General features: G+C 40.7%; 150 protein-coding genes (1 of these 150 cut by a window edge). 62 read left to right on the top strand and 88 right to left on the bottom strand.

What is annotated here, in order from left to right:
- Positions 1 to 267: 267 nt before the first annotated feature.
- From R2Q66_RS12420 to R2Q66_RS12285, 28 genes are all read right to left on the bottom strand, one after another.
- Positions 268 to 1,425, bottom strand: coding sequence for an RES family NAD+ phosphorylase (locus tag R2Q66_RS12420; protein ID WP_316749370.1), 1,158 nt, complete (start codon positions 1,423 to 1,425; stop codon positions 268 to 270).
- 161 nt (positions 1,426 to 1,586) lie between these two features.
- Positions 1,587 to 3,275, bottom strand: coding sequence for an AAA family ATPase (locus R2Q66_RS12415; protein ID WP_316749367.1), 1,689 nt, complete (start codon positions 3,273 to 3,275; stop codon positions 1,587 to 1,589).
- 1,177 nt (positions 3,276 to 4,452) lie between these two features.
- Positions 4,453 to 5,976: an arylsulfatase gene (locus tag R2Q66_RS12410; protein WP_316749364.1), complete on the bottom strand. Its 1,524-nt coding sequence runs from the start codon at positions 5,974 to 5,976 to the stop codon at positions 4,453 to 4,455.
- Between the two features lie 384 nt (positions 5,977 to 6,360).
- On the bottom strand, positions 6,361 to 9,450 hold the full coding sequence (locus tag R2Q66_RS12405) for a LamG-like jellyroll fold domain-containing protein (RefSeq protein WP_316749363.1): 3,090 nt from the start codon (positions 9,448 to 9,450) through the stop codon (positions 6,361 to 6,363).
- A gap of 67 nt (positions 9,451 to 9,517) precedes the next feature.
- The gene (locus R2Q66_RS12400; RefSeq protein WP_316749361.1) at positions 9,518 to 9,766 is read right to left on the bottom strand and encodes a hypothetical protein; all 249 of its coding nucleotides are present in this window, start codon (positions 9,764 to 9,766) and stop codon (positions 9,518 to 9,520) included.
- Positions 9,724 to 9,879 (bottom strand): hypothetical protein, encoded by a 156-nt coding sequence (locus tag R2Q66_RS12395; protein ID WP_316749359.1) that lies wholly within the window; start codon positions 9,877 to 9,879, stop codon positions 9,724 to 9,726. Before R2Q66_RS12395 ends, R2Q66_RS12400 begins: the two co-directional genes overlap by 43 nt.
- Positions 9,880 to 12,810: a glycoside hydrolase family 2 TIM barrel-domain containing protein gene (locus tag R2Q66_RS12390; protein WP_316749357.1), complete on the bottom strand. Its 2,931-nt coding sequence runs from the start codon at positions 12,808 to 12,810 to the stop codon at positions 9,880 to 9,882. It lies immediately after the preceding gene.
- 30 nt (positions 12,811 to 12,840) lie between these two features.
- Complete coding sequence (locus R2Q66_RS12385; RefSeq protein ID WP_316749355.1) at positions 12,841 to 15,345, bottom strand: beta-galactosidase; 2,505 nt, start codon at positions 15,343 to 15,345, stop codon at positions 12,841 to 12,843.
- Between the two features lie 64 nt (positions 15,346 to 15,409).
- Positions 15,410 to 17,209 carry a RagB/SusD family nutrient uptake outer membrane protein gene (locus R2Q66_RS12380; protein ID WP_316749353.1) on the bottom strand — a complete coding sequence of 600 codons (1,800 nt, stop codon included), beginning with the start codon at positions 17,207 to 17,209 and terminating at the stop codon, positions 15,410 to 15,412.
- A 26-nt stretch (positions 17,210 to 17,235) separates the two neighbouring features.
- Positions 17,236 to 20,595: a SusC/RagA family TonB-linked outer membrane protein gene (locus R2Q66_RS12375; RefSeq protein WP_316749351.1), complete on the bottom strand. Its 3,360-nt coding sequence runs from the start codon at positions 20,593 to 20,595 to the stop codon at positions 17,236 to 17,238.
- A gap of 289 nt (positions 20,596 to 20,884) precedes the next feature.
- Entirely contained in the window at positions 20,885 to 22,093 is a 1,209-nt protein-coding gene (locus R2Q66_RS12370) for a FecR family protein (RefSeq protein ID WP_316749348.1), read from the bottom strand.
- Positions 22,094 to 22,188: 95 nt separating this feature from the next.
- Entirely contained in the window at positions 22,189 to 22,785 is a 597-nt protein-coding gene (locus R2Q66_RS12365; protein WP_316749346.1) for an RNA polymerase sigma-70 factor, read from the bottom strand.
- 939 nt (positions 22,786 to 23,724) lie between these two features.
- On the bottom strand, positions 23,725 to 24,177 hold the full coding sequence (locus R2Q66_RS12360) for a PepSY-like domain-containing protein (RefSeq protein WP_316749343.1): 453 nt from the start codon (positions 24,175 to 24,177) through the stop codon (positions 23,725 to 23,727).
- A gap of 261 nt (positions 24,178 to 24,438) precedes the next feature.
- Positions 24,439 to 25,761 (bottom strand): amidohydrolase family protein, encoded by a 1,323-nt coding sequence (locus R2Q66_RS12355; RefSeq protein ID WP_316749341.1) that lies wholly within the window; start codon positions 25,759 to 25,761, stop codon positions 24,439 to 24,441.
- Positions 25,762 to 25,897: 136 nt separating this feature from the next.
- Positions 25,898 to 27,217, bottom strand: coding sequence for a hypothetical protein (locus R2Q66_RS12350; protein ID WP_316749340.1), 1,320 nt, complete (start codon positions 27,215 to 27,217; stop codon positions 25,898 to 25,900).
- Positions 27,218 to 27,513: 296 nt separating this feature from the next.
- Positions 27,514 to 29,214: an alkaline phosphatase family protein gene (locus R2Q66_RS12345; protein ID WP_316749338.1), complete on the bottom strand. Its 1,701-nt coding sequence runs from the start codon at positions 29,212 to 29,214 to the stop codon at positions 27,514 to 27,516.
- Between the two features lie 12 nt (positions 29,215 to 29,226).
- Positions 29,227 to 31,173 carry a M60 family metallopeptidase gene (locus tag R2Q66_RS12340; RefSeq protein ID WP_316749336.1) on the bottom strand — a complete coding sequence of 649 codons (1,947 nt, stop codon included), beginning with the start codon at positions 31,171 to 31,173 and terminating at the stop codon, positions 29,227 to 29,229.
- Positions 31,174 to 31,183: 10 nt separating this feature from the next.
- On the bottom strand, positions 31,184 to 32,899 hold the full coding sequence (locus R2Q66_RS12335) for a LamG-like jellyroll fold domain-containing protein (protein ID WP_316749334.1): 1,716 nt from the start codon (positions 32,897 to 32,899) through the stop codon (positions 31,184 to 31,186).
- A 29-nt stretch (positions 32,900 to 32,928) separates the two neighbouring features.
- Complete coding sequence (locus R2Q66_RS12330; RefSeq protein ID WP_316749332.1) at positions 32,929 to 34,602, bottom strand: DUF5008 domain-containing protein; 1,674 nt, start codon at positions 34,600 to 34,602, stop codon at positions 32,929 to 32,931.
- A gap of 34 nt (positions 34,603 to 34,636) precedes the next feature.
- Positions 34,637 to 35,350, bottom strand: a complete 714-nt coding sequence (locus R2Q66_RS12325; protein WP_316749330.1) for a hypothetical protein — start codon at positions 35,348 to 35,350, stop codon at positions 34,637 to 34,639.
- An 8-nt stretch (positions 35,351 to 35,358) separates the two neighbouring features.
- Positions 35,359 to 36,843 carry a RagB/SusD family nutrient uptake outer membrane protein gene (locus R2Q66_RS12320; RefSeq protein ID WP_316749328.1) on the bottom strand — a complete coding sequence of 495 codons (1,485 nt, stop codon included), beginning with the start codon at positions 36,841 to 36,843 and terminating at the stop codon, positions 35,359 to 35,361.
- Positions 36,844 to 36,859: 16 nt separating this feature from the next.
- Entirely contained in the window at positions 36,860 to 40,057 is a 3,198-nt protein-coding gene (locus R2Q66_RS12315; RefSeq protein ID WP_316749326.1) for a SusC/RagA family TonB-linked outer membrane protein, read from the bottom strand.
- Positions 40,057 to 41,085 (bottom strand): DUF5007 domain-containing protein, encoded by a 1,029-nt coding sequence (locus tag R2Q66_RS12310; RefSeq protein ID WP_316749324.1) that lies wholly within the window; start codon positions 41,083 to 41,085, stop codon positions 40,057 to 40,059. The genes R2Q66_RS12315 and R2Q66_RS12310 overlap by 1 nt, the downstream gene beginning before the upstream one ends.
- Positions 41,086 to 41,095: 10 nt before the next feature.
- Positions 41,096 to 41,773, bottom strand: a complete 678-nt coding sequence (locus tag R2Q66_RS12305) for a hypothetical protein (RefSeq protein WP_316749322.1) — start codon at positions 41,771 to 41,773, stop codon at positions 41,096 to 41,098.
- A 19-nt stretch (positions 41,774 to 41,792) separates the two neighbouring features.
- The gene (locus R2Q66_RS12300) at positions 41,793 to 43,385 is read right to left on the bottom strand and encodes a RagB/SusD family nutrient uptake outer membrane protein (RefSeq protein ID WP_316749320.1); all 1,593 of its coding nucleotides are present in this window, start codon (positions 43,383 to 43,385) and stop codon (positions 41,793 to 41,795) included.
- 18 nt (positions 43,386 to 43,403) lie between these two features.
- Positions 43,404 to 46,349: a SusC/RagA family TonB-linked outer membrane protein gene (locus R2Q66_RS12295; protein WP_316749319.1), complete on the bottom strand. Its 2,946-nt coding sequence runs from the start codon at positions 46,347 to 46,349 to the stop codon at positions 43,404 to 43,406.
- 303 nt (positions 46,350 to 46,652) lie between these two features.
- Complete coding sequence (locus R2Q66_RS12290) at positions 46,653 to 47,912, bottom strand: DUF2264 domain-containing protein (RefSeq protein ID WP_316749317.1); 1,260 nt, start codon at positions 47,910 to 47,912, stop codon at positions 46,653 to 46,655.
- A gap of 20 nt (positions 47,913 to 47,932) precedes the next feature.
- The gene (locus tag R2Q66_RS12285) at positions 47,933 to 49,192 is read right to left on the bottom strand and encodes a glycoside hydrolase family 88 protein (protein WP_316749316.1); all 1,260 of its coding nucleotides are present in this window, start codon (positions 49,190 to 49,192) and stop codon (positions 47,933 to 47,935) included.
- 627 nt (positions 49,193 to 49,819) lie between these two features.
- Here R2Q66_RS12285 and R2Q66_RS12280 point away from each other — a divergent pair.
- The 7 genes from R2Q66_RS12280 (at position 49,820) to R2Q66_RS12250 (ending at position 56,956) form a co-directional block, all read left to right on the top strand.
- Positions 49,820 to 53,749, top strand: a complete 3,930-nt coding sequence (locus tag R2Q66_RS12280) for a two-component regulator propeller domain-containing protein (RefSeq protein WP_316749315.1) — start codon at positions 49,820 to 49,822, stop codon at positions 53,747 to 53,749.
- A 134-nt stretch (positions 53,750 to 53,883) separates the two neighbouring features.
- On the top strand, positions 53,884 to 54,153 hold the full coding sequence (locus R2Q66_RS12275) for a helix-turn-helix transcriptional regulator (RefSeq protein WP_316749314.1): 270 nt from the start codon (positions 53,884 to 53,886) through the stop codon (positions 54,151 to 54,153).
- Between the two features lie 26 nt (positions 54,154 to 54,179).
- Positions 54,180 to 54,293, top strand: coding sequence for a LuxR C-terminal-related transcriptional regulator (locus R2Q66_RS12270; protein WP_316749378.1), 114 nt, complete (start codon positions 54,180 to 54,182; stop codon positions 54,291 to 54,293).
- A complete protein-coding gene (locus R2Q66_RS12265) occupies positions 54,290 to 54,715 on the top strand; it encodes a serine hydrolase domain-containing protein (RefSeq protein ID WP_316749313.1) in 426 nt (141 codons plus the stop codon). The genes R2Q66_RS12270 and R2Q66_RS12265 overlap by 4 nt, the downstream gene beginning before the upstream one ends.
- A 71-nt stretch (positions 54,716 to 54,786) precedes the next feature.
- Complete coding sequence (locus R2Q66_RS12260; RefSeq protein ID WP_316749311.1) at positions 54,787 to 54,963, top strand: hypothetical protein; 177 nt, start codon at positions 54,787 to 54,789, stop codon at positions 54,961 to 54,963.
- Positions 54,964 to 54,994: 31 nt separating this feature from the next.
- The gene (locus R2Q66_RS12255; protein WP_316749376.1) at positions 54,995 to 55,360 is read left to right on the top strand and encodes a serine hydrolase; all 366 of its coding nucleotides are present in this window, start codon (positions 54,995 to 54,997) and stop codon (positions 55,358 to 55,360) included.
- A gap of 432 nt (positions 55,361 to 55,792) precedes the next feature.
- The gene (locus tag R2Q66_RS12250) at positions 55,793 to 56,956 is read left to right on the top strand and encodes a S41 family peptidase (RefSeq protein ID WP_316749309.1); all 1,164 of its coding nucleotides are present in this window, start codon (positions 55,793 to 55,795) and stop codon (positions 56,954 to 56,956) included.
- Between the two features lie 190 nt (positions 56,957 to 57,146).
- Here R2Q66_RS12250 and R2Q66_RS12245 read toward each other — a convergent pair whose 3' ends face one another.
- The 7 genes from R2Q66_RS12245 to R2Q66_RS12215 all read right to left on the bottom strand — a co-directional run bounded on the left by R2Q66_RS12245 (position 57,147) and on the right by R2Q66_RS12215 (position 74,618).
- Complete coding sequence (locus tag R2Q66_RS12245) at positions 57,147 to 57,983, bottom strand: DUF6266 family protein (protein WP_316749307.1); 837 nt, start codon at positions 57,981 to 57,983, stop codon at positions 57,147 to 57,149.
- 220 nt (positions 57,984 to 58,203) lie between these two features.
- Complete coding sequence (locus tag R2Q66_RS12240) at positions 58,204 to 58,950, bottom strand: amidohydrolase family protein (protein ID WP_316749305.1); 747 nt, start codon at positions 58,948 to 58,950, stop codon at positions 58,204 to 58,206.
- 86 nt (positions 58,951 to 59,036) lie between these two features.
- Positions 59,037 to 60,710 carry a serine hydrolase gene (locus tag R2Q66_RS12235; protein WP_316749303.1) on the bottom strand — a complete coding sequence of 558 codons (1,674 nt, stop codon included), beginning with the start codon at positions 60,708 to 60,710 and terminating at the stop codon, positions 59,037 to 59,039.
- Between the two features lie 6 nt (positions 60,711 to 60,716).
- Positions 60,717 to 61,733 (bottom strand): zinc-binding alcohol dehydrogenase family protein, encoded by a 1,017-nt coding sequence (locus R2Q66_RS12230; RefSeq protein WP_316749302.1) that lies wholly within the window; start codon positions 61,731 to 61,733, stop codon positions 60,717 to 60,719.
- A 38-nt stretch (positions 61,734 to 61,771) separates the two neighbouring features.
- Positions 61,772 to 72,628: a hypothetical protein gene (locus R2Q66_RS12225; RefSeq protein WP_316749301.1), complete on the bottom strand. Its 10,857-nt coding sequence runs from the start codon at positions 72,626 to 72,628 to the stop codon at positions 61,772 to 61,774.
- A gap of 192 nt (positions 72,629 to 72,820) precedes the next feature.
- Positions 72,821 to 73,555, bottom strand: a complete 735-nt coding sequence (locus R2Q66_RS12220; RefSeq protein WP_316749299.1) for a LytTR family DNA-binding domain-containing protein — start codon at positions 73,553 to 73,555, stop codon at positions 72,821 to 72,823.
- Positions 73,556 to 73,583: 28 nt separating this feature from the next.
- Positions 73,584 to 74,618 (bottom strand): sensor histidine kinase, encoded by a 1,035-nt coding sequence (locus tag R2Q66_RS12215; protein ID WP_316749297.1) that lies wholly within the window; start codon positions 74,616 to 74,618, stop codon positions 73,584 to 73,586.
- Between the two features lie 157 nt (positions 74,619 to 74,775).
- Between R2Q66_RS12215 and R2Q66_RS12210 the strand changes: the two genes are divergently transcribed.
- Entirely contained in the window at positions 74,776 to 76,173 is a 1,398-nt protein-coding gene (locus R2Q66_RS12210; protein WP_316749295.1) for an alpha/beta hydrolase-fold protein, read from the top strand.
- A gap of 87 nt (positions 76,174 to 76,260) precedes the next feature.
- On the top strand, positions 76,261 to 78,723 hold the full coding sequence (locus R2Q66_RS12205; protein WP_316749293.1) for a M1 family metallopeptidase: 2,463 nt from the start codon (positions 76,261 to 76,263) through the stop codon (positions 78,721 to 78,723).
- A 91-nt stretch (positions 78,724 to 78,814) separates the two neighbouring features.
- Here the strand turns inward: R2Q66_RS12205 and R2Q66_RS12200 are convergent, their stop codons facing one another.
- From R2Q66_RS12200 to R2Q66_RS12185, 4 genes are all read right to left on the bottom strand, one after another.
- Positions 78,815 to 80,506 (bottom strand): RagB/SusD family nutrient uptake outer membrane protein, encoded by a 1,692-nt coding sequence (locus R2Q66_RS12200; protein WP_316749290.1) that lies wholly within the window; start codon positions 80,504 to 80,506, stop codon positions 78,815 to 78,817.
- A 47-nt stretch (positions 80,507 to 80,553) separates the two neighbouring features.
- Entirely contained in the window at positions 80,554 to 83,760 is a 3,207-nt protein-coding gene (locus R2Q66_RS12195; protein WP_316749288.1) for a SusC/RagA family TonB-linked outer membrane protein, read from the bottom strand.
- Positions 83,761 to 83,825: 65 nt separating this feature from the next.
- Positions 83,826 to 84,968: a FecR family protein gene (locus R2Q66_RS12190; protein ID WP_316749285.1), complete on the bottom strand. Its 1,143-nt coding sequence runs from the start codon at positions 84,966 to 84,968 to the stop codon at positions 83,826 to 83,828.
- Positions 84,969 to 85,063: 95 nt separating this feature from the next.
- Complete coding sequence (locus tag R2Q66_RS12185; RefSeq protein ID WP_316749284.1) at positions 85,064 to 85,645, bottom strand: RNA polymerase sigma-70 factor; 582 nt, start codon at positions 85,643 to 85,645, stop codon at positions 85,064 to 85,066.
- Between the two features lie 161 nt (positions 85,646 to 85,806).
- Here R2Q66_RS12185 and R2Q66_RS12180 point away from each other — a divergent pair, with 161 nt between their 5' ends.
- Positions 85,807 to 86,301 carry an SRPBCC domain-containing protein gene (locus R2Q66_RS12180; RefSeq protein ID WP_316749282.1) on the top strand — a complete coding sequence of 165 codons (495 nt, stop codon included), beginning with the start codon at positions 85,807 to 85,809 and terminating at the stop codon, positions 86,299 to 86,301.
- A 106-nt stretch (positions 86,302 to 86,407) separates the two neighbouring features.
- Here the strand turns inward: R2Q66_RS12180 and R2Q66_RS12175 are convergent, their stop codons facing one another.
- The 3 genes from R2Q66_RS12175 to R2Q66_RS12165 form a co-directional block, all read right to left on the bottom strand.
- Complete coding sequence (locus tag R2Q66_RS12175; RefSeq protein ID WP_316749279.1) at positions 86,408 to 86,758, bottom strand: MmcQ/YjbR family DNA-binding protein; 351 nt, start codon at positions 86,756 to 86,758, stop codon at positions 86,408 to 86,410.
- Positions 86,759 to 86,796: 38 nt separating this feature from the next.
- Entirely contained in the window at positions 86,797 to 87,486 is a 690-nt protein-coding gene (locus R2Q66_RS12170; protein ID WP_316749277.1) for a DUF2461 domain-containing protein, read from the bottom strand.
- Positions 87,487 to 87,548: 62 nt separating this feature from the next.
- Positions 87,549 to 88,376 (bottom strand): glycoside hydrolase family 16 protein, encoded by an 828-nt coding sequence (locus tag R2Q66_RS12165; RefSeq protein WP_316749276.1) that lies wholly within the window; start codon positions 88,374 to 88,376, stop codon positions 87,549 to 87,551.
- 148 nt (positions 88,377 to 88,524) lie between these two features.
- Here R2Q66_RS12165 and R2Q66_RS12160 point away from each other — a divergent pair, with 148 nt between their 5' ends.
- Positions 88,525 to 88,980, top strand: coding sequence for an SRPBCC domain-containing protein (locus R2Q66_RS12160; protein WP_316749273.1), 456 nt, complete (start codon positions 88,525 to 88,527; stop codon positions 88,978 to 88,980).
- On the opposite strand, the gene R2Q66_RS12155 is transcribed toward R2Q66_RS12160, so the two are convergent.
- Complete coding sequence (locus R2Q66_RS12155; protein ID WP_316749271.1) at positions 88,973 to 89,374, bottom strand: helix-turn-helix transcriptional regulator; 402 nt, start codon at positions 89,372 to 89,374, stop codon at positions 88,973 to 88,975. The two genes, R2Q66_RS12160 and R2Q66_RS12155, sit on opposite strands and share 8 nt — an antisense overlap.
- 169 nt (positions 89,375 to 89,543) lie before the next feature.
- Here R2Q66_RS12155 and R2Q66_RS12150 point away from each other — a divergent pair, with 169 nt between their 5' ends.
- From R2Q66_RS12150 to R2Q66_RS12130, 6 genes are all read left to right on the top strand, one after another.
- A complete protein-coding gene (locus R2Q66_RS12150) occupies positions 89,544 to 89,687 on the top strand; it encodes a hypothetical protein (RefSeq protein WP_316749269.1) in 144 nt (47 codons plus the stop codon).
- Positions 89,688 to 89,851: 164 nt separating this feature from the next.
- On the top strand, positions 89,852 to 90,739 hold the full coding sequence (locus R2Q66_RS12145; protein ID WP_316749267.1) for an ATP-binding cassette domain-containing protein: 888 nt from the start codon (positions 89,852 to 89,854) through the stop codon (positions 90,737 to 90,739).
- On the top strand, positions 90,736 to 91,503 hold the full coding sequence (locus R2Q66_RS23900) for an ABC transporter permease (protein WP_410479426.1): 768 nt from the start codon (positions 90,736 to 90,738) through the stop codon (positions 91,501 to 91,503). The genes R2Q66_RS12145 and R2Q66_RS23900 overlap by 4 nt, the downstream gene beginning before the upstream one ends.
- A gap of 817 nt (positions 91,504 to 92,320) precedes the next feature.
- Positions 92,321 to 92,977 carry a YIP1 family protein gene (locus R2Q66_RS12140; protein WP_316749264.1) on the top strand — a complete coding sequence of 219 codons (657 nt, stop codon included), beginning with the start codon at positions 92,321 to 92,323 and terminating at the stop codon, positions 92,975 to 92,977.
- A complete protein-coding gene (locus R2Q66_RS12135) occupies positions 92,970 to 93,476 on the top strand; it encodes a hypothetical protein (protein ID WP_316749262.1) in 507 nt (168 codons plus the stop codon). The genes R2Q66_RS12140 and R2Q66_RS12135 overlap by 8 nt, the downstream gene beginning before the upstream one ends.
- Before the next feature lie 4 nt (positions 93,477 to 93,480).
- Entirely contained in the window at positions 93,481 to 95,655 is a 2,175-nt protein-coding gene (locus R2Q66_RS12130; RefSeq protein ID WP_316749260.1) for a peptidase domain-containing ABC transporter, read from the top strand.
- Between the two features lie 8 nt (positions 95,656 to 95,663).
- On the opposite strand, the gene R2Q66_RS12125 is transcribed toward R2Q66_RS12130, so the two are convergent.
- The 5 genes from R2Q66_RS12125 to R2Q66_RS12105 form a co-directional block, all read right to left on the bottom strand.
- A complete protein-coding gene (locus R2Q66_RS12125) occupies positions 95,664 to 96,587 on the bottom strand; it encodes a DMT family transporter (protein ID WP_316749258.1) in 924 nt (307 codons plus the stop codon).
- Between the two features lie 231 nt (positions 96,588 to 96,818).
- A complete protein-coding gene (locus tag R2Q66_RS12120; protein WP_316749255.1) occupies positions 96,819 to 98,831 on the bottom strand; it encodes a RagB/SusD family nutrient uptake outer membrane protein in 2,013 nt (670 codons plus the stop codon).
- Positions 98,832 to 98,837: 6 nt separating this feature from the next.
- Entirely contained in the window at positions 98,838 to 102,251 is a 3,414-nt protein-coding gene (locus R2Q66_RS12115; RefSeq protein ID WP_316749253.1) for a TonB-dependent receptor, read from the bottom strand.
- A 222-nt stretch (positions 102,252 to 102,473) separates the two neighbouring features.
- Entirely contained in the window at positions 102,474 to 103,589 is a 1,116-nt protein-coding gene (locus tag R2Q66_RS12110; protein WP_316749251.1) for a FecR family protein, read from the bottom strand.
- A 102-nt stretch (positions 103,590 to 103,691) separates the two neighbouring features.
- Positions 103,692 to 104,264, bottom strand: coding sequence for an RNA polymerase sigma-70 factor (locus R2Q66_RS12105; protein ID WP_316749248.1), 573 nt, complete (start codon positions 104,262 to 104,264; stop codon positions 103,692 to 103,694).
- A gap of 397 nt (positions 104,265 to 104,661) precedes the next feature.
- Here R2Q66_RS12105 and R2Q66_RS12100 point away from each other — a divergent pair, with 397 nt between their 5' ends.
- Positions 104,662 to 105,033 carry a VOC family protein gene (locus R2Q66_RS12100; protein ID WP_316749246.1) on the top strand — a complete coding sequence of 124 codons (372 nt, stop codon included), beginning with the start codon at positions 104,662 to 104,664 and terminating at the stop codon, positions 105,031 to 105,033.
- Between the two features lie 18 nt (positions 105,034 to 105,051).
- Here the strand turns inward: R2Q66_RS12100 and R2Q66_RS12095 are convergent, their stop codons facing one another.
- On the bottom strand, positions 105,052 to 106,350 hold the full coding sequence (locus R2Q66_RS12095) for a GH36-type glycosyl hydrolase domain-containing protein (protein WP_316749244.1): 1,299 nt from the start codon (positions 106,348 to 106,350) through the stop codon (positions 105,052 to 105,054).
- A gap of 240 nt (positions 106,351 to 106,590) precedes the next feature.
- Between R2Q66_RS12095 and R2Q66_RS12090 the strand changes: the two genes are divergently transcribed.
- Positions 106,591 to 107,172: a PhnA domain-containing protein gene (locus R2Q66_RS12090; RefSeq protein WP_316749242.1), complete on the top strand. Its 582-nt coding sequence runs from the start codon at positions 106,591 to 106,593 to the stop codon at positions 107,170 to 107,172.
- Positions 107,173 to 107,251: 79 nt separating this feature from the next.
- On the opposite strand, the gene pncB is transcribed toward R2Q66_RS12090, so the two are convergent.
- The 4 genes from pncB to R2Q66_RS12070 form a co-directional block, all read right to left on the bottom strand.
- Positions 107,252 to 108,439, bottom strand: a complete 1,188-nt coding sequence (gene pncB / locus R2Q66_RS12085) for a nicotinate phosphoribosyltransferase (RefSeq protein WP_410479424.1) — start codon at positions 108,437 to 108,439, stop codon at positions 107,252 to 107,254.
- Positions 108,440 to 108,461: 22 nt separating this feature from the next.
- Positions 108,462 to 110,201, bottom strand: coding sequence for a thiamine pyrophosphate-dependent enzyme (locus tag R2Q66_RS12080; protein ID WP_316749240.1), 1,740 nt, complete (start codon positions 110,199 to 110,201; stop codon positions 108,462 to 108,464).
- 101 nt (positions 110,202 to 110,302) lie between these two features.
- Positions 110,303 to 110,956 (bottom strand): YceH family protein, encoded by a 654-nt coding sequence (locus R2Q66_RS12075; protein ID WP_316749238.1) that lies wholly within the window; start codon positions 110,954 to 110,956, stop codon positions 110,303 to 110,305.
- Between the two features lie 8 nt (positions 110,957 to 110,964).
- Positions 110,965 to 111,435 (bottom strand): Lrp/AsnC family transcriptional regulator, encoded by a 471-nt coding sequence (locus R2Q66_RS12070; protein ID WP_316749236.1) that lies wholly within the window; start codon positions 111,433 to 111,435, stop codon positions 110,965 to 110,967.
- A 157-nt stretch (positions 111,436 to 111,592) separates the two neighbouring features.
- Here R2Q66_RS12070 and R2Q66_RS12065 point away from each other — a divergent pair, with 157 nt between their 5' ends.
- Positions 111,593 to 112,735 (top strand): histidine decarboxylase, encoded by a 1,143-nt coding sequence (locus R2Q66_RS12065; protein ID WP_316749234.1) that lies wholly within the window; start codon positions 111,593 to 111,595, stop codon positions 112,733 to 112,735.
- A gap of 80 nt (positions 112,736 to 112,815) precedes the next feature.
- On the opposite strand, the gene mgrA is transcribed toward R2Q66_RS12065, so the two are convergent.
- Positions 112,816 to 113,808, bottom strand: coding sequence for an L-glyceraldehyde 3-phosphate reductase (gene mgrA / locus R2Q66_RS12060; protein ID WP_316749232.1), 993 nt, complete (start codon positions 113,806 to 113,808; stop codon positions 112,816 to 112,818).
- 63 nt (positions 113,809 to 113,871) lie between these two features.
- Positions 113,872 to 114,051, bottom strand: coding sequence for a histone H1 (locus tag R2Q66_RS12055; protein ID WP_316749230.1), 180 nt, complete (start codon positions 114,049 to 114,051; stop codon positions 113,872 to 113,874).
- A 308-nt stretch (positions 114,052 to 114,359) separates the two neighbouring features.
- Between R2Q66_RS12055 and R2Q66_RS12050 the strand changes: the two genes are divergently transcribed.
- Entirely contained in the window at positions 114,360 to 114,509 is a 150-nt protein-coding gene (locus R2Q66_RS12050) for a hypothetical protein (protein WP_316749227.1), read from the top strand.
- Positions 114,510 to 114,730: 221 nt separating this feature from the next.
- A complete protein-coding gene (locus R2Q66_RS12045; protein WP_316749225.1) occupies positions 114,731 to 115,111 on the top strand; it encodes a GreA/GreB family elongation factor in 381 nt (126 codons plus the stop codon).
- Between the two features lie 83 nt (positions 115,112 to 115,194).
- Here R2Q66_RS12045 and R2Q66_RS12040 read toward each other — a convergent pair whose 3' ends face one another.
- Positions 115,195 to 115,962 carry a queuosine precursor transporter gene (locus tag R2Q66_RS12040; RefSeq protein ID WP_316749223.1) on the bottom strand — a complete coding sequence of 256 codons (768 nt, stop codon included), beginning with the start codon at positions 115,960 to 115,962 and terminating at the stop codon, positions 115,195 to 115,197.
- 67 nt (positions 115,963 to 116,029) lie between these two features.
- Between R2Q66_RS12040 and R2Q66_RS12035 the strand changes: the two genes are divergently transcribed.
- From R2Q66_RS12035 to R2Q66_RS12010, 6 genes are all read left to right on the top strand, one after another.
- Entirely contained in the window at positions 116,030 to 117,175 is a 1,146-nt protein-coding gene (locus R2Q66_RS12035) for a methionine aminotransferase (protein ID WP_316749221.1), read from the top strand.
- A 24-nt stretch (positions 117,176 to 117,199) separates the two neighbouring features.
- Positions 117,200 to 118,003, top strand: coding sequence for a nitrilase family protein (locus R2Q66_RS12030; protein ID WP_316749219.1), 804 nt, complete (start codon positions 117,200 to 117,202; stop codon positions 118,001 to 118,003).
- 32 nt (positions 118,004 to 118,035) lie between these two features.
- Positions 118,036 to 119,067 (top strand): N(4)-(beta-N-acetylglucosaminyl)-L-asparaginase, encoded by a 1,032-nt coding sequence (locus R2Q66_RS12025; protein WP_316749217.1) that lies wholly within the window; start codon positions 118,036 to 118,038, stop codon positions 119,065 to 119,067.
- A 28-nt stretch (positions 119,068 to 119,095) separates the two neighbouring features.
- Positions 119,096 to 119,821, top strand: a complete 726-nt coding sequence (locus R2Q66_RS12020; RefSeq protein ID WP_316749214.1) for a copper homeostasis protein CutC — start codon at positions 119,096 to 119,098, stop codon at positions 119,819 to 119,821.
- A gap of 79 nt (positions 119,822 to 119,900) precedes the next feature.
- The gene (gene lepA / locus R2Q66_RS12015) at positions 119,901 to 121,688 is read left to right on the top strand and encodes a translation elongation factor 4 (RefSeq protein ID WP_316749212.1); all 1,788 of its coding nucleotides are present in this window, start codon (positions 119,901 to 119,903) and stop codon (positions 121,686 to 121,688) included.
- A 22-nt stretch (positions 121,689 to 121,710) separates the two neighbouring features.
- Complete coding sequence (locus R2Q66_RS12010) at positions 121,711 to 122,592, top strand: bifunctional 5,10-methylenetetrahydrofolate dehydrogenase/5,10-methenyltetrahydrofolate cyclohydrolase (protein ID WP_316749210.1); 882 nt, start codon at positions 121,711 to 121,713, stop codon at positions 122,590 to 122,592.
- Between the two features lie 40 nt (positions 122,593 to 122,632).
- On the opposite strand, the gene R2Q66_RS12005 is transcribed toward R2Q66_RS12010, so the two are convergent.
- Positions 122,633 to 122,965, bottom strand: a complete 333-nt coding sequence (locus R2Q66_RS12005; RefSeq protein ID WP_316749208.1) for a Rieske (2Fe-2S) protein — start codon at positions 122,963 to 122,965, stop codon at positions 122,633 to 122,635.
- Positions 122,966 to 123,091: 126 nt separating this feature from the next.
- On the opposite strand from R2Q66_RS12005, the gene R2Q66_RS12000 reads away from it, so the two are divergent.
- Entirely contained in the window at positions 123,092 to 123,715 is a 624-nt protein-coding gene (locus R2Q66_RS12000; RefSeq protein ID WP_316749206.1) for a 7-carboxy-7-deazaguanine synthase QueE, read from the top strand.
- A gap of 54 nt (positions 123,716 to 123,769) precedes the next feature.
- Positions 123,770 to 125,668, top strand: a complete 1,899-nt coding sequence (locus R2Q66_RS11995) for an OmpA family protein (RefSeq protein WP_316749204.1) — start codon at positions 123,770 to 123,772, stop codon at positions 125,666 to 125,668.
- Between the two features lie 36 nt (positions 125,669 to 125,704).
- On the opposite strand, the gene kdsA is transcribed toward R2Q66_RS11995, so the two are convergent.
- The gene (kdsA, locus tag R2Q66_RS11990; protein ID WP_316749203.1) at positions 125,705 to 126,520 is read right to left on the bottom strand and encodes a 3-deoxy-8-phosphooctulonate synthase; all 816 of its coding nucleotides are present in this window, start codon (positions 126,518 to 126,520) and stop codon (positions 125,705 to 125,707) included.
- 30 nt (positions 126,521 to 126,550) lie between these two features.
- The gene (gene recQ / locus R2Q66_RS11985) at positions 126,551 to 128,740 is read right to left on the bottom strand and encodes a DNA helicase RecQ (RefSeq protein WP_316749201.1); all 2,190 of its coding nucleotides are present in this window, start codon (positions 128,738 to 128,740) and stop codon (positions 126,551 to 126,553) included.
- Positions 128,741 to 128,829: 89 nt separating this feature from the next.
- Here recQ and R2Q66_RS11980 point away from each other — a divergent pair, with 89 nt between their 5' ends.
- From R2Q66_RS11980 to R2Q66_RS11970, 3 genes are all read left to right on the top strand, one after another.
- Complete coding sequence (locus R2Q66_RS11980; RefSeq protein ID WP_316749199.1) at positions 128,830 to 129,795, top strand: KpsF/GutQ family sugar-phosphate isomerase; 966 nt, start codon at positions 128,830 to 128,832, stop codon at positions 129,793 to 129,795.
- 15 nt (positions 129,796 to 129,810) lie between these two features.
- Positions 129,811 to 130,902, top strand: coding sequence for a mannose-1-phosphate guanylyltransferase (locus R2Q66_RS11975; RefSeq protein WP_316749197.1), 1,092 nt, complete (start codon positions 129,811 to 129,813; stop codon positions 130,900 to 130,902).
- Positions 130,903 to 131,003: 101 nt separating this feature from the next.
- A complete protein-coding gene (locus R2Q66_RS11970) occupies positions 131,004 to 132,275 on the top strand; it encodes an Hsp70 family protein (RefSeq protein WP_316749195.1) in 1,272 nt (423 codons plus the stop codon).
- A gap of 52 nt (positions 132,276 to 132,327) precedes the next feature.
- On the opposite strand, the gene rlmB is transcribed toward R2Q66_RS11970, so the two are convergent.
- Positions 132,328 to 133,095 carry a 23S rRNA (guanosine(2251)-2'-O)-methyltransferase RlmB gene (rlmB, locus tag R2Q66_RS11965; RefSeq protein ID WP_316749193.1) on the bottom strand — a complete coding sequence of 256 codons (768 nt, stop codon included), beginning with the start codon at positions 133,093 to 133,095 and terminating at the stop codon, positions 132,328 to 132,330.
- A 209-nt stretch (positions 133,096 to 133,304) separates the two neighbouring features.
- On the opposite strand from rlmB, the gene dnaB reads away from it, so the two are divergent.
- Positions 133,305 to 134,870, top strand: coding sequence for a replicative DNA helicase (gene dnaB / locus R2Q66_RS11960; protein ID WP_316749190.1), 1,566 nt, complete (start codon positions 133,305 to 133,307; stop codon positions 134,868 to 134,870).
- Positions 134,871 to 134,883: 13 nt separating this feature from the next.
- Here dnaB and chrA read toward each other — a convergent pair whose 3' ends face one another.
- A complete protein-coding gene (gene chrA, locus R2Q66_RS11955; RefSeq protein WP_316749188.1) occupies positions 134,884 to 136,092 on the bottom strand; it encodes a chromate efflux transporter in 1,209 nt (402 codons plus the stop codon).
- A gap of 2 nt (positions 136,093 to 136,094) precedes the next feature.
- Positions 136,095 to 136,430 (bottom strand): tetratricopeptide repeat protein, encoded by a 336-nt coding sequence (locus R2Q66_RS11950; protein ID WP_316749186.1) that lies wholly within the window; start codon positions 136,428 to 136,430, stop codon positions 136,095 to 136,097.
- Positions 136,431 to 136,475: 45 nt separating this feature from the next.
- Here R2Q66_RS11950 and R2Q66_RS11945 point away from each other — a divergent pair, with 45 nt between their 5' ends.
- The 5 genes from R2Q66_RS11945 (at position 136,476) to R2Q66_RS11925 (ending at position 141,341) form a co-directional block, all read left to right on the top strand.
- Entirely contained in the window at positions 136,476 to 137,213 is a 738-nt protein-coding gene (locus R2Q66_RS11945; RefSeq protein WP_316749184.1) for an electron transfer flavoprotein subunit beta/FixA family protein, read from the top strand.
- 42 nt (positions 137,214 to 137,255) lie between these two features.
- Positions 137,256 to 138,227 (top strand): electron transfer flavoprotein subunit alpha/FixB family protein, encoded by a 972-nt coding sequence (locus R2Q66_RS11940; protein ID WP_316749182.1) that lies wholly within the window; start codon positions 137,256 to 137,258, stop codon positions 138,225 to 138,227.
- Positions 138,228 to 138,273: 46 nt separating this feature from the next.
- Positions 138,274 to 138,888, top strand: a complete 615-nt coding sequence (locus tag R2Q66_RS11935; protein WP_316749180.1) for a bifunctional nuclease family protein — start codon at positions 138,274 to 138,276, stop codon at positions 138,886 to 138,888.
- Between the two features lie 104 nt (positions 138,889 to 138,992).
- Entirely contained in the window at positions 138,993 to 140,258 is a 1,266-nt protein-coding gene (locus R2Q66_RS11930; protein ID WP_316749179.1) for a nucleoside permease, read from the top strand.
- Positions 140,259 to 140,297: 39 nt separating this feature from the next.
- The gene (locus tag R2Q66_RS11925) at positions 140,298 to 141,341 is read left to right on the top strand and encodes a DUF3667 domain-containing protein (RefSeq protein WP_316749177.1); all 1,044 of its coding nucleotides are present in this window, start codon (positions 140,298 to 140,300) and stop codon (positions 141,339 to 141,341) included.
- Positions 141,342 to 141,410: 69 nt separating this feature from the next.
- On the opposite strand, the gene R2Q66_RS11920 is transcribed toward R2Q66_RS11925, so the two are convergent.
- The 13 genes from R2Q66_RS11920 to R2Q66_RS11860 all read right to left on the bottom strand — a co-directional run bounded on the left by R2Q66_RS11920 (position 141,411) and on the right by R2Q66_RS11860 (position 153,539).
- A complete protein-coding gene (locus R2Q66_RS11920; RefSeq protein WP_316749176.1) occupies positions 141,411 to 142,697 on the bottom strand; it encodes a citrate synthase in 1,287 nt (428 codons plus the stop codon).
- 125 nt (positions 142,698 to 142,822) lie between these two features.
- Positions 142,823 to 143,368: a DUF3347 domain-containing protein gene (locus R2Q66_RS11915; RefSeq protein ID WP_316749175.1), complete on the bottom strand. Its 546-nt coding sequence runs from the start codon at positions 143,366 to 143,368 to the stop codon at positions 142,823 to 142,825.
- 133 nt (positions 143,369 to 143,501) lie between these two features.
- Positions 143,502 to 144,005, bottom strand: a complete 504-nt coding sequence (locus R2Q66_RS11910; RefSeq protein WP_316749174.1) for a hypothetical protein — start codon at positions 144,003 to 144,005, stop codon at positions 143,502 to 143,504.
- A gap of 89 nt (positions 144,006 to 144,094) precedes the next feature.
- On the bottom strand, positions 144,095 to 145,030 hold the full coding sequence (gene miaA / locus R2Q66_RS11905) for a tRNA (adenosine(37)-N6)-dimethylallyltransferase MiaA (RefSeq protein ID WP_316749172.1): 936 nt from the start codon (positions 145,028 to 145,030) through the stop codon (positions 144,095 to 144,097).
- Positions 145,031 to 145,891, bottom strand: a complete 861-nt coding sequence (locus R2Q66_RS11900) for a hypothetical protein (RefSeq protein ID WP_316749170.1) — start codon at positions 145,889 to 145,891, stop codon at positions 145,031 to 145,033.
- Entirely contained in the window at positions 145,879 to 146,259 is a 381-nt protein-coding gene (locus R2Q66_RS11895; protein ID WP_316749168.1) for a hypothetical protein, read from the bottom strand. Before R2Q66_RS11895 ends, R2Q66_RS11900 begins: the two co-directional genes overlap by 13 nt.
- Before the next feature lie 67 nt (positions 146,260 to 146,326).
- Positions 146,327 to 147,424 (bottom strand): MBL fold metallo-hydrolase, encoded by a 1,098-nt coding sequence (locus R2Q66_RS11890; protein WP_316749166.1) that lies wholly within the window; start codon positions 147,422 to 147,424, stop codon positions 146,327 to 146,329.
- Between the two features lie 28 nt (positions 147,425 to 147,452).
- Positions 147,453 to 149,333, bottom strand: coding sequence for a DNA topoisomerase III (topB, locus tag R2Q66_RS11885; RefSeq protein ID WP_316749164.1), 1,881 nt, complete (start codon positions 149,331 to 149,333; stop codon positions 147,453 to 147,455).
- Between the two features lie 2 nt (positions 149,334 to 149,335).
- Positions 149,336 to 150,235, bottom strand: a complete 900-nt coding sequence (locus R2Q66_RS11880; RefSeq protein WP_316749162.1) for a histone deacetylase — start codon at positions 150,233 to 150,235, stop codon at positions 149,336 to 149,338.
- Entirely contained in the window at positions 150,236 to 151,096 is an 861-nt protein-coding gene (locus tag R2Q66_RS11875) for a bestrophin family protein (protein WP_316749160.1), read from the bottom strand.
- On the bottom strand, positions 151,093 to 152,382 hold the full coding sequence (kynU, locus tag R2Q66_RS11870) for a kynureninase (RefSeq protein WP_316749158.1): 1,290 nt from the start codon (positions 152,380 to 152,382) through the stop codon (positions 151,093 to 151,095). Before kynU ends, R2Q66_RS11875 begins: the two co-directional genes overlap by 4 nt.
- 82 nt (positions 152,383 to 152,464) lie before the next feature.
- A complete protein-coding gene (locus tag R2Q66_RS11865) occupies positions 152,465 to 153,070 on the bottom strand; it encodes a DNA-3-methyladenine glycosylase (RefSeq protein ID WP_316749156.1) in 606 nt (201 codons plus the stop codon).
- Positions 153,063 to 153,539, bottom strand: a complete 477-nt coding sequence (locus tag R2Q66_RS11860) for a GAF domain-containing protein (RefSeq protein WP_316749372.1) — start codon at positions 153,537 to 153,539, stop codon at positions 153,063 to 153,065. The genes R2Q66_RS11865 and R2Q66_RS11860 overlap by 8 nt, the downstream gene beginning before the upstream one ends.
- A gap of 131 nt (positions 153,540 to 153,670) precedes the next feature.
- On the opposite strand from R2Q66_RS11860, the gene R2Q66_RS11855 reads away from it, so the two are divergent.
- The 3 genes from R2Q66_RS11855 (at position 153,671) to R2Q66_RS11845 (ending at position 157,167) form a co-directional block, all read left to right on the top strand.
- A complete protein-coding gene (locus tag R2Q66_RS11855; RefSeq protein WP_316749153.1) occupies positions 153,671 to 155,839 on the top strand; it encodes a S46 family peptidase in 2,169 nt (722 codons plus the stop codon).
- A gap of 68 nt (positions 155,840 to 155,907) precedes the next feature.
- The gene (locus R2Q66_RS11850) at positions 155,908 to 156,159 is read left to right on the top strand and encodes a hypothetical protein (protein WP_316749151.1); all 252 of its coding nucleotides are present in this window, start codon (positions 155,908 to 155,910) and stop codon (positions 156,157 to 156,159) included.
- Between the two features lie 435 nt (positions 156,160 to 156,594).
- A complete protein-coding gene (locus R2Q66_RS11845) occupies positions 156,595 to 157,167 on the top strand; it encodes a hypothetical protein (protein WP_316749149.1) in 573 nt (190 codons plus the stop codon).
- Between the two features lie 494 nt (positions 157,168 to 157,661).
- Here the strand turns inward: R2Q66_RS11845 and R2Q66_RS11840 are convergent, their stop codons facing one another.
- A complete protein-coding gene (locus tag R2Q66_RS11840; RefSeq protein ID WP_316749147.1) occupies positions 157,662 to 157,886 on the bottom strand; it encodes a CDGSH iron-sulfur domain-containing protein in 225 nt (74 codons plus the stop codon).
- 412 nt (positions 157,887 to 158,298) lie between these two features.
- Here R2Q66_RS11840 and R2Q66_RS11835 point away from each other — a divergent pair, with 412 nt between their 5' ends.
- The 4 genes from R2Q66_RS11835 to R2Q66_RS11820 all read left to right on the top strand — a co-directional run bounded on the left by R2Q66_RS11835 (position 158,299) and on the right by R2Q66_RS11820 (position 171,547).
- A complete protein-coding gene (locus R2Q66_RS11835) occupies positions 158,299 to 158,484 on the top strand; it encodes a hypothetical protein (RefSeq protein WP_265839780.1) in 186 nt (61 codons plus the stop codon).
- A gap of 390 nt (positions 158,485 to 158,874) precedes the next feature.
- Complete coding sequence (locus R2Q66_RS11830) at positions 158,875 to 165,570, top strand: polyketide synthase (protein WP_316749143.1); 6,696 nt, start codon at positions 158,875 to 158,877, stop codon at positions 165,568 to 165,570.
- A gap of 11 nt (positions 165,571 to 165,581) precedes the next feature.
- On the top strand, positions 165,582 to 170,822 hold the full coding sequence (locus tag R2Q66_RS11825) for a non-ribosomal peptide synthetase (protein WP_316749141.1): 5,241 nt from the start codon (positions 165,582 to 165,584) through the stop codon (positions 170,820 to 170,822).
- Positions 170,822 to 171,547, top strand: a complete 726-nt coding sequence (locus R2Q66_RS11820; protein WP_316749138.1) for a 4'-phosphopantetheinyl transferase family protein — start codon at positions 170,822 to 170,824, stop codon at positions 171,545 to 171,547. Before R2Q66_RS11825 ends, R2Q66_RS11820 begins: the two co-directional genes overlap by 1 nt.
- Positions 171,548 to 171,555: 8 nt before the next feature.
- On the opposite strand, the gene R2Q66_RS11815 is transcribed toward R2Q66_RS11820, so the two are convergent.
- Positions 171,556 to 172,725, bottom strand: a complete 1,170-nt coding sequence (locus R2Q66_RS11815; protein ID WP_316749136.1) for a glycosyltransferase family 2 protein — start codon at positions 172,723 to 172,725, stop codon at positions 171,556 to 171,558.
- A 5-nt stretch (positions 172,726 to 172,730) separates the two neighbouring features.
- Positions 172,731 to 173,642 carry a glycosyltransferase family 2 protein gene (locus R2Q66_RS11810; protein WP_316749134.1) on the bottom strand — a complete coding sequence of 304 codons (912 nt, stop codon included), beginning with the start codon at positions 173,640 to 173,642 and terminating at the stop codon, positions 172,731 to 172,733.
- Positions 173,643 to 173,809: 167 nt separating this feature from the next.
- On the opposite strand from R2Q66_RS11810, the gene R2Q66_RS11805 reads away from it, so the two are divergent.
- The 10 genes from R2Q66_RS11805 to R2Q66_RS11760 all read left to right on the top strand — a co-directional run bounded on the left by R2Q66_RS11805 (position 173,810) and on the right by R2Q66_RS11760 (position 184,714).
- Positions 173,810 to 175,309, top strand: coding sequence for a hypothetical protein (locus R2Q66_RS11805; RefSeq protein WP_316749132.1), 1,500 nt, complete (start codon positions 173,810 to 173,812; stop codon positions 175,307 to 175,309).
- A gap of 122 nt (positions 175,310 to 175,431) precedes the next feature.
- Positions 175,432 to 176,292, top strand: a complete 861-nt coding sequence (locus R2Q66_RS11800) for a beta-1,6-N-acetylglucosaminyltransferase (protein WP_316749130.1) — start codon at positions 175,432 to 175,434, stop codon at positions 176,290 to 176,292.
- The gene (locus R2Q66_RS11795; RefSeq protein WP_316749126.1) at positions 176,276 to 176,647 is read left to right on the top strand and encodes an FdtA/QdtA family cupin domain-containing protein; all 372 of its coding nucleotides are present in this window, start codon (positions 176,276 to 176,278) and stop codon (positions 176,645 to 176,647) included. Before R2Q66_RS11800 ends, R2Q66_RS11795 begins: the two co-directional genes overlap by 17 nt.
- On the top strand, positions 176,625 to 177,725 hold the full coding sequence (locus R2Q66_RS11790) for a DegT/DnrJ/EryC1/StrS family aminotransferase (protein WP_316749124.1): 1,101 nt from the start codon (positions 176,625 to 176,627) through the stop codon (positions 177,723 to 177,725). The genes R2Q66_RS11795 and R2Q66_RS11790 overlap by 23 nt, the downstream gene beginning before the upstream one ends.
- An 11-nt stretch (positions 177,726 to 177,736) precedes the next feature.
- Positions 177,737 to 178,543: a methyltransferase, TIGR04325 family gene (locus tag R2Q66_RS11785; RefSeq protein WP_316749122.1), complete on the top strand. Its 807-nt coding sequence runs from the start codon at positions 177,737 to 177,739 to the stop codon at positions 178,541 to 178,543.
- Positions 178,544 to 178,578: 35 nt separating this feature from the next.
- Positions 178,579 to 180,381: an ABC transporter ATP-binding protein gene (locus R2Q66_RS11780; protein ID WP_316749120.1), complete on the top strand. Its 1,803-nt coding sequence runs from the start codon at positions 178,579 to 178,581 to the stop codon at positions 180,379 to 180,381.
- A 3-nt stretch (positions 180,382 to 180,384) separates the two neighbouring features.
- Entirely contained in the window at positions 180,385 to 181,545 is a 1,161-nt protein-coding gene (locus R2Q66_RS11775; protein ID WP_316749119.1) for a glycosyltransferase family 4 protein, read from the top strand.
- 3 nt (positions 181,546 to 181,548) lie between these two features.
- A complete protein-coding gene (locus R2Q66_RS11770) occupies positions 181,549 to 182,604 on the top strand; it encodes a hypothetical protein (protein ID WP_316749117.1) in 1,056 nt (351 codons plus the stop codon).
- Entirely contained in the window at positions 182,591 to 183,601 is a 1,011-nt protein-coding gene (locus R2Q66_RS11765) for a UbiA family prenyltransferase (RefSeq protein ID WP_316749116.1), read from the top strand. The genes R2Q66_RS11770 and R2Q66_RS11765 overlap by 14 nt, the downstream gene beginning before the upstream one ends.
- Positions 183,602 to 183,739: 138 nt before the next feature.
- Complete coding sequence (locus R2Q66_RS11760) at positions 183,740 to 184,714, top strand: glycosyltransferase family 2 protein (protein ID WP_316749114.1); 975 nt, start codon at positions 183,740 to 183,742, stop codon at positions 184,712 to 184,714.
- Between the two features lie 84 nt (positions 184,715 to 184,798).
- Here the strand turns inward: R2Q66_RS11760 and R2Q66_RS11755 are convergent, their stop codons facing one another.
- Positions 184,799 to 186,397, bottom strand: a complete 1,599-nt coding sequence (locus R2Q66_RS11755; RefSeq protein ID WP_316749113.1) for a hypothetical protein — start codon at positions 186,395 to 186,397, stop codon at positions 184,799 to 184,801.
- Positions 186,398 to 186,481: 84 nt separating this feature from the next.
- Complete coding sequence (locus R2Q66_RS11750; RefSeq protein ID WP_316749111.1) at positions 186,482 to 187,345, bottom strand: beta-1,6-N-acetylglucosaminyltransferase; 864 nt, start codon at positions 187,343 to 187,345, stop codon at positions 186,482 to 186,484.
- Between the two features lie 616 nt (positions 187,346 to 187,961).
- Here R2Q66_RS11750 and R2Q66_RS11745 point away from each other — a divergent pair.
- Positions 187,962 to 189,287, top strand: coding sequence for a hypothetical protein (locus tag R2Q66_RS11745; RefSeq protein ID WP_316749109.1), 1,326 nt, complete (start codon positions 187,962 to 187,964; stop codon positions 189,285 to 189,287).
- Positions 189,288 to 189,453: 166 nt separating this feature from the next.
- Here the strand turns inward: R2Q66_RS11745 and R2Q66_RS11740 are convergent, their stop codons facing one another.
- Positions 189,454 to 190,818: a lipopolysaccharide biosynthesis protein gene (locus R2Q66_RS11740; protein WP_316749107.1), complete on the bottom strand. Its 1,365-nt coding sequence runs from the start codon at positions 190,816 to 190,818 to the stop codon at positions 189,454 to 189,456.
- A gap of 168 nt (positions 190,819 to 190,986) precedes the next feature.
- A complete protein-coding gene (locus R2Q66_RS11735; protein WP_316749105.1) occupies positions 190,987 to 192,456 on the bottom strand; it encodes an ArnT family glycosyltransferase in 1,470 nt (489 codons plus the stop codon).
- A 181-nt stretch (positions 192,457 to 192,637) separates the two neighbouring features.
- Here R2Q66_RS11735 and R2Q66_RS11730 point away from each other — a divergent pair, with 181 nt between their 5' ends.
- From R2Q66_RS11730 to R2Q66_RS11715, 4 genes are read left to right on the top strand one after another with little or no spacing between them, the layout of a single operon-like run.
- The gene (locus tag R2Q66_RS11730) at positions 192,638 to 193,336 is read left to right on the top strand and encodes an HAD family hydrolase (protein WP_316749103.1); all 699 of its coding nucleotides are present in this window, start codon (positions 192,638 to 192,640) and stop codon (positions 193,334 to 193,336) included.
- 1 nt (position 193,337) lies between these two features.
- The gene (locus tag R2Q66_RS11725; protein WP_316749101.1) at positions 193,338 to 194,321 is read left to right on the top strand and encodes a UbiA prenyltransferase family protein; all 984 of its coding nucleotides are present in this window, start codon (positions 193,338 to 193,340) and stop codon (positions 194,319 to 194,321) included.
- A 12-nt stretch (positions 194,322 to 194,333) separates the two neighbouring features.
- Positions 194,334 to 195,773, top strand: coding sequence for a GMC oxidoreductase (locus R2Q66_RS11720; protein WP_316749099.1), 1,440 nt, complete (start codon positions 194,334 to 194,336; stop codon positions 195,771 to 195,773).
- A 37-nt stretch (positions 195,774 to 195,810) separates the two neighbouring features.
- Positions 195,811 to 196,242 (top strand): hypothetical protein, encoded by a 432-nt coding sequence (locus R2Q66_RS11715; RefSeq protein ID WP_316749097.1) that lies wholly within the window; start codon positions 195,811 to 195,813, stop codon positions 196,240 to 196,242.
- Here the strand turns inward: R2Q66_RS11715 and R2Q66_RS11710 are convergent.
- Both R2Q66_RS11710 and R2Q66_RS11705 read right to left on the bottom strand, forming a co-directional pair.
- Positions 196,237 to 197,925, bottom strand: a complete 1,689-nt coding sequence (locus tag R2Q66_RS11710) for a GMC family oxidoreductase (protein ID WP_316749095.1) — start codon at positions 197,923 to 197,925, stop codon at positions 196,237 to 196,239. The two genes, R2Q66_RS11715 and R2Q66_RS11710, sit on opposite strands and share 6 nt — an antisense overlap.
- A gap of 6 nt (positions 197,926 to 197,931) precedes the next feature.
- Positions 197,932 to 198,507, bottom strand: a complete 576-nt coding sequence (locus R2Q66_RS11705; protein WP_316749093.1) for a gluconate 2-dehydrogenase subunit 3 family protein — start codon at positions 198,505 to 198,507, stop codon at positions 197,932 to 197,934.
- A 169-nt stretch (positions 198,508 to 198,676) separates the two neighbouring features.
- Between R2Q66_RS11705 and R2Q66_RS11700 the strand changes: the two genes are divergently transcribed.
- The gene (locus R2Q66_RS11700) at positions 198,677 to 199,504 is read left to right on the top strand and encodes a glycosyltransferase family A protein (protein WP_316749091.1); all 828 of its coding nucleotides are present in this window, start codon (positions 198,677 to 198,679) and stop codon (positions 199,502 to 199,504) included.
- On the opposite strand, the gene R2Q66_RS11695 is transcribed toward R2Q66_RS11700, so the two are convergent.
- The 4 genes in view from R2Q66_RS11695 to R2Q66_RS11680 are tightly spaced (at most 38 nt apart) and all read right to left on the bottom strand, a layout consistent with a single transcriptional unit that may run on beyond the window.
- Complete coding sequence (locus tag R2Q66_RS11695) at positions 199,487 to 200,608, bottom strand: glycosyltransferase family 4 protein (RefSeq protein ID WP_316749089.1); 1,122 nt, start codon at positions 200,606 to 200,608, stop codon at positions 199,487 to 199,489. The two genes, R2Q66_RS11700 and R2Q66_RS11695, sit on opposite strands and share 18 nt — an antisense overlap.
- 15 nt (positions 200,609 to 200,623) lie before the next feature.
- Positions 200,624 to 201,799: a glycosyltransferase gene (locus R2Q66_RS11690; RefSeq protein WP_316749087.1), complete on the bottom strand. Its 1,176-nt coding sequence runs from the start codon at positions 201,797 to 201,799 to the stop codon at positions 200,624 to 200,626.
- A 35-nt stretch (positions 201,800 to 201,834) separates the two neighbouring features.
- Positions 201,835 to 203,052, bottom strand: a complete 1,218-nt coding sequence (locus R2Q66_RS11685) for a glycosyltransferase (protein WP_316749085.1) — start codon at positions 203,050 to 203,052, stop codon at positions 201,835 to 201,837.
- A gap of 38 nt (positions 203,053 to 203,090) precedes the next feature.
- Positions 203,091 to 203,701 carry the 3' portion of an acyltransferase gene (locus R2Q66_RS11680; RefSeq protein ID WP_316749083.1) on the bottom strand. 19 nt of this gene lie beyond the right edge of the window, so 611 of the gene's 630 nt are visible here — the last part of the coding sequence; its start codon lies beyond the right edge, outside the window; the stop codon is at positions 203,091 to 203,093.

The following is a 203,701-nucleotide window of genomic DNA, read 5'->3' as shown; positions in this document are numbered from 1 at the left end:
TTTTAGCCCATTAATGGTACCTATATCATATCAGTCTGGATTAAGGTTATAAGCTTGATGTGCTTTAAAATATTTGTTTGACATGGCACCTAGTATTAATTCTTCTATATAGATAAAGTTTACCCAAATTTAAGATTAATAAAACCTTTGTTGGCTGCATGCCCACTATGGGTTTGTTTATGTGTTTGTTTGAATTTTTTAGGGCTTTTCAAAAGACTTGTTTCTATAACAACACTTTTATTTTGTCTGATAGTTTTGTTTATGCTGTTATTCTATTTCTGAAATGTCTTTTTTCCATTTTCTCTGGAAGTACTCATATGTTACATCTTTTATTTCTACCACTTCTGCATCGTCAAATGTATAGGTCATAAGCTCAGGGTTAAACACTACCAAATTTTCCCCGTTCCCTACAGAACTCGGAAACAGAATTCCATCAAAATTTAGTTTTCTAATACAATCTGCAATTAGTTGTGTTATATTATATATGTGTCTTTCTGATGGTGGAATGACTTTTTGCATTAATTCTGTGAAAGTATTTAATTTACCGAACTTGTCTAGGCTTTCATCGCTTTGGAAAAAATTCAAAAACTGACTTTCGGTAAGGTCGAAAATCAATAATTCATTATTTACTATAAACTTTCCAATTGAGACTACATCACCTGGATGTGGTCTTATCTCCGATATTGCGGTGTGCTTATCCGTAGCGGAATATAGATAAGAAACGCCAGCTCTGTTTAAACGTCCAATACCAGCAAGTAACGGAGGAGGAGCGCCAATTTGAGAAGCAGAATATGGGACACACACCACTTCTCCTTCAAATCCACCTTCAAACAAACTTCTTTTTTTGTTTTCAACCCCAATTCTAGCTCTATAAAATGCGGATTTACTCTCAACCTTTATTTTCGAGCAGTCAGCATATTCCAAAAGCATTTGTATAATTTGATCTTCGAATTTAAAGTAATTTTCGGTCTTTAACTTATGTTCTATTTCTTTAATTGAATAATCTAAGTCAGATTTTATAGACTGAAGAAGAGGGTTTTGTTGACCATCATAGTAACCTGCAAAAATTGAAACACCTTTTTCATAGGCTTCATAAACTTCGAAGCATTCTATTCTGTTGATTAATTCATCGTAAACATCTTGATCTTTAAAATTTGCCTTATTTAAAAAAATATTGTCTCCTTCATAAAACAATGAACCATAACCGTTGCCACCCCAATGCTCGTTGTAGTCCCATTCAGAATAGTGATAACGGATTAGAGCTTTAATTATTTGTGTAAATTCATTACTGTCAACATCGATAATAAATTCATTGTTTTCACAGCAACTACATAATCCTTTTTTGTTAATCTTTTTAATTAGTTTCTTCAATCGAATGTCTTTCGCACATTCAATGCAAAGCAATAGTTCATCCTCATCTGTCATATTGTGTCTCTTTTATAATTGTACATAACGGTTTGCAGATTTGCGATGGGCGAGGTTTTTAGCATAAATATTAATGCTGAGATTGGAGCTTTCTTTAACCACAAAGTTGTCAGCGCAGCACAGAAACCCACCTATTACAAATGTGCTTTTAATCGTCGACTTTATTCTCCCCATAAGTCTTCCTTAATTTTGTCAAACATAGGTGTCGCTATATGTTGAGAAGGTTTAAATAAGTCGGCATTTTTACCCAATTCTTTTTGAAGTTTTCCTTTTAAGTCACCTAAAACCGTCTTGCCATGTACATATCTTTTGGGATTTTCTTTAATGTTTTTTTCGGCAAGCTCAACATTTTCTCCTGCTTTATGTCCATTTTTACTTTTCAATGATTTGTCTGTAAGTGTGTTTACATATTTTTTTCTTGTTTTCTCAAATGTGTCAGTAATAGAAGTGTTTATTAGTTCTTCAGCCCTTTCAATTGTTATTTCGGGGTGCAAATAATTTATGTGATTAGGCTCTAACAAATGAGCTTCAATATCTGTTCTGTCAGTTACAAAGTGGTATGTAATGTTGTCATTATAACCTTCAATTATTTTTTGTATTTCATCATCCTCAAAATAATCTCTATCTCTATGAATTGCGATTTTAATATTGGGTGCACTTTTAAGAATAAAAGCGGATAAAACATTAGCTGTTTTAACATCAGAACAGCCTTTGTAAGACCAAACCTCTATTTCGTCTAATGGAAGGTTTGATGCTTGAATAAGTGTTTTTATTGGTGTTTGATTTTCATCTTCTGTTAATACAATAAGTTTGAGTTTATCATTCTTTAAGAGGTCGCCTTTATCTAATGCCCCTATGTCCATTAGAACATTAATTATGTTAATGTCTTCTTCTACTATTTTACCTGAATTTATCCAATTTATTTTGGCAATCGGTTCAAGCTCATAAAGAAAGTGTCGAGAATGTGTGCTAATAATGATTTGAAACCCTCTTGCTACAGATAAGTCATAAAGTTTTTTTGCAAGCTTCCTTTGGTTGTTTGGGTGAAGATGCGCATCAGGTTCATCAAGGAGAAGTATTTTAGGTTTGTAAATATTGATGTAGGACAGTATTTGCAATATTTGTAAAAAACCTGTTCCAGCAGCATCAATTGGCAATATCTTGTCTGAATACTTTATTAAAACATTTAAATGCTCGTCTCTCTCTTGATTAAAAGATGCTATAATTTCAATTTCTGGAAATATATCTTTTACATCAGCAATGAATGAATTCCAACTATTTTCATTTGTATGTAAAAGCCAAATAATATTTCTAAATACATTATTCGCATCGCCTCTTGCAGCCGCACGTCTAACAATTCCTGGGCTTTTTAATTCTTCGAAAGCTGGGATACCCGCAAGTCCTGGCACATAAATAGAAAATGGCTCCTCAATTTTTCGTAATAGTTCACCAATTGGTTTGTTGTGTATTTCAGTTGCAATATTTTTATTTTTTCCTTTCCTTATTAAAACTTTACTTTTATTTAGGCTGTCCTTTTCTGTAAATTCAATTTGAATAGCTGATCTAAGTTCTGTTTTTAATTTACCTCCAAATGCCAAAGAATAAACATCTCTGAAAGGAGCATAAATTAATTGTTCAGGAGTTAATGAAGTAGGAAGCTTTTTTGTCTGATTGTTCCACCGAGAGTTTTCAAAATTTGTTGTTTGTGCAACGGAGATTGCAAATTGTATTGCTTGTAGAATACTACTTTTACCCGAATTATTCGAACCGACTAAAACGTTAAGATTTTCTAGTTCAAGTGTCAAATTGGAAATGTTTTTAAAATTACTGATTTCTATTGTTTCTATCATAATGTTGTCGGTAATATCGGTCTTGTAAGCTTACACCTAACTTCCAAATATACGCAAGTATGTTAATTTTGAAAGTGTAGAATACTGTTTATGGATTCTATCAAATAGGTATTTGTGTTTTGTTATTCAAAAACTAAACCGCCGATGGTCAGAGTTATGTCCAGAACTTTTACTGGGGACAGGTAAATGTGTGTGGAACAATAATGGGGCTGATATGGCGAGTTTGATTCAGTCTTGAATCAAATCACCGTACAAGTTACAAACTAGCCCTTTAAACGGACTAGATATAAAAGTAGCTGGGTTTATTTCGTATAATCTAATCGAAAAATGAGAAAAGATTCAGGGTAAATATTTTTAGAAAAGCTAGATATTTAGTATATTTATATCATAGCATTTGCAGCTAAAATATACTAAAAAAAAAAGGTGCGTTATTCGGGGAGTCGAATTTCGAAACCATCCACATACTGTTGAAACGCTGATTATAACACTAGGTGCAAATCCCAGCGGGATCACCAGAAATAGCAACAAAACGTCTAAAAGCCTGCAAATCAATTGATTGCAGGCTTTTTGTTTTTACCCAAAACTACAGTTTATTCAATAAATCACATATAAAAAGTGAGTGATTCGGTGAGTAAATTGAAGTTCTCCCCGACTCACCGAATAAACGAGTTAACATTCTGATATACAGAAAGTTTATTCATCAAACGACTTGACGTCTATTAACTGCAAGGCTACATTTGTTTAACCTTAAATCAGTTGATTATGAAAACGAACTTCAGTATGCTCTTCTACATGAAAAAGCAAAAAAACTATGCTTGCGGTGATGCCCCTATCTATTTAAGATATATCGCTAAATGTAGAACATTAGCAAACAACCAATATCGCATAATAATGCAAACTCTTCTAAAACACAATTCGGGATAGTTTTCTAGGTTTCAATTTTGAGTTATTATGCGTTATTATGCGTTATTACTTGTTTTTCGTAACTAAATATTTTTGAGCTGTAATTATGGAACGAATAGATACTGATATTCTTAATTTAGGGTTTAAGGTTCCTACCCGTTAGTTTACTTTTGAAGTTACGACACAATAAAAGTAGCTATGGGTAAAAATACAACTTTTAGCGGACAGCCGATACTATATCAACTGCTGATCTATTTATATAAAGATCAGCACTCTATTTCTTATCCTTTTCTAATTGCAATAATTTCTGCAACTCTTTCAATTTATCAGGAAACTTTTTAGCAAGATTATTTTTCTCCCCAATATCATCTCTTAAATTGTACAATTGCGGTTCTGGAGAATTACCAGTTTCAGTATCCGTTGACTTTCTATAAGGAACTCCATCATTAGGTTCAATATACTTCCAATTCCCTTTAACAAGAGCCAAACATTCCGAATGCTCCACATAGATTTCCCGACCTGTTTTAGTCGCTCCAATCAGCGTACTCCATAAATCCTGACTATCCTTCGCCTCACCCACAGGCACATTTTGCTTCAACAGTTTAGAAAATGAGGCCAAAAGATCGATTTGCCCAATAAGTGCGTCAGACACCTTGCCTTTTGCAATGTTAGGCCCTGATATCATAAAAGGAACCCTGGTTCCTGCTTCAAAAACACTCCCTTTAGTACCACGTAAAACCCCAGCAGGCAGATGACCATTCCTTTGCGTTACAGCTCCGTCCTGATACCCATCATTCAATACCGGACCATTATCACTACTAAAAACAATAATCGTATTCTCTTTAATCCCCAGAGCCTCTACCTCATCCAGAATTTGTCCAACTGTCCAATCTAGTTGTAAAATTGCATCACCACGGTAACCAAGCCCACTCTTGCCTTTAAACATTGTAGCTGGCATTCTTGGAACATGGGGCTCTGTTAACGGAAGATACAGGAAAAATGGTCGATCAGCATTTTCTCTCATATAGTTTTTAGCCGTGGTTAAAAAAGTAGTAGAAATCTCCTCATCCACCCACCTTGCACTGTGACCACCGCTCATAAAACCTATCCTACCGATTCCATTTACAATCGTATTATCATGACCATGATCCGGTGAAGCCTTCATCTTTAACAATTCAGGATTGTCTTTTCCTGTTGGATCATTGCCCACCTTATTTCTATAATCGACCTCAATAGGATCGTTAAGATCCAAAGCCACCACACGCTGATTTTCCATAAAAACGGTAGGTACCCTATCTGCTGTTGCCGGAAAAATGAAAGAATAATCAAAACCTGTTTCATTAGGTCCAGGCGACACCCTATTGCTCCAGTCCTTTTTTACTCCCTCCCCTAAACCCAAATGCCATTTCCCAACAATAGCAGTGTTATAGCCTGCATTCTTGAACAACTTAGGTAGGGTAATTCTATCCAAAGGGATAATCAAAGCCGCATCACCAGATAAGATATCAGTCCCCTTAACCCGCCAGGGATAATTACCCGTCATCAAAGCGTAACGAGAAGGCGTACATGTTGCAGAAGAGGAATGTGCATTTGTAAAGCGAATGCCGCTCCCGGACAAACGATCCAAATTAGCGGTTTTAATTTTTGTAGCACCATATGCACCTACATCTCCATACCCCAAATCATCGGCGTAAATAAAAATAACATTAGGTTTGGATTCCCGTTTTTGCGCCAACACCAAGCCTGGTGTTAGTACCATAAGAAGACAAATAATCTTAGCATTTAAAAATCTAATCATTACAATATATTAATCTAAAATTTAAACAACACTTCATCGTATACAGACTAAAACATCAATCTATTACTTTAATTTATTCTACCTTCCCATTTTGATGTCGAATATAATTCCTAGGTTAACCCAAGCGTATAGCAAGGGTTAATCATTAAGTCAAATATAAATTAAATGTAACTAATTTCGTAGCGACAGCTGGACCATCCCATAATCGGTGTTTTCCGTTTAATGTTTTTTTCTGATGTAAACAAAAACCTATTCATCTTAAAAATTTAATTTGTGTGTGACTGTGCAATTCATTTTGATTTTTCTATTGGGGTAATACCCTGTAATTTTACCTTTATTAACTCGTTTAGCTTATTTTGGACAAAAAAAATGGAGTTTACTCTTTTATTGTGAACCTATTGTGAACCAGCTAAATCCACCGGCAGGTATAGTAACATTAACAAAAGTTTCCTGTTTATCATTTAGTTCCAGGTTGCTTACTTTACCGGTTTGGTCGGTTAATTTCGCTTTTCCTTTTAAGCCATTATAGTAAAGAGGCACTTTCATTTGTTTGGTAATGGCCTTATCAGTGGGATTAAACACGATTAACATGCCCTTTTCATCAATATCCGGATTAGCATGTAACATTGCATCTAAATCTCTACCTGTCGGGCGAGCAACGTGAATAATATCTGAAGTAAGAATGGCTCTATGTTGCTTAAACCAATTCACCCATTTGGATACCATTGCCTTTGTTTCAGGAGTATCGTACAATCTGTTCCCTCTCACTGTAAACTGGCAACCACTTGCCAAATGTTGGAATAACCCAACTTCATACCTATCCAGGTTTTCTGACAATGGTTCAAGTCCGACCCTGGCATCATTGGTATAAAATCCAACCAGTTGCAATGTCATCCAACCCATAGTTGGGGTTTTATGCCAGGTGCCATCGTAAATGTATTGACGACCTAATAACAGTTGCTGCTTAGGGGTTAAATTCGCACTAGCCTCACGATAGCCCATACCTGTCGCAGCTTGGCCATTTAGAAAATACCAGTCAGGAATAGCCACATACATATTACGGTGCTGAAGTTCGTGAAGTACGCGCACCTGTTGTTTCCACTGTTGCCACTGAGAATCATATAAATTGGTATGATGTGGATGAGTTGTTGAAGAACACACATCACCATGATAAGGTCCATCCATACTAAAAACATTCAAACCTGTTCTATCAAAGAATTTCCACATGTTGGTGTAATACTTATCTTGCCAATCACTTGCAATACAAACACTTTGACCAAATAAACTACCCGGCTTATTGGTTATCGGATCAATACAATCCACATCGGCCCCTCTACCTCTTGAGGCAACCTGTAATTCGTATCCTCCCATTACTATGCCTTTAGTAGCAGCATAAGATGATATCCCTTTCCATAAAGAAACATAGCCTGTATCCAGATTATCATGAGAAATACCTGGCCATGCCATAATATCTAATCTTTCAAATCCCAATTCTCCCATTTGATCAATAAAGCCTTTAAGCTTTGTTTTGTCATGCGAAGTAATACCGGCGGAAATTAAAGATTCTGTTACCTGTGGAGCTAGTTTTCTGTAGAATTTACGATGTGCCAAACTTTGGCGTTCTCTGTCGTCATTATCATGCAATAGCTCAAAAGTAGTAAATGAGGTAAACTGTTGTTTTGATTTCACAGTTTCAGAAGGCCCCATAGGCACTCTGCTTATTAGTAAATTATGATGCGGAAAACCAAGAAATTTGTCCTCAGCCTGATTATGGGATGCCCAGGTATTGTATTCACTATCTGTTCTCCATGTAGTAGTACTTTCACCTGTTTGGTAAGCAGGAGGAGTGCCTTTATAATGCATCAATGCCGATCCTTCTTTATCAGCATTGGCCAATGCAAAAGAATAATCGCTTTCAACATGTATCCGTTTTATCTGATCCTGATTTACGGCTAAAACCTCACATTCAGTTTCACGAACAACAAAAGATGAATTGGTATTGTTGTTGATAGTTAGCCATTTAGCGATAACCGGAATGCCCTCATACAGCTCATAATGGACAGTAACCTGTACCGTATTTTGCCAGTCATTCTTATTTAATGGTGCCTTATAGTGCATTAAAACATGTAAACCTTTAGGTGGCCAGTCCGTATGAGCGCTATTATATTTTTGTTGCCAAGGATAGCGCGCCGTAGGTTGCATTACCTCAATACCTGTAAAACGGAATGCAGAAGGTTCTGCTATTAAATTGCTATACCAGCTCTCTAGTAAATACGACTTTTCCGGTTGTCCGCTAAATCCACCTATATCATACCAGGTGCTATCAATCATTACGCGTGCTTCAGGCTTTACAGCTCTTAAATATTGAGCATCTGTATTTTCATTTTTAAACCCTACACAAGCTAAATTATCAGCCACATAAAACTCGCGACTAAGCAAACCATTGGTCAATAATAGTTTTGCAGACATTTGCCCCGGGTCTTTTTGCAATAATAATTGTACCGGCGTTTTAATCTGACTTACCAACCAATCTTTTGGATCTGCAGGCGCAGTAGGAAACTCCTGTACCTTAACAATTGATTTATTGGCTTCAAGTGCTGCAATTAATGCACGCTGCTCATCTGTAGCTTGCTTTTGCTTTTTTGCAAGCTGTTTGCCGTTAAACAATAGATGTTTGGCTACATCAAACTTTGTTTTATTAAAAGAAGCAAACCTTACCTCATATATTAATCCATTAAAAAAATTCCCTTTGCCTAAGGCCCCTATCGAGAAATTATCGGCTACGGCTTTAGCTACCGGTAAACCTGTTAATGTTTTTATTCCGTTGGCAAGCACCGAAACAGCCTTACCATCATTTACTACAGCTATATGAATCCATTCTCCAGGAACTGCCTTGGCAATAGGCTTAGCGTTTTCTTTTCCATCTATCACTACTACCCACTGGTCTTCTTTTTGAGATAAAACATAACCACTTTTATCATCGCCATAAGCTACTACAACCCCAGTGCTTCTTCCCTTATCATTTGCACCTTGTCTGCTATTTGTCTGAAACCAACCTTCAAACACGAATGGCAAAGCAGCTTTGCCAAAATTACTTGCTACGCTATAGCTTCCACGATCTTTGAAAGAGATTGCTCCCTCTCCGTTTAATTTTTTATCTGCAGGAGCATCTGCAAAAAAAACCGGTTGTCCACTTCGCTTTAAATCGTGGCCCAGACCACTCAAATCCTTTAAAATCTCTGGAGAAGTAGCATAAGTAACTGCGCCTGAACGACCCATATTGTAATGAGCTACTACAGTTTGTTGAGCCTTAGCTTGGTTAAAAAGAAGCAACACTGCAAATACGCAGTATACATGCCTGAAAAAGTTTTTAAAATCTTGAATCAGAAATAAGTTCATTCTGCTGTTGGATTGACCAAAATCCTGCCTAATCTGAAATATATTCAATAAAATTTGTTTAATTCTAAGTTTCATTTACTTGTGTTTTATGTTAATTCTATCTTTAAAATTGCACTATTGAGAGCTTAAATACTCTTATACCTCAACAATGATGTTCGATATACTTATTCTCCACCTGGCCGTCTTCATATAAATCTAAAATAGCATCCCCTGGAGGTGTTTCGCGATAATAGCCCTTGCCTGCAGATTGTTTATCACCCTCTTCCCACCAAAAGCCGCTCAAGGAACCATTACAATAATAATTCACGCCATTGTATTCGGCAGCATCCAGCAGGTGGATATGCCCGCTTAAACAGGTGATCTTTTTATCGGTAAGGTGTGCAATACGCAATATCCTTTTCTTTTTTTAGGACCAGCAACCGATTCTGTCGCCATTGCACTGCCCGATATAGACAATGCTCCGGCAACTAAACCAATACCTTTTATCAATTCTCTTCTTTTCATTTATTTGTCTTTAAAAAGTGTTATTTCTGCCAGTCCAGCCCTACCCTCACTTGCGGATAATATTGAGATTCTGAAATACTTGATTGTCTTCTTGAAACGAACAGGTTTAAAGTCCCAGCCTGTACATTCCTTCTCGTACACCGGTTCCCAGGTTTTACCATCTGAGGATACCTCTACCTTATGACGATATTTTGAACTGTCTTTTTGAAATCTTACCTTGCTTCCAACCACAGTCGTTGGTTCTTTCAACGTCAATGTAACCACTTGAGGAAATTGATCTTGATTGGCAATCCACCAACTGTAATCATTACCGTCTAATAAATTTGTTGTTGGAAAATCAGGATGAGAAGATGTTGTAGAAACATTGCTTATTTCAACTTTGGGTTTAGTAAGAAAACCTTTATCCCATTTGGTGGGCTTCACTACTGCACCATCTTCTTCCTGCCCTTTAAATTCACCATGTATACCATCCGGCAAATGCATCCCTTTGTACGCGATTGTGTTTACGGTTAACTGGCCGGATTTCATCCCCTTAGATTCAACCTGGATTTCTATTTTCCCTGCTTTTTTGGATGTTCTGATAAATGCGAAGCCAATCCCGGACTCTACTACCTGAGGGTTGATTTCGACTCTCGATATACCGTCACCAATCAATGTACCCTCGCCTTTAACCCGAATAATGATTTCAGATTTTGCATCACGTACTACTGAACCATTGGCATCGCAAATTTTGAAATAAACCGGAATCATATCTGATCCATCTGCTACAGGAGTGATATGATCATCAGGAATAACAATCTCGATATGATTGGCATCACCTGCTGTCCGAACTGCGTGCTCAGTCACCTTTTTCCCATTTATATATCCTATTGCCTTCAATTCTCCTGGCTCAAAACCACCGGCATCGAACACATAACTTGGACTCCCTCCTTTAGCCACAATATGAGGATATACCTTTGTTCGCTCAGCACGGGTCTGTTTTCCAATTAGCTTATCGTTTCTATACAACTCAACTGCATCACAATTTGAATAAACTGTAATCTCTGAAGTTGAAGTTTTGTACTTGCCAGATGAATTAAAGGAAGCAACGAATACCATTGGCCCTTCATACAGTCCCTTTTGCGAAATTCCACCAGGACGCATGCTCTGCATCATGTAATAGGCAAACTTAGGGTACCGATTCACATCTACTACTCCTGAATACATCGTTTCTTCTTCGGCACCCCTGGTATAATCGTTGTAACTCCACATAAAATGTCCACCCATCCGAGGATTGGCATCCAGCATACACCAGTCAAAATATCCGTCACCGTTCAATTGCGTCAAACGGCTACGCCCTTGTCGCATCTGCTCATACTCGTTTTCAATCATGCTTACACGGGGTTTTTCTCCCACACCATCTCCCCATTCTCTGGCAAAAAGTGGTTTGATGGCAATCTGATCTTCCAGATAATTACTCATCACGCTCCCGTCTTTGGGGAACTTGCTGACCTGCTTATAAAAAACATCATAATAAGGTTCTGTTTCTTCATGGCTAAAATAATCGCCGGCTGTATAAAGCTGATCTCCCGGATACTCCTGATGCGCTGCCTCAAAAATACGTTTAACAACTTGCAGCGGGTAAGTTGTTTCATTCAACGCAGTTTCCCATAATACAATAGAAGCTCTATTCCGATCCCTTCTGATCATGTTTCGAGTTATAGATTCCAGGCGATCTGCAAAGACCGGATTTTCATTAAAAATCTGCCAACCCGGCACGCATTCCACAACCAGCAACCCGTATTTATCACAAGCGGCCAAAAAAGCCGGATCCTGTGGATAATGCGCTGCCCTCACAGCATTGTATCCTCCTTTTTTCATCTCAATCACATCTCGCTCCTGCATTGAATTTGATGCAGCATCACCGATGTTAGGAAAAGCTTCATGACGATTGGCACCTACCAGATACAGATGCTTTCCATTGATAAAGAAACCTCCATCACGCGTAAACTTAATTGTACGGACGCCTATCTTTTCAGTTCGAATATCTACTACCTTTCCATCCTCAAATAATACCTGACTCTCCAACGAATACAAATAAGGGGTATATGGATACCATAAGTTAGGATTAATCAAATTCAAATCCTGCTCAATTAACGTGTTCTTACCTGTTCCCAGATGGAATTTGCTTTTGCCCCGGGCCACTACTTTTCCGTTTGCATCTTTAATCAGGGTCTGCAAGTAACCTGCTTTCGCAGTAGCATATGAATTGGCAACTTCAGTTTTCACATGAACCACTGCCTGCTGCTTATTTACTTGCGGATAGGTTACAAAAACGCCACTTGCCATCGTACTATGCTGAGCCAGCTCGCTCGTAATATGAAGTTTATCTGTTACAATCAGATTTGCATCACGATAAATACCGCTGTAATAATAAAAATCCAATCGACCTTGTGGTTTTCCTGGGGGTGTCAGTGAATCATATTCAGCCGATACTCGAACAGCGATCACATTATTTTCATTGTTGAATTTTACTTTTTTCGAAACATCCATTGTAAATCCCACGTATCCCCCGTGATGGATACCGACACTTTCTCCATTTACAAACACTTCACTATTGCTCATAATTCCTTCAAAATTCAGAAGAACCCGCTTATCAGCCTGATCTTTGGATAGTTTAAAGTAACGGCGATACCATCCAACACCGTCATAGATGATATCAGCTCCGTTGTGTTTTTTTTCCAACTGCATGATATGTGGTAAAACTACCGGCATCCATTTTGAATCGTCATAATTGAGCATTTGGGCATGCTTCGCATCGCCTCTATAAAAGGCCCAACCTGTATTCAGGTTATAATCCACCCTTGGATTTTTACTTTGACTATTTGCTTCACCAATCTGCATCAATAGGATGATGGAAAGCATAATGTATTTTTGAAATATTCTAGACATCTTTATTTAATAATCATTTATTAATAATCTTTATTTTCTGAACTCTGCTGCATTGGGATACGGCAGTACTTCAATAGTCTTAATAGTTGCGCCATTAACAGTTTGGCGTAATCCAAAGACCAGCACATTCTTCTGAGTTCCAAAATTCAACCAGCACTCAGGTAAAAAGAACTCACGTTGTGGACCCGCTTCCCAATGGCGACCGATATTACGTCCATTGAGCCACATATACCCATTTCCTGAAGCGTTAATTTTGGCCATCCATGGCATCCATACTTTTGCATCCTTTTCAGGTAGGGAAAACTCAACCCTGTACCAGGTAAACAGACCTGTTTGCTCAGCTTTTGGCTGAACACCATTGCCCTTACGCGGAATTTCATCCTGCGTATTAAGTGCAACACGCTCCCATTTATCGGCCTTAAATGATAGTGTAGTAAAACCTTTTGTTATGCCTGCAACATCAGTGGCCAATTCCCACTGTAGTGCATGTGTTAAAACCGTATCTGTTGTGGAAAGCCCGGCCTGTCTGATACCCGCCAACTCTTCCATAGGCACATAACCATGGGCATGACCAAGGTTTTCATATACTACTAGAATTTCGTTTTCTCCTGTTTTTAGTAAACCGCTTACATCAAATCGATTATCAAATTCATTAGGGCGGACGCGAGAATAAGCACCACGTGTAATCCAGGTTTGTGCATCAGCTTTTTCCGGGAAAAGGCGTTTAGGAATTTTGCCATTAACTTGTACCGAAACAATATCACGGCTAAACATATTAAACAACAGCCTGTTTTCTTGCTGAATATCGGCTGAACTTAAAGTAAACTTTGAGCGATACAGGTTATACCGAAAATCGTTGATTCCTACTTCCGACAAAGAAGTCTCTTTTGGAAGCGATTTCCACTTGGCTTCATTTATAGGATCATTATAACGTAAAGCATTTGGAATACGTATATGTGCAATATTTACTGACGGACGAACCACTTGCTCTGGCTCCATTAAGCACCACTTACCCTGCTCGGGCTTAGCACCAGGAGGAATAACCAATACCTGTGCTCCTAAATTCGGTAAGTTGAAATCAATTGCAAATGAATCATTTGTAGTAGCGTTGCCATTGGTAACTACTGCTGTTTTAATCAGGACTTTCTCTCCGTTCTGATTCACATTGTAAATCGGGTCTGTTGATTGAGCTACTTTTCCCGGCACTACAATTACCCTGCCTTTTAAAGGTTTGTTAGGATCAGTATTGTGAAGAAAAACTAATTTGGTCCCATCAGCAGCGATACGCAATCCACCAAAAAGCGCTTTAGGTGCACCCTGAAGCTCACAAGGGCCACCTACTGATCTTGCCAATTTAGCCCCATACTCGCTGATAAATTCACCCAATGCTTTCGCTGCAAAATATTTTGGACCTGTTGCGCCGCTTTCTCTGATAGCTGCATTATAGTCATAACTGGTAGTCATCCCACGTGCACCCCAACCATCAAAGTGAGTCCCCCCAAAAAACATATAGTAGTTGATGCCGGTACCTCCTCCAAGCATGCTCATTAATCCTATTGCTTTAAAATGACGTGCATCAGAATAATGTTCTTCACTCAATGTTCCTGTTACCAGAGAAAACCAACCTCCCTGTAATTCCGTTACAAAGCCAGGAGCATTGCTTTGTTTTTTGCGAAGATCGTACATACGACGGGCACAACTGGGTGCATCGCTTATATTCGCTACATAATAATTATCGCAATCAAATACCTGCGACAATTCCGGATCCTTACTCGCTCTGGTTTGACTGGTAAGACAGGTAAACAAGGGCACATCAATACCATTGTTTTTATAGGAATGATACAAGGCCTTTAGAAAAACCTCCTTGTCTTTGGTACCATGTGCATCATACTCGTTTTCGATCTGAAATAGGATAATCCCCTTCTGCCCTTTCTTCTTTCTGGTAACCTGTTCTGGCGCTAATACTTTAGAAACAGCATTATACCAATGAACAGACCATTTAATATGTTCAGGATCGGCACTGCGTAGCCACAAATCACCTTTACCGGGACCAAACTTGGCCAGCCAGCGAGGGTACCCTCCTCCCGACCATTCGGCACAAAGAAAAGGACCGGGACGCACAATCGTGTAAAAACCGAATTCCTCCTGCGCCATCTTTAGCCAGGCTTTCAGATCTTTAAAGTCGAATTTGGAATTATCGTTCAGTCCGGAAGGTATACTGCGTTCATGCCAGTTCCAGGGAATGTAAGTTTCTACTGTATTAAATCCAGCCTCCTTGATCTTTCGAAAACGATCACGCCACAGCTCTTGTGGGCAGCGGAAGTAATGAAAGGCTGCGCTATATATAAAGACATCTTTCCCTTCAATGGTCATACAAGCACCATCATACCGGATACGATCTGGATGAACAAACTGCTTTATCGGCAATGATGATGATGTTAATTGCTGGGATTGAGCTTCTGTATTGCTTACAAATAAAAACATCAGCAGGCAAGCCTTACGGAACATTTGTGTGTGTAAATATTTTTTTAACATTTTTTATTTAGATTTCAGTTTATAGGAAAGTAAAAAGGGGCTCTAACCAGCCCCCTTACTTCACTTATTGTAATGGATCGAAAGTTCCTCCCCATTCTTTATTTTGTTGCAAAACATTTTTTGACTGGGAAATTTGAGATGGTGAAAGCGCATAAAACCAGTGATTCAAATCAAGACTAAATTTATAGGTTCCATCCCCATCAAGATTGTCAATATAGTTTGCGGTCAGCTTGGCACGAGCATCAGCGCTGGTAATTTTTTCATACGGCAGAGGCAAGTTATTCATGCTTTTTACTGTAATATATAAACCATGCCTTCCCATTTGGTTATTCAGGATGTCGTAACGTTTCCAGCGACGAAGGTCATTAAAGCGTTTATCTTCAAAAGCAAACTCCACGAAGCGTTCATTGATGTAAGCTTCTCTGATATCTGTGGTGGTTGATGCGGTAAGTCCATAGTTCCCACCGGCACCTGCGGTGATACCTGCACGCTTTCTGATTCGTTTTAATACCTCTAAAGCCTCAGAAGATTTACCCAATTCATTGGCACATTCGCCATAATTCATCAGCAATTCGGCATAACGCATCTCTACCCAGTCTGTTTGAGCCTTGAAACGATCCACTGTATTAACCGTAGTATCAATACCTTTACGCTGAAAAAAACCAGTGCAGCCCATATTACCGCTATAACCCGGATGAATGGTTTGAGCGATATTGGTATATTTATCTGGTCCATCCTGACGCCAAACACTCCAAAAGCTCATCCCCTTTAAATAACCTGGAGCTTGTTCCTCAGGCGTTGGTTGTGGTATTCCACCGCAAAAAATAGTAGAAAAAAACCGGTCATCACGATTGGTATAAAAATCAGTCATGAACTGACTGTTGTAAGCTGGATTGTTCAGTTGATTCTTATCAAACTGCATAGGAGATCCGTCCTTTTTAGGAAAAGCAAGTAAAAGTGATAACAAGGGTTGATTGGTCATCTCTACACCGGGACGAAGAAAACCAAAATTATTAGAGTGACCCGGATAAAAAAACTGGTTTACCATGACCACTTCCTTGTTTCGCTCGTCGGTCCAGATGGTATGAAACCTTGGATGCAGGGCATGCCCCTGAGTTGCTCCAAAATCAACTGCTACTTTACAGGCATCGTAGGCTGCCTGCCAGCGCGCAGCTTCGTTTGTAGGATTAAACAATGGACTTGCATAGTTAAGCAATACTCGTCCTTTCATGGCCATGGCCGCAACTTTGGTAATACGACCATAATCTGCTGCTGCATTGGTATAAACACCTGGCAGTAACAGAATCGCACTATCCAAATCTTTAACAATCTGGGCAACACATTCTGAAGTTTTATTACGGGGCTTGAATAAGCCCGGTACATCATTAAAATTCTGTTTGTGTAAAATAATAGGAACTCCTCCTACATTGTTTACCATACGCCAATAAGACCAGGCTCTCCAGAATTTCGCCTCTCCGGTGTATTGTTTGTTCAAATCCTCTGGTAGGACAGTGGTTGGAACATTTGCCAATTCATCCAGAAAAAAGTTCGCTCTATCTATGATATTGTAATCCAGACCTGAATTAGTACCAGTTTCCGAAATGATACCACGCAGATAGTTTCCGAAATCTTTTGGTGCATTGATGGCTTCATCTGAACTCGCACCATTAAATGGCCATTCCGGCATTGATTTTCCATAAATTCCGTTTAGGTAAGCCTTGATCATATTGGAATCACCCCATACCATTTCAGGACCAATTACGCCGTTATTTTGATAATCCAATCCCTTCTTACAGCCCCAAATCAACATTACTGCCGATATCCCGGTAACGAAGAATTTTATATAGTTATTATTGAGTTTCATGTTTTTAAAAGTTTATCGTGAATAATTTAAAGCGATAAATTGACACCAAAATTGAAAGACTTCATTATAGGATAGCTAAATGGACCACCCATTTCAGGGTCATAATATTTCTTATTGAATCCGCTAATGATAAACAAATTGGATCCGCTGCAATAGAACTTCAGGCCACCAATCCCCATTTTATTGGTAATACTGGAAGGGAGTGAATACCCAACGTTCAACATGCGTAATCTTAAGAAATCAGCTCTTTTTAACCAAAAAGTACTGGGAGTATTGGTTACCCAACTCGTTCCATCATTTGCAGAATAACGTCTGGGTAATGAAGCGTTTGGATTTTCAGGTGTCCATGCATCGTAAGCCCATGGCCTCCACATACGGTTCCATTCCACATTCCCATCTACCAGGCCATTTACCATTCGGTAAGTATGTAGGTTACCAGCAAAACTTGCATCAAGGCTGAATCCTTTCCACTCAATACCAAAGTTTAAACCTAATGAAACAGGATTGGTATTTTTCTGAACAACAGTTTGGTCCCAGTCATCAACAATACCATCAGGTTTTCCATCTTTACCGCTCAAATCAGCATAGGTTAGTTGGCCTAAAGCAGGTGCCCTACCCTGAAATTTATAATTCGGATTGGCGGCAACAAAAGCATCCAGATCAGCTTGTGTACGAAGCATACCAGTATTGATAAAAGTAACTACTCTTGAACTGGATTGATTCAATTCATTTTGATATGGATAGGTAATGTTTTGATCTTTAAAAGTTGGGACTGCATTTACATAACTGACATTTACATTTGCATAGTAATTCAAATTACTGGTTTTGTTGCGGTAACCAATGGTAAGTTCAACACCATTGGATCTATATTCACCGTAATTTGATGAAGGCAATGAACGGCTAAAAGTCGGTGGCACCTGAGCAACTCTACCGATCAAAATGTCATAGGTCTTTGTTCTGAAATATTCTGCAGTGGCATTAAAATGACTCAAGAAATTCACGTCAACACCAACATTATAAGTCCGTGTTTTTTCCCAGGTAATATCTGGGTTAACCATTCCTCCATAACCAATACCTACATTATTGCTTGGTGTAGTTCCAAAATATGCAGAATTGTAATTTTCGTATTTTTGTTGATACTGCCACGCACTCACGTTATCCGCACTGGTAGTACCGACAGAAGCCCTAATTTTCAGCATATCAATCCCTTTTACATTTTTGAAAAAGTTTTCACGAGAAATTACCCAGCCCACTGAACCTGAAGGAAAGAATCCCCATCTGTTTTCAGGAGCGAATTTATAGGACCCATCATAACGGAAGGTAAAACTTGCCAGGTATTTGGCGCTGTAATCATAAAATAGCTGACCAACATATGATTTTCGTCCGGTAGTTTGCTCTGTGTTTCCTCCAACAAAAGAATCAATACGGTCCCCACTGGTAGCCCACCATTGATCGGTATATATTGTGGGAAACCTTTCGCGGGTTCCATTTAAGCCACCTCCTTTATTTTCTGCTTTTTCATAAGTAAGCCATCCTTGTACGTGGTGTTTTTCTGCAAAAGTATGGTCATAGTTCAACTGGAAATTCAGCTGAGCAGATTCACCCCAGCTATAATTTTCAGAAAGAAATTCTGAATTATGCCCAGATGGTCTAGTTGTCAGCATATCGGATTCTTTAGTGCTGATCTGTTTGGGAGTATCAAAGGTTTTCATCACCCATAAATCATAACGCTTAAAGTAATTCTTGCTACGATAATTGTCAAATGCTTTGATGTATTGAGCAGAAGCACTAAGCCCATCAATCAAAGGAATTTTGTAAGTCCCTTTTAGGTTAATTATCGGCTTTAATGAGTTATCCCTGTTATATCCCCCGTCACCCCTCATTTCTGCACCCAGGTTGTGCCAGTCGAAAGCAATAGGATTACCTGCATCAGTCCATACCGGCTGATATGGCTGTCTTAATAATTCAGCACGGTAATCATCCGTTTCATTATTTCCTGGAGGCCTTTGTGTGATATTATTGTTTGCGGAAACCCCGGCAAACAAGGTTAAATTTTTAGTGATATCAGCTGTAAGGTTAATGCGAAAATTGTATTTATCGAAGGATGTATTTTTCTGGAAAGCATTCTGCTTTACATAAGAACCACCTACAAAATAGCTAAGCTTATCTGTACCGCCTGATGCACTTAGGTTATGCGTGGTAATAGAAGGATCCTGCCAAATGTCTTCTATAATGTCATATCCCCAGCCATTGTTGATATTTTTGAAATAATCAAAATCTGATTGGGTCCAACGGTCAGGTGCTGTCGGATTAAGACGATTATAGATTTCTCCGGTTTCAATTGCACTGGTTCTTTCTGCATTTTTCCCCCTTTTATCAAAGCCGGTATTAAATGAATAATTTATTTTGGCTTTCTGATTTCTCTCTCCACGTCTGGTTGTAACCACGATTACACCACCCGATGCGCGGGCACCATATGCGGCGGTAGCAGCAGCATCTTTCAGTGCCGAAATATTGTCGACATCATTAGGGCTAAGGTTATTAAAATCGGCTGCATTATCGGTAACAAAACCATCAATAACGTACAAAACTTTTTGATCGTTAAAGGACGATTTTCCTCGAATTTTAATTTCAGGTGCTGATCCGGCGCGACCTGCAGGAGTATTCACCCTTACCCCCGCCATTTGCCCGGCCAGTAAGTTTCCCAAAGTTGTGGTCGGAATGGATCGTTTAGTTTCGTCCATAGTCATGGTTGAGATCGCACTGGTCACCAAATCCTTCTTCTGTGTGCCATAACCGACAACAACCAGTTCATTTAATCCATTTGTACTTTCAATCAATGCTACAGTGATTTCTTTCCCAGGAACTACTTTGACTTCCTGGGAAACATATCCGATAAAAGAAATCTCCAGCAGTGCACCCGGGTCAACTCCTTTCAATTGAAAGCGTCCTTCGATATCGGTAATCACCGCCTTTCCAGTTCTTTTTACCTTCACAGATGCCCCTGGAAGAGGTTTCCCCGCCATATCAACAACTCTTCCACGAATATCGATAACGACATAAGGAACTTGAATATCACCAATATGGGGGTTTTTACTTTTTTTGACGATGATTGTTTTATTTTCGATTTCGTAAGTTAAGGACTGGCTTTCGAAAGATTTTTTCAAGACCTCATTTAAAGGTTCATTGGTATAATCCACATCTATTTTTTTGAAAGCGGCCCCCTCAATCCCAAGCCAAAGCATATTGTAACCTGTTTGTTTTCTGATTGCTTTTGAAAGCTCCTCAATTGAAATATTTTTTTGTTTTAACGTTATTTTTTGTGCAAAACCTGTTGCACTTACATGCATAATTGTCGCTATTAACAAAACCATTGTTAGTTTCATAATTAACAGGATTTTTCGTAATGTCTGGCTATACCAACATACATTATTGGTGTAATTTTTATACATTTGTTATTCTGTTTAAATAAAAAAAGGAATTCAACACTCGTTTTCGGTTTAATCAGATCTTCGAATCAGGGGCGCTCGCAACGCTCCTGATTCATCATATGACCACCGTATGAATGTACTTTAGGGCTCTTTTTGAAGTTTTCTCATTTTGGTTTGTTTGGTTTGTTTGGTTTGAATTATTGGTTAATTAATTGAAGTTCCTTTATTAAATGGAGCTTCTGGTTTATTTTTTACTACTGATAATGATGGTTCTTCCTTTGATATCAAACTGTATGTTTCCGGCTTTTCCGAAGAAGTTCAGAACTTCTGATACCTTATCAAATCTGGATATACTGCCCCCGACCGTTAAAAGTTTTAAATTGTCATCCTGATACTGAATTTCGACATTATACCAGCGCGCTATTTTATTCATGGCGGTTTTTAATGTTTCATCTTCAAAAATAAAAAGGCCGTTTTTCCAGGCAACCGCGTTTTCTGTATCTACACTGTGAATGGCTAAAGATCCCGATTTGGCTAGTACCGCTTCTTCCCCAGGTTTGAGTAAAACACTTCCATTAATTTTTACAGCACCCTCCAATAAAGTTGTCTTGGTAATTTCTTCATCGATATAACTGTTGACATTGAAATGGGTACCCAGTACTTCGATGGACTGTTGGGCGGTGGAAACAACAAAAGGGTGAGCTTTATCTTTGGCTACCTCAAAATAAGCTTCTCCATTTAATTCAACCCGACGTTCCTTAGTCTGACTAAAAGAGCTCGGATATTTTAATGAGCTAGCTGCATTTAGCCATACTTTAGTTCCATCAGGCAACCGTACCTGATACTGCTCCCCTTTTTCAGTTGAAAGTGTATTTGTCTGCAGATTATCCTGCCTATTGTGAGCGCTAATTTCATAGACCAACATCCCATCTGCAGCTTTCGTAATGACAACACCCGCATCATGAGCAAGTTTTCCATTAACCGCAGTGGATAAGATGATTTTTTTTCCATTCCCCAAAGTTAAAGTTGCATTATTACTTCCTGCTTTGATTTCATTTTGTTTAACCAAGAGCGCTGATGTATCAGCTAGCCCCGTTTTATTCAAGTAGTATAGCCCTATTGTACAAATCAAAAATAGGGATGCAACTGCCGCAATGCGTGTCCAAAGTTGTTTAACCTTTCTATCTGTATTAATTTCAGGATGCTTAACAAATTTCAGGTGCTGTTTAGCCTTGATCAAAGCAGAATTTACATTTATTGACGCGTAGATACGTCCCTGTTTTTCCAAACTAGACGCATCAAGAACACTTTCAAATATCATTTTATTTTCGGCAGCGGAATTAATCCATTTTTCCAATTCTTTCAGTTCACTATCATTAAGTTCATTAAAAAGATAACCGGTGATTAAATCTGCTATGCGACCGTTCGTACCTGTATTTGGGAGCTCCATCATTTATATTTCGTCAATTGTATATATAACCGGATGGCTAATCAATTTGTCCAAAAGAATTCATTTTTTTTTTACCTGGGGAAATAAGAGGCAAGAGATTAAAACCAAATCCCTGGAAATAACAGCAGCCCAATAACCAAATAATCGCTTTCAGATAACTTGTCTCTTAATAAATTAAGGCCGCGCATCTTCTGGCTATTTACTGTGCTTACAGTAATGCCCAGCTCTTCCGAAATTTCTTTTGGTTTCTTATCCTCTTTGAAGGTCATATAAATGACTCTACGACACTGTTCGGGCAAAGTATCTACCTGGGCGAAAATCCTGCTGATCACCTCCGCATGAATGATGTCCTCAAGGGCACTTTGTTCATCCACAGGTTCATGAAAACCCAATGAAGATTCATATTTGCTTCTTACCTTCTCTTTTTCTAATTGCTTGAAACAAGCATTGCGAACACAGGTATAGAGAAATGCTTTGATTTTTGAAAAATTATCAAAATCAGCTCTGCGATTCCAGACCGTAATCAGACTTTCCTGTGCGAAATCTTGACCTAATTCTGGCTGAGGCAGTATACGATTGGCATACACACACAATAAAGGATAATAAAAAGTAAAAACCTGATCAAAGGCTTGCTCAGCCCCCGACTGAAACTCATGCCACAGCATTGGATTATCCTCAAGTTGAACAGATTTCATTGATTTCCCATTGATTTTTCAATCTTTGATTCTTCCTACATAGTTACATATTATCCTAACATGATCAAACTACTTTAATAAAAATCTACCCATTACCTAAAATCTGCCGTCCAGTATAAGTCTCATGTATTCCAACCCCTCTCCAAAACTAGTATTACTTTAAAGCTTCCATTAATTCCATTCTTTAGCATTTCTGTTAGTGAGAAAATTCAAGGTGTAGTTTTTTCAGAAAGTTATTCGATTAAAACTATAAGATAAGCAGTACGTTTCGATGATGCAAAGTGGGGTTATCGAGATCTGAAGCATCCATACCCAGATTTTCCTCCAGAATCTTCCGTTCAGCGTCCGAAGGAATATGCCAACCAAGAGGAAGGGCAATTTTCGCTAGCAGCCAGTAATACAAAACCCCATTAGTAACATAGCTTTTTTGCTACTGCGAGATCATTTCCAAAGTAGTCATATACATATAAAAATGTTTTGGCCTTCAGCCTTTTAGGTATTTCATCGAAAATGGGCGCCCTGCTAAATATGAGATCAGTGTTAAAGTAGCGCATGGTATAACCTGTTCGGCGGGTATTTACTGGCATTGAATATTCGAATGATAAAATCTTAGGAAAAGATGATCGAGTAAAGTGCTCTGAGAATACGAATTAATGAGAATTTAACCTTATGTTTTTTTAATAAACAAAATTATAGTCTTATCTTTATAAGATACCAATTGCAGTTAAAACGTATAAAAAAAGTGGTGAGTGATTCGGTGAGTCGAATTTAAAACCCACACTAAATACTATTTAAACGTTGATTTTGGAACTAGGTTCCGATGCCAGCGGGATCACAAGGTTCAAAATGCAAAAAAAACGCTGTTAATCTCAAGATTAACAGCGTTTTTACAAAATCACCCTTTCTAGGGAGACGTCAGATTTTTTTGTTCATTTTAAATTACTTTCCTAACCCTAAAAACACTCCGGTTGTATTGAAACGTAACTCGATATCGTTTAACAATTCCACATCAAATCCGTATGGTTTTTTGTCAATGCTTTCAATAGCGGAAGTTGGGTAATTCACTTTAACATAATCTACGATAGTTGGAAGGATAAATCCCGTTTGAATAGCTTGGTTGTTACCGTCCACTTCTGTCCATCTTCCCGATTGGTCAAAATCAACGCTCATTCCTCCAACAAAATAAACTTCGTAATATTCGTCTGCACTTTTAGTGTCTCTTTCTATTCTTAGTATTTCATTTCCAGAAAAATAAGTATCAATGAATATTATCGATTCTGAAGGCAACTCGCTTTTTTGAATTATACTTTCTGAATGCTTGTCATCTTTTGAACAAGATATTGTGGTAACAGCCATCGTAACTACTGTTGCTGCAAAAATTAATTTTTTCATATTTTCTTTAACATTTTATTTAGTCTTCGTCCTGCTTCTTGTATGAATTTCCCTTTTTCAACCTGGATGATTTGTGCACTGGGAAATTTTCCATTAATGATACATTACTCCGAATAAACAAAAAACTATCGTTCTGGTTTTGTTTTTGCTCTATTTTTTTCGATCACTCTATTTTAATCTCAATAAAGCTCTTAAATTCTGTAAGTTTTCCTTCCTTACTGATGCCAATAGGATAAAAGCAAGTCCCATCAGGAATCTTTCTTACTTTATCGTGTTTTTAAAAATCTGTCCATTTTTCATAATTAACAAAAAGTTTTTCTCTGGATTGGTGATTAAGGATAGATTTTTTAGTGGATTGCCATCAACCAATAATAGGTCGGCATAGGCCTGTTCTTCTATTAAGCCAATTTTCCCCGGGTATGGGCTTCGAAGTCCGGAAAGTTGTAACAACTCACCGTTATCCTGTGTAATCATTTTTAGAATTTCTGCATTGCTAAACCATTTTTGAAGTCGAAGGATATAACTGTTTTGATCTTTGTTAAGTTCTGGTTCAAAAAGAAAATCTGTTCCCCAGGCCAATTTTACGCCTAGTTTTTTAGCTAATGGCCAAACTTTGTCTTGTCCATCTAGTACAGGTTTGCGTTTTTCTTTACGTTGCTCATCCATATTATCATTATTGTCCATTAAGTTTTGAAGGCTTAACCAAACATTTTTCCTGGCAAGTAATTTTAGAGTTTCTTCGTCAAGCATTTGACCATGTTCTATAGACTTTACACCTGCTTCAACGGCACGTTGTACTGCTCTTGGTGTGTAGGCATGTACCATTACATAGGTTCCCCAGTCTTCCGCTGCTTCTACCGCGGCTTTCATTTCGTCTAATGTATATTGAGTAACATCAATCGGATCATAGGCTGAAGAAGTTCCTCCACCTGCCATTAGCTTAATCTGGCTAGCTCCGAAGCGCAAATTTTCTCTAACAGCGGTAAGTATATCATCCCGACCATCGGCAATAAAGGTGGCTCCCATTTGTTCTGCACGGGAAGGCTTCCCGAAGAACCGACGTGAACGTTCGTCTGGTGTTCTAAAATCACCATGTCCTGCTGTTTGACTAATCGTTGCTCCGGAAGGCCAAATTCTCGGACCCATAATTTTACCTTTATCGATGGCCGATTTCAATGGAAAGATTGGACCTCCGGCATCACGCACGCTAGTAAATCCCCTCATCAGCATTTGTTGCGAAGATACGCCAACACTATTTATTAAAACCTCTTCGGTCATATCTGGCGACATCATTTGAGCCTTAGTTAGCGCACCAAATACCATATGTACATGGGCATCAATAAAACCAGGTATCAAGGTTTTACCATTGCCATTAATTTTCACTACATCTATGTCTTTAACTACTATAGGAGATGAACTTATCTTTTGAATCATTTGACCGGAAACTAAGACATTCATCGGTTCAGTAAGTGACGCTGTTTTATGGTCTACCAGTCTGACATTTTCGATAAGGGTCTGTTTTGTCTGTGCAATAGTCATGGATGTGCTGATGAAAAAAAGCACTGCAATAGATTTGAGTTTCATAAATTACAGGATTAGGTCATATCGAAAGATACTACAAAAAAAGAATACATCTGCCTAAGCAGTAAAATATCCAGAGTCGTTTTTCCCTCTTAAACACACGATAAAACCATCCTTACACAGAATTTCGCTTGAACCACTAATTGGAAATAGGCTTATTATCATAAACTGCAGGCATCTGTCGCTGTAACCAGATGGTCATCCAGGCAGAGCCCATTCTACTGGCAATTGCTTCTTCCCTCCCCAAATAACTATTTTCACGATCACCAATATAGGTATGCCCGTCGGCAAACCGTTTTTGTTGTTGCACTACTTTATCAATGTGCAGTTTTGCCCAATATTCTCCTTTATGCTTTTTCGAAAGATTATCCCAGCCATAAGTAAAAGCAGCAATATCCAGATTGGCAAAATTATCATAAACACCAAAGCCCCAGTCAGAACCTTCAGGATAATAAACCTCAGCTGTTGCTTCACGATACATCGTACCTCCGGGAGCCTTATAAGGCGGTGAGGAAAACGAATGTGTCGTTACCGAGTAGTAAATTTTATCAAGGTTAAAACGTGCGGCTTCTGGTGTTGCTTTACCTGCCAAAGAGAATATTATTGGCGCATTGATCATGGAGGCAAGAGCATTGTATTGTGGATGAATTATACCATGATTGATTACAAAACCAGGCTCCTCCATATTATAGCCATTAACCCAGCTACTTACCGACCGGCCATGTATCATTCTTTGGTTATTTAAATCAGAAGGTAAGGAGGTGGATGCAATCAAATATTCAACAGACTTGTATAGCCATTTGTTCGAGTTTGCATGATTTGGCAACATTACAGCGGCCAGGTACAATAACTCAGCGTTCCAGGCGTCCTCTTCAATTTTTGAATCACCTGGGAAAAGCACTTTTCCTTTGCTGTCTTTAAAATAAAGCGGTGCTGTAGGAAGAAAACGATCTGCTTCAGAAACCATCATTTTCATGATGTTAGATTGATCTTTGGGCGAAAATTCATCCCAAAAGAGCCAGGCTACATATCCTGAATAATAGGCCCAATGTGCTGCCTGCCAATCGCCACCCCATACTTTACGGGTACCATTGATTTTATGGTCATAAGCCACTGAACGAATCATCAGCATCATTTTATCTTTAGCTTCCTGCAATGACACGCCTGTTACAGCGGCATCATATATGCCTGTTTTGATGGCAATCGCTATACCGAATGCCATCGCAGCAGGAAAACGGTATCGATATTCATTTACCTTAGATTTACTTTTCATGTCGAGATAACCGCTGGAATCGGTCTGATATTTTTTCACATCATTAAACCAGGCAGTCAGTGCAAACTTATTGGCATTGAGCAATGCTGTTTTTACTCCATTTGTGACTTGATTACGAGGCACTTTCTTTTGAAACTTACTCCAATTAATGGGCGCTACCATGGTTGAGGAGTCCGTCTTTGCCATGACTGTACTAATTTGGCTTTTCGCAGACCCTACTCCTGTAACCAGTAATAAACTGGTTGCGATTATTTTCAAATGGTATTTCATTTTCTTCTTATTTATCAAATTATTGGTATCGAAATGTTAATGCATGTTTGTTGTGACAGCAATATTTAAGGACTTCAAGTTTTTCTCCGGAACCTGCAAAATATTCAGATCGGCTTCGCCATAATTACGGAATGATTCGGTGAGTAAATCCTACTCACCAAATCAATCGCAACGAACTAAAAAAAACAATTAATTAAATCCCCTTATAAAAGCTAATTCAATAAAAACTCTGATTCAAACTGGTTCAAAAACGGATCACCATCAATACCAAAAGAAGCCAGATTTTTAATGTTCATCCAATACAAAATATTGGCCCCTATCGAATAATTTGCTACAATTATAGACTTGTCCGTTGCATTTGGATCTACTGCTACCGAAGCCGGCACATCTGTACCCATTGCAATCCATTTATAGCTTCCTTTTAACACCATATTGTATCCTCCAGGAGCTTTATTTGCAATTAAGCCCTCTCCTCCCTCATCTATCGGCCAATACCCTGTTAAGTTTACATAATTAGGGTGCTGTTTCATGTCTTTTAAACCTTTATTAGCCAATAAAGTGGCCGCATCCAGGGCTACATTAAAATAGCAAAGATCTGCCGCCTGGAAATTTAGTGCGGTATTAACACCATATACACTTCTATAGCCAAGAGTTAATTTTTCCTGTGTACTTAAATTACCTTTAGCACTGATATTTGTAGTGGTTACAGCAACACCATCCAACCAGGTGGTCAGTGTTCTGGTACTTGTATTCCCGTACTTTACAGTAATGGCAATCGTATGCCAGGATCCATCAGCCGCAATGCCTCCGGTAAACTCATTGGTACCAGCCCCACCATTTGCAGAACCACCAACAACGCATAAATACGAATTACCCCCTTGTCTAAGCACCCAGCCTGTTCCGGTAGTACCTAAAACATCGGTACTTTTCGAAAGAAAACCTGGATAAGACGTTTGTCCATTAAACTTTACCTGCATCTGCACAGTGAAATCTTGTGTACTTCCAGCATTATACAAACCGTTATCATTTGGAACCTCTGCGATTACATCTGTACCTTTGAACAATATGGTATTAAAACCTGTTTTTTTCAATTCTTTCTCTTTAAACCCCGGATTAGAAGCTATAAAAAATCCATTTTTTGGATCAAGACTGCTTCCACCATGATTTGTAGTCAAAATAACCAGCCAATCTTCATTAGCATAATTTTTTCTGGCTTTTAATGCGGTTAAAATATTCCCCACATAGGCATCGGCTTTAACAATGGCGTCCTTGTAATTGTTATTTGTTGACAGGTAACCTCCGTTTGCCCCTGCAGCTTCTACATCTCTAAAATTAACAATCATTGCCCCCAGCGAATTTTGGGTATTCAAAATATTAATGGTAGAATCTTTCACTGCCAGATCCGTAGTGATTACCGGTGAAAAATCAGTGTTTTTCAAATAGTTACGCAAAGGGTCCCAAGGGGTAACCAATGCTGTTTTAACATTCTTAAACTGGGTAATATAATCGAACACATTCCTGTAGGAGGTAATACTACCTTCAAAATCCCCGCTACCAGCCGTTAAATCTTTGTCAAAGGTATTTTGACTGATTAAATGTTTAGTGTAACCTACACCTGTTAATATAGAGGCCCAGCTCCCCGCATCAGTAGCTACCGAAGAAGTAAGCACATTATAGCTATATTTTGAGCTTTTTTGAAGCGCTGAAATATTGGCAGGTGCCACAGCTTGTAATTCAGTACCTGTTAAACCATCAATACTGATGACTAAAACCTTGCGTTGCAAAGTTGTTGTTCGTACTAATTCTTCATATACTGGTGCCGGGTTAGCATACTTTTTACAGCCCATGAATCCCAACAACAGAAGCGCTCCGGCTAAAAACAGGATATCGTATTTCTTTCTATTCTTATTCATATTTTGAGTTCATTAAAGTTTAATAAGATTACATTCTGACAAATTACAGGAAACTGCATTTACGCCGTTTTTAATCACCACTTTAACATATTTCACACTGATTTTGCCATCAGGGAAGTTGTAATTATAAACCGCAGTTGTTTGCGGCAAAGTAGTAGTACCAACACTGGTATAATTCACATTATCAGTACTTGTAAACACCTCTACCTCTTTCACATAACCCGTACTAACATTTTGACGCTGGGCAAAGGTTACCCCTTTAATTAGCATTGGTGCCGGCGAATTAGTTGCCAACGTAATCGAAATAGGAAAAGTTTGTGCTGCCTTTGGTACAGGACTGGTTTGTGAAGACCAATAAGAACTTGTAGAAACAACACCATCGATTAAATTACTAACATTACCGTCGTTTGATTGCGTAGAGCTCGTGCTTACCGTTGTGGTGTAATTAATAGCTCCGGTTCCTCCGGTTTTTGTCAAAGGATTATATCCCCATATGGCTTTGGTTAGTGGCGGATATTTAGCCGAAACTTTAGCCACAACAGCATCACTAATCAGAATACCCCAGGCACCAAAAAATGGAGATAAATCAGTCTGAGTATAGTCGGATAGTTTTTCGTAAACAAAATTGTGCTTGAGAATATCAGATGAGTTTAAGCGTTCACTATGGCGGGCTTCCGTGTACAAATACGTCATTGCATCATAGCCATACAATTCAAAAATTTGTACAAAAGGCGTCATGCGTCTAAAAGGATCGTTCATTGCCACATCCCGGTCGAAGTCCTTCAGTCCTGCTGCGCCTGCATAGGTAATGGCTAATGGAAAATTACTATTAACCGCTCTGTGCAGGCCGCTGTAATTAGCTCCGATTCTATTGGCCACTTTAAAATTGAAAAGGTTATTGGTGGTTTCGCCCAATGTGCTCCAGCTCCAAACATTTCCTTGCTGACAGTTATGGCCAAATTCGTGGTAAGAGCCCCAGTTTCCTGTCCCCTCTCTGCTAAGATTTTTTAAACTGGTAAAACTACCAAACCATTCATTATCATTTTGGCCCACAAAAGGAAAACCACTGTGACCATAACCCAAACTTAATTGAATATCCAATACGCCCCTCCAGGCACCTTGCGGACTTCTGTCTTTCGCATCAACAGCATTATCAGATAAGCCCATCCAGCCATTATAGTCAAATTCGAATACATCATTCCATTTACTCATGACCAATGTAGGTTGAGTGTATGGCTCAGTCGGCGAATTAAATGCTGCTACAACCTTGTCGCGGGGAACTAAAAATATCACACGATTGCTTCTTAATTCCAGCCATGGTACTTTGGAAGCTTTAACCTGCGCGATCCAGGCGGCATCATTGCTTTTTCCCAAAATAAAATCCGGGGAAACACAGGCGCCTGAAATGCTGAACTCTACCGGAACGGTATAAGCATGGCTCGCTCGAATATAAATAGTACCGCCATACAGATTACGCACAAAGTTTTGACCTGCATAAAGTTGTTGACGCATATAAATCAGCGGATCTCTCAATAAAGGAGATTTACCCGAAAGATCATCAGTTTGTCCACCGATTTGAATAACCAGGCCTTCGATTCCCTGGGGCACTACAATCTTAATCAGTTCGCCTGGAGCAGCATAATACCCCGTACTATATTGCGGCTCAGGAGCCACAGATATACGCAAATTACCCGCTGTTTGATCCGTATAATTTAAATCTAAAGTAAACTTCTGGTCTTTCACCCTGGCTTCTGATGGATCAACTAAACCTGGAAAGACTCTCGCCTGACTGTACTTTGATTTATCGATAACCTTCATATTGGTATCAATACTACCAGTGGCAACATTGCCCGAACTGTCTGGATAACCATCGGGGATATTGTACCCGTATTTTTTGCAAGCCGTCAATGTCAATAACAAAATGGCCACAAATATTTTACTGAGTTGATTAAATTTCATGCTGCAATTTTTAATTGATTGGAAAAGTAACTGTTGGTACATATAATTTACCCATTAAGCCCCATTGCGATGGAACGGCGATATTTAGCCAATTGTAAATGAGTACCGGGATATCTACACCGTTAGGTACGGCAGCATATGCAGCGGCTGAAATTTCCGGAGAAATATTTGGCGAAACTTCTGAGAATGGAATAAACTGAACAGGGCCGGAATAGGTCATGTTATTACCTTTACCCGAGGCATCTGCGGCTACGGTTCCGCTGGATTCATCAAATGGCCAGTAGCCTAATAAATTACCAAAATAGGTGTTGGCTGGTCTGATCTGAATACGCATATTTTTGATGACCTCAGCTGGACTCATCGCTACATTAAAGATCGCCAGATCTTTAATCATAAAATTGGTGTTTTTCCCCAAATCTGCACCAATTCTTAATGGAGCGGTATTATCTCTGTTCGTTACCCCAACATTTGTACTGCTACGAGAAACGCCATCTATATAAAAAACGGTAGTTCTTGTGCTGCCTGAAGTCGTTATAGTAATTGCATAGGTATGCCATTTACTATCATTCATTACAGCAGCCCCCTGCAGGGTACTGGCTCCGGAAAAAATCGACTGTATATTGTTACCTCCCCTAAAATAGTACCATCCTGTGCTGGAACCTAAAGTAACTTGCTTACCTAAGAACGCAGGAAAGCCACTTCCTGTTCCAAGGTCATCCCTCATTTTATACATCATGGTAAAATTACCGCTTACACCAAAGTTACCTATGCTTGTATTACTGTTTAGCAATGCTTTAGGGCTTATCGATGCATTGGAAGCAAAGCGTGGCGCAGTCCCAACATAAGGCAAATTGCTGATGTCTGGTTGGCTGATGGCGGTGACCACAAATTTCGGGTTATAAAATGCGACAAATGTGTTTCTAGAAAGATCATCATAAATGTTATCAATACCCCCGGAGAGCCCTCCAGCTTTATTAGAAGCGATCACTACCAGCCAATTTTCAGTTGTATAGGTTTTTCTGGCTTTCAGGGCTTTCATAATTTCGCCAATATATCCATCGATATTTTGTATCGCATTGGTATAGCCAGGCGCCGTTGTGGTATAGCCAGCGCTGGCTCCTTCCACTTCGGCACTATGAAATTGAGCAACAAGTATCGAAGGGTCGTTTGTGCTTAATTCTTCAACCACTGCTGCTTTTACAGCGGCATCGTCAGTTACCGTTTGTTTTACCGAAGCATCCGCTGCCAAATTATCATTAAAACCAGCAGATGCTGCGATGGAAACCGCTCTGACACCACCCAGACTTTCTTTTATCCGGGTAAAAATAGTTGGCGTTACCTGTAAGTTCAGACCGTTGAAGTTTTCACTGATTACCTTATGCTTAGTGTAATCTACACCCGTAAGCATGGTGGTCCAGGCCGCAGCATTGGTCAGTTGATTATTCTGAAAATCTGCTAAACCATCATAGCTATAAATAGCTTTTTGGGTGATTTCAGTGATATTTGCCGGGCTTAATGATTCCAATACCGAACCTTTAACACCATCCATAATAATATACAACACCTTCTTACTATTATTGCCCAATCCAGCAGTATCATTTTTAAATGATTCTGGCAATACGTTGTCAAAATTTTTATTGCAGCCAAAACTTAACCCGATTAGGATAATCAGCCCGGCCATGATGAAGATCTTAAGCTTAAGATCCAGATTAATAATTCTTTTCATTTCTATATTCCTTTCCTTTAAACCATTTATTAGTTAGCAATGATCAATCGTAATACATTATGCGGGAACATGGAGTTAAATCTTACAATATTACCAACCAAAGTCACCCTGGTACCCTTGGCTACCTGACTCTCCATTAAATCGTAAATTCTACCTTGAAAACCACCTGTATTGTTATAGCCGACCGCCAGACTTCCGTTCGCTTCCAGTATAGAAAACCCCTGCCTCAAATAAGTACCATACTTATTAAAGGAACCGGCTACTATGATTTTACCGTTGGATAACTGGCCTGCAAAAGTGGCAACACCACCCGAGTACCCCAGACTTGAAAAGGTATTCACATTAGAACCATCGGCATTTAATAAATTTACACCGCCAACAGTTTTCCCATTAAACGTCGTAAATAAACCCGAAATCACTATTTTATTGGTGGTCGCATTGTAACGAATCGAATAAATATCTCCATCAGCTCCGGTACCTGCATTAAAGGTACCATCTACACTCCCATCGAGATTTAACCTAACGATATGGTTTACAGTAGTCCGGTTAAACGTGCTGAAATTGCCTACTAAAATCAATTTACCATCGGCTTGCATCATTGCATCTGTAATAAATCCATTAGCCCCAGGTTCACTCTGCCTGGTACTGCTATTGTAATGGAAAGTCTGATCCAGGGAACCATCCCCATTTACCCTTACGATCTGACGCATTTTAGTCACATCATAAACTTTGGCATCGTAACTGGAATTAGGAATATAAATCGTCTTATAGTTTTGAAAATTACCAACGATGTAAACCTGTTCGCCAAATACAAAAGTTTTTCTGATTGTCCCATCCACACCGCCATTAAACGAGGCAATAGTATCCTTGTTTTTATAGGTTTCGGCGGGTTTTGGATTAACCACATCAACAACCATACTATCTAAACCGCCGTTGGCATTTAATCTCGTGATATTGTTAAGGGTCTGCCTGTTTACACGGGTAGAATTATAAGCATTAAAACTACCTGCTACAATAAATTTTCCTGTGTTCGGACCTGTATTAATCGCGTTAATAGAATAAATGGTTTGATTATTACCTACAGCACCTTTTCCAAAGTTAACTCCGGAAGTAGAGTAAGCACCATCTGCATCTGTCTGAACAATACCGCCATTAGGCAATACCGCTGTCCCTTTTTGTTCAAAACTGTTAAAAGCGCCGCCTAACCAAAGACTTCCGTTAGTCAATGCCTGAATAGCGTACACATCTGAGTTTCCGTTACCTGTTACCGATCCGGCACCATTTACAATCTTAAATGTATTATCAACACTAACTTTCCCACCTACTTTTACAATTGGGCCAAAAAATATCTCCCCGTTAAGGGTAATATACATACTCCCTGTGCTGGCTTCGAGCGGCACCTTAAAAGAAATTGTACTATCTGTCCTTGAGGTTAACACTGCTTCGATTTCATTTACAAAAATTTTAAAATCGGTATCTTTATATTTATCAGTTGTTAAGCCCCTGACCTTAATTGTTAAACTTGTCCCGGCCGCTACAATATCCGGATCTGTATTTTTGGAAAGAATACTAATATCTACCGAAACTTTACCTCCGGCATAAGGATCTTCGGCAATTCCCTTACCTTTTTTACACGCAACCACAAGCATGGCCACAAGGACCAGACTGAAGAGCATAAACTGATATATTTTATTTTTGAACATCTCTGATTAAATTTTAATTATAATAATTTAATAATTAAGGTGTTGGGGGCAAAATACCCGCTACCACAACCTGCTCGATAAACGAATCTGTATTAAATCCGAAATTGTGCTTAGTTTTATTTAATACATGAACTACACCGTTGCTCGGCTGAATATCTGAACTGGCAATGGGAACATTAACTAAGGCAACTTGTGGGTTAGATAAATCCGGAATATAAGCCAGATATAACTGGCGGTATCCGGCATAACTCACACCGCCGGCATTGTTAAACAGGACACCCAGATTCATTACTTTGCCACCGTAGGAGGCATAATTCTTTCCCGGATAGGTGATATACGATACGGTATCTCTTTGGGGATAATCTTTTAACAAATACTTTCCTTTGAAAATATACTGCGCCAAAGTATTCTTCCAGACCTCTGGTTTAATCTGGGATAATTGTGAAACCGTATCCTTACCGTTGAATTTCAAATAAAGGTTTAAACGATTGACCGATTTAAAGATCGTACCGCTTGGTGGAGCAAAAAAAGTGATCTCTTCCTTATTGACCACTTCAGTCATCCCTGCCAGGTCGATTACCCTCAAGGTACTATCGAAAAAAGCCGGCTTCGATTTTAAGTATTGTAAAATGGTACCATCAAACTTACTTTCATGTAAGCCTGTATCGAAATAATATTTTTTACAGCTGCCAAATAACAATAATGTACCTGCGAGCATTAAAAGGATAATTCTATTTTTATGTTGCATTTTCATATTTATTTATTCCAAAAACTATTTCCAACCAGGTAAGGATTTGCTAAGCGTTCTGTAGAACTAATGGCCAATGGCCATGTCCAGGCACCAGCATTAAAATCGGTTACCGAAATTGGGTTACTTGAATATTTTGAATCGAGAATTCTCTTAGTACGCACTGCATCAAAAAAGAACTGTCCTTCTCCGATTAGTTCCCTGCATCGCTCAAAATAAAGATCTGTTTTAAGCTCATCTCCTGTAGAAGTAAACACAGCTGCACCCGCCATTAACCTCACCTGATTGGCAAATTCTTTTGCTTCCTCATCATTATCCAATTCTGCTGCTGCCTGAGCGGCCAACAAGATCATATCTGGCAACCTAAAAATAATGGCACTGTCATCGCTGTTTATGGTGACACCTGAACCAGAGCCTGTCGCATAATTGTTGATAAACTTTTTAAACTGAAAAGTATTATTATCCGCATCATAATTCTCAAACCAAACGGTTAACCTTGCATCTGGCATACCCACAGGAAAAACCTTAGTCAGGTAATCTTTCTTGTAGTTCATGCGACTGGTAGCAGTGCTTGTTGAACCGAAATATGGATAATGCGAAAAGAAGTAGGAATAGCCTGCTGCCTGATTAAAAGTTTCCCCGTAATTGAACTCCTGTAAGATCCCAAACAGGTTCTCTGGAGAACGACCTTTGAATATCTTTTTCGTATTCTCTATCGTTACCGGTAATAACTTGTAATTGGTATAGGTAGCCAACTCCCGGGCCAAATCAACTACTGAAGTATAGTAAGACTTTTTATCTGTTTTATCCCAGGCAGCCGCCCACATATTTAAGTGCATTAATAAGGCGATTGCGCTGCCTCTGGTAGGTCTTAAACCCACATGAGATCCATCTACATTTACAATCGGTAAATCATCCTTCGCAGCAGTCATATCTGCTATACAATTTTTTAAGACGGTTAACTGTGCTGTTCTGGGTAAAGATGTACTATGGTAAGCATCTGTATAATAAATAGCATCACCAAAAAGCCTGCAGATAAACAGATAACTCAGATTGCGTAAAAAGACAGCTTCGGCTTTATAGCGCTTTCTGTCGATATCAGACAAAGCAGTACCGGGTACCCTATCTATTTCCTCATACATAATATTTGAATTGGCAATCACCTCATACCAGGTCTTCCAATCCTGTATGTTGCTAAACGCCGTGCCACCAACCAGCTTTAGGTTATTTGCAATTAGGTTATTATAATCAGCACCAGCAGTACCGGTCACAAAATTACCCCTCATCTCCAAAGCAGGCATAAAAGCTCCACCTCCGATTTTACCCTTCAACCGGGTATAAATTCCAATGGTAAAACCTTCCACATCTTGTTTCGTTTTCCAAAAGTTATTTCCGGATTGGGCATCTATGGGCGTTACATTTAAGAACTTTTTACACCCTGGCATCACAAACAACATTGCAGCTACCAACAGTAAATATTTTACATTATTCATTTTCATCATTTAAAAATTAAAATTCTATGTTTAAGCCCAGGGTAAACTGTTTTGATAATGGGTATCCGCCAGGATAATCTCTACCTAAAGCGGTAACGTTTTCCGGGTTAGGACCAGAATAGCGGGTAATAAAACCTAAGTTTGAAGCGGTTGCATTCACACTAACCCTGTTCAATCCATATCGCTGTGTAAATGTTTGTGATAAACTGTAGTAAACCTTTACAGAATTCAATTTAAGGTAAGAGCCATCCTCTTGAAACAAGGTCTGAGAATACCTGAATGGGTTAATAATAGACGATCTGATAAAATCTAATGGATTACCATATTTGGCCAGATCACCCGAAGCTGACCAATAATTAAATTGAGAAAGGGGCACCAGGTTACCCAAAGTTGTAGGGTTATTAAAGTTTAAAAGCTGGGCGGCCAAACTGTTATTTAAGATATCACGCTGCAAAGTAAAAGAGGTATTAATCTCCAGGCTCCATCGTTTAAATTGTAGCAAAGAGGTAAAACCACCTGTTACCTGTGCCTGTGAGTTACCTGCAATAACTTTATCGTTATCATCTAATATATAGTTGCCATCCAAATCGGTAAAAACAGGATCACCAGCTTTAAAGTAATTTAAGATGTTTGTCCCGCCAACACGATAAGGTAAACCTGTTACGGGATCAACCGGTACTTGTCCATTAGTTTGGTATACCCCTTTCGTATTAAACAAGTAATTAGATAGTGAATTTAAACCAAGGCGGTAATAAGTGTCCTGATCTAAAATTGACGCATCGTTATAGATTTTCTCCCGTAAACCATCAGGTAATTGTGCCAGAACTTCTCTGTTAATTGCCAATGTCGCCGATAAACTTAATTTAAAAGGGCTGGAAGTATTTAAAGGACGGCCGGTAACCTGAAACTCCCAGCCATAATTTACGTTACTAATTTCTGTAGCTGAAATACCTCCAAAAGAGGTAGAGCTGGAGAGCTGCTTAGTCTGTAAAATATTATCTGTTTGTTTATAGTAGGTGTCAAATGCCAGGGAGAATTTATTATTCCATAAACCAATATCAAAACCTGCGTTATAAGTAGTCGCTTTCGTAGGTTCTAAACTTAGATTAGGCAATAACTTCTGGTCTAAAATAACTGACTTAGAGTTATTGTACTGGCCACCACCATAGTATTTACCATAAGCATCATAAATACCACCATTTGGTGTAATGTTGGAACCATAACTAAAACGGAAATCTCCGTAATCAAGCCATTTTAAACCCTCTAAGAATTTTTCTTTGTTAAAATTCCACTTCACCGAAATTGAAGGATTTTTCTTGTAGCCGGCATTAGGACCACTGGTAGATAAACCATCAATACGGTAGTTAAAATCTAACACATATTTTTGCTTATAGTTGTAAGAAAAGGCACCGGCAAAGGCAATGGTTCTCAAATCTGTGTAACCTATAGTCCCACCTAATGACGTTGTATAATTAGTCATATTAGTTAATGGCCCTCTTAACTGATCGTTTACCCCTTTCTGATTCAATATCGCATCAGCTTTAAAGAACGATGACCTCAACTCAGAGAAAGCAAACAGAGAGAAATTGTGTGCATCCTCATTTTTCTCCTGAAGCGAATAAACGTAAGAAAACTGGTTTCGATTGTACAACGTTGTTGCCCTGTCGTTATAAGTATAATACTGCGACTGATTAGCATTTAATATGGCTGGTGAAAAGTTATCTTTAGTACTGGATACTCCGGTATAATTCAAGTAAGATGCCACCCTGAAATTCTTAAGAATCTCATACTCCGCATTAATCGTCGCTGTAGTATTTAGAATTTTGTTGTCATTATCTGTTCTTAATGCACCCAAAACAGAATTTACAGACGAATACAATGATGGTGAGGGCAATAATGAGGAAGAGCTACCACCGGTTGCTACACCCGAATTCTGCAAGCCGTTTCCACTACCGGTTTGTTGTTTCTGTATCGAGTTGTTTAATTGGGCATCTAATTTGAATTTTCGGGTTGGACTGTAACCCATATTCATGTTCAGATTGTATCGGGAATAGCCAGTATTCTGTTGTATACCCTTTTCATCAAAAACACCTACTGCGACTTTATAATTAAAACCAACATCACCACCGGAAATATTTAAATTATGTGTTTGATTAAATGTAGGTCTATAAAAATAAGACTGCCAATCGGTAGAGTTATTGTAATAAGCATTTAAACTATCCGCAAGAAAGGGGGTGTTATTCACCAAATCAATTGCGGTATACCTACTCGTATCGTAACGCAAAATCTGATCAATTCTTAATAAACGTTCACCTTTACCACCAATTACAGACCGTAACTGAGGTACAGTAGACACAAAAGCACTTCCATTATAACGTATGACCGGTACTTTGGAGTTACCACGTTTGGTGGTAATTAAGATCACTCCGTAAGCACCTCTGGAGCCATAAAGTGCCGTTGCAGCAGCATCTTTCAACACCGTGATATTCTCAATCTCTTCCGGTGGGATTTGAGAAGCCGGAGATACGCCTGGCCCCGCTTGCTGGAAACCGTAAGAATAATCGGTATTATCATCCACCGGTACACCATCAATTACATACAAGGGTGATGTTGGACTGAGGAAACTAGAGTTACCATCACCTGAAATATTGACATTCGAAATACCGCGGATCGTTACACTTCCCCTAAAACCGGGTGCACCGGTATTATTTTGAATGTTCAAACCAGCAACCTTACCTTGCAGCAGAGACATCACATCACCGGCAGGCTGTCCTTGTAACTCTTTACCAGAGATAATCACTGCCGAACCCGTACTTAGTGTTTTGGTTTTCGTTTGATATCCGGCAGTAATGGTTACTTCTTTGAGTGCATTATTATCATCTTCATTTAAAGTCACATTAATAGCGCTTCTATTGTTGACTTTTACCGTTACAGGTTGATAGCCGATGTATCTGAAGGTCAATTCGGCATTGTTACTTACCATAACGCTGTAATGACCGTTGCCATCCGATTGCCCGATCGCTTTACCAGCAAGGATTACGCTTGCTCCGGCTATAGGTCCTTTTGATTTTGAAGACCCGTCATACACAATACCTTTTACATTAATCTGTTGTTGAGCCTGTGCTACCTGTTGGAAACCAAGAATCAATAAAAATGCTATGGTGTAGAAATATTTCATCGGAAATATGTTCTTATTTAATCTATTTTTTTCCATTAGTCATTGTCAAATTTTGGTCTATCCCTTAAAAACTGAAAAGTCATTTCCCAATCGCCTTGTTGGTAAATATTAAAGTTCATGGCTACAAAACATTGCTGTAACACATTCCCAAAAACCTGCCTGTTAAACCTAAATACCACCCTGGCCTGGTTCCCCGATAACGTAGTATATTTTGTTGGGTAGGCACTCAGGGGAATTGGATAAGCTGTTTCATACTTTACATAAGTATTGGTTTTAACCATGTTGAACCCATGGACCAGATTGGCCCAATCTGTAGCTGCAAACTTATTAGGGTCAATTGGGTTAGATAACGTATCTGTGAATTTGAAAGTTAAACTGTTCCCGTTTCCACTTCTTTTAAAGAGCACGCGAACATCAGACCCCGCATTTAAAGGTTGGCCGCTACGCTCACCTGTGATATTTAAACCACTTGGCAATACGGAGATTTGAGGCCCCTGCCCAATAATCGGGTCTAAATTTGAAGGTTCATATGGGCGCTCCTTCATCGGCATTAACCTGAAATTCTGAAAGTATTTACGTCCACCTGAGTTAGACATTTCGACATCGAATACATAACCAGAATCTGGTTGAGTCTTTACCTGGTTGGAATTGGCCGCAGCCCACATAATAAATTCGCCGGAATGAGGTCGTACTTCAAACAATTGATGATTCTCTGTCGTTCTTTTAGCTTCAATCTCCGCAATGGAGCTTTCTGTTCCATTGTAAGCCGTTTTCCAGACCATTATCGGGTAAAACGCTTCCATTTCGGGTGCTGCTTCCCCCGAAAATGCTCTCATATTTAAGATCTTAAAATCTAAAGGACGACTGGAGCTTCCAAATTGAAAGTTATTACTAAACAGCGTATTTCTTCCCAATACCGGTTGGTAGGTAAGTTGCGTGAACAGAGAATTGTTGGCTAAAGATAACCGGGCATCCGGCAGGTTCTTTTTACAGGAGGACAGACAGACAATACAGCTAAGTAATGCCAGTCCAATTTGTAAAGTATATTTAATATTTTTCATCATTTTTCTAACACTATTTATCTAAACGTTTAGTGAATTCATCAAAACCAAAATTATGCTGGGATGTAATGATGTTAACTGTTGCATTTGTGGTTTTGATATTGACAGCATCGGTTGTGGTAGTTATCCAGTCTTTTGTAAAAAAAGATCCCTTTGGGTCACTAAAATTTAACCGGGTAGGGCCACCAGACTGGTAACCGGATGAACTTAGTTTTACATTTTTAATCTGCATCGGATAACCTATCAGGATTGAATTTTGCAGGGTACCATCAACTGAGCTTAAATAAGCATCGCTTGTTCTATTACCTCTGATGACGTATTTGCAAATCATTATGCCAAGACCAATGGGGTCAGCATTGCTTAAATTAATTAAGCTATGTCCCTCGGCAACGCGTTTTTGATTCAGGTATTTCTCCGCAGTTTCGAAGCTTTTATTTACCGGGGCAAAAAGGGTTAATTCCTGGGTTTTTAAGGAGTCGATCAGCGTCGGATATCGCTCCAAAACCAACAATAACGAATCGAAAGTACCTTTTGGCTGAGCCTTTAAATAATCATATGCAGAACCGTCAAATGTTTGTACCGTGTTCTCATAATCGTGATATGGCGAGTCGCTTTTTTTACAGGCACTGAGGTTCAGAAAAAAAACGCCCAGGCCACATAATAAGCTGTATTTGTATAGGTTATTTCTCATTTTATAACGAATCATTAAATTAGTTCCAATATGGATTCTGAGTAATCGATGGATTTGCATTAATCACCTCTTGCGAGACCGGCCAATAGATACCACCTGCAGCTTCAAATTGCCTGAAAGTCATGGCTACACCGTTTTTAGTGGTAAAAATGTTATTGGTATTTTTGATCTTGTTGTACCTGATGATGTCATACCATCTCCATCCCTCACCCATTAATTCTCTTCTTCTTTCCGCAAAAATCGCATCGATTACAGGGACCTTAGAAGATGATAAATAAGTTACTCCTCTTAAATTTGTGGCCTGGTTTAAAGCGGTAATGGCACCCTCCCTATCTCCAAGTACAGCTAATGCTTCCGCCCTTAATAAGGATATTTCTTCCAGCCGGCTAAATACCATTGATGAACTGAATAAAGCGACATTACTAGCCGTCTGACCTGTATAAATAGCTTTTACTTTGTTGAAAATTGGCTGTTCTGACTGATAGTTATAGAAATAATTTGTTCTATAGGATTTTGTCACCGGATCAATACCGAAACGCAAATCAAAAGGATCAGTAAACACCTTGTTAATGGTATCCTTAGGGACAAACATTTCCGGCTGTGTTTTAGGAATAAATGGGGAGGCTAAGGTCAATTGTTCTAAGTGACCATTGGCGGTTAACAATCCGTTTCCTGCTTCGAAAGGAAAGCCTACGATCAAGGTTGCCCTTTTATAAGCAAAAGGACTATTGGAAGAGTTTTCTGTCAGGCTAGCCATATCAAGGTATGCTAAACCGAAAGATCCATCTTTATTTTGTGAGGCCTGATTGTCTAAAACAAATTTAGCGTAGTTAGCGGCGTCCAGATAATTACCCTGCCAGGCAGCAATATGAGCCAGCATGACATAACAGGATAACCTGGTGAACAAAATACCGTTCCATCCAGTCCAGGAATTACTATGATAGGTACCTGGCAATATTGGATCAGTACCGCCGTATCTAAATGGTACAATTTGTCCGGCAACTAACAACTCATTGGTTGCAAAAGCCAAAACCTTAGCTTGTGAGGATCTACTTAACTGAACAAAGTCGCCATCATGAGAAGAAGTTACCAAAGGTACATCTCCCCATATTCTGCTCATATAGAAATAAGCAAAAGCCCTGATCATCCTGGCCTGGGCAACATCAACCCTGTTATTTAATTCGGTATATCGGGGATCTAATTTCAGGATTTCGCCAGACCGTTCGATATACAGGCTCGCTGCATTAATAGCTGCATAAAACCGACGCCAATTGGTTAATCTATTAATTACCGGATAGGATGAATTTAACTGGCCGTTTACAATTGCTTTTAAATCCGCACGGTTGGTAATTTGAAAATCACCCTGACGTAAATCGCCCATCAACCAATGCCCGTTATCAGCAACTGATGCGGAGCGCATTAAGCCATAAATGGACAACAAATTTGCTTTAGCGTCTTCTAAAGTTTTCCAATTGGTCGTTTCTGTCGCCAATCTATTAGATTGAAGGTTGTCAATCTTTTTACAGGAAAAGTTACCGAAACCAACCAGTAGTACAATAATTCCAACTGAAATCTTGTAGACACTGTTTCTTTTATTGATCGTGTAATTCATATCTTATTGTTCTATATTTTATAAATCCAATTTAAATCCTAGTACAAAAGTTCGGGGAATGGTTAAATTGGCACCATCATAATATCCGTTATAGTTAATCAGCTCAGGATCAATACCACTAAATTTGGTTAGGGTCAATAAATTCATGGCGGTAACATATAGATAAGCTCGTCTAAGATTTGAACCGGATTTTTTAAAGAATTTAGCTTTACCGAAATCGTAACCTAAGGTTACCGACCTTAATTTTGCATAAGATGCATCTTCCAGAAACAAGTCCTGATCTACGCGATAAGCATCTACAGGGCTAAATGGATTATAAATGGGGTAATTCTTTCCCTTGTCGAATATTTGCCAGGAGGAGATTTCTTTAACAGAATTAATGCTGTTACCGGTCTCCGCGTTTATAAAACCATAACGGTTTGCTTCGTACTGGTTGATGGCTTTTTGTCCGAGCGCAAAGATCACATTGAAGTTTAAATCGAAATTTTTATAACTCAAGGTATTATTCCATCCACCCACAAATTTAGGTAAACGATCCCCCGTCATTACTTTATCCTTGTTGTCGATTCTGTTATCGCCATTGTAATCTACCCACTTAGGGTCTCCTCCTTTAACTGGAATACCATTGAAAGTAAGGCCTTCAGGAACTTCGGCATCGGTATTATAAATACCCTGATTTGTATACAACCAAAAACTACCTGCTGATTTTCCTACTTCCAGTTTATTGTCATTAAGAATGAGCTCAGTTACCCCTCCTGGAAGGGCTTTCAACTTGTTTTGGTTGTAGCTAAAGTTAATGCCTGTTGTCCAGCTTAAGGATTTAGACTGAGCTGTGACCAGGCCATTAACTACCAGTTCTAATCCCTTGTTGTTGATGTTCATACCGGATTTATAGTGAGTACTATACCCGAGTTCAAACGGGACCGGCACACCAATGACCTGGTTGTTGTCATTACGGTTGTAGGCCGTAACCGCAGCGCTCAATCTATTCTTAAAGAAACTGGCATTCAAGGTTAGATTAGTCCGGTCGGAAGTTGGTACTTTAATACCATAGCCTATAAAACCACTTTCGTAGGGTCTGTTGATACCCAATGCGCCTCCATACCCCGGAATTGTTGGTTCTTCATACCAGCCACTTTCAGATCGGTATTGCGGACCAGCGGCAAAACGATCATCTAAAAATACCCGGAGTACCCTACCCCAACCTCCGCTTAAATGTAAGCTGTTAAAGGTTTCATTATTTTTCAGTAATTGTTCTTTAATATCCCAATCCGCATTAAATGCCGGTGTGGTTACCCACTTGCTATCAGGCTGCCCGTTGGAAGTACCATCCCTTCTGATGATGGCATTAACAGTCAGGAATTTTTTGTAGCTATATTTAGCCGAACCATAAAAAGACATTAAATTATTCCGCTCTTTATCGATGTATCTGAAAACATAAAAACCACTGGCAGCCAGGGTATTTAAATAGTCAGCCTTTAATGCATCCCCTTCTACTTTATTCAGCTTCACAAAGTCATTTGGTCCATTGTAGGCTCTTGCATAATTATACTTATAGGTATCGCCTTGAAAACTCTGACCTAATTCAAAATCAATCTGGTGGTCTTCATTGATTTCGTATTGATAAGCCGCATTGTTATTTAATAATATACGCTGACTATAGCCAAAATAATTCGAGATATAGCTCACGCCATCCAACAAGGTGGAGGGGGTAAAATAATCCCGGATACCTTCGTTATAATCAAAAATTAAGCTGGAAGTAAGGGTTACTTTATTAATTTTTGCGGCCAGTGTTAAGTTTCCATTGAGCACAGTTGACCTGTTATTGTCCACATTTTTTTTAGTTTCATTTAAGAAGCCTTGATAAACATCCGCATTTGGAGATAATGGGCTGGATAAATCGGGAATATACCGTTGCTCAGCGAAACGATCTCTTAAGCTATTGTTCCGAAAACGATCCAATCTTGCAGTGTTTATGGCGCTTGATACCGTTAACCATTTAAAAGGCAACATATTAATGCCAAAAAACAGGTTATATCGGTTAAGACTGGTGTGATCAGCGTTACCGGCATTTTTTGTTCCGGATCCAAAGAACCTGAAATTGGCTCTGTCCCCTCCCCCTGTAATTCCTAAATTTGCTGAATACGTAGGGGTATTCTGATAATAAAGATCATTCCAGTTGGATGGCCCATAATAAGCTGTATTCGTAGAATCTTTTAAATAAGAGGCATAACCGGCGTAATTTTCCGCGGTCGCATATTTTGCATAAAACGGCTTTCTGAAGTTATTTTCATATACTCCATTTACGGTATTTACCTTAGGAGCCGTTACAAATCCAAAGTATGAATTTAAACTGATGTCCCTTAAACCTCCTTTAGCATTTTTGGTCGTAATATATATTGCACCATTTGCCGCATTAGGACCTAGTTTAGCCAGCTCATAAGGATCCTTAACCACAGATATCGACTCAATATTATCAATATCAATTTGCGCAAGCAAGTTTGTGGCCGGCCCTATCCTATTGTAATCATACTTCTGAACATCAAATGCAAAGGGATTATCCTGCACCAGCGGAACGCCGTTTAAATAAACTGCTGGTTGAAGGGCATAGATATCTTTTTTGTTAAACAACAGGCCAGATGCGCCCTGAACAATCATGCTTTGTTCTGTTCCAGGCTCACCATTTGGCTCCTGTACAAATACACCAGCCAGGTTTCCCTTAACAATTTGCTGAAGGGAGATGTTAGGACTTAAAGCCGCTAATTTAATATTTACAGTATCTCTGGTGCCTTTTAATTTTGGAATACTACTGATTTTCTGAGCTATATTTTTATCTATCTGTTTTAATTTAACAGAGTCCTGGTGCAGGGTATCCTGATATACTTTTGCTGCGACCTTTGATGAGCAAAGAACAGAAAGTAATACCGTACACAAAGCACACGCATTAATTCGGATCATTTTCATTCGTATTTTTAGGTTTGTAGGTTTTATTGCATCCCTTTCCGGAACGCTGTTGATTGCCAGTTTGAATGCTCCTTTACAGAAGGAAAACTGGATTCATAGAAAAAATGGAGACCCATTTTTAGGGAAGGAGTAGTTGTTTTGGTCATATTTGGTTTGGTTTAGTTTGGTTTCAAAAAGCAGTATATCAGCATCAATAATGATCCCGGGTATTTTATTCGTTCATAATTTGAGGTATGTATTTCTTCCTATTCATTATTTTAAAGACCATGCGTTAACACATGGTCTTTAATTTTTTAAATCCTATTAATAATCAACATGATAGTCTTTCTTAAATGCCTGTCCGCTCCAGGCTTTTTTTGAAGTCCAGTCTGCTGCCGGATCAGTCCAGAATTTATGGTCGGCAGGTAATCCCAAAGGCAGGAAGCCAAGTGTTGCCATATATAAACTTCCGGTAGAGGTATATCCATCAGCAATCCCCGGTTGAGCACCACAAAAACCTAGAATCAACCAACCGTCTTTATCAAAGTTGTTATACTGATCAAACATCCGGTGCATGACTGCAGTTAAGCCACAACGAACCTGAGCCGGACTGATCCCCGAAGGCAGTTTATCCATTAATGCAACCTGCCCTAAAGCCTGAAAAGCTGCAGTACGATAAGTTACCGACCTTCCTAAAGGTGGATAAGTTCCATCTGTTCCGATAATACGTTCAGAAAACTCTGAATAACGAACCATACGTTTCACAGCGGTGTCGTAAGCTTCCACATTCAGTCGTTTTTTATCCGATAAAACCTTAAAAAAATCAACCAGCATCGGATGGATCACATACGAATTGTAATAGTCAATACTTAAACTTGGCCCATCACTGTACCAGCCATCTCCCTGATACCATTCCAGAATTTTTCTTTTGGCAATCTCTATCCTTGCAGGATCAGCCTGCTGTCCGATGCTCATTAAAAATGCTTCATTAATACCTGCAAAAAGTAGCCAGTTATTGTAAGCACCTGTTCTTGTGCGTAAAGTCTTAAACTCTTCTGCGATCCTGGCTTTAGTAACTGCATCTAACGGTTCCCATAACGCTTTAGGGGCTCTTAAAAAGGCCTGAGCCATATAAGCTGCATCCACAATTGGCTGACTTTCAGTTCTGAAATTGAGATAATCCGGGTTGGCCGGGTCTACTGCGTTTGCAATTCCTTTTAAAAGCGCAGTACGAAGTTTTTTACGCAACGCTCCTTCTTTAGTTTCATCATCCGGTAAGGCAAGCCATGGCGCAACACCAGCCATGGTACGTCCTACAGCTTCCAGATAAGTTACTTTCTTAAAAAAGTCTGTCTTTTGGCCTGGAGGAACTTCCACTGGCATATGCTGTTTTAAAGTTCCATTAGCCAGATTAAGAATGACCGGTGATGACATTTTATACAATAAATTCGCCCAATACTCCCGATCCTGAGCACCATTAACTGCTACAGATGTTTTCTTCTTCTTTTGTTGTTGTGCATTAATTGCGGTATTGCCGGTAAAAGATATTACCGCAACCAAAAACAGATATTTTAACTTCTTCATGATGATATTTATGACTTATGTTATGACTTACTGACCTCAAAAATTCTATTTGTTCCTGGCGAAACCTTTACCGTAAAGTGAAGCGATTGCGGCTTTTCATTTTTATAATCCACTTTTGAAGGAATCAACAACCCGGAAGACGCATCCCTAAGCACTAATTTATCAGGACTAAGCTTTTTAACCTTTTTAGATAAATCCGACCATTTTACTTCGATGGTTTGCTCCTTTTCCACTCCGGTTTCATTATAAACCCTGGTTACAAACACATCTTTTTTATGATTTACATACATAGGAAGCACTTCAGTACCGGCTAATAAAAAAGCACCCACACCATACACATCGGTATCGTCATAACCTACTTTGTCCGGCGCTGCACCTTGAGCTTGTACAAATCCAAACTTGCCATCAGGATGTACTGAAGTTGTTAAAGCAGTCCAGGCTTTGGAAATAACAGGCTCATATTTTTTATAAGGAATCAGGCCATTATTAACACCCCAGGCCATTGCGTAACAAATAAATCCGGTACCGCTTGTTTCTTTTACAGGAAAACTATCCGGATCCAGCAAGCTGGCATGCCAGCTCCCATCTGCTTGTTGCAACGAGGCCAACTTCTCCGACAATTGTATATATAGCTTAACGAGCTTTTTGCGCTCCGGATGATTCTCCGGCGTTACAGACAGTAGTCGGACTAAACCGCCAATTACCCAACCATTACCCCTACTCCAGAACACCTTAGTGCCATTCTTTTCCTTTTTATTAAAGTAACGGCTGTCTCTATAGTAAAGGTGTTCCTCCTGATCATATAAGTATGCTGTAGATTTCCACCATAATGCAATTGATTTATCGAGGTATCTGGAATCGCCGGTAGCCTGGCTTAAATACCCTAATGCAGGTGGCCCCATAAACAAAGCATCACACCATGCCCATTCACGTACAAAAATGTTATTCTTCCATTCCAGACCTTCCGAATGAGGTAAAGTAACAATGGTATCCGCTAAGGCTTTGAACTTCTGAATATATTCGGGTTTCTTATAAATGGTGTATAACTGCGAATACAATTGTCCCACACAATAATCATCTGCAAAATATCTGTATCTACCGGTATCCCATTTGTTATCTACACCAACCTGTATTAATTTATTATAATAGCGTTCGTCATTTGCCAGCTTTGCCCAGGCCATCATGCCTGTATACATGGCTCCGCTGGTCCAATCCTTTTTATGATTTTTCCAGCCTTTGGTTTCAAGGGTGTTCCATTGCCAGTCAGCAACTTTTTTCATTAATAAATAAGAGGAGTCCGTTTTTGATATCCCATTTTGTCCATGCACTTTTACTGTCCCACAACAGAAAAGGATCAAAAGGGATAAAAATGTTCTTTTGTACATTTGTATCACTAGGTTTAATTTGGTTTTTTAGGTTTCTTGCCAGGGATCTTTAAATCACTGGATTCATTACAGGTGTTTGCTAAAAACTTGCAACACCTTAAAATCAAAAATGAACTTATCAGTGGAAACGGATGGTGGGTAATCCTGTTTAAAATGGGGGAATATTCTGATTTAGAACTATTTTTTACCCCTAAATACTTTATTAAGAGCCGGAAACAGAAACACCTCCCCTGGTGTTGGGGCTTTGACATGTTGTTTCACCTGAGCTAATCCCGGATCAGCAAGGGGTCCTAACGGATAAAAATAACCAGAGATCATCCTAATAAAATAAAGGAATATTTTATTTTCAAGCCTCCATTTAGGTCTAAAATTCTATATTTAGAATCCAAACCAACCAAATATTTACTTGCAAAAATGTATAACCATCTTAAGTCTGGATTATGCAAAATAATTTTTATTTTGTTTATTTTCCATCCGTTTTTTAAGACTAAAGCACAAAAACTAAGTTTTAATTCAATCAAAGTGAGTGATGGACTTTCACAGAGTTCAGTCCTTGATATTGCTCAGGATGTCTATGGTTTCATGTGGTTTGCTACCCGACATGGTTTGAATCGATATGATGGCACTCGCTTTAAAATCTATAAATCATTGCCAAATGATACAACATCGTTGAGCAACAGTTTTATCAATACCATCTATTGTGACCATCAAAAAACTTTATGGGTAGGTACATCAACCGGTTTGGACAAATATGATGCGGTAAATGATAATTTTCAACGCGTAATTTTTTATCAGCAAAAAAAAATAGTAAAACCTAATGTCTCCTACATTTATGAAGACGGAAATGAGCTATGGATTGGTACGGATCATGGGTTATATCTGGTAAATAAACAACAAAAAAACTCATTTATAAGTGCTAATCAATTAGCGATTTCCCCATTGGTTAGTCGGGAAATACAATGTGTCTATAAAGACAAGCAGGGATATTTTTGGATTGGCACAAGTAACGAGCTGATGAGATGCCGGTACAACAAAAAAATAACTGATGTTAAGATCTTTACCCATATCCCTGGCGATAACAGTAGTATAAGTGATGGTCCGGTTAAGTCTATTGTGGAAGACCCAAAAGGAAATCTTTGGATTGGAACGAGAACCGGGGGGCTTAACCGCTTTAACAAAAAACAAGAAACATTTGAACATTATGTTCATCAGCATAACAATCCAAATAGTCTCATTCATAATTCCATCAGGAAAATGATCTGGAATAAGGAAGGAAATATGATCATTGGGACTCAAGAGGGAATCAGCGTATTCAACCCCGAAAACTACAGCTTCAACAATTACCAAAACCAGATCGACAACCCCTTAGGTCTGAATCAAAACTCGGTTTACAGTCTCTTTGAGGATAAAGCTAAAAACATTTGGGTGGGCACTTATTTTGGTGGTGTAAACATCTCCTATGGTGTAAAAACCACCTTCAAAACCTTAAGCAGTTCTGCCAAAGGCAACAGTATCAGTAGTAATGTGGTCCGGTCAATTGTTGGCGATGCAAAAGGGAATTTATGGATTGGAACTGAAGGAGGAGGATTAAATTATTTTAACAGGCAAACGCTGCAGGTTACCTCTTTTATGAACAATCCAGCTGATCCCGGAAGTCTGAGCTCAAACCTGGTCAAACAAGTCTATATAGACAGTGATAATCACTTATGGGTTGGTACCAGTGGAACAGGATTAAACTTGTATGATCCTGCAAATAGAAAGTTCAAAAGATTCTATTTTGAAAAAAATGGTTTTGAAACTAAATCTTCAACTGTAGTTACTATTCTAGAAGATGCTCAAAAGCAATTATGGATTGGAGGAATGGGCATTAATGCCTTGTACCATCGGGAAGGAACAACACTTACTGATATAACACCTCCGGTTTTCAAGAAATACTTTGCAGATAAAATTATCCAAAAGTACTATGAAGATAGAAACAAGAATTTATGGATCGTAACCAATCAGGAAATCCTCTTATATCATCCGGATAAAAAAACTTTAAGCATCATGAGTTCCGGCCCAAAGGATCCGGAAATAAATACATTCAACACAGTGACAGAAGATCATGATGGTAATATCTGGATGGGATTAAATTATGGAGGAATACAGGTTTACAATCCTAAAACGAGAAAAATTACCGCAAGGTATACGACAAAGGATGGCCTTTGTAATGATAACATACTGAGTATTACTGAAGATAAGCAGCACAATCTGTGGTTTGGCACAACAAATGGCTTATCGAGGTTAAAAGCAGATCGAAAAACATTTCAGACTTATACGATGGCTGATGGCCTCGCCGGAGATGAATTCCATTTCAATTCATTATATAAAGCCGAAGATGGAACCATATATATGGGTGGACTAAACGGCATAACCTATTTTAATCCACTTGAGATTCAACAAAATAATGACCATGCCCCCATGAGTTTTATAGGTTTAAGACTATTTAATGATGAAGCTGAAAAAACAAATGGAAAAAACGGGATTCTAGCGCAAAATATCATTCTCAGTCCTAAACTAACATTCAATAGCAACCAGAATATTTTTACCATTGAATTCGCACTGCTAAATTACATCAAACCAGGAAAGAACAAATACGTCTACAAACTACAAGGAGTTAACAAAACCTGGAATCAGAGTGCCATACCTGAAGCCACTTTTACAAACCTTCCAGCCGGAGAATATGTGTTTTCTGTAAAGGGAGCAAATAATGATGGTGTATGGAGTAAACCCATCAACATAAACATTAAGATCTTGCCCCCGCTATGGAAAACCTGGTGGGCATATACCCTTTACCTGATGACACTTGGCACAATCACCTTCTTCTTTGTGCGCTTCTTTTACCTCAGACAGCTCATGAAAAGAGATGAAGAACTTCATCAGTTAAAGCTGAACTTTTTCACCAATGTATCCCATGAAATAAGGTCACATCTGACTTTAATTATGGTGCCAATTGAAAAAGTGATTGAAGAAACCAAAAACAACGACATCGTAAATAAACAGTTAACCGCTATTAAAAAGAACACGGACAGGCTTGTAAGATTGGTAACTGAGTTAATGGATTTCAGAAGAGTGGAAACAAATAATTTAAAATTAAACTTTTCGGATAGTGATATGATTGGCTTTCTGGAGGAGATCTATAGTTCTTTCAAAGAGGTTTGTGCCATAAAAAACATCAGTTTATCCTTCTTTCATGCTGAAAACAAACTATTTGTAGCTATAGAAAAGGTACAAATGGAGAAAGTCATTTTTAACTTATTAAGCAATGCAGTAAAGTTTACATCAGAAAATGGGAGCATAATCCTGACCATTGATAAGGAGCTGGATTCAGTAATTATAAGTGTATCGAATACCGGAGAGAAAATCCCTGCAGAATATTATGACAAGTTGTTTGCGAATTACTATCAGATAGATGGACATCATAAAAACAACGGCTATGGTATTGGCCTTGCTTTAAGTAAACACATCATTGATTTGCATAACGGAACCATAACTGTTAAAAGTGAAACCGGAAATACGTGTTTCACCATTAAATTACCAATTCACAATACGCAACATCATCCTTACCCTCCAGTACCCACAGAAAATCAAGCGGATCATTTAGAGGCAAATAAAGACGCCTTGCAGTTGTCCAGCCCTGGCCAGGATATAGGGAAGTTTACCATCCTGATTGTAGAAGATAATGAAAAGCTACGGGCATTAATAAAAGGTATCCTCGAAAAAGAATATAAAATACTGGAAAGTGTAGATGGTTTAGCAGGGTTAGAAATGGCTACAAATGAAATTCCGGATCTGATTATCAGTGACATCATGATGCCAAATAAAAACGGACTGGAACTCTGTGAAAACATTAAAACGGACGAAAGAACCAGCCATATTCCGGTAATATTGCTTACTGCAAAAACCTCAGAGACCGATCAGATCAGCGGATTAGCGATGCGGGCGGATCTCTATTTAACCAAACCTTTTAGCCAGAATGTATTGCTTCTAAATGTTCGTAACATACTGGATTCAAGGGAGCTAATTTCTGCTAAATACCGCCAGCAGTTTCTTTTTGAACCCAAAAGAATTGTTATGGACAATCTGGATGAGCAATTTTTATCAAAGCTTATCGGAATAATTGAAGATAGTATGGAAAACCGGGAATTTGGCGTGGAGATCCTGTCAGATAAAATGGGGATTAGTCAATCAGTCTTATACAAAAAGATTAAAGCACTCACCGACATGACCGTTAATGATTTCTCGAAAAGTATCCGGTTGAAAAAAGCGGCTCAAATGCTTGGGAAGAAAAACTATCCCGTATCAGAAATTGCCTATTTGGTAGGCTTTATAGACACAAAATATTTCACTAAAGAATTTAAAAAACAATTTGGGACACCTCCAAGTCAGTATAACAATGACTCCTCTTCTTAAAATCAATAGGCTAAGGCTACTTGAATATTCTGATTATAATCGTGTTTTAAAAAGTAATATCATTAGATTTGCCGCCTAAATGAACCGCGGGTACGAAAAGCCCGGGATACTTTAAAAAATTACGAAAAACATAAATGGAAGAAAACGATTTTGTATCCATCTGGCTGGAAGAAAGCGGAAACCCCGCTATAGCCGAATTAACGCAACTAAATCTGGCTCTTGCCAATAAAACCATAGAAACGTTGGCAAACCAGGGCCTTTCAGAGAACGATCTTGCCATCTCCCTGGACATCAATCCAGACGAAATCAAAAGATGGTTAACGGGCAGACATGCATTCAGTATAAAGACTATAAAGGAAATATCTGATATACTGGCTGATTATGCTACAAAGCCAGTAGGCTAAATACGGAAAAATTATCTAAAACCAGCCTGCTGCAGCTGATTCGGAAAGGTAAAATGAGTAAGGAAGTAGATGATCTATTATCGATCAGTATAAATACGATCAACAGCCATCGTCAGAATGAATCCATCATTAAATCATGAAGCAAAAAACTATAAAATCCATTATCGGCTATCTCTGTTTTCTGCTCTTTTATTTCGGATGTATCACGCTGGTTCAAGCACAAAAAAAGCAACTCAATTTAACTAAACAGCTGCAAGAAGTAGTTTCTAAAGACAGTTTACCTGGCCTTGCGGTAACAATTGTGAATGCAAAAGGGGGCATTTATAAAAAGGGGTTCGGCTTTGCTAATATTCAGACAGTAGCACCTTATTCCTCCAAATCCATACAACCTATTGGCTCAGTGAGTAAAATGATATTAGCTGTTGCCCTTATGAAGGCAACTGAATTAGGCTATTTTACTTTAGATACTGATATCAATGAGATTCTCCCTTTTAAAGTAGTTAACCCCTACCTGATCATAAAATTACGATCAGAACACTCGCAACTCACACCTCCGGATTAATAGATAACCCATCTATTTTACTCAACACGTATAAGTTTGACCTGAAAACAAGGCCCTATAGCGCAGACCTAATGCAAGTGCTAACCAGCATGGGGTATCAGCAAAAAATCCAGGACGCTACGCTCAAAGAATTCTATTACAATCACTTATCTACTGAAGGGAAATATTACAGCAAGGAAAACTTTGCAAACATCTCTGATCATCAGGTATTTAGTCATAGTAATATCGGATCAGCATTAATTGCCTAACTACGCAATACTCTATCACAACTAAAATCTAATCTTCCCATTATATGATGCGATTACTTATCCGGATGGAGGATTGAAAACGAATACCGTAGACCTAAGTAAGTTTTTGGTAGATATCATGAATGGATTATCAGGAAAATCCGTCTTGTTAACACAAAAATCTTTTCAGACCATGTTTAGCCCACAGATTTCCATTCAAAATCCACCACAGGAAATAAAGCTAGAAAATAGAAACAAAGGTATTTTATGGAATTTGCATGCAAACGGTACTATTGGACACGATGGCGACGATCCGGGAGTGAGCGCATTTATCGTTTTTAATCCATCAACGGGCTTAGGAGGACTATTTCTCTGCAATAAATACCTTATGATGGATATCCTTCATTCTACCTGTTAGATAAAAATGGAGTAGTCTCACAATCTTATAACGGATATTTTAAAGATTTAGAATCACAGCTTACTGAAAAGATCGAAAGTATTAATAAAAACACCCGGTAACCCTAAGCAAACACAATGAAGCGCATTGGGGTATTTTTTATATGTTTGCTAAAACAACGATTAATTCATGTCTGGACATCAAGCTTACTCATTAATAAAGTTCCTGTTAATAGTTTGTTTTTCGCAAGTTTCGTACGGACAAATCCCAAATTCAAATCACACTGATGGTCTCAAACAAGATTCTGTATTTTTTAGAAACAATATTCAAAATAAATACCCATCTCCCAATCGATACTCTGCTACAAAGCTAAATACTGTATTTGACAGCTGCTATAGCACAATTAATAAGGAGACAACAGACCTTGAGTTTTACAAGAAAATCAAGGTTCTAATGAGTAAAATGAAGGATGGACATTTATATGGTAGTCTACCCGCTCAATTAGAAACCTACCGGAATGAAAAAGCGTTATTCTTCCCGGTAAAGCTGCAATTTATAGCACATAAAGTATATGCAGATACGGTTCCTAATCCACTTATTCCGGCAGGATCTGAAATAATCTCCATTAATAACAAACCTATTCTTGCAATCCAAATTGAACTGTTAAAGTACCTCGTCTCCGATGGCAACATTCAAACTAAAAAGTATCGCATTTTAAACAACTTCTTTTATTTCTACTATTTCATCGCTTTTGCTGAACAGCCTTACTTTGATGTGGTATATAAATCAAGGGATGGACAGATAAAAAAAGACCGGATTAAAGCCGATCTGGAGAAAAACATCATTGCAAATGAAAAGCCAGATTCTCCCCAACCGCCAATTGATTTTTCCATAAAGCCTGGCCATATCGCGTTAATTACGATCAGGACTTTTGACCCACAAGCGTTAAAAGTAGATTTTAAGGAGTTCTTAACCACCAGTTTTAAGCAGGTACTTGATTTGAACATTAAAACCATAATTATTGATTTGCGGGGCAATGGAGGTGGAAAAGATACTTATGGAAGCCTGCTTTATACTTACTTAGCCAATAAGCCTTTTAAGTATTACAAAAACCTGAAGACGGTTACTAAAAATCTGGAATACGAAAAATTCAAAACCAATGTTTCTTCCTACAATGATTTAAAACCTTCCATGATCAAGGAAGTTGGAGGCCACCAATACCAAATGGATAAGGAAGCTCATCCGAATTTGCAGTTGATCCCACCAAATAAATATCATTATGATGGCAAAGTATTATTTCTAATAGACGGATCTTCTTTCTCTACAGCATCCGAATTCTGTGCTATCGCCTACAGCCATAAACGAGGTGATTTTATTGGAGAAGAAACCGGGGGAACTTATGATGGAAATACTTCCGGTGTACAAACCGAATTTATTCTGCCAAATACAAAAATGGAGATCTCATTTGGTCCCGTTAAGTACGAAATGTCGGTAAACCCGGTAAAAGAAATTGGACGCGGAGTTATTCCTCAACACAAAATCTACCCCAATATTCAGGATATCATCGAAAATAAAGATGTCCAGTTGAAGTATGCGATTTGGTTAGCGGGTCAATAAAACAGGTTATAATCCGATCAAATAGTCATTGTTTTATTTTACAATTCTCCGCACTACTTCTTAACAACAAGTATGTAAAAGAGCACTGCAACACCATTACTGATTACGAAAAAAAATTGGCAAACAACTCCCGACAATTTGGTTAAAAACAAGTATTAAAAGCCCTATGGCCTACGAAACCCAATGTATTTTAGGATGGTTTCCCGGGCATGTGTTTCAATTTCTCCTTTAAAACCTGGTATTCTTTTTCCAGATACCGGAAAGCTTTGGTTGTGATGACTCCCTCCGCGTAGTCCATTCTTTTCTGATCATAATCCGCAGCAAGCAGATCAAAACGATCTTTTACGACCTGATACTTCACTTTTTCAGCTTTTTCAAGCGGACTATCCGGAACACCATTCAGGTTCCCCACATAGGTACTATCAGAGATTAATTTTTCATTGGAAGATTTGAAGCAAGCATAAACTTCCATTTGCTCCCTCATCATCCAATCCTTATCCAGCGGGAGAAAACAGCTCCCATCCGCCCTTCTGGCTGCATTTAGAAAGATACTTGCCTGTTTTTTTGTAGGATGACTAACCAATACCATCAGGATATCATCGGTACCACCATCCTCCGTAATATTGGAATTCCAGTTTAACCGCAGGCCATCTGCTCCTTTACTAACTTTCAGATCTGCTGCACTTTCCAATAATCCCCGACTCAGCACAACTTTGTTATAATCGACCTTAATATTGGGATATTCACCACTTAAAGCCTGTTTTTTGTTATAGGAAGTCGCCAGATTGTGCGGGTTTTTAACCGAACCTTCCGATTCCAGTTTGAAACTGACATTGATGAAATCCTTCATCGGTTTCAACAGTTCCATCGTTACCTTCATCTCCTGTTGGTTAGCCTTTTGCTTTAGCGTCGCCTTACCCGGTTTTCCGTTACTGCGACATACCGGCTGTCCTTTTAACATATAAAAAATCGTATTTCCTATTTTCCCGGAAGGCTGCCCAAAAGGGCCTGGTTTACATATTGCCATGATATTTTGATTAATTCGCCTGAATTGACTGATAACCAAGATACACACAAACTACTGTATATCCTATATATTTACTAATTTTATTAGCAAACACATCTGAACTTCATACAAGACTAATTCAGGTTTTTCAGGCAATTTTGACCAGCAGAGCCCTAGCAACTTACCAGAAAGATACTTCAGAAAATCACAATACTAAAACCTCATTACCCTGACTCTACTTCTACCACATAGCCTTGTTTAGTATTTGTCCATCTTTGATGATGGTTTTTCCCAGACTAAAGTTAGTATAGTCAGCAAAAGGGTCTTTATCCCAGATCAGCAAATTCACTTGTTTACCTGTTTCCAGGCTCCCTACCTGGTCTTCAATTTTCATTGCTTTGGCGCCATTGATGGTGGCTATTTTAAAAGCATCAGCCACTGAAAACCCATATTTACACAGCAGGATCAGTTCGGATATATTGATCCTTCCGCCATTTGCCCCGTCCGATCCTAATCGTATTTCAAGACCTTTGTCCTGCATCATTTTCATACATTGCATCATGATCTGGAAACTCTCCAGGCACCTGTTGGTTTGAGCCAGACTTAGGGAAGTATCGTTTGGCAAAGAATAATAAGTGGGATGAAACTGCTCATACAACCTGTGGATCGTACTGCAGAAAGTCGCTTTCTTAAGCGCCAGTTCAGCAATAAAAACCTCCAGTTCAGGAAGTTTATTTTCCTTCACAAAACGAAACTGTTCCAGAAAAAATTCAAGATATTTCGCTTCCGTATCCATTTCTCCAAAATGTGTCTTGAATTGCTTTTCAACCTGACTTTTGTCTGCTGCCGATTGGATAATTGCGCTTGGAATAGCAGCGATATGTTCGTAATTGCGGAGTCCGATAGTTAAAGTCTGAGGAATCGTCAGGTAATCAGGACTTAAATCGCCAATATGACCATAAATCCCCCTGGCTGATGATGAGGTCATACGTTTTTTGCTGCCCAAAAAGAGAATTGAAAACAAGCAATAAACTTATGGTGAATATAATTTTCTGCATTTTACGAAGCGTACTTTTAATTTTCTACCACCGCTGGTAAAATATATTCCACCATCATCTTATCTACCTGGGCATGAGCATAAGCAGTCCCGTATGCTGTAGCGGTAATCACCACTACTAAAGGCTGGTCTTTAAAAACAAAAACTTTATTTCCTCCATTTCCGGAGCAATAAAAAGCTTCATACGACTTACCCTTCACATGGTATTTTTTGTTCCAGAACAGATACCCATAAAACTCATCCGGCTTCCCTGTAATTGCAACATGCTTTGTAAACGTATTACCGACCCATTTTTTGGGAACCAATTGTTTGCCATTCCAAAGACCGTCGTTTTTATACAACTGTCCATATTTGGCGAGATCAAGCGCCTTCATACGAATTCCTCCTGCGGTGCTTACTACCTTTTGAGGGGTATATTGCCATTCGTAACGGGTAATATTCATTGGCTTAAAAAGCTTCTCCGCAGCATAATTCTCCAGACTTACCGGTACTAATTTGTCCAGTATACTGCCCGTTAACATGGCACCAATGGTAAAATAATGCCATTGCCCCTGGTATTTCAGCGTATCTACCGGGAGATCGAGTCCAAATTTCACCCAGTCGGCAGTAGGATACATATTTTCTTCATTGCCAGGCGAATCACCATCATCGTCATTTCCATCAAAATCAGAACTCATGGTCAGGAATTCTTTCAGGGAAGTATTTGCTTTTTTAGCAGAATAATGATCATAGGATTTAAGGTCGTAAAAATCACTTAAGGTCTGATTTTCAGATTTTAAAAATCCATCATTGATCGCAATTCCCGTCAAGGTAGAAGCAAAAGATTTACCAACAGAACGCACATCATGAAGGCTGTCGCGTGTGGCATTATTAAAATACTCTTCAATCAGTATTTGCCCGTTTTTAATCACCACCACACTCGTGATGTGCCTGAATACATCCGCGTCAATATTAGCTTTTAGTGTCTTGATTTTATCCTGATCAAAAGACAGTTTTGACGGACTAAACCCATCGTAAGATTTTATGGTATTCAGTTTTATTTTGGCTACGTCAACGAATGGCTTCCGCTTTACCGCTAAATTTAACTTGCCGGAGGCAATGACATCACCTACAGTTATGCTGGCCGATTTAAGGTAGGGTCTCAACTCAATTTTCAAAATATGACTCCCTTCCGTCAGCGCCTGGTCTCCCCCATTGAACATAAACCTGTTCCAGGCAGACTGGCTCCACCAGGAACCTTCATGCTGGTTATCGATCAAAGGTTTGGTCCATACGGTTGCCGTATGTTGCACATGAGCACGAGGTGCTCCAGGCAACAGGTTGGTCTGGTAAACCAGTTTATCATCAACAAAAAAGGAAAACTGATAATTACCGGCCTTAACCAACGCGCTGGTATCCGATCCCGGGGCAAGCTGCTGCAAATACCCCGTCATGGTATTCCCTAAAAATACCGTCATAAACAAATTGCTCTTGTTCGTCAACTCGTATTGTTGCATTGCTACGGACTTATCGAATTTATCGAGATCAATAGGTTGAGCTGTAAAAACAATTTTCCCAATATTGCCCTTTTGAACCGGATCAGTAACTAGCGGGTGTTTTTTAACATTTCCGACTTGCGCAATTGCTCCGCAGTAAAAAAACAAAAGTGCGGAGATCATTAGAACCGCTGGCCGTATCGCATATAAATTCATCTGTTTTTATTTAATTTCCACCATTGCTTTAATCACGCCATAATCCGGATCCAACCAGTTTTCAAATTCGGCTTTAACTTCAGTAAATATCACCCGATGGCTGATATACGTGGAAGGCTTAACTTGTCCGCTTTTCATAGCGGCCATCACATGCATAAAATCCTCCCGGGTGGCATTCCTGCTACTCATTAAAGTGGCTTCTCGTTTGTGAAACTCGGGATGATTGAAGCTGATATCGCCCTTTTGTATGCCGACTAATACATACCTGGCACCATGGGCGAGGTAACGAAATCCATCCGTAATTGCCTTTAAATTACCTGTAGCATCGATTACTACCGTCGGCATATCCCCATTGGTTAGCGCGGTAATTGCTTCCAGAGGATCGGCTTTCAGCGGGTTCACCGTATGTTTTACCTGTAAATTATCCTTACAAAATGATAACCGGTTGTCGTTGATGTCCATCGCAATAACCTTTGCTCCCGCAATACGGGCAAATTCCATCACACCTAAACCGATTGGTCCGGCTCCGATCACCAGCACATATTCGCCCGGTAAAATATTTGCTCTGCGAACTGCATGTGCGCCAATAGCAAGCGGCTCCATCAGTGCCAGTTCATCATAACTTAAACCCTCTCCATGTACCAGTGAATACGAGGGCAAGTTTAAATATTCGGTCATTCCACCATCAATATGGACACCGGCAACATTCATTTTCACGCAGCAATTTGGTTTATCCGATTTACAGGCGATACAGATACCGCAGTTAAAATAAGGAATACAGGTTACCATTTCCCCGTTTTCAAAACCCGTAGCACCATTAGCTTCGATGACTTCCGCCGAAAGTTCGTGTCCAAGAATCCGGGGGTAATTAAAGTAAGGTTGTGTGCCTTCAAAGGCATGTAAATCTGTTCCGCAGATACCTATTCTTTTGATCTTAACCAGCGAATAGTCTTTCTGCAAGACTGGAATTTCTTTTTCTGAATACACCAGATTTCCGGGTGCCTCGCAAATCAATACTTTCATTTTTATACCTTATTTAATTTACAGTCCGTAAATTAAACCTAATCTTTCAAACAACGTGCAGAAAAAGCATAACCTTTTTCAAGACCCGTTACTCCGGTAATCGTACTAAAACACAACACCGATGCGAGCGCATTACTTTCCTGGGTATTCGACCAGAGGTAACCATAAGTCCCACGGGAGGTAAAATCGCTGGTGTAACTGATATAGCCCGCAGTATGTATTTTTAGTGCGGAATTAAATCCACCGGCAATACTCGTCCAGCTTTGCGGAGGCCCCACCACATTCTTCAATTCTGTAGCGGAAGGCAATCTCCATCCCCCACCGAGCAACTGAATACAAGGATCATTGGCGGCAGTCCAGCTGCTATTCTCAGAAATAGTTCTATTCCATGCCGTAGCAGGTGTACGTGTAGTTCCCTCCATTTTATAGCCTTGCAATCTGTTAAACTGCCAGTACCATCCTGCCGAAGCTTCGCTAGGATCAGTGGCAGATAAAGCTTCATGGTCTGCGCCAAGATTCTGGGTTATCCAGCATTTTGACTCGCCGGAAAGCATCGAATTCACCGTATTATAGGTTACGGTTTTAGAAACCGCAGCTCCGTTAATACCTGCAATATGTGACACGGTAAAACTTGCCGGACAAGATTTAGTACTAAAGCTGATCGTTTTAGCGCTGTAACCAGTGCCTTTACTATTGGTTGCAAATGCCCTTACGTAATAAGTCAGCGCCTCATTTAAACCGGTTAAAGTGCCCGTAATTGCTCCTATGCCAGATCCTGAGGAAATGACCTGATCAGCCAATGTTGGATTACCCGTAGTATTCCAGACCAATCCTTTTGCAGTAACCGTAGCACCGCCATCCGCTGTAACGGTAGCCTGAACTTCGGCACGATCTGCTTTTATCGTCTCCCATGGGACAATTACATCCGTTACTGCAGGTGCCGAGCTGATCACCTGATCACTGATACAACGTACAGACCAGGCGTAGGATTTATCCAGCGGAATTACTTCAGCAGCCGTGCTGGTGAAATACAGTACCGAGCCCATCGTATTACTGGTTTGGTTACCGGACCAGAAATAACCTTGTGTTCCGCGATAAAAGAAATTACCATCGTAACTAAACATCCCTGCATTGTGTAATTTCAATGGGGATTTATAAGCATCCTGATTATTTTTCCAGCTCTGCGGACTCGTTTTCACTTTGGTTAATTCAGTGCTGGTTGGCACTCTCCAGCCCCCACCCAGCATTTGCAGACAAGGATCATTGGCAGCAGTCCAGTCACTATTCTCCGTAATAACCCAGCCCCATACCGTTGCTGGCATCCTTGTACTCTCCATTTTATAACCTTGTAATTGATTAAATCTCCAATACCATCCTGCCGAAGCTTCGGTGGCATCTGTAACGGAAACAGCTTCCTGATCGGCACCCAGATTTTGAGTAATCCAACATTTTAACTCCCCGGAAACTGCGGTCTTTACCGTATTATAAGTCACTTTTTTAGTAACCGGCGCGCCATTAACTCCTGCAACATGGGATATGATAAATGTTGGCGGACAAATTTTAGTAGAAAAAACCGTTTCATTCACACTGTAGCTGCTGCCCTCGGTATTCGTCGCAAAGGCCTTAATATAATAAGTGAGCGATTCATCCAGTCCGGTTAAAGTAGCTGAGATTGCAGCCAGTCCGGTCCCTGCCGAAACTACATGATCTTTCAAAGTTGGGTTGCCGGTGTTATTCCATACAAATCCCTTCGCGGTAATTGCAGCCCCACCATCCTTCATCACGCTGGCCTGAACTTCGGCACGATCTGCGCGGATAGTGGACACAGGAACAATCGCATCAGTAACTACAGGGGCCATTTGAACAGCCCGATCACTGACACAACGGACAGGCATAGCGTAACCTTTGTCAAGGCCCGTTACACCGGTACCCGTGCTAAAATACAAGACCGATCCTAGGGTATTACTTTCCTGTGTATTTGACCAGAGGTAACCATAAGTCCCAAGGAAGAAATATTCGCTGGTATAACTAATATAGCCCGCAGTATGTATTTTTAATGCGGAATTATAGCCATCTTTAATACTGGTCCAGCTTTGCGGAGACCCCATTATATTTTTCAATTCGGTAGCAACAGGTAATCTCCAGGCCCCGCCAAGCAACTGAACACAAGGATCATTGGCAACCGTCCAGCTACTGTTCTCATTAACTGTTCTATTCCATGCCGTAGCTGGTGTACGTGTAGCTCCCTCCATTTTATAACCTTGCAATCTGTTAAACTGCCAGTACCATCCTGCGGATGCTTCGGTGGCATCATTGGAGGATAAGGCTTCCCTGTCTGCACCAAGGTTCTGGGTGATCCAGCATTTTGGCTCGCCGGAAAGCATCGTTTTCACCGCATTGTAGGTAACCGTTTTAGTAACGGCAGCACCGTTAACACCTGCGATATGTGACACGGTAAATGTTGCCGGACAAATTTTAGTGCTAAAAATGAACGTTTTAGCACTGTAACCTGTGCCTTCACTATTGGTTGCAAATGCCCTTACATAATAGGTCAGATTTTCATTTAACCCGGTTAAAGTGCCTGCAATTGCGCCTGTGCCAGATCCTGAAGAAATCACCTGATCAGCTAATGTTGGATTGCCTGTCGTATTCCATACCAATCCTTTCGCAGTAACCGTAGAACCACCATCCGCTACAACGGTAGCCTGAACTTCAGCACGGTCGATTTTGATGGTCGCCGAAGGAACAATCACATCTGTTACTACTGGCTCCATTCTAATCAGCTGATCACTGATACAACGTACAGACCAGGCGTAGGATTTCTCCAGTGAAATGAGATCAACAACCGTGCTGTTGAAATACATCACCGAGCCCATCGTAGGACTTGTTTGTGTACCGGACCAGAAATAACCTTGTGTTCCGCGATAATGAAAACTACCATCGTAACTTATCAATCCTGCATTATGTAATTTCAATGGGGAATTGTAAGCATCCTGATTATTTTTCCAGTTTTGCGGACTTCCTTTCACATTTCTCAATTCTGTAGCCGTTGGCACTCTCCAACCCTGACCCAGCATCTGAAAGCAAGGATCATTGGCAGCTGTCCAGTCACTATTATCATAGATACTCCAGCCCCATACCGTTGCTGGTATCCGTGTGTTTTCCATTTTATAACCTTGTACTTGATTAAATCTCCAATACCATCCTGCCGAAGCTTCGGTGGCATCATTAACGGAAACAGCCTCATGATCAGCACCCAGATTTTGGGTAATCCAACATTTCAACTGCCCTGAAACTGTCGTCTTTACCGTATTGTACGTCACTCGTTTCGTAACCGGTGCCCCATTCACACCTTCAAGGTGGGAGATGATAAATGTTGGCGGACAAATTTTAGTGGTAAAAATCATCTCCTCAACACTGTAGTTGCTGCCCTCGATATTAGTGGCAAAGGCCTTGACGTAATAAGTCAGCGATTCATCAAGCCCTGTTAAAGTAGCCGAAATTGCGCCCGGACCAACTCCTGCGGAAACTACATGATCTTTCAAAGTAGGATTGCCGGTGTTATTCCATACAAATCCCTTTGCGGTAATCGTTGCAGCACCATCCTGTATAATATCGGCCTGAGCATCAACACGATCAGTTTTCATGCTTGCCGAAGGAACAGTCACATTACTAACCAGCGGAGCCATCTGGACGGTCTGACCACTAATACAACGTACAGACCAGGCATAAGCCTTTTCATAAGAAACTACGTCGTTAATTATACTTGAATAATACATCACCGTTCCCTTACCCGGGTCGGCTTGCTGACCTGACCAAATAAAACCATGTGTTCCACGGTAATAAAAATTACTGTCGTAACTAAAGATCCCTGCATTATGTAATTTCAATGGAGAATTATAGCTATCCTGATCATTTACCCAGGTCTTCGGCCCCTTCTTAATATTTTTCAGTTCTACAGCGGTTGGCAATCTCCACCCAGTGCCGAGTAACTGGATACATGGGTCATTTTCAGGTGCCCAGTCCGCATTTTCATAGATTGAAAACGTCCATGCCGTTGCCGGGGTACGTACCCCGTCCATTTTATAGGCTTGCAATCTGTTAAACTGCCAGTACCATCCCGAAGAAGCTTCGGTTGCATCATTAAAAGCCGAGGCTTCATGATCTGCACCCAGATTCTGAGTAATCCAACACCTTGGTGATCCGGAGATCATGGTTTTCACGGTATTATAGGTAACCGTTTTAGTAGCCGCAGCACCATTAACACCTGCAACATGGGAAACGGTAAAAGTTGGCGGACAAATTTTAGTGGTAAAAATCGTTTCATTTGCACTGTAACTGGTGCCTTCACTATTGGTTGCGAATGCCTTTATAAAATAAGTAAGCTCGCTGTTTAATCCGGTCAAAATCTCCGAAATCGAACCGATACCTGGTCCGGAAGAAAGTACCTGATCAGAAAGCGTAGGGTTGCCCGTAGTGTTCCACACGAATCCTTTTGCGCTGAGGGCAGCACCTCCGTCGGCAGTTACCACAGCTCCCGCTTTCACAGAAACCAGCGTAATATCAGCGATGGTCACTCCCGAAACTACCGGAAGTTCCTTTAGTGTACTGAAGGTTTCTTCCTGTCCATAACTGGTTCCTTTGCTGTTGATCGCATAAGCGCGAAGGTAATAAGTTGTGCCCGGAAGTAATCCGCTAATGACAGTATCGAAGTTCCCTGCTCCGGCTTTGAGGTCTACCATATTTGTAGGCAAATCAGCCGTAGGCGCCGGACTGGTATTCCAACAGATCCCGCGTTTGGTCACCGGTATCCCACCATCATAAGTAATATTTCCACCAGTGGTTACAGACCTGCTGCTGATTAAAGTTGCAGGCTTAGTCCCGATCAAAGGAAGCTCCACTTCTTGTGTGCTAAACAAAACCTGACTGCCATAAGAAGTACCAACGGCATTGCTGGCATAAGCCCTTACATAGTAGGTGGTATTTTCTGTTAATCCGGTCATTTGCGCAATAAAACTGCCGGTTCCGGATGCACTATTGTCTACCGTTTTAGAAGGTAATGCAATGGTTGGATTACCGGTCGTATTCCAGGTAATTCCCCTGGTCAGAATTGGCGTTCTACCATCATTTGTAATCTCCCCGCCACTGGTTGCTATCGTTGCATGGATATTTGTGACCGGACTGGTTACGGTAAGTGTAGGGAAAGCATTGGTCAGAAAGGTACGCTCAATCCCATAAGCCACACCAATTTTATTAAGGCCATAAGCACGCACATAATACAGGGTATTCGGCAATAAATTGGTCATCGTAGCAGTAAAAGCATCCATTCCGGAGCCATTTACAGTGCTGTAATCATTGATAGTTGGGTTGGTATTCAGGCTCCAACACAATCCTTTCCTGGCAATATCTGCCCCGCCGTCACTGGTAAATTCTCCGCCAGCATTGGCCGTAAAGCCTCCAAGTTCGGTAATTTCAGTAGTGTTTAGGATCGGCGCCGTAGGAAACAAGGTAATGCTCACCTGATTTCCATAAGCGATTCCTACACTGTTTTGCGCATAGGCGCGAACATAGTAAGCGGTACTTAAAGCTAAATTGGTGATTTCTGCGGTAAATATGCCTGATCCGGCTCCATTGGCTGTTTTATTGACCTGGACGGTATCCGGATTAAAATTACGATCCTTACTCCAAATCACCCCACGTGCAAGGATGGCTGCGCCACCATCTTTAAGAATATCGCCTCCTGTGGTAGCGCTTGATTTAGAGCTGGCCGCCAGGTAATTCGTTGTAATTGTTGGTAAGGCAGGAGGCGTGGTAAACGTAACTTCATTACCATATCCTGTTCCCTGGCTGTTTATCGCATAGGCTTTTGCATAGTATAAAGTAGCCGGTTCCAACCCCCTCAGTATACTTCTAAAGGTATTTCCACTACGCGGATCATAAGCCGTTTTCATCGGTGATAGCAGCGAAGGATTTGCTGTTGTACTCCATACCAGTCCTTGATTTGTCAAGACAGCACCTCCGTCATTAAGAATCGTACCACCTCCGGTAGCCATGGTTCCTGTCGAAGAAACCGAGATTTCAGTGCTGGTTAAAGTCGGACTATTCAGGGTAGTAAAGCTCAGTTCATTCCCATAGGCAACACCGACACTATTGCTTACCCAGGCCCTGAAATAATAGGTTTTTCCCGGCAATAAACTGTTTAGCACACTGTTAAAGTTACCGGTCGCTATTTGCGTGGTTTTATTTTGCTGTACGGTGTCTGGTCTGAATCCGGAGGTGGTACTCCAAACCATTCCAGCGCTGATGAGTTCCGCACCTCCATCATCAAACAGGATACCTCCTGAACTTGCGGTAGATCCGGTAATATTTACAACCGCTTTAGTGCTTAAAGTCGCTAGTACCGGCGGGTTAGTCAGGAAAGTCAATAAATTCCCATAATTGGTTCCTGCCACATTTGTTGCATACGCCCGGATATAGTAATTAGTTGCGGGTTTTAACTTAGGGAGCGTGGCGTTAAACACCCCTGTGCCAGTCCCGTTATGGGTTCTGTTCAGCAGCTCTGCATCCGGATTAAAATCTGCTTTTAGACCCCAGACTACGCCCCTTTCAGTGATCGCCGCTGCCCCATCATCTGTAATATCACCTCCGCTAATGGCCGAGGTACTTCCGATAGCACTGGTATTTAAAGTACTCAATTCGGGCAACTTAGGACTGATAAAACTAACCAGGTTCCCATAAGCAAAACCTACACTATTTTTCGCGTAAGCGCGGACATAATAAACCGTATAATGATTCAACCCGCTCAATAACGCAGCAAAGTTGCCGTTGCTAAATGTGCCGTTTTCTGTTGTTTTATTCAGGGAAACCGTATCCGGATTGAAGTTCGGTTGTGTACTCCAATAGATCCCTCTGGTAGTGACCGCTGCACCACCATTGTCTTCGATAACACCGCCACTGCTCCCTGTTGTTCCGGAAGTAGCTATTGCCTGGGTCGTGGTTAAAGTAGCAAGCGTTGGGGGAAGCGTAAGAAAAGTTTGTACTGCGCCATAAGCTGTTCCTACGCTGTTAGTTGCGTATGCGCGGACATAGTAAGTTGTATTGGCTAGTAATCCCTTGATTTGGTGACTGAAATTGCCGGTACCTACCGAACTTGTGGTCTGCTCATCAGCTAAATCCGGGTTGTTTCCGGTACTCCAGCATACCCCGCTGGCCTCAACTGCTGTGCCGCCATTGTCTCTGATATTCCCGCCAGCTGTTGCTCCGCTATTGCTAATGTTTTCAATGGAGCTGGTGGTTATAAATGGTTTATTAAATGTAGTAAAATATGCTTCGTTAGTCGCATAAGCCGTTCCGACGCTATTGACCGCAAAAGCCCTCACATAGTAAATTGTGCCTGGTTTTAACCCGGTCATCGTGATGTTAAAGTTATCGGCTATGCCCTCCATACGGAGGTGATTTTTGCTGGAAACCGTATCCGGATTAAATCCGGCAGTGGTACTCCAAACTAAACCTCCGGCGGTAACCGCTGCACCGCCATCGTTAGACACTATACCACCACTAAGCGCTGTAATTCCCTGCGCCCCGGTACTAGCCGGCTTGGTGGTTAAGCTCGCTAGAACAGGAGGAGCTGTGGTAAATTGTACTATCTGACCATAGCTTATGCCTGATTCATTCGTGGCATAAGCCCTGATATAATAGCTGGTATTTCCTTTTAACCCGGTCATCGTCTGCACATAATTTCCGGTTCCGGCCCCTCCATTGGTCAGCTGATCTGCGGTAGTTGGCAATCCTGAAGTATTCCAGCAGATCCCTCTTCCGCTGATCGCAGATCCACCATCATTGGTAATTTCTCCCCCACTATTTGCAGAAAAAGCCGTAATTTCATTTGCCGTTAAGGTTTTCAAAGTGGCGGTAGTTGGAGTCGCTTTTGTGCTAAAAACCAGCTCCTCACCATAGGAAATTCCTACTCCATTTATGGCATAGGCGCGAACGTAATATTTGGTTTCTGCTGATAAGCCAGTCAGCGTTAAGAGAAATTCGCCCAGATCATCACCATCTGCTAAGTATTGATCTGCAATAGTTGGATCAGCCCTGGTACTCCAACAAATCCCTCTTTCTGTCAACAAACTACCTCCGTTACCCATTACATTTCCCTTAACTGTAGCTTTGCTGCTCTGTAGGTTTGTAATGTCTACAGTAGTCACTGTGGCCAGTCCGGAACTTGCCGTCACAAAGCTTTGTTCGTTACCATAAACAAGGGTAGCAGAATTGCCGGCATAGGCCCTGACATAGTATTTGGTATTCCCCAGGAGTCCGCCCATTTTGCTGATAAAAGTATTGGAAACAGGGCCACTGATATAATCATCGGCTATAGTTGGGTTCGGAGAGCTGCTCCAGCAAATTCCGGTGAAGGTTATTCCCTGCATTCCTGAGCTCAGGATATGTCCACCACTTTCTGCATAATTATTGGTTACCTGAGTTACCGGAGTAGTGGTTAAGCTGAGTTGCAATGGGGTCGTAAAACTAGTTTCTGTGGTATAAATAGTGCCGGCACTATTGGTTGCAAAACCTTTCGCGTAATACATAGTTCCCGGCAATAAGTTTTTAAGGTTAGTCAAATAGCTACCTAAATCCGTCGGATTCTGACTCAGCGATTCCTGACTCAGGTAGTTCAGTTTATCTGTACCATACCTGATCCCTCTTGAAACTACTGCTGCTCCCCCATTATTCAGGATATGAATACTTCCTGAAGCTTCGGTATAAGTAATGTCAGTAATATTCAGTGTGGAAGAGGCTAGTACAGGTACCTGAGCTGCTAAAGTTTTAAATTCCAGAAGTTCCCCGTAGGCCGTTCCGAACTTGTTTGTGGCATAAGCGCGCAGGTAATAGCTGGTATTCCCCATTAACCCGTTTAATACGCTTTCGTAGCTACCAGTTCCGGAACCATTTTCGGTTAGTCCAGCTGAAGTATCATCCATCGGATCACCTTTAATGCTCCATCGTATGCCTCTTGCAGTGATATCCGCGCCTCCGCTACTGGTTACATTTCCTCCGGCAGTTGCCGAGATATTGGTCATGGCAAATGGCGCGAGGGTGCTAACCTCCGGAATTTCCGGAATCATGATAAACGTTTTATCGGCTCCATAAACCGTACCTACATTATTGGTTGCATAAGCCCGTGTGTGGTAGGTCACATGAGGTAACAACTGGGTTAATTTGCTACTAAAAACACCGGTTCCTGCACCAGCAGAGGAAAAAGCACCATTGACATCAGGGTTTTCTGTTGTTCCCCAGCAGATCCCGCGGGAAGTAACCGGAGCCCCCCCATCGGCCAGAACCTGTCCGGCAACGATAGTTGTATTGTTGAAGAAAGCGCCTGCAGATAAGGTGAGTACTGTTGCGTAATCTGGTGTGGTAAATGTTTCCTGTTTACCGTAGGTTAGTCCGGCGTCATTTACTGCATAAGCACGTACATAATATTTCGTTGCCGGGCTAAGTCCGGAAAGTTTACTACTAAAGCTTCCTACCCCATCACCGGAAACCGGCTCTTCGGTTTTGGTGTTCAATGCGATGGTTGGCAGCTCTTCCGTACTCCAGCAGATGCCGCGAAGGGTGATCCCGGACCCTCCGTTGTTGTTAATGTGTCCACCACTATAGGCTTCATTTCCGGTGACATTTACCGGTTTAATCGTCACAATAAATGGGGCAGAATTGGTTACAAAACTTGTTTCACTGGTGAAAATCGTACCTACACTATTGGTCGCATATCCCTTTGCATAATAGGTTGTGCCCGGTAGTAAACCGACCAGATTGGCACTGAATATCCCGATATCCGTTTTATTAATGTCCGTTGATTTACCGATAAACCAGTTGATCTTGTCGGTACTCCAGGTAAATCCACGTTCGCTAACCAGGGCCCCACCGTTGTTCAGAATATTAACGACGCCCTGAGCAGACTTCTCCGTAATATCGGTTATTTTTAAGGTAGCAAAGCTGAGTACCGGTAATCCCGGAGGAGCAGTTGTAAATTGCAACAGGTTGCCATAGGCAGTTCCCTGACTATTAACCGCGTAGGCCCTCACATAATACGTGGTATTACCCAGCAATCCGGTTAAAGAACTTGGAAAGGTACCTACTCCGGAACCGTCATTCGTTAAGATGGCATCCTGATCATCAATTGGATCTCCTTTAACACTCCATCTTATCCCACGGGCGGTAATCGGACTTCCGCCATCAGCGGTAATATCTCCCCCACTTATAGCGGTCATACTGGTAATATTACTCAGCGGAAGCGTAATGATGGAAGGCAGATCGGTACAATTTAAATCCTTCCAGACTAAGCCATTGTAGTAACGGATACTTCTGGATAAGGAATTGATATAAAATGCGCCTTTGGCTAGTCCGGCCGTTGGTGGGTTATTTTGCAACACCGGAAGCTTGAATGTTTTTACATCAATTCCCGCAGAAAATCCTTTACTTTCTGTAAAAGTGCTGTTGCCAATATCGCGGATTTTAATCCAGCCGGTTCCATTATTAATCATGGCCGACTGTTTAACTGAGGAATAATAAATGGTTCCGGCTTTGTCGGAATTGGCAGGATTATCCCTTAAAACTGCTAAATAAGAAATCCCGTTTTTTACCGTAAAATATTCATTTGTGCTTCCGTTTCCAATCCTGTTGGTACATAAATCTTCCCAGACGGCACCGGTATACACTAATGGTTTATCTGCTATCGTACTGTAAATTAACATCCCTATTTCAGGATCAACAACTGCATCAGGCGCTCTTAAAGCAAGATGAGGAACGTCATTGATCACACTAAATGGTTGTTGGGCGCTAATTAAATTACTTAACAGGAGTAGAAATACAAATAGGAAACGGGTTGCTTTTTTCAAAATTCGGGAAGCGTTTGATGAGGTAGTTTTAGGTTCTGCTTCATGAAATATCGGGCCCTTAAAAAGGAGCTTTGATTTCTTTCGCAAAACTTTAAGATGAGTAAACTTTTATATTTACCAGCCTTTGTTTTATTTCATCAAAATTAACTAATTATTTGACATAAAAGTACTACAACCTACAAGTGTATTAATTTACTTATTCTCCAGAATTTGATAGAAGTTATTGCGGTAACTGTTCCCGATAGCAATCTGGAATCCGTTAATTAAGAAGATGCTGCTGCGTTCCACGTAACTAATATGCTGCATGGAAATAAGGAAAGATCTGTGCACCCGCACGAACTCTTTTGGAGGCAACTGCTCGCCCAATCGCTTTAAAGTTTGCAAGGTCAGGATCCGCTCTGTGCTGGTCTGAATACAGGCGTAATTCTCCAAACCTTCTATATAGAGCACCTCAGCAAGGTTAATTTTTTGAATGCGGTGTTCTGTTTTAACGAAAAGCCAGGTATTAGATTTCTCTGATGGACTGTGATCTGAAGGAATCTCGTTAACCGCCAGTCCAGCTAGATTTGCTTGTAAACTTCGCTTCGCTTTTTCTGCGGCAAGATAGAATCTGTCGAAAGCGATAGGTTTAAGCAGGTAGTCCACAGCGTCGTGCTCGTAGCCATCTAGAGCATATTGCGCATAAGCTGTTGTCAGAATCACCCTGGTTTTATCGCCAGCAATTTTCATGAATTGTAAGCCGCTGAGTTGAGGCATTTGAATGTCCAGAAAAATCAGGTCAATCTGCTGAGTACGCAAGAGCTCCAGCCCCTCCACCGGATCGGTGGTGCTGGCGATCAGTTCCAGAAAAGGGATTTTGCTAATGTATTCCAGCAATAAATCTATGGCTAGTGGTTTATCATCAACAACAAGGCATCTTATTTTCATCAGGTTTTTGTAATTAGGTTAGTGCTATTTAGTTGAGTTGCAGGTTTAGCGCCACCCTAAAGGAATTATCCCGGTCTTCAATACTTAGCTCATGTTTTCCGGGATACATCAATTCCAGTCTGCGCCGAACATTGGTTAAGCCGATCCCCCCTGTTGTATCTTCCAGGCCATGGCTCTTTTTGTTGTAAACGTTGATGAAAATGCTGTTGTTGTCTGCCTTTAAACTGATTTGAACCGGATGATCCGGATCATCTGATACACCATGCTTGAAAGCATTCTCCACAAATGCGATAAACAACAGAGAAGCAACGGGCTGCTCCCCAATATACCCTTCCTGATCGAAGTTTATGTAAGCGTCACCTTTTGCTGCTATCTTTTGCAGGGCAATGGCGTTTTCCAGATATTCGACCTCCCGATTGAGTGGCATCAGCGCTGCGTTCCCCTCGCGCAACATATAACGCAACATGACAGAAAGTTTCAGTAATGCTTCGGGTGCCTGTTCTGATTTTTGATAAGTAAGTGTGTAGATATCGTTGATGGTGTTAAACAAAAAATGAGGGTTAACCTGGGCGCGTAAAAATGCCAGCTCGGCTGCGAGGCTTTCCTGCTGCATTTCCTGTTGTCTTTGATTATTTTTATACCAGCTCTCCGCGAAGAAGTACAACAATCCGTAGACAAAATAACCTGGGAAGTAATAGTAAAAGACATTGGTCAGGTAATAGGAAATTGTAGGGATTTTATCGAAATAATTATCATAGTTCATCACTGGTTTTAGAAACCAGAACTCCAAAGCATACCGAGCAAAAACAACCAGGGCAAATAGCATGACTGTCAGCAAAAATGAAACCAGATACTTTCGTTTTAAGATCAATTGAGGGGCTACCCAAAAGTAACTCCCATAGAAACAGATCGCGGCTACTATAGTATAGCCAAACTGAGTTACCGAATAATTAAAAACAGACTCGCCCGCAAACTTATCCGGGAAATAATCCCTGCAAATACCGCCGATGATGAATATCAGCCATACGCTTATATGTATTAATATAACCTTCCTCTTATCCATTGCCTAAATATATACCACTTTCGCCATCAAGGCAATTTCATTGGTCAATAAAAATGAGGCATTCGTCCTTAAGATTTGCCGCTCCGTGGATTAGCATGCTTAGGGCTACCCCTTTTCCTGTAATTATAGCTCATTTTAGTCTAAAAATATCCAAATCATGAAAAGATTTCAGTTGTTCATTTTGCTTATTTGTCTGGCAAATTTCTGTCGGGCACAAGACATATCCAGGGAGAACTCCCGCTCGAAAGACAGCATTTATGCGGTGCTTAAAAAAGTGGACTCCCTGCTTCGCTACCAGGCCAGCCTTGAAAAACAAGGTTTACTGCATCAACTCCCAATTCATGGCAATGCCCTTTCCCTTTATCATGCCATTAAAACCTATAACCATTTCCCTCCCATTGCTAAGGAATATATTTCCATGCAATTTAAATTAAATGACAGCCTCCATACCGCCTTTCTAATTGCCCTCCCAAAAGATTATGACCCAAAAAGAAAATACCCCCTATTGTTCTTTCTTCATGGCGGTGTAAGGGGAAGCACTGATTATCCGGACTACATTAAAGAACGTGATCCCGCAGGATGGAACCGTTTCTACACTAAATATGCGACGGAAAATCAGGTGATCATGGTGTACCCAATGGGAAACAAGGCCTACAATTGGATGGTTCCGGATCAGGGTTTCTATATGATTCCAGCTATCCTGAAACAAATAAAAAGCACAGTCAATGTTGATGACGACAGAGTCTTTATCTCTGGTCATTCCAACGGAGCAACAGGTTCGTTTTCTTACGCGATGAAACAACCTTCTCCATTTACTGGGTTTTATGGCTTTAATACCCGTCCGGAAGTAGCAACCGGAGGTACTTACATCCGGAACATATTGAACAGATCGTTCTTTAATGTCTCCACTGACGAGGATTATTACTATCCTCCAGCTGCGCATGACTCGCTTAATAAGGTCATGAAAGCGCTACATGCCGATTACCAGGATCATCGCTACAATGGCTTTCCGCATTGGTTTCCAGCTTTTGCAGCATCGGAGCCAGCTTACCAGCTGTTATTCGCCGACCTGATCAAAAGAAAAAGAAACGCTTTTAAACCTGCTATTCAATGGGAAACCGATGATACAAAATATGGTCGTTGCGACTGGTTAAACATTACTTCGCTGGATACTTTGGCTGCCAATGCAGTCTGGCAAAAACCTATCAATTTCAAGATCAATAAATGGGTGAAACTAGATAAGGACGATGAAGCGATATTCGTAGATACCGTTAAGAATGCCTTCAATTACGCGAAACGCTCCGGCGCGGTTAAGGCCAATTATGCCAACAATATATTTCGGATCACTACCTCTCGGGTCAATGGTTTAAAGCTCTATATTTCTCCGGAAATGGTAGACCTACAGAAACCTGTAACCATTATCCTGAATGATCAGCTTTATTTCAAAGGAAAAATAAATTACGACAAGGATTTCATGGTCAGGGAGTTTATCGATAGTATGGACAGATCAGCGATTTGGGTAAATGCGATAGACATCCGGCTGCCAAAAGAGTAAAATAACTCAGGAAGTGTAATTATTATTACGGTACATTGCATTACATAGTACTGTTTTATATATCTTTAGTTTAAATCCGGCATTGATATGAAAAACCGACTTTCGTTTAGCAAATTAGTATTTGTCCTGGCTCTGGGCTTCAATGCGCTTCATTGCTTTGCTCAAACCCAAGCCCCTCTCCTAACTTATAGAGCATCCGCAGCAAATTTGAATAGGATTCTGGAAACAAAACTGGATATCACATTCAGCTTTCCAAAACAGATACTTTACGGAAAAGCCTTGCTCGGTATTCAACCTAATGTGAAAGCTGCAAATTATATCGAGCTGGATGCGAAAGGCATGATCTTCAGAAAAGTTGAAATGCATACTGGTAAAAGTAAAAAGCAACTTCATTATACCGCAAATGACAAGCAGCTCCGGGTAAGCCTCGATCGGGTTTATGAGCCCTCAGAAAAGTACTGGCTTTACATTGAATATGAAACCAATCCTGCCTCTGCTTCCGGAGATTGGCAATCTGCGTTGCACTTTATTAACCCAAATGGAGATCAGAAGGGTACTCCTACCCAAATCTGGACCAGTGGTCAGCCGGAGAACAATTCGTCATGGTTTCCAACGATAGATAAGCCCAACCAAAAGATTAAACAGGAAATATCCATCACTGTTCCTGCTAAATTCAAAACGCTCTCCAATGGTCAGCTGAGTATACAAAAAACACTCCCTGGAGGATTACGAAAAGATACCTGGAAAATGGATTTACCCCATGCACCGTATCTTTTCATGTTTGCTGTTGGCGAGTTCAGTATTGTCAAAGACTACTGGAAGGGAAAAGAAGTCAGCTATTATGTGGAGCCTCAATTTGCTCCCGACCAGGCAGCTCTTAGGGCTGCATTCCCCAATACGGTGGAAGCAATAGATTATTTCTCCAATCTGCTAGGTGTTACCTACCCTTGGAACAAATACAGTCAGATTAAACTGCGTGACTTTAGTGGCGCCATGGAAAATACCACTGCAACTGCTTTTAATGAGGATAAACAAGGTAGCTCCAGGGAACTGATGGATCATAATTACCAATCCGGCCATATCCATGAGCTTTTCCACCAATGGTTTGGGAATTATGTAACTGCCGAAAGCTGGGCAAATATCTGTCTGAATGAGTCTTTCGCCGACCTGAGTGAAATTATCTGGGCGGAATATAAATTTGGTACCGATGTTGCCGGGGACCATCTATTAAAGGGAATGCGTGGTTATCTTGCTGATGAGGACGGTTGGAATAAGAAACTAGTGAGATATGATTATGAAAAGCCGCAGGAGGTTTTTGATGGGATTAGTTATCAAAAGGGAGGCAGAATCCTCAATATGCTCAGGATTTATCTGGGTAATGAAGTTTTTTATAAAGGTCTGAATTTCTATCTCCGGAGGAATGCTAATAAAAGTGCCGAAGTACATGATTTGAGGTTAGCCCTGGAAGATGCTTCGGGTATGGATTTAAACTGGTTTTTTAACCAATGGTTCTTTGGCTCAGGTCATCCTGAACTAGACATTAATTATGGTTTTGAAGCACGCAATAAGCAATATTTTGTGGTCATTAAGCAGTTGCAGAAAGACCGCTTATTTAAAATACCTATTGCAATTGATGTTTATACGAAAGCTGGCAAAAGCAGCAGGCAAATATGGTTAACGAAAGCAACTGATACCATAAAACTAGAAGGTACTGAAAAGCCCTTATTAATTAATGTCGATGCACAAAAGGCCCTGATCGCCAAAAAAACAGATCATAAAAATTTAAGCCAGTTTACTTTTCAGTATTTTAATGCCCCTCTTTTTCAGGATCGATACGAGGCTGTTGATGCCGCTAAAGACCAACAGGATAGCCTGGCTGGAAGGACCATCTTAATTGCTGCACTTCATGATAAATTTTACAGCATCCGTACCCTGGCTATAAATAGCCTCAATTTTAAAAATGCTATTTTTCTTAATTCCATCCTACCCGATCTTCTCCGAATTGCAGGGTCTGACCCGAATCATTCAACAAGAGCGGCAGCAATTCAAAAACTAGGCGGCTTAAAAGACAAGAAATATCTGGAACTCTTCAGTAGCTTGCTTTCTTCGAAGAGCTACCTGGTTAAAGGCGAAGCTCTGGACGCCATAGGTAGGATTGATCCGCAGCAACAATTTGAGTTGGCAAAAGCAAATCAGGCAGGAAGCAAGGGTAAACTTCAGCAGGTGATTCTTCAAAGCTATATGAACCTGGGAAATGAGGCGCAATGGACCTATGTTTATGATGCTTATACCAATGGAAATTCCCCTGTTCAATATGCGTTCAGCAGACAACTTGCTGATTTTATAAAAAAAATAAAAAATCCTTCCTATGCTACTGCTGGTATTCTGGCAATTAAGGAAATGGTTATTCAACAGAAAAACCGGAGCATCGCACCAAGGGTGATCCTTTTTTTAAATGAAATCAAACCCTATAAAGAAAAGTTAAAGGATACTGCCTCAGTTGAAGCCATTGAGCAATCCATCAGCGCAATAAACTTATTCATCCAATAACTCCTGAAAATTGCAATGGCCGCCTTTTCAGGGCGGCCATTGCAAGAAAAAAGATCAGCTTAATTACTGATTATTAAATATTTTTGTGAATCTAATACCCTGGATTTGGCTTCAAGCCATTATTCCCAGAAATAGCCTTGGTAGGCACCGGGAACCGGTTTAAATGTTCAGATCCGGAAGGCTGATGATCCCACCAGGTACCCTTAGTAAACATTTTCCACCTGATCAGGTCTGTCCGTCTTCTACCCTCTCCTAAAAACTCAATGCTCCATTCGTCCAGCATTCTGTTGCCATCCAGATTAGCAATCGTTACCGGATTGGGATCTACTCCATTTGCGAAATCACGTTTTCTAACGTCGTTAATCAGACTTACCGCACCCGATTTATCGCCAGCACGCAATTTACATTCCGCCAACATATATTGGATTTCGGTTAGCCTGATTGCCGGGTTATCCGCAGCCCATCTCAGGCTCTTATCCTGATCACCAGGGATAGGTACTTTCACCAATCTGACACCGGTATTTTCTTCTCCCTGTGACATCTTTGAAGGAAGTTCTGCATTGGACGCATATTTCTTGCCCGGGCCAATTTCAGAAAAACGAGCTACCTGATCCAGGAAGATCAATGGTTTATCTTTATATTCTTCACCACCATTAATAGCCGCTCCGGTAGGTGTAAGGTGTGGTCCAACTATAAACATCCCTTCATAACGACCGCTACCAAGGTATTTATAGCCTTTTTTACGAAGATCACCATTATCGAACTTCTCAAAAGGTGAACCCAGTTTAAAGTCGGCGCTATACAAAGTTCCATCAGGATTTCTGGATGGTGTTAGGTGACCACCATTATCCGCTCCCAGATCTACTCCAAAATACTGTCTGGTATTGTAATGATAGAAATTGGAATAAAACCAATTGTACTCCAGCTTGTTGAATTCTGAGGGGATCGACCAGATCAGCTCCGGCGATTTATCATTGGTAAAAGTATGCGGGCCGCTCCAGGTGGCATCAATCGAATACACACCGTATTTTTGGTCGATGATGTCCTGAGAAATTTGCTGGCATTCTACGAACATATTTTTACCGATATAAGCTTCTGCATTAAAATATAAGCTCGCCAACATTGCAGCAGCACCTGCCTTTCTAATGGCTCCCTCTTCTTTATCTCCTGCTTTTTTTGCAGGAAGTTTTTCAATCGCATTCTTTAGCAGCATTTCAATATGCTTAAAGGTTTCCAAATCGGTACTCCTCAATACGCCTTCTTTATCGAGCGCATCGAAGATTGGTAGTCCGCCAAAAAAATCAAGACCACGGAGATAGAAATAGGCAATTAAGGCATTTAACTGATTCACATGATCATCCTGATCTGCCTTGCTCATTGCAAATTTGCCATAATCCAGTTTGCTCAGGTCACTTCTGGCATCAAGCGCCAATGCAATCCCCATTAGGGTTCCACGCCAGGTTTCCCAGATCCATCCATCATCAGCTGTCCAGCGATGGTAATGGAAGCGCTCATTCTCGCCCCCGTTATACCAGTGACGGCCCTTGGTGGTAATGGCAAAATTATCTGCTGTAAATTCCTGTAATCTCCAGCGGTCATTACCCAGGTACCAATGGGCATGAGTGTATGGTCTATACAAAGCCGCCATGATGTCTTTCTTACTGGTAAAAAAGGTCTCGGGAGTTACCTTATCATAAAACTTCTGGTCAAGTTTTGTACATCCACCGGAGATCACCAGAAATAACACGAGGATGCCTATTTTTATGTTGATTCTATTTTTCATTAGAATATGTTTTTAGGTTAGGAAAAGATTTGTGAATTGGATAGGAATTAGAAGCCGACCTGCACACCGAACATAAAGGTTCGTGTTTTAGGATAGGCATTCCGCTCCTCAAATCCGGGATCAAGACCATTGATATTGACTTCCGGATCGAGCCCGCTATATTTGGTGAGCACAAACAAATCTCTGCCGGTTGCATACAAGCGCAGACTTTTTAGAGGCTTGATCAGATTTTGCTTAAAAGTATAGCCCAGACTAATGGCATCTACCTTGAGGAAGTCACCTTTTTCCAGCCAGTAATCACTCAGTTCCTTTTCTCCTTTGATGTCTTTGTGTTTATCATAGGCTTCACGCAATACATTTTGCCCCTTCACATTTGGCAGACTATAATACATATTGATCATATTAAACACATCATATCCAAGCCAGCTTCTCAGGTAAATCCCAGCATCAAAATTCTTGTACACGATAGAGTGGTTCCAGGAAAGGATCACTTTTGGAATAGCATTACCTACAAAAGCCTTATCGGCAATGGTTTTAGTACGCTTAGTGACATCGAAAGCCTGTCCGTCTTTATCATAAAGCATCCAGTTTCCTTCGGGAGTAAAACCGGCAGCACGCCAAATAAAGAACTCACCAATATTATGACCGGGCAGTAACCTCACGGCATTTCCAGGAGATCCTGGTGCTGGAAAACTTTTTCTATCTGCAAAAGTCTGGCTTCCGGAAAGAGAAGTCAGTGTACTTTTATTTCCCGACATCACAAATCCTGTCGTGTATTTAAAATCGTCACGGTCTATTGCATTCCAGTTTAGCTCCAGTTCAAAGCCTTTATTTTGCATACTTCCAATATTCACAGTCGTAGTTTCATAAATAGCAGGTGGCTGTGAAACATTGATATCATAAATAATATCATCCACTTTACGCTTGTAAAAATCTACTCTACCGCTGATTTTATTGTTGAACAAGGCAAAGTCCATCCCCACACTAATCTCCTTTTTAACCTCCCATTTCAGGTCAGGATTTTGGTTGTGCCGAACGCCATAAGTACGTTGCCATTGTCCGTCAACAAGCCACCAGGCATCCGGTGCATACATCCTATAGGCTACATTGGCATTAAAATCAGCATTACCGGTTTCTCCATATCCCCCTCTTATTTTCAGGTCATTGATAAATTTCAGGCTTTTCATGAAAGGTTCTTCCGAAAGTCGCCATGCCATAGAGACGCCCGGGAAAGTTCCCCATCGCCTACCTGGTGCAAATTTAGAGGAGCCTTCCCGTCTTAATGTTCCGGTTACGATGTACCGATTCATAAAAGAATAGTTTACCCGACCAAAGAAAGCGATCAGTTTCACATAGGGATCTTTAAATGAGGTCATATTAGCTCTTCCATCGCTTAAGAAAGTACCATTATTCAAATCATTTTCGCCAATTCCATCCACAGAAAAGTCGGAATTCTCCGCCTTAAATCCCTGGCCATTGAAATCCTGATAGGAATAACCTGCTACCGCATTAATACTATGGTTATCAATCACTTTATTATAATTGACCGTCCATTCGAAAGTACGGTCAGTATAACGCTTATACTCCTGTCTGGCAAAGCCGTCAACACCATCCGTGCGGGAAATGCGGTGTTGCGAAGAGCGGTAGTATATTGGGTTTTCGCTATTATTTTTTACCGCAACCAAAGCGGAGGTATAAAGATCCTTTGTCAAGTCAATCTTCAATACAGAACTGGCTAGCAAATACTTATATTGATTAAAATCTTTACGAAGAGTCACCTCTGCTACAGGGTTCCAATAATCATAACCACCCACCATGACATTTAAACCTGTAATATCATTCGGATTGTATGGCGTTTGTGTTGGATTAAGCACTAATGCCATGTTAAAAATATCATTGTTTGTAAAGTTAGCATCCACCTGGTTGTAACTTACATTGGTATTTAGCTGGGCTTTTCCATTAAAGAACTTGAAAATACTATTGATTCTTCCGCCCATTTCCTTTCTATCTGAGCCCAGGGCAATACCTTTGGCATTACGCATGGTTGCGGTCGCGTAGACCTGTGCATTTTCACTTCCGCCATTGGCATTCAGCACATAGCGCTGACTAAAAGGAGATTTATTGGTCACCTCATCATACCAATCCGTACGGGAGCCAAAATCAGTTCCTAATCCTTTTTCAACGAACTCATCGCCACTCAGCGATTCCGGACGTCTGCGGATACTTTCGGTAAACAACTCGGTAGTCAGGGTAATGTTGGCAGGACCGACTTTAGCTTTTCTTGTCGTGATGAGGATCACACCGCCCGAGGCCCTTGTGCCATATATTGCCGCAGCAGAGGCATCTCGCAACACGTTAATGGATTCTATATCTTCTCTGGAAACTGAATTGATACTTCCACCAGGCACTCCATCTATCACGATTAAAGGCCCTTGTCCGCCGTTGATAGAATTGACCCCACGAAGTTGTACGGATACATCGGCATTTGGGTCACTACCATTAGAAGAACTAATCGTTAAGCCCGGTACTTTTCCTTGTATCGAAAGTAAAGGGTTTACGGAACCTGAGATAAAATCTTTTGGCTTTACCGTAGACACGGCACTGGTGAGGTCTTTCTTTTCAATGGTTCCATAACCCACTACCACCACTTCATTCAGGTCATTCTTCTCTTCGTTGATGACAATTTCAAGTGTCTTGCGATTGTTTACAGGAACTTCCTGTGCGGTAAATCCCAATGCGGAGACCACTAAAACTGCATTTTCAGGTACGCTTAATGAAAAACTACCGCTGGCATTAGTAGCAGTACCCCTTCCTTTCACACCTTTTACAATGACTGTGGCGCCAGGAACAGGTTTTCCTAAGAGATCTTTTACCGTTCCTGTTACGGTGATGTCTACATTTTTCTTATCGTTTACGATAATGGTGAGAGAGGAAACGGTATAACTCAATGGTTGATCGACAAAACATTCCGCTAATATTCCTAATAGTGGGGCATTTTTCGCATCAACAGTAACCGGTTTTGCTTTTTTAATCAGGTTAGAATTAAAAATAATATCGTAGCGGCTTTGTACTCCGATTTTCTCCAGGACGGTTTCCAGGGGAGTGTTCTTTTCTGACAAGGTAATCTGCGCCAGTCCAGCAGCATTGACCCGCATAGAGAGCGAAAAAACCAGGATCGTGATCAGCTTTGTTTTAAACGCAATTTTATCTTTTACACAGGTAAACCTGCATAAGTTGTGCTCGTAAAATTTCATACATTTGGTTGGTTAGGTTAGTTTTTTATCAAGGAATTAAACAGACAGCGTAGCTGCTGGTAAGCTCATGGCATAACGGTTACCCTCCTTCCTTCGACTTTAAATTTAACATCTCCAGTCAGCGTTAGCACTTTAAGTACTTCGCTCAGGTCTTTAGACCTGGATATTTTACCACTAAAACGTAGTCCATCCAGTTTTCCAATATATTCAGGCTCGATATCATACCAGCGGGATAGTTTTCTCATGATGTCCTGAATGTGCGTTTCTTTCAACAAAAAGTATCCGTTCTTCCAGTCCATGATCGAATTTGTATTCACCATCCTGACCAGGAAAGCCCCATGATCCATCAGACATTGCTGACCTGGTTTTAACATGGTGGAACGACTTCCATTGGTCACCTTTACGCTGCCTTCCAATAAAGTTGTCCGGATAAACGCTTCGTCTTCATAAGCATTTACATTGAAATGAGTTCCATAAACTTCCACTACTTCCTGATTGGTGATCACTTTAAAGGGTTGAGATTTCCTTTTGGCTACTTCAAAATAAGCTTCGCCATGAAGGATTACTTTCCGCTCTGATCCGCTAAACTGTGCCGGATATTTCAACGATGAGGAAGCATTTAGCCAGACATTAGTTCCATCAGGTAAACGGATCTGATATTGCCCCCCTTTCGGAGTTTCTATGAGGTTGTAAGTAATTTGTCCATTTTCAGGGGCATTACCCTGATCGGTCAGCGTATAGATCAACTGTCCATCGCGATCCTTTTTAATGGTCAGGCCTGCTTGTTTTGCCAAAATGCCATCGCCTGCTTCCTCCAGATTGATAACTGAACCATCACTAAGGGTTAACCGGGCTTTATTGCCGCCAGGCTTGATCACTGTTGCATGGGCAGTCTTTGCTGGCGCAAGTTTATTTACTGCCGGATGCGGTTGTTGATAAAAGTAGCTGAATAGCCCAATGATCATAAAAATGGATGCTGCGATACTGAACCAACGGAGATAAGATGGCTTTCGGTCATTTACCTGCTCCGCTTTGATACTTTGCATGATCCTGGATTTCAGTTCAAGCCCATCGGGTTCCTGAAAATTTAAAGCGGCTCCTTTGCCTGCCATCCGTTCATAATATTCTTCCAGCAAAAGACTTTCCGCCGGACTTGCCTCGCCAGTTAAGTAGCGATCTATCAGTATTAAAAAATTGTGCTTGTCCATAGGCTATACTTATATGTACCCAAACTTACCGGATACCCTATGGTATTTGTCGTTTTTCTTTATGCAATGAAATAAAGAGAAGTATTTGCAGGTAATTATTGATGAAATTCACGCCAAAGGAGTATGGCGATACAGGTTTGTATATTCAGTCCGGCTCTAATCACTTTTAGCGACTTAGAGATTCTCTTTTCGACGGTCTTTTCTGAGATATCTAAATGTCTGGCAATTTGTTTATAGGTCATTTCTTCCTCTCTGCTCAATAAAAAAGCTTCCTTACATTCTTCAGGAAGATTATTGATTAAGTCCTGTATCAGGTGTTGCTGTTCTTTAAAGAGCAAAGGGTTTTCCGCAATGATTTCGGTGGTCACATCCGCCAGTCTTTCATAAAACTGCTGATCTGTTTTATGTTTCCGGATTGCTTTTAAAACACTAAATCTTAGTGCCTGATAGAGGTAGGCTTTCAGCGACAGAATATCGACCTGGTTACGGCGTTGCCAGAGGCTTAAAAAAAGATCCTGTAGCACATCATCCGTAGCTTCCGAATCTTGCAATATATGGTTTGCTTTTCGGTAAAGTTCCTTCCAGTATCGATCATAAATCTCCCCAAATGCCTGCTCGTCTCCCTTTTTTAAAGCAACTATTAATTCGGCATCGGAAAGTAGATCACAGCTCATCATCGATTTTAAGGGAAAACCGAAGCTAATAAAAAAAGATGGAACTCCGATTCCTCTTTTCTTTTGATAGGTAAGTCTGCGTTGCCAGGGTTAATATCCGATACAAAACAACCATCATTTGTAAAATAAAAAAACAATATTTGTAATCCATAAATTGATCTATTATGAAAAACTTTGATTGGACTTCCTTTACTAAAAGAATAGCCGTTAAAGCCCGGTTATCAGATATTTACAATGCCTGGACGCGCGCTGAGGAATTAGAGAAATGGTTTTTGGAAAAAGTGATCTTTACCGATCCTACCGACACCATTATTGACCATAAACAGCCGGTTGTCGCTGGATGTGCTTATAACTGGTTGTGGTATTTATATCCGGAATCGATGTCAGGCCAAATCAAAGAAGCAAATGGCAAAGACTTTTTAAAATTCAGCTTTGAAGGGGAATGTTTGGTAGAAGTACATTTGAGAGCGGAAGCCGGATATACCATTGTAGAATTAAGGCAATTTAACATCCCAACTGATGATCAGTCTAAACAGCAGATCAGACTTGGTTGTGCCAACGGCTGGTCTTTTTATCTGGTTAACCTAAAATCTGTTTATGAAGGTGGACTGGATCTTAGAAATAAGGATGGGAATTTGCCTCCAATGATCAACAATTAGTTACTGCTCCGGTTTTATGTTGTCGAAAGCTTTACAGTACTCGTCATCAAATAAAACCCATTGCCAGAGCTTATCACAATTTGTGATAAGCTATCCTCAGAGTGCTTTAAACAGCGATTTCTTCCTGTTTTTTCTTTGGCAGGCTGTTAAAAACGAGATCATAAGAGTGATCAATCAACTCCTGCAGTTGCTTCATCGTTAAACGACCGTCCATATAAACTGTATTCCAATGCTTTTTATTCATATGGTATCCTGGTACAATTTCCTCATACTGCTCCCGCCATTCTATGGCGCGTTCCGGATCACATTTGGCATTAAACCGATTGCCGGTCTCCAAACTACAGAGTAAAAAAATCTTTTCTCCAACCTTAAAAACCAGCGTGTCTTCCCCAAAAGGAAAACCTTCCGTTGCGCCCTGCTTTTGCAGACAATAATCGCGTAATTCTTCTATGTTCATCGTAATACCAAATATATCCTTTAATTATCAGGTTAGTTCTATGCGCTCAATCCGTTAATATCAGTGCTCAATACTTCACTCATATAGTCGAGAAAAGGACGCATATTTTTAAAAGTCTGACCGGCCTCTTTTAGAAAATCAACACTTAAAACTTCCTCGTCAGAAAACTTACGGAGTAGTAGATACTGTTTATAGCGCAAAAGATCTATAGCCTCATCATTGGCCTCAAAACCTTTGGGTGTCGTTTTCAACTGCTCCCCTTTTAAGTTTTCAAATGTACCCGTAAATGATTCACTGGTTAAGATCTTCCGCAGCGGTGTGGAATCAAAAGAAAGATCTTCCCTGATCAGTTTTAAATCAGTGGTATTTGGCCCCCAAAAGCCACCCCCTATAAAGCTGTTACCCTTTTCAATGTGAAAATAGTAGCCCCCTCTACGGTCTTTTCCTGCTCGTTTAAAACTCCCACTCCAATGTGTTTTATAAGGGGTTTTATCTTTAGAAAAACGGGTATCTCTATAAACACGGTACACACTTTTGGCACCGGAAGGCGTTTCAATGAGGTCATGCGTATTCAAATCCTGTAATAATGCCTCAGCAAAGTCTATTACTCCGCTCTGTTCTTTCAGGAATTCCTCTTTATTGGCATTAAACCAATCCCTGTCGTTATGATCCTTGAGTTTAGCTAAAAAGGCAAGGTTAGATGGGGAAATTCGGCTTGTTATTTTCATACTTATATAAATTCAGATCTTAGATAACCATTATGGTCCTATAAAGTTCACAAAATAGCTACTTATTGGTACACTTTAACCCAATCTACAATCATTTGTACGGGAAGCTGGTCCTGATTTACTTTTCCAACCCAGCTACCACCCAATTGCTGATCAATCATCACATAAAAGGGCTGATCGTATGGCCACTGACTGGGGTCAACACCTGTGATACGGGGATAACGGAAGGTCTCTACCCCGTTTAAGGTAAATACTAAGCGATCCGGAAACCATTCCAGTCCGAAGGTATTGTAAGTATTGATATCTATTTTTGCAGTACCACCATGTGGAGGATTGTCTTTTTGCTTCAAATTGAGCGTATAATGAGAATGTGTAGTCTGATAAATGATCGAATCCCGGTTCAGGTGTTCCATAATATCTATCTCCCCATTATTCGGGTACTTCCCATACTTGTTTTGCTCTGCCAACATCCACATGGCCGGCCATGCTCCTTGCGCACATTCCAGCTTCGCATGGATTTCAATTTTGCCATATTGCCAGGCAAATTTCCCTTTGGTATATAAACCTCCGGTAAGGTAAGGTCTTGAATCTGCTGATGTATCCGGGTTTTTAATGCCTTTCAGGTATAATTTCCCATCAGACTGTGCATAACAGTCGGCGTTGCTGCTCATGTGTTTATTCCAATCCGCAGTCCCTTTCGGGATTTTACTCCACTTCGTACTGTCAATCACAGTGCCATTGAAATCGTCTTTCCAGACCAGCTTCCAGTTCGGGTTCCCTGTTTTCTCTTTTTGCAGGTAGATATAATTATCTGTTTTCCGGTAAGGTAAAACGCTGCATGAAGCCAGAAAAACAGCCATACAACAGCTCATTAGTAAGTATTTATTCATAATTAAAGGTCAATTTTTTATGGATGACAATAATTCCCCTGTCCTGATTACCCCGCTGCAAAGTCCAGAATACACACTATGATTAATCATTAGATACGCTAACTTTAAGTTACTGCAATAAATATCAAACTTTAAAACAATTAAAGCCATGAGTAATCACAATTTTACCACTACCATTTCGGTAGATCAAACACCACAAGAAGCATTTGATGCCATTGTTAACGTCCGGGGATGGTGGTCTGAAGAGATTGAAGGAGGTACTGAAAAACTAAACGATGAATTTACCTATCATTATCAGGAAATACATCGCTGTAAAATGAGGTTGGTTGAAGTTGTTCCCGAGGAAAGAGTAGTCTGGCAGGTTCTTGACAACTATTTTGATTTCACGAAAGACCACAAGGAATGGACTGGTGATAAAATTAGTTTTGAAATCTCCGTAAAAGACAATAAAACAGAAATCAAAATGACGCATTGGGGCTTGGTTCCAACCTATGAATGCTACCCGATCTGCTTTGAGTCCTGGAACAAATTCATCAATGAAAGCTTGTATAGCCTGATCACCACCGGTAAAGGACAGCCCATATTAAAAGAAACAATCATTTAATATTATTAAGGATTAGCTTTTCTTTCAGAGATTTAATTTTTTTATCCTTTCTTTCGATTTTATCTTCAAGTTCTTTGAGGCGCTTTACTAGCAACCCCATGTAAAGTTCCTTTTCGGCTAAAATCCTTTCGAATAGAATAACATTACTATGATAATCAGGACTAAAACTATCCAGTTGATCTTTTTTACTACGATCCACATTCAGTTCTAAAAACAATTCACCAGGTTTTACATTTAAAAATGTAGCTATTCTCAGCAATTGATCCACATTAATTGTATCCTGGCATTCTAACCTGGAATAAGCTGACTGGGAAATCTGTAGATACTCCGCAACAGCTTCCTGGGCAATTCCTTTTTCAAGACGTACCTTCCTTATTTGGTCTATAACATTCATATGTAATTTAAAACACTGAATAATGATGTGAATAATAATACGAATAACACCCTAACCTTTATAACTAAATTTATTCATTAAATTTTAATTTATCAATTATTAATTAATAATATTTGATAAAGATCTTTTAAACCATAAAACATTAAAAACAAACAAAAACACTTAAATCATGAAAAAATTAAATTTCAACGAAATGGAAGGCCTTATTGGAGGCATGGACCTTGATTGCATCTGGGCAATGTCAGATCACATGAGTTTTTGGCAAGCATACAAATTATGTGGCCTGGCTGATGATTATGCGACAACTACGTAGCAGAAAAAAGCATAACTAGCTATCAAACAAAAAAAGGTGCCGTAATTAAGATTTGGCACCTTTTTTATTAAAATTGATAAAAATCATAGACACTGAGATTATTATCAGTCAAAAACTATATATTAGATATATTCTTAATTTTAAGTCTAATAAAATTATTTAATATGCTTGAAGTAAAAAACATTAAATATGTAACCAAGAATGGAAAGCTGATTTTTGACAATTTGAATCTCAAGATTAATCAAGGTGAAATCTTTGGATTACTTGGTTCGAATGGAAGTGGAAAAACCACTTTGTTTAAACAAATATTTGGTATTTCACAACCTCAACAGGGTGAAATTTTCATTAAGGGAAAGCAACTTTCAAAAGGAGGAAATGAAGATCGTACGGTCCTAAAACAACTTGGAAGTTTAATCGAAAACCCATCAATTTATGAACATTTAACCGCAAGGCAACATCTAATAATGCTCTGCAACATCTACGAAACTGATAATATTCATATAAATCCGACCTTGGAACTGGTTAACCTGACTTCTGTTGCTGATCAAAAATCGAAAACGTACTCTCTCGGCATGAAGCAACGCCTTGGAATTGCGATGGCTTTAGTTACTCAGCCTGACTTTGTACTTTTAGATGAGCCATTAAATGGGCTAGACCCTGAGGCAATCCTTTGCATTCGTAACATGATCATCAATTTGAACAGAAAGTCCAACATTACTTTTTTAATTTCAAGTCATATCCTATCTGAAATAGAGTTAATAGCAACCCACATTGGAATATTACATAAAGGCAGTTTGATTTATAACGACATCAATCCCTTTGGACAATTAGAATGTATTATAAATAACGAAGTAATCACTATTGATTTACAAAACGACATTATCAAATTAGGATTGAAATACTTCAGTCAAAACAATCAAACTATAATTTATTTAGGTGATGAGGAAGGAAAACAAGCCACATTGGCTATGCTGCTCAAGCACTCGCTTTCTGAATACTTAATAACCCCTTGCAACATAGAGCATCTCTATAAAAGATATACCTTATCATGAGGACTTTACTTATAAATGAATTTTTTAAATTCAACAGGCTCCGTTACATTTGGCTAATCGTAGCAACTCCAGTCATCTTTTGCCTGCTTTCATTTATAGCATCATGTATAACAACAATAGACGAACTAGATTTTTTAATGTCAAAAACAGGTATTAAAAACCCATGGGTATTTCTTGAAGTCAGCCCTATAAATATGCTACATCTTTTTGGCCCATTAATTATAGTATTCTTTTCTGCATTTATTTACGAAATAGAAAAACAATCAAATGCCTGGAATAAATTATTGGCCTATCCTAAATCCATTAGATTGCTACTAAGCTCAAAATTATTAATGATTTTAAGTTACCTAACGGCCTCACTTCTTTTCAGTCTTCTTCCTATTGTAGCATTTAATTACCTGTTATTAATCATCAGGCCCGATTTTTCCTTGCAAAATCACTCCTTAAACCAGTCAATTATCGTTTGTGCATTCCTAGAACTCATGTTGAAATACATCCTTTTTTCCATGATTGTTAATTTCTGTTTATTTTATTTTAAACACAACTGGGTTGTCGCGATTCTATGTGTAATCATTTTATCAACCCTACCTCTTTTCAGTTACCAGAGCTGGAAACCAAACCTACTTGAAAAATATAGCCAACTCAACTTCGAAAAAACATTCGGTCTTATGCTATACAATCGCAATGACCTGATTCTGATCCTAATACTTATAGCTACAACTGCCGTTTATAAATATTTCCCACAACACAAGCTTAGCCGTTAAAATATGTATTTACAACTTCTGCGAAACGAGTGGATTAAAATCATTAATGATAAAGAGCTTTTACTGATCCTAATATTACCTATCCTTTACCCCTGGTACTTTATAATAATGGAATTATTAAAACCTGAGACACAATTAATTGCCCAGGTAGATGTTGGATCAAATAATTTTAAAAACAGTTACTTTTTATATTTCAGAAAAATATATTTCGTTTATCTCCTAATAATTCTCCCCATAACAACAAGCCTGATGATCTCATCTTATGCTCGTTTCACTTTTAAAACCAAAGAGATCAACAGTTTCCGTACCTATCCTGTATCCCTGATCGCTATGACCCAAACAAAAATCATAACACTAGTCATACTCTGCTTTATTTTGGGAATGATTTTCTTTGTAGGAACACAACTGGCACTATTAACACTCTTTTCCTTAAAACCTGTATTAGCCAAGTACATCATTACTTTTTCAATAGGAAAAACCTTCTTAATGATGTTTAACAATCAAATTTCATATTGCATATTAACTATACCCGCAGCTCTGCTCGCCTACTTAATCTCCATCAAATTCAAATATGCTTTAATAATCAATATCGTGTTTTGTATCATCCTAACAACTACTGGATTACTAAGCAGTTTTTTTATAAAGATTTCGCCATACACCATTCCGTACGAATACTACACCAAGAGCTATCGCGCATTAAAATACATGCTAAAAATTGATAGTAATGCTAATTTTCAGCAAAGTAATAGTTTATTCCTGATCACTGCAATAATCTCATGTTCACTTATATTTATCATCTACCGAGCTATTTTAAACCATGAAGACAAATAACATTTACAAGAACAACTTCCTGCCACTCTTCCTGATTTTGTGCATGGCACAATGCTTAATTGCACTATTTCTTGATATCTATGTCTTAACTGAAGACAAGCTCAGACTCTCTATGGAAGGGAAATACGAGGAAAAGATTATAGATTATGCGGTTCAATCGCACAAAAAGCAATGGATAGTTACGCTCATACAAGTCCCCATACTCACTATTATTACCATAGTGATCGAATCAATTGCCCTATACATAGCCTGTCAGTTTCTAGAAATAAAAAAGAGATTCAATCAATTCATGGTAGTCGTAACCGTAGCCAATTTTGTGTTTATTATACCTGCTCTTGTTAAATTGATATATTTTATGTTCAGGGATGCCACTTACAGCATTAAAGATGTCAATAATTTCTCTGTAGGGTCTCTGGCTAATCTTTTCCAGCAAGAAGTAAATACGCCTGTTTATCCGGTTTTAAAAAGCATTAATATTTTCCAGGCATTTTTTATCTGGCTATTATGCATTGGAATGAGTTACATTCTTGATAATGATAAAATTAAGGCAAAAAAAGTCGTGTTCTCTGGATATGTGACTCTTTTCTTCCTCTACCTGATTGTAATTTATTTAGTGACCTCAATTCTAGGAACTCATGCGTAAAAAATCACTTAAGATAATCCTCCTTAGCTTAATTGCTATCTTATTTTTAGGACTTGGATACGCAGTTTATTACCAAACCAAACTTAATAAAGAAAAAACAGGAAAAGATCTTTCTAAGATGGAAATGAGCAGAGGAAATACCAAATTTCACCTTTCTGACATACCCATTAAAAAAAACTTAATTATTAGCTTTTTAAGTACCGACTGTTTATCCTGTACAAAACAATTAAAGGTTTTCGGAAGTCCTGATTTTGCAAATCAAGAGTTCTTACTACTTTCCAATGAATCTATCCAAATCATGGATATTAATTTAAAGAAAAAAGGCCTGGCCAATAAACCAAATATTCAATATGCGCATGTAAACAGTGTCGATTTCTATACCTATTTTGGAACATTATCCATCCCAACTACGATAATTACAGACCATAATCACAAAATTAAAAAAACCTTCAATGGTTTCGTAAGTTCAACCAGCTTAAAGCCTTTCCTTAATCCTTAGTCTTATGGATGAGAATATATCCAAAAAAAGAAGAAAAACCTTTAGCAAACAACAGGAGAGAACAGATTGTGGGGTTGCCTGCCTGATCTCCATAACAAGGTTTTATGGTGGTCATCAAACACTAGAAAATTTGCGCGAGATCAGTGGAACAAATACCAAGGGAACTACATTGCTTGGCTTATACCAATGTGCAGAAAAAATTGGCTTTGATGCAAGTGCTTTTGCTGCTGATTTACCTGATCTCGAAATCGAAACCTCACCATTGATTTTACATGTGGTTATGGAGAAAACGATGCAACATTTCGTGATTTATTATGGGAAAAATCCAGTTACCGGATTATTCATTATTGGGGATCCTGCCAGAGGCATTTATGAACTCGGGGGAGAAGAATTAAATCATATATGGAAGAGCAAAGCACTGTTAAAGCTCTCACCGAACAGTCAGTTCACTATAGTGAAAGACAAGGAAAAAGCAAAAATGAAGTGGTTTAAAAGCTTAATATATGAAGACATAAACATCCTGCTGACCACTATGGCATTAGGTTTGGTGATCACTATACTAGGGTTTTCAACAGCAATTTTCTCTCAAAAGCTCATTGATGTTATAATCCCCGGAGGGGACACCAAAAAACTTATTTTTTCACTAACCCTACTAGCACTGGCAATACTACTGAAATCGGTGTTAACTTACCTGAGACAATATCTATCCCTCCTACAAAACAGAGACTTTAGCAATAGGATTATTGGAAATTTCTTTAGCTCCCTGGTTTATTTGCCAAAACATTTTTTTGATACCAGAAGCACTGGTGATATGATTACCCGAATGAATGACACTAGTAGAATACAACAGAATGTAGCATTCATCACCGGTACAGTTTTCATTGACATTGCTGTAGTGATTACCACTGCTCTCTTTCTTATAAATTATTCCTTATCCATATCAATTATTACCTTTTGCTTTATTCCTGTAATTATCTGGTTCATATCAAGCTATACGAAACCCATCAAAACGTTTCAGAAAAATCTTATGGTAGCCCAGGCAATAAATCAAAGTAACTACATTGACACAATACAGGGAATTGAGGTTATAAAATCACAAAATGAAGAGACTTTCTTTATAGAAAAAATAAATTTCACCTATGGAAGCTTACAACTAAAGACTTTTGATCTCGGCAAACTCGGAAATAATTTCAAATTTTCTTCAGAGTTCATCACAATGCTGCTATCCATCACCATTATGAGTGTATCATCTTATCAGGTTATGCAGAAAAAGCTGGAACTCGGAGAGATGATTGCCATAATTGCATTATCGGCGATCCTTATTCAGGCAATAGGTAGACTTTCACAAGTAAATTTACAATTACAGGAGGCTAAAGTTGCTTTCGATCGGATGTATGATTTTGCCTCTATCCGCCCGGAATACAAACCTGATGAGACAACAAACAAAATTGTGTTCAATAATTTAAAAGTCTGTGACCTTTCCTTTGGCTTTCCTGGCAGAGGACCAATGCTTAAAAACATCAATTTCGAAGTTAAAAAAGGAGAGATAATTGCACTCCTTGGAGAAAGTGGGTGTGGAAAAAGTACAACCATTGCGATACTACAACAGTTCTACAAACCCAGTCAGGGCGTAATACTTGTAAATAAAAAAAACCTCGATGAATTTCATACACCAGCATGGCGAGAAACACTAGCAACTGTACCACAAGAAATTAAGTTATTTAACGGATCGCTATTAGATAATATTGCATTATCAAACACTCTGGAGAAATCTGACTCAATAATTGAATTTTGCAAAGAAACGGGTCTGGATGAATTTTTCAACCGATTGCCGCAAGGTTATCATACTATTGTAGGAGAAGAGGGTATAAATCTATCTGGGGGGCAAAAACAATTGGTTGCCCTGGCAAGAGCTTTATATCGAAATCCCCAAATTTTACTCCTCGACGAAGCAACTTCTGCTATGGACCGAAGAACCGAAAGATTTATCATAGAACTCCTGTTAAAATATAAAGAAAAAATGGCCCTGATTATGGTCACACATAAAGTGATGACCGCAAAAATTGCAGATCGGGTATACATCATTGAAAATGGATTAGTTAAAGATGAGGGAACACCGGTCGAATTATTCTCCAGAGACAACTTCTTTAGTCAAATGACTTTAGAATCTACGATTTGAACTAACGATCAACTTAGAATGTTTTCACCTACATTTCCTTCCACAAAATCAGGTTGGATAGTTTTTTCTTTTGCCCTTTCAGAAATGATGTTGATCATTACGCCGGTCAGGATAAACGCGATACCGATGATTAGACTCAGGGAAAGGCTTTCATGAAATAGCATTACACTAATCGCTACTGCCACAACCGGTTCCAGTGCGCCTAAAATAGAAGTGGGCGTGGATCCAATGGTTTTAATCGCATAAACCAGCGAGGACATGGAAAGCACGGTAGTAACAAAAGCAAAGGCGGTAAAGTTGAAAAATACGGCGACATTAGGGATGGCCAGCGATTCATTCAATAACAGTGTTTTCCCCAGGTAAAAAACCGCAGAAAACACCAGCGAATAAAAGGTGATTTTAAATCCGGAAGCAGCAATCTTCGCTTTATTGACAACAACCATGTACAACGCGTAAAAAGTTGCGCTCAGGAGCGTAATTAAAAGTCCGGTTATATTGATATTCAGTGTACCATTCTTAGCACAAAGTGCTATAATACCACCAATCGTAATGACCAGCGAAAGGACAGTGAGTCCGGTAATTTTCTCTTTGAAGAAAAACGTCATGACCAGTGCCACAATAACCGGATAGACAAAAAGTATCGTAGAAGCAATTCCCGGCGACAGGTAATCATAGCCCAGGAACAGAAATTCAGCAGAAAGCGCATAAAAAAGGCCAAGTACCGCCAAAATCATAAATTCCGTCTTATTTACCCTTAGACTCTCTTTTTTATAAACCAGGTAAGCCAAAAGAAACAATGCAGCAATAAAAAAACGGTAAAACAAAGTGGTATCCAGGGAGAAATTACTCGCTTTTAGAGGTAAAATAAATAGCGGAATCAGTCCGTAAGAGATAGCCGAAATGGCGGCCAGAGCATACCCTTTAATTTTCATGTTTTCTAATGCTTTATGCGCTGTTACACAGCTTATTTTGTGAGGAATTCACAGAATTTTGGCGCAAAGATATGGATATATTCCGGAAGAAAATACGAATGTTGTAAAAGGGTATTGATGTATTGATTATTACCTGGATTTTAGGCCAGGATACTGTGCTAATAAACAGCAAAGGTGCTCTTCTAAAAGACCACCTTTGCTATCATCATCAACGCTGTTAAATCTACAAGATTACCATCCTGGATTCTGGATAAGTTTCTTGCTCACTGTAATCTGATTCAAAGGAATCGGGTACAAATACATGGAACGCGAAAACAACCTTGGTGCACGGTCATAATCATTAAGTTGGTAAAAACTCTGATCATCTGCCCTGCCATCCATGTTCATCCCATGGAAAACACCTCCCTGGCGACCTTCCGGTTTATCAGCAATCATCCATCTGCGTACATCAAAATACCGTTGACCTTCCGTGAACAATTCCACCTGACGCTCTTGTCTGATTGCTTTTGCCTGTGCAGCATACTGGCCAATCACGCCCATTTTAGTACCATTCCCCTGCATATCCAGGTATCCCGGAATACCGGCTCTTACCCTCACCTTATCCAGATAAGTGATAATTGCAGGATCAGTTGGATTTACTTCGTTTAATGCTTCGGCATACAGCAGATAAAAATCTGCCAGACGAAATATAATCGATGGTCTGAACACCGTTCTGATACCCGATCCAACAGTTGGATGAATCGTTCTATTGCTTCTTTTATAACACAGATACCCTGTACTTGGAAATCCTCCGGTACGGTTGTCGTTATTTGCGATCCCACCATAACCAGGCAAGGGATTAACCGTAGAAGGCACATCTCTGGCAAACAATACTTTTGTTGCTTTTGAAGTAGCAGCGGTTGTCCCCTGCAAAGCAGCATTGGAAACCACATCATGCCAGCTTTTTCCCTGATACGTTACCGAAGCATAAAAACGGGGCTCCCTGTTCGCGTACATATTTGAAATATTAGCATCTGTCATGATCACTGTACTGCCGCTTTTCACAAATCTGGTTGCCGGGTTAGGCACATTTGAAAAACCGGTTGTTGTATATTGAGAACCTGGATCATGAATATCCAATCCATCTTTGGTAAAGAAAGCATCCACCATTTCCTGCGTCACACCGAGATTGGCGCCCATACTTCCACCTGCCGTAACAGTAATATCACGAGGCGTTTGGTTGGCCTCAACTGTCCCAAAACTCTGAATAGAATTGGCCCAGATAATTTCTTTGTTATATCGTTGAAACAGTTCATAAACATTTAAATGCGGGTTATTTGCAGTCGCACTATAATACAACTCATAATTACCGGCATTGGCGAAATCTATAAAATCTTTCACTGCATCTTTCGCCTTTACCCATTTATTCTGATCCTTTGCCGGAAACAACTTTTTCCCATCGCTGTTGGTCAGGGCCAAAGCTTCAGAATACCCCCCATTGTACAAAGGAGAAGCGGCATACATCCATAATTTAGCACGGATCGCCAGGGCAACACCTTTAGTAGGGATTGCGAGTTTGTTCTCATCAAAACCACTCGCAAAAGAGTTCGAAAACCTGTTTTCCGATAAATCTTCTTTGGCCTTTAGTAAATCTGCATCTATTGCCGCCACAACCTCATCTACCGAATTCCTGAAAAAGTCAACATTAGGATCGGTAGGATCAGCCTCTGTTGTCATGATTGGAATAGGGCCATATTGTTCAAACAAAAGGTAATGAGAATAGGCTCTGAAGAAATAAGCTTCCGCTTTTAACTGCCTTAATTCTGGTTCATCGATAAAATCAGGATCACCCTGTGCACCAATTACCCTTGCTGAATCAATATAAATGGTAGCCTGACGGATCACTTTATACAAAGTTTGCCAGCGGTGAAAAGTGTTACCTGCCGCAGTATTGGCCGTATAACCCTGCGTAGGGAGATTCCGCAACACACCATTTGCATTATTTTTAAGCTCATCGCTCATACTCGCCCATGGATTTCCCAAGCCGTTGGCATTAGAACTTGCTGCCGAATAGTCCGAATAATCAGGCATTGCTTTATAGATATAGCGCTGAAATCTCCTGGACTGACCAGGGTTGGTAAAGATAAATCCTTTACTATCCGACTCCGAAAAGTCGTCGCTAACATCAAGATATTTTTTGCAGGAACTGAAAGTAAGTAGCATTAATACTTCTACAAACAGTATTAGATAAGTATATTTTCTCATGACTTTTTAAAACTTTAATTCTACTCCGAAATTAATTGTGCGTTGAATAGGATACCTTAATCCAGAAGAAGCGTTCCCTTGCTCTGGATCATAAAACTTAATATCATCCCAGATGATGCCTAAATTTTGTCCGAGTGCATACACTCTTAAACCCTGTATACCTATTTTCTCCAATTGCTTTTTAGTGAAAGCATAGCCGACTTCCATATTTTTGAACCTTAAGAAACTACCGCTTCTCAGAAACCAGGTACTTCTGCGATTGTCGTTCAAATTGGTATTGTTCAACTGTAAACGTGGCAGCATTGCGGATGGATCCGGATTTTCTACTGACCAGCGGTCTGTGGAAAAGCTTTTTGCCGAGGTAGTCATCGGATCAACTCCGATGAAAGGCATCGTTTGCGAAGGTTCTAAATACACACTGGTATTGCCTACACCCTGAAAAAATGCACTGGCATAAAACCCTTTGTAAGTCAGGTTGAGGCCAAAGCCATAAATGATCTCCGGATTAAAAGGTCTTGCATTCGGTAATAATCTAGTCCAGTCGCTGTCATCAATTACCCCATCGTTGTTCAAATCCGCATACTTGATGTTTCCAGGGTAAACCGGACCGAATTTCGACACCGGAATTCCTGGTTTTAACACGTAAGATTTAGCGCCATTCGTCGCATTGCTGGTAATATTAAAATCATTGTCGGTATACAAACGTTCTGCCACCCAGGCATCTACCTGACCGATACTGGTTCCGGTAGAATTTTGATAAGCATTAGGTCTTGGAATTTCATCCATTTCGATGATTTTATTGTGCGCATAAGTAAAAGTTCCTCTGACGCTTACGCCAAATTCGCCAAATTTCCGGTTAGCATTGATGCTGGCATCAATCCCTTTATTAGTCACCACGCCAAAATTCTGATATGGATTGTTCATGAAACCAGCTACCTGATTTACCGTATTTCTTTGTAAAAGGATATCGTGTCTTCTGTTATTAAAGTAGTCTATCGTGAAATCAAGTGCACCCTTAAATGCCATCAGGTCTATCCCAATGTTTCGCTTTTCTTCAATCTCCCAGCTGATGTCCGGATTAAAAGCCTTGTTTTCATAAATCATATTACCGGTATTGTTTGTTCCTCCACCAGAAGTCATCCCCAGGTTTGTGTTTTCAGAAGACCAGGTTAATGACTCCTTATAAGGGAACCTGGTATTGGAAATCTGATCGTTTCCAGCACGTCCTATCGACATCCTTATCTTTAAACGGTCTACCCCAATCGCCTGGAACATACTTTTCAATCCTTTTTCATTAGAGATGGTATAGCCTAAGCCCAATGCAGGGAAAAATCCAAATCTATTTCCTGCTGCAAAGTTCTCACTTCCGGTAAAACCGAAACTAGCATCAAAAAAGTATTTGTCTTTAAAGGCATAGCTACCACGGCCAACAATTCCCTGTTTTTTATAGAGGTATGGATTGTTTTGCAGCTGACTTTCTTTCTGCATGTACAACAACAAGCCCGAAACAGAGTGATCTTCAGAAAAAGCACGGTTGTAGTTTAAGGAAGTTTCCATATAAATTCGCTTGTTCCCTTCGGAAAAACCACCTCCAGAGGCCTCAGTAGCCGTATTTAAACCATTTACAATTTTCCTGAAGATCAGATTTCCATCCGCATCCCTTCCAGTAGCCAGAAACTGACTCGGAGTACGTGTACGGGAAACCAGAGAGTTAAAATCGGTGTCAAAACTTACACTAGTTTTGAATAATAAGCCTGGTAGGAACGGTAATTTTTGCTCCAACCCTACATTAGTCTGTAAAGCCACACGGTACTCTTTGGTATAGCCTGAAAAGTTCAACTGGTTGTAAGGATTTTCATATCCGGCGGCAGCACTATATCTGGATGGATAATTATTGGAGTAAATCATCGGGATCAAATGAGGGGCACTACGCATCATATTGGAAAATATGGTTGCTGTTCCAGTACCCGGGTAATTGGTAGTCAGGTACTGACCGCTCATATCCACACGTAAAAGCGTTGTTTTACTAATGTCCAAATCCACATTAGATCTTAAATTGTAACGGTCTAAACCAATGTTCGTATTATACTTTGCGGTTTTCGCAAATTCATTGGCATCTATCGGGTTAGACTTAAACAATCCTTCTTCCGTATAGTAAGAAGTGGCCACAAAAAAACGCAGTTTATCCCCACCACCGCGGAAATTAAGGGCATATCTCTGGCTGATCGCATCCTTTTTCAGCAGGTCCATCCAATTGGTACTCGGGTACAAATCAGGATCTTCGCCACTGGCATATTTAGCGATTTCAGCTTCTGTTTTATAAGGAATAAAAGAGCTCATATTTGGATTCCCTTCTGTATTCCATTTAGCTTCATTATAAAGACGCAGGAAATCAGCAGAGCCCAGAAAGTCAATGGTTCTTGTGGGTTGATTCACATTGTAATCTGCCCTGAAATCTATCGTAGTTTTTTGGTTTTTACCTCTTTTGGAAGTCACAAGGATAACCCCATTCGCACCTTCAGCACCATAAATTGCAGTTGCGGAAGCGTCTTTCAAAATGGTAAAAGTCTCTACTTCCTCCGGACTGATGTCCGATATTTTCCTCGGCACTCCGTCTACAAGTACCAATGCTCCTGTTCCTCCGGCAAAAGAACTCACACCGCGGATCCAGATTTCGGCATTGTCGTAGCCGGGTTCCCCGCTTCTTTGAACGGCAAACAAACCGGCAACTTGTCCGGCTAAACCATTCTGTAAACTCCTGCCCGGCAATTGAAGCTGTTCTCCTTTAATTGTGGAAATGGAGCTCACCAATTGCGAGCTTTTTTGCTTGCCATAACCAACAACAAGTACTTCATCCAGACTCCCTTGAGTAGGCTCCAATACAATATTAAGATCTAGCCTGTTCCGGACCGGCAACATTTGCTTTTTATACCCGATATAAGAAAACTCCAGCGTATCTGTTGGTTCTACATCAATGGCATATTTCCCCTGGTTATTGGTACTTGTTTTACGTGCGCCATGTAAAACGACTACGTTTACACCAGGGATTGGGTTCGACAATTCATCGCGCACTTCCCCGGTTATTTTATAGGAGAATGCGGCTTTCATTTTCTGTACCGGTCTTTGTTTTTCCTGAACAATGATCGTTTCGGTATCAATTGAGTATTCAAATGGTTGGTTTTGAAAACAAATCTTTAAAGCTTCCTCCAGGGAAACTTTGGTGACAGAAATGTTTACCGGAGCGGCTTTTGAGAGTGTATTCGACACGACAACAAGGTCAAAACCGCTTTGTTTGCGGAGGGTTTTCAAAACACTTTCCAGTGAGGAATTACGAGCGGTTATCGTAATGTTTTTCTGGGCATAACCCGCCGCACTGACTTGTAGGATGGCTGTGGTGACCAATAAGATAATCAGTTTCATAGTGCGTATTATCCTGGCTGCTGTGCTGGAATTCCAGCACGCACTTATATTACAAAAATTCATACATTTGGTTAGTTGGTTTAATGAAACAGGTGGTTAACTCCTGTTTCCGGTTTAGTTGATTGATGAAAAATGATCCGACGGAAACCATAACCCAGCTCATTTAACCGGAAGCGTTCCCGCGCTTTCGGTTTATTTACCAGGTCATGCATTTAGGTAAATTTATGGCATGACGGTAACCCTCCTTCCTTCGACTTTAAATTTAACTTTACGACTCAGCTGAATCACCCGCAAGACTTCTGAAAGTTTCTTTTTTCGGGAAACTGAGCCCAATAATTTGATTTTGCTGAAATCTCCTTTATAAATCACTTCGATATCGTACCATCTGGCAATTTTGCGCATCACCGCTTCTACAGACTCATTCTCAAAAGAGAAGTTTCCGTTTTGCCAGGCGACCGCACTTTCTACATCGACTTGCTGTACCTCAAATTCTTCTTCATTGATCGAAGATTGCTCTCCCGGAACGAGAATCTTTGCTTTCTTACCATCAACAGCCACTTTTACACTTCCTTCCAATAAAGTGGTTAAAGTGAGTGCTTCATCGGCATAAGCATTAATGTTAAAATGAGTCCCCAAAACCACTACTTCCTGTAAGGCCGTCTGAACTTTAAAAGGTTGGTTTTTATTTTTAGCCACTTCAAAATAAGCCTCGCCTTTTAAGCTGACGCTACGTTCTTTTTTTGCGGCGAAAGAAGTAGGAAAAGTAATCGAAGAAGCGGTGTTTAATGAAACTAAAGTTCCGTCTGGCAAAACTACTTCATATTGCCCCCCTACCGGAGTTTCAATGGTATTTGATAAATGACTGTCCCCGGCTTCGCTGTCTTTGACTACATAGACCAATTTACCAGCGGCTGTTTTGGTAATGCTGATGCCGGACTCGCTGGCTACACTTCCATTTTTTGCATCTGTTAAGGAGATGCGGGTCCCGTTGGCCAATATTAAAATCGCCTTATTTCCTCCGGGATCAATGTCCTGAAAGGCAATCTTTACTTTTTCGGAATGATCCTGTTGCTGAATTACAGCATAACCGATCCCAACTCCGATCAGTAATACTGCCGCAGCGGCTATGGATGGCCATAATTTGATTTTCTTTGTTTGGGGTTGCGTTTCAGGATGGATCTTCGCCCACATCTGCTTTTCTACCCTGTCCAGCTCGTCCTGTGTGAAACCAGCGTCCGTTTCCAGTTCCAGCTGATGAAACCAATTCTGGAGTTGAATCCGTTCTTCTGCTGTACATTGGTTAGCGCGATATTTCTCTAATAGCTCTTTGGCCTTCATAAGGTAACTGGTTCAAAATTTCGGGAATCCTGCAATGCTGACTGAATAGTAAAGCGGCTTCTCGTAATCAATAACAGGTAAGGAATGACCTTAAGGTACAGGCTAGAAAAATAAATTTAAAAAAATACAAGCTCCCAGTTTGGTGCGTAATATTTTGAGCGCTCTTTTGATTTGGGTAGCAACAGTATATTCTGAGATATTCAATTCTAAAGCGATCTCTTTATAGGATAAATGCCCTTTTCTGCTCAGTTCAAAGACTTCCCGCATCTTTGCAGGGAGCCTGTCGATTTCGGCTGCAATTAATGCCGCAATCTGGCGTTCGCGAATCAGACTATCAGCACTCTCCTGATTTTGATCTAAAAAGTTGTCTAAAGATTCCAGGTATTTGCTTTCGATCTCCCGGTGTGCAAAGATGTTTAAGGCACGATTTCGTACCGCACGGTACAAATAACCGGCAATAGATACTTCAGGGCTCAAAGTCTCACACTTGTTCCAAAAGGAGATGAACACTTCCTGGACCACATCTTCTGCCTCCTCCTGATTGTTTAATTTCCGGTAAGCATAAAGGAACAACAAGCGCTGATACTTTTTATAGACCGCCATATATGCCTGTTGACTTCCCCTGCGGAGTAGCTGCAATAATTCCTGATCCTCGTCGGCTATATTGTATGACATAATGTTTATATAAAGCGAATATATATAATAATCAAATAGATAGCAACCTGAGGTTAAGGAGCGCAGAACAAGCCTTGATTGATGATACAGCGAGTTTTTAGCCAAAAGAAATCAAACAACTAAAAACTAAAGACTTACTTATGCATAATGCAGGTAGTATCAAATAATATTACGCTCAATAAATGCGCCATATTGTATGACATATTAACCAATAACCTCCGCTTTAAATTCAAAAAACACAGGCAAATTCATTGTAGTCATAAGATATAATGAGGAGCAAATACAGCAATCAATTTCCTGTAAAGGATGTTAAGAAAAATCAGTAATTTTAATCTAAATCACAAAATCAACTGCACCTCAGCCACCAAATGGGCTGATCCTTAAAAAAAGATAACTTATGAAATTAGGCGCCTGCTCCATCAGTCTGAATGTCAAAGACATTAAGGCTTCAAAACAGTTTTATGAAAACCTTGGCTTCAGTGTTTTTGCCGGCAGTCTGGAGATGAATTACCTCATCATGAAAAATGGCAATGCTTTAATTGGATTATTTGAGGGAATGTTCGAAAAAAACATGATCACCTTTAATCCCGGTTGGGATGAGAACGCGAATCTCCTCGACTCCTTTGATGATGTCAGGGTTATTCAGCGTCATTTGAAAAATGCGGGTGTTAAATTAGAAACAGAAGCAGACGAAAACAGCACAGGGCCTGCCAGTATTATCTTGATGGATCCGGATGGAAATCCTGTTTTAATCGACCAGCACGTTTAAATTAAGAAAAAAAAGGCTTTATAAGACAGCCCCCAGATCGGTGATTGCCGTCCACAGTACTCCTGCTTCGCCTCTAAAGCTTGCAGAACCCTGAGGTTTATTATCCGGCGTATACCATTCATAAAAACCTTTATTTGCAACAACCCGATCCAACATAGGCTTCATGGCCTCACAAGCCTCCTTAATCAGACCATAACGTATCAATTGAGCAACCATTCTTCCACCAAACCAGGTCCAATCGCCCCCATTCTGATAAGAATAAGGCCCCATTCCTGCATTTTTGAAAAATCCCTGAGGGTAAACCGGGTAAATGGTTAGTCCGATCGTAGCCGCATTGGCCTTCTTCACGTTTTCCTGCATCTTTTGGTAAGCATGACGCACTTCTGCTTTACTTAATAACCCGGCTTCAATCGCCACTGCGGTTCCGCCATGGTAATAAATTTCTGACTCGTTAAAAGATGCCGGAAAGGGAGAACCTTCCAGATAAATATGCGGTATGAATTTCTGTTGTTTTTTATCCCAAAGGTGTTTTCTGGTATTGGCAACAAGGCTCTTTTTTACACCTTGCCAATATTTCCTTCGTTCGGGCATGATTTCAGCAATACTTAAAAAATCATCAATAGCAATGATAAACATCGCATTATCATAAATATCAATAGTTCTGTGGGAGTTGGAATCTAAGACGACACCCCAACTGTGTTCTGGTTGCACATCTCCCCAATCTACCGTAGTTGCTCCCCAGATCAATCCGTACTTTTTCACAAAACGCTCTTTTAACAGGAACTCCATGGCACGTTCCATATGCTCCTGCACTTGCTGACCATCAATTTTTTCTCCAATAATAGCGCTGTCTCCTGTGCCTCTTACATATTTAGCTACGGCCTGTATCAGGGAAGTTTCCTGATCCGTCTCCACCGTATTCTTATGTCCTGCGTATTCCGGAGCGCGTTTAGAATAGTAAAAATTATAGGAAACACCACCTGGTTTTTTCGGAACATAACCATCCAGAATAGCGCCATCTGGTTGCTGGAAATCGAAGAATGTCAATAAATGTTTTTTGATCTGCGCTTGATCATTGACTTCACAAGCAAGAGAAACAAAAGTATTTAAATCCCGGATCCACACCTCAGCATAACCATCCCCTGCCGTAAACCCTGATTGTATCAGTTTTTCAGCCATTCGCTTTACCGAATCTGCCAGGGGAGCAATCGCTTTAACTTCCTTCGAAGCGCTGGCATTCCATACCGTTTGTGCAGGGGCATTACTGCACAAGGCAACAACAGCCAGACAACCTAATACTACTGTTTTTATTTTCATGTATGTATGACCTGTTTAATTCAAAGGGAAGCTTCCTTTGTTGCTTTCTAAGAAGCCTGAAACAAAGCTATCTCTCTCACTACATTGTATATACATAATTACACATTAATTTTTAATCAGCAAATTTTATTTTGCAAGCCCTCAGCGGATAACATATCGTACCCAAAAGCCAGTTTGCCAGCTAAAATAATTACCTTCGCCCCTTTGACTCAATTACAAGAACATTTTTAATATAAGGACATGAAACTGGAAGAACAATTGCTAAATAGAAGCGAAAACAAATGTGAATTATGCCAATCTGCGGAAACGCTTAAGGTATATGAAGTACCTCCTCAAACAGCAAACACTGCCGATAACTGTATCCTGATTTGTGATAAATGTTTGGCTCAGATTGAGAAAAAAGAAGAACTGGACAGTAAGCACTGGCAATGTTTAAGCGGCAGCATGTGGTCTGAGGTTCCTGGTGTACAGGTAGTTTCATGGCGTATGCTGAACCGTCTGAGCAATGAAAGCTGGGCAAGTGACAACCTGGACATGATGTACCTGGACGACGAGCGTTTGGCATGGGCTAAAGCTGCCGACCTTGACAATGATGCAGCTGTTGAACTTCATAAAGATTGCAATGGCGCCGTGCTTCAGGCAGGAGATTCTATTGTATTGACAAAATCTTTAGATGTAAAAGGTTCTACTTTAAACGCTAAAATGGGTACGGTTGTAAAAAACATCCGCTTAGTAGACAACAACACCGATCAGATTGAAGGAAAAATTGAAGGACAAGTCATTGTAATTCTTACAAAATATACGAGAAAACAAGGTGCATAACCGGAATTGATCTCTAATAAAAAGCGCGCTGCAAAATTAATTGTAGCGCGCTTTTTTTTTCAAAGGCTAAAATATTCGATTAATCGATCTGTAATATCGTTTTGGCCAGATTTATCATTCGTTCTGTGCCGGTATATTTGCCATGCTCATCGGATAGTTTCACCACTTCGGTCCACTCCCCGTCTTTAGGCTGTGCAGCAGTCATTTTGATCACAATGTTCATCGGGTCTGGTCCGGCATCATTGGTTAAGTTGGTCCCTATTCCAAATGACATTCCGATTTTCCCCTGGCAATGCGCTGCGATTCTTTCTACTTTATCATAGTTAAGTCCATCAGAAAATATAATGGTCTTAGATTTTGGATCAATTCCCATGCTTTGGTAATGTCTGATCACTTTATCTGCAAACAAAACCGGATCCCCGCTATCGTGTCTTACCCCGTCAAATAGTTTAGAAAACATCTTGTCGAACTGACTAAAAAACACCTCTGTAGTATAAGTATCAGACAATGCAATTCCTAAATCTCCACGATATACATTGACCCAGTGTTCTAATCCCATAGCGTTAGCCATCTTAAATCCATATTTGGCTGCATGAAACATAAACCATTCATGAGCATGCGTACCGATGGGTTTAGTCTGATACATCATGGCCATGTGTACATTGCTGGTTCCAATAAATGAACCTGCACCATATTGATTTAAAGCTTGTAAAACCGAACGGTGCACCTGATAAGAATACCTTCTTCGCGTACCAAATTCGGCTACGGTTACCCCAAGTGCTTTATACTTTTCTATTTTCTCTGCGGTCAGTTTCATCACGTCCTCATTGCTGATTCTATGTGAGCCATTCATCACATAATACAATTCGCAAATCAGAGACATTAAAGGTACTTCCCACAAAATTGTCCGGTACCACAAGCCTTCCACATGCACTTCCAGCTGATCTCCCACTTGTTCGATCTGTACTTCCTCCGGCTGATAACGGTAGCCTTCCAGGAAATCCAGGTACACCGGATCAAGATACGGACAGGTCACCTGGAGAAAATGCTTTTCCTCTTTAGTCAGTTTTAGCAAAGCCATTTGATCTACCGCAGCTCTTAAAGCTTTGGCAAATCCTTCGGGAAAAGAATGTTTTCCGCGATTAATAAACTTATACCTGGCTTTTGCGGAAGGAAACAAGCGAATGACCCCTTGTTGCATGGTGATTTTATAAAAATCATTGTCAAGGATAGAAGTAAGGGCGGTAGTTGGATGTATTTGCATCATAAATTGTCTACAAATTTAAGCTTTAATCTATGATACTTTTCAAATGTTTGTAATTGGATTTTACGGTATCCAGTACTTCGTCGAATTTTCCGCCCAACATCAGCTTAGTCATGGTAAGCGCCATTCCTTTCATCATTTTAAACTCAATTTTTGGAGGCATCGCCATGGCATTAGGATCAGTCATCACATTCACCAATATCGGGCCATCGTACAGAAATGCAGCTTTCATTCCTTCTTCCAACAAATCCGGGTCATCGATAGTCATTCCTTTAATCCCCATTGCTGTGGCAACCATGGCAAAATCGGGATTCAGCATATCTGTTTCGGAGTCCGGAAGGCCCGCAACTTCCATCTCTAATTTCACCATCCCCAGAGAGCGGTTGTTAAATACAATCACCTTAATGGGTAGGTTATATTGTTTAATCGTCGCTAAATCCCCTAATAACATAGAAATTCCGCCATCTCCACACATCGCAACTACTTGTCGGTCTGGACTAGATAAGGCAGCCCCAATCGCATGTGGCATCGCATTGGCCATAGAGCCATGGTTAAAAGAACCCAACATACTCCTTTTTCCGGTAGCCTCAATATATCTGGAGCCCCAAACACAGCACATTCCGGTATCTACGGTAAAAATAGCATCTTGTGTGGCCAGCTTATTGATTTCAAAAGCAACAGCTTCGGGGTGTATGGCATCCTTTTCACCTTTATCTTTCACATAAGTATTTAAATGCTCTTTTACTTTTTCATATACTTTCAGCTGTACATCTAAAAAGCTACCATCGGTATTCGGATCTAATAAGGGTATTAATGCTTTCAAGCTGGTTTTGATATCGCCATGCAGTCCCATTTCGAGCTTTGCTCTCCTACCCAATCGTTCCGGTTTACTGTCAATTTGCACCAGAATCTTATCCTGTGGAATAAAGGGTACGTAAGGAAAATCTGTGCCTAACAGAATGATCAGGTCACTTTCGTGCATGCTATGGTAGGCAGATGGCAGCCCAAGAAGTCCGGTCATCCCTACTTCATAAGGGTTATCGTATTGTATGCCCATTTTCCCGCGGAAAGAATAACCAACCGGAGCTTTTAAAATTTCCGCCAGTTTCAGCACTTCATCATGTGCTTCGGAAGCACCAATTCCGCAGAATATGGCGATTTTTTTATGTTGGTTGATCAGCTGGGAAAGTGCAAGGAGCTCTTCCTCTGCCGGACAAATCGTTGCTTTAGAAAAATAGGTTTTATCAGCAGACATATTATCAACTGCATCCATGCTACTCACATCACCTGGTAAGCCGAGAACCGCTACCCCTTTGTGATGGAACGCGTGTTGCAAAGCAGCCTGTGCCATCCTTGGCAATTGAGCCGGGGTGGTTGCAATTTGATTGTAATGGCTGCAATCATCAAAAAGCTTGATGGTATTGGTTTCCTGAAAATAGCCGGAACCGAATTCCGTAGTTGGACAGGTGGAGGCAATCGCCAACACAGCAGCACCTGCGCGATGGGCATCATAAAGGCCATTGATCAAATGAACATGACCGGGGCCACTACTACCGGCACAACAGGCAAGCCCATGCAATTCTGCCTCTGCGGCAGCAGCATAGGCGCCAACTTCTTCATGTCGCACATGGATCCAGCGGATGTTATCGTTGCGTCTTACCGCATCATTTAACTCATTTAAACTGTCGCCAGTTACGGCATATACGCGCTTAATACCTGCTTCAACAAGCATATCTACCAATTGTTCTGCTACTTTTTTAGACATAGTATGATTTTTTAAGGACCATAACATCGCAGATCACCTGGAAATGGATGTTATCAAAAGATAACACCAGGACTTGTTGATAGTTTTAACCGCTTTCGATTTTAACCCGTCAGTTCTTTCATCAACTGATCAAATGCCGTTTTCAATTCTGCCAGTTCGGTTTCCAGTTTTACCACACGATTTTCTAAATCTGAGGAAGGTTTCTGTGCTGATTCCTCAAAGGATTCTTCCGCATTTAAATCTGGTGTACCACAAAGCAAATGTGCATAACGCATTTCTTTTTGGCCTGGCCTCCTCGGTAATTGAATCACATAAGGAGGTTCCGCATCCGTAAGACGTTCCAATACCGATTGTACTTCTTCCAAAGAATCAAACTCATACAATCTGCCGGAATTAGTATTCAATTCTCCAGGAGTCTGAGGGCCTCTTAACATCAATAAACAAAGAATAGCAACCTCCTGAGGGGTTACCGGAAACACAATGGCAAAATTATGTTTGTATTTTATACTGCGACTAGAGCCTCCGGTGGCGGTCGAGATCAGTCCTTTTCTTTTGAGAGTATCCAGAGCCAACACCACCGTCTGCTCATCATACTGAACCACCGGCTTACGGGAGGTTTTCTGATTACAGGCAGCAGTAAGGCTGTTGATGGTCATGGGGTAATATTCAGGGGTGGTTTTAGATTTCTCCATTAAAACGCCTAGCACACGAAGCTCCTCTGCGTTTAATTCGGGCAAAGTTTGTATAGATTCCATACCCTAAGTTAGAAAATAAGGTGGAATGCCGTTTCTCTTTTGATCTCTTTTAACACAAAACTACTGCTCAAAGTAGAGATATTAGAAATTGAAGATAAATGGGTCACTACAAAGGTGTGGTAATCGTCAACATCATCCACTACAATCTTGAGCAGATAATCTTGTCCGCCTGCAATACAGAGTACTTCTAAGACTTCCTTAAACTGCACTACAGATTCCTCAAAGTTCTTTAAAGTCGCTATAGATTGCTCTTTTAAGGTAACCGTACACAATACCAACAGGTGTTTTCCCAGCTTTTCCCTGTTCACCAAAGCCACATATTTCTCAATATACCCTTCCGCTTTCAATCGCTTGATACGTTCATGGGTTGGGGAAACACTCAAGCCAATTTCTCCGGCAATATCTTTTGTACTTAAAGAAGCATCCTTTTGCAGGATATTTAAAATCCTGGTATCGAGCTTATCTAATTTCTCCATCATAGCATTTTGCTGAAATAGGATCCAGCAAGACACAAATATGGTGGTTTTTACTGTTACAACTAACCAATACAGGATTTTTTATTGAATATGATATAATCAAAGGAAATTATATGGCACTTATCTAATTTTGAAGAATTAAACACCTTAACCATCCCTCATGAAGACTCAGTTAAACACCAAAGATAACGAGCGTTTAAGCTCCTATATGAAGCAAGCTGAAGAGCGCGCCAAGCACTTCATCGGTTACCCTATTGCACAGGATTTTGATTATTCGGAATTATATCCACTGTTAAAACTGCCATTAAACAATGTGGGTGACCCATGGGTAGAATCTACCTACGACCTGAATTCCCGCTCCCTGGAGTTGGAAGTACTGGAGTTTTTCGCGGAACTGTTCAATGCACCGGCAAATAACTGGTGGGGTTATGTAACCAATGGTGGTTCAGAAGGTAATTTATACGGATTATATGTAGCCCGCGAGCTCTATCCTAACGGCATTGTTTACTACTCAGAGGCCACACACTATAGTGTTCAAAAGAACATACAACTCCTTAATCTACGTAGTATCGTGATCAGAACCCAGAAAAACGGGGAAATGGATTACGAAGATCTGGATGCCATGGTACGGATGCACAGAGATCAACCGGTAATTATTCTGGCGAACATTGGCACAACCATGATGGAAGCAAAAGATGATTTGCAGCAAATTCAGCAAATCCTTCGCAAGCAAGCCATTAAAAACCATTATATCCATTGCGATGCCGCTTTAGCGGGTACGTATAGCGCCTTGTTAGACTTAAAACCTGGTTTTGATTTTAACCATGGAGCGGATAGTATGGCCATCAGCGGACATAAATTTATCGGTTCTCCTATCCCTTGCGGATTGGTATTGGTCAAAAAAAATTATAAAGACAGGATCGGAAAAGCAATTCCATATATAGGTACGGTAGATACCACAATTACCGGCAGCAGAAACGGACACAGCCCTATTTTCATCTGGTATGCTCTTAAAAAACTGGGAAAAGAAGGATTGAAACAACGTGCATTGGAATGCCTGGATACCGCAGCTTATACCGTAAAAAGTTTAAATGATATCGGTGTACCGGCATGGACCAACCCTTCTGCCTTAACCGTGGTTTTCCCTGCCCCTTCTATCGCTTTGCGACAAAAATGGCAGATTGCTACCGAAGACGGTAATAGTCATGTGATTTGTATGCCTGGCGTAACGAAAGCGCGTATTGATCATTTTGTACAGGATCTAAAAGCAGAGCTTGAATTGATCGCAGCAGTTAGCCTATAAGCATTTGAATGCGGCTGTCTTGAATATACTATTTAAGACAGCTTCCTTTATAAAGCTTATTGAAAGGTTTATGATTAGTTTTAAGAAGCTAAAATCTGATCAATCTTTTGTAGTTCTTCCGTACTAAAAGTAAGGTTGTTCAGGCATTTTAATGAATCTGAAAGCTGTTCAGGTTTGCTGGTACCTACCAGGACTGAGGTAATGCGATCATCCCTTAAGATCCAGGATAAGGCCATTTGAGCTAGTTTTTGTCCCCTGCTTTCCGCAAGTACATTCAGTTCATTCAACTGTTTTACTCTTCCTGGCGTTAACTGCTCCTGTTGTAAGGCCCCATGCGATTTTGCCGCGCGGGAATCTGAAGGTATTCCTTTCAGATACTTATCCGTTAACATGCCCTGGGCAAGTGGTGAAAAAGGAATACATCCCACACCTTCATTCCCCAATAAATCTAACAAGCCACCTTCAATCCAACGTTCGTACATGGAATATTTTGGCTGATGAATCAGACAAGGTGTACCCAGACGTTGCAGGATTTTCATGGCTTCCGCAGCCTCTTCTGCCTGATAGTTAGAAATCCCGACATACAATGCTTTTCCCTGACGTACAATCAGGTCTAAGGCAGCCATGGTTTCTTCTAACGGAGTTTCCGGATCCGGACGGTGATGGTAAAAGATATCTACATATTCGAGTCCCATTCTTTTCAGACTCTGATCCAAACTGGATACCAGGTACTTTTTAGAACCCCAATCTCCATATGGGCCATCCCACATGGTATATCCTGCCTTAGAAGAAATGATCAGCTCATCTCTGTAACTTTCAAAATCTCTTTTCAGTAAGCGACCGAAGTTCTCTTCTGCTGATCCGGGAGGCGGACCATAATTATTAGCAAGGTCGAAATGAGTGATGCCGTTATCAAAGGCCAGTTTTAAGATGTTACTGCAATTCTCCAGTTGATCTACATGTCCGAAATTATGCCATAAACCAAGGGAAATAGCCGGAAGCTTCAATCCACTGTTTCCGCATCTGCGGTATTGCATTTGAGTATATCTATTTGGGGCGGCAGTATAAGGCATGAGCTGGGGAATTAAATAACAGTAGCCCTGTTAACAGGGCTACTGTCTTCGAATAAATCGATATTATTTATCGCTGTTTTTTTTATCTGTTACTTCAGTACGGATTTCCTGAGCAAGAACTTTTAAATCCTGCATAGCTTTACGTACTCTTGTTCCTGCTGCACTGTTACCTGCACTATAAAACTTCTCAGCGTCAGCTTCAATAGAAGCTAATAATTCTTTAACTTTTGAAAATTTTTCCATGTTTTAATTTTTTAATTTCTGGCCAAATATATATTATTTTAGAAATAAACGTACATAACTTCCATTCTATTGCGTTTTTTCTGCTAAATCTCCCTTTATTTACCCTTATTGGCTCTTATATAGGACGATTTCTTTGTTCCAGCATCCCTGTTAACAGGCCGGAAAGGCATTCCAGCCCCCTCCTGTTTCCGCTATCCGGGTCACAAAAACCTTAGGAACGATAACACGAATGTCAATTAAACCGGTGAATACCAATATAAATGTCCTTTTACTTTGATATTATCAAAAACCTACCGAGATTAGCAATAATGAAACAAAGAACCGACAGCTATCAGGATACGCTAATGACTTATAACAAGAGTCAGCTGCAAGTCTATGGCCTGTTCAAAAGGTTTTTCAGGGAGAACTATCCCTTTGGCTTTACTTATCAAATGACCAGTAAAGACTTTATTATTTAAGCCCCGAATCATTTCATTCTACTCTTCGGTTCAGGGGCATTTTTCTTCTGATGAATTTCGTTATTTTATAATTTAAGAAAAAGCAGTACATTGTTTTTTTCTTTTGTTATACTAAAGACTTACCTAAAGTAAGCTTAGGAAATCGTAAATTTTCAGTTGTGCCTCCCTGTATCCTTATAAGAAGTTAATCTATTCAATCATTACATTAAGACATTTAAAACATGGAAACAAAAACATTATCACTTTCAAAAAGCGATTTAAAACTATTAAAAGAACATTTGGAGAAATCCAACATGAGCCCATATAATAAAGAAAAATTAAGAAAAGAAATCAAAGAAGCTACCATATATGCAGATCAGGACCTTCCGGGAGACGTAGTATGTCTTAAATCTGAAGCCAGAATTGCCAACACAAAAACCGGTAAAGAATTCAGTTTTAAGATTGTAATGCCAGAAGAAGCTAACATTAAAGTACAAAAGGTATCTGTTTTTGCGCCAATCAGCATTGCTTTATTTGGCTATAGAACAGGCGATATTATCACCTGGGAGATGCCTGATGGTATTCAGGAGTTCAAAATTCTCGAAGTTAACAAGTTAACCTAAGTGCCATTATCAGGCTATCAAACCGCATTCCTCTTATTTACGCGAAAAGTAAACAAAGCCAGGATTGCGGTTTTTTTACGCCCCTATCTCCCTGCCATTTTAATCATGCGCTGAGCAAGGTCTTTTCCCAGGTACCGGTCAATAATATAATGCACCAGGTACAATGCCGGGGTCATTAGAATCGCAACCACAAATTTATAGGTGTAGTTCACCAATCCGATGGCAGCAACCATTTGCCAGCTCCAATGGTATTGTGGATTCAGGTAAAAAGCAATAAAGATCACTACAAAACTATCTATAAACTGAGAAATCAGCGTAGAACCAGTCGCACGAAGCCATAAAGCCCGTTCTCCGGTTACCTTTTTGATCTTATGAAAGATAAATACATCGGCAATCTGGCCCACCAGAAAAGCAATCACAGAACCCACGATAATCCACATCCCCTGTCCGAATATTCCGGCAAAAGCCACATTCATATTGAGCGGCTGCCCCTCAATGGTTTGGTTCACCCAGAAATCAGAAGGAGAAAGCTTCATCGCCCCTCCCACTATAAAAAAGGCATAAGAGATTAAGATCGCTGCCAATACCGATAGAAAACGCACCTGCTTCACCCCAAAATATTCATTGATAATATCTGTCATGATAAAAATCAGCGGCCAGGTCAATACTCCGGCAGACATATTATAAGATAGATTGGGAACGCCCAGTAAATTAATATCGAATGGTTTGATACCCAAGGTCCCCTCTACCGTAAATATTTTTACGCCTATAAATTCTGAGAGGATGGCATTGGCAACGAAAAAGGAGCCTAGAATTAGTAATAATCTACTTTCTTTGGTTTTAAAAGTCATAGCACGATGAAATTATTAAATAAATCTGATATAAGAGGATAAATATTATTTCTATTTTCGCTGCCACATGATAGCTACACAATCAAAACTACCTGGCACAGGAACGAATATATTTTCGGTCATGTCCAAATTAGCGGAAGAACATCAGGCCATTAATCTTTCTCAGGGATTCCCTGATTATGATTGTGATCCGAAACTCATCGAATATGTAGCGGATGCGATGCGTCAGGGCTTCAATCAATATGCCCCAATGACCGGCTTACCTGCCCTTCGGGAGGTAATTGCGGAAAAGATGAACCTGCTTTACGGCGCAGATTACAACCCCGAAACGGAGATTAATATCACTGCGGGAGGTACTCAGGCGATATTTACCGCTTTAAGTGCTTATATCAATCAGGGAGATGAGGTGATCATATTTGAACCTGCTTATGATGCTTATGCGCCCACAATTAAATTACTGGGCGGCTTAGTTAAACCTTATGAGCTTGCGCCTCCAAATTATGAGATCGACTGGGAAATGGTAAAAAAACTATTCTCAGCCAATACCAAAATGATCATCTTAAACAGTCCACAGAACCCAACGGGCTGTGTTTTGTCGGAGAAAGACATCCAGGCACTCATCAAATTAACAAAGAATACGGACATCATGATTTTAAGTGATGAGGTCTATGAACATCTAATTTTCGACGGCAAGCAGCACCATAGTGTGGCTTTATACCCGGAACTCCGCGAGAGAAGCTTTATTGTCGCTTCCTTTGGTAAATTACTGCATACCACCGGCTGGAAATTAGGCTACTGCCTGGCGCCGGAACAGCTGATGAAAGAGTTTAGAAAAGTACATCAGTTTAACGTATTCAGTGTGAATACCCCAATGCAGGTTGGCATTGCCCGTTACCTGAAAGACCCGCAATCTTACCTCGGCCTATCGGCTTTCTTCCAGCAGAAGCGAGATTTGTTTCGCGGGCTCCTTGCTGAAACCAAGTTTAAATTATTACCTTGCGATGGTTCTTATTTCCAATGCGTTAGCTATGAGCACCTCAGCGATGAAAAAGATGTCGCCATGGCCGAAAGGTTAATCAAAGAATATGGAGTTGCCTCCATTCCGGTTTCCGCCTTCTACATTAGGAACACAGACCACCAGGTTTTAAGGTTTTGTTTTGCCAAAAAGCAAGAAACACTAGAAAAAGCCGTTGAAAGACTAGTTAAATTATAATTTACATCCCTTTAAATTACAATAATGGAAAGTCCAGATTACCTAAGTATTAAAAACCTGAAAATCACGATTTTCCAGGCCTATTTATTTTGGGAGAATATTGACAAAAACCTACAAAATCTATCCTTAAGGTTATCATCAGGTGTTAAAGAAAAAACAGACCTGATTGTACTTCCTGAGATGTTCAATACCGGTTTTAGCATGAATACTGAAGCATTAGCCGAGGAAATGAATGGTAAAACCATGCAGTGGATGAATGACATTGCACAAAAATATGAGTGTGTAGTCACCGGCAGTCTGATCATCAAAGAAGACGGCCATTATTATAACAGATTGATCTGGATGCTTCCTGATGGTGGCTACAGTCATTACGACAAAAGACATTTGTTCGGTTTAGGTGAGGAGGATAAAAACTACTCCCCGGGCAAGGATAAAGTCATTGTGGAATTAAAAGGCTGGAAAATCCGCCTCGCCATCTGTTACGACCTCCGCTTCCCGGTCTGGTTACGCAACCAAAATGAAGAATACGACATCCTGTTATTGATCGCCAGCTGGCCTGATAAGCGCGCCATTCACTGGAATGCGCTGATTCCTGCACGTGCGATCGAGAATCAAAGTTATGTAATCGCCGCCAACCGCGTAGGTCATGATGGCAAAGAAGTATACCATAGCGGTCATTCCCAGTGTATCGACCCGATGGGTAAAACTATTTACTATAAACCTGAAGACGAAGATCTTTATACATTCAGCATCGGCTATGAAGAACTGGCAAAAACCCGAAGGGCTTTCCCATTCTTAAAAGACGCTGATAACTTTGAAATTATTTAATTCCTCCCTAAATCTAAGCTCCTATACCAACAATGTTTAACCGTAGAAAATTCATCAAAGCATCTGCGCTTTCGGCTTCCTTATTAGCTATTGATAGAAACAGCGCCGCTGCAATGATCCCAAACCTGTCCACTGAACCTGTAAAACCAATCGTGATCTCTACCTGGGATTTCGGTATTGCTGCCAATCAGGCTGCATGGAAGGTTTTGTCTAAAGGCGGAAGAGCCCTGGACGCGGTAGAACAAGGTGTTCACGTGCCTGAGGCCGATCCAAACAACCAATCGGTAGGCTACGGCGGATTACCGGACAGAGATGGTCATGTAACCCTGGATGCCTGTATTATGGATGATTTAGGTAACTGCGGTGCAGTTGCTGGCTTAGAACACATTATGCACCCTATTTCTGTGGCCAGAATGGTCATGGAAAAAACACCTCATGTAATGCTTGTGGGTGACGGTGCACTTCAATTTGCCTTAGAAAACGGTTTCAAAAAAGAAAACCTGCTGACTAAATCAAGTGAGAAAGCATGGAAAGAATGGCTGAAAACCGCAAAATATGCGCCGGTCATGAATATCGAAAATAAGCTTTACGATAAAGCTGCTCCAACCAGATTACCTGGCAATCAATATAACCACGATACCATTGGTATGCTTGCTTTAGATGCTAAAGGAAACATTTCGGGCGCTTGTACCACCAGCGGCATGGCCTATAAACTATATGGACGTGTTGGTGACAGTCCAATTATTGGTGCCGGTTTATTTGTAGACAATGAGGTTGGCGGTGCCACTTCTACCGGTGTTGGCGAAGAAGTAATCCGTAATGTGGGTAGCTTTTTAGTGGTTGAACTGATGAGACAAGGATACACCCCTGAAGCAGCTTGTAAAGAGGCAGTCATGCGCATCATCAAGAAGAAACCGGATATTGCTAAGAACATCCAGGTAGGTTTCCTTGCACTCAATAAAAAAGGAGAATACGGTGCTTATGCTATTCAGCAAGGTTTTAGTTATGCCGTATGTAACCAAAGTAAGGACGATTTACTGATCCCTGGAAAAAGCTATTACTAATCCCCTATAACCGTATAAAATGATTCAAATGGAAGTATGCGCCAACTCCCTTTCTTCTGCTTTGGCAGCACAGGAAGGTGGCGCAGTAAGGGTAGAGTTTTGCGACAATTTACCAGAAGGAGGTACTACTCCGAGTTATGCACAGCTCAAGCTGGCAAAAGAATTACTGCATATTTTAGTGTATCCGATCATCCGCCCCAGAGGTGGAGATTTCTTATATTCCGACCTGGAGTTTCGCTTAATGAAAGAAGATGTTAAAATCTGTAAATCATTAAATTGCGATGGCGTCGTTATTGGCATCCTTAAGGCCGATGGTAGCATAGATAAAGCTCGCTGTGCCGAATTAATTGAACTGGCAAGGCCGATGAAAATCACCTTTCACCGTGCCTTCGACATGTGCAATGACCTGGAACAAGGTTTAGAAGACCTGATCGAACTGGGGTGTGAAAGGGTATTAACCTCGGGTGCCGCAGCATCGGCCTTAGCAGGTGCAGAAAAAATCAAAGCCTTAATCAAACAGGCGGCTGGAAGAATCAGCATCATGCCTGGTGCAGGTGTTAAAGCGGATAATATTGCGGAAATCATCAGGATTACCGGAGCAACAGAATTCCATGCCTCAGCTAAACATGCCCTAAAAAGCAAGATGCAATTCCGGAATCCAAACCTAAGTATGGGAACCAGCGAAGACGAATTCAGCTATGACCAAACCGATGCCAATACCGTTAAGACCCTAATCCAACTGGCCAACGCTTAGTAATGCTGAAGTCATTACAAACTACTATGATTAATTTCCGATAAATTAATCGACTCAAAATCCTATATTTGCGCCACTGATGAAGCACATACGTAATTTTTGCATAATTGCACATATTGATCACGGGAAAAGCACGCTAGCTGACCGTCTGTTAGAATATACTGGAACCATTACCCAACGTGAGGCTCAGGCTCAACTATTGGATAATATGGATTTAGAACGTGAACGTGGGATCACGATAAAAAGCCACGCCATTCAGATGAATTATAAGGTTGGTGATATTGAATACAATTTCAACCTGATTGATACACCCGGACACGTAGATTTTTCTTATGAAGTTTCCCGTTCCATCGCAGCTTGCGAAGGTGCCTTACTTATTGTAGATGCATCTCAGGGTATTCAGGCACAAACCATTTCAAACTTATACCTTGCTTTAGAGCATGATCTTGAAATCATTCCAATCTTAAATAAAATGGACTTACCAGGTGCAATGCCTGAGGAAGTAAGTGACCAGATTATTGATTTAATCGGTTGTAAACGTGAAGATATTATTCCTGCCTCAGGTAAAACCGGATTAGGTATCCCTGCGATCATCCAGGCTATTGTAGACCGCGTTCCAGCACCACTTGGTGATCCTGAAGCACCTTTACAAGCCTTAATCTTTGATTCTGTTTTCAATCCTTTCAGAGGGATTATAGCTTACTATAAAGTAGTTAACGGTCAGATTAAAAAAGGTGATAAAGTTAAATTTATCAATACTGGTAAACAATATTTAGCAGACGAAGTGGGTATCCTTAAACTGGATATGTCGCCACGTGCGGTAGTTAAAACCGGTGACGTAGGTTATATCATTTCTGGTATTAAAGAAGCTCGTGAAGTTAAAGTTGGTGATACGATTACTACTGTCGACAGACCTTCTTTAGAGTCTATTCAAGGTTTCGAAGAGGTTAAACCAATGGTTTTCGCAGGGATTTACCCGGTGGACACTGATGAGTTTGAAGAACTTCGTGAAGCCATGCACAAATTGCAGTTGAATGATGCTTCTATCGTTTTCGAACCTGAAAGTTCTGCGGCATTAGGCTTTGGTTTCCGTTGCGGATTCCTTGGTATGTTGCACATGGAGATCGTGCAGGAACGTTTAGAACGTGAGTTCAACATGACTGTGATCACCACGGTACCCAACGTATCTTACATTGCAAGAACAACAAAGGGTGAAGAAATTATTGTAAATAACCCTTCAGACTTACCAGATCCAAGTAAACTGGATGCAGTTGAAGAACCATATATTAAAGCAAACATCATTACTAAAGCTGACTTTGTTGGTCCGGTAATGTCACTTTGTATTCAGAAAAGAGGAATTATTGTAAATCAATCTTACCTGACTTCAGACCGTGTAGAGCTTGTTTTTGAAATGCCTATGGGAGAGATCGTTTTCGACTTCTATGACAAGCTAAAAACAATATCTAAAGGTTACGCTTCTTTCGACTATCATCAGATTGGTTACCGTAAATCGGACCTGGTAAGATTAGATATGCTATTGAATGAAGAACCTGTTGATGCTTTATCTTCCTTAATTCACCGTAGCAATGCTTATGATTTTGGAAAGAAAATCTGTGAGAAACTGAGAGAATTAATTCCTCGTCAGCAGTTCGAGATTAAAATCCAGGCTTCTATTGGTGCCAAAGTTATTGCCAGAGAAACACTAAGTGCCTTACGTAAAGACGTAACCGCTAAATGTTATGGTGGTGATATTTCACGTAAACGTAAGTTACTTGAAAAACAAAAAGCAGGAAAGAAACGTATGCGTCAGGTAGGTAATGTGGAAATTCCACAATCCGCTTTCATGGCCGTACTTAAATTAGATTAATAAATAACCACATAAGAATTACATGCAGTTACTTGACGGAAAATTCGCATCAGAGAAAATAAAACTGGAGATCGCAGCAGAAGCTGCCTCTTTTTTAGCAGAGAGTGGCCGAAAACCACACCTGGTTGCAATATTGGTGGGAAATGATGGTGGTAGTGAAACCTATGTTGCCAGCAAAATGAAAAACTGTGAAAAGGTAGGTTTTCAATCTTCCCTGATCAGATACGACAATTCGGTAACAGAGGCAGAATTGCTGCAAAAGATTGAAGAAATCAACCAGGATGCCGGCGTAGATGGACTAATTGTTCAGTTACCCCTTCCTAAGCACATCGATCCTGAAAAAGTAACTGAAACGATTGATTACCGTAAAGATGTAGACGGATTTCATCCGGTAAACCTTGGACGTATGATGAGGAACCTTCCTTGTTTTATCCCTGCTACTCCTTATGGCATCATGTTGATGCTTCAGGCTTACGAGATTGATACTACCGGCAAACATTGTGTGGTAGTTGGCAGAAGTAATATCGTTGGTAGTCCGATGAGTATCCTGATGGCCCGCAATGCCAATCCGGGAAACTGTACGGTAACCTTAACGCACAGTAAAACCACCAACTTAAAAGAGCTGGCTTTACAGGCTGATATTATTGTTGCTGCAATCGGTAAAAAGAACTTTGTAACTGCGGATATGGTGAAGCCCGGTGCAATCATCATTGATGTGGGTATCAACAGAGAAACTTCTACAGAAACCAAATCAGGATTTAAACTGTATGGTGATGTGGACTTTGAAAACGTAGCTCCTAAAGCTTCATGGATCACTCCGGTTCCCGGAGGTGTAGGTCTGATGACGATTGTTGGCTTATTGAAGAACACATTAGCCTCCGCAAAGAAAGAAATCTATTCTTAAGCAGTAATAAACCCATTATATAAAAAGCTCTTTAGTTATCTCAACTAAAGAGCTTTTTTATCCAGCCTTCTTTGAAGCCGATATAGATCCCATCGGATCTTGTTTCAACCGGATAAGTATCGATATAATCCCCTTGTCCTTCAGCCCCTCTTCCCGTTTGCAGGTTATACTCCCAGCGATGTATCGGACAAATCAGGTATCCATTTTTACAGGTTCCGCCACTCAGTATTCCTCCGGCATGCGGACAACTATTCTGAACCGCAAAAACATGATCCTGATGTCTCACCAGGCATAGCTTCTTACCATTCACCTTAATCTGTTCTACAAAGTCCTGCTCAGGGAAGTTGCCTTCCAGTTTATACCACTTTAGCATAGGCCGTAATTAGATAAATGATTAAAAATGAATCTTCTTTTTTCACAGATTGGTCATATAAATCGGCTCAATATACATATAATCCCATTTCCCGTGAATATTTTATTTACCTTTGCCGAATAATATATGGCACACAATATACCAGCAGACGGCACATTACTTCCTTTAATGGAAGAATTTTACACCATACAGGGTGAAGGATTTAACACAGGAAAAGCGGCTTATTTTATCCGTTTAGGAGGCTGCGATGTAGGTTGCCACTGGTGTGATGTTAAAGAAAGCTGGGATGCAGAATTACATCCTTTAACTTCAGCAGATGATATTGTAGCCAAAGCAGAGACCTTTCCAGGTAAAGCTGTAGTGATTACCGGTGGTGAGCCATTGATCTATAACCTGGATTATTTAACTCAAAAACTAAAGGAAAAAAACATCCTGACCTTTATTGAGACTTCCGGAGCTTATCCCCTTTCAGGTACCTGGGATTGGATTTGTCTTTCTCCAAAGAAATTTAAAGCACCCCGTCCAGACATTACGCCATTCGCCAATGAGTTAAAAGTCATTGTATTTAACAAGAGTGATTTTGAATGGGCAGAGCAATATGCAGCTACCGTTTCTGATACCTGTAAATTGTATCTACAACCAGAATGGTCTAAGTCTAAGGAAATTACCCCTTTGATTATTGATTATGTAATGGCAAATCCTAAATGGGAAATTTCTTTACAAACACATAAATATTTAAACATCCCTTAAGCGCGGATACTGATTTTTCGCTATATTTAATTGTACACCATTAACAATAGCGTTTTGAAAAGAATATCTGTTGCGCTTTTTCTGTATTTCCTGATTATTGCCGGCGTTAAAGCCCAGACTTCTACGGTCAGAAAAGCAATGATCAGCTTTGAGGAGGCGCAGGTTCATTTAAATGACAACCACTACACGGAGGCCATTTCGGCTTTAAAAGAAGCGGTAAAGGCCGATCCTACATTTCAGAATGCCATTCTCCAACTGGCAGAACTCAACAGAAGAATCAAATCTTATGAAGAGGCCACAAGCTATTACCGCAGAGCGATTAAATTAAATGCACACCCTGAGCCACGCATGTACTACGGCCTGGCAGAATGTGAGCTTTTTAGCGGCGACTATCCCAATGCCTTACAGCACATCAACTTATTTATCAGTAAATACAGCGGCAATGATCCTGCTTTTCTTGCCAGAGCAAAGAAATATCAGAAGGATTGTGAGTTTGCCATTGAAGCAATTAAAACACCGCAGCCCTATGAGCCAGTTAATCTGGGACCTCAAATTAACACCGCCTACCGCGATTATTTCCCGGCCATTACTGCCGACAACGAGACCCTGATTTTTAGTCGCAATATAGATGGAAACGAAGATTTCTTCCTATCTAAAAAGGTAAATAAGGAATGGAGTACTGCTACTCCCCTGAGTACCAAAATCAACACCTCCCAGTTTAATGAAGGTGCACAATCTATCTCACCAGATGGATCATATCTGTTTTTCACGGGTTGCAACCGTCCGAATGGCCTTGGCCGCTGCGACATTTATCTGAGCCATAAAGAAGGAAGTAACTGGGGAGAACCCTTTAACCTTGGTGCACCGGTAAACAGTGCTTACTGGGAATCTCAGCCGGCCATTAGTCCGGATGGCAATACCCTTTACTTTGTAAGTAACAGACCAGGTGGAATTGGCGGTTACGACATCTGGAAATCCAACCTCAGCGGGGAAGGCGAATGGTCTGCTCCGGTTAATCTGGGTCCGGAAATCAACACCCCTTACGACGAAAATACCCCCTTCTTACATGCAGATGGGAAAACCTTATACTTCTCTTCTGATGGATGGCCTGGAATGGGCAATAAAGACATCTTCATCAGTCGGATGCAAGACAATGGTCATTGGAGTACGCCTTTAAACATGGGCTACCCCATCAATACCTTTAATGAAGAAACTGGCTTAATCGTTAGTCCGAATGGCAGCACAGCCTTTTTCTCTTCCAACCTAAAAGATGGCTACGGAGATATGGACATTTATCAGTTTAAACTTCCTATTGATAAACAGCCTATGCCGATTACTTATGTAAAAGGAGTAGTACGCGATAAAGAGAGTCGTAAGTTTCTGGATGCCAAAGTGCAGGTGGTTAACCTCCTTACTAAACATACCGCTTACAATGACTTTACGGATAAAGAAAACGGCGAATTCCTTGCCGTAATGCCAATAGGCGCCAATTATGCCTTCAATGCCAGTGCAGATGGCTACTTATTTTATTCAGAAAACTATGAGTTGGGTGTAGGCAGCAGAACGCAGCCCTTTCTACTGGAAATCAATCTGGAACGCTTAAAAATCGGCAACAATATGGTGTTAAAGAACATCTTTTTTGCCACCAATGAATACCACTTGCTACCTGCATCGGTTACCGAGCTGAGTACCCTAATTGAACTGTTAAAGAACAACCAAACGGTAGCAATAGAGATTCAAGGTCATACTGATAATGTAGGGAATGACCTTCAGAACGAAAAGCTGTCGTTGAATCGTGCTAAAGCAGTGTATGACGAACTGATCGCACAGCAAATAGATCCTTCCAGATTAAGCTTTAAAGGTTATGGAGAAACGAAACCAATCGCTGGTAATGATACCGAAGAGAAACGTAAACAGAACAGAAGAACATCCTTCCTGATTACTAAGATATAATGCTCCTGACAAGGTTCCTGTAAATAAGAAAAGCGGTTAAATAACCGCTTTTCTTATTCTTACCAGTTTTACCAGCAAATCTTCCAGTAAATCCAGGTGTAACATATTTGCGCCATCTGATTTTGCATTAGCAGGATCAGGGTGAGTTTCAATAAACAGACCATCGGCTCCCACAGCAATTGCTGCTTTAGCAATGGTTTCAATCAGTTCTGGTTTACCACCGGTTACGCCAGAGCTTTGGTTAGGCTGTTGCAGCGAATGCGTACAATCCATGATTACAGGTACACCGAAGGTTTGCATTTCCGGTAATCCGCGATAATCAACAATCAGATCCTGATAACCGAAAGTGTTACCACGATCCGTTAACATCACTCTGTTATTTCCAGACTCTACAATCTTTTCTACAGCGAACTTCATAGAACCCGCAGATAGAAACTGTCCTTTTTTAACGTTTACCACCTTACCTGTTTTCGCAGCAGCGATTAATAAATCGGTTTGGCGACAAAGAAAAGCAGGGATTTGCAATACATCCACATAAGCAGCAGCCATTGCAGCTTCTGCACTTTCGTGGATATCCGTTACTGTAGGCACATTGAAAGTCTTACCGATCTTTTCTAAAATCTTCAAAGCTTTCTCATCCCCGATTCCAGTAAATGAACCACCTTTTGAGCGGTTTGCTTTACGGTAGGAACCTTTAAAAATAAAAGGAATCTCTAACTTATCAGTAATCGTGACAATCTTCTCTGCAATACGCATAGCGATATCCTCCCCTTCAATGGCACATGGTCCTGCCATTAGAAAGAAATTATTTGATTCCTGGTGTTTTAAATTATCTAGTGGAAAATTGATCATTTTTGTGTTTGTAATAATTACGAATGGCTGTTAATTACCTAATTCAGACATGAACTTGATGCGCATCAATTGAATCTCTTCACGGGAATAATCTGCTTCCCCCAATTCTTTCAGTGCTTCATCAATTGAATCGTTTTCGGCAGACTGGAAATAATCGAATACTTCATCCTGACGATCTTCATCAATCAATTCATCTACAAAATAGTTCAGATTTAGCTTAGTACCAGAATTTACAATGGCTTCAATCTCTTTTAAGATATCAAAATAAGTGATCCCTTTAGATTTAGCAATGTCTTCCAGACTAATCTGTCTATCTACATTTTGGATGATAGATACTTTCAGCTGCGATTTATTGGCCTGAGTTTTAATGATCAGGTCAATCGGGCGTTCAATATCATTATCGTCCACGTATTTTTTAATCAGCTCAATAAATGGAGAACCGAACTTCATGGCCTTACCATTTCCAACACCTGAGATCTGTTTCAGCTCATCCATAGCAATTGGATAATGCGTACACATTTCTTCCAGCGAAGGATCCTGGAACACGACGAATGGTGGTACATTCTTTTGCTTGGCGATTTTCTTTCTCAGGTCTTTCAGCAGTTGCAACAACTGGGTATCTAAAGTTCCCGATCCATGTTTCACATCATCCTCATCATCATCAGCCGCGCTTTCTATCGGCTCATTGAGTACAAATTTAAGGCTATATGGATTCTCGATAAAGTCTCTACCATTATTGGTTAGCCTTAAAAGGCCATAATTGTCAATATCTTTAGAAAGGAAGTTGTTTAATACCGACTGGCGGATTAAGGACTTCCAGTAATTTTCTCCTTCTACCATTCCTAAACCGAATTCAGGAATCTTACCATGCTCGTAAGCGATAGTTTGAGCCGTTTCCGATCCGGTAAAGATATTCAGGATATGTGCATCGTCGAATTTCTCGCCGATACGTTGAATCAGTTTCAGTAAAACCAATAGATTGTCTTCCGCTTCAAAAAGTTTCTTAGGCTTTTTACAGTTGTCGCACATACAGTTACAGCCTGTTTCATTGAAGTTTTCTCCAAAATAATGCAGGATCTGCTTTCTGCGGCATACGCCTGATTCGGCATAGTCGATTACTTCTTTCAGAATCTGTGTACCGATTTCACGCTCAGACACTGGTTTATCCTTCATGAATTTCGCCAGCTTATCTACATCTTTCTGTGCATAAAAAGCAATACATACCCCTTCACCGCCATCTCTTCCAGCTCTACCAGTTTCCTGATAATAGCCTTCCATACTCTTAGGTATGTCATGGTGGATCACGAAACGTACATCAGGTTTGTCGATACCCATCCCAAAAGCGATGGTCGCTACAATAACCTCTACATCTTCCATCAGGAATTTATCTTGTGTATCTGCACGTACTTTAGGCTCCAGACCGGCATGATAAGGCAAAGCCTTGATGCCATTCAGATTTAGCGCTTCCGCCACCTCTTCCACCTTTTTACGGCTCAGACAGTAAATGATTCCTGATTTCCCGGTATTGTACTTGATGTACCTGATCATTTCCTTGATGACATCTCTTTTCGGGCGGATCTCATAAAATAAGTTTGGCCTGTTAAAAGAAGATTTAAACAAGGTTGCATCAGACATCTGGAGATTCTTAATGATATCCTGTTGTACTTTCGGGGTGGCCGTAGCCGTTAAAGCAATAATTGGGATATTCTCCCCTAGTCCGCAGATCACCTGTCTGATTTTTCGGTATTCAGGACGAAAATCGTGTCCCCATTCCGAAATACAGTGGGCTTCATCAACAGCTACAAAAGAAATCTTGATCAACTTTAAGAATTCAATGTTATCTGGCTTCGAAAGAGATTCCGGAGCAACATATAACAATTTGGTTTGTCCGCTTAACAGATCACTTTTCACCTGAGTAATTTCCGCTTTATTTAAAGAAGAGTTTAAAAAGTGTGCAATACTGTCGCTTCCACCAAATGCCCTCAACTGATCCACCTGATTTTTCATCAGGGCAATCAGGGGCGATATAACAATTGCAGTACCTTCGCTCATGAGCGCGGGTAACTGATAACATATGGACTTCCCTCCACCTGTAGGCATAATCACAAACGTATTCTTTCCTTCGAGAACATTGGTGATGATAGACTCCTGGTCACCTTTAAAATTATCAAAACCAAAAAAGGTTTGCAAGTTATCAAACAACGACTTTTTCACATCCATTACGCGTATAAAATATTCAGTGCTATATTTACTTCAAAATAACATAATTTTGCACTAATTCAAAGCATCAATATACTAATTAATTCTGTTTGAAAAGTAAAAAAGCTATTATCGAGGACGCAGTCAACACGTTACAACTGGAATCACAATCCATTTTGGGGCTGATTGACCATATAAATGATGATTTTTGCCAGATTATCGACCATATTCTGCATTGTAACGGACGTGTTATAGTCACTGGAATTGGCAAAAGCGCCATTATTGCGCAAAAGATAGTGGCAACTTTCAATTCTACAGGCACCCCATCGAGCTTTATGCATGCCGCGGATGCGGTTCATGGAGACCTTGGAATGATCCAGAAAAACGACATTGTGATCTGTATTTCCAAAAGCGGGAACACGCCTGAGATCAAAGTCCTTGCCCCTTTACTAAAGCAATCCGGAAACCTGATGATTGGCATGGTTGGACAACTCAATTCTGATCTTGCCGTACAGGCAGACCTGATCCTGAATACCACCGTAGAAAAAGAAGCTTGTCCGCATAACCTGGCCCCTACGACCAGCACTACCGCGCAATTGGCTATGGGTGATGCCCTGGCGATTTGTCTGCTGAATGCAAGAAATTTCAATGAAGAAGATTTCGGCAGATTCCATCCCGGAGGTGCTTTGGGAAAACGACTCTATTTAAAATCAGGCGATATCGCTCTGAAAAATCAGAAACCATCCATCCACCCAGCGGCTTCCGTGAAAGATGTCATTATTGAAATTAGTCAAAACCGTTTAGGCGCAGTGGTTGTTATTGAGGCGGATACGATTTTAGGAGTCATTACTGACGGAGATATCAGAAGAATGTTAGAAAAACATACTAATTTAGCCGACATTAAAGCAAGCGATCTCATGAATCCTCATCCTAAAACAATTGAAAAAGATCTTTTAGCCATCAATGCACTGGAAATGATTAAGGAGAATAACATCACTCAATTATTAGTGACCGATGGCGGAGTGTACTTTGGGATGATTCATTTACATGACCTTCTTCAGGAAGGCATAATTTAATACTTTCGAATTAGCATGAATAAAAATAATTACGCGTTAATAATGGCCGGTGGCGTTGGCAGTAGATTCTGGCCTGTCAGCAGAACAGAATTTCCAAAGCAGTTTATCGACTTCTTCGGTATCGGGAAAACCCTGATTCAAAGCACTTATGAACGTTTTTTAAAAGTGTGTCCACCAGAAAACATCTTTGTGGTGACCAACGAGATCTATACAGATATCGTTAAAGAGCAGATTCCTGATCTTCCATCAAATCAGATCCTGGCCGAACCGATCATGAGAAACACGGCGCCTTGCGTTTCGTATGGCTCCATGAAAATCCTTAACCTGAATCCCAATGCAACCATTGTTGTAGCCCCTTCAGACCATACCATTACCAATCAGGATGCATTTATCGCTGCCATTGAGCAGTCTTTAAAAGCAGCATCAGAAAACGACTGCCTGATTACTTTAGGGATCAAACCAAGCAGACCTGATACCGGTTATGGCTATATCCAGTATGTAGAAAATACCCTTCCTACCGACGATCAGATCCACAAGGTGAAAATCTTTACGGAGAAACCCAACCTGGATCTTGCCAAATCATTTATTCAGAGTGGTGATTTCTTATGGAATGCAGGGATCTTCATCTGGTCTGCGAAATCGATCACTAAAGCCTTCGCCAGACACCTTCCGGACATGCATGACATCTTCCTGCAAGGCAATCCGGTTTACAACACCGAAAGAGAAGCCAGCTTCATTAGCGACGCTTATCAGCAGTGCACCAATATCTCTATCGATTTTGGAATTATGGAGAAAGCGGATAACGTATACGTCCTTCCTGCTGATTTTGGCTGGTCAGACCTGGGTACCTGGGCTTCCATCTATGAAATTGCAGCGCATGATTACGTAGGTAACGCGGTGATTCCGGCAGAAAAAGTCATGATGTTTGATTCCTCAAACTGCATGGTCAATGTCCCGAAAGACAAGCTGGTGATCCTTCAGGGCCTTCACGACTATATTGTGGTGGAGTCTAACAACACCCTCATGATCTGTCCGAGAACAGAAGAACAAAACATTAAACAGATTGTTGCCGATGTAAAATCAAAATTCGGCACAAAATATATCTAGTCAAGACTTTACCCTTTTACAAGATACATCCGGATTCTGGCTAAGGCTGAATTCCGGATGTATTGTTTTTAACATTTTTTGCCTCCAAATTTATCATTACAATGACTAAGTACTTATACGGAATTGACTTTGGAACTACCAATTCTGCCCTATCCATCTATGACGATGAAAAACAAGAAATCATCGCTACCATTACCGTTCCTTCTATCCTGTATTTCAAAGATGAGGCAACCGAAACGGATTCACTAACTCATTATGTTGGCGAAGAAGCAATAAACGCCTATATCAATGATGGCATGAAAGGCCGTTTCATGAAATCAGTTAAAAGAGTGCTGCCAAGAACCAGTTTCATTGAAACCCGTGTATTCAGTAAAAAATACAACGCTTCAGACCTGGTGACCTTGATTCTAAAAGACCTGAAACAAAAAGCAGATAAAATCATCGGATACGACTGTCAGAAAGCCATTATCGGCCGCCCGGTTTTCTTTGATGATGAAAGCAGTGCCAAAGATGCCCTGGCTCAGAAACGCTTAAACAAAGCAGCAGAAAGTGCCGGATTTACCAATATCCGTTTTCAGTTTGAACCTATCGGTGCGGCTTTTGCCTACGAACAAACCATTACCAAAAAGGAAAAAGTACTGGTAGCCGATCTTGGCGGTGGAACAACAGACTTCACCTACCTGGAATTAGACCCGGCAAAAGTGGGTAGCAAAGACCGTAAGAACGACATTTTAGCAACCGGTGGTATTTATATTGGCGGAGATAGTTTTGATTCCTCATTCATGTGGGATCAGGGAACCCCTCATTTTGGAAAAGACATCCTTTATGAAGCTGCGCCAGGCAAAATGCTAACCGTCCCTAACTCCTATTTCAGCAATATCTGTTCCTGGGAGCAGATGAATTTCTTCAATGGTATCAAAGTAAGAAACGACATCCAGACGTATTACCATTACTCCAAACAAGATCCGAAATTCAAAAACCTGATCACCCTGACCGATCATAATCTGGGCTATTCCGTGTTTCAATCTATTGAGAAAACGAAAGTGGCCTTATCTAAACAGGAAGAAGCCCCATTTGTGTACAGCAACATGGAAATCGAGATTGATCAGCAGGTAACCCTGGATCAATACAACAAGATTATCCAAAGGGATCTAAGAAAGATCAGCATGTATCTGGAAGAATTTTTAACGAAAAACAAGATCAATCCGGCAGAGATCGACAGTTTATTCCTGACTGGTGGAACCTCTATGGTATCCGCGGTAAAAGATTTGTTCAACAGCAGATTTCCGGAAGTACCTGTCAACTCAGGCGATAACTTTATCAGTGTAGCCAAAGGACTGGCTTATAGCGGATATTTATTCGAAGAAGCATAAAAAAAGGGAGCCTGTTCATTACAGGCTCCCTTAATATCCGGTTATTTTAATATTATGACTGACGTTGTCTGATCGCTTCGTAAAGAATTACGCCTGCTGATACAGAAACATTCAGTGAACTGATCTCACCAATCATTGGGATTTTAGCCAGGTGATTCGCCATTCTCATGATCTCATTTGAAATTCCTTCATCCTCTGCGCCCATTACAATTGCAGTAGGTGCGGTATAATCCGGTGCATAAATCAAATCGTTAGTTTTCTCGGTACAAGCCACAATCTGCAAACCACAGTCTTGTAAATACAAGGCTACTTTATGAAGATTTGGGTGTCTGCAAACCGGGATGCTGAATAAGGCACCTGCCGAAGTTTTAATGGCATCAGCATTGATCTGAGCCGAGTTTTTCGTAGGTACGATGATCGCATGCGCACCAGCACAGGCCGCTGTTCTGGCAATTGCACCCATGTTACGTACGTCAGTGATACCATCCAGGATCAATACCAATGGCACTTCACCTTTCTCATAAACCGCAGGGATAATGTCTTCAATTTTCTGGAAAGAGATGGCAGAAATTACTGCAATCACACCCTGGTGATTTTTCAGCGTCATTCTGTTCAGCTTTTCTACCGGAACACTATGAACAGGTGCATCTACATCTTTCAAAAATCCTTTCAGCTCAACGATTAAATCGCCGCCTAATCCACGCTGAATATAAATACTTTCAATATCTTTACCAGCTTTAATAGCCTCTATTACAGCTCGTATGCCAAATACGAATTCATTATTTTCTTTAGCTCTCGCAGGTCTCCTCGAATGTTCCATCTTTCTTAAAATTGAAGCGCAAAAATAGCTGAAATAATGCGATTAAAGGAAACCAATTTTCCGAAGGAGTTAAGTGACTGTTTTCCACATAGTTCGGTTGATAAAATTAAGGCTTCTTTAAAAGCATTGGGACAAATCCAGTATTTATGGTTTTCAAATGTTCATAAAGAATTAAGCAAAGGCCCTAATTTTTCCATATTTTTGTACCCATGAGTAACGAGAACGGAAATCAGGGACAAGATAAAGCGAACTTCACTGCCAGGAAGACCAGATTAAACAATTCCATGAACACCATGGGAAAGATACCTCCACAGGCATTAGACCTTGAAGAGGCTGTTTTAGGTGCTTTAATGTTAGAAAAGGATGCCCTATCTACGGTAATTGACATTTTAAAACCAGAAGTATTTTATGCGGAAGCGCATAAGAAAATCTTCGAGGCGATTGCCTTATTATTCCAGAAATCAAAACCTGTTGATATTTTAACCGTTACCGCAGAGCTTAGAAACCTGGGTCAGCTGGAAATGGTAGGCGGTGCTTACTACATTACCAATTTAACCAACAGGGTCGCTTCTGCTGCCAACATCGAATACCACTCCAGGATTATTTCTCAGAAATACATTCAAAGAGAACTGATCAGAATCTCTTCAGAGATTATTCAGAATGCTTACGAAGACACGACAGATATTTTCGATCTGCTGGATCATGCAGAGAAGAACCTATTTGATATTGCACAAAATAACCTGCGTAGAGATACCCAGAAAATGGATGAGATTGTAAAACAATCCTTAGCCACTTTAGAAGCCCTTCGTGGAAAAAGCGACGGACTAACCGGTGTACCTTCCGGCTTTACCGACCTTGACCGTATCACCGGTGGATGGCAGCCTTCAGATTTGGTGATCATCGCGGCACGTCCGGCGATGGGAAAAACTGCCTTCGTACTGACTTGCGCCAGAAACGCAGCAGTAGATTTCAAACGTCCGGTAGTAGTATTCTCCCTGGAGATGTCCTCGGTACAGTTGGTGAATCGTTTGATTTCCGGAGAAACCGAAATCGAGCAGGAGAAAATCAGAAAAGGAAACCTTGCAGAATGGGAATGGCAACAACTCCACAGCAAAATCGGAACCTTAACCGAAGCCCCATTATTAATTGACGATACCCCTGCATTGAACATCTTTGAATTCAGAGCGAAATGCAGAAGGTTAAAATCACAATACGACTTACAACTGATCATCATCGATTACTTGCAGCTGATGCATGGTAAAGGTGAAGGCGGTGGTGGAAACAGGGAGCAGGAAATCGGTAGTATCTCGAGAGCCCTGAAATCTGTAGCCAAAGAATTAAACGTACCGGTACTGGCACTTTCTCAGTTGAGTCGTGCGGTAGAGAGTAGACCCGGACAAAACGGTAAACGCCCGATGCTATCCGATTTGAGGGAATCTGGTTCCATTGAGCAGGATGCGGATATGGTACTCTTCCTTTACAGACCGGAATATTACGGAATTACAGAAGATGAGCAGGGACGTTCACAAGCAGGTATCGGCGAAGTAATTATCGCGAAACACCGTAACGGTGAAACCGGTATCGTTCCATTACGCTTCATCGGTAAATACGTTAAGTTTGTGGATCTGGAAGATAACTTTGCAGCACCAACTTCATTCTCTATGGATACAAGCGCAGGCATGGCCCCTTCTCAGGACTTCGACCGTCCGGCAGGAAACGTCATCATCAAACCATCCAGAATGGACGATATGCATGACGATGACGCTCCCTTTTAAGCAAGATTAAAATCTATAAGAAATAACCGAGTAAAATGCCCGCCAGTACAATTATTGGCGGGCTAATTTTTGTAAAGTTCAGCACCAGAAAAGTGCAGACCATCACCCCTATTGCCATTAGATTTAAGCCAACAGGTTGCACCAACAGCATAAAAGCGGCAATAATAAAGCCTACACTTACCGCATTGATACCCACCATCGAATACTTGATGCGGGAAATCTTTTTCAGGTCTTCCCAGAAAGGCACAATAAACAAAACCAGAATCAAACCCGGCAAATTGATGCCCATCACCGCCACCAAACCGCCCAGCATCTGGCCAGTTACGCCATAGCCAAAGGTTTTCATGCTTAAAGCACCTACATAACTGGTAAATGAAAACGTTGGCCCGGGTAAAGCCTGCTGTAAAGCAAATCCGGAAAGAAAATCCGGTCCATTCAGGTAATGTTTCATTTCTACGAACTCCGTAAACATCAAAGGCACCAGAACCTGTCCGCCGCCAAAAATGAAAATCCCGTTCCGGTAAAAATTCTCGAATAACCTGATCGGTAAACTAAAAAGAGAAGTACGATTAATGATGGCACCCAAAGCTGCCAGAATCAGTAATACCCCGATAAAGTAGATCAGTTTTTTAGGATTGATGTTAGAAAACAAGCGCACCCTCAGCTCACTTTCTTCTTTAGGCGTACCGATCGCAGAGGAAATCATCCCCCCGATTAAAATGGCGATCGGAAATACATAGGCATTCCTCAATACCATGGTACCTACCACCGCAGCGACAGCCAGAAAGATCGTCAATTGCGAAACCAGCACCCTTTTCGCCAGATTATACGCACCAAAAGCCACAATCCCTAAAGCGATAGGCTGGATATATTCCAGAATTTCGCCAAACTTTTGCTCCTGACCCCATTTCGCAAAACTAATGGCGGCGAAAGTCATCAGTCCCGCAGAAGGAATGATCCAGATGAAGAAGGTGATTAAGGCCAGTTTCAGACCGCCTACTTTGTAAGCGATCCCCACCAGCGTTTGGGTGGAAGCCGGACCTGGCAGCACCTGAGAAAGTGCATTTAACTCCAGAAGCTCCTCTTCGGTAATGTACCTGACGTCTCTTACAAAATACTTAAGCAATAAGGCAAGATGTGCCTGTGCACCGCCAAAAGCGGTAAACGTAAAAAGGAACACATCTCTGATAAACAACAGTTGTCTTTTGTTCACCATTGCCATAACTAATCGTCTTCGTAATCCAGACCGGCAGCAGAATTATAGGCGCCCTGCAATTCAGAAAATGCATGCATATCTCTTTTATTTCTGGCTACCACCATCCCTTTCTGATAAATCTCTAAGGCAGCATCTTTTTGCTGTTCCTTCTCATAAAGCTTCCCAAGATGGTAATAAGTACCTACATAATCCGGGTGATCAGCGGTCAGTTTTAAGTAATATTCAAATGCCTTTTCTACGTCATTTGAATTGTTGTATTCGGTAGCTAAAGCGTACAGAACGAATGGATCATGAGGATCATTGGATAAAAACTCCAATAACTTTGCTAATCGGGTACTTTGCATTTTAAATCCCTGCTTTTTTAATTAGATTTGCAAAAAGACAATTTTATGAAAATATTAGTTTGTATCAGTAATGTGCCCGACACAACGACAAAAATAACTTTTACTAACGATAATACACAATTCAATACATCAGGCGTACAATTTATTGTAAATCCGTATGATGAAATTGCCTTATCTAGAGCAATTGAACTGTGTGAGGGTGGTAAAGGAACCGTTACCGTAATCAATGTTGGAGAAAGTACTACAGACCCAACCATAAGAAAAGCACTTGCCATCGGAGCAGATGACGCTGTCAGAATCAATGCTGCACCTAGAGACGCTTACTTCACTGCTTACCAGATTGCGGAGTATGCTAAAACCACAGACTTCGACATGATCCTTTGCGGTCGTGAATCTATTGATTACAATGGATCACAGGTAGCTGCAATGGTAGGCGAATTTTTAGACATCCCTTCGATCTCTATCATCAAGAAATTGGATTATGATGGAACAACAGCAACTATAGAACGTGAAATTGAAGGTGGAAAAGAAGTAGTTTCTGTAACGGGCAAGTTTGTTGCTAGTTGTGCAGAAGGTACTGCCGTAGCCACCATCCCAAATATGAGAGGTATTATGTCTGCAAGATCTAAACCGCTAAACGTAGTTGAACCTAAAGAAATCGCGCAAATCAGCCAGGTTGTTAAGTTTGAAACCCCTGCCCCTCGTGGTGCTGTGAAACTTATCCCTGCCGAATCCGCAGCTGATCTTATTGGTCTTTTACACCGTGAAGCAAAAGTGATCTAAACCGTTCTATTCCTATTTTTAAAATTATTTAACAAAGATCTTATGTCAGTTTTAGTATATGTAGAACAAGTCGATGGTAAGTTTAAGAAATCTGTTTTCGAAGCAGTATCTTATGCTAAAGCCATTGCAGATATACAAGGAAGTAATTTAACCGCGATATCTATTGGTAATGTTGGTGAAAGCGAATTGAAAGAGCTGGGTAAATACGGCGCTTCAAAAGTCTTGAACGTGGCCAACGACCAATTGAAAAACTTCGTAAACCAGGCTTATGCTTCGGTCATTGCAGAAGCCGCTAAAAAAGAAAATGCAGACGTGATCGTTTTGTCTAACTCTTTCTCCGGAAAAGGTCTGGCGCCACGTGTTGCTATAAAACTGGAAGCAGGATTGGTAGACGGTGCAGTAGAATTGCCTAAACTTGACGGCGGTAAGTTCAGCGTAAAGAAAAATGCCTTCTCCGGAAAAGCATTTGCCATTACCGAACTGACTTCAGCGATTAAAGTGATCGCTTTAAACCCGAATGCTTTTGGCGTAAAAGAATCAGCAGTTGACGCTACGATTGAAACTTTCGCTCCGGAAGTGAAAGCGACTGACTTAGCAGCAATTGTTAAAGAAATCGTGAGAGCAACTGACAAAGTATCTTTACCGGATGCAGAATTGGTAGTTTCCGCAGGGCGAGGCCTTAAAGGCCCTGAAAACTGGGGAATGATTGAAGAGCTTGCCGGACTACTTGGCGCAGCTACAGCGTGCTCTAAACCAGTCTCAGACGCAGACTGGAGACCACACTCAGAACACGTTGGACAAACCGGCATTGCCATCAGTCCGAATCTATATATCGCCATCGGTATTTCCGGAGCAATCCAGCATTTAGCGGGCGTAAGTTCTTCAAAAGTAATCGTCGTGATCAACAAAGATCCGGAAGCGCCTTTCTTCAAAGTTGCAGATTACGGTATCGTAGGTGATGCCTTTGAAGTAGTTCCTCAATTAATAGAAGCATTAAAAGCACATAAAGGATAAATAAGTATCCGGCTGAAACTTTCGTTTTGGCCGGGTATTACTTAAGATGAAAAAAGTAAAACTCGAAATTATCGGCTTATCTTACAGCCAAACCCAATCAGGTGCCTACGCACTTGTTCTTGGTGAAGTGAATGGCAGAAGACGTTTGCCGATTATTATCGGTGCGTTTGAAGCACAAGCTATTGCCATAGAAATTGAGAAGATGGTCCCAAGCAGACCCCTTACTCACGACCTGTTCAAGACTTTTGCACAGACTTATCATGTACAAATCACAGAGGTACTCATTTACAACCTGGTAGAGGGTGTGTTTTTTGCCAAACTAATTTGCACTGATGGAGAAACCATCCAGGAAATTGATGCCAGAACTTCTGATGCCATTGCATTGGCCGTTCGCTTCAATGCCACCATATTTACTTACGAATTTATCCTTTCTTCGGCAGGCATTGTGATTGAAGGCAATGACTTCCTGTTCTTAGAAAACATGGATAACATTCCAAAAGAACATAGTTCTGAAGACATGAGTCCTTCCATCCCGGGCTCAAATTACACCTCACTCAGCGTAGAAGAGCTCAATCAGAAACTTCAGGAGGCTATTGCCGAAGAAGCTTACGAGAAAGCCGCAAGAATCCGTGATGAATTAAACAGAAGAAATTCCGCATAACTAACTAACACTTATTATTTTAAATATCTTACCTCAATTTAGATGATCTATTCAAAATAGTTCTATCTTGAAGTATCAATTCAAAAAACAACTAAATTATTATTATGAATGTTAAGTTGCGCTTAACTCTGATGAATTTTTTACAATTCTTTATCTGGGGTTCATGGCTTATTACTATTGGCGTGTATTGGTTCCAGAATAAGGGATGGTCGGGTGCAGAATTCGGAGTGATCTTCTCCACCATGGGAATATCATCAATCTTCATGCCAGCACTTGCCGGAATTATCTGTGATCGATTTATCAATGCAGAAAAACTATACGGCGCATTTCACATTCTTGGGGCTTGCGTATTGTTTTGTCTGCCTATGGTGACTAACCCCGGTACCTTTTTCTGGGTGATCCTACTCAACATGATCTTTTACATGCCCACCCTATCGCTATCGATTACTGTTGCTTATACCGCTTTAAAGAACGCCAAACAGGATGTGGTCAAAGACTACCCGCCAATTAGAATCTGGGGAACAATCGGCTTTATTGCCGCTTTATGGGTAGTGAGTTTAACCGGAAACGAAGCTTCTTCCAACCAGTTTTACATCGCCTCCGGAGTTTCCCTGGCTTTAGGTATTTATGCCTTTACCCTTCCGAAATGCCCGCCATTGGCCAATAAAGTGGAAAGCAAATCTTTCGTAGATGCTTTAGGATTAAGAGCTTTCACCTTATTTAAGCAAAAGAAATTTGCCGTATTCTTCTTATTCTCAATGTTTTTAGGCGCAGCTTTACAGCTTACTAATGCTTATGGAGACACTTACCTTCACGATTTTAAGGACAATCCGGAATTCGCTAACCTGCTTGCCGTAAAGTATCCGGCAATTATCATGTCGATTTCTCAAATCTCTGAAACCTTGTTTATTCTTGCGATTCCGTTTTTCTTAAGGAAATTCGGTATTAAGTATGTGATGTTATTCAGTATGCTGGCCTGGGTATTGAGATTCGGTCTTTTTGCCTTTGGCGATCCTGCAGGCGGATTATGGATGATCATTTTGTCTTGTATCGTTTACGGAATGGCTTTTGATTTCTTTAACATCTCCGGTTCCTTATTCGTAGAGACCCAGATTGACGAGAAAATCAGAGGAAGTGCACAAGGTTTATTCATGATGATGGTGAACGGATTTGGTGCTTTATTTGGAAGTTTCAGCAGCGGGCTGATCATTGAACACTTCTTCACAGGCGCAAATCAAAGTAAAGACTGGCATGGCATCTGGCTAACCTTTGCAGCTTACACGCTGGTATTGGCCATTACCTTCCCTTTCATCTTCAAATACAAGCACAACAAAGCGGAATTGAATGCGATTAACGCCATGAACCATTAAAAAAATCAACCAAACCAACCAACAACCTACTACTAAACTATGTCTGGCAAATACCGTAAAGAAAAAGACTGCTTAAACTGCGGTCATGAAGTAGAAGCTCATTTTTGCTCTTACTGCGGACAAGAAAACATCGTCGTTAAAGAAGATGCACTACATATGGTAGTGCACGCCGTATCCGATTATTTCCATTTCGAGTCTAAGTTCTTTGGCACCATCAAACCTTTATTATTTCAACCCGGCGTATTGACACAAAAATACGTGGAGGGGAAAAGGGCTTCCTATTTGCATCCCATTAAGCTATATATTTTTATCAGTATTGTTTTCTTTCTGGTCGCGCTTGGTGGTAAGGAAGAACCAGATATAGAAATTAAAAAGGATACTCCTGCCCTAAAAAAAGACACGACCACAAAGCAGGTCGACTCGGCTAAAATAAAAGGAGAATCGATTGATTTTTATGGGCCAAACATTGTTGAGACCATTAAAAAAAATAAAGACCGGGCTAAAAAACGCGCGAAAAAAGCTAACAAAGGTCATCATGTTTCTGCACTCGGTGAGGTACTGGACAGTACGATCGAGGCTTATGAGAAAAGACAACTCAATTTACCATCCGGGAAACGTGATAACTTTATCATGGCTGCACTTCAGAAAAAGAACATCAAGTTAAATCAAACCAATGAGTCAGTAGAAAAGTTTGAGGACGGTCTCTTGCACAATGTCCCGAAAATGATGTTTCTTTTACTTCCCCTTTTTGCACTGATCCTTAAACTGGTTTATTTTACTAAAAAGAAATACTATTTTGAGCATTTGATTTACTCTTTCCATGTTCATTCGGCCATATTTCTGATTGTCCTGATTAGTACCCTGGTCACCTGGCTTGTGGGTTATGTTTATGACATCAGTGAGCTCACATTTGTTCTGAGCTTCTTTTGGATTACCTGGTACATCTATAAGTCCTTGCGGACTTTCTATGGCAATAGCAGCTGGATGACGATCTTAAAATACTTCCTGTTGATCGTTTGTTATACTATTGCAATGACTATCACCTTGATCTTAGGAATTGGAATATCAGCCTTTATGGTCTAGAAAGATAAGCTCATAAAAAAACCGCTTCGTCATAAGACGAAGCGGTTTTTTTATGAGCTTAAAAGCGAATTAGCGTTGCTCTAAAGGAACGAATTCTCTATTGGTATGACCAACATACACCTGACGTGGGCGACCGATTGGTTCTTTATTCTCATGCATTTCTTTCCATTGTGCAATCCACCCTGGTAAACGACCTAAAGCAAACAATACAGTAAACATATCCGTAGGGAAACCTAAGGCTCTGTAGATAATTCCAGAATAGAAATCTACATTAGGATAAAGCTTACGCTCTACGAAATAAGGATCGCTCAATGCAGCTTCTTCCAGTTTCTTGGCAATTTCCAATACCGGATCGTTGATACCTAATTTCTCCAGGATATCATCACAAGCTTTCTTAATGATTTTTGCTCTTGGATCAAAGTTTTTGTAAACTCTGTGTCCGAAGCCCATCATACGGAAAGGATCGTTTTTATCTTTTGCTTTGTTGATCCATTTTTCAGTATCACCACCATCTTCTTTAATGCGTTCCAGCATTTCGATGACCGCCTGATTAGCACCACCATGAAGTGGACCCCATAATGCAGCGATACCCGCAGAAACAGAAGCATAAAGATTACAGTCTGACGAACCTACCATTCTTACTGTTGATGCAGAGCAGTTTTGCTCATGATCAGCATGTAAGATCAATAAAGTATTCATCGCGCTTACTACAACCGGATCAATATCAATTTCTTCTGTACGCTGACCGAAGATCATGTTTAAGAAATTGCTAACGTAGTCGTATTTATTTTTTGGATAGATCAGTGGGTGACCTAAAGATTTTTTATAAATGAAAGATACTATGGTTGGGAACTTAGCCAGTAATTTAATCATGGTCAGATCCATGGTTTCCGGCGAAGAGTTTGCATTTAAAGACTCAGGGTAGAAAGTCGACAATGAACACACCAAAGAAGCCAGTTGCGCCATTGGATGAGATTTAGAAGGATATCCATCTAAAAACTTCTTCATATCTTCATGAATCAGCGTATGACGGCTGATGGAAACCTGAAAGTCAGTTAATTGTGTAGTGGTAGGTAAGTCGCCATATATAAGCAGGTATGCTACTTCTAAAAAGGTAGATTTTTCCGCTAGTTCTTCGATAGAATAACCACGGTATTTTAAAACCCCTTTTTCTCCGTCTAAAAAGGTAATTGCACTTTTGGTGGAGCCGGTGTTTTTGTAACCAAGGTCTAAGGTAATGTGACCCGTTAAATCTCTGAGTTTCGAAATATCTATAGCTTTCTCCCCTTCGGTACCGGTAATAACGGGAAATTCATAGACTTTTCCGTCAATCTTAATTTCTGCAATATCTGACATATATATATCTTAAATTTATAATAAACAAAATTAGCTAATCCATCTTGATTAGCCTTTGAACAGTGCTAACAAAGCTGTTAAATAATTATTAAATGTGCGTCAAGGATAAGTAAGAATCCGCGAAATTACTTCGCTGATTTAATTTCTTCTACCACACGACCACATTCCATCATTTCTTCCCCGTAATATGGGTTCTGAATTTTCTTTTCTGAAGACAACCAATCGCCACCATCGCCTTTATTGGCCATTGGGCAGTGTTGTACATAGATGGTCCCTGCTTCCACATCTGCATGTTTGAACAAGGCAATCAGGTCTGCGCTTAAAGTAGTGAAATCTTTTCTTTGGGAAGCGATATCTTTTGCTGTAGCCATTTTTTCTGCGGTAAGCGCAGTGCTTTCGCATCCTTTCTGACTGGCCAGATTAACTTTCAATTCCGCGGCCGCTTTTTTAGCATCTTCGAATTTAGCGTTAACCAAAGCGTCTTTCAGGACAATATAGCCGTTATAGATGGACTGTACATTAGCGTCCTTCAATTTAATGCTTGCCGGTGTTGCGGCATCAGCTACCGTTGCAGACGTGGAGTCGGGGGCACTTAAAACCACCTTCTTACTCGTCGTACTGGTACAAGATGTAGCGACCATAATTGCTGCTACAGCGAAGTATCTTTTCATATAAGTTTTTTTGTTTTATGAATAACAGATCTATGATAAGCTGTTTTTTGGTTAAATTACAGTTTTAATTTTAAATAAATAAAAAAGCCCCTGAAAAAAACAGGGGCTTAGTGTAATTAAGTCTTTTTCAGACCTATAATTTAAAACCATAAGCAACACGTAAAGCGACCTGACCAGTATTTAAACCGCTCTTTGGTAAGCCTTCATATTTAACACCAAGATCTAAACCGCTGCTCCAGGCATAGCCGATTGCAGGAGAATACAAAAATGAGGTTCCTGAATTTTTGGTTACCCCAAAGGCCGCACCAACTTCTCCCATTCCATATAAACCAGATCCACTCGGGTCAAAAAACACTTTTAAACCCGCTTTCAATGGAATGTATCCATAATCTGGTACATCAACACCATTCTTGTTCTCGCCAAGAAAATGCGTATAACCAGTAGTGATCGGCACGGAAATTTGTTTTGATACATCAAACTGCATTCTTGCATCAGCACCTATAGCAAAGCTATAACCGTCTGTAGTAGGAACACCCAGGTTAACACCTACACCAAGTTTCTGCGCATTTACATTAGTACTAAATAATAAAGCCACAACAGCTGCTGTTGAGGCTATAAAGGTGGTAGATTTTTTCATTTTGTGATTTCGTTGGTATACGGAGTCATTTACAAAATGCATGCCATTGGAGGCAGTTTATCGATTTAAATAGCGAATTAAGAGTATAATCAGAAAGAGGACGAGTTCTGCTGATAAGCCGTTATGACCTTCCCATACAAATCCGCTTCATCTTGCGCGGCATCAAACCAGTGGATTTTGAGTCCATCCTTTTCCATTTTCCGGAAAAAAGTCATTTGGCGTTTGGAGAACTGGCATATTGCAGTCCCCAGACGTAATTTTAGCTCGTCCATAGTCAGGCTGCCATCCAGGTAGGAGATGATAAACTTGTATTCCAAACCGTAAAAGATCAGCGTTTCCCGGTCTACCCCCATTTCCAGCAATGCTTTCACCTCTTCAATCATCCCTTCTTTAAATCTGGCTTCCATTCTGTTCAGAATTTTTTGCTTCCGTAGCATCACCTCAGTTTGCAGTCCGACAATAAATGGGTTAATTAACGGTCTTTTTACCGGCGTAAAATCATGATGTTGCAGGTATTCCGCAATTTCCAGCACACGAATCAACCTTTTATGAGAAGAAAGATCGGCATGGGCCACTACTTCCTCTGGGTAATCCCCGAGCATTGCCCGCAATTCAGAAATATCTTTAGCTAGTAATACAGCTCTTAGACTTTCATTTATTGGAATGGCGGTATACTCCTGCTCCTGTAAAATGCTGTGTACATACATTCCTGTACCTCCGCATAAGATCGGCAGTACTTTTTTAGCACTAAGCGATTCAAAAATCCGATAAAAATCCTCTTTATACTCGTTTACATTGTATTTCTCCCCTGCATCTTTAATATTGATCAAATGATACGGGATATCTTTTCCATTGATATGATACTCTTGCAGGTCTTTACCGGTTCCGATGTCCATATTCCTGAAAACCTGCCTGCTATCGGCGCTGATAATCTCCGCAGAAAGTGCTTCTGCAAGCTTTACCGCAAGTTTAGTTTTTCCGGAGGCCGTAGGTCCGAGTATAACCAGTAGTGGGTGATGCTCCATTTACAAGTATAAAATGTATTTTAAATTCCCTGTATTGAAAACAGGAAGATAATTCTTTGCTCTTAAAAATTGTTGTTTTCTGGTTTCATCTGAAGATTTCAAGCCCTCCATGGATTTCAGTTCCTCCAGCAATGTTGCCGGCAGGCGAAGCCACGTTTTTCGACTGTAATCCTTTAAATCCAGCCATAAAGCCAAAGGCTCCGTTGCGCCGACCAGTTCAAAACCGGAAGAAGCATAGGCATTGCCCAGCGACCAGTCCCGGTCTGCATAACTCATCAAGTCATTCGGTTGAACCAGTTTAATGAAATGTTTCAGCAATTTACTAAACCCACCCGTCACGGTAAAACCAATCTGACTGGCAAAGCGCACCAATTCATAGGAACGATAATCTGCAGCGATGCGCGTCATCGGCCTTGCGGCACTAAACAGCGCAATGGCCACGATCTCCTCCCCAATCACCAACGCGAATTTATATTTTGTTTTTGCAGAACCCTGTAAATGGTGGTTCAGAAGGAACTCATCTGCCTGTACCTGGTTTATCGTTATAATTTTACCTTTGCGGCCATGAAGGGTGCTGTTCAGGCCTAATATAGAAGCTATCCTCCCCAGGACCTGTTCCCTGCGACTCAGCCAGATATCTTCCCATAAATGAACCAGATAACAGTTCTGCTCCTGATAACGCTTTTGCAGGGCGATAAAATCCTCAGGACAGCCTTTATCTGCCAGGGAAACCAAATGTATGGCCACCCCTTGCTGATCCAGAAAGACCAGCTCATGCTCCTCAACTTCGGTAAAGGCGATGCCTTTATCCGTTAATCTACTTAAAAAATCTAATTGCCAAACTGGTCTTAATCTACCCAACCCTTTTCTTTATATAATTTGAATCCTTCCACCATAGCGCCTTCTATCATAGAAAGCAGCTCAAAATCCAGCTTTTTGATATGGAAACAAGACTTCCCTTTCAGATGCTTCAATAATTTCGGGTCAAAAGTACTTTTCATTTCCGGTTCTAAATAGACCGGCATAAAATAAAAGCCAACATAATTTTTCATGATGACCACACTACAGAAAAACCAGCCTAACCTCTTCTTACCATCAATCACCACCTCCTTCTCGCTCCACAATTCGTAGGCAGTCTCACTATTCACACGGTCGTTGAATCCCAATGCTTCATAAGGTTGCATAGCGGCTCTTATTGTTTGAAAAATTTCTACAAAATCAGTTTTCATGAGTATCGGTTTTATAGGTGAATATAAATATTAATAACATGATTTTCAGGATATTGTTTAAGGGAATCTAATCCAGATACCATCTTTTTACAGGATAATTCTGGTCCAGGATAACGGCCTCTCCTAACATCGGCGTGGTAATTTTCAAATTCATTTCTTCCGCTTTTTTCACCGCTCTGATGACCGGCTCATTCCAATCGTGCAAAGCCAGGGTAAACTTGCCCCAATGTACCGGTAGCAATACTTTCGCCTTTAAATCTATGGCTGCCTGAACCGTTTGCTCAGGAAACATATGGATCATCGGCCAGTAAGCATTGTACTGTCCACATTCCAGAATCGCCAGGTCGAAAGGACCATACTTCTCCCCGTCTTGTTTAAAATGAGTATCATAACCGGAGTCGCCACCCAGGTAAAGCTTGTGATTGGCTGTTTGCAGGATAAAAGCAGACCATAAAGACTGGTTTCTTTTGAAAAGTCTACCCGTGAAATGTCTGGACGATCTGGCTAGAAATTTCAGTCCTTCGCGGTTCGTTTCCTCTCCCCAGGCCAGTTCCGTAATTTTCTCCGCAGGAATTCCCCAGCGCTCCAAATGGGCTCCGGCACCTAAAGAAGTTACAAAATGTTTCGTTTTATCTTTCAACCGGAGGATGGTTTGATGATCCATATGGTCATAATGATCATGCGTGATCAAAACCACATCTAAATCAGGGAAATCTTCCGGCTTCACAAAATCCGTCCCTTCATAGTTTTTATTGCCTAAGAAAGAGAATGGCGAAGTACGGGCAGAGAATACCGGGTCTACCAGAATATTCAAACCATCTACCTGCAAAAAGTAGGAAGAATGACCAAACCAGGTTAATTTAACACCCGCTATATTGGAAAAATCCGGCTTCACATGAGGAAGCACCTTTTTAGGCGTCGAATTTTTATTCCCTTTGATCATCGCGATCAGCATATCCAGGTAACTCACGTTATCCGGTTTCATTTTAGTCAGCGACAAATTATCTATTGCCCCATCCTTCTGATTATAATTTGGCAAGGCTTTGATCCTATTCAGACGTGCCCCTTCAGACAAACTCCCAAATACCGGTAAACTCATTACCCAGAAGGCAAAACCGCCGATCAACACAACCAGCACTAAAAACACATACATAAACTTCTTCATTTAAATCCCGCCTTTCTAATCAGCTTGTCTATTGACCTTCCGCAGCCGGAGCCGCAGTTGCCGGAGCTACCGGCGCTGGTGGCGCTAATTTAGCCGCAAGACCATTTCCTGCCAGCAACATCTCATTGGTAATTTCCTTGGTATATTCCGTAATCTCCGCTTTGAAATCAGCCACAGAGGCTCCTGAACGGATTTCTTCCAGACGTTTTTCCCATTGCCCCGTCAATTCTGCCTGTGCAATTTTCTGGTCTTTCACCACATCATAAACCGCAAGCCCTTTTGGGGTAGGCACTAAATTTCTTTTCTCACGGATGATATATTCTCTGTTGATCAGGGTTTCGATAATTGCCGCTCTGGTAGCCGGAGTCCCCAAACCACTGTCTTTCATCGCATAACGCAACTCTTCATCCTCAATATCCTTACCCGAAGTCTCTAAAGCTTTCAAAAGAGAAGCCTCATTGTACATCGGCTTCGGCTTGGTTTGTTTCTCCATGAAAGCCTTGTTTACCACCGGCAACAATTCTCCTGCTTTCACTTTAGGTAATGCAGGATTTTCTTCATCTTTCTTTTCTTCATCAGATTCATTGAATACCGATCTCCATCCCGCAGAACGAATTACGGTACCATTGGCGATAAATACAGAACCTGACTCAACCGTTATTTTGGTGATTTCCTTCACACATTCCTGATGGAAAGCCTCCAGCATACGACCTACTACCATATCATAAATGGCCTGTTTGTCGCCACTCAGCTGATAAGCAGACTCACCAGTCGGTAAAATCGCATGGTGATCCGTTACTTTTTTCGCATTCACACTACGCTTGTTCAGCTTGGCGGTACTTAGAAACTGTGCTTGTTTACCAAAATCTTTATGGTCTTTTAGTTTTTCAATCAGTGCAGGAACACCGGCAAATACGTCATCACCGATAAACCTACTCCCGGTACGGGGATAAGTGATCAATTTACTCTCATACAAGCCTTGTAGCAAACTCAAAGTCTGATCCGCAGTAAATCCTTTCTTTTTATTTCCTTCTTGCTGTAAGCTACTTAAATCATGCAATAGCGGAGGTGGTTCTTTTCTTGGTTTCGCCTCTACGCTAAGGATTTTTCCACCATTCGGGAAGCCCGAGGCTACGTCTTCGATTTTATCAAATAAATCCTGCGCTTCTTCTTTCTTGCTAAAATTGGCGATAGACATGGCTCTAAATAGCTGTCCGTCTTTATCCAGTTGAATCGCCAACTGGTAATACGTTTGGGGCACAAAGTTTTTGATCTCGAGGAAACGGGAGCAAATCATAGCCAAAGTTGGGGTCTGCACCCTTCCCAGCGACAATACCGAGCGGTTCCCTGCAGAAATACTCAAAGCCTGCGTTGCGTTCATACCAACCAGCCAGTCGGATTCCGACCTGCAATGTGCAGAATTGAAAAGCGTATCGTAATCCGTCCCCGGTTTCAGGTTTCTAAAACCTTCTTTAATCGCTTCATCAGTTTGAGAAGAGATCCAGAGCCTTTTAAATGGCTTTTTACATTTCAGAAAATAGTAGATATAGCGGAAAATCAATTCACCTTCCCGCCCGGCATCCGTTGCCACAATAATCTCTGTAGCCTCATCGAACAACATCTTGATCGTATCCAATTGTTTTCTTACTCCGGGATCTTCCACCAAACCATCTTTGGTTTTGATTTTACGGATCGCCAGTTTAAACTTCTTGGGTAACATCGGCAGATGCTGCCTTCTCCAACCTATAAAACCATACTCCTGCGGTGGCGCCAATTGAAGTAAATGACCAAAGGCCCAGGTAAAAGAATACCCTTTTCCTTCAATGTAACCATCTTTTTTTCTCGTAGCACCGAAGACTTTAGCTAACTCACGCCCTACGGAGGGTTTTTCTGCAATTACAATCTTCATAATTATTCAAAAATATCTAAACCAATTTTAAAAGTATGACAATGTGCTTCCACAATGTCCCTGATGTTTGGGGAATATCCCCCGCCCATGCTGACCTGTACAGGCAGGTTATGGTCTTTACAAAACGTAAAAACCATCTTGTCGCGGGCCTTACAGCCTTCTTTTGATAAAGCCAGTTTTCCCAGCTTATCACTTTCCAGCACATCCACGCCGGACAGGTAAAACACAAAATCAGGCTGATGTTTTAGCAATTCCGGAAGCGCAGCTTCCAGTTTCTTCAAAAACTGATCGTCCTTTAAACCATCTTCCAATGGGATATCGAGGCTCGAAACCTCCTTTCTAAAGGGAAAATTCTTCTCCCCATGCATAGAAAAGGTAAATACGCGTTCTTCCTTTTCAAAAATCTCCGCGGTTCCATTTCCCTGATGAACATCCAAATCTATGATTAAGATGCGTTGCGACAAGCCTTTATTTAATAAGTAATTTGCGGCAATTGCCTGATCATTCAACAAACAAAAGCCTTCGCCCCAATTACTTCCGGCATGGTGCGTACCACCAGCCACATTGAAGGCGACCCCATGCTGCTGTGCGAAAATAGCACCATCTATCGTTCCCTGTGCGATGCGGAGTTCTCTTTCCAGCAATTGTGCGTTTAGCGGAAAACCGATTCGCCTTTGCTCCCTTGCCGGCAAGCTCAGATCCCTCAATTGCGCCCAGTAACCGGCATCATGCGCCAGTAACACCGATTCTTCGCTGGCTACTCCCGGCTCAAAGAGCTGTTTGCGGGTAATTACACCCTCATGCAGCAGCTGTTCAGGAATCAACTCGTATTTCAACATCGGAAAACGATGGCCTTCGGGCAAAGGGTGGGCAAACAAAGGATGCCAGGCAATTCTCCCCATTTAGTTTAAAATCTCCCCCACGTGCTTCTCAATATTGTTGCAGATATCATCTACCGGAAGGTCGTTTGCATCCTCTCCGAAAGGATCTTCAATCTCTTCCGCAATCAGCTCTAAACCGGCCAGCACATATAGGATAAATGGCACAATCGGCACCACGTAATAACCTAAACTGAACACCCATCCGATCGGCAAAGTAAGCACATAAACGAAGATGAATTTCTTGATAAAAGCACTGTAAGAATACGGGATTGGCGTTCTTCTAATCCGCTCACAGCCACCACAGATATCCATAAACTTCTCAACATCTGCATTAAGTATAATTAGCTGCTCATGACTGATCTTTCCGGCGGCTTGCAAATCATAAACACGGCCCGAAATACTGGCCGCAATCTGAATCGGAATGTGCTTCCCACCGTCCACTGCAATCAGCAAACTATTCTTCCCGAAATACTGCTTTTCACGAAGATGTTCCTTCAGGGCAAAGGCAAATTTAGGGATGGCATATTCGAAGAATTCCTCGTCCTCTTTGTTCAACCTTAAAGACTTGATTTTTATCGCAAAGTTGCGACTTACGTTGGTTAATCCACCCAATAACCTACGACCTTCCCACCACCTGTCGTAGGAAGTATTTGTTCTAAACACCAGTAACATGGAAATCACGAAGCCCAGTAAACTGTGCATCATGCCAATATTTTTCACATACTGCGTTTCCGAAAGTTTCAGATAGTTCAGTTCTAAAAAGGCGATACCCGCAGAAAAGATGGCCACACTGACCATTAAGGCCCATAGCTTTCTAAAAACATCAGCCTGGTCTATATGGAATATAAAGGTTACCCAATCTTTAGGGTTATAATTGATCATATTAGTATCTCTTTAGTAATTTTGAGCATCAGCTCGGCAGTCTTAAAAACATCTTCAAAGGAATTGTACAAAGGCACCGGACTAAGACGAATTACATTCGGTTCCCGCCAGTCGCCCAAGACGTTATTTGCTACCATTTGCTGGAATATTTCCTTCCCATTGTCTTTTGCAATGATCGAAACCTGTGCACCACGGCCGGCCACTTCAGTTGGGGTAATCACCTTAAACTGCTCAAAACCCAACTCTATATTCACCTGATTTACAGCAAAAATAAGATAAGAAGTTAAAGTTTCACTCTTCGATCTCAAAGCATCCATAAACCCTGCTTTCTGAAAGATTTTCAGTGAAGCGTGGTATAAAGCCATAGGCATCACCTGGGTACAGCTCACCTGCCATCCATCGGCACCTGCCTCGGGTACAAAGCCTTTTTCCATTTTAAAACGTTGTTCCTCCTGATAGCCCCACCAGCCCGCAAAGCGATTCAGGCTCTTGTTGGCAAAATGTTTATCGTGGACAAAAATACCACTGATTCCACCCGGACCGGAGTTCTGGTATTTATAAGAACACCAGCAGGCGAAGTCGATATCCCAGTCGTGCAGCTGCAAAGGCACATTTCCTGCCGCATGGGCCAGATCAAAACCAACCATTGCACCTACCGCATGACCTGCTTTAGTGATTCCTTCCATATCGAACCATTGGCCCGTAAAGTAGTTAACCCCGCCAAACAGCACCAGGGCAATTTCTGCACCATGTTCTGCGATCTGCGCCACAATATCTTCGGTACGCAAGGTATATTCCCCTGCCCTCGGACTCACTTCAATAATCGCCTCTGTAGGATCGTAACCATGAAAACGTACCTGACTTTCTATCGCATACTGATCGGAAGGAAAGGCACCGGCCTCCATGATAATCTTGAATTTTCCTGCCTGAGGTTTGTAGAAACTCACCATGAGCAGGTGCAGATTTACCGTCAGGGTATTCATCGGGCAAACCTCTGAAGGGCTTGCTCCAACGATGGGCGCCATCAGGGTTTTCAATTCTTTATGGTAGAACATCCAGGGATCTTCTCCTTCAAACCAACCTTCTACCGCGAGGTTTTCCCAGTTGGCCATTTGCTGTTCCAGGACTTCACGTGCAGCTTTAGGTTGCAGGCCTAAAGAATTACCACATAGATATATAAACGGCTTCCCGTTTTGCTGTGGAAATAGAAAATCCTTCCTGATATCAGCCAGTGGATCAGCAAGATCCAGCTCTTTTGCAAACGCTAAAGTATAGTCAAAATTCATTGTCTCAAATATCAATAAAAAAGGCAAATAAATCACCTTACCTGCCTTTTTGTTATCCACAACCTATCCCCAATTTGCCAACTCAACTTCGGGGTTTACTCACATATTTACTCCCTTTAAGATAGTATCTCCAGGGCAAAAACGCATGGTCATCTGCATAACCAACACCCACCCTGTGACTTGCCACTACTGTTCCGGGCAGCCATTCTTCCGGCGCATCTTCTAACCAGATTTCCGTACCGTTAAGGTCTTTTGCATTCAACCGGCGGTCTATTCCCATGGCTTTTGCCAAGGCACCAGGGCCGGCAGTCAGGTTTGGCTTCAACACTTCAAGGCCCCTTCGCGCCAACATGACATCGATACCGAGAACCGGCTCCAATCCCCGGATCAGCACCGCATGAGGCGTGCCTTTTGCCCCCGTAACCACATTAAACAGGTGATGAATTCCATAACACAGGTACACGTACGACAAGCCACCCGGCTCATACATCACCTTGGTCCGATCCGTAAACCGGCCTCCATACGCATGAGAGGCCTTATCCTCTACACCTTTGTAAGCTTCCGTTTCTACAATAATTCCGGCAGTCAACTCCCCATCTACATAAGTAAACAGCTGCTTGCCCAATAGCGCTATCGCCAGGGCATTCACATCGTCTTGCTGGTAAAAAGAGAAAGGTAGTTTAGCCATGCAACAAGTTAATGATTTCCTTTAAGTACTTCGCATCAATTTCATCAAAATGAGCGAGGTGTTCACTATCCACATCCAGCACACCGACTACTTCATCCCCTTTAAAAAGCGGCAGAACAATCTCCGAACGGGATGCTGTTGCACAAGCAATATGCCCTGGAAAGGCATCTACATCCGGTACAATTAAAGTTTCTTTTTGCAACCAGGAAGCCCCACATACCCCTTTTCCTTTGTTAATTCTGGTACAGGCAACCGGCCCCTGAAAAGGACCTAACACCAACTGATCTTCCTTAACCAGGTAAAAACCTACCCAGAACCAATTGAACTGCTCTTTTAAAGCCGCAGCGATATTGGCTAAATTAGCCACCTGATCAGTCTCCCCGCTAATCAACGCTTCAATCTGAGGGATCAGGGAACGGTACTGCGCCTCCTTACTTATATCTGTTAATATCTTTAAATCTTCTGCCATATCCAGTTTTGTTGAATACCCAAAGATACAAAAGCCCGATACTTTTGTTGCCATCTGCAGGTAAAAGCAATCAGATTCAATTGCGAAATTTTATCTAAGTTTGTGGTTTTATAATCACATACACCAAGAAAATGAATAAGAAAATCTTATTAATCACTTCCCTGATCGCTTTTGGCGGGATCTTCTCCAGCTACAAGCTATGGGACGAAGGGATGTTTCCTTTAAGCGAGATTAGCAAACTCGACCTAAAGAAAGCAGGCTTAAAGATAAATCCAAATGAAATTTATAACCCCAACGGCACAAGTCTGGTAGACGCCTTAGTGAACGTTGGCGGATGCACCGGATCCTTTGTTTCCGGTGAGGGGCTGATCATCACCAACCACCACTGTGCCTTTAGCGCCGTACAACTGGCAAGCACACCAGAACACGACTACCTAACCAATGGTTTTGTAGCCAAATCACATGAAGAAGAAATTGAGGCAAAAGGACTAACCTGTCGTATTACTGATAGTTATGAAGATGTTTCAGACAAAGTACTAGGCGCAGTAGCACAGGTAGAAGACCCTGCTTCAAGGCTACAGATCATCAACAATACGATGAAAAATATCGCATTAGAAGCGGAGAAAAAAGACCCTTCTATCAAAGCGGAAGTGTCGGAAATGTTTATCGGAAAGACTTATGTATTGTTCCGTTACAAGACCATCCAGGATGTGAGACTTGTCTATGTTCCGAACCGTCAGATTGGCGAATTTGGAGGCGAAACAGACAACTGGGTATGGCCACGTCATACGGGAGATTTCTCTTTTATGCGCGCGTATGTAGCTAAAGATGGTTCTCCTGCGAAGTACTCGAAAGACAACGTTCCTTACACCCCGAAGAAATTCCTTAAAGTAGATCCAAAAGGCACTAACGAGGAAGATTTCGTGTTTATTCTGGGTTACCCGGGCAAGACTTTCCGTCACCGTCCAGCTGAATTTATCCAGTACCAACAACAGTTTTTATTGCCATACACCTCTGAATTATATGATTTCCAGAACACAACCATGGAAAACGCAGGCAAGAAAAACAAAACTACCGAGATTAAACTAGCCACCAGAATCAAGAGAAATGCCAATGTATTGAAGAACTACCGAGGTAAACTTCAGGGGCTTAAAGGTATTGACCTGATTGCACAGAAAAAACAGGAAGATGCTGCCCTTGCTGAATTCATCAACAACAATGTAGATGTAAAAGCAAAATACGGCTCTTTAATGGCTGATATTGACAATCTATACAAACTAATCAATGGCGATGCACAAAGAGACCTATGGTTCTCTCAAATCTACAACTCGACCAGTTTATTAGGTGTTTCCAGAAACATCAACACCTTCAAATCCGCCCTTGATGCACAACCAGTGGCACAAAAACAAGCTTTCTTTGATCAAAACATCGACAGACTGAAACAAGCCCTGGCTGCAAATTACGAGGCTTACGACCTGGATGTAGACAAAAAGCTTTTCAAAAGAATGCTTACAGATGCCGCCGCCTTCAATCCAATGCAAAAAGTAACTGCCGTGAATAAAATCACCAGCAAAGGAACGAACAGCAATACGGTGATTGACCAATATATCGACAATACAATTGGCCTGAGCAAGCTAAAAGACGAATCCTACGTTATGAATACTTTGTTAAAATCACCAAAATCAATTGCTGATTACAATGACGGATTATTGTTATTCGAAAAGGACATCGCCAAACAAATTGCCGAAATCAAACCTGAAAAAGACCGTAGAGATGGCCTTTTAAACAAGTTAATGGGAGATTATGTGAATGTAAAAGAGAAGTTTATGAAAAAAGACTTCATTCCTGATGCCAACAGCACCTTACGATTGACTTACGGATACGTTAGAGGATACTGGGCAGCTGATGCTTCTTACATGAGACCTTACACTACTGTTAAAGGTATTTTAGAGAAAGGAACCTCTGGTAATCCAGATTTCGGTTATCCTGCACAGATCAAAGCGCTATGGGATGCTAAAGACTTCGGTCCGTATGCTAAAAAAGACCTTAATGACGTTCCTGTAGCCTTATTATACAATATGGACACCACAGGAGGGAACTCAGGTTCACCAATTATGAACGCTTATGGCGAACTGATCGGTGTTAACTTTGACCGCGCTTATGGTGCTACAATTAATGATTATGCCTGGAACGAAAGCTACAGCAGATCAATTGGTGTAGACATCCGTTACGTATTGTGGGTAGCTTCAAAAATCGACAAAGTCGACTACCTGATCAAGGAAATGGGCGTTAAGCTATAATTCAATTTTTTATACCATCGGGCCGTCTTCAATCAACTTTAAGACGGCCCTCTTTATAACCACATCACATGAGAGTAATCGCAGAACTACCACACCCGGAATGCAAAATCACCTTGTTCAATATGAACCAGAAATACATCGTTAAATTTGAGCAAGGCAGCCTGGAGCAGAGCTACAAATTATCTGAGTTAGACCTTACCGGTGGTGGAGCAAACGAGATTTTCCAGATGCTTGACGAGGCCTTTATCACTACCGTTGTAGCCAGGTTCAAAGAGATGAGGACTGATTTTTCAGCTGCTTACCAACGTCAGCAATATTAGTAGACAAAAACATACGTAAATACCTGTAATACAGGAAGATTAATACATAAACAGAATTTAATTCTGCAAAATACAGTTAAAAACAAACTCAAAACCTAGCTAATATTCAGCAATAAATTAACTAATGACAGTTAATTATACTGAAAAACAAGTAGTTATCATACCACACAAAACTTTATATGGGTAGATATATTCACCAAATATTAGGGAGGTTTTGAGTTTTTATGCCGAAAAGCAGAACCGAAACTGGTTCCCCTAAGTTACGCAAATCCCTTCACAAAAAGACAACTTCCCCCCTATTTTATTCCTGCCCGGAAAGCAAAACCCCCAATGAAACTACGCTGCTCCCCGGCCCGCGAACTCCCCGGGTCAGCTCCTGGATTCCTTCTGAAATCTGTTTTACAATTCCGCCAGTTAATATGTACTTTTGTAATCATGAAAGCGAACTTACTTTTAATAGCTGCTACTTTTATACTGGCACTTTCTGCCTGCAATAAAATTTCGGAAAGCATCCAGCGCGACGTCATTATTAAGCAGGACTCCTTGTTATTTTCCATCCCACCGATGTCCTTAAGTACTCCATCTATCCTCATCGACAACCTACCTACTACGGTAGATATCCGTCATAAGATTGACAGTGCTACCAAGGGAGAATTTAGTCTGGCAGACCTTAAACATGTTAAGGTTTCCAATTTCAGCATCACCTATGTTCCCAAAGTAAGAGACAGTGTGGATACAAAAAACAATTTTAGCAGTATCTCCTCACTGATGGTGAACTTAAATAACGGGGCACAAAGAGACAGTTTAGCAAGCTACATCAATACAGGCTCCCTGGATCAGGTTTCCAGAGATCTGGCGCTAACACCCGTGATGACTGAAGAAGTTTTAAAAACCTACCTGGACAAGGGGGACTTAAAATACAGCGTATTGATCAGACCCCGAAAACCAACCACAGATACGATTAAGGCAAAAATCAGTGCAAGTTATACGCTTACGCTGACTAAATAAGCAGGCCACTTTCTTTTGAAACACTGCTTTCCTTTGAAACACTTCTGTTTCAATTCTTATACAAAACAACAATTTCAGGAACAGGTTCTGTTTTCAGCACAATAGCAGAGAAAACAGAACCTGTATCGTTAATCCAGGATTACCCTCCGGTTAGCTCGGGATGTGCTCGGGTTGTGTCCACATTGCGTTCGGTTTTTCTTAATCCTTGATACATCCTTGATAGATGGTTGATAGGTCCTTGATAGGTCTAATGGACCTTTCAACGATGGTGCAAGGACCTGTTAAATATGTAGGAGACAGGAAGAGAATCTGGAAGTATCCCGAAGGGATCTCCAACTCATACCGAGCTCAAACCGATTCAAATCAAACTCAAAACGAAGACCTCAGTAAAACCAGCAATGACAAGCAGCAAAAAAACATGAACAAAAAAAGGTGCTCAAAACAAATTGAGCACCTTTTTAATCACCGGCTATATTTCCCGGAAACATCTTTACTTATACTTTTCTTGGAGGCAGTTCGAAAGCAACAGCATCATGCTCAAAATGACCACGGTGTGCACCATCACAGAAAGGTTTGTTGGCAGATAATCCACAACGACAGATTGATAAGGTAGTTCTACCTTGCAATCCGTATTCATTTCCCTGCATATCTACAATTTCAAAGTCTCCTTCGATCTTCACAGATCCGTTGTTATTTATGGTTAATTTCGTTTTTGACATCTTTAAATATTTTTGACAAAAATAGAAAATGCAAGTTCAAACGCGGCGGCTGATTGCAATTTAGATTCATTCACATTAAGCAGCAAAAGACGTTTAAACATCAACTTTATTCAATAACCATGATTTAACAATCTTCAAAATTGATTATGAACTTAAAAATGTTTATATTTGCATGAAACGGGATATCATTACAACTATTCTCCTTCTACTTACCCACTAATCAATCTTTTGATTAGGTTTCAATTTCTCCAGGTTGCTGATCCGTTGCCTCCCGAGAATTAAATTACATTCTAGCCGTTATTGATTCGTAAAGGGATCAAATAATCAGGCACACAGAATAAGGTAAAACCAGAGGAGAAGGTTAATTTTTAACTAATACATTGAATTTATGGCTAAATCTCAGGCTACCTTCATGAAGAAGCAACTAGAAAAAAACAGGCAGAAGAAAAAAGAAGATAAAGAACATCGCAAGCAAGAGCGTCAACAAAATTCTTCTGGTGGTGATCTTGAAAGCATGATGGCTTATGTGAATGAATTCGGGGAGATTGTATCTACTCCACCGGAAAAGGCCCCAGAAAAAGGACCAGAAAAGAAATAATAAAATAAGAGAGCTGCTATCAAAGCGGCTTTTTTTGTACACTTTTGGGTACACAATACCACAATAACGGTCATTTAACCGCATTCCACCTCTTTCCAGACTGAGATTTTTTTTCTTTATTTTAGAAGAATTTCCAACACTACCCTCGCGGTCATTTTCTCCCTAAGATACCATTACTCAGCCCCACCAGGCAGGACTATTTCCTCAGACACTTATAGTTAGCCCGGACATTTACCCCTGCTATGTTTAATTTTATAGAAATAAACCGGCTATTTTACTATTTTTGACTACTTGAAATATTCTATTTCAGCGTAGAATTGCCTATTTTTTTAAAACAAGCCTGTTTTTTGCTGAACAATAATATATAAAAGAGAATAAACGTTAGTCGCTATGAATAACCTCTCCAAATTTTCGGATAAAAATACCATTCTGGATTTGTTTGCCGAACAAGTCAAAGCTGTGCCCCATCAAGCCGCTGTATCATTTGAAGGCCATACCCTTAGTTACCAGGAGCTAGACAAAATTTCTAACCGCCTGGCCCACTACCTGAACCGTAAGGGAATTCAAAAGGAGACCTTAGTTCCCATTTGCCTGAACAACCCGGAAAGTATGTTGGTCAGTATCTTAGGAGTACTCAAATCCGGGGCAGCTTATGTACCTATAGATGAAGATTTTCCGCTGGCCCGAATGAAATATATGGTTCAGGACAGTGCTGCCTCCCTGGTGATCACCGATTTAAAATCCCTGCCCTTTCTTGCTGCAGCCTCAGGTTTACAAGTCATCCTGGCTGATGAGGACTGGACAATCGTGGCTGAATCACCAGATACACCGGTTTTAGAGCCCATTGAACCCGATCAGGCAGCCTATGTTATTTACACCTCCGGTTCTACAGGCTTGCCAAAAGGTGTGGTTATTGAACACCATGCTTTAACCGATTATGTATTAGGTTTAGCAGCTCATTTACCCCTCGCCTCCTGTAAAAACTATGCTGTAGGTGCTACCATGGCTACCGACCTTGGCAATACCGCTATATTTAGCTCGCTTTGTTTTGGCGGAACTTTACACCTGTTTAGTAAAGAAAACTTTAATACCCCCGAATATATACACCCTTATTTCAGGGATCATGCCATCGACTGCCTCAAAATTGTGCCCTCCCACTGGAAATCTCTGGCTTTAGATGGTCAGGATTTAATGCCTCAACAGCTGTTGATATTTGGCGGAGAAGCTTTGAGTGCCAGCATGGTGAAAGAAATTAATCGCCCTGCGGGAAATACCTGCAAGATTGTAAATCATTACGGCCCTACGGAGACCACGATAGGAAAACTGCTCCACCTGGTGAATGAAAAGACTGTTTACGACCATACCATTCCCATTGGCAAGCCGTTTACCAAGGCAAAAGTTTACATCCTTAATCCGGAATTAAAGGAAGCGGGTGTAAATGAACCCGGCGAAATCTATATTGGTGGCGCTGGTTTGGCGCGTGGTTATTTAAACCGACCGGACCTAACGGCAGAACGCTTCGTAAAAGATTTCTTTTCTGAGGATCCGCATTCTCGTTTATACCTGACCGGTGATCTTGGCAAAAAACGGGAAGACGGGGAAATTGAATACCTGGGTCGGATTGATGATCAGGTAAAAATCCGTGGTTACCGGATCGAGCTTGGCGAAATTGAGAGTATCCTTCAAACTGCACCAGGGGTGAAACAAGGGGTGATTTTAGCCAGAGAAAATCAGCTTGGTGATAAAAGACTAATCGCTTATGTGGTGGTTCAGGAAGATTACGATAAGAAAACCCTGATCAGCTATCTGGAAAGCAAGCTACCGGTTTATATGGTGCCGCAGCTGATAGTACCGATGGAAGCTTTACCTTTTAGTCCGAATGGAAAGGTGGATAAAAACGCTTTACCAGATCCGGATGTTACTGCGTTATTAACCAGCAGCTATCAGGCACCCAATTACGAAACAGAAAACAATATTTCTGCTATCTGGAAGGAGATTCTTGGCCTCAACAGAGTGGGCATTGAAGACAATTTCTTTGAGCTTGGAGGGAATTCCCTGCTGGCGCAAAAGTCTGTTGCCCTGTTAAAAACCAGATATGGGCTGCATTTGCTGGTCACACGGGTATATCAATTTCCAAGAATTAAAGACCTTGCTGCCTTTTTAGATGGCAAGGATCAGGTTAAAACCTATAAAAACAACGTTAAATCACAAAGTGAAGATCAGGATGTGGCCGTTATCGGGATGAGTGGTCGTTTTCCCGGCGCTGATTCTGTAACTGATCTTTGGGAACTCCTTAAAGCCGGAAAAGAAAGTATCCGTTTTTTTAAAGAGGAAGAAATCGACCCAAGTGTACCTGCGGAAATCAGGAACCATCCGGATTACGTGAAAGCAAGGGGAATTATTGAAGAGGTACAAGGTTTTGATGCCGGTTTCTTTGGCATCACGCCGAAGCTGGCAGAGCTGATGGACCCTCAGCAAAGGATATTTTTAGAAATTGCCTGGCAGGCACTAGAAAAAACGGGTTATACTGCAGGCAATCAGGAACATACTACCGGCGTTTTTGCGGGTGTCCGTGTGAATACCTATTATGCCAATAATGTATTGCCAAATCAGGAGCTGATCGATAATGTAGGCCGGTTTCAGGTGGTGACGGTCAATGACAAAGACTATGTGGCCACAAGGACGGCTTATACGCTCGATTTAAAAGGTCCGGCGGTAAATGTGCAGTCTGCCTGTTCTACGTCGCTACTGGCCGTTGCACAGGCTGTACAGAGTATCAGAGCCGGACAATGCGAGATGGCATTGGCAGGTGGGGCAACGATAAACGCCCCGGTTAATGTGGGTCACCTTTATGAAGAAGGCGCTATGTTGAGCAATGACGGTCATTGCAGGCCCTTTGATGCAGGCGCAGAAGGCACCGTATTTAGTGACGGTGCCGGTGTGGTGTTGTTGAAAAATAAAGCCGCAGCTTTACGAGATGGCGATCAGATTTATGCAATCATCAAAGGTGTTGGAATCAGCAACGACGGTGGTGGCAAAGGCAGTTTCACGGCACCAAGTGCGGAGGGACAGGCTGCTGCAATCCGCATGGCCATTGATGATGCCGGTGTAGATCCTGCGCAGATCAGTTACATTGAAACACATGGTACGGCTACACCATTAGGTGATCCGATAGAAATTGAAGGTTTAAACCTTGCTTTTGGCAAACAGGAAAAGAAACAATATTGTGCGATTGGCTCGGTAAAAAGCAATTTTGGCCACCTCACTTGTGCTGCCGGGGTAACCGGGCTGATTAAAGCCAGTCTGGCGATGTACCATCAACAGATTCCAGCCAGTATCAATTATGAGAAAGCAAATCCGAATATCGACTTTGAAGACAGTCCTTTTATCGTAAATACGCGTTTAAAGGATTGGAAGGACGATCATCGCTTTGCAGGAGTCAGTTCTTTCGGCGTTGGAGGCACCAATGTGCATTTGATTCTGGAATCTAGTCCTACTCCAGTGCAGATTGCTGTTCCTGAGACAAACGAAAAAGCTTCCCGTCCATTACAACTGATTACCTGGTCTGCAAAAAGCGAACAGAGTTTGAATGGGTATGGCGAAAAACTAGTCAACTTCCCTGGGAGAGATATTGTATCACTTCCCGACCTCGCTTATACTTTAAATCAATATAGAAAATCTTTCCCTTTCCGCAGGTTTGTATTGGCCTCAGATCTGGAATCGCTTCACATAGAATTAGAAAAAGGAGCCAGTTTAGCACCGGCACAAACTAAGAAAAACCCTGGTCTGATCCGGGAAACCGTATTCACCTTCCCGGGACAGGGCGCACAATTCCCGGGTATGGGGAAAGCGTTATATGACCATGAGCCGGTTTTCCGTGCAGCGATGGACGAATGTAATGCGCTTTTAAGGCCTAAACTACAAGAAGACCTGCTGGATGTAATTTACCCTGCAGAATTGAATAAAGCGGCAGAAGATCGGTTGAAAAATACGAAATACAGTCAGCCAGCCTTGTTTATGATGGGCTATGCCCTTGGTAAATTATGGATGAGCTGGGGCGTATATCCTTGCGCATTCATCGGCCACAGTATCGGAGAATTTGTAGCGGCACATTTTGCCGGCATCCTCAACTTACCGGATGCGTTAAATATCATCGCTACGCGCGGACAATTAATGTCGGAACTTCCGGGAGGCAGTATGCTTTCGGTTCGGGAAAAAGCGGATTTGTTAAGACCATTACTTCCGGAAGACGTTGTTATTGCGGCCATCAACTCCCCTGACCTCTGTGTATTGGCAGGAACAGATGAAGCTATCGCTGCATTCAGTGCCGTATTAAATGAAAAAGAAATTGCCAACAGGCTATTACATACCAGTCATGCTTTCCATTCTTATATGATGGACCCTGTGCTGGAACCTTTTACAAAAGAACTGTTAAAGCTGAAACTTAACGCCCCTCAATTGCCGGTTTATTCTACCGTAAAGGGTAGAAAGATGACCGATGCAGAGGCTACAGACCCTACTTACTGGGCCACCCACCTGCGTGCTACCGTTTTATTTGACGATGCCGCAGCTTTGTTACTTGCCGAAAATCAGGGGAAAGCATTTATTGAAATGGGCCCCGGTAATGCAACTGCTACGTTTTTACGTCAGCAACCGGAAGGAAAAAACAACTTGATTTTGAGTTCCATGGAAATGCCGAAAGACCATGAATCAGCTTACCATAGCCTGTTAAGGGCTTACGGGACTCTGTGGCTAAACGGTTATCAGCCCGATTGGACCGCATTTTATAAAGAAGAAAAGCGCATCAAGCTGAGAAACCTGCCTACTTATGCCTTTAATAAGGCCAAATACTGGGTTGAGGCAGCACCGGTTTTAACGCCTGGTTTCAACACTCCATTTTCAACAGCAGTTTTTGATACCTCCAACTCAACAGATGCTTTTAATTCTTCTGTTTTTACGCCAGAAAACCTTACTACAAACCAACAAACTACACCAGTAATGAGAAAACAATCGTTAATCAGTCAGATCAAAGACATTCTGGAGAATACGTCAGGAATAGATATGCAGGACGCTTCTGCGGAAATCAGTTTTATAGAAATGGGACTAGATTCCCTGTTGTTAACGCAGATTGCTATTGCCCTGAAGAAAAGCTTTAAGGTACCGGTTACCTTCCGACAATTAAACGAGGAGTTCAGCAATCTGGACCAGTTGGCTACTTACCTTGACCAGCAGTTGCCTCCGGAAACGGCAAGTACGCCAGTTGCAGCGGCTAATCCGGGCATTGCGGTAAACGGAAATTACCCACCGGGTTCTGGCTATAACACACAGAATTCTGGTGCTGCGATTGAACTGATTAGTCAGCAAATACAATTGTTGGCCAGACAGGTTGCTTTATTGCAGGGAACAGCGCCTGTTGCGGTGCAACAGGTTGTGGTTAGCCCTCCGGTTCCTCCAGCTGTTGCTCCCTCGAATGGGACTCCTCATGCTTTATCAAATGCAACAAGTCCGGATTTAAGTCCGGAGGAATTGGCAGAGATAAAAAAACCTTTTGGCGCCAGTCCGAAAATAGAGAAACAATCTGCGGCTTTAACTCAGGACCAGCAGCAATATCTGGATGACCTGACGCTGAGGTACACTGAAAAAACGAAATCCAGCAAGACTTATACCCAGGAAAACCGGTCGCACATGGCCGATCCAAGGGTGGTTTCCGGGTTTAAACCGGCAACTAAAGAATTGGTTTATTCCATTGTGATCAATAAATCTAAGGGCAGTAAGTTCTGGGATCTGGACGGAAATGAATACATCGATGCCTTAAATGGTTTTGGTTCCAATATGTTAGGTTATCAGCCTGACGTAATCAAAAACGCTTTATTGGAGCAGATTGAGAAAGGTTATGAGATTGGTCCGCAGCATGAGCTTGCCGGAGAAGTGAGTAAATTGATTTGTGAATTTACTGATTTCGACCGTTCTGCATTGTGTAATACTGGTTCGGAAGCTGTTTTAGGTGCGATGCGCATTGCCCGTACCGTAACAGGTCGTTCTTTAATTGTTGCCTTTACCGGTTCTTACCATGGTATTGTAGATGAAGTGATTGTGAGGGGTAGTAAGAAATTGAAATCCTTCCCTGCGGCACCGGGTATTATGCCGGAAGCCGTACAAAATATGTTGATTCTGGATTATGGAACGGATGAATCTTTAAGGATTATCAAAGAACGTGCGGATGAAATTGCCGCAGTTTTGGTAGAACCTGTTCAGAGTCGCAGGCCAGAATTCCAGCCGGTTGCCTTTTTGAAAGAATTAAGAGTAATTACAGAGCAGTCCGGAACGGCTTTAATTTTTGATGAGGTGATCTCGGGTTTCCGTTTTCATCCGCGTGGCACCCAGGGTATGTTTGGCATCAAAGCCGATCTTGGTACTTATGGAAAGGTTGCGGGTGCAGGGATTTCTATTGGCATTATTGCTGGTAAAAGGAAGTTTATGGATGCGCTGGACGGTGGTTTCTGGCAATATGGCGATGATTCCGTTCCTGAAATAGGGGTTACCTACTTTGCAGGAACCTTTGTACGCCATCCCCTGGCATTGGCTACTGCCAAAGCTTCTTTAACTTATATGAAGGAACAGGGACCGGGATTACAATCGGGCTTAAATGAAAAAACAAAATACATTGCAGATACTTTAAATGCGATCCTGAAAAAACTGGAGGTGCCGATGTTTATCGCACAGTTTGGTTCTTTATGGCGGGTTAAGTTTCTAGAGGACTATGCCTATACCGAATTGTTCTTTACACTGATGCGCTTAAAAGGCATCCATATTCTGGAAGGCTTCTCTTGCTTCCTCACCACCGCACATAGTCAGGAAGACATTGACAAGATCATTACCACTTTTGAAGCCTGTTTAAAGGAGTTAAAAGCTGCAGGTTTTATACCAGTATATATCCAGACTGTGGAAGAGAAAATCTCCGCAAAAATGGATATATTTAATAGTCCCCCGCTACCGAATGCCAGGTTGGGGAAAGACAGGGATGGCAATCCGGCCTGGTTTATTGAAGATGACCAGAATCCAGGTAAATACCTTCAGGTAAATTAAACAAAAACTTAATGTCTTTATATACGTTAACACCAGTCGATTTTGACCCCTTTGAAAATAAATCAAGGGAGATAGAAAAGATTGTATTCACCAATGAGCCACAGAAAGAAATCTGGCTGTCTTGTATGATTGGCGAGTTGGCTGCCAACCTGGCCTACAATGAATCTGTGTCTTTAGACCTTCGAGGTGAACTTCAGTTTGCTCATTTTTCTACTTCGCTAATGGAGGTGATGGGCAGGCATGAGGCTTTACGTGCTACAGTGAGCCCGAATGGGGAAACACTGATCATTTATAAGGAACCGGAATTTGCCCTTGACTTTCACGATATCTCTCAGGAACGTGATCAAAAAGCAGTCCTGAAGACCTTTGTTGAACAGGAAATGCAGCGGCCTTTTGACTTACAGGAAGGCCCTTTAATGCGTTTGTTCTTACATAAACTTTCAGCTACACATTATTACTTTACCATTGTTAAACACCATATTATCAGCGATGGCTGGTCTACCGGGGTATTCCTGGAAGACCTGTGTACTTTATACAATGCGAAAGTGACAGGGAAAGCGATTAGCTTAAGCCCTGCCCCACAAATCAGCGATTATGCGGCTGAAATGATGGTTTTTGAGCATAGTCCGGAGTATCACGAAACACTGAATTACTGGCTGGAAATGTATAAGGATACCGTGCCGGTTCTGGATCTGCCAACAGATTTCCCAAGGCCGACTTTGAGAACTTATCAGGCTTCCCGGTTCGACTTACACCTTTCTACGGAAATGGTGACGCAGTTGAAAAAAACCGGGGCTGCTTCAGGAGCTAGTCTGGTGAACACTTTACTGACTGCGTTTGAAGTATTTCTTTACCTGCAAACGCATCAGCAGGAATTGGTGGTGGGTCTTCCTGCTGCCGGACAAGCGGCAACGGAGAAATTCGGCTTGGTGGGTCACTGTGTGAACCTCCTACCTATTAAAACTAAAATAGATCCGGACTTGTCATTTTCTGAGTATCTAAAGCAACGGAAAAAAGCTTTCTTTGATGCTTATGACTATCAGAAGTTCACTTTTGGACAATTGGTGAAATCGCTGAACCTTAAAAGAGATCCTTCGAGGGTTCCATTGGTTCCGGTGGTTTTCAATATTGATATGGGCATGGATAATTCCGTCTCCTTTGAAGGACTGGATTATGAACTGATTTCTAATCCGAGGGCTTACGAGACTTTTGAATTGTTTTTAAATGCCACAAGCTCTAAGCGTGGACTTACCTTAGAATGGACCTATAATACCGCGCTTTTTAAGCCGGCTACCATGGAGAAAATGGCCGGCGATTTTGAGAACCTATTGAAAGGCCTTGTTGCTGATCCGGCAAAGACGATTAAGCGCTATAGCCTGGCTAATTCGGAATCCTGGCTCAATCAATTGAAACAATGGAATGAAACCAAGGTTGATTTCGATAGCAATATCAATATCTCCAGGCTAATTGAGGGCATGGCTTTAAAGTTCCCCAATCAAAAAGCATTAACGTTTAAAAAGGAACAGCTGACTTACAGGGAACTGATTTACCGGGTGAACCAGTTTGCTTCGTATTTACAAGGTAAAGGAATCAAAACCGGCAATATTGTGGCCATAGTGACCGACCGTTCTATAGAAATGGTAGTTGGTTTATTGGGAATTCTTAAAGTTGGTGGTGTTTATCTGCCATTAGACCCTGATTTCCCACACGATAGAATTGTCTATATGCTGGAAGATTCCAAAGCGAAAATGCTGCTGGTTTCTAAAGCTTATGCTGGCAAATTTACAAGTACCGAAACAGTAGAATATGTAATAGAAGACATTTGGGCTGCACTGGATCACCAACCGGCGCAAAATGTGGATGTTCCAATTCAAGGTACTGATCTGGCCTATATCTTATATACTTCCGGTTCTACCGGCAAACCCAAAGGGGTTAAGATTATGCATGCCAACCTGCTGAATTTCTTGCTCAGTATGCAGTCTGCACCAGGAATTGATCCTTCGGATCGTTTATTGGCAATCACCACGATCTCCTTTGACATTGCCGGTCTGGAATTATACCTGCCCCTAATTACCGGTGCAGAGCTGGTTTTATGTGATACGGAGAGTGCCCGGGACGGACGTTTATTGTTAGACCTGATTCAGCAGCATCAGATCACGATCATGCAGGCCACTCCTTCTACCTGGAGGATGATGATCGAATCCGGTTGGATGAGTCCTTTGCCATTAAAGGTATTGTGTGGCGGAGAAGGGCTTCCGAAAGACCTTGCTACCGCGCTTTTACAGCGCTGCTCGTCTTTATGGAATATGTATGGGCCTACGGAAACGACCATCTGGTCGACCCTGAAAGAGGTTAAAAAAGAAGATGAACTGATCACTATTGGTAAACCTATTTTCAATACCAGTATTTATCTGGTTAATGAGAACGGACAATTAGTCCCTCCCGGAAACATAGGGGAAATTTTAATCGGTGGTGAAGGTTTAGCTGCCGGCTATCTGAATCAACCGGAACTAACTGCGGAAAAATTCATTAAGGATACTTTTAGCGGAGCAGATCAGGCAAGACTTTACAAAACCGGTGATCTCGGGAAATTTACCGAAGATGGGGAGGTTATTTGTCTGGGCAGATCTGATCAGCAGGTGAAAATTCGCGGTCACCGCATAGAATTAGGCGAGATTGAAAATGCGCTGACTGATCTGGAAGCAGTAAAACAGGCCGTAGTGATGGCCCTTGCAGATCAATTGGGCGGGCAACGATTGGTGGCCTATGTGATTCCGGAAGATCTGGAACCCAAAAACAGTACCCCTTCCTGGAAGGACAGATGGGATACAATTTATGATATGGCAGCGCAGTCTTCGGCTGGAAAAGCGGAATCAGATCAAAAAATCGACGGAATTTTACTGGAGCAATGGAAAAATAGTGATCGTCTGCAGGAGCAGGCAGCAGAATGGCTTTCGGTATCTGCACAAAGAATTAAAACGCTCCAGGCACAGGATATTTTAGAAATTGGCAGCGGCGGCGGTCAGCTGATGTTGGAGCTGGCTCCTTTTGCTCGTTCCTATATGGCTACTGATTACGCGGAAACAGCGATTGAAAAGCTACAGCAAAAACTAGATGCAGATCCGGAAAAATGGGCCCATGTTAAAACAAAGGCCAATGCCGCTGATGATTTTAGCGGGCTTACCGGTCCTTCCTTTGATTTGATACTGATCCATAGTGTGGCTCAGTATTTCCCTGATACGGCGTATTTTTTAAAGGTAATTACTGCTGCAGTACAGCGGCTAAAGCATGGTGGCTGTCTTTTTATCGGTGATATGCAGGGCAAAAACAGCTTAACGATGTACCATGCCATGGATTACCTGGCCAATGCAAAAGATAGTAGTACGCTTCCTGATTTTCAGGAGGTAGTGAGCAACCGGGTAAGAATTGAGGATGAGTTTGTAGCTGATCCGGCGTTTTTTTATCTGTTGCCGAAGTTGATACCGGAAATCTCTGGTGTTAATGTGCAGTTAAGACAGGGGGCTTCCTTAAATGAAACCACCAAATATCATTATGATGTCTGGATTTATGTGCATGCTGATCACCTGAAAACAATTAGTCCGGAGGTAACACTGGACTGGCAGCAGCTGAAAAGTGTACATGCAGTAGCTGAAATTCTTGAAAAAGAACAGGCCAATTGTATCTCCCTGAACTGGGTTTTTAATGCCAGAACGGCCAAAGATTATGCTTTACTGAATTGGATGAATTCCGCAGCACCGGATACCCTGGTTGCTGATATTAAACACCAGCTGGAGCATTTAGCAGATGGTGTTCATCCGGATGAATTCTGGGAATTGGGTGCTAAGTTGGGGTATCAAACGAATATCCGATGGAGCACAGATGGGACGGATGGTTGTTACGATGTGGTGTTCATTAAGGAAGGAATTGCTCCGCTGATGATTCCTGATGCTCCTGCTGCCATTGATCTGGCGACAGGTAATCTTGTAGATTTCGCTAAAACCCCACTTTCTACCAACGAGCTTTTCCTTGCTAAGAAAACGATAGCGGCATGGAAAGAGCGCCTGGCTACTCAACTTCCGGATTACATGATTCCTGTTGATTTTGTGGCTTTAAAAGCTTTTCCTTTAACGCCTAACCATAAGATAGACAAAAAAGCGCTTCCTAAACCGCAGCCTAAGGCCGAAAATCAGGGGCAGTTGAGGGAGTTACCTCAGAACAAAAATGAGCAGCTGATCTTTGACATTTGGTCAGCCGTATTGGGTTTAGAATTTATGGATACTACTGCCGACTTTTTTGAGCTGGGTGGTCACTCCCTGCTTGCGGTAAAAGTGATGGCTGCAATTGAGAAGGAAACCGGGAAGCGCTTGCCCCTGGCCACCTTGTTTGAAAACGCAAACATTCAGAAACTAGCTAAAAAACTAAATCCTGATGAGCCGGAAGTACAATGGGACGCTTTAGTCCCTATTAAAACCTCAGGTTCAAAACACCCGCTGTTTATGGTTCATGGTGGTGGGTTAAATGTATTGGTGTTTCAGTCGATGAGCAAATACCTGGACGAAGATCAGCCGGTTTATGGGTTGCAAGCTTTAGGTTTGAACCGGGAAACGGTGCTTCTTGATAGTATTGAGGAGATCGCAGCCGTTTATGTTGCGGAAATACTGAAAGTACATCCAAATGGTCCTTATTATTTATCTGGTTATTCGCTGGGTGGTTTCATTGTGTATGAGATGGCTAAACAGTTAACCAATATGGGTAAAGAGGTGAAGTTTTTAGGGATTTTAGATACTTATGCCGGTGATGTAGGTAGCTCAGTTCCCCGGTCTGTGAAGTTATTGAACAAGATTAAAAGGCAGTTTTATAAAATCCCATTTTTCGTTAGCTCTTTCTTCCGCCATCCCGGAGAAGCTTTTCATTATCAGCTACAAATGATTAAACGTCGGATGGACGATACGATATTGCCACAGGGACAGGATTACACCCTACATTTTAGTCCTTACGAAAGGGAGATTTATAGAAATTATGATCTGGCGCACAACCATTACCAGATGGTCCCGGAAGACCTTAAAATCAGTTTATTCTCTGTTAAGAAGCGTTTGTATTATCTGGATGATAACCGCACACTTGGCTGGGCAAAATATGCCAATCAGGGAATAGAGCGTCATGATGTTCCGGGAGATCATGAGACTTTCTTATATCCCCCAAATAATGAAGAATTTGCAAGAATTTTACAGGCCGCTTTAAATAAAATCTAATGAAATCAACTGCTGAAAATTTGCTCAAGGGGCCAATCACCTGGCTTCCATATGATGGACAAGATCTTTCTGTGAAGGATTTTGCCCATGTTTTTAAAATCAAAGCAAGTGATTACTTTAAGAAAATAGCGGCTGAAGAATTATTGTCCGCGGAAGAATTGGTCAAAGCAGCCCGTTTTCTACACCAACAGAGCAGGGAGAATTATACTGTACGCAAGTACTTTTTAAGGAAACTCCTTTCCCGGTTTCTTGGACGCCCGCCGGAAGCTCTGGTTTTTCATTTGAAAGAAAATAAGAAGCCTGCTATTGATGATTTATCTTTTAATGTGAGTCATTCTAAAGACCTGATCACCATTGCTATCAGTGAAAACCCTATTGGGGTCGACATTGAGTACATAGATCCTTATTTTCAATATAAAGAGGTGGTTGATCTTTGTTTTTCTAAAGAAGAACAAGCAATGGTAGAAGCTGCAGCCCTCCCTATCCTGGCCTTTTACCTGCTCTGGACCAGAAAAGAGGCGATTGTTAAGGCTACCGGAGAAGGGATTGTAGAGCAGCTGCCGCAGGTACCCAGCATGGATACCCTGGTTTTAAGAAATGGTCTGAGCTATCAGGTCGATAGTTTCTTTGCTATGGAAACCCATTTATTGACTACCGCTATTCCCCTGGATAGCAAGCCGGTTAAATTCTGGGATTTGAATACTACCGGACTTACTTTTCTGTAGGTTTTCTTTTATACTTTTCTTTTAGACTTTTCCCAGGCCGCACTCTGGTTCTTCTTATAATACCTGATGATGCCCGCAATTACGGCGTAATTCATGACACAGAAGTAATAAGGAATAAACAGGGCTTTGATTCTGATGTTTCTATTTTCAAAATAGAGTCCAACAAGGCTCAATACGTAAAATAGCAGTTGCAGGCCAAATAATACCTGATAAAATAACTCCCCGGTTTGGAGGGCGATGATGCCATTTAAGATAAAAGCAAGGATCAACAGAAAGGGCGTAATGGTCCAGCGCAATACCCGGTGACTCATGTATTGAAAAGTAAAGATGGGATTATGAAAAGGATTAGCTGATTTCTTTAGCCTTAAGATCGATTGGATCCCTCCTGCTGCAATTCTTATTTTACGTTTCAGTTCTTCTTTTACATCCGCAGAAGCGGTTTCCATCGCATAGGCATTGGGTTCATAGGCAATAATATATCCGTTTTCGGCAATGCGCATAGCGATCATATGGTCGTCTATGATCGTGTCAGATTCTACCGGCTGATACAATGCGGTTCGGATGCTAAACAACTCCCCCGCTGCTCCTACTCCGGAATAAAGCGCGTAATCCCATTTCTTCAGCAGGGATTCATATTTCCAGTAAAAACCTTCTCCCGCAGAGCTCGCATCCGCAGTTTCCGGAACCAGTATTCTTTTTTCTCCGGCTACAGCACCTACTTTAGGGTTTTGGTAATGCTTAACCAGTTCCAGTACAGCGTCTTTATTCAAAAAGGTATTGGCATCCGTAAATACGGTAATTTCTCCTTTGATAAATGGTATTGCACGTTTAATGGCGGCCATCTTACCTTCCCTCGCATCGATGTGGAGTAAGGTGATTTCCGAATATTTACGCACCTGATCCGGTGTACTGTCAGAGGAACCATCCGTAGTAAAGATGAACTGTATTTTGTCTTTAGGGTAGTTCAGTTCAAGGGTGTTTTTGATTTTCTCTTCAATCAGTTCCGCTTCATTATAGGCAGCTACCATCAAGGTTACGGTGGGTAAATTGCGGCTCTTTTGGAAAGTAAAGGGCTTTACAAATAAGCTTTTTAGTTTCAATAACAGGTACAGCACAAAGCCATAACCTACAAATGTATATACGATCAGAAAAATGCTGATCCAGAAAAGTATGATCATCAATATTATATTTTAAAGCCTAAGTACTTACTGGTTTTGGACTGGCTGAAATTCCATAACACACCTTTAAACACCCATTTCACGAGGTCTGTTCTTCCCTTTCTAAGGTAAATAAATATTTGTTTCGGACAGGCGATACCGATATAAAAGCAACTGAAAAGGAAGGTGTTTAGCCAGCCGGTATTTCTACGGATGAAGAGCATTCTATTCCTGGTCATGAAATAAGTTTTGATACTACTTTCTTTACCAACACTCATAGACTCTTTATGGTAGATTTTTGTACGGCCGGTAAACCAGATTTTCTTTCCTGCGCGTTTAAACTGTTCGCACCAGTCTAATTCTTCATAATATAGGAAATAGTTCTCTGCCATCAGGCCGGTCTTATCGAGCTCTGCGCTTCTGCACATCATCGCGGCACCATGACAGTAGCCTGTTTCCCTGCTATCCTGATCATATTGACCCCGGTTGTGTTCCATATTACCGATCCCTTTATTCCTCGCAGTGAGGTAATTCATCTCCGTAAATCCCGCATACTGAATCGTATCCGGTTGATCGTAATAAAGTATTAACGGGGAAATTATCCCGATTTCCGGGTTATGATCCATCGTTTCCGTTAACACGGAAATGAGGTTAGGACTGATCTCCGTATCGTTGTTCAATAAGAGTAAATAATCACCTGTGGCTATGTTAATGCCGATATTATTGCCTCCGGCAAAGCCTAGATTCTGTTCGGAACGCAAATATTTGAGGTCGGGATAAGCTGCCAGAAACGCTGCTTCATGGTCTTCTCTGCTCCCGTTGTCAACTAAAATCAATTCAACCGGTATGCCTATGGTATTATTCTTGACTGAACGTAAGAACGCTAACGTTACCTCTGGTTGATTAAAGTTAACGGAAATTATAGAGGTCAGTTTCATCTGCTGTAAAAGTAGGATTTTGATCGGTTATTTTTTAGCGATTTAATTTGTAAAAAAGCTATTATTGTATAAGCTTAGTTAATTACAAATACTGCTCCATCTCCTAAAGAAAAAACATGTCATCACTAAATAAGTTATCCCGGGTATTAAAATGTGTGGGCATACTGATGAGTACGTCTCTTACGCAATGCAACAGACCTGTAACGGCCGGCCGGCAGATGGATGCCAGCTCCATCGTGACGCCCATTGTGATCCCTGCAGTAAATTTAGGCGATACCTCCAGATTGGTATCCATAGAAATGGATCTTAAAAAGGTAAAAAAACCTCATTTCCAGTTTACCGACCTTGCGTACAATAAAAGTAAGGGCTTCATGCTGATAAAAGATGACGGATTGGCTTCAGATTATAACATTGTTTACAAAGTGATTAGTGGAGGGGTAGTAAACGGGAAAAAGTACCCCGGTTTTACCTATACTGATGGTACTGGTAAAAATATTGGGTTTAAATATTCTTTTGCCCTTAACCCAAATGAAGAGCATGGTAGCTCTACCAATGTAACCTCCTGGCCACAGATCATGGAAATTGTTTCCAAGGGACATTCCATGATGAACCATACCTTGTTTCATGGGGGGACGGATAAACTGAAAGCCATAAAAGATGCCGAGAAAAACCTGTGGAACCATACACATTACCGGATGACAGAGATTGCCATTCCTTCCAATGATGAGGGTTTTGTAGAAACGGGGCTACAGTTGGGTTATCATTTGATCACCTCAGAATTCGGAGAGCCTATTCCCGATGGCAACAATGATCCCGGAAATGAAAATGTAAGCTGGGGAAGCGTAATCCCCGTAAAGACTCAGAATTTCAATAAAGTGCTGATATCCAGAAGCAATTTAGGAGACCAATGGAATCCTAAAGAGCTTATCGATGCAAAAAAATATGTTGATTATGTATTTGATCATCCGCAGAAAGATAAAAAACTAATCGGGGCTGCCTTTAGTCATGGTCCTTTTGGAGATAAAAATGAAGGTGCAGAGATCTTCTATGACTTCATCAATTATATTAAAAACCATCCTGCAAACCGGGATAGTGCCTGGATGACTTCTTCAAAGGAGTTGATGGATTATATGAAAACAAAAGCGAAGGTAAAGGTTGTTAAAGAGCACTATGATCCGGCTACCGGAAAATATCACATCACACTGGATATGAATGCCGTAGATCCAAATGTCATTTACAGAAACATGAGTTTAATGGTAGATGGCGGGGAAATTTCCAATGTAAAAGCAACCGGAACAAATGACGTTACTTTTAACGCGAAGACCGGATTGATCAATATTTATAAAACAGACCGATCGAAAGTCCGCGATCCTTTTAAGGATAAATTACCTCCTCAGATCTCTAAAATCAGTTACAAGGGAAATACGATTACCATCCTCTACGATATACCGGTTAAACAAAGTAAATCAGCCGGTTATGAGATACCCGGAAATAAGGTATTAGCCTTAAAAGGCTCAGGAAAGGTATGGCAATTGTTGATGCAAAATCCGGTGACGGATAAACAGACTTTCTTCTATCGAATGCAGCGTGGAGATGCCAGTCAGGCTGATGACCCTTCATTTAGAGTCTGTACTTATGCAGGATCCCCGCTTGTAAAAGGGAATTGATCCTGATGATGAAGCTCCTGTAAAAATTAACCTGCACTGTAATATTTTAGGCACAAATCTAAGGCTGCTTGGATTTCTAACATATTGGCACTATATTTTCATAGTTAAATATTTACTTTAACATGCGTATTGCTCATTTGATCTTAACTTATACTAATCCACAACAAACCGAAAGAATGATTCGGATGATGTATCATGAAAATTTTGATTTCTACATTCATGTAGACAAAAAATTCGACATCAATCCTCATCTGTTTCTTAAGGCACTTCCTAATGTATATTTCATAAATAATCGTGTAGATGTGAAATGGGCTGGGTTTAGCACTGTCATCGCAACTTTCGAATGTATTAAAGAAATCGTAGGAACCGGGATTTGTTATCAATTCATCAACTTTTTAAGTGGTCAGGATTACCCGCTAAAATCACCGGAAAAGCTTAACACTTTTTTCAGGGAAAACGTAGGTAAAGAATTCCTCAGTTATCGGGATTTCAAGAACGACTGGAAGGAAGGTTTAATCCGCATGGAAAACTACTTTCTATCGAGCTACAGCTTTCCGGGGAAACACCGCCTGGAAAGAGTTATTAATAAAATAATGCCCGTTAGGAAATTACCTCACAATTTGCACCCTTATGGAAAATCGATGTTCTGGATGTTGAGTCCGGAAGTGGCCATGTATGTGGTAAATAAAGTCGAAAAAGATAAGAAACTGAGACAGTTTTTCTCTTTCAGCTGGGCAAGTGATGAGTTTGTTTTTCAAACCATGATCCTGAACTCAAAATACAAGGATAAAGTGGTGAATAACAACTACAGATATATTGACTGGAGCGCCGGTGGAGCAAACCCGAAAATATTAAATGAAACAGACTTTGATAAACTAGAGAAAACTGAAATGCTGTTTGCCAGAAAATTCGACATGATAAACAGCCCGAAAATATTAGATTTAATCGACAACCAAATCCTAAAGAATGGCACACATAACTAACCTGAAGACCTTTAAAGATAGCCGCGGCGTATTAACTGTATTAGACCAGATTGTTCCATTTGAAATCAAGAGATTATTTTACATTTATGATGTAGACGAAACGGATCGCGGCGGCCACAGACATCATGAGACTCATCAGGCTGCAATATGCATTAAAGGTTCTTGCAAAATAACCAATAATAACGGTACAAAAACTGAAATTTTCGATCTCGATAGTCCTGAAAAGTGTTTATTTTTATTGCCGGAAGATTGGCATGTAATGCATGATTTCTCGTCGGATGCAATTTTACTGGTACTCGCTTCCACCGCATTTGATCCTAAAGACTATATTTATGAGCCGTATGATACCGTATGAAAATCTAAAAACTCTTAACCAACCATTTGAAGAGAAACTCCGTGAAAAATTCGACCTGTTCTTAGCTAAAGGCTGGTATATTTTAGGCGAAGAGGTTTCGCTGTTTGAAAAAGAGTTTGCCGGTTATCATCAGGAAAAACAGGTTGTTGGGGTTGCAAATGGCCTGGATGCACTCATCCTTTCCTTAAAATGCTGCAAATTCAATCCTGGTGATGAGGTGATTGTACCCTCAAACACCTACATCGCAACGATTTTATCCATCCTGCATTGTGGTTTAACACCTGTATTGGTAGAGCCTGATCCGGCAACCTATAATATTGACCCAGCTAAGATTACTGCTGCAGTTACCGCTAAAACAGTGGCCATTATGGTGGTTCACTTATACGGACTGTGCTGTGAGATGGATCCAATTATGGATATTGCAGAAAAACATAGCCTTAAAATTATTGAAGACTGCGCGCAGGCTCATGGTGCAAAATATAAAAATAAGCTTGCCGGTACATTTGGAGATTTTGGTGCTTTTAGCTTTTATCCTACCAAAAACTTAGGTGCCTTAGGAGATGCTGGTGCGGTCATCTGTAAGTCGGAGGCCGATTACCTGCAACTGAGACAGCTCCGTAATTATGGCTCTGAAAAGAAATACCACAATAGCATAGTTGGTTATAATTCGAGGTTGGATGAGCTACAAGCTTCTTTTTTAAGAATTAAGCTTCCCCATCTTGACGAGATTAACAACCATAAGCGGGCTTTAGCTGAAATCTATATCAAGGAGTTGAAGGATGATTTTATTAAACCGCATATTGATCCTGATTTTCATCACGTTTACCATATCTTTAATATTCTTCATCCGAAAAGGGATGAGTTAAAACAATATTTACTGGATCATGGAATTGCTACAGAAATACATTATCCGGTAGCACCACAAAACCAGGCCGCTTTAAAAGATTACCTGACAAATTTTGACTACCCGATATCGACTAACATTCACCAGACTACCCTGAGTTTACCTTGTTCTTTTGCACACTCGAAAGAAGATATCCACCAGGTGGTTAAAGTATTGAATAAATTTAACGTATAGCTTCCCGCATCATGAACTACCTTGTCAAAGAATTCATCCCCCCGCTGGCCCATAGTTTAAAATGGTATAGTTTTAAATATGGCTGGAAAGGTGATTATAAGGATTATCAGGCCGCTAAAGAGAAATGCCAGGGTTATGATGAGGCAGATATTCTAAATAAAATTAAGGAAAGTACCTTAAAAGTAAAAAATAAGGAGATTCCTTATGAGCGCGACGGTATTGCTTATGACAAGGTACAGATGAACTTTCCTCTGTTAAGTGTCTTACTCTATGTGGCCTCCAAAAACGACAACCAACTTACGCTGATTGATTTTGGTGGCTCTTTAGGTACTACCTACTATCAAAACTACCCCTATTTATCCCATCTGAAAAAGTTAAAATGGTGTATTATAGAGCAACCGGAATTTGTGAAGGCGGGCAAGGAAGATTTTGAAAATGAACACGTTACTTTTTACAGTTCTATAGCAGATTGTCTGGCCGAAAACGAGGTGGATCTATTCCTGATCTGCAATGTGCTGCAATACCTTGAAAAACCTTATGAGCTTTTGGATGAGGTGAAAAAATCCTTTATTCCACATGTGTTACTCGATTTTATCGGCTATAATGATCAACCAGGTGATAGAATCACGATTCAGCATGTTCCTCCAGTATTTTATGGTATTGAAGCTTCTTATCCTTGTTATTTCCCTGACCGGAATCGCGTGGAAGGATCTTTAGCAGCAGCTTATGAAAAGAAATATGATTTCATATCTGCGCCTGAAAAGTATTACCTTCAGTTAAAACCCTTCCGATACGAAGGTTCCTTCTGGGAAATCTAAAAACATTCTCAACCTACCTGCTAGTTACATTTAAAATGATCGAATCGTTCTCCAATAAAATCAATAAATTAAGAACTAACCTTAATTTGTTAAGGATTTTAAAACTGATTTGGACCGCCTCAAAGACCTGGACTACCGTTTCTCTGGTCTTTATCGTGATAGAAAGTGCGCTGTTCTTCTCCTCTTTATATATGTTGAAACTGTTGATTGATACCATTTCCAAACATGGGATCCATAATCTTCAGAATGAAAACGAGGTGATCAAATACCTTGTTCTAGCGGCTTTATCTGCGGTTTTTTATACTGCTACGAAAGCGATTTCCGGCTATATTACCGAAAAACAATCCGGCGAGGTTGCCGAATATATTGACAGTAAAATCCATGAAAGTGCCATCGGTCTGGACCTTTCCTTTTATGAGAGTCCGGAGTATTTCGATATCCTGAAAAGGGCAAGGGATATGGGAACTGATCGTCCAAACCTGATTGTTTTTACAATTGTAGACATTGCGAGGAACAGCATTAGCCTGATCGTGATTGGCTCCATGCTGGTATCCATCGATTGGCGGTTGTTTCCGATATTGGCGATCTTTGTGATCCCTACGCTTTGGGTAAGGATCAAATTCGCGGATAGTCAAAATGCATTGAGGATTGCTCAGACAGCCTTGGAAAGGAAATCCGGTTATATGAGCACTTTGCTGACAACTGATATTCATGCCAAAGAAATCAGAAGCTTCGGGCTGGGTCAGCACCTTCGCAAATTATACTCCGGTATCCGTTTAGACTTACTTGCCGGCAGACTCGCCATCAGTAAACGTAGAACTTACAAGGAACTGATTACCTCCACCATTGCTGCAATAGGGTTTTTCTCCTGTATCGCCTACATCGCGATTGGTAGTATTCGCGGTACAACCAGCGTTGGTGACATTACTTTATTTCTGGTTGCTTTTCCTCAATCCTTCAATGTTTTGCAAGGATTGTCGTCCAGTATCTCTACGCTTTATCAAAATAACATTTTCGTGAAGAGTATTTTTGAACTGTTTGATTTGACCAGCAGTTTACCTGAACCCGCTACTCCACTCTCTATTCCGGAAGATCCACATATCGACCTCGAGTTGAAAAACCTGAGTTTTAGCTATCCTCATTCGAGCAAGCCGACCTTATCAGATATTAATATCAAACTTCCTTCAGGGAAAATAATTGCTGTGGTGGGTATGAACGGAGCCGGAAAATCTACCTTGATTAAGTTAATGTGCAGACTTTATGATCCGAGTTCCGGACAAATTACTTTAAATGGTACGGATATCAGACAGTTCAAAAGCGTAGATTACCGTAAACAAATATGTGCGGTATTTCAGGATTTTGGGAAATACAATGTCAGCGCAGCAGACAACATCAGGTTTGGTGATATTCATGGGAATCGTCCTCATGAGGAGGTGATCGAAGCCGCAAAAAACTCCGGTGCAGATTTGTTTATAGATAAATTTCCGGATGGCTACCAGACGGTGATGGGTAGGATTTTCGAAGATGGACATGAGGTGAGCATTGGACAATGGCAAAAACTCGCTATTGCAAGGGCATTCTATAGCAATTCGCGCTTTATTATTCTGGATGAAGCAACGAGCGCCCTGGATGCCAACGCAGAAAAGTTGTTGTTCGATTCCTTCCGTGAAAGGATAGGAAATCGTGCCGCTTTAATTATTAGTCACCGGCAATCTGCGGTGAAACACGCAGATTATATATACATGCTCTCTAATGGCCGGATTGTAGAATCCGGTACGCATGAAGAATTGATTGCAATGACCGGGGCCTATTATAAATTGTTCAATAAGAAAGCATAACTGATGAAAAAAATAGCAATTGTAAGTTGTGTGGAAGACTGGGGTGGCAGCGAAGAACTCTGGGCAAGAAGCATCCCTTACCTTCAGAAATATGGCTACCAGACTGTACTCATCAAATCAAAGATTAACAGGACTCATCCTGAATTTCTTGCACTGGCAGAAATCGGGGTAAACTTAATTGAACTATCCCCGGAGACAGCCCTGTTAAAACGGATGTTGAAAAAAGCAATCAGGATTCCTTTTAAAGTAGCGACAGAATTAAAGCTGATAAAGACTTCTTCATCTGAGTTAAATGCCTTTAAAAAGGCCATCCTCAAAGAAGCACCTTCCCTGGTCATCATTGCCCAGGGAATCAATTTTGACGGACTTAAACTTGCCAATGAATGCCTGATGTTAGGTATCCCATACGTCATCATTTCGCAGAAGGCAGTAGATTTTTACTGGCCTGCTCCGAACGACAGGCCAATGATGTTGAAGGTATTACAAGCGGCAAAACGTTGTTTTTTTGTCTCTTATCATAACCTGAGACTTACGGAAGAACAATTTGGCAAGAGACTGGCAAATGCATCCGTAGTTTTCAATCCGGTAAAATTAGCCGGAAATCCAGTGCCTTATCCTGCAAGCACAGCGCAATACAAGTTAGCCTGTATAGGTCGGTTATTTATATTGGATAAGGGTCAGGATATTCTGCTGCGGATTTTAGCACAGGAAGAATGGCGTACAAGACCGGTCATGGTTTCTTTTATAGGAAAAGGTCCTGATGAAGCTGGATTAAAAGAAATGGCTAATTTGTTGAAACTCGACAATGTAGAATTTATCGGCCAAGTGGATGATATTGGTCGGATATGGCCTTCGCATCATGCCCTGGTATTGCCTTCCAGAAGTGAAGGTTTACCGCTTTCTATGGTGGAGGCCATGTCTGTAGGCAGACCGGTCATCATTACCAATGCCGGTGGAAATACAGAGCTGGTAGAGGAAGGTTTTACCGGATTTATCGGTGAAGCCAATGAGCGCTCTTTCGCCATGGCTATGGAGACTGCCTGGCAACAGCGGGATCAATGGGAATTGATAGGCGAAAATGCAGCAAAATATGTGAAAGCTCATGTTCCCGCCAGTCCGGAGCAGGACTTCGCAATATTAATTCATGATGTTTTAAGCAATTAAGCAATGCAGGAACTTCAAATCCTAACCGAACAAGCGATCCTAAAAGGTGTAGATTTCCTGGAGGATCATCAATTTCCTAATGGGGAATTTTGCTGTTACATTGGTGATGAGGATGAAATGAAAATGTGTATCGCACAGAGTAATATATTCCCAGGTTCACTCATTGCCTATGCTTTACTTCCTTTAAAACACCTTCCAGTAATTACTGAAATACTGGATAAGGCTGCCGCATTTCTGCAGTATCAGATGATGAGGGGTGGTGTGTGGAATAACTTCAGCATTCTAAACCCCTTGTTTCCGGTTTGTCCGCCAGATGTTGACAATACGGTTTGTGCTTCAAAGGTTTTACAGGCTTTGAACAAAAGTTATCCTGCAAACGAGGAACTGATCCTGGCCAACCGCAGCAAATCAGGCTTATTCTACACCTGGTATGCGTTAAGGCCAATTTTTGTACCGCTAAAAGATTTCTGGCTGTTGTGTCTTCGGGCATTAAAACACCCGGTTGGTAGTTTTTTTTTCTGGAAGAAAACGGAGGCTTCCCGCTACGACATTGATGCAGTAGTGAATGCCAATGCGCTTTTCTACTTCGGCTATACCGCCGAAACCGCGCCTATTGTACCCTACTTACTGAACATCATTGCTACAGAAAAAGAAGGCGATTGCGACTTATGGTACCGGAATCCCTTTACCGTATATTATTTCTTTTCCAGACTTTATAAGACCGGAATTAAAGAAATGGAACCTGCAAAATTAACTATTACCAATCGTGTATTATTAACTGTGAATGCCGATGGTTCTTTTGGAACCGGGGTATTGGATACCGCTTTGGGTATTATTGTACTCCTAAATGGAGATTATGATTCCCCAATATTAGAACAGGCCGTTGAATTTTTGCTCAGCAGGCAGAAAAAATCTGGTGGATGGCCGCGTTGGGCAGTCTATTATGGTGGTCCTAAAAAACATTTATGCTACGGCTCCGAAGAATTAACTACAGGATTTTGTTTAGAGGCCCTTGCCTTATACTCGATACTAAACCAGAAGAAAAATGAGCGTCTTTAAGGTCATCAGATCACAGGAATGGTGGAGCTATAAATTACCACCTTTACTCGCTATTGGTTATGCGACGGCCTTAATGTCGCCAGTGCCACTCTATAAGGTCGCACTCCATCTGCTTTTCTTACTGGCCGCCTTGATTGTAGGTGCAATTTACGTTAGTGTGATCAATGACATTACCGATCTTGAAGAAGATCTGGCCAGTGGAAAGTCCAATAGAATCCAAAAGGTTCCGGTAAAAATAAGGTGGTTGATCCCTGTACTTTGCCTGTCGTTAGGCTTGATGTTTGGCTATTTTCTTTATCCAGACCTACTTTCCTGCCTACTTTACCTGCTTTCCTGGATTGTTTTCAGTTTATATTCCATCAAACCAATCCGCTTAAAAAATAGGGGGATCTGGGGGGTATTTGCAGATGCGACGGGATCTCATGTTTTCACCAGTCTGCTCATGGTGGCCAGTGTAAGCTATGGAACTCATCAGAACTTAAACCTGGTCTGGTTTATTGCGGTAGCCGGCTGGTCGTTTTGTTATGGCCTTCGTGGTATTTTATGGCATCAGTTTTCAGACCGTGAAAACGACCTTAAAGTAAATTTGAATACCTATGCAAGTCAGGTGCTCCCTGCTCATTTTGAAATCAGGGCCAGGATAATCATGGGTTTTGAGTGTGCATATCTTTTACTCATGTTGTACGAATTGCAATCGGCCAATGCCTTCATTTCCCTGGTCTTGTACTTTATATTGGTTTTTGGCAGGCGCCTGATGTATGATACTCAACTGATCCTCATTCTCTTCAAAAAAGAAAAGCCTTTTCAGATTCTAATGGCAGATTATTACCAGGTATTTTTTCCATTTGCACTGTTGTTGGCATCGGTGTTACAGGATCCCAAAAACATCATTATTGCCGGGGTTCATATGGTCTTATTTAGTGATGGCCTAAAAACTGCTTTGAAAGACTACTTAAAATTGCTCAAATACCTTTTAACCAAGAAACGGCTAAATTAGTAAGGAAACAGTCTTATTTTATAATTCCGGAACAACTAAATTGTCAATACCTTGTCTATGACGACCTATATTTCTATCTTAGTGATCTAGAAAAGGAAAGATCTCTGCCTTAATTTCCCCTTTATAAACAAACGATTAATGAACTTTCAGCCACTGGTATCCGTAATAATTCCGACATTTAACAGAGCATCTAAACTTCCGGATGCAATAGAAAGCGCGATTGACCAAACTTACAAAAACACGCAGATCATTGTTGTTGATGATGGCTCGAGCGATGAAACTTCGGAGTTGATCAAAAAATACCCGCAAGTTGCCTATTATTATCAGAAAAACGGAGGTCAGGCCTCAGCAAGGAATAAAGGTTTAAGCTATGCGGAGGGATCAATAATTGCTTCCCTGGACTCTGATGATATCTGGCATGAAGATTTTCTGGCAAAGTGTGTCCAGAAACTGGAATCAGATCAACTGGATTTTGTATTTGCCAACTGGCATCAGGACGCTAAATTAGGTTCAAGCTGGGATTTCCTGGTAAATGATCCTTTTCTTACGCCTTATATTGGAAAAGAAAAAGACAACTGGATTAACCTTGAAGATCATGAAGTCCGATCACTTTACATTGAATCCTGCCCTTCTCCCTCTTCTGCGGTTGTAATGCGTAAATCATCCATTGTATCGGGATGGGATGAAAAGATGAATATCGGAGACGATTGGGCGATGTACCTTGAAATGATCCTTTCGAAACCTTGTCGCGCGGCTTTTACACTTGAAAAGTTATGGCATAAAAGAGTTGATGACATCAATGTATATGATGGCAGAAAATGGAGCGAAGTCCTGGAATTTCTTCACATCGCTGATTTGAAAAGGAATATGGATAAGCTCGGCAATCTATTGATGCCTGAAGAATTAAAAATACTGGAAGAGCGGTATATGTCTAGCCTTGTGGAACTTTCTAAACATAATCTGTTACGTGAATTCAAGGTGATGCATTCGTTAAGGCTACTGGGTACTTCCTTTGCGACCAATATACCTTTTACCCTTAAAACTATCCCTAACATCTTGTTTCTGGGCTTAAACCGCAAGCTGGGCCTTACAAAGAAGAAAGCAAGAGTTTAACACGCCACCAGGCTATGGTTTAAATGATAAACTTTGCAGGAATGTTCCGGAACTGAGAACATCCTGCAAAGACTAAAAGAGCTTCTATAAGCCTTCAACAAAGATTGGAGTCTCTGTCACCGTCATTTTTATAATCCCTCCTTTTGTCGGAACATCTTTAGGTGTCATGGCATCTGCTCCAGGTTTTAACTGATAAATCCTGGCGATCTTTGCTTTCCCTAAGTCTAATTCATAAGTTTCTCTACGGTCTTTTTCATCAGGAACCAATAGCACATACATCTTTTTCCCATTGTTGGTGTAAACATCTACAAACGGATCTTTATTAATTGTCTTTTCATAGGTATACTCACCCATCAATTTTCCGGTTTGCAGGAGATAATCGGCAGCGGGTCTACGTTTGCCTTCATTTAGTAGTCCGGAGGTTCCAAACGGAGTTTCCTTATCGGTTCCCGGAGGCAGAATATCATAAGCCAGATAAAAGAACACCCTGTTTACGCCATGTCTGGCATACATTAATGAAGTTCTTAGAATCCAGTCTGCCTGGGTTATTAACACTGATTTAGCACCAATAGGAATCGCTCGTTGAATACTTTTACTATTTAAATCATAGCCGGTTTCGGTAGTCCAGACTTCCATATTATCTCCTAAACTGCGGGCATAATCGACAAAGGTATCTGCGATATCCGGCATATTACCCAATTCAGGGGCTATCCCTCTTTTAGTAGAGTGAAATTTCGAGAACCAACCTGTATTGTCATTTGAATAAAGGTGATAGTTGATCACATCAAAGCACAAATCAACACTGCCATCCGGCTTATATCCTCTATTCTCTTTACACCATTCTACAATTTCTTTGATATAGTTAATGTCAGGTTTTGCCAATCCTCCGATGACCACCTGAATATTTGGATCGGCTGTTTTAGCACCTGCGTATTTACCCATTTTCCCTTTGTTACCATCGTAAAAAGCAGAAAGATTTGCGGCGTATTCCCTGCCGGTTTGCTGAGCGATCTGGCCTTTCCACCATTTATCCGGCTCATTATTACATTCTACGTACTTAACCAGATCCAGACCTACTTTTGCCGTATTTACCACATCACCATGCCATCTGGGCTTCCTGTTTAAGACAATAACATTGGTGTCAATATTTTTATTAGAGCCATACCTGGCTACAAACTGATAAATTGCTTTGGCCTGTGCCTCATAAGAAGCTGGTTTTTCGCGGTTAGCACCATATTTTACAGCAACCACATCTACTTCACGCTGATGTGTCGGATAGCTTTTGTAGAGCCAGTCCGGAACATTTATCAGGCAGGACAGCATCACAATTCCTTCTTGTTTAGCTCTGGCATAAACGGCGTCGTAGTTCCATCCTCCCCTTGTGGTTGGATTAAAGGAATAAACCCCCGGACTATCTTCCAGTTTTTCCCAATCCATATAATGCCTTACGGAGCTGAATGATTTCATCAGTTCCATCTTAGGTTCAAAAATCCTGCTTCCATCATTAGGGTTCTTCGGATCTTGTAAAAAATCCCATTCGAAAGCGTTGATACCTAACATATCTTTCATTTTCACCTTTTTAGCGGTATCAATAGCGTTGTCGGGGCGGTCGCTGTGGCAGTCTGTTAAAGAACAGCCAAGGAATAAAAGGAGTACTAAACGTAGAGAATGCGTTTTTTTCATCGTTAATTTGAGTTGAAAATTAAATATAGCTACCCTTCCAACCCTAACAAAGGGGCTGAAAGGGAAAAATAGCTTAATTACATTTTACGCTTTAACGCCAACAAACTGATCTAGCTGATCCAAAATTTTAACGTTTACTTGATTATCAAATTTTCTGGCGTAAAATTTATCAGTTGCTTTAATCGATTCAAAGTCGCTATCTGTTAAAATTCTAGGGTTAGGTCGACCACTTTCCCAGGAAATAAAGCGTAAATTATCATTAATAACATGATCCTTAAATGGAGAATTCATAATTATTGTAGCAATAATAAATTCATCCGATCCCCATGTATATTGCATAAACCGTTCCAGCCTTGGCTGGCTCTTCATAAAATCAACAATGTATGCGGCGCAATCTGAAGGGATACTCCACCAGGAGGAATCACTACTCCCGTAAAGTGGAATAGATAATGGGAAAGACCTTTTTGGCAGGACTTTATTAAAGATTCCCTGAACAAAGTATCTTCCTTTAAATTTAAGGTCGGTAAAATGATAGCGTTCGGCTCTTGTCACAGCATCTTTCCACCACAAGGCTTTAGGGTCCTGATCATAGGAGATAAAGCATTTACCCGTATGTGTTGCGTAAAACTGATAAAGCTGTTCTGCGGGTTTAATCAGATAGTCCTGACCGCTCATCAGATTAATGAAGCTATAACGCTCGTCCTTATTTAAAATTTCTGATAAGGAGGTCATAATTGCTCTTACAAAGGAAAAACCGCCCCAGTTACACAGCACCCGGTTAGTGATAAAACTAACCCCTTCCATGTTTTGTAAATACTCAAATTCTTTGATATCACTCTTAAGATCCAGATGAATGTAAAAATGGAAATTAGGGTGATTCATCGCCTTAATCATCCGCTCTACCTGTCCTGAATTTTTATACGCCATTATTAAATGGGCAATCTTCATTGTTTTCTAATTAAATAAACAGAATCCTACTTTTGTTATGAATTGACCACCTCTTTTAATAACCTTCAAAATGCTCGATTATCAGCTTTATAAATTTATGAAGCATCATTAATCAAATTATTTTGTGAGTACCAATATAACTATTGTTCCTTAACCCACAAAGTTTGTATTTAAAAATCAATATAAAATCATGAAACACATTTTCTTCAACGGTTTTATCCGTAATCCCGAACAATTATCCAATGAAAATTTAAACGTATAAAAACATAGCCTCGGTAAATTACTTACAAAAATGAATCCAGGGATTTGGAGTCAGTGAACAGAGGAACCGTTCGAATAAAGCCCGTTGTAAAACGCTAACCATTTCATAACTAGGTTTTGATACTTACCAAACACCCTATTTGTCACAGAAAGGTCATATATAAAATATCAGTGATATTCCTTAAATGTTAGAAACATGGGAAAAACATTCCCCACATTGAGGAAAAACCCTTTTTGTAATACGGAAGTAGACCGTCACAAAACCAGTGAAAAAATACCTTTGCATTTGTTCATTGGAAAATACTTACAATTGCAGAAATATTAGGGGAACGATCACATAATCTTCAAAAAACTTATGAAAGTAAAATACAAAATGTCACTGTTTATATTCGGGTTATTCGTCCTGATGGCATGTAAAAAAGGAGATACCACTACTCCTCCGGAGATTGAAGTTCTTCCTCCAACAACAACCCCAATCCCAACCGACCCCACAGCTCCACCGAGCGATGTTCCCGCAGATGCAACGATTATTGAACTTGGTCGCGGTGAAGGAGAAGAGCTTACGATTGATGGCGGAGCATTGAAAGTAACTTCGAATGCTTTTATTAAAATAAAAGGCGGAAGATACAGCTCAATTGTGATTAAAAACATAGTAGCTCCGGCAAACAAACCTTTCTTCATTAAAAATGATGGTATCGTAAAAATCACCAATGTGATGCATACCAGTAACATCAACAATGTGGTCATTTCCGGAGATAATGTAGCCGGTCAGAAATACGGATTTCAATTTGAGAATATTAGTTTCCGCGCCATCATGATGGATGGAAAAATGAACGGTGTGACCATCAGAAACATGAGTTTCAAGAACGTAAATGACTATGTAATTGCAGGAGAAAAAAGCAATGGGGATAGTTTTGCTTATAAAGGAACTGCGGAAACCAGAACCGAAAACTTTAAAATCATTAATTGTTTATTCGAAAACGCAGGATCAATTGCATTCGGAGGTAACCTGAACAGTGATACCGGAGAAGATTCCGGCTTGTTTAAAAATGTAGAGGTTGCTTATAACACCTTCATTAATAGTGCTGATGTTGGAACGCTTTGTTCCTTTAGTAATGTACAGGATTACGATATCCACCACAATATAGTAAATAATATAAACGCTGCTAACAATAACCACAACGGTATATTTTATATGCAGGGTAATGGTAATTTCCATGACAATAAGCTGAGTAATTATCAAGGAAACTCGATTAGAATGTGGCTTTATTCAAGAGGAAGCAGTCCTGCTACCAATGAAATCTACAACAATATTTGCTACAACACCAGAAAATATGGTGCTTTTGAATTACAGGCATTTACCAGAAATATTTATCCAGGTAAGTCTACTTATGCAAATGCTAAAGTTTACAACAATACCGCGGGCAAAATGAATACATCTCATGATTTTGAAGGACAGGTTCTTGACCTTTATAATACTTTTGGCAGCTTAGAGTATTACAACAATCTTGGTTTTGATCTAAACAGTAAAAAGACCATTACCAATATGATTAATAACATGAGTGACACTAAAATCACAAGAGATACCAATAACAAATACGTAGCTACGCAGGCTGAGGCGGTTTTTGATACCAATACTTTCCAGTCTAAATATACCGGTATTGGCGCACCAGCAATGTAAAAGAGACCTTTTGGCCGGATAACAAAGGGTGTATCATAAGCTGAATACCATCCTAAGACCAGAAGAATTAAATATTAATGAGATGAGCCCGGTATTTTATCGGGCTCTTTCTTTTAGGTAAAAAACACAGCACCAGTAGCGGGCTTAATTGAAGCAGAAAGAATATTTAATCATTCACAACCTTGTCTCTTTTGAACAGCATAAAATAGATCTTCCTGACAAATAGAACGAGCTCTTTATAACCCACCACATACATCCCCCAAAAGCTGAACTTATGAAACTTATTCAGTGGGAAATAAGCAATAACAATAGCGATGATCACAGGGAAAACATCCGCAGCTGCAACGGCATAGACAGAATGAAAAATAGCTATTCCAACGTAATCTGCCGTTAAATTAACAGCAAGCATGATGAGCAATTTATAAAAATTGATTTTAGGCAAGTGAATCACATCGAGCCCTAAAGAGAAATATCTGTCTGCCGGGAATAGAATGGCCATAGTCATAAATATCCGGAACAGATTAGGTGCTTCTGTGTCCATATATTTGGCTCCGCCGATTAACCCGATAATTGGTTCCGCAAAAATAATAGACACTACTGCAATTCCAAAGATACATATCGATAACATACCGATCATTTTCTTCATCACATACATCATTTCCGCCTTCTGACCATTGTTATAATAAGTAGAGAGGCTTGGCATCCCTGAGGCTGCAAAACTCATCAATGGGATCTCTATAATTTGCATCAGTCTACCCCCGAGATTATACACCGCCAGGGCTGAGGGGCCCAGGAAAAAGTTAATAAAAAAGGCATCCGTTACTCTAAACAAATTTGCACTTAGTCCTGATCCAACACTATATTTTCCAAAATGAAAGATCTCCATAAAGCAGGATTTAGTCATTTTTTTTATCGCACCAACTCTTGTCCAGCCTAAGAACAATACGCATAAGCTGGCGATGAAATTTGAACCAATAAAAGTAAGTACAATAGAAGTTAAAGAGGCTTTTTTAAGAAAGATTAACACGATTACGGTACCGGTAAAAAAAACCTGATTAATCAATCTGAGCCACAACAAACGGTCGAAACGTTTTTCACCCTGAACAACCAGATTTGCCATAAACAGCGGCAAAGTCGCCACAGATATCAAGGAGAAATATTTTAGAAATAAGGTCATTCCCTCATTGGTTATGAAGGGTGACAAGAAGAAAGTTAATACATTCAACAGGATACAGCATCCGGTTATAATTAATGCAAAACACCAGGCAGAACCAATTACTTCCTCTGCACGTTCGCGTGTCGTTCCTGAATAAAACTTGACAAATGCTATCGTTAAAAAGCCCGAACGTATAGTATCTACTAAACCCCAGATCATCATAAAGAAGACATATAGCCCAATTTCTTTGACTGGCAATGCACGATACAGAATGGCAATGGTAACCACTCCGAAAACGGCCATTACGCCATTCCCCAGTAAAGATTGAAAATGTATATTTTTAAAGGATGATAGTATCGTTTTTATAAAGGACATAAATATTAGTAGTGGCGCTTGATCTAAAACCTTAAATCATCCCGTTTATTTCAAAGTTCTGAACAGGCAACTTTTAGGCCAGTTTTAGGAAATCAATCCGTCAATTAACAAAACTGATTCGCTAAAAATTCAGACCAAGTTAATTTATATTTTACAATATTTGCAGCTTTATTTCTCGTTTAATGTAATTAAGGAGATCTTAATATCAAAAGAATTGTAAACCTCCTCCTGCTTGCCTAAAGTAGAAAAATATTGTAGAAGTTTAAACATTGAATTTTCTCCCTTTTCATAGTACCAGGCTGGCTGATCGATACCATCGCCAATATCAGTGCGGTAATAATCATTGTAGACGAACCAAACCCTCCTTTTCCCTTTAAACCCCTCAAAGTCGGCTTTCAAATGATTTAAATAACTCTCATGAGCTGCTGAGACCTTCCGATAGTCTTTACCTTCAATCGCTTTAAAATGGAGAGGATGAATTTTTTGATACACTTTATACCCGGGAAGGTTATTCCAATAGATATAAACCACATCCCCTGGTTGAAATTTGTCCGCTATTCTCGCAAGAGCTTCCCTTTGAAAAGAGCGCTTATGCCCTATAAACTCCTTAGGATAAACCACATACCTCATCGAATTGAGAAGCAAACCAGCACACAGCAACAAGGTAAAAGAAAGCTTAAAAAGGTGATTATGAACACGATCCATCAACCATAAATAACCATTCATTATAAACAAAATAAGGATTGGGCTGATAAATACCCAGAACCGCTCTGTGAGCGGGTATAGTTTTAATCCGGAGGCCAGAAACAGGAATAAAAAAGGGAAACACAGCACAAGGAAGTCCTGGAATCGTTTAAACAACTGTCCCAGGCCCAAAAACAACAAGCCTATAGGCAATAAGACCAACCACTTTATATTCCAAAGGAATCCCAATGGATAATCAAATAACCGGTACAAGTTAATCGCATACCATTTTAGATCCTCCATTGATTCCGGCGGGACCGGCATAAAGTTTTTATAAAAATCAAACCATGTTACAATCCATTTAGATTCAGCATGCTTGTGGGTAAAATAGAGGTAATTAATGCCAAAACTGAGGAACCAAATCAGGAATGAAACCCCTTGTTTCAGGAATAATTCCCATTCCTTTTTTATTATTCTATAAATACTGAGACCTGTCGCGATTCCCGCAAGTATAAAAATACTTGCATAAGAAAACCATACGACCAATGCGCCAATGAAGCCCCACAGTAAAATCCCGCGATAACTACGATTGTGCTGACACTTAATATAACTGTATAAAATCACCAGCGTGGCCAGCATTTCGGTTTGGTATTGCTTCAGCTCCACCGCATGAAAAACAAGTGGTGAAGCGAAGGCTAAAATCCCTAAACCTAGTACAGCCCCCTTTTCATTGGTAAAATACCGGCAAACCGGGATAAATATAAACAGGGATAGAATCCCACAAATTAAGGAGAATAGCCGCAATGCCATTTCTCCAGTTCCAAATAGTTCCACAAAAAAGCGGACAGCCCATAGAAAACCAATGGGTGCTTTTTGCTGGTAATCCAAAGGTTGAGTGGCCAAATCCAGGTAGTCCATTCTGATCAGGCTGCTGGAAAGATAGACTTCATCCATCCATAACGAGCGGTTATAAAAAAAATGGTACAACCTTAGCACTATCCCTGAAATCAGAAACAAACACAATAATAAATTATAATTACTAAACAGGGTTCGCTTCATTTTAAGAACCATTAGTGAATATCAGTATATAAATAATAGAAATATGTTTAAATTTAACAAAATTAATCTCCTATAGGTGAACAAGTTAGACTGGATAAATTTAAAAGCAATCATACTCGATGTGGATGGAACGCTGTACCACCAGTCGAAATTAAGAAAGAAAATGCTATTTCAATTACTGAAATACTATTTATTCCAACCATTGCGAATCAAGGATCTTTTCATTTTGTATCATTTCCGAAAAGAGCGTGAACAACTCGCCGGACAAGAATATGAAAACCTGGAAGAAGCGCTATATCAGGTATGTGCCGACAAATTAAACCTGCCTGTTAAGCGTATTAAATCCGTTATTTCAAAATGGATATTTGAGGAACCAAACAAATATCTAACAGATTATATTTACCCTGGCTTAATTCCCTTCCTGGCGTTAATGAGAAAAGAAGGGATAAAAATCGCGGTTTATTCCGATTATCCTGCTTCAGAAAAGCTAAAGGCCATGCAGCTCCATGCGGATCTAATTGTGGCTTCAACTGATCCATGGGTAAACAGCTTAAAACCAAAGCCCAAGGGGCTATTTTATATTTTAAACACCTTAAGTTACTCCACTTCACAATGTGTTTTTATAGGTGACAGGGACGAACTTGATGGTCAGTGCGCCAGAAAAGCGGGGGTTCCTTTTCTTTTAATCAGCAGAAAAAGAAAACAAGCTGACCAATTTTATAATCAATTAATCGAAAGTTACACCAACTATAAAACCAGAAATAACGCAGGTTAAGATGAAAAAAGCGGCTGTTCTCAAAGACTACATTGCAATTGCCCGACCAGACAACTGGCCGAAAAACATATTTATGATCCCCGGGATGTTGTTTGCACTTTCGGTATTTAAAACCCCTTTAGACGGAAGTCTGCTCTTCAAAATCATCGCAGGAATAACCAGCACCTGCCTGATTGCTTCGGCAAACTATGTCATCAATGAATATTTAGATGTAGAATTTGATAAGTTCCACCCTTTAAAAAAGAAAAGATCATTGGTTGTCAGCGAAGTAAATCCGAAGCTTGTATACCTGGAATATGCGATTCTTGCCATATTGGGGCTATTTATCGCTTATCTGATTTCCTGGAAATTCTTGTTCACTTCCGCCATTTTGCTATTAATGGGCATCATTTATAACGTAAGACCATTCAGAAGTAAAGAACGCGTTTTCCTGGATGTGCTTTCTGAATCTATTAATAACCCCATCCGTTTTGCACTTGGCTGGTTTATCTTTTCTCCGTCACTAGGTATGCCGGATACAAAATGGGATCTCAACTGGATCAACACCTTCCCTCCTGCCAGTATCATCATCGCCTATTGGATGGGAGGCGCATTTTTAATGGCCACCAAGCGATTTGCAGAGTATCGCCTGATCGGAAATCCGGAGTTGGCCGGACAGTACCGCAGATCATTTAAATACTATTCAGAAAACAGCTTATTGGTTTCCATGTTTTTCTATGCGATTACCTGTGCTTTTTTTATGGGGATTTTCCTCATTAAAGACCGGATTGAGCTGTTAGTCAGTTTCCCTTTCTTTGCACTTCTTTTTTCCTGGTATCTTAGAATTGGGCTTTTGAATGACTCTCCGGTTCAGGGTTCTGAAAAATTACACACCAGAAAGTGGTTTATGCTTTATCTTTTCCTGTTCACCTCTTTATTGTGTATCCTGATGTTTGTAGAGATTCCATGGTTACATTGGTTCCTCCAGAATGCCAATAATTATTAAAGCCATTTATACATGAAATACGATAGTTATGATTTAATTGTGGTAGGAACCGGCTTTGCCTCCACCTTCTTTTTAAAGAAATACCTGGAGAAAAGTAGCAGCCCTAAAAAAATCCTGGTGTTAGATCGTGGCCAGCTTTTCCCTCATGCAGAGCGATTAAAGATCAAAAAAGGAGAACATTCTGATTTCGCCCATATGGAAGAACCATGGGAGGATGCGATTATTAATGAAAATAAAGCAAAAAGATGGCCTTTTACCTTAGGATTTGGAGGTTGTTCCAATTGCTGGTGGGGCTGTACACCAAGATTTATGCCTTCCGACTTCAAAATGCAAAGCCTGTTTGGAATAGAAAAAGACTGGCCATTGAGCTACGATGATCTGAATCCGTACTATTATGAAGCAGAAGAACTGATGTCTATATCAGGACCGGAAGACACCCCATTTCCCCGGAAAGGAAAATATCCCCTTCCTCCGCATACTTTTACAGCAGTAGACAAAATTTTGAACCAAACGTATGGGAATAAATACATCAGTCAGCCAAGTGCAAGAGCCAGCAGGGCTACAAAAGGCCGTAACGCCTGTTTTGCAAGCTCCACTTGTGACATCTGTCCGGTAAACGCTAAATTCACCGTTGAAAACTCCGAAATGGGTGTCTATGAAAATGAGCAGATAGAGCTTGTTTTTGGGGCTCAGGTCTATAGCCTGGAAACTGCCGGAAACCAGATTAAAAAAGTGCTTTACGTAAAGGATGGAAAAGATTTTGAGATCTCAGGAGAAGTAATTGTTCTGGGTGCCAATCCAATTTTCAATTCTAATATACTGCTTAATGCAGGAGACACCAATTTGTTTACAGGAAAAGGCTTTGGAGAACAATTGGGAATGCAGGTACTCATTTATCTGGATAACCTAAAAAATACCGGAGGAAGTACCTGGGTAAATGCAAATGGCTACATGCTTTACGATGGTGAACACCGTAAGGATTATGCCGCCTGTCTGATCGAAACCAACAATGCGCCGTATTACATCCGTCTGGAACAGGGGAAATGGCTAAACATGGCCTCTTTCCGCATGCTTTTTGAAGATTTACCACTAAATGAAAACTTCATTAAACCCTCAGCTAATAAATTAATTCCAATAGTAAGTTTTACAAAGCGCTCTGATTACACCATGAAAGGCATCTCCAACATGAAAGAGAAACTTCCGGAGATTCTATCCTGTTTACCGGTAGAAAAATTAAAATATCTGGAACCTTTTCCTAATGAGGGCCATATTATTGGCGGAACAAGGATGGGACAAACGGCTGCAGACAGTGTGGTAGATAAAAACATGATACACCACCAATACCGAAATCTGTTCGTACTCGGCGCTGGGTCTTTTACTACTTTTAGCGCTTCCAATCCTACGTTAACACTAGCCGCATTGTCCTTATATTCTGCGGATCATTCCTTTTAGCCATCCGTTGATTATAAAAAACAAAGCAATTACGATTATGAAAAGAAGAACCTTTTTTATCCTCGCGGGCATCTCAACCGGGTTACTGATCCTTCCGCCTGCTTTATATATTTCGGCTCCGCCATTAAGGAAATTTGTGGTAAAAATCATTCAAAAAGAACTCCATTACCTAAAACTGGAGCCTATTGGCTTAGAAAAGTATGTAGATGATTTTTTCAACAGTTCGATAAACGACATGCTGGTCAACTTACGCTGGAAAACCTTTTATTATTTAAAAATTAGTCCGAATCAATCTGCACAAGTATTTGACCTGATTAAATACTATTTATTGTCGACAGATTTCTTTATTCATAAAACTGACGAGACCCGAATCATCAGCTATCTCGGTTTTTACAATCCCTATAAAAGCCCTATCCCTAACCCCTATTCCTTCCAGATTTATCCTCCTGAAAGTCCAGCGACGCTATAGATTTCCTTTCTTCAACTCATTAGCAGCATACTCGCAAGCTCTTGCCGTAAGCGCCATATAAGTTAAAGAAGGATTTTGGCAGGCAGAAGAAGTCATACAACTACCATCGGTCACAAATACGTTTTTAGCCGCGTGAATCTGGTTAAAACCATTTAAAACAGAAGTCTTCGGGTCTCTTCCCATTCTTGCGGTACCCATTTCATGCACAGTAGCACCACCAGGTCTATGATAATTGAAAGTCTGAATATCCCTGAAACCTGCATCATTCAGCATTTCTCCTGAACTCTGTTTAATATCTTCCATCATCCGACGTTCATTCTCCTTAAACTCGAAATCAATTTTCAGCTGAGGCAATCCCCATTTATCCACCTGTCTACTATCCAGGCTAATCATATTGTCGTGATTAGGCAAACATTCTCCCCAACCTGCCATCCATATGAACCATGGCCCGGGAGTGGTTAGTCTATTTTTAAAATCTACACCAAACCCATCTTCTGCGGAACGGTCTTGCCATTCTGTGCGCTCTCCATGCCCTTGAATATTATATCCCCGGACATAAGACATTTCTGCTTCATTTTTAAGGTTCCGATACCTGGGGATCAGGAAACCACTTGGCCTTCTGCCCTTATAATAAGATTCTTTATAACCATCATGAACGCCATAAGCACCTGAAGAAGAATGATGATCCATCAGGTTGTGACCTAATTCCCCGCTGTCATTGCCCATCCCATCGGGAAACCTGTTAGATTTTGACTGCAACAAAATACCTGCTGTTGCAATCGTAGAAGCATTTATAAAGATGATTTTCGCGTAATAATTGAAACTTTCTTTAGTCAGACTATCAATTACGCGAACCCCTATTGCCTTTTGAATCCGGTCGTCATACAATATTTCTGCAACAATGGCATGAGGCCTTAAGGTTAAGTTTCCTGTTGCGAAAGCTGCAGGGATAGTTGAGCTGTTGCTACTGAAATATCCACCAAAAGGACAACCTCTGGAGCATAGGTTCCGGTTTTGACAAGGCCCTCTATGGTCCCATCCTTTAGTCAGATTTGCCACCCTTGCAATGGTAAGCAAGCGACTCTGGTCTTTCTTGTGAATAGCATCTGCCAGGTGGCTTTCGATACAATTTAATTCCATTGCGGGTAGAAACTCGCCATCCGGCAACTGAGAAAGCCCTTCATGCTTACCGCTTACCCCAATAAATTTCTCTACATATCCATACCAGGGGGCGAGATCATGGTAGCGGATAGGCCAGTCAACCCCATGTCCGTCTTTCAGATTTGCCTCAAAATCAAGATCACTCAGGCGATAACACTGACGTCCCCAGGTTAGGGAACGACCACCAACCTGATACCCACGAACCCAATCAAATGGCTTTTCCTGAATATAAGGATGCTCCGTATCATTCACATAAAAATGTGCGTTTCCAGGATCAGAGTTTCTGGATTGGACCGGGCTTTCTTCAATTTCCCTGAGTGTATGATTCATTCCATGTTTAAAATCCCATGGTTTTAGCATAGCTGTAGGATAGTCTTTGATATGCTCTACCGTTCTTCCTCTTTCCAGCAACAAGGTTTTCATTCCTTTTTTACACAATTCCATTGCTGCCCAGCCTCCACTAATTCCAGAACCGATAACTATCGCGTCATAACTAGTGTTAGCATCATTTGAACTATACATATAAAATTATTTTGTTGCCCAGGATCTCTGGTTTTTGGTGAGTGGAATACAAGCCTGGTAATTATGGGGAATATAATCGTAATCAAGCCCCTTAGTTGCCCCAACCTGCGAAATGCAATAACCTTCTACCGTGAGTTCTTTTAACTTCACAAAGAACGGTTGTCCTAAGAATTTGCGGTCGATCTTGTTTAAGATATTATAGTGGTAAACAGATTTCTTTTCAAAGTGCTTTAAAATGGCCGTTTTTTCTGCGATGGAACAATTGGAAAACGAAGTATGGTAGGTATTTAAGGTATACTCCTTCAGTTCATTTAAACCGTAAATAAAATTGTTCTGGGTTTTAATATCCGTACAGGATTCGATCATATCCACAATAAAGACATCCACCATCGCATCTTTTGCGCCAGGTGTATCTGTTCCGGGAATGATGACTTCTGCCAGTTCTGCAATTAACCCCTGCATCTCATGAAGCGCATGATGGTCCGGCTTTCCACTTAAACTAAACCACTTGTATAATGAAAAAGAGGAGAGCCCCAGTGACGAAAAGACAACGAAGCCTTTAATTAACGTCCTTCTGTTCATTTTATTTTAAATAACCTAAGCATTTCATCGTAAATATATAGATATATTATCATATTCCGAAAGGAATATCTACTCCTAAAAATATGTTTAAACCATTATAAGGCACGAATATTGAGTATTCCTCAGTAATTTATTATATTTATTTAAATTTATCGCTATAATCATTTTAATGAGACCCATATCTATTCCAAAAAGCATAGCTAAGTTTAACAAAGGACGGGCCGAATTAGAAAAAGAAATCCCGGGTATTGCTGCAAACTTCAAGCGATTACATGCTGAAAACCCACTGATTTCCATTATCATACCCGCGTACAACGAAGAAGAGAATATCCTGAAAACATTGTATTCCCTTTCCTTAACAACGTCTGTGCACCCTATCGAAGTTATTGTAGTGAACAACAATTCTAAAGATGCAACGGAAGCACTGGCCACAGCCTGTGGAGTTACCTGCATTACAGAAACCAAACAAGGTATTACCAATGCAAGGAATGCCGGACTGGCGGTTGCAAAAGGCACTTATATCATTAATGCCGATGCAGATACCATTTACCCTGGCCCATGGATAGACGACATGGTTTCCCCACTTATTAATGATTCTTCAGTATGTCTTACCTATGGTAAATTTTCTTTTATCCCGATTGCAGAAACGCCTAGACTAGTGTATTTCTTTTACGAATATATATCTGATTTAAACCGTAAGATTTGTCAGTTGTTTAAAGAGGAAGCGCTGAATGTTTATGGGTTTAACTCTTCTTGCCGCAGGCTAGAATGTGTTTCGGTGGATGGCTTTAACCACCCTGATGGAACTAACGAAGATGGTTGGCTGGCGATTAAACTTCGTGAAAAAGGTTATGGAAAATTCCGTTGGGTAACTACAAACAGAAGTATAGTGTGGACCACAGATAGAAGGATTCAAATCGACGGTGGCCTCTATAAAGCCACATACGACAGGCTCGCAAAGAACTTAAGTTTCACACACCTACGTGCGCGGAACTAAGCTCCTGTAAACCTCTTCGACACTTCTGGTCATCCTATCTACGTTGAATTTTTCCGCAACAGTGGCCCCTGCCTGTATACCGAGGCGGGTTCGCAGCTCGGTGTTTTCGATCAGCAAAGTGATGGCCTCCGCTAGCTTGTCAGGATTAGAAACCGGTACAAGAATTCCATTCTGACCAGGTTGAATCAGGTCATTAATCCCGTCAATTTCCGTCGCAACGATTGCCTTTTTCATGGCCATAGCCTCTAATAGCGCAATTGGTAACCCTTCCCAAAGTGAGGGCAGACAAAAAATATCCACCGCATTCAGTACATCCGGAATATCACTTCTAAAATCCTGAAAGGTCACACGGTCGTTCAGGTTTAGCGAAGTGGCTAATTCCAACATTTCGGCTTTCAATTCTCCATCACCAACGATCAAAAACTTCGCATTTAAATCCGAAGGGACCCTGGCAATAGCTCTCAGAAAATTGAGTGGTTCTTTTTGCGCGGTAATTCTGGCAATGTATCCGATCAGGACCGCATCAGAGGGAATATTTAGCTCTGTCCGTACTGGTTTAAATGTCTGATCAGGACTGAATTTCTGCTGATTGATCCCGTTTAAAATCACAGTAGCTTCAGGCATTGGGAATTTCAACAATCCCTCATTCAGGTTACTCTGCGAAACACAAATGGTCTTATTTGCCATGTTCACCAGAAAACGCTCACTCAAGGTCCGGATAATTTTCACCGCTGCTGATTGATCCGGATGAAATGACCAGCCGTGTACCGTATAAATAATCGGGATGCTTAAAGATTTCGCTGTAGAAAAAGTATTGGAGTTTGCCCTGGTCCCATGAGCATGAATCAAATCAATCTTTTCCTGCTCCACAATTTTCTTTACTGCTTTCCATACCTTATAATTGAAAGGTTTTTCGGTTGGCACCACATAAACTTTAAACCCATCTGCACGCAGTTTTTCAACCATCGGACCTTCAGTGAAGGATAGAATCACCGATTCAAACTCCTGCTTATTCAGTTCATTAACCAGGTCAAGCACATGAGTTTCCCCACCTCCTACTTTGCCTTGTCTGATCGCCTGAAGGATCTTTATCTTTCTTAACATACGTGTAAATAAAAGTTATAGTTCGTCAATTTTATGCTCATGATAATGTACCGTTGCCGTAGAAATTTTATTCGCTCGTTTTGCTTTAAATAAAGACACGATTTGCAAAAAGATAAACATGGGAATTTTACGCAGCGCGTGATACACCACTGTAGGTGCTTTAAAATAATTCAAGGCAATAAAGAAAATCAGGAAGAAGCTCAATATCGAAAAGCCCCAAAACAACAACATGCCGGGCATAAGAAATAAGTCGGCCAGCACACTAAGTCCGGTTAACCCAACAATGATAAATAAAGGAGGTCTGGAGAAAACCAATCCGCATAAAAACTGATTCCAGTTCAAATTTACCAGGCCAATAACCAGCAGTTTCAGCCCTCTTCCAGCATATTTAAACCAAGTATTGATCCAACGTGCCCGTTGATTTACCAATTGATCCGGTTTAGACGTTTTTTCATCATAAACGATGGCCTTTTCCGCAAAAGCGATACGTTTTGCCCGATCTAAAATTGCCATTTGCAGCACCTTATCGAAACCAGCGCCTTCAATATTTAAAGACTCCAGGCATTCTCTGTAAAATGCGGTTGTAAAAGCCATTCCTGACCCCGCAAGGGAAGCAGAAGAACCTACATCAAATAACAACTTCCGGTCAATAAAACGATAATACATATCACCTGCTTCATCCAGACAAGCATAGTCTGTATTCAGATTCTTCGCTTTCCGAACACCCTGAACCGCAATAAACCCTCTGGCAAAAAAATCATTTAATTCATTCAGATATTCCGGATCTACCAGGTTATCGCTGTCAATAATCGTCAGGTATTCATGGTCTCTTTTGAAATGCTTTACCGCATAAAAATGCGATTTGGTATTACTGGCTAATGTTTCTTCCGGTCTGAGCAGGATCACTTTATCACTATTAAAGTTTAAGCCGGTAATATCGCAATTATCAGCAACCACATAAACCAGGTAGTTTTTATAATTTAATTTCAGAATAGAATCCACCACCGAAGGCAGTAAATTTGTCTGCTGATAAGCCGTTACAATAATGGCATAGTCATGTTCCTTTACCCCAATAGCGCGGGCAGGCAAATCATGTTTTTTAAAATGCAGTAAATACAAGATCAGGGGCAAGATCAAATGAACCCCTACCAAAACCTGAAATACTACAAAAATAAAGTATAAAACCTCCATATTAAAAACCCGTTATCAGCTAATCTGTAGCCTGTTTATTTCCCGGACCGTTCTTTTTGAACCGATCCTATTGCATTATAAATTTCTGCCACACTATTTTCCCAGGTGTGTTGCAGTGCAAAACCTCTTCTTGCCTGATGTAGCTCCTGAGTATCATTTTCCAGCGCCAGTGCAACCAGATTCACATAATCCGCTTTTGACTCCGCAAGGTAAACGAAATCACTAAACGTTTCCATCGCTTTTGTGGCGGTAGCCACTACCGGTTTGCCCATGGCAAGGTATTCATCAATTTTTCGCGGGTAATTCCCAATCGTCACCTCATTCACCAATTGAGGATTGATACAAACATCAAAAGCATTGATATAATCCGGTAAATCGGCAATAGGCTTAATTCCGGTAAAGATAATATTGGGAATCTCATGAAGCACACTGCTCTTAAACACCTCATCTTCAGGACCAACCAACACAATATTCCAATCTGGTCTGGCCAATGCTAAGTGTGAAAGGATTTCTATATCTAAACGAATGCTCTGTAAGGCCCCCACATAACCAATCACTGGTCCTTTTAATGCTCTAATATCAAGGGGAGCTTGCTTTTCCGTATCTTCTACAAAAATATCCAGGTCACAACCCTGTCCCACGTAATAAGAATGAGGATTAAACTGTTTACAATAATCTGCCAGGAAAGTTGAATTAGCTACACAAAGATCATTGCTGGCAATCAGCTTTGGTTCCAGCTCCTGACCATGTTTTTTCCAGTAATCAACGGCTACCATATAATCTCTGGAGTAATAAATACTGAGCGCAGGTTTTAAGAGTTTATTCAGGAAAAACCCTTTAAACATCTCATTATCATTAAAAAGGATGATATCCTTAAAATTTAACCGATCCAAAGCAGGCAGAATTGACCGCGATAAAATTTTATTGTTTCGTAAGTTCAGGAAATTGAAAACCTTAGTACTCCCAATCCAGTTGATTGATTCTACCATACAATCCGGATAGAAATTCCAAAGGTTGTCTTGAATCAGGATCAGATTTTCTTCTTTTCCCTGAATCATATCCTGTCTTTTTTTGATTTTAGGATCTTGTTTATTTCTGTATAAGGTGATTCGATCTAAAGGGGAATTGATATACAATACCCTGTTATTTTTACTAAATTCCAGTGCGATATTCTTACAGTTACTCCCAATCTCGGTATCCCAGGGCTGTTGTCCAATTACTACAATGTCCCTATTCCTGATCATATTACTCATGTATACAGCTTAAATTTCTCAACGTTTTTTATGCTCATTTAGTTACCGGCAGCATTAACGCGCTCCCAGATTCCAGATGCCGGATTATATTTTTTGATCACCTTTGCCGGATTTCCTACAGCTACACTAAATGGAGGAACATCTTTCGTGACAATACTTCCCGCCCCGATAATACAATGTTTTCCCAGCGTAACGCCGGCAGTAATTACGGCATTGGCCCCTATCCATACATCATCTTCAATGGTGATCTGCTTACAAGTTTCTTTTTGTCTCCTTGGGGAGACCGTTACATCTTCAAAACCATGATTCAATGCAGAGATCACAATGTTTTGCGCCAGCATCACCTCATTACCGATCGTTACCGGGCCTATGATCACATTCCCGATTCCAACAATCGTTTGATTGCCAATAATCACCTCACCCACCCCATTATTAACAGTAGCGAAATCCTCGATTACAGACTTAAACCCCATAACAAAGCGATTGTAGGGAAATACATCCATACGCGTTCTGCTCCTGATGATGGAACCCTTTCCTTTTTGATGCACAAAAGGATTCACCAGCCAGCGCACCCATAGTCTAGGACGATGTTCATTAGCAGGAATCATCAGCCTTAGCGCAAGCTTCTTTAATGCAGGATTAGATTTGA

Source organism: Pedobacter gandavensis (genome assembly GCF_032677645.1).
Classification (GTDB): domain Bacteria; phylum Bacteroidota; class Bacteroidia; order Sphingobacteriales; family Sphingobacteriaceae; genus Pedobacter; species Pedobacter gandavensis_A.
This window is presented reverse-complemented; position numbering and strand designations above follow the sequence as displayed.

What these genes read in the sequence shown, in the direction of transcription:
- R2Q66_RS12420 (WP_316749370.1), bottom strand. Translation starts at nt 1,425, where the DNA reads ATGACAGATGAGGATGAACTATTGCTTTGCATTGAATGTGCGAAAGAC.
- R2Q66_RS12415 (WP_316749367.1), bottom strand. Translation starts at nt 3,275, where the DNA reads ATGATAGAAACAATAGAAATCAGTAATTTTAAAAACATTTCCAATTTG.
- R2Q66_RS12410 (WP_316749364.1), bottom strand. Translation starts at nt 5,976, where the DNA reads ATGATTAGATTTTTAAATGCTAAGATTATTTGTCTTCTTATGGTACTA.
- R2Q66_RS12405 (WP_316749363.1), bottom strand. Translation starts at nt 9,450, where the DNA reads ATGAAACTTAGAATTAAACAAATTTTATTGAATATATTTCAGATTAGG.
- R2Q66_RS12395 (WP_316749359.1), bottom strand. Translation starts at nt 9,879, where the DNA reads ATGAAAAGAAGAGAATTGATAAAAGGTATTGGTTTAGTTGCCGGAGCA.
- R2Q66_RS12390 (WP_316749357.1), bottom strand. Translation starts at nt 12,810, where the DNA reads ATGTCTAGAATATTTCAAAAATACATTATGCTTTCCATCATCCTATTG.
- R2Q66_RS12385 (WP_316749355.1), bottom strand. Translation starts at nt 15,345, where the DNA reads ATGTTAAAAAAATATTTACACACACAAATGTTCCGTAAGGCTTGCCTG.
- R2Q66_RS12380 (WP_316749353.1), bottom strand. Translation starts at nt 17,209, where the DNA reads ATGAAACTCAATAATAACTATATAAAATTCTTCGTTACCGGGATATCG.
- R2Q66_RS12375 (WP_316749351.1), bottom strand. Translation starts at nt 20,595, where the DNA reads ATGAAACTAACAATGGTTTTGTTAATAGCGACAATTATGCATGTAAGT.
- R2Q66_RS12370 (WP_316749348.1), bottom strand. Translation starts at nt 22,093, where the DNA reads ATGATGGAGCTCCCAAATACAGGTACGAACGGTCGCATAGCAGATTTA.
- R2Q66_RS12365 (WP_316749346.1), bottom strand. Translation starts at nt 22,785, where the DNA reads ATGAAATCTGTTCAACTTGAGGATAATCCAATGCTGTGGCATGAGTTT.
- R2Q66_RS12360 (WP_316749343.1), bottom strand. Translation starts at nt 24,177, where the DNA reads ATGAAAAAATTAATTTTTGCAGCAACAGTAGTTACGATGGCTGTTACC.
- R2Q66_RS12355 (WP_316749341.1), bottom strand. Translation starts at nt 25,761, where the DNA reads ATGAAACTCAAATCTATTGCAGTGCTTTTTTTCATCAGCACATCCATG.
- R2Q66_RS12350 (WP_316749340.1), bottom strand. Translation starts at nt 27,217, where the DNA reads ATGGCAAAGACGGACTCCTCAACCATGGTAGCGCCCATTAATTGGAGT.
- R2Q66_RS12345 (WP_316749338.1), bottom strand. Translation starts at nt 29,214, where the DNA reads ATGAATAAGAATAGAAAGAAATACGATATCCTGTTTTTAGCCGGAGCG.
- R2Q66_RS12340 (WP_316749336.1), bottom strand. Translation starts at nt 31,173, where the DNA reads ATGAAATTTAATCAACTCAGTAAAATATTTGTGGCCATTTTGTTATTG.
- R2Q66_RS12335 (WP_316749334.1), bottom strand. Translation starts at nt 32,899, where the DNA reads ATGAAAAGAATTATTAATCTGGATCTTAAGCTTAAGATCTTCATCATG.
- R2Q66_RS12330 (WP_316749332.1), bottom strand. Translation starts at nt 34,602, where the DNA reads ATGTTCAAAAATAAAATATATCAGTTTATGCTCTTCAGTCTGGTCCTT.
- R2Q66_RS12325 (WP_316749330.1), bottom strand. Translation starts at nt 35,350, where the DNA reads ATGCAACATAAAAATAGAATTATCCTTTTAATGCTCGCAGGTACATTA.
- R2Q66_RS12320 (WP_316749328.1), bottom strand. Translation starts at nt 36,843, where the DNA reads ATGAATAATGTAAAATATTTACTGTTGGTAGCTGCAATGTTGTTTGTG.
- R2Q66_RS12315 (WP_316749326.1), bottom strand. Translation starts at nt 40,057, where the DNA reads ATGGAAAAAAATAGATTAAATAAGAACATATTTCCGATGAAATATTTC.
- R2Q66_RS12310 (WP_316749324.1), bottom strand. Translation starts at nt 41,085, where the DNA reads ATGATGAAAAATATTAAATATACTTTACAAATTGGACTGGCATTACTT.
- R2Q66_RS12305 (WP_316749322.1), bottom strand. Translation starts at nt 41,773, where the DNA reads ATGAGAAATAACCTATACAAATACAGCTTATTATGTGGCCTGGGCGTT.
- R2Q66_RS12300 (WP_316749320.1), bottom strand. Translation starts at nt 43,385, where the DNA reads ATGAATTACACGATCAATAAAAGAAACAGTGTCTACAAGATTTCAGTT.
- R2Q66_RS12295 (WP_316749319.1), bottom strand. Translation starts at nt 46,349, where the DNA reads ATGAAAATGATCCGAATTAATGCGTGTGCTTTGTGTACGGTATTACTT.
- R2Q66_RS12290 (WP_316749317.1), bottom strand. Translation starts at nt 47,912, where the DNA reads ATGAAGAAGTTAAAATATCTGTTTTTGGTTGCGGTAATATCTTTTACC.
- R2Q66_RS12285 (WP_316749316.1), bottom strand. Translation starts at nt 49,192, where the DNA reads ATGAAAAAAGTTGCTGACTGGCAATGGAACACCCTTGAAACCAAAGGC.
- R2Q66_RS12275 (WP_316749314.1), top strand. Translation starts at nt 53,884, where the DNA reads ATGGAAGAAAACGATTTTGTATCCATCTGGCTGGAAGAAAGCGGAAAC.
- R2Q66_RS12265 (WP_316749313.1), top strand. Translation starts at nt 54,290, where the DNA reads ATGAAGCAAAAAACTATAAAATCCATTATCGGCTATCTCTGTTTTCTG.
- R2Q66_RS12260 (WP_316749311.1), top strand. Translation starts at nt 54,787, where the DNA reads ATGCAAGTGCTAACCAGCATGGGGTATCAGCAAAAAATCCAGGACGCT.
- R2Q66_RS12250 (WP_316749309.1), top strand. Translation starts at nt 55,793, where the DNA reads ATGAGTAAAATGAAGGATGGACATTTATATGGTAGTCTACCCGCTCAA.
- R2Q66_RS12245 (WP_316749307.1), bottom strand. Translation starts at nt 57,983, where the DNA reads ATGGCAATATGTAAACCAGGCCCTTTTGGGCAGCCTTCCGGGAAAATA.
- R2Q66_RS12240 (WP_316749305.1), bottom strand. Translation starts at nt 58,950, where the DNA reads ATGACCTCATCATCAGCCAGGGGGATTTATGGTCATATTGGCGATTTA.
- R2Q66_RS12235 (WP_316749303.1), bottom strand. Translation starts at nt 60,710, where the DNA reads ATGAATTTATATGCGATACGGCCAGCGGTTCTAATGATCTCCGCACTT.
- R2Q66_RS12230 (WP_316749302.1), bottom strand. Translation starts at nt 61,733, where the DNA reads ATGAAAGTATTGATTTGCGAGGCACCCGGAAATCTGGTGTATTCAGAA.
- R2Q66_RS12220 (WP_316749299.1), bottom strand. Translation starts at nt 73,555, where the DNA reads ATGAAAATAAGATGCCTTGTTGTTGATGATAAACCACTAGCCATAGAT.
- R2Q66_RS12215 (WP_316749297.1), bottom strand. Translation starts at nt 74,618, where the DNA reads ATGGATAAGAGGAAGGTTATATTAATACATATAAGCGTATGGCTGATA.
- R2Q66_RS12210 (WP_316749295.1), top strand. Translation starts at nt 74,776, where the DNA reads ATGAAAAGATTTCAGTTGTTCATTTTGCTTATTTGTCTGGCAAATTTC.
- R2Q66_RS12205 (WP_316749293.1), top strand. Translation starts at nt 76,261, where the DNA reads ATGAAAAACCGACTTTCGTTTAGCAAATTAGTATTTGTCCTGGCTCTG.
- R2Q66_RS12200 (WP_316749290.1), bottom strand. Translation starts at nt 80,506, where the DNA reads ATGAAAAATAGAATCAACATAAAAATAGGCATCCTCGTGTTATTTCTG.
- R2Q66_RS12195 (WP_316749288.1), bottom strand. Translation starts at nt 83,760, where the DNA reads ATGAAATTTTACGAGCACAACTTATGCAGGTTTACCTGTGTAAAAGAT.
- R2Q66_RS12190 (WP_316749285.1), bottom strand. Translation starts at nt 84,968, where the DNA reads ATGGACAAGCACAATTTTTTAATACTGATAGATCGCTACTTAACTGGC.
- R2Q66_RS12185 (WP_316749284.1), bottom strand. Translation starts at nt 85,645, where the DNA reads ATGATGAGCTGTGATCTACTTTCCGATGCCGAATTAATAGTTGCTTTA.
- R2Q66_RS12180 (WP_316749282.1), top strand. Translation starts at nt 85,807, where the DNA reads ATGAAAAACTTTGATTGGACTTCCTTTACTAAAAGAATAGCCGTTAAA.
- R2Q66_RS12175 (WP_316749279.1), bottom strand. Translation starts at nt 86,758, where the DNA reads ATGAACATAGAAGAATTACGCGATTATTGTCTGCAAAAGCAGGGCGCA.
- R2Q66_RS12170 (WP_316749277.1), bottom strand. Translation starts at nt 87,486, where the DNA reads ATGAAAATAACAAGCCGAATTTCCCCATCTAACCTTGCCTTTTTAGCT.
- R2Q66_RS12165 (WP_316749276.1), bottom strand. Translation starts at nt 88,376, where the DNA reads ATGAATAAATACTTACTAATGAGCTGTTGTATGGCTGTTTTTCTGGCT.
- R2Q66_RS12160 (WP_316749273.1), top strand. Translation starts at nt 88,525, where the DNA reads ATGAGTAATCACAATTTTACCACTACCATTTCGGTAGATCAAACACCA.
- R2Q66_RS12155 (WP_316749271.1), bottom strand. Translation starts at nt 89,374, where the DNA reads ATGAATGTTATAGACCAAATAAGGAAGGTACGTCTTGAAAAAGGAATT.
- R2Q66_RS12150 (WP_316749269.1), top strand. Translation starts at nt 89,544, where the DNA reads ATGAAAAAATTAAATTTCAACGAAATGGAAGGCCTTATTGGAGGCATG.
- R2Q66_RS12145 (WP_316749267.1), top strand. Translation starts at nt 89,852, where the DNA reads ATGCTTGAAGTAAAAAACATTAAATATGTAACCAAGAATGGAAAGCTG.
- R2Q66_RS23900 (WP_410479426.1), top strand. Translation starts at nt 90,736, where the DNA reads ATGAGGACTTTACTTATAAATGAATTTTTTAAATTCAACAGGCTCCGT.
- R2Q66_RS12140 (WP_316749264.1), top strand. Translation starts at nt 92,321, where the DNA reads ATGAAGACAAATAACATTTACAAGAACAACTTCCTGCCACTCTTCCTG.
- R2Q66_RS12135 (WP_316749262.1), top strand. Translation starts at nt 92,970, where the DNA reads ATGCGTAAAAAATCACTTAAGATAATCCTCCTTAGCTTAATTGCTATC.
- R2Q66_RS12130 (WP_316749260.1), top strand. Translation starts at nt 93,481, where the DNA reads ATGGATGAGAATATATCCAAAAAAAGAAGAAAAACCTTTAGCAAACAA.
- R2Q66_RS12125 (WP_316749258.1), bottom strand. Translation starts at nt 96,587, where the DNA reads ATGAAAATTAAAGGGTATGCTCTGGCCGCCATTTCGGCTATCTCTTAC.
- R2Q66_RS12120 (WP_316749255.1), bottom strand. Translation starts at nt 98,831, where the DNA reads ATGAGAAAATATACTTATCTAATACTGTTTGTAGAAGTATTAATGCTA.
- R2Q66_RS12115 (WP_316749253.1), bottom strand. Translation starts at nt 102,251, where the DNA reads ATGAAACTGATTATCTTATTGGTCACCACAGCCATCCTACAAGTCAGT.
- R2Q66_RS12110 (WP_316749251.1), bottom strand. Translation starts at nt 103,589, where the DNA reads ATGAAGGCCAAAGAGCTATTAGAGAAATATCGCGCTAACCAATGTACA.
- R2Q66_RS12105 (WP_316749248.1), bottom strand. Translation starts at nt 104,264, where the DNA reads ATGTCATACAATATAGCCGACGAGGATCAGGAATTATTGCAGCTACTC.
- R2Q66_RS12100 (WP_316749246.1), top strand. Translation starts at nt 104,662, where the DNA reads ATGAAATTAGGCGCCTGCTCCATCAGTCTGAATGTCAAAGACATTAAG.
- R2Q66_RS12095 (WP_316749244.1), bottom strand. Translation starts at nt 106,350, where the DNA reads ATGAAAATAAAAACAGTAGTATTAGGTTGTCTGGCTGTTGTTGCCTTG.
- R2Q66_RS12090 (WP_316749242.1), top strand. Translation starts at nt 106,591, where the DNA reads ATGAAACTGGAAGAACAATTGCTAAATAGAAGCGAAAACAAATGTGAA.
- pncB (WP_410479424.1), bottom strand. Translation starts at nt 108,439, where the DNA reads ATGATGCAAATACATCCAACTACCGCCCTTACTTCTATCCTTGACAAT.
- R2Q66_RS12080 (WP_316749240.1), bottom strand. Translation starts at nt 110,201, where the DNA reads ATGTCTAAAAAAGTAGCAGAACAATTGGTAGATATGCTTGTTGAAGCA.
- R2Q66_RS12075 (WP_316749238.1), bottom strand. Translation starts at nt 110,956, where the DNA reads ATGGAATCTATACAAACTTTGCCCGAATTAAACGCAGAGGAGCTTCGT.
- R2Q66_RS12070 (WP_316749236.1), bottom strand. Translation starts at nt 111,435, where the DNA reads ATGATGGAGAAATTAGATAAGCTCGATACCAGGATTTTAAATATCCTG.
- R2Q66_RS12065 (WP_316749234.1), top strand. Translation starts at nt 111,593, where the DNA reads ATGAAGACTCAGTTAAACACCAAAGATAACGAGCGTTTAAGCTCCTAT.
- mgrA (WP_316749232.1), bottom strand. Translation starts at nt 113,808, where the DNA reads ATGCCTTATACTGCCGCCCCAAATAGATATACTCAAATGCAATACCGC.
- R2Q66_RS12055 (WP_316749230.1), bottom strand. Translation starts at nt 114,051, where the DNA reads ATGGAAAAATTTTCAAAAGTTAAAGAATTATTAGCTTCTATTGAAGCT.
- R2Q66_RS12050 (WP_316749227.1), top strand. Translation starts at nt 114,360, where the DNA reads ATGAAACAAAGAACCGACAGCTATCAGGATACGCTAATGACTTATAAC.
- R2Q66_RS12045 (WP_316749225.1), top strand. Translation starts at nt 114,731, where the DNA reads ATGGAAACAAAAACATTATCACTTTCAAAAAGCGATTTAAAACTATTA.
- R2Q66_RS12040 (WP_316749223.1), bottom strand. Translation starts at nt 115,962, where the DNA reads ATGACTTTTAAAACCAAAGAAAGTAGATTATTACTAATTCTAGGCTCC.
- R2Q66_RS12035 (WP_316749221.1), top strand. Translation starts at nt 116,030, where the DNA reads ATGATAGCTACACAATCAAAACTACCTGGCACAGGAACGAATATATTT.
- R2Q66_RS12030 (WP_316749219.1), top strand. Translation starts at nt 117,200, where the DNA reads ATGGAAAGTCCAGATTACCTAAGTATTAAAAACCTGAAAATCACGATT.
- R2Q66_RS12025 (WP_316749217.1), top strand. Translation starts at nt 118,036, where the DNA reads ATGTTTAACCGTAGAAAATTCATCAAAGCATCTGCGCTTTCGGCTTCC.
- R2Q66_RS12020 (WP_316749214.1), top strand. Translation starts at nt 119,096, where the DNA reads ATGGAAGTATGCGCCAACTCCCTTTCTTCTGCTTTGGCAGCACAGGAA.
- lepA (WP_316749212.1), top strand. Translation starts at nt 119,901, where the DNA reads ATGAAGCACATACGTAATTTTTGCATAATTGCACATATTGATCACGGG.
- R2Q66_RS12010 (WP_316749210.1), top strand. Translation starts at nt 121,711, where the DNA reads ATGCAGTTACTTGACGGAAAATTCGCATCAGAGAAAATAAAACTGGAG.
- R2Q66_RS12005 (WP_316749208.1), bottom strand. Translation starts at nt 122,965, where the DNA reads ATGCTAAAGTGGTATAAACTGGAAGGCAACTTCCCTGAGCAGGACTTT.
- R2Q66_RS12000 (WP_316749206.1), top strand. Translation starts at nt 123,092, where the DNA reads ATGGCACACAATATACCAGCAGACGGCACATTACTTCCTTTAATGGAA.
- kdsA (WP_316749203.1), bottom strand. Translation starts at nt 126,520, where the DNA reads ATGATCAATTTTCCACTAGATAATTTAAAACACCAGGAATCAAATAAT.
- recQ (WP_316749201.1), bottom strand. Translation starts at nt 128,740, where the DNA reads ATGGATGTGAAAAAGTCGTTGTTTGATAACTTGCAAACCTTTTTTGGT.
- R2Q66_RS11975 (WP_316749197.1), top strand. Translation starts at nt 129,811, where the DNA reads ATGAATAAAAATAATTACGCGTTAATAATGGCCGGTGGCGTTGGCAGT.
- R2Q66_RS11970 (WP_316749195.1), top strand. Translation starts at nt 131,004, where the DNA reads ATGACTAAGTACTTATACGGAATTGACTTTGGAACTACCAATTCTGCC.
- rlmB (WP_316749193.1), bottom strand. Translation starts at nt 133,095, where the DNA reads ATGGAACATTCGAGGAGACCTGCGAGAGCTAAAGAAAATAATGAATTC.
- dnaB (WP_316749190.1), top strand. Translation starts at nt 133,305, where the DNA reads ATGAGTAACGAGAACGGAAATCAGGGACAAGATAAAGCGAACTTCACT.
- chrA (WP_316749188.1), bottom strand. Translation starts at nt 136,092, where the DNA reads ATGGCAATGGTGAACAAAAGACAACTGTTGTTTATCAGAGATGTGTTC.
- R2Q66_RS11950 (WP_316749186.1), bottom strand. Translation starts at nt 136,430, where the DNA reads ATGCAAAGTACCCGATTAGCAAAGTTATTGGAGTTTTTATCCAATGAT.
- R2Q66_RS11945 (WP_316749184.1), top strand. Translation starts at nt 136,476, where the DNA reads ATGAAAATATTAGTTTGTATCAGTAATGTGCCCGACACAACGACAAAA.
- R2Q66_RS11940 (WP_316749182.1), top strand. Translation starts at nt 137,256, where the DNA reads ATGTCAGTTTTAGTATATGTAGAACAAGTCGATGGTAAGTTTAAGAAA.
- R2Q66_RS11935 (WP_316749180.1), top strand. Translation starts at nt 138,274, where the DNA reads ATGAAAAAAGTAAAACTCGAAATTATCGGCTTATCTTACAGCCAAACC.
- R2Q66_RS11930 (WP_316749179.1), top strand. Translation starts at nt 138,993, where the DNA reads ATGAATGTTAAGTTGCGCTTAACTCTGATGAATTTTTTACAATTCTTT.
- R2Q66_RS11925 (WP_316749177.1), top strand. Translation starts at nt 140,298, where the DNA reads ATGTCTGGCAAATACCGTAAAGAAAAAGACTGCTTAAACTGCGGTCAT.
- R2Q66_RS11920 (WP_316749176.1), bottom strand. Translation starts at nt 142,697, where the DNA reads ATGTCAGATATTGCAGAAATTAAGATTGACGGAAAAGTCTATGAATTT.
- R2Q66_RS11915 (WP_316749175.1), bottom strand. Translation starts at nt 143,368, where the DNA reads ATGAAAAGATACTTCGCTGTAGCAGCAATTATGGTCGCTACATCTTGT.
- R2Q66_RS11910 (WP_316749174.1), bottom strand. Translation starts at nt 144,005, where the DNA reads ATGAAAAAATCTACCACCTTTATAGCCTCAACAGCAGCTGTTGTGGCT.
- miaA (WP_316749172.1), bottom strand. Translation starts at nt 145,030, where the DNA reads ATGGAGCATCACCCACTACTGGTTATACTCGGACCTACGGCCTCCGGA.
- R2Q66_RS11895 (WP_316749168.1), bottom strand. Translation starts at nt 146,259, where the DNA reads ATGAAAACTGATTTTGTAGAAATTTTTCAAACAATAAGAGCCGCTATG.
- R2Q66_RS11890 (WP_316749166.1), bottom strand. Translation starts at nt 147,424, where the DNA reads ATGAAGAAGTTTATGTATGTGTTTTTAGTGCTGGTTGTGTTGATCGGC.
- topB (WP_316749164.1), bottom strand. Translation starts at nt 149,333, where the DNA reads ATGAAGATTGTAATTGCAGAAAAACCCTCCGTAGGGCGTGAGTTAGCT.
- R2Q66_RS11880 (WP_316749162.1), bottom strand. Translation starts at nt 150,235, where the DNA reads ATGGGGAGAATTGCCTGGCATCCTTTGTTTGCCCACCCTTTGCCCGAA.
- R2Q66_RS11875 (WP_316749160.1), bottom strand. Translation starts at nt 151,096, where the DNA reads ATGATCAATTATAACCCTAAAGATTGGGTAACCTTTATATTCCATATA.
- kynU (WP_316749158.1), bottom strand. Translation starts at nt 152,382, where the DNA reads ATGAATTTTGACTATACTTTAGCGTTTGCAAAAGAGCTGGATCTTGCT.
- R2Q66_RS11865 (WP_316749156.1), bottom strand. Translation starts at nt 153,070, where the DNA reads ATGGCTAAACTACCTTTCTCTTTTTACCAGCAAGACGATGTGAATGCC.
- R2Q66_RS11860 (WP_316749372.1), bottom strand. Translation starts at nt 153,539, where the DNA reads ATGGCAGAAGATTTAAAGATATTAACAGATATAAGTAAGGAGGCGCAG.
- R2Q66_RS11855 (WP_316749153.1), top strand. Translation starts at nt 153,671, where the DNA reads ATGAATAAGAAAATCTTATTAATCACTTCCCTGATCGCTTTTGGCGGG.
- R2Q66_RS11850 (WP_316749151.1), top strand. Translation starts at nt 155,908, where the DNA reads ATGAGAGTAATCGCAGAACTACCACACCCGGAATGCAAAATCACCTTG.
- R2Q66_RS11845 (WP_316749149.1), top strand. Translation starts at nt 156,595, where the DNA reads ATGAAAGCGAACTTACTTTTAATAGCTGCTACTTTTATACTGGCACTT.
- R2Q66_RS11840 (WP_316749147.1), bottom strand. Translation starts at nt 157,886, where the DNA reads ATGTCAAAAACGAAATTAACCATAAATAACAACGGATCTGTGAAGATC.
- R2Q66_RS11835 (WP_265839780.1), top strand. Translation starts at nt 158,299, where the DNA reads ATGAAGAAGCAACTAGAAAAAAACAGGCAGAAGAAAAAAGAAGATAAA.
- R2Q66_RS11830 (WP_316749143.1), top strand. Translation starts at nt 158,875, where the DNA reads ATGAATAACCTCTCCAAATTTTCGGATAAAAATACCATTCTGGATTTG.
- R2Q66_RS11825 (WP_316749141.1), top strand. Translation starts at nt 165,582, where the DNA reads ATGTCTTTATATACGTTAACACCAGTCGATTTTGACCCCTTTGAAAAT.
- R2Q66_RS11820 (WP_316749138.1), top strand. Translation starts at nt 170,822, where the DNA reads ATGAAATCAACTGCTGAAAATTTGCTCAAGGGGCCAATCACCTGGCTT.
- R2Q66_RS11815 (WP_316749136.1), bottom strand. Translation starts at nt 172,725, where the DNA reads ATGATCATACTTTTCTGGATCAGCATTTTTCTGATCGTATATACATTT.
- R2Q66_RS11810 (WP_316749134.1), bottom strand. Translation starts at nt 173,642, where the DNA reads ATGAAACTGACCTCTATAATTTCCGTTAACTTTAATCAACCAGAGGTA.
- R2Q66_RS11805 (WP_316749132.1), top strand. Translation starts at nt 173,810, where the DNA reads ATGAGTACGTCTCTTACGCAATGCAACAGACCTGTAACGGCCGGCCGG.
- R2Q66_RS11800 (WP_316749130.1), top strand. Translation starts at nt 175,432, where the DNA reads ATGCGTATTGCTCATTTGATCTTAACTTATACTAATCCACAACAAACC.
- R2Q66_RS11795 (WP_316749126.1), top strand. Translation starts at nt 176,276, where the DNA reads ATGGCACACATAACTAACCTGAAGACCTTTAAAGATAGCCGCGGCGTA.
- R2Q66_RS11790 (WP_316749124.1), top strand. Translation starts at nt 176,625, where the DNA reads ATGAGCCGTATGATACCGTATGAAAATCTAAAAACTCTTAACCAACCA.
- R2Q66_RS11785 (WP_316749122.1), top strand. Translation starts at nt 177,737, where the DNA reads ATGAACTACCTTGTCAAAGAATTCATCCCCCCGCTGGCCCATAGTTTA.
- R2Q66_RS11780 (WP_316749120.1), top strand. Translation starts at nt 178,579, where the DNA reads ATGATCGAATCGTTCTCCAATAAAATCAATAAATTAAGAACTAACCTT.
- R2Q66_RS11775 (WP_316749119.1), top strand. Translation starts at nt 180,385, where the DNA reads ATGAAAAAAATAGCAATTGTAAGTTGTGTGGAAGACTGGGGTGGCAGC.
- R2Q66_RS11770 (WP_316749117.1), top strand. Translation starts at nt 181,549, where the DNA reads ATGCAGGAACTTCAAATCCTAACCGAACAAGCGATCCTAAAAGGTGTA.
- R2Q66_RS11765 (WP_316749116.1), top strand. Translation starts at nt 182,591, where the DNA reads ATGAGCGTCTTTAAGGTCATCAGATCACAGGAATGGTGGAGCTATAAA.
- R2Q66_RS11760 (WP_316749114.1), top strand. Translation starts at nt 183,740, where the DNA reads ATGAACTTTCAGCCACTGGTATCCGTAATAATTCCGACATTTAACAGA.
- R2Q66_RS11755 (WP_316749113.1), bottom strand. Translation starts at nt 186,397, where the DNA reads ATGAAAAAAACGCATTCTCTACGTTTAGTACTCCTTTTATTCCTTGGC.
- R2Q66_RS11750 (WP_316749111.1), bottom strand. Translation starts at nt 187,345, where the DNA reads ATGAAGATTGCCCATTTAATAATGGCGTATAAAAATTCAGGACAGGTA.
- R2Q66_RS11745 (WP_316749109.1), top strand. Translation starts at nt 187,962, where the DNA reads ATGAAAGTAAAATACAAAATGTCACTGTTTATATTCGGGTTATTCGTC.
- R2Q66_RS11740 (WP_316749107.1), bottom strand. Translation starts at nt 190,818, where the DNA reads ATGTCCTTTATAAAAACGATACTATCATCCTTTAAAAATATACATTTT.
- R2Q66_RS11735 (WP_316749105.1), bottom strand. Translation starts at nt 192,456, where the DNA reads ATGGATGAAGTCTATCTTTCCAGCAGCCTGATCAGAATGGACTACCTG.
- R2Q66_RS11725 (WP_316749101.1), top strand. Translation starts at nt 193,338, where the DNA reads ATGAAAAAAGCGGCTGTTCTCAAAGACTACATTGCAATTGCCCGACCA.
- R2Q66_RS11720 (WP_316749099.1), top strand. Translation starts at nt 194,334, where the DNA reads ATGAAATACGATAGTTATGATTTAATTGTGGTAGGAACCGGCTTTGCC.
- R2Q66_RS11715 (WP_316749097.1), top strand. Translation starts at nt 195,811, where the DNA reads ATGAAAAGAAGAACCTTTTTTATCCTCGCGGGCATCTCAACCGGGTTA.
- R2Q66_RS11710 (WP_316749095.1), bottom strand. Translation starts at nt 197,925, where the DNA reads ATGTATAGTTCAAATGATGCTAACACTAGTTATGACGCGATAGTTATC.
- R2Q66_RS11705 (WP_316749093.1), bottom strand. Translation starts at nt 198,507, where the DNA reads ATGAACAGAAGGACGTTAATTAAAGGCTTCGTTGTCTTTTCGTCACTG.
- R2Q66_RS11700 (WP_316749091.1), top strand. Translation starts at nt 198,677, where the DNA reads ATGAGACCCATATCTATTCCAAAAAGCATAGCTAAGTTTAACAAAGGA.
- R2Q66_RS11695 (WP_316749089.1), bottom strand. Translation starts at nt 200,608, where the DNA reads ATGTTAAGAAAGATAAAGATCCTTCAGGCGATCAGACAAGGCAAAGTA.
- R2Q66_RS11690 (WP_316749087.1), bottom strand. Translation starts at nt 201,799, where the DNA reads ATGGAGGTTTTATACTTTATTTTTGTAGTATTTCAGGTTTTGGTAGGG.
- R2Q66_RS11685 (WP_316749085.1), bottom strand. Translation starts at nt 203,052, where the DNA reads ATGAGTAATATGATCAGGAATAGGGACATTGTAGTAATTGGACAACAG.